This window comes from Pseudomonas sp. 05N431 (genome assembly GCF_056397005.1).
The window spans coordinates 55,396-237,852 of sequence record NZ_JBFTMN010000008.1 but is presented as its reverse complement, the minus strand read 5'-3'; the positions used below and the strand labels follow the sequence as shown (position 1 = coordinate 237,852).

Here is a 182,457-nt window from a genome sequence, read left to right as displayed (position 1 = left end):
CCGAGTGGAGGTGTTCATCAGGGGGTGGGCGCGCAGCGCCGTACGGCGCAGCCGGACACATCGAGAGGAGGTCGTCGCGAAGCAGACCGTAGGCGATGCCCCCTGATGGACACCGGAGCGAGGGAACGCCGAGCCTAGGCGAGGTGCCGTACGCTTGGGGCGAGCGTTTTTTTGCTTACTTTTTTTAGGCGCTTGTAAAAAAAGTGAGTCGCCGTCAGGCGAAACCCTAAGTGGCCGTTACCGCAGGAATGGATATGTACACCTGTAAGAGGTTGGCCGGCTGTCAGGCCGTCATCGCGGGCAGGCTCGCTCCCACAATGGATTGGGGTACATCTGCGGGAGATAGGCCGGCTGTCAGGCCGCCTTCGCAGGCAAGCCAGCTCCCACAGGTGAACTGTGTACATCTGCGGGAGATAGGCCGGCTGTCAGGCCGCCTTCGCGAGCAGGTTCACTCCCACAATAGTTGGACGAATACACCTTGTGAAACACCCGCTAACAACCGCCCCCCATTGAAACCACCCACCACCTGCCCCATCTATCCCTCATACCCCATTGCGCAGGTGCCCCATGAGCGACCAGCAAGAATTCCCGGAAAACCCGAGCGACTACGCCGACCCCGAAAACGCCGAACACCACACCTCAACAGGCAAAGGCCTGGCCCTGCCCGGCCAGAACCTGCCGGACAAGGTCTACATCATCCCGATCCACAATCGCCCGTTCTTCCCCGCGCAAGTACTGCCGGTGATCGTCAACGAAGAACCCTGGGCCGAAACCCTCGACCTGGTCGCCAAGTCCGAACATCACTCGCTGGCGCTGTTCTTCATGGACACCCCGCAGGAAGACCCTCGGCACTTCGACACCTCCGCCCTGCCGCTCTACGGCACCCTGGTGAAAGTCCATCACGCCAGCCGCGAAAACGGCAAACTGCAATTCGTCGCCCAGGGCCTGACCCGCGTACGCCTCAAGACCTGGCTCAAACACCATCGCCCACCGTACCTGGTGGAAGTCGAATACCCGCACCAGCCAAGCGAGCCGACCGATGAGGTCAAGGCCTACGGCATGGCGCTGATCAACGCGATCAAGGAACTGCTGCCGCTCAACCCGCTGTACAGCGAAGAGCTGAAAAACTACCTCAACCGCTTCAGCCCCAACGATCCGTCGCCACTGACCGACTTCGCCGCCGCCCTGACCTCGGCCACCGGCAGCGAGCTGCAAGAAGTGCTCGACTGCGTGCCAATGCTCAAGCGCATGGAAAAAGTCCTGCCGATGCTGCGCAAGGAAGTCGAAGTCGCGCGTTTGCAGAAAGAAATCTCCGCCGAAGTGAACCGCAAGATCGGCGAGCACCAGCGCGAGTTTTTCCTCAAGGAACAACTCAAGGTCATCCAGCAGGAACTGGGACTGACCAAGGACGACCGCAGTGCCGACGTCGAGCAGTTCGAGCAGCGGCTGGTGGGCAAGGTCCTGCCGCCACAGGCACAGAAACGCATCGAAGAGGAAATGAACAAGCTGTCGATCCTCGAAACCGGCTCGCCGGAATACGCCGTGACCCGCAACTACCTGGAATGGGCGACAGCGGTGCCGTGGGGCGTTTATGGCGAGGACAAACTCGACCTCAAACACGCACGTAAAGTCCTCGACCAGCACCACGCCGGGCTCGACGACATCAAGGACAGGATCCTCGAATTCCTTGCGGTCGGCGCCTACAAAGGTGAGATCGCCGGCTCCATCGTGCTGTTGGTCGGCCCACCGGGCGTGGGCAAGACCAGTGTCGGCAAATCCATCGCCGAGTCGTTGGGGCGGCCGTTCTATCGCTTCAGCGTCGGCGGCATGCGCGACGAAGCCGAGATCAAGGGCCACCGTCGCACTTACATCGGTGCGCTGCCGGGCAAGCTGGTCCAGGCGTTGAAAGACGTTGAAGTGATGAACCCGGTGATCATGCTCGACGAGATCGACAAGATGGGCCAAAGCTTCCAGGGCGATCCGGCCTCGGCGCTGTTGGAAACCCTGGACCCGGAACAGAACGTCGAATTCCTCGACCATTACCTGGACCTGCGCCTGGACCTGTCGAAAGTGCTGTTCGTCTGCACCGCCAACACCCTGGACTCGATTCCCGGCCCATTGCTCGACCGGATGGAAGTGATTCGCCTGTCGGGTTACATCACCGAGGAAAAGGTCGCCATTGCCAAGCGTCACCTGTGGCCTAAACAGCTTGAGAAAGCCGGGGTGTCGAAAACCAGCCTGTCCATCAGCGACAGCGCGCTGAAAGCCTTGATCGACGGTTACGCCCGCGAAGCCGGGGTGCGTCAGCTGGAAAAGCAACTGGGCAAACTGGTGCGCAAAGCCGTCGTGAAGCTGCTCGACGAACCGAAAGCTGTGATCAAGCTCGGCCCCAAAGACCTCGAAGCCTCACTCGGTATGCCGGTGTTCCGCAACGAACAAGTGCTGTCCGGTACCGGCGTCATCACCGGCCTGGCCTGGACCAGCATGGGCGGCGCGACCTTGCCGATCGAAGCCACGCGCATCCACACCCTCAACCGCGGCTTCAAGCTCACCGGGCAACTGGGTGATGTGATGAAGGAATCGGCCGAGATCGCCTACAGCTACGTCAGCTCGCACCTCAAGCAGTTCGGTGGCGACGCGAAGTTCTTCGACGAAGCCTTCATCCACCTCCATGTACCGGAAGGTGCAACGCCGAAAGATGGCCCAAGCGCTGGCGTAACCATGGCCAGCGCCCTGCTCTCGCTGGCACGCAATCAGCCGCCGAAAAAAGGCGTGGCCATGACCGGTGAACTGACCCTGACCGGACATGTACTGCCGATTGGTGGTGTGCGCGAGAAGGTGATCGCGGCGCGGCGCCAGAAGATCTTCGAACTGATCTTGCCCGAGCCCAACCGTGGCAGTTTCGAGGAATTGCCGGATTACCTGAAGGAAGGGATTACCGTGCACTTCGCCAAGCGTTTTGCGGATGTGGCGAAGGTGTTGTTCTGACAGTGATGTAGCGCCATTACCATCGCCATCGCGAGCAAGCTCGCTCCCACAGGGATAGTGATAAACCTGTGGGAGCGAGCTTGCTCGCGATGGCGTCAGCACTCACGACGCCAACTCTCCGGCCGTCCCAGTCGGGAGCGTCACACTTAGTCTCATCTTCGGTTATGCTCGCCGTTCGTCGTGAATACCGGAGCCGCTGACCTTATGTCCCCCACTCGCCTGTTGGTCCCCCTGAGCCTCGCCCTGCTGGCCGCCTGCGCCACTCAACCGAAACAGAACGTGACGGTGGAAAAACAAAGCGAATGCCCGGTGCAACTGAATAACGGGCAACACCTGATCCTGACGCTGCCGAGCAACCCGACCACCGGTTATCGCTGGGCGATCCAGGATTCGGCCGGTGGTGTGCTGCGGGCAATCAGCCCTGAGGTTTACAGCAACCCGGAGAACAGCGGGCTGGTGGGCAGTGGCGGGCAATCGACCTGGCGCTTTCAAGCGTTCGCCGCGGGTAACGGGCGTTTGCGTCTGACTTATCAACAGCCGTGGGAGCCGGAAGTCGAGCCTGCGCAAACCTTCGACTGCGCGATTTCGGTGAACTGATCATGGGCTGGCTGATTCTGGCGCTGATGGGCGCGGTAACGTTTCTCTACGGAGTGAGCGTACACGCCGCGTTGCTGTGCCTGTTGGTCAAACCGCTGCCCGTGTTAGCGCTACTCGGCTGGTTGCACGACGCTCCGCCCAGCGACTATCGGCGCTGGATCAGCCTAGGCCTGATGTTTTCCGTGCTCGGCGATGTGCTGCTGGCGTGGCCGGGGGATTTATTCGTATTTGGTCTGGGCGCGTTTCTGGTGGCGCACCTGGTGTACTTGAAAGCCTATTTGAGTGATTGCCGACGCTTGGCGCTGGTGCCGCTGATCTTCGCGCTCGGCGTCGGTGCCGTGTTGCTGGGGATCCTGATCAGCCATGGCCTGGGGCCGTTGCTGGTTCCGGTGATCGTTTACGGCGTGGCCATCAGCGCCATGCTCTGGAGGGCATTGGCCCGTTTGGGCAGCGACGTGCCCAAACGCTCGGCGCTGTTGGCGGCCGGTGGGGCGCTGGCGTTTGTGTTCTCCGACAGCGTGATTGGCATCAGCCGTTTTGTAGTGCCGTTCCAGGCGGCGCCCTACGTGATCATCCTCAGCTATTGGCTGGGGCAATGGGGGATTACCGCGTCGGCGTTCACCCAGAAACCGCACTGAATTCATCGCGAGCAAGCTCGCTCCCACATTTGATTTGTGCTGCACACAGGGTAAGTGCCCGACTCAGAACCATTGTGGGAGCGAGCTTGCTCGCGATAGCGGTTTCACTGACGACGCAAACTTCAGCGCATGCGGGCGGTTTATCAGACAACCCGCGCATCCACGCGCCAAGTTGGCTAAAATGCCGGCCTTTTCCACATCCGCCGCTGGAACCGCCGTGAGCAAAGAATCCGATCGCCTTTTCGCCCAGCCTTTGGCCCAGGTGCCTGACTTCGCCTTTAACGAGGACGTGGTGCGGGTGTTCCCGGACATGATCAAGCGCTCGGTGCCGGGTTACCCGACCATTGTCGAAAACCTCGGCGTGCTCGCGGCGCAGTTCGCCCAACCGGGTAGCGTGCTCTACGACCTGGGTTCTTCCCTCGGCGCGGTGACCCAGGCCCTGCGCCGTCACGTGCGCACCGACGGTTGCCGGGTGATCGCGGTGGATAACTCGGCGGCGATGGTCGAGCGTTGCCGCGAATACCTCAACGGCCAGGACTCGATGTTCCAGGAGCTGCTGCCGGTTGAAGTGATCGAAGGCGACATTCTCGCGCTGGAGTTCAAACCGGCCTCGGTGGTGGCGCTGAACTTCACCCTGCAATTCATTGCCCCGGACCAACGCCTGGCACTGCTCGGGCGCATCCGGCAGTCGCTGTTGCCCGGTGGTGCACTGATTCTGTCGGAGAAGCTGCGTTTCGAAGACGCCGAAGAACACACGCTGCTCACCGACCTGCACATCGCCTTCAAACGCGCCAACGGCTACAGCGAACTGGAAATCGCCCAGAAGCGCAGCGCCATCGAAAACGTCATGAAGCCCGACAGCCTCGAAGAACACCGCGAACGCCTGCTGGCTGCCGGGTTCTCGAAAGTCGTGCCGTGGTTCCAGTGTCTTAACTTTGCCTCGTTGATTGCCTTGCCATGATTGATCTGTCTCCCCTCGCCCGCCGTCTGGCCGGCACACCGCTGGCCGACTGGGCCAACACCCTGCAAGCGCAACTCGACGTAAAAATGGAAAAAGGTCACGGCGACCTCGAGCGCTGGCAGAGTGCGCTGGACGCTTTGCCGAAGCTCCAGCCGAGTGAAGTCGACCTGCTGAACGGCCTGACCCTGAACACCGACTGCGACGATGAAACCCGCGCGCAAATGCGTACCGCATTGATGGGCTTGTCGCCTTGGCGCAAAGGTCCGTTCGACCTGTTCGGCGTGCACGTCGACACCGAATGGCGCTCGGACTGGAAGTGGTCGCGGGTCGCCCCGCACCTGGACCTCAAGGGTAAACGCATCCTCGATGTCGGCTGCGGCAACGGCTACTACATGTGGCGCATGCTCGGTGCGGGTGCCGACAGCGTGATCGGCGTCGATCCGAACTGGCTGTTTTTCTGCCAGTTCCAGGCGGTGCAGCGTTACCTGTCGGAGCCCAATGCCTGGCACCTGCCATTTCCTTTTGAAGACCTGCCACCGAATCTGGAAGGCTTCGACACCGTGTTTTCCATGGGCGTGTTCTACCATCGCCGCTCGCCAATCGAGCATTTGCTGGCGCTGAAGGATTGCCTGGTCAAGGGCGGTGAACTGGTGCTGGAAACGCTGGTGATCGAAGGCGATGAGCAGCAGGTGCTGGTACCGGAAGACCGTTATGCGCAGATGCGCAACGTCTGGTTCCTGCCGTCGGTGCCGGCGCTGATGCTCTGGCTGCGCCGGGCCGGGTTCAGCGATGTGCGCTGCGTGGATGTCAGCGTGACCACCGTTGAAGAACAACGCGGGACCGAGTGGATGAAGTATCAGTCGTTGAGCGACTTCCTCGATCCCGAGGACCACAGCAAGACCATTGAAGGTCTGCCGGCGCCGATGCGCGCGGTGATCGTCGCCCGCAAGTAAAACACCATTCTCCTGATCACTGGAGATCCCCTGTGGGAGCGAGCTTGCTCGCGATAGCGGACTGTCATACAACATTGATGTTGGATGTTATGGCCTCATCGCGAGCAAGCTCGCTCCCACATGGGTCATGTGTTTAGTCTGCTGGTTTGGCGCGTCGGGCCTTGAAGAACTCGCTCAGCACCGTGCCGCACTCTTCGGCCAAGACCCCGCCTTCGACCAGCACCCGGTGATTGAGAAAGCCCTGGGTGAAAAACTGCCCCTGGCTTTGCACGATCCCGGCCTTGGGCTCCAGCGCCCCGTAGACCACCCGCGAAATCCGCGAATGCACGATCAAACCGGCGCACATGCTGCACGGTTCCAGCGTGACGTACAACGTGCTGCCCGGCAGACGATAGTTACTTACGGCCTGCGCCGCAGCGCGGATCGCGACCATTTCGGCGTGGGCGCTGGGGTCGCTGCCGCTGATCGGGCAATTGAAGCCGCGACCGATGATTTCACCGTCCTGCACCAGCACCGCACCCACCGGCACTTCGCCGAGGGCGGCACCTTGTGCGGCCAGCGCCAGGGCTTCGCGCATGAAGTCCTGATCGCGGCTACGGTCGATGATCTTCGCCGGGCGTATCTGACGCATCAGGCCACCTCGATCGCGGCCATCAGGCCGGTTTCCATATGGTCGATCACATGGCAGTGGAACATCCACACCCCCGGGTTATCCGCCACCAGCGCCACCTGGGCGCGTTCGTTCTTGCCCAGCAGGTAAGTGTCGGTGAAATACGGAATGATCTTTTTGCGGTTCGAGGCAATGACCTTGAAGCTCATGCCGTGCAAGTGAACCGGATGCTGGTACTGGGTCATGTTCTTCAATTCGAAAATGTAGCTTTTGCCTTTCGCAAGCTTGGCAATCGGGCGGTCGGCACAGGTTTTGTCGGTGATGTCCCAGGCCTTGCCATTGATCTGCCAGAGGCTCGGCGGCTTGCCATTATCGACGTTCACCGACACCGATCCAACCCACTCGAAATTGAAGTTGAGCTTCTCGGCATTGGCCAGGTCCGGCTCGGAAATCGGGTTGGCCGGCAGCGCCGGTGGCCACTGGGTTGGCGCGTCATTGTTGGCCACCGAACGCAAAGTGCCAATGCGCACCGGCCCGTTACGCAGCGACAATTCTTCACCCGCCGCTGGGGCCTTGATCGCCAGGCAAATGCGCATGCCCGGCCCCAGCCAGTATTCCTTGCCCAGCGGACGCGGCTCGATCGGGTTGCCGTCGAGCGCGTAGATCTGCGCTTCGACGCCGGGAATGTTGAGGCGGTAAGTCAGGGTGTTGTCGAGATTGAGCAGGCGCACCCGGGTGATCTGCCCGGCCGGTAAGTCGATCACCGGCAGTGGCACACCATTGATGGTCGCCAGACGCCCGGCCGTACCACCCCGCGCCGCTTCACGAGGAACGCTGAACGGCACGAACGCGCCCTCTTCATCGACGTGCCAGCTTTTCAGGCTGAGGGTCTTCTCGTACTTGAAACCGGTGGGCTCGCGCTCTTCGATGATCAGCGGCCCGACCAGCCCGCGCCCCAGCTCTTGGCTGCTGTTCACGTGCGGGTGATACCAGTAGCTGCCAGCGTCCGGCACGCGGAATTTGTAGTCAAAATACTCGCCCGGCAGCACCGGTAATTGCGAGACGTAAGGCACGCCGTCCATCTCCAGCGGCAAACGGATGCCGTGCCAGTGAATGGTGGTGGGCACCGGCAGGTGGTTGATGAAACGCACCCGCAGCCATTCGCCCTGGCGCACCCGTAGTTCCGTCCCCGGCGCCGACGGACCAAAGGCCCAGGCCTCGGTTTTGTGCCCCGGCACCAGCTCAACATCCAGCGGCGCGGCGATCAGCTCGTAGTCGTGACCCGCACTGGCGTCGGCCATTTTCCCCAGCCAGTAACGCGATGCACCACCGGCCCCGACGCCCACCACTGCCAAACCGGCCAGACCACCCAGTATTTGTCGACGGGTAAAGGACATGAACTCAACAACCTCACGTATCAGCAGCAGGCCTATGCCTGCAAAAGGCGAATACGATACACCTGCGGATGAGAAACAGTAAGGGCAACGCGGGTTTCCTATCGCAGGAGCAAAGCTCGCGATGAATAACTACGCCCGTCCCCGTACTCGTCCCCGTAGCAGCTGCCGAGCAGCGCGAGGCTGCGTTCGGCGGCGCAGCCGTCGTAGTCCGGCTGACGTGGTTTACCTGAAAGAACGCGGTGAGAGGTTTTGCGACGGCTGCGCCGCCGAACGCAGCCTCGCGCTGCTCGGCAGCTGCTACGGGAGATCGGGGGCGCAGATGTGCAGATTGCGCCTACAGTCCTGTGATCAAATGCACCACCCCACCCGCCAACGCCATCACCCCCGGTACACCCGCTGCACGCAAGGCTGTCGCGTCCAACAGCGCGGCATCTTTCAACTCCACCCGCACCCGCGTCAGGGCAACCCGCTGCTGCGACTTGAGATTGCTCGCCCCGCCTAGCGCGGCGACGACATTCGCAGCCAGGCCCGAGACAGGATGAGCAGCCACCTTCGGCTCATCCACCACCAGGTCTGGGGTCAATGCCTTCCAGAACACCCGTTGCATTTTCTCGAACATGTTCAGTTCTCCAACACCTGTGAAGTTTCGACCATCGCCTGCTGCTGCAAGCTCAAGGCCGCGCGGACCTGCTCGGCGCTTTCCAGCCCCAGCACCTGATGCGCGATGGCCTGACAGTCGCTGAGCTCAACCTCGCGAATCGCTGCCTTGATCGCTGGAATCAGCGGCACGCTGACCGACAGCTCATCCACGCCAAGCCCCAGCAACAGCGGCACTGCCAGAGTCTCCGACGCCAGCGCGCCACACACGCCGACCCACTTGCCATGGGCATGGGCGGCCTTCACGGTGCTGGCGATCAGGCGCAGCACCGATGGGTGAAAACTGTCAGCCTGACTGGCCAGCCGCGGGTGATCGCGGTCCATGGCCAAGGTGTACTGAGTCAGGTCGTTGGTGCCGATGGAGAAGAAATCCACTTCCGGCGCAAACAGATCCGCCATCAGCGCGGCTGCCGGGACCTCGATCATGATGCCCAGTTTCGGCAGCTCCTTGAGCCCCAGCGCCAGCGCCTCTTCTTCAAGCATCAGCCGCGCCAGGCGCAGCTCCGACAGCTGGCTGACCATCGGCAACATGATGTGCAGACGCGCCAGTCCGGCGCTGCTCAGAATCGCCCGAAATTGCTCGCGCAACAGTTGTGGACGCTCCAGGCACAAGCGAATCCCGCGCATGCCCAAAAATGGATTGGCCTCGCTGTCCATCGGCACATAGGCCAAGGGTTTGTCGCCGCCGACATCCAGCGTGCGCACCACCAGATTGCGTTGCGGGCCCAGTGCGCGGGCGATGGCGCTGTACGTTATCGTTTGCTCATCATGGCTCGGCGCACTGTGGCGCTCGAGGTACAAAAACTCCGAACGCAACAGGCCAACACCCTCAGCCCCGAGGCTCATGGCCTGCTCGGTTTCGGCCAGCGAAGCAACGTTGGCCGTGACTTCGAAGTGATGACCGTCACGGGTGACGGCCGCCCGTGCAGCGTTTTCCAGCTCGTGTTGATGACGCTGGCGTTGCTGCTGGCGCTTGGCGTGCAACTGCTCGATGACCGACACCGCCGGGTCCAGGTGCAATTCGCCCTTGTCCGCATCGAGCAGCACTCGGGTGCCACTGGCCAGCGACAGCACCTGCATCGGTAAACCACACACCGCTGGCAAACCCAGAGCCCGGGCGAGTATCGCCACATGGCTGGTGGCACCTCCGCCGACGGTGGCGAAGCCCAACACTTTGCCGGTATCCAGCGCAGCGGTCTGCGACGGCGTCAGTTGTTCGGCAATCAAGATCGCCTGATCCGGCAACTCCCAGACACCGTCCGGTACCCCGAGAATCAGCTTGAGCACACGCTGACCGACGTCCATCAGGTCCAACGCGCGCTCGGCGAGCAACGTGCTGCCCAGCGATTTGAACAGCGTAGCGGTGGCTTCAGTGGCGCTGTTCCAGGCAAACGCCGCGCTCTTGCCCTCAGCGATCAGGACCTGGGCCTGCTCCAGCAGGCTCGGGTCTTCCAGCAACTCCTGATGCGCCTTGAAGATGTCCGCCTGCGCCTCAGCGGTCGCGTTGTCACGCAAACGTTGCAGCGCCTGTGTCGCGTGCGTCAGCGCACGTTCCAGCGACTCGCGCTCCAGGTGTTGATCCGCAGCAAACTCAGGCATTTCCAGGGTGCGCTCAGCGACTTGCACCACGTACCCGAAGGCCGAACCCGCCGAAGCACAGACTCCGCGCAGCAGCTTCGTCGACACCTCTTGCGCCTGAACCACTGGCGCTACCACCGCCACCGGAGTCACAGCTTCACCGCAGCCATCCGCCAGCAATTGGGCCAGCGTGCTGATTGCCAATTCGGCATCTTCGCCCACCGCACTGACCTGCAACGCATCGCCGTGCACCGTCTGCAACGCCATGATCGCTACCAGCGACTTGGCGTTGGCGCTGTCCTGCTGCTTGTGCAGGCAAATGCTCGCCGTAAACCCTTTCGCCGCCTGGGCAAAGATCGCCGCCGGCCGTGCGTGCAGGCCATTGGGGTTAGGCAGGTGGATCGGTTTGGAGAACAGCGCTTCGCCCTCCTCCTGCGCAACAACGGTACGCGGATCGCCCAGGCTCAGGCGCAACACCGGCTGCGCACAGGCCACCAGACCGCTGTCCGGTGTCAGCAGACTGAAGGGCTCGCCGCTGACCACCAGCATCAAGGTCAACAGGCTGCGAGCATGCAGGGCGACATAGTCGGCATCGAACTCGATCAACGACTGCCCGGCCTCGACACGCTGGCCCTGCTCGACCAAGGCGCTGAACCCCTGGCCCGCGAGGTTCACGGTGTCCAGGCCAATGTGCAGCAACACCTGCACACCGCTGTCATCGGTGATGCTGATCGCATGGCCGCTGTGTTGAAGGTTGCTGACGACGCCGGCCAACGGTGCGCAAAGGACCTGCGAGGTCGGATCGATGCACAGGCCGTCGCCGATCACCCGGCTGGCGAACACCGGATCCGGCACGTGATCAAGCGGCATCAGCACCCCGGACAGCGGCGCCAGCAATTGCAAGGGTTGGGTTAGGGTCATGACTTCACCTGCGGTTTTGTTCTGTGTAGATACATTGAGCAGCACTGCACCCTGTAGCAGCTGGCGTAGCCTGCGTTCGGCTGCGGAGCAGTCGTGAATCCTGCACCCTCGGTCTGCCTGAATCACCGTGGTGCCTGATTTTACGACTGCTTCGCAGCCGAACGCCGGCTACGCCAGCTGCTACGAAAGCACGTTGAGCCTGCAGCTGATTACCGTACTTATTTCCACCAGTACTCGACCTGCAATCCGACGTTCGCACCATGCAGTGCCGTTCCGAACGCGCCGGTATCGGACAACGCCGAACCTTGTGCCAGTTCATTGGCCGCGCGCTTGGCCGCCTCGTTCCAGCTGGCATAGGTGTAGTACAAACGCACCTCGGGGCGCTCCCAGAACCCCGGACCTTTGGGCGACCAGGTCGGGGCAAAGGTGAACTTGCTCAGCTTGCGCGTACCGCCGGGCGCCTCGACCTGATCGTGCCCCAGCTCAGTCACCAGTTTGAATTGATCGGTGATTGCATACGCCGGACGAACGCCCAGGGAAATCCAGTTCTGGCCGTTACCGTCCGGGCGGATGTCCTTTTGATAGACCGCTTCGACCTGACCACCAAAACGCGGCGTCAGTTGCCAGTCGAAGAACTCCACCAGGCGGTAGCTCTTGTTGCGGTCATCCAGCCCCACGTCGCCGGTGTAGCCCAACCCGGTGCCGGGCCCTTCGCCGTATTGCAGCGCCAGTTTGTTCTTGCCGCCGAAAAAGTCTTTTTGCACATGTTGAGCGGTGATCGCCCACCCTGCGTGCGCGTCGCGACGGTCGGGCTTGTCGATGTAGCTCAGGCCAAACTCCAGCTCACCGCCAGGGTTGGTATCAAAGCCTGAGACGTTGAAGTCGTGTCGAGTAACGTAGTCCTTCTGGTACAGGTTGTCCTTGCGCGAAAACGCGTAGCTGTATTTCAGATCGCCAATTTTTACGTCCTCGACACCGCCGCCCGTAGCACTCTGGTTCCAGTAGTAGAAGTCGGAGATATGGATGTCGTTCCGCTTGTAGTAACGCCGACCAGCCCAGAGCGAACCGCCATTGAGGCTCGGCAAATTCGACCACTGCGCATACATCTGCGGCATCCGTACCGAGCCGTTGTCGCCCTGGAAGGTCAGGTTGCGGTCGTACTGGTTGTACAGCGAAGCCATGCCATCGACGCTGAGCACCGAGCCGTCATCGAGGGTCAGCAGGTTCTGACGCAATTCCAGCTCCGCGTACTGTTCGCACTCGTTACCCAAACGGTACTTCGACTCTGCGCCGGGCAGTTTGAAGCACGATTGCGAGCCGCCGTTGACCGTGCTCCCGACGCCGCTGCGCAGGTAACCGGCGAACTCCAGAGCGTGGGCCGAGAACGGCAATACCAGGCACACGCACGACGCTGCAAGGCTGCGATTTATTGTTGTTTTCAAGAGCCACCCCATTATTTTTATTGTGCTCATCCGGCAAAACCTGCGCGCAAAAAGCCCCCGCGCAGTGCTCTGCGAGTTGTTTGAAGAACGTGTTTTTTAGTGGTCGGTCAGGTGCAGAACGAACGACTCGTAAGGCCGCAGGAACAGCTGCTGCTTGCGCACCTCAGAGTCCGGGTAGTTGCTGATCACCAAGCGTTGCAACATGCAGTCGGTGATCACCCGCTCCGGCAGCTCGACTTCACACGCCGTGCCATAGAAGTTGTTCACCACCAACAGCCGCTCGCCGCAGCCTTCACGCAGGTACACCCAAACCTGTTTGTGCGCGGGCAAGAGCTGGCGATACACGCCGTCCTGGATCAGCGGTTCGCTGCGGCGCAAGGCAATCAGCTGGCGATAGTGGTGCAGCACCGAAGTCGTGTCGTCGAGCTGGTTTTCGACGTTGATCTGCGTGGCGTTGGCCGGCACGCCGATCCACGGCTCGGTGCTGCTGAAACCGGCATTGGGTAACGCGCTCCACTGCATGGGAGTGCGACTGTTGTCGCGGGACTTTTGCATGATCGCGGCCATGCTCGAGGCCTCGGACTCGCCCGCCTCGCGCTTGAGGCGGTAGATGTTCAGGGTTTCGACATCCCGGTACTGCTCGATGCGCTCGAAGCCCGGGTTAGTCATGCCCAACTCTTCACCCTGATAGATGAACGGCGTGCCCTGTAAAAAGTGCAGTGCGGTGCCGAGCATCTTCGCCGAGACCACCCGATGTTCACCGTCATCGCCAAACCGCGACACCACGCGCGGCTGGTCGTGGTTACACCAGAACAGCGCATTCCAGCCGCCGCCGGCCTGCATCCCGGTCTGCCAATCGGAAAGGATGCGCTTGAGTTCGAGGAAATCGAAATCAGCGCGAACCCATTTCTGCATATGTGGGTAATCGACTTTCAGGTGATGAAAGTTGAAGGTCATCGACAGCTCTTTGGAGTCCGGTCGCGAATAGCGGATGCAGTGCTCAAGGCTGGTGGATGACATCTCGCCGACGTTGATCAGGTCATGGCCTTCGAAGACTTCGCGGTGCATTTCCTGCAAGTACTCGTGCACGTTCGGGCCGTCGGTGTAGAAGCGTCGACCGTCGGTGTTGTCTTCGGGGAAGTCCGCCGGTTTTGAGATCAGGTTGATCACGTCCAGACGGAATCCGCCCACGCCTTTGTCACGCCAGAAGCGCATCAGCTTGAAGACTTCAGCACGGACCTGCGGGTTGTCCCAATTCAGGTCGGCCTGGGTGTGGTCGAACAGGTGCAGAAAGTACTGACCGGTTTGCGCCTCGTATTCCCAGGCCGAACCGCCGAACTTCGACTCCCAGTTGTTCGGCTGATCGCGCCAGATGTAGAAGTCACGGTACGGGTTATCGAGGCTGCTGCGCGCTTGCTGAAACCAGGTGTGCTCGATGGAGGTGTGGTTGACCACGATGTCGAGCATCAGCTTGATCCCGCGCTTGCCGGCCTCGGTAATCAGCAACTCGCAGTCGGCCATGGTTCCGTAGCTCGGGTCGATGGCGTAGTAGTCACTGATGTCGTAGCCGTTGTCGCGTTGCGGCGAGCGCAGGAACGGGGTGATCCACAGGCAGTCGACACCCAGCCATTGCAGGTAATCGAGCTTGGCCATCACCCCGAGCAGATCGCCCGTGGGGTTGCCGGCGTGGCTGTGAAAACTTTTCGGGTAGATCTGGTAGATCACCGAACGCTGCCAGTCTTGCATGGCGCAAATCCTTTAATTGGTTTTGTACTGACCCTGAGGGCCTCATCGCGAGCAAGCTCGCTCCCACAGGGTTTCGCATTCCAATGTGGGAGCGAGCTTGCTCGCGATTGCGATCTGTCAGGCAACGCGATACCCGGGCCGAACGATTTTCATGCTCATGCCACAGGTCAAAACAAACGGCACGACCATGGCGATGACCATCCCGACAATGAACATCGGAATGAACTGCGGGATGATCGAGATGAAACCGGGCAAGCCACCGACACCGATTGCCGAGGCCTGAACCTTGTTCAGCGAAAGGAACATGCAGCCCAGCGCCGAGCCGATCAGTGCGGCGTAGAACGGAAACTTGTAGCGCAGGTTGACGCCGAACATCGCCGGTTCAGTGATGCCGAAATAGGCGGAAATCGCCGAGGTCGAAGCCATGCTTTTGTCCCGTGCGCTACGGGTCATATAGAACACCCCGAGCGCCGCGCTGCCTTGTGCAAGGTTGGACATGACGATCATCGGCCAGATGAACGTGCCGCCCTGGGTCGAGATCAGTTGCAGATCCACCGCGAGGAACATGTGGTGCATGCCGGTGATCACCAGCGGTGCATACAGCAGACCGAATATCGCCCCGCCGAGCATCGGCGCCAGGTCGAACAAGGTCACCACGCCTTCGGTAATCAGAATCCCCAGGTGACGGGTCACCGGACCGATCACGGCCAGCGCCAACACCCCGGTCACGACGATGGTGGTAATCGGCACCACCAACAGTTGAATGGCATTCGGCACCCGTGCCCGCAGCCATTTTTCAATGACGCTCATGACGTAGGCGGCCATCAGGATCGGCAGGATCTGGCCCTGATAGCCGACCTTCTCGATCTTGAACCAGCCGAAAATATCGAAGTACGGCAGGCTCTGGCCGTCCAGCCCGGCCACTGCTTTGCCGTAGTTCCAGGCGTTGAGCAGGTCCGGGTGAACCAGCATCAGGCCGAGCACGATGCCGAGGATTTCACTGCCGCCAAACCGCTTGGCCGCCGACCAGCCAACCAGCGCCGGGAGGAACACGAACGAGGTGTTGGCCATCAGATTGATCAGGCTCCAGACACCGTCCAGTGTCGGGTAGGCCTCAAGCAGGGTCTTGCCGGCAATGAACATGCCTTTGGCGCCAATCAGGTTGTTCACGCCCATCAGCAGGCCGGCAATGATCAGCGCCGGCAGAATCGGCATGAACACATCGGAGAACACCCGCACCAGACGCTGCATGGCGTTGGTCTTGTCGGCGCCCTTTTGTTTCACGTCGGCGATGGTCGACGCGGCGAGACCGGTCTGCTCGCGCAGTGCGGCGTAGACCTTCTCGACTTCACCAGGACCGATGACCACCTGAAACAGGCCGCCGGTGAAAAACGAGCCTTTGACCAGGTCGATCTGGTTCAGCGTCGCGCTGTCGACCCGCTGCGGGTCTTTGAGGGCCAGGCGCAGACGCGTGACGCAATGCGCGGCCTGTTCGAGGTTGTCAGCGCCACCGAGGCTATGAAGCAGCTCGCTGGCGATAGTCGCATAATCGTGGCTCATGCTTTTTCATCCACTGTGTTTTTTTGTTGTTGGCAGCATGCCGAAGCGAAAAGTACTCGTCTGTACGAGTTATTGCAATAACTCGTACAGACGAGTTTCAATTTGTTTACTCACAAGCCGACCAGTGGCCCTATTTCCGGCAGCTACGATCACCCCGCCATCAGCGCAATAGACAAACCCTCACGCGTTCCCTAAGGTTCCTGCCTTGAGCACAACGCAGCCACTACCATGAGCAAATACAACCAGATCTACAGCGATCTGCTTGCCAGCATCACTACCGAACGTCTGGAACGCGGCGCGCGGTTGCCTTCCGAAACCGAATTGATGGACAGCTACCAGGCCAGCCGCGGCACCGTGCGCAAGGCTATCGAACTGCTTCAGGAACGCGGCTTCGCCCAGAAAGTCCACGGTAAAGGCACCTTCGTACTGTCGACCAACCCGATCGAATTCCAGCTCGGCGGCATCGTCAGTTTTCAGGAAACCTACCCAAGGCTGGGCAACGACGTCAGCACCGAGGTCGTGGAGTTTGAACAGATTCCCCTGCAAGGCGCCTTGCTCGAACACTTGCAAGCCGAAGAAGGCAGCCTGATCACGCGGATCAAGCGCATACGGCGAATCGATGGAAAAAGGGTCATCCTGGACATCAACCACTTTGTCGCCGAGCTCATTCCGGGGCTGAACCGCGAGATCGCCGAGCACTCGATCTACGCCTTCATCGAGCAGACTCTGCAACTGCAAATCGCCTACGCCCAACGCACCATCGAAGCGATGCCGCGGAGCAAGGATGACCAGCAGCACCTGGACCTCGACGGCCAGAGCCATGTGATCGTGGTCAGCAACCAGACCTTTTTGCAGGATGGCCGGCAGTTCGAGTACACCGAGTCGCGGCATACCCTGGACAAGTTCTACTTCTCGGACGTGGCGCGGCGCTGACAAAGCGCAACACTTTCGAGGTCTGCACATAACTATGTAGCGCCTCTCTGCTGAGCGAATGGGAAATCCTGACTACCCATTTCTCAAGGAGAGAGAGCACATGAACCCAACTGAAACCCGCCCCCTGCCCAACGCCGCAGACAAGGCCGCCCTGAAGGTAATCGCCAGCCACGTCGTCAAGGCCTGCCCGAGCCTGCAGGATACAGCCCACGAGATCGCCACTGATCTGCTCATAAAATACGGTGTCGTCGGCCTCGATCCCGACCAGGTCTATTTCCATCGATTCAAGGCCGCTCAAAGCAGCTCGAAGTCCTTCACTGGCTGGATGCACCTTTATGAAAAACCCTATGAATCCTTGACCCTGACGCAGTTGGTTATTCACCGGTTTCGCGCCACCGATCAGGACAATGCCGATCTGCTGGATCTGTACGGGGGGTTCTACACGGATGGACCCAATAGCGATAATTTCAACGAAACCAACGAGGTGCGCCTGCATGGCAACGAAGTTCTGAAGGACTTCTGGAGTATCAATTTCAGCGACGTTTATCGTAAAAAGATCCAAACATTCTGGGATGATTTTGCCGATGAATTCCGCACACTGGCCAAATGCAGTTTTCTCGACAAAGCCGTTGAAGCGCGCGACAACTGGCACTTGTCCGACGATGATTTTCAAACGGTGGTCAAGGCTGTCATCGGCCCACTGACCTGGCCGGTCAGCCTGAAGATGCTGCAAAGCACCACACCGACCAGTGAAGGTGCACGGGTTTGCGCGCTGGATATCGCCGGGCACGTGGCGACCAACATCCTGCGCATCATTGACCCCAAGGGCAGGCAGATTCTGTATGTGCCGGGCGAGGAAGACGCATTTCAAGTACTCGATACCGAGATGGCCATGTGTTGGTGGGCGATGTACAGAATGAACGACAAGGAGCTGCGGGACGCACTCTTGAGTCATTTCACGTTGGCCGACCGCCAGGCAATCACCGACAACCTGACTGATCTCAACAAAAGCCTGGAGGCCAGCTGGCGTCTCGCGAACTATCACATGATCAACCAGAAAGACCTGAAGGTGACAGGCGATGCCTTCAGCTGGTTACGTGACTCTACCCGGTCGGCGATGTTCGCCGAGGCTGACCTGACGTTGACCTCCAATGGCGATCTGCGCAAGAAACTGTGGATCGGTTACCTGAGTGCCGGCTTGCGAGTGTTCGGTCCGATGGCAGCCGTTGGCTGGCCTGTCGCACTGCCCGTGATCGGTGCCAGCCTGGCCAACACGGGATTGAACATCGACCAGGCCGTCAATGGCAAAACCGCGTCCGAGCGAAAGCAAGGGGTGATCGGAGCCATCCTCAGCGGTATCGATACCCTGCTCAACCTTCCGCTCCTCAAGGGCGTCGGGTCGATGGCAGAGGTCGGCGCTGAAGTGGAGGCTGCCGAGGCCAGTGAAATGGCCGAAGTATCGCAAGGAACACAGCCGTTGGAACCCCCTGTGTCACCGGAGGAACAGGTCACTCCACCAGAGGAAACGCCGGCAGCATTGCCCCCCATTGGGGAAGTGATGCCGCCTGAAACAGTCGCCCGCCCTGAAATACCCCAGGAATATCAGTGCAATGAATTGCTCGAAGGAGAAACGCCGGTCACCGAACCGGGAAAATTCCAGGGTATTTACAGACTCGAATCCGATCCGCCTTACGCCATCTTGTTGGACGACACCGCTTATTACGTACGTTACTTCCCCGACAGCCGTGGGGGCGGCTTCTGGGCGATTGTCGACCCCGTACGACCCAACCAGTTCATCAATTCATTGCCTGTGCGCCTGAATGCGGAAGGGGCTTGGGAGCGACTGCCAAGACTGAGGCTGAAGGGCGGCGGCCAATGCCTGGGCAAAGAGTGTGTAGTCGAGGTGGAACTTCAGGAGCTTGGTCAGGACCCGGCAGGAGCGGAAGGTGGAGCTCCTGCCAATGGGCAGTCGCAACCCTCGACATCAACGGGTTCACGACTGGTTACAACGTCTTATGATGTAGCACCGAGCGCCAGGGCGTCGCTCAGAAAATGGGCAATGGGCCTTCCAGAAACCCATGTTCGCGTTCAGCTTGGCCCGGGGGGCGCACCATTTATCGCTGATCGGTATGCACCGAACTTCCTGGACCAAGCCCGTGCACTCCAGACGTCTGCCAGACGTTTCTACCAAAATCTTCCTTGGGCCAATCTGCCGCCGCGCCCGGAGATACCGCCAGTGGACAGTTCGACCACGATTGATGCGCTGATTGAGCATGTTTTCAATGTGGCGCCTGGGCTGGTAATCGGTGAAACACTGGACCGGATCACCAGCATGCGCCTGATGATCGAGAACATGCCGTCCTTCGCTTCACAAGGGGTCAAAACCATTTACGTACGTCGCTTGCTCAGCGATTTTGCCCAGACGGATCTGAATCAGTACTTCGATTCTGGTGTCATGTCCGAGGACCTGCAGACGTACCTGACCCGGCTTGGGACTGACCCCACGGAACGGTTCAATGAGCTGCAGCTGGTAAAAACCGCCAGACAAAATGGCATTCGTATCCAGGCGACCGAATGTGCAGCCAACTACAAAAAACCGTCAGCCTTGTTGCCGACAGATGAGCAGATGATGACCAGCTATCTGACGAGCGACATCATGTTCTCGGACAAAGTACTCAATCCGCCCGGCAAATGGGTGGTGTTGACCGGCGTTGAAAATACCAGCACGTTCCGAGGGCTGGCGGGACTCAGCGAACTGGAAGGCGGCATCGGTTTACGTATAGAAGAAGTCAATCCAGGAGAAGCCCACGGCATCGAAGCCGACCCTGGCATTGAAATTGATCGGGGCCCCTTTGTCGCAAATGCTGTCGCACCAGGGACGGTTCACATGCAAGGGACGTTCGATATTTTTCACGCCGACCTGCGCCTGCAACTGGAAGCCCCTCCCGTCAGCAGGACGGCGCAGCAGACAGATAAACTGCTTTATCGTAAAGGGATGTACGTGTTCGAAAAGACCGGGGAAGCCTACAACCTGGTTCACCGAAGTCAGTCAGATGAGATCATCCGGACCGCCGTAGAGTCGACAGCTGACGGCCACTATCAAATCATTCGCCCTTCATGGCCTAGCGTCAGCGGCATTCCTTTCCCCAGCATCGAACAGCTGTCCCGGGGTCTTAACAGCATGGGGTTGAGTCTGCAGAGCCGGATTCCAGCTTAAGACGGATAGCGAAGCGCAGCCATTCCCATCCTGAAAAGACGGGACTCGATATTTCGAGTCCCGCCATCTTTTTTCGATCACTCAGAGGCAGCAGCTTTCCTACCCGCCGGGCACAACAAAAAGGCCGTGTGAAACACTGTTTCACACGGCCTTTTGTGCTGCCTGCGCTCAAGCCATCAAGGCCTGTGCGGGATCATTCCCACTCAATGGTCGCCGGCGGCTTGCTCGACACGTCATAAGTGACGCGGGAGATGCCTTCGATTTCATTGATGATCCGGCCGCTGACGGTTTCCAGCAGTTCGTAAGGCAGGTGTGCCCAACGCGCGGTCATGAAGTCGATGGTTTCTACCGCACGCAGGGCGACAACCCAGGCGTAACGACGACCGTCACCCACCACGCCAACCGATTTCACTGGCTGGAACACCACGAATGCCTGGCTGACCTTGTGGTACCAGTCGGCTTTACGCAGTTCTTCGATGAAGATGTGGTCGGCGCGACGCAGCAGGTCGGCGTATTCCTTCTTCACTTCACCAAGGATCCGCACGCCCAGGCCCGGGCCCGGGAACGGGTGACGGTAGACCATGTCGTACGGCAGGCCGAGTTCCAGGCCCAGACGACGGACTTCGTCCTTGAACAGCTCGCGCAGGGGTTCAACCAGCTTGAGGTTCATTTCTTCCGGCAGGCCACCCACGTTGTGGTGCGACTTGATCACGTGCGCCTTGCCGCTTTTCGCGCCAGCCGACTCGATCACGTCCGGGTAGATGGTGCCTTGGGCCAGGTACTTGATGTTGTCGAGCTTGCAGGATTCGGCATCGAACACGTCGATGAAGGTACGGCCGATGATCTTGCGCTTCTTCTCAGGGTCGCTTTCGCCTGCCAGGTTACCGAGGAACTGCTCTTCGGCATTGGCGCGAATAACCTTGACGCCCATGTTCTCGGCGAACATGGCCATCACTTGCTCGCCTTCGTGCAGGCGCAGCAGGCCGTTGTCGACGAAGACGCAGGTCAGTTGGTCGCCGATGGCTTTGTGCAGCAGCGCAGCAACCACCGAGGAGTCAACGCCGCCGGACAGGCCGAGCAGTACGTTGTCGGTGCCGACCTGGGCGCGGATGTTGGCGATGGCGTCTTCAGCAATCTTCGAAGGCGTCCACAGGGCTTCGCAGCCGCAGATGTCGAGGATGAAGCGCGAGAGGATGCGGCCACCCTGCTTGGTGTGGGTCACTTCCGGGTGGAACTGCACGCCGTAGTAGCCGCGAGTATCGTCGAACATGCCGGCAATCGGGCAGCTCGGGGTACTGGCCAGGATGTGGAAATCCTGTGGCATTTTGGTGACCTTGTCACCGTGGCTCATCCATACGTCGAGACCGAACAGGCCATCAGCGTCGATGTGGTCTTCGATGCCGTCCAGCAGACGGCTCTTGCCTACGACGTCGACACGAGCGTAACCGAACTCACGCAGCTCGGAACCTTCAACCTTGCCGCCCATCTGCTCGGCCATGGTCTGCATGCCGTAGCAGATACCGAAGACCGGTACGCCGAGGTCAAACACGGCTTGTGGTGCGCGTGGGCTGTCGGCGACGTGTACGGACTCGGGGCCGCCGGCGAGGATGATCCCTTTCGGCGCGAATTCGCGAATCGCTTCGTCGTCCATGTCGAACGGGTGCAGTTCGCAGTAAACACCGATTTCACGCACGCGACGGGCGATCAGCTGGGTGTACTGGGAACCGAAGTCGAGGATCAGGATGCGGTGAGCGTGAATGTCGAGGGCCATGATTCAGTCTCGTCTAAGTAATTCAAAAACAGTCGTGATTCAGAAACAACTCGGGGCTGAATAGAACAGCCCCGGTTGCTTAACGATTTGCTTGAAGGCTCAACCTACGCGGTAGTTTGGCGCTTCTTTGGTGATCTGTACGTCGTGGACGTGCGACTCGGCCATGCCAGCGCCGGTGATGCGCACGAACTCAGGCTTGGTGCGCATTTCTTCGATGTCGGCACTGCCGGTGTAGCCCATCGAGGAACGCAGGCCGCCCATCAGTTGATGGATGATGGCGCTCAGGGTGCCCTTGTACGGAACACGCCCTTCGATGCCTTCCGGAACCAGCTTCTCGGCACCTGCCGAGGAGTCCTGGAAGTAACGGTCGGAAGAGCCTTGAGCCTGGGACATGGCGCCCAGCGAACCCATGCCACGGTAAGCCTTGTACGAACGGCCCTGGAACAGTTCGATCTCGCCCGGCGCTTCTTCAGTACCGGCGAACATCGAGCCCATCATCACGCAGGAAGCACCGGCAACGATGGCCTTGGACAGGTCACCGGAGAAACGGATACCGCCGTCGGCGATCAACGGAACGCCAGTGCCTTCAAGGGCTGCGGCGACGTTGGCGATGGCGCTGATTTGCGGCACGCCGACACCGGCAACGATACGGGTGGTGCAGATCGAGCCAGGGCCGATACCGACCTTGACCGCGTCCGCGCCCGCTTCGGCCAGAGCCTTGGCAGCAGCGCCGGTAGCGATGTTGCCGCCGATCACCTGGACTTCAGGGAAATTCTGTTTGACCCAGCGAACGCGGTCGATCACGCCTTTGGAGTGACCGTGGGCAGTGTCGACCACCACCACGTCAACACCGGCAGCAACCAGTGCTGCAACGCGATCGCCAGTGTCTTTACCGGTCCCGACCGCAGCGCCAACGCGCAGACGACCCTGGTCGTCCTTGCTGGCCAGTGGGTAGGCCTTGGCTTTTTCGATGTCTTTGACGGTCATCATGCCTTTGAGGGCAAACTTGTCGTCGACGATCAGGACTTTTTCCAGGCGGTGCTTGTGCAGCAGCTCGCGGACTTCGTTCTTGTTGGCGCCTTCACGGACGGTCACCAGACGCTCTTTAGGCGTCATGACTTCACGAACAGTGGCTTCCAGACGGGTTTCGAAGCGCACGTCACGGGAAGTGACGATGCCGACCAGGTCGCCATCGTGCAGCACCGGAACGCCGGAAATGTTGTGCATGCGGGTCAGTTCGAACAGATCACGAACCGTGGCGTCAGCCTCGATGGTGATCGGGTCCTTGACCACGCCGGCTTCGAACTTCTTGACCTTGCGCACTTCGGCAGCTTGCTGCTCGATGGTCATGTTCTTGTGGATGATGCCAATGCCGCCTTCCTGAGCCATGGCAATTGCCAGACGGGCTTCAGTGACGGTGTCCATGGCAGCGGAAACCAGTGGAATATTCAGCTCGATGCCACGGGTAAGGCGGGTTTTGAGACTGACTTCGTTAGGAAGCACCTCGGAATAACCGGGCACTAAAAGAATGTCGTCGAAGGTCAGAGCTTCTTGGCTGATACGCAGCATCGCGGGGGCTCCCGAGCGGGAAAATGGAAGCGCGCCATTATACTCAGACACCCCCGCCGGCTCAATGTAAAAGTCAGCCTATTATCGGATGGGCTTATTTTGGTCTGACGCGGTCTCTGTAGCAGTTGCCGCAGGCGACGTTCGGCCGCGAAGCGGGCGCTACTCGATCATCCCGTTTTCCCTGTTGAATCGCGTTATGCGGATTTACGGCTGCTTCGCAACCGGACGTCGCCTGCGGCAACTGCTACAGGGACTGCGGCAACCTTATAGCTCTACCTTGACCCAACTCACCGGCAGGTCGAGCCATTCGGCGAATTCGTCGATGAAGCTCTGTTTGAACCCGGCCTCGGCCCAGTTATTGAAGATAAAGCCCAGGTTCGAAAAGCCGCATTCCTGCAGGAACAGAAAGCCGTTGATGTCGTCTTCATGCCCGCATTCCGGGCAAATGAAGTTGTCAGTGCGCCCCGGCATCCAGTCTTCCAGGCTTTCGAACAGCGCTTCGCCAATTTCCTTGCGGCATTCGGCACAACCGGCTTCTTCGAGAAAGCCCTTGGCCGGTGTATAGATGCAGCGCTTGGTGATGATCTCCAATCCATTGATCGGCTCGCCAAACGGCAGCGCTTCGGGATGCAACACCACCGCCCGTGCGCCCGGCGCAATCGCGTGGGCCATGCGATTGCCGGTACGACCGCAGGTGGTCAGTTGTTCTTCAATGATGTTCTTGCGCACCAGCCACCGCACAATCGCCCGCGCCCGGGGTTCGTGCACCGGCAGTGTGGAGATTTTCGGGACGATAATGCTTTGCGAGTTCATGGGTGCAGCCTACTGCGTCAAATGGATGTTCTGCGGCGTATCGGATGACGCCTTCGCGAGCAAGCTCGCTCCCACAAGTGATCTCTGGTGGTCACACTATTATGTGCCCATAGGAGATCCAGTGTGGGAGCGAGCTTGCTCGCGAAGGCGATAGAGCGGTCGGCAGCTTAATCCCTGACAGGCTCAGGTCAAGTGTTCAGATACCTGACGATTAAGGCAATGCCACTGGCCAGCACCAACCAGGTCACCAACCGCACAAAAGCCTCGCGAGACAACCTCATCGTCAACCGCCGACCGGTCCACAGCCCCAGCGCCATTGCCGGCAACAAACACACCGCCAGTACCAACAAGGGTAGTTCGGCATAGACCCCGGCGATCGTGAACAGGCTTAAACGCACCACCGTGCTGCAACTGATCAACGCACTTTGGGTGGCGCGGGCCTCATCCTTGGGCAAGCGGCTGTTCAGATAGATGGCATATAAAAAGCCGCCACTGCCAAACAGCGCTCCAAACATTCCGCCCACCGTGCCCATCGGGATCGCCCACGCCGCAGCCAACTGTGTCGGCCGGGCTTTCACCCACAAGCTGTAAATCGCATACGCGCTGATAAACAGCCCCATCAATAGCAGCAACAGATTCGATTTGAGGTTCAGCAGGAAGATCACTCCCAACGTACACCCCACCGCCATGCACGGCAGCAATCGCAACAACTCGGGCCTGGCGACATCGCGCCGCGACGGCAGCAGATTGCCAAACGCGGCGATAAAATCCAGCAGCACCAGCAGCGGCACGATCTTCGACAGCGGCATGAACAGAATCAGGATCGGCCCGGCCACCAGCGCAGTACCGAAACCGGCGATACCAAAAACGATGTACGCCAGGCTGATACCCAGCCCGATCACCAGCCAGTCCGTGGCGCCGAACGACCATTGATTTAACAGTTCCAGCACATCCATCGGCATACCGTCCATTTTACCTGTGATGGTCTTAGTCCCCTGCAAGCAATACCCCCACAGGAATGGCGCAAATACCTGTGGGAGCGAGCTTGCTCGCGATAGCAATTTGACAGACGACATTGATGGTGAATATTAAACCGCTATCGTCGGATCGCCGCCCGGAGCAAGCTCGCTCCCACAAGGAAATCTTCTGACTCATGGAGATTGACCGTCGAATGCCTTTAAACTGCGCCCCATGATTAAAGATCCCTTTGCAAGACTCGGCCTGGACCGAGAAGTCCTGACGGTCAGCCAGCTCAACGGCCGCGCGCGGGTGTTGCTCGAAGACGTGTTCAGCAACATCTGGGTCGAAGGCGAAATCTCCAACCTCGCCCGCCCGGCATCCGGCCACATCTATTTCACCCTCAAGGACAGTGGCGCCCAAGTGCGTTGCGCGCTGTTCCGGCAGAACGCTGCGCGGGTTCGTCAGGCGCTGAAGGATGGCCTGGCGGTCAAGGTCCGGGGCAAGGTTTCGCTGTTTGAAGGACGTGGCGACTACCAGCTGATTCTCGACACCGTGGAACCTGCCGGTGACGGTGCATTGCGCCTGGCGTTCGATGCGCTGAAGGAAAAACTCAGCGCCGAAGGCCTGTTCAGTGCCGAACGCAAAGTGCCGCTGCCGGCACACCCGCAACGCATCGGCATCATCAGTTCGCCGACCGGCGCGGTGATTCGCGACATCATCAGCGTATTCCGTCGCCGTGCACCGCAAGTGGTGCTGACCCTGATCCCCACTGCCGTGCAAGGCCGCGAAGCCACCGCGCAGATAGTCCGCGCACTGAAACTGGCCGACGCCCGCGGTTTCGACGCGCTGATCCTCGCCCGAGGCGGCGGTTCGCTGGAAGACCTTTGGTGTTTCAACGAAGAAGCCGTGGCCCGCGCGATAGATGCCTGCGTCACCCCGATTGTCAGCGCCGTCGGCCATGAAACCGATGTGTCGATCAGCGACTTCGTGGCCGACGTCCGCGCACCGACACCGTCAGCCGCCGCTGAACTGCTGGCACCGGATTCCAGCGACCTGGTGCGTCGGGTCGAAAGCCTGCATCGACGCCTGGTGATGCGCATCCGCGACCGCTTGATGCGTGATCGCCTGCGCCTGGAAGGCATATCGCGTCGCTTGCGTCATCCCGGCGAACGTCTGCGTCAGCAAGCGCAACGCCTGGACGATCTGGACATGCGTATGCGCCGGGCTTTCGAACGCAGCCTCAATACCCGTCGCGAACGACTGATTCGCCTGGAGACCCGCCTCGCCGGGCAACATCCGGGACGGCAACTAGCGCTGCTGCGCCAGCGTCTCGACAGCCTCGCCGAGCGCCTGCCGCGTTCGATGCGCGAAGGCCTGAAGGCCCGTCGCCTGCAACTGCAAACCCAGATGCAAACCCTGCACGTGGTCAGCCCTTTGGCGACATTGGGCCGTGGTTACAGCATTTTGCTCGATGAGCGCGGCAACGCGATCCGCAGTGCCGCGCAGACCCAGAACGGCCAACGCCTGAAAGCCATACTCGGCGAAGGCCAATTGCAGGTCCGGGTCGAAGACAACCACCTGACGCCAGTCACCCTTTCTTTACTGGATTGATCCATGCCGCGCTTTCTTGCTCCGTTGCTGTTGCTTTGCCTGACCTTCAATGCCCATGCCGACAGCTACATCACCCGCTTGCTGAACAAGCCGGTGCCCGGCGGTGTGGCGGTGGTCGACCTGGGCACTTCAGCTCAGGCGCCCAAGGCCAGTTACCAAGGCAAACCGGTGCTGGTGGTCAAGGAGCAGAACAACTGGCTGGCGATTGTCGGTGTGCCGCTGACCGTCAAACCGGGTAACCAGCAGCTCAGTAGCGGTGGCCGTAACCTGAGCTTCGTGGTCGGCAACAAGAAGTACCCGGAACAACACATCACTCTGAAGAACCAGCGTCAGGTCAATCCGAACCCGGATGACCTGAAACGCATCGACGCCGAACTGGACGAACAGATTCGTGCTTATCGCAGCTTCAGCCCGGTAACGCCAAGCAACCTGCTGCTGGACAAACCGGTCAATGGTCCGCTGTCGAGCAAGTTCGGTGTGCGCCGATTCTTCAACGGCGAAGAGCGCAATCCCCACGCAGGCCTGGACTTCGCGGTGCCGGCCGGTACGCCGATCAAGACCCCGGCGGCCGGCAAGGTGATCCTGATCGGCAACTACTTCTTTAACGGCAACACGGTATTCGTCGACCACGGCCAGGGCTTCATCAGCATGTTCTGCCACATGTCGAAAATCGACGTGAAAGTCGGCCAGCAACTGGCGCGTGGTGGCGTGGTCGGCAAAGTCGGCTCCACCGGTCGTGCGACCGGGCCGCACATGCACTGGAACGTCAGCCTGAACGATGCGCGGGTTGATCCGGCGATTTTCATCGGCGCATTCCAGCCTTGAATATTCGCTGAGGCTGATGACCTCATCGCGAGCAAGCTCGCTCCCACAGTTAATCGCTTGTGCATCACAGATTGTGTGCACACCGAAGATCCAGTGTGGGAGCGAGCTTGCTCGCGATGGCAATTCCAGCATCGTCCACAATTTTCAGATTGCCGACCTTCAAACATCGACGCAATCAAAGACGCAACATCTCAAATCCAGCGCCATAAAATCGCGCAAAAACCTGCCAAAGAAGAACTTATCTCAAAGTTTTTCGACTGCTTGCCATCTTTCACCCTCGCGGTTAGGGTTGAAGACATGAAAACTTCTCACACCCTCATTCAGCTCCGCCAGCACCGCAGCCTGTGCCTCGTCAGCGCACGACTGCCGGGCTGAATCGCGGTGCCTCGTCCCACGTTTTATCCAACGTTTTTTTGATCCACCGGCTGGCCGCCTTTTTTCGGCCCACACAATAAGGATTTTCCGATGAGCATGCTCAAAGACCCGTCTTCGAAATACCGCGCTTTCCCGACAATCGACATTCCGGATCGCACCTGGCCGTCGAAGACCATCACTGCCGCGCCGATCTGGTGCAGCTCCGACTTGCGCGACGGTAACCAGTCGCTGATCGAGCCAATGGACGCAGTGAAAAAGCTGCGCTTCTGGAAAACCCTGGTTTCCGTCGGCGTGAAAGAAATCGAAGCCTCGTTCCCGGCCGCTTCGCAAACCGACTTCGACTTCGTGCGCACCCTGATCGAAGGCGGCCACATCCCGGACGACACCACCATCCAGGTGCTGACCCAGGGCCGTGAAGACCTGATCGAGCGGACTTTCGAATCCCTTCGTGGCGCGAAAAAAGCCATCGTTCACCTCTACAACGCGACCTCCCCTTCCTTCCGCCGGATTGTCTTCAATCAGGACAAGGACGGGATCAAGGCCATCGCCGTGAACGCCGCCAAGCTGTTCGTCAAATATGCCGCCAAGCAGCCGGAAACCCAGTGGACCTTCGAATACTCGCCAGAGACCTTCAGCGCCACTGAGCTGGAGTTCGCCAAGGAAGTCTGCGACGCGGTGATCGAGGTCTGGAACCCGACGCCTGCGCACAAGGTCATCCTCAACCTGCCGGCTACCGTCGAATGCGCTACACCGAACATCTACGCTGACCAGATCGAGTGGTTCGGCCGTCACATCAACCGTCGTGACAGCGTGATCATCAGCCTGCACACCCACAACGACCGTGGCACTGGCGTTGCGGCCACCGAGTTGGGCCTGATGGCTGGCGCCGACCGTGTCGAAGGCTGCCTGTTCGGCAACGGCGAGCGTACCGGTAACGTCGACCTGGTCACCGTGGCCTTGAACCTCTACACCCAAGGCGTTGACCCTGAGCTGGATTTCTCCGACATCGACGGCGTGCGCAAAGTCGTTGAAGAGTGCAACCAGATTCCGGTGCACCCACGTCACCCGTACGTCGGCGACCTGGTTCACACCGCGTTCTCCGGCTCGCACCAGGACGCGATCCGCAAGGGCTTCGCCCAGCAGAAACCGGACGAGCTGTGGGAAGTGCCGTACTTGCCGATCGACCCGGCCGACATCGGTCGCAGCTACGAGGCGGTGATTCGCGTCAACAGCCAGTCCGGCAAAGGCGGTATCGCTTACCTGCTGGAACAGGAATACGGCATCAACTTGCCACGCCGCATGCAGATCGAGTTCAGCCAGGTGGTACAACGCGAAACCGATCGCCTGGGCCTCGAGATGACTGCCCAGCAGATCCACGCGCTGCTTCACAGTGAGTACTTGCAGGCCAACACGCCGTACGCGCTGGTTAGCCATCGCTTGCAGGAAGAGAACGGTCACAGCGCCGTCGAAGTCGAAGTCTCCAGCAAAGGCCAGGGCGAAACCAACCTGCACTGGCGCGGCAAGGGCAACGGCGCCCTGGAAGCACTGGTGGCCGGTCTGCCGATCCCGGTGGAGATCATGGACTACAACGAACACGCGATTGGCGCAGGCACCAATGCCAAGGCTGCGGCCTACATTGAACTGCGCGTGAACGGCGAGCGTGCGGTGCATGGCGTCGGCATCGATGAAAACATCACCACCGCCAGCTTCAAGGCCCTGTTCAGCGCACTGAACCGCTCCCTGAGCCAGCCGGAAGCGAAAGCGGCGTAAGCCACCTGATCGCTGAAACGCAAAAGGCCTCGAGGTGAAAACCTCGGGGCCTTTTTTGTGCCTGCAAGCTTTGTGTTGTCTGTTATGGCCTCTTCGCGAGCAAGCTCGCTCCCACATTGGATTTGTACAGGTCCAACAGTCAGCACATAACCCTGTGGGAGCGAGCTTGCTCGCGATGAGGGTCTGTCAGGCAACGAAAATCTCAGGTCAGCTCGAAGGTATCGGCATCCAGATTCGCCGGGAACCGCGTGCGATACGCCGCCAGCTCCGCAGCGCTCAGCACGACCTGAAACACCCCATCGGCCTCTCCGGCACCCAGCAACGTCTCACCCTGGAAATCCAGCACCTGGCTATCGCCGGTATAAGCAAAGCCCTTACCGTCGGTGCCAATCCGGTTCACTGCTGCGACATAGCAAAGGTTCTCGATGGCCCGCGCCGGCAGCAAACGGTTCCAGTGCTGACGCCGTGCACCCGGCCAGTTGGCGGTGTACAGCAGCAGGTCGGTGTCTTGTGCGTCGCGGCTCCACACCGGGAAACGCAAGTCATAGCAAATCAGCGGACGCACCCGCCAGCCCTTGAGCTCGAACTGCACCTGCTGCTCGCCGGCGGTGTAATGCTTGTGCTCGCCGGCCATGCGAAACAGGTGACGCTTGTCGTAATGCAACACCTCACCGTCCGGCTGCGCCCACAACAGTCGATTGCGATGGCTGCCATCGGCGGCCTGGACAATCACGCTGCCGGTAATCACCGCGTCAAGTTTGGCGGCCTGCGCTCGCAACCATTTACTGGTCGGGCCGTTTTCCACTTCAGCGAGGGTTTGCGACTCCATCGAGAAACCGGTGGTGAACATCTCCGGCAGGATGATCAGGTCGGCGCCCCGCGCCTGCTCCAGCAACTGTTCGAAATGCTCGAGATTGGCTTTGCGGTCATGCCAGGCCAATGTGGTCTGGATCAACGCAACGTTCAGATTGGGCAAGGCGTTCAGATCGCGCATAGTTTCTCCGCTGCCTGACGCAGCGTCTCCTCACGCTTGGCAAAACACAGGCGCACCAGACGCTGTTCCGGCAGCGGGTTCTGGTAGAACACCGAAATCGGGATCGCCGCCACGCCATGCTCGCGCGTCATCCACTTGGCCATCTCGATATCGTTCAGGTCCGGGCGGATCTGCGAATAGTCGACCAACTGGAAATAGGTCCCGGTGGCCTTGGTAAAGCTGAACCGCGAAGGCGCCAGCAAATCACAGAACAGATCACGCTTGGCCTGATAGAAACCCGGCAACTCTTCGACATGTTCCGGATGCTCGGCCATGAAGTCGGCCAGTGCGTACTGCAACGGGGTCACGCCGCAGAAACTGACGTATTGATGCACCTTGCGCAGTTCTTCCGTCAGCGCCGGTGGCGCGACCACGTAGCCGGTTTTCCAGCCAGTGACGTGGTAGGTCTTGCCGAACGAGCTGACCACGAAAGCCCGCCGATACAGCTCTTCATGGGCCAATACGCTGACATGCGGCACGCCGTCGAACACCAGGTGTTCATACACCTCGTCGCTGATCACATAGATATCGCGGTCGCGGATCAATGCTGCCAACTGGTCCAGCTCGGCGCGCGAGATCAGCGCACCACTGGGGTTATGCGGCGAGTTGAGGATGATCATTCGCGTACGCGGGCTCAGCGCTTCGCCGAGCTTCTGGAAGTCGATGGCGAAATCCTTCCCTGCTAACGGCACATGCACGCAACGACCGCCAGCCAGCTCCACCGAGGGTTCATAACTGTCGTAGGCCGGATCGAAGACGATCACTTCGTCACCGCTTTGGATAACCGTTTGAATGGCGCAGAAGATCGCCTGGGTCGCGCCGGGGGTGATGGTCACCTCGGTGTCGGCATTGACGCTCACTCCATAGCTGCGAGCGATCTTCGCCGCCACTTGCTGGCGCAGCGCCGGCAGGCCGGTCATCGGTGAGTACTGGTTATGGCCATTGGCGATGTGTCGGCCGACCGCATCGCACAAGGCTTGCGGAGCATCGAAATCGGGGAACCCCTGGGACAGGTTGATCGCGCCGGTCTGTGCCGCGAGCTGAGACATTTGGGTGAAGATAGTGATGCCGACATTCGGCAGCTTGCTGGTGATCATCGGTGATTCCCTACTGAACACCCGGCTCTAACGGCGGCGCGGGAGAGCCCGAGGATAGCTCAAACGCCAGGCACGAAAAAGGGCGCCATAGGCGCCCTTCTTCTAATCCCAAGACTTCTCACCTGTGGCGAGCGGGCTTGCCCGCGTTCGGCTGCGAAGCAGTCGCAAAATAAGCCGACGGGTTCTACCTGAACCACCTCGGCTGTAGATTTCGGGGCCGCTTCGCGACCCAACGCGGGCAAGCCCGCTCGCCACAGAAGCCCATCCCAACGGGATGAGCCGGTGCGACAATCAGCGCTTGTCGCGGCGTTTCTTGTCAGCTTTCTTGTGGTGCGACATCAAGCGGCGCTTCTTGTTGACCTGACGGTCGGTGAGCGTGTTCTTGTTGCCTTCATACGGGTTCTCGCCGCCTTTGAACTCGATGCGGATCGGCGTACCGACCAGCTTCAAGACGCGACGGTAAGTGTTTTCCAGGTAACGGACGTAAGAGTTCGGAACCTTCTCGACCTGGTTACCGTGGATCACGATCAGCGGCGGGTTGGCACCACCCAAGTGGGCATAACGCAGTTTGATCCGGCGGTTGTTGACCATCGGTGGCGCGTGCTCGCCAACCGCGTCTTCGAGGATCTGGGTCAGGCGGTTGGTCGGCCAGCGAGTGATCGCCGACTTGAACGAGTTCTGCACCGACTGGTACAGGTTGCCCACGCCAGTGCCGTGCAGCGCCGAGATGAAGTGGATATCGGCGAAGTCGACGAAGAACAACCGACGCTCCAGCTCGATCTTCACGAAATCACGCTCGGACGGCGTCATGCCGTCCCACTTGTTCAGGGCGATAACGATGGCACGACCGGCTTCCAGGGCAAAACCCAGCAGGTTCAGGTCGTGGTCAACCACGCCTTCACGGGCGTCCATCACGAAGATCACGACGTTGGCGTCTTTGATCGCTTGCAGGGTTTTGACCACCGAGAACTTTTCAACTTCCTCGTGGATCTTGCCGCGCTTGCGCACACCCGCGGTGTCGATCAGCGTGTACTTCTCTTCGTTACGCTCGAACGGGATGTAGATACTGTCGCGGGTGGTGCCGGGTTGGTCATAGACGATTACCCGGTCTTCACCGAGCATACGGTTGACCAGGGTCGACTTGCCGACGTTCGGGCGACCGATGATGGCGATCTTGATGCCATCCTTTTCACTCGGACCCGGAATCCGGATCGCTTCTTCGCCTTCGGCGACGTTAGCGTTCAGATCCTCTTCTTCGGTGTCACGCGGGAATTCGCTCAGGGCGGCTTCCAGCAGTGTGTTGACACCGCGACCTTGCGCACCAGCCACACCAATGGCGTGGCCCATACCCAGCGGGGCGAATTCGGCGCGGGCCATTTCAGGATCGATGTTGTCGATCTTGTTGGCCACCAGCAGGGAGCGTTTGTTGCGCTTGCGCAAGTGCTCGGCAATCATCTGGTCGGCGGCGGTGAAGCCAACCTTGGCATCTACCAGGAACAGAACGACATCGGCTTCTTCGATAGCCAGCAGCGACTGCTCGGCCATCTTTTCATCCATGCCGTGCTCATCACCGGAAATACCACCGGTGTCGACCAGGATGTAGGAGCGCCCTTGCCACTTTGCCTCACCGTATTGGCGATCACGGGTCAGACCGGAAAGGTCGCCGACAATAGCGTCGCGGCTTTTGGTCAGGCGGTTGAACATGGTGGATTTGCCGACGTTCGGTCGGCCCACCAGGGCGATTACGGGAACCATGCGGCTCTCCACTTCGTTATTTCAGAAAATACAAAAGCCGCTGCGAGGCAGCGGCTGGTGCTCGGGGCAGCACTTGATGTACTGCGAGCCTTGTAAAACAAGGCTGCCTGGGAACATCGCTATCCCCAAGCATAGTCAAACCATTACTTGATGGTCAGGGCTTCCAGTTTGCCGCTGTTGCCATAAACGTAAATCATGTCACCCATCACCAGCGGACGGGCACGCAGGCCGTCGCTGTCGATGCGCTCACGGCCGACGAAACGACCGTCCACCTGACTCAACAGGTGCAGGTAACCTTCCAGGTCACCGACTGCAACGTAGCTGGAGAACACTTCCGGTGCCGACAGTTGACGGCGGGCCAGCGAGTCGTTGCTCCACAAAGAGGTGGTCGAACGCTCGTCGACGCCTTCAACAGTGCCCGAAGACAGGCTGATGTAGACGCTGCCAAAACCTTGGGCGACACCGGCGTAGCTGGAAGCATCACGCTGCCAGAGCTGACGACCGCTTTGCAGGTCCAGGGCTGCTACGCGCCCCTGATAGCTGGCGACATAAATCTTGTCGCCGGACAGCAGCAGGCCGCCGTCGATATCGACCACGCGCTCCAGCTCCGAGCGACCCTGTGGAATCGCAATGCGCTGTTCCCAGACCGGCACGCCGTTGGAGATATCCAGCGCCACGACCTTACCGGTCGACAGGCCAGCAATCGCCAGGCGGTTGGTGACGATCGGCGCACTGGTGCCGCGCAGAGTCAGGACCGCAGGTGTGCTGTCATACAACCAGCGCTGGTTGCCGGTGGAAGCATCCAGACCGATCAGACGATCGTCCTGGGTTTGCACCACTACCACATCACCGTTGTTGGCTGGCGGTGCGAGCACTTCACTGGTCACGCGAGCGCGCCATTTCTCTTCACCGGAGCTTGCGTCCAGGGCAACCACTTCGCCCTTGAGCGTGCCGATCATGACCAGACCGTAACCCACGCCAACGGCGCCGGACACAGGCAGCTCGAGATCTTTCTTCCATTTGACGTCGCCGTTCATGCGATCGAGCGCCATCACCACGCCTTTGACGTCGGCAGCATAGATGGTGTTGCCATCGATGGCCGGTACCAGCATGTTGTAGGTTTCGCCCTGGCCGTTACCGACCGAACGGCTCCACTGCTTTTGCAGGACCACTTCTTCCTTGAATTTGACCAGCTCGGCCGGCGGCAATTCTTTTTTGCTGTTGCTGCTGCAACCCGCGGCCAGAATGGCCAGAGCCAGCAATGCTGCATGTTTCCAACGGATCACGTCACGCATCCCCTTTGGCCAGGTCGTCCAGCTTGATTTGTAAGCCACCGACCGCCGCTTCATCCGACAGCGCAGCCTTGGCTTTTTGGTAAGCAGCATGGGCTTCATCGGTACGACCCAACTGGACCAGCAGGTCACCCTTGAGTTCTTCGCGAGTGGCCAGGAATGCCTGATCGGCATCACCTTCGAGCAATTTCAGTGCTTCGTCAGCCTTGTTCTGTGCGGCCAGAACCTGAGCCAGACGCTGACGCGCCACTTCACCCAGCGCCGGGTTGGCAGGTTTGTCAGCCACAGCCTTGAGCTGGCTTGCTGCGTCATCCAGCTTGCCGCTGTCGACCGCGACTTTCGCCACGAACAGGCTGCCGTATTGGGCGTAAGCCGTGCCGCCGAACTCGCTGTTGAGCTTGTTGGCGAGGTCCGCGACACGGGCCGCGTCAGGCTTGCCGTCCGGGGTCAGCGTGGTTTCCAGCAGTTGCTGGTAAAGCATCGAGGCGCCTTGCGACTGATTGCTCTGATACTTGTGAAACGCCTGCCAGCCGAACACGATGACCAGCGCCAACAGGCCGCCAGTCACGAGAGGTTTGCCGTTACGCTGCCACCAGTCTTTGAATTCCGCCAGATGTTCGTCTTCGGTACTCGACACCCCAATACTCCTTATTCGCTAAATCGGCTGTTTGACAGCTTCAACCCTGCACGACGCAGGTGGCCAGGTGAGCGGCAAGCGCATCCCAGGCAATGCTTTGTTGTTCGCCCTGGCCACGCAGGGGTTTGAAACCTACCACTTGCTGGGCCATTTCGTCGTCACCGAGGATCAATGCGTATAGCGCACCGCTCTTGTCGGCCTTCTTGAACTGACTTTTGAAGCTGCCCGCACCGGCATTGATCTGCAGGCGCAGGTTTGGCAGCTGATCACGAACCCGCTCGCTCAGTGTCAGAGCGGCCAGTTCGGCAGCCTCACCGAAGGCGCACAGGTAGACGTCAACCTGCCGGGAGATTTCTTCCGGGATCTGCTCCAGAGTTTCGAGCAGCAGCACCAGGCGCTCGATGCCCATGGCGAAACCAACGCCCGGCGTCGGCTTGCCGCCCATCTGCTCGACCAGGCCGTCGTAACGGCCACCCGCGCAGACAGTGCCTTGGGCGCCGAGCTTGTCGGTGACCCATTCGAATACGGTTTTGCTGTAGTAATCCAGCCCGCGCACCAGCTTCGGGTTGATCACGTAAGGGATGCCGGCAGCATCCAGACGCGCCTTGAGGCCCTCGAAGTGAGCGCGAGACTCTTCGTCGAGGTAGTCAGCCATCTTCGGCGCATCGATCAGTGCCGCCTGGGTATCGGCGTTCTTGGTATCGAGCACCCGCAGCGGGTTGGTTTTCAGACGGCGCTGGCTGTCTTCGTCCAGCTGGTCCAGACGTGCCGTCAGGTACTCCACCAGCGCATCGCGATAGCGAGCGCGAGATGCGCTGGTGCCCAGGCTGTTGAGCTCGAGCTTGACTGCATCACGGATGCCCAGCTCGCCCCACAGGCGCCAGGTCAGCACGATCAGCTCGGCGTCGATGTCCGGACCATCCAGGTTGAAGACTTCGCAGCCGATCTGGTGGAACTGGCGATAGCGGCCTTTCTGCGGACGCTCGTGGCGGAACATCGGGCCGATGTACCAGAGTTTCTGCACCTGGCCACCGCCGGTGATGCCGTGCTCAAGCACTGCACGCACGCAGGCCGCCGTGCCTTCAGGGCGCAGGGTCAGCGAGTCGCCGTTACGGTCGTCGAAGGTGTACATCTCTTTTTCGACGATGTCGGTCACTTCACCGATGGAGCGTTTGAACAGCTCGGTGAACTCGACGATCGGCATGCGAATCTGCTTGTAACCGTAGTTATCCAGCAGACGCGAAACGGTGCCCTCGAAATGACGCCACAGCGGGGTCTGTTCGGGCAGGATGTCGTTCATGCCACGTATGGCTTGCAGAGACTTGCTCACTATAAATCCTTAAATTCGTTCGATCAGCCGCGAGCGATTACTGCTGCGTCAGCTTCGACCTTTTCGGCCGCTTTCTGGCGGATCAGCCTTTCCAGCTCATCCACCAGATTGTCATTCGTCAATTTCTGCGACGGCTTGCCATCGATGTAAATCAGATTCGGCGTACCGCCAGTCAGGCCGATATGGGCCTCTTTGGCTTCGCCGGGACCATTGACCACACAACCGATGACCGCAACATCCAGCGGCACCAGCAGATCTTCGAGGCGCCCTTCCAGTTCGTTCATGGTTTTCACCACATCGAAGTTCTGCCGCGAGCAGCTCGGGCAGGCGATGAAGTTGATGCCACGGGAACGCAGGTGCAGGGACTTGAGAATGTCGTAGCCGACTTTCACTTCCTCGACCGGGTCAGCCGCCAACGAGATGCGAATAGTATCGCCAATCCCTTCGGCGAGCAGCATACCGAGGCCCACGGCGGATTTCACTGTGCCTGAACGCAAACCGCCGGCTTCGGTGATGCCCAGGTGCAGTGGCTGAACGATTTCCTTGGCCAGCAGGCGATAGGCTTCGACGGCCATGAACACGTCGGAGGCCTTCACGCTGACCTTGAAGTCCTGGAAGTTCAGGCGCTCAAGGTGCTCGACGTGACGCAGCGCCGACTCGACCAGCGCAGCAGGCGTTGGCTCGCCGTATTTCTTTTGCAGGTCTTTTTCCAGCGAACCGGCGTTGACGCCGATACGGATCGGAATCCCGCGGTCACGGGCGGCATCGACCACCGCGCGCACACGGTCTTCACGACCGATGTTGCCCGGGTTGATCCGCAGGCAATCGACGCCCAGTTCGGCTACGCGCAAGGCGATCTTGTAGTCGAAGTGAATGTCGGCAACCAATGGCACCTTGACCAGTTGCTTGATGCGACCGAAAGCTTCGGCCGCGTCCATGTCCGGAACGGAGACCCGCACGATGTCGACACCGGCCGCTTCCAGACGATTGATCTGGGCCACGGTGGCGGCCACATCATTGGTGTCGCTGTTGGTCATGCTCTGTACAGCGATAGGCGCATCACCGCCCACCGGTACCGAACCAACCCAGATCTTGCGGGATTCGCGACGTTTGATTGGAGATTCGCCGTGCATGACTTATTGACCCAACTTCAGGCGAGCAGTCTCGCCACTGGTGAACGGAGCTACATCGACCACTTGTCCGTTGTAGCTGACCTGCGCGCCACGGGCATAGCCCAGGCGTACTGCAAACGGTGGTTTGCCGCTGACATCGACGGTTTCGCCTTTACGCTTGAGACCGCTCAACAGCACTTTGCCGTTGCCATCGGTGACTTGCGTCCAGCAATTGGCAGAGAACTGAATCTGCACCTGGCCCGCACCGGCAACCGGAGCAGCAGGTGCCGCGGCTGGTGCTGGCGCGGCAGCCACAACTGGCGCTGGCACAACAGGTGCGACCGGTGCCGCTGGTGTCGCAACAACCGGGGCGGGTGCGGTGCGGGCTGGAGCGACAACCGGAGCGGGTGCAGTGTGAACTGGAGCGACAACCGGAGCCGCCGGCGCAACCACCGGGGCTACCGGAGCCGCCGGAGCTGGCGCCTCGACATTTGCCTGAACCTCGGCAGGCGCCTGGCCTTCAGGCAATGCCAGAGGCGTTCCGGCTTCGACCTGACCTTCTACCACAGCCTGATCTTCCGGCTCGTCGAGCGGATGGATCTGCGTGGTGCCATCGGCGCCTTCGACTTCGACGTGTTCAGGGCTCAGACCAATCAGGTCCTTGGTGCGCAGCGAGGTTTGATCCTGCCACCAGACAAAACCGCCCCCCACCACGGCCATCAGCAGCAACAGGCTGACGATGCGCAAAATAGTGTGGGAGACCCGCGATGGCTCTTCGATACGGCCAAGGCTGTGCACGTTGCTGCCTTGGGAATCGGTGCCGGTGTGCTGGTCGAACTGCTGAACCAGAACGGCCTGGTCCATGCCGAGCAATTTGGCGTATGCGCGGATATAGCCGCGAGCAAAGGTATGCCCCGGCAGCTTGTCGAAAGCGCCGTCTTCCAGATTCTTCAAGGAATTAGCGGTGAGATTGAGCTTGAGCGCTACTTCCGCCAGCGACCAACCATTGCCTTCGCGGGCCTGACGCAGGGTCTCTCCGGGGTTTACGCGAGTCGCTGCTACAACTTCTGGATGCGCCGCTTTCATCATTGCTCCGACAGGTATTGCTGATATTCCGGCGTACCGGGATAGAGTCGTTTTAGTTGCAGGCCAAAACTGGCGGCCTTGTCGCGATCTTCGAACACTTTGGCCAGCCGAACGCCGAGCAATAGACTACGTGCATTTTGCTCGGCGAGCAGGCTAAAACGATCGTAATAGTCACGCGCGGGCACATAATGCCTGTCTTCGTACGACAACTCAGCCATTTCCAGCAACGCACGTGGCTGTTGGCGGTTCAGGCGCAGGGCTTTTTCCAGTTGCTGCCGGGCCAAGTCACGCTGGCCGAGCATTGAAGCCGTCATGCCAAGGTTCTCGAAAACCCGTGAACGCTCAGGATAAAGGCTATCGGCAGCCGCTTGTTCAAAGCGCTCGTACGCTTCTTTGTAACGTTTCTCTTCAAAGAGAAAGCTGCCGTAGTTGTTCAGGATACGAGCATCGCCCGGACGAGCGGACAGTGCCTTGCGAAAATGCTGATCAGCGAGCTCGGGTTCCATCTCGGCCTGGAACACCAGGCCCAATGCTGCGTTGGCATCAGGGTCGGCGCTATCCAGTTCGAGGGCCTTCTTCAACGGGACTTTCGCCCGCTCGGTCATGCCCTGCTGCAGATACCCCACGCCCAGCTGCACATACGCAGCACGCGCCTCATCGCGCCCCTTGCTGGTTTTCATCGGATTGAAATCACCCGACAGAACACAACCAGCCGACAGGCTGGCGAACAGCAGAAGCAGCGCTAGGCGCAGTGACATAGAGATCCTCTCTTAAGTACGATTCGCAGCGTCTTGCGGCATATCGTTGTCGGCGCTCAACTCACGCACGGCGATATAACGTTCGCTACGACGGGTGCGATCCAGCACCTGTCCTACCAATTGGCCACACGCAGCGTCGATATCTTCGCCACGGGTGGTGCGCACGGTGACATTGAAGCCAGCGTGATGAAGTTGATCCTGGAAACGACGGATGGCGTTGTTGCTCGGCCGCTCGTAACCGGAATGGGGGAACGGGTTGAACGGGATCAGGTTGATCTTGCAAGGCGTGTCCTTGAGCAACTCGATCATTTCAACCGCATGCTCGACCTTGTCATTGATGTCCTTGAGCAAGGTGTACTCGATGGTCAGCACACGCTTTTCGCCCAGGGACGACATGTAGCGGCGGCAGGACTCGAGGAGCATTTTCAGCGGGTACTTCTTGTTGATCGGTACCAACTGGTTACGCAGCGCATCGTTCGGTGCGTGCAGGGACAACGCCAGGGAAACGTCGATGTGCTTGGACAGCTCATCGATCATCGGCACTACGCCTGAGGTCGACAGGGTCACACGGCGCTTGGAAATGCCGTAGCCCAGGTCGTCCATCATCAGGTGCATGGCGGCAACGACGTTGTCGAAGTTCAGCAGCGGCTCCCCCATGCCCATCATCACCACGTTGGTGATGGCACGGTCGGCGGTTGCCGGGATGCTGCCGAACGATTTATTGGCAATCCACACCTGGCCGATGACTTCGGCTGCGGTGAGGTTGCTGTTGAAACCTTGCTTGCCGGTGGAGCAGAAACTGCAATCCAGGGCACAGCCTGCCTGGGACGAAACGCACAGAGTGCCGCGCTTGCCCTGGGGAATGTAGACGGTCTCGACGCAGCTGCCGGACGCCACGCGCACCACCCACTTGCGGGTGCCATCGCTGGAGATGTCCTCGCTGACCACTTCGGGGCCGCGAACTTCGGCAATAGCCTTGAGCTTGTCGCGCAAGGCCTTGCTGACGTTCGTCATGGCGTCGAAATCATCAACGCCAAGGTGGTGAATCCACTTCATTACCTGACCGGCACGGAAACGCTTCTCCCCGATTGAGTCGAAGAATTTTTCCATTTCCTGTTGAGTCAGACCCAGCAGGTTGGTTTTTACAGTCGATGTAGTCATGGATTCACCTTCACTCTTAAGCCAATGCTTAGCGAGTGGTTACTTCAGTAGCTGCGAAGAAGTACGAGATTTCGCGAGCAGCAGCGGCTTCGGAGTCCGAACCGTGTACAGCGTTGGCGTCGATGGAGTCAGCGAAGTCAGCACGGATGGTGCCGGCAGCAGCTTCTTTAGGGTTGGTAGCGCCCATCAGCTCACGGTTCAGAGCGATAGCGTTTTCGCCTTCCAGAACCTGAACGACAACCGGACCGGAGATCATGAAAGCAACCAGGTCGTTGAAGAAACCACGAGCGCTGTGCTCAGCGTAGAAGCCTTCAGCTTCAGCTTTGGACAGTTGCTTCAGTTTCGAAGCTACAACGCGCAGGCCGGCTTTTTCGAAACGAGTGGTGATCTCGCCGATAACGTTTTTTGCAACGGCGTCAGGCTTGATGATGGAGAAAGTACGTTGAACAGCCATGGTGTAACTCCAGAAACGGTAATTTGCGAAAAATTAAACCCGCGAATTATACGCGGGTTCTTTGGTATTGCCTAACGGCGTACAGTGCGTTCAGTCTGCTTCTTCGATCCAGGCCGCTTGAATCGCTTCAAGCACCTTCTCGCCGCCGCGGGCCGGATCATCATTGAAGTCCGGCAGAGCCATGACCCAGTTATGCAGATCGACGAAGTTCACGTAACGCGGATCCACATCCGGCTTGCTGTCAGCCAGCTGGATCGCGATTTCCAGCACATCAACCCATTTAAGACTCATGCCAGTTCCTTGAATCAGTGCGGCGCTTCGGCAGCGTGGTTGAGCGAGTATTTAGGAATTTCAACGGTCAGGTCTTCAGTCCCGACGATTGCCTGGCAGGTCAGGCGCGACTGCGCTTCCAGACCCCAGGCCCGATCAAGATAGTCCTCTTCCAGCTCATCAGCCTCATTCAGCGAGTCAAAGCCTTCGCGAATGATGCAGTGACAGGTGGTGCAGGCACAGACGCCGCCGCAGGCGCTCTCGATCTCGATATGGTTGTCATGGGCCACTTCGAGAATGGACTTGCCGGTCTCAGCCTCAACGACCATACCGTCCGGGCAATGCTCGGCGTGTGGCAGAAAAATGATCTGCGGCATCAGTTATTCCTCGATTTCATTCAGGTTGCGCCCCGCCAGAGCGGCTTTCACCGTCGAGTCCAGGCGGCGGGCAGCAAAGGCATCGGTCACTTGCGACAGACGCTTGGTCTGCTGCTCGATGGCGTAACCATCGGTGCCTTTCATCAATTCGGTCAGTTCCTGCATCTGCAACTCGATGACCATGCGTTCTTCGGCGTCGAGCAGGCGCTCGCCGTCGACATCGAGGGCGCCCTGCACCGCTTCGATCAAACGCTGGGCATCGACTTGCTGCTCACGCAGTACGCGGGCGACCTTGTCGTCGTTGGCGTGCTGGAACGATTCCTTGAGCATGCGGGCGATTTCGCCGTCGGTCAGGCCGTACGACGGCTTGACCTGAATGCTCGCCTCGACGCCCGAACCCAATTCGCGGGCAGCCACGCTGAGCAAGCCATCGGCGTCGACCTGGAAGGTCACGCGAATCTTCGCCGCACCCGCGACCATGGCCGGAATGCCGCGCAATTCGAAGCGCGCCAGGGAACGACAATCGCTGATCAGCTCGCGCTCGCCCTGCAGCACATGAATCATCATGGCCGACTGGCCGTCTTTATAAGTCGTGAAGTCCTGAGCGCGAGCGACCGGGATGGTGGTGTTACGCGGAATCACCTTCTCCATCAGACCGCCCATGGTTTCGAGCCCCAGGGACAACGGAATCACGTCGAGCAGCAGCAGCTCGCCGCCATCGCGCTTGTTGCCCGCCAAGGTATCGGCCTGGATCGCAGCACCAATGGCCACCACTTGATCCGGATCGATCTCGGTCAGCGGCTGACGACCAAAGGCTTCAGCCACGGCATCACGAACACGCGGTACACGGGTCGAACCGCCGACCATCACCACCGCTTTCACGTCTTCCAGTTCGACACCGGAATCACGCACGGCGCGGCGGCAAGCTTTCAGGCTGCGAGCAACCATCGGCTCGATCAGCGCATCAAAGGCTTCGCGGGTGAGCTCGGCTTTCCAGCCGTCATAAACGACTTCAACCGTCGCGGCATTCGTCAGGGCTTCCTTGGCCGCGCAGGCGGTTTGCAGCAGATGACGCTGCGCACCCGGATCGAGGTCGGCGGACAAGCCAGCGCTCTCGATGATCCAGCCAGCAATCGCGTGATCGAAGTCATCGCCGCCCAAGGCGCTGTCGCCACCGGTCGCCAACACTTCGAACACACCGCCGGTCAGACGCAGAATCGAAATATCAAAAGTGCCGCCGCCCAGGTCATAAATGGCGACCAGGCCTTCAGCATGCTGATCCAGACCGTAAGCCACCGCCGCAGCGGTTGGCTCGTTGAGCAAACGCAGCACGTTCAGACCGGCCAGCTTGGCCGCATCCTTGGTTGCCTGGCGCTGTGCGTCATCGAAGTAAGCCGGAACGGTGATCACCGCGCCAACCAGTTCGCCGCCCAGCGTCAACTCGGCGCGCTGACGCAGCACCTTGAGGATATCGGCGGAAACTTCGACCGGGCTTTTCGGCCCCTGCACGGTGTCGATGAACGGCATGTGCGACTCGCCATCGACAAAGCGGTACGGCAGCTGTTCGCCCAATTGCTTGACGTCGGACAGACCACGACCCATCAAGCGCTTGACCGACAACACCGTGTTCAGCGGATCGGTAGCGGCTGCCAGCTTGGCGGACTCGCCGACCTCGACACGGTCAGCGTGATAGCGCACCGCAGACGGCAGAATGACCTGCCCGTCAGCGTCGGCCAGTGGCTCGGAAAGACCACTGCGCAACGCAGCGACCAGCGAATTGGTAGTGCCCAAGTCGATCCCCACAGCCAGACGACGCTGGTGCGGTTGAGGACTTTGGCCGGGTTCGGCGATCTGCAGTAGGGCCATCGTTATCAGGACTTATCTGTATATCAGGCGTGCGACCGAGGCGGCACTGGGTTAATCGTCGAGGCGCTCTTCTAACTGGCGCACTTCGTAGGTGAGCTTGTCGAGGAACTGCATGCGCCGCATCAGGCGTTCGGCCTGTTCGCGTTGCGCTGCATCATTCCAGCAAGCTGCGAAGCTATCGTTCAATACATCCTGAGCGACTTTGAGGCGGCGCTTGAACACTGCAACACCGGCCAGATCGGCACTGTCTTGCAGGTCTTCGAGCTCTTCGCGCAATTGCATCTGCTGCAGAAGAAATTCCGGATCATGCACCGTGACCTCCAGCGGCAGCTCGCGACCACCCATGGCGAGCAGGTAACGCGCGCGCTTGGGGGGACTTTTGAGCGTCTGGTAGGCCTCGTTGAGGCTTGCGGATTGCTCTAGCGCCAGCCGTTGCTCACGCTCGGAAGCGTCAGCAAAGCGGTCTGGATGAACGCTGCGCGCCAACTCACGGTAGCGCGTAGCCAGCTGGTCGAGATCCAGATTGAAGCTCGGTTGCAGCTCAAATAAAGCGAAATGACAAGGAGTACCCACGAGCAGCCTCAGATGTTGAAGCTTTCGCCGCAGCCACATTCACCGCGCACGTTGGGATTGTTGAACTTGAAGCCTTCGTTCAACCCTTCCTTGACGAAATCAAGCTCGGTGCCGTCCAGGTATGCCAGGCTTTTCGGATCGATGATCACTTTCTCGCCGTGACTGACGAAGACCTGATCGTCTGCCCCTACCTCATCGACAAACTCCAGCACGTAGGCAAGGCCGGAACAGCCCGTGGTGCGAACACCCAGACGAATCCCATCACCCTTGCCGCGCCCGTCGAGGGAGCGTCGCACGTGTTGAGCAGCCGCTTCTGTCATGCTGATAGCCATCGGTGACTCCTTACTTGTCGCCAATACTTGAAAGTCAGATCAAGCCTTTCTTCTGCTTGTAATCGCGAACAGCAGCCTTGATGGCGTCTTCAGCGAGTACCGAGCAGTGGATTTTCACTGGCGGCAAGGCCAGTTCTTCAGCCAGCTGGGTGTTCTTGATGGTCTCTGCTTCGTCCAGGGTCTTGCCCTTCATCCACTCGGTAGCGAGGGAGCTGGAAGCAATCGCAGAGCCGCAGCCGTAGGTCTTGAACTTGGCGTCTTCGATGATGCCTTGCTCGTTGACCTTGATTTGCAGGCGCATCACGTCGCCGCACGCCGGAGCGCCGACCATGCCGGTGCCGACATCAGGATCTTCCGCGTCCATCTTGCCGACGTTGCGCGGGTTCTCGTAGTGGTCGATGACCTTTTCGCTGTAAGCCATGATTCAATCCTCACTCATCAGATAGTCGCTCTTCGGGCCCTGCAAGCCAGATTTTCAACAGGGTTGCAGAGCCCGTATGCGGCGACTTAATTCGTTAGTGTGCCGCCCACTCGATTTTCGAAATGTCGACGCCGTCTTTGTACATGTCCCACAGCGGCGACAGAGCGCGCAGCTTGGTGACGGCCTCGCAGACTTTCTGCGCGGCATAATCGATTTCTTCTTCGGTGGTGAAACGGCCGAAGGTGAAGCGAATCGAGCTGTGTGCCAATTCGTCGTTGCGGCCCAGGGCGCGCAGTACGTACGAAGGCTCAAGCGACGCCGAGGTGCAGGCCGAACCGGACGATACCGCCAGGTCCTTGAGCGCCATGATCAGCGACTCGCCTTCAACGTAGTTGAAGCTCAGGTTCAGGTTGTGCGGAACGCGAGCAGTCAGGCTGCCGTTGACGTACAGCTCTTCGAGGCCTTCGACCTGCTTGAAGAAACGGTCGCTCAGGGCTTTGATCCGAACGTTTTCGGTAGCCATGTCTTCCTTGGCTACACGGAACGCTTCGCCCATGCCAACGATCTGGTGAGTGGCCAGGGTGCCGGAACGCATGCCGCGCTCGTGTCCGCCGCCGTGCATGGTCGCTTCAAGGCGAACACGCGGCTTGCGGCTTACGTACAGCGCGCCGATGCCTTTAGGACCATAAGTCTTGTGAGCCGAGAAGGACATCAGGTCGACTTTCAGCTTTTGCAGGTCGATCTCGACCTTGCCGGTGGACTGCGCAGCGTCGACGTGGAACAGGATGCCCTTGGAGCGGGTCAGTTCGCCGATGGCTGCGATGTCGTTGATGGTGCCGATTTCGTTGTTCACGTGCATGACAGACACCAGGATGGTGTCATCGCGCAGCGCGGCTTCGATCATCTCAGGCGTCACCAGACCGTCTTCACGAGGATCGAGGTAGGTGACATCGAAACCTTCGCGCTCCAGTTGGCGCATGGTGTCGAGGACCGCCTTGTGTTCGATCTTGGTGGTGATCAGGTGCTTGCCCTTGGTGCTGTAGAAATGCGCGACACCCTTGATTGCCAGGTTGTCGGACTCGGTGGCACCGGAGGTCCAGACGATTTCACGCGGGTCGGCGTTGACCAGGTCGGCGACCTGGCGGCGAGCGTTTTCGACCGACTCTTCGGCTTTCCAGCCGAACACGTGGGAGCGGGACGCCGGGTTACCGAAGTTTCCGTCGACCAGCAGGCATTCACTCATCTTTTGCGCGACACGCGGATCAACCGGGGTGGTCGCAGAGTAATCAAGGTAAATCGGCAATTTCATGGACTCTCTCCTAAATCAGGCTGGCTGGCGTGCCGCTAGCTCTTTGGCTGTCATTCGACGGCGGACGCTTCAATCTTGTCCAGACGCGGTGTCTTGCTATTGCAACGACGCTGGTCCTGACGCTGGGCTACTTCTTGCACTTCACGGCGAGTGACAAGGTCAGCCAAGCTGATACCGCTCAGAAATTCGTGGATTTGCAGGCTCAGATCACACCACAAGTGGTGGGTCAGGCAGGTGTCGCCGCCATGGCAATCACCCAGGCCCTGGCATTTGGTTGCGTCGACCGATTCGTTTACCGCATCGATCACCTGAGCGACCTGGATGCCCTGCATGTCACGCGATAGCTGGTAGCCACCGCCTGGTCCACGGACACTGGACACCAGATTGCTGCGGCGCAATTTGGCGAAGAGCTGTTCGAGGTAGGACAGGGAAATGCCTTGGCGCTCAGAGATATCGGCCAGGGACACCGGGCCATGTTGCGCGTGCAACGCCAAATCCAGCATGGCGGTGACAGCGTATCGGCCTTTTGTAGTCAGTCGCATGGACAATTACCACGGAGTTACGGGATGGGGGCGAGTATGCAATTCCCGAGTATTCAAGTCAACTATAAGACCTAGTACTTTAGTCAGGTTTACCCGTAAAAGAGCGCGCGCACTATAACAAAGGCTGGCGGTGATCGACCAGCAAATGCGCGTTATCGTTCATCGCGAGCAAGCTCGCTCCCACAGGGGATCTCTGGTGTTGCATAGATCCAGTGTGGGAGCGAGCTTGCTCGCGATAGGGCCACCCCGATTCAGCTGGCCTGGCTTTCATCCTTGCCTTTTACACAGGCGAAGTCTTCTTCGCGCAGCTCGGGCAAGTCCTTGGCACAGTAAGGGCTGCCCAGGTCCTTGAGCGCGCCGCACATGCCTTCCAGTCGACCATCGACCGCTTGCAAGTGATCGAGCAACTGACCGATGGCACGCGCCACCGGGTCCGGCATGTCTTCGCTGACGCCGTAGGCATCAAAACCAATCTTCTCGGCCATGGCCTTGCGCTTGGCTTCCAGCTCATCATCGGACTTGACGATGATCCGCCCCGGAATCCCGACCACTGTCGCCCCTGCCGGCACAGCCTTGGTCACCACCGCATTGGAGCCCACCTTGGCACCCGCCCCCACGGTGAACGGCCCCAACACCTTGGCGCCCGCCCCTACCACTACGCCATCTTCCAGCGTCGGGTGGCGTTTGCCTTTGTTCCAGCTGGTACCGCCGAGGGTCACGCCCTGATACAGCGTCACGTCATTGCCGATTTCGGCGGTTTCGCCGATGACAATGCCCATGCCATGGTCAATAAAGAAGCGACGACCCACCTTGGCACCCGGATGGATCTCAATCCCGGTCAACCAGCGGCCAAAGTTCGATACCAGTCGCGCCAGCCATTTCCAGCCCATGCCCCATAACGCCGACGACAGGCGATGAATCCAGATAGCGTGCATGCCCGGGTAGCAGGTCAACACCTCAAACGCATTACGTGCCGCCGGGTCACGGTGGAAAACGCTCTGGATATCTTCACGCAAACGCTCGAACATCATTAATCCTTCCGTTTAAGAAGCTCACCACGGGCCGCTTTTTGGGTTTCCGTGAGGATGCCACGCAAAATATTCATTTCCGCCCGGCTGACCGAGCTTCGTCCGTACAACCGACGCAGGCGCGCCATCAAGTGCCGCGGTTTTTCCGGATCGAGGAATTCGATGGCCACCAACGTTTGCTCCAGGTGCTCATAGAATCGCTCCAGCTCATCCATGGTCGCCAGTTCACCGCTCTTGGTCGACGCCACTTCTTCCTTCTCGATCTTGCTTGGCTGACCTTGGGCCGCCAGCCAGGACATGCGCACTTCATAGCTCAACACCTGCACCGCAGCCCCAAGGTTCAGCGAACTGAACTCAGGGTCTGAGGGGATGTGCACGTGATAATGACATCGCTGCAGCTCTTCATTGGTCAGGCCGGAATCTTCACGACCAAAGACCAAGGCGATCTCGGCGCCTTGCGCTGCTTCCTCAACCACTTTCGTCCCGCATTCACGGGGATCGAGCAGCGGCCAAGGGATACGACGGTCACGGGCGCTGGTGCCGAGCACCAGATTACAGCCGACCAGCGCATCTTCCAGCGTGGCGACGACTTGGGCGTTTTCCAGGATGTCACCGGCACCGGAAGCTCGTGCATCGGCTTCGTGGTGCGGGAACAACCGCGGCTCGACCAGCACCAGTCGCGACAGCCCCATGTTCTTCATGGCACGCGCAGCCCCGCCGATATTCCCCGGATGGCTGGTATTGACCAGGACGACACGAATGTTCTGCAGCAAGGGAGGCGCTCTCTGACAGGGAAATTAGGGAGCAAATCTTACAGTTCCTCCTACCGTTAAGCTATGAAAGCGAACGTCGACCTTCACCTGTAGAAACTTTCTGATAGAATGCTCGGCTTTCTTTAACAACCTTAGGTGACACATCCATGCAGCCCATGCTGAATATCGCGCTGCGCGCCGCCCGCAGCGCCAGTGAATTGATTTTCCGCTCCATCGAGCGCCTGGATACCATCAAGGTCGACGAAAAAGACGCCAAGGACTATGTGTCCGAAGTGGATCGCGCTGCCGAACAGAAAATCATCGACGCACTGCGCAAGGCTTACCCGAATCATTCGATCATGGGTGAAGAGACTGGCATGCACGCCGGCTCCGGGATCGAAGGCGAAGAATACCTGTGGATCATCGACCCACTGGACGGCACCACCAACTTCCTGCGCGGCATTCCTCACTTCGCTGTCAGCATCGCCTGCAAATACCGCGGTCGCCTGGAGCACGCTGTTGTTCTGGACCCGGTTCGCCAGGAAGAATTCACCGCCAGCCGTGGTCGCGGCGCTCAACTGAACGGTCGTCGCCTGCGCGTCAGCGGTCGCACCAGCCTGGACGGCGCCCTGCTGGGTACCGGCTTCCCGTTCCGTGACGACCAGATGGACAACCTCGACAACTACCTGGGCATGTTCCGCACCCTGGTTGGCCAGACCGCCGGCATCCGCCGCGCTGGCGCTGCGAGCCTGGACCTGGCCTACGTAGCTGCCGGCCGTTTCGACGCATTCTGGGAGTCGGGCCTGTCCGAATGGGACATGGCAGCAGGCGCCCTGCTGATCCAGGAAGCTGGCGGCCTGGTGAGCGACTTCACCGGCGGTCACGACTTCCTTGAAAAAGGCCACGTCGTTGCCGGCAACACCAAATGCTTCAAAGCAGTTCTGACGGCCATCCAGCCACACCTGCCAGCCTCGCTGAAACGCTAAGCACCAGGCACAAAAAAGCACCCTTCAGGGTGCTTTTTTTATGCCTGAAATTTGACTCCGAAAACACCACACCCCCATTGTGGGAGCGAGCTTGCTCGCGATTGCGGTGTGTCAGTCAGCATCAATGCTGAATGTTAGAAGGGCATCGCGAGCAAGCTCGCTCCCACAGGGGATGGGTAGTGGGGCATAAATCCTGGGTATAAAAAAAGCACCCGTTCGGGTGCTTTTTTTGAGTCTGGCATTCAGCTTATTTCTGAGCGGGCTGGTTCTGACCCAGGATCAGATGACCGTCCTTGTCGACCGGAATCTGGTTGCCCGGATCACGATCCATCCGCACTTTGCCCTCCTTGCCGCCCAGCGAATACCGAACGTCATAGCCTACGAGCTTGTCGCTGACGTCATTGACCGTCTCGCAACGCCTTTGCATCGTGGTGCTGGTATCGCGCTCCTGCATGCCTTCCTGCACCCTGTTACCGGCGTAACCGCCGCCAACTGCACCGGCGACCGTGGCGAGCTTCTTGCCATTACCGCCACCGACCATGTTGCCCAACAAACCACCGCCGACCGCACCGATCACCGTACCGAGGATCTGATGCTGGTCTTTCACCGGCGCCTGCCGGGTCACAGGCACATCCCTGCACACTTCACGCGGCGTCTTGATCTGTGTTTTGACCGGCTCCACTGCCAGTACTTGCGCATACTCAGGTCCGCCGCTTTTTACCAGGCTGTAGGTGGCAACAGCGCCTCCGGCAGTCACACCGACAGCACCCAATACCGCACCAACCAGTAACGACTTGTTCACTTGAACCTCCTGACCATCACATGCGGGACGTGCCCGCGCTTCTCTCAACCTTGGAGCATAAAAAAAGGCGCGAGTTCAATACTCGCGCCTTCTTGTTATAACGAGAGGAAATAACGCCTCAAGGACGGTCGTCCACTTCCTTCTCGGTATTGGCCGGAGGAATCAGGTCCTCGCTGCTCAGGTTCAGCCAGATCAGCACCACGTTGGCGATGTAGATCGACGAGTAAGTACCCGCCAGAACACCGATAAACAGCGCGATGGAGAAGCCGAACAGGTTGTCACCACCGAAGAACAGCAGCGCTGCAATCGCCAGCAACGTGGAGATCGATGTCGCCATGGTCCGCAGCAGGGTTTGCGTGGTCGAGATGTTGATGTTCTCGATCAGGCTGGCCTTGCGCAGTACACGGAAGTTCTCACGAACCCGGTCGAATACCACGATGGTGTCGTTGAGCGAGTAACCGATGATCGCCAGTACCGCCGCCAGCACCGTCAGGTCGAAGGTGATCTGGAAGAACGACAGGATACCCACGGTCACGATCACGTCGTGGATCAGCGAAACGATTGCACCGACCGCGAACTTCCACTGAAAGCGGAAAGCCAGGTAGATCAGAATGCCGCCCAGCGCCATCAGCATGCCGAGGCCGCCCTGGTCGCGCAGCTCTTCACCGACCTGCGGGCCCACGAACTCGACGCGTTTGACCACAGCCGGGTTGTCGCCGCCGACTTTCTGCAGCGCTTCAGCGACCTGGTGACCCAGTTGCGGGTCTTCGCCAGGCATGCGCACCAGCAAATCGGTGGTGGCGCCGAAGCTCTGAACGATCGCTTCGTGATAACCGGCATCAGTCAGCTGGGAACGAACTTTCAAGACGTCGGCCGGACGCTCGTAGGTCAGCTCGATGAGCGTACCGCCGGTGAAGTCCAGACCGTAGTTCATGCCCTTGTGGAAGCAGCTGAACAACGCCAGAGCGGTAAGGAACAATGTGACGCCGAACGCAACGTTGCGAACGCCCATGAAGTTGATAGTACGTAACATGGCAGCCCCTTAAATCCACAACTTCTTGAAGTCACGACCGCCGAAGATCAGGTTGACCATCGCGCGGGTCACCATGATGGCCGTGAACATCGAGGTAAAGATCCCGAGGGACATGGTCACTGCAAAGCCCTTCACCGGGCCGGTGCCCATGGCAAAGAGGATGCCGCCGACCAACAGGGTGGTCAGGTTGGCGTCGAGAATCGCGGTGAATGCCCGGCCGAAGCCTTCGTTGATTGCCCGCTGCACGGTCATGCCGGCCGCGATCTCTTCACGTATCCGCGAGAAGATCAGTACGTTGGCGTCGACCGCCATACCCATGGTCAATACGATACCGGCGATACCCGGCAGGGTCAGCGTTGCCCCCAGCAGCGACATCAAGGCCAGCAGTAGCACCATGTTCACCGCCAGAGCAACCGTGGCGATCAGGCCGAAGAAGCGGTAGATGGCCATGATGAACAGCGAAACGAACAGCATGCCCCACAGCGACGCATCGATACCCTTGGTGATGTTGTCAGCACCCAGGCTTGGACCGATGGTGCGTTCCTCAGCAAAGTACATCGGCGCCGCAAGACCACCAGCGCGCAGCAGCAAGGCCAGCTCCGAGGATTCGCCCTGGCCATTCAGGCCAGTGATGCGGAACTGAGCACCCAGCGGCGACTGAATGGTCGCCAGGCTGATGATCTTTTTCTCTTCCTTGAAGCTCTGGACCGGCACATCTTTCTCGACGCCGTTGACCATCTGCTTGACGTAAGTCGTCACCGGGCGTTGCTCGATGAAGATCACCGCCATGCTGCGACCGACGTTGGAACGCGTCGCACGGTTCATCAGCTCACCGCCGTGACCGTCCAGACGAATGTTCACTTCCGGCGTACCGTGCTCACCGAAACCGGCCTTGGCGTCAGTTACCTGGTCGCCGGTGATGATCAGGCCACGCTCGATTTGCGCAGGAGGACGCTTGCCCTCACGGAACTCGAAGGTTTCGGAAGTGGCTTTCGAAGCACCAGGCTCTGCCGCCAGACGGAACTCCAGGTTAGCCGTCTTGCCGAGGATACGTTTGGCTTCGGCAGTGTCTTGCACGCCTGGCAGCTCAACCACGATGCGGTTGGCACCCTGACGCTGAACGATCGGTTCGGCAACACCCAGCTCGTTGACGCGGTTACGTACCGTGGTCAAGTTCTGCTTGATGGAGTATTCGCGGATTTCCGCCAGCTTGGCCGGGGTCATCGCCAGACGCAGCACCGATTGACCATTGAGGTCGGCCGGAACAATGTCGAAATCGTTGAAGTTCTTGCGGATCAGCGCACGAGCGTCTTCGCGGGAAGCGTCATCACTGAAACCCAGCTGAATGGCGCCATTGATCTGCGGCAGGCTGCGATAGCGCAGCTTCTCTTTACGCAGCAGGCTCTTGACGTCGCCTTCGTAGACTTTCAGGCGGGCGTCGAGGGCTTTTTCCATGTCCACTTCGAGCAGGAAGTGCACACCACCGGACAAGTCCAGACCCAGCTTCATCGGATGCGCGGCGAGGCTGCGCAGCCATTGCGGGGTGGTTTGTGCCAGGTTCAGCGCGACAACGTAGTCATCACCCAGCGCCTTGCGCACGACGTCTTTGGCTGGCAGTTGGTCTTCCGCCTTGGTCAGGCGCAACAAACCGCCCTTGCCATTGGCCGACAAAGTGGCCGCCTTGACGTTGATCCCGGCATCGTTGAGCGCTTTACTCACGCGATCCAGATCAGCCTGATTGACCTGCAGCGCAGTGCTTGCACCGCTGACCTGAATGGCCGGATCGTCAGGATAAAGATTGGGAGCGGAATAAATCAGACCGATCGCCAGCACCGCCAGGATCAGAATGTATTTCCACAGAGGGTATTTGTTCAGCATCACGCCGCCCGCTTATGACGCGGGGCGCCTTGCGCGCCCCGTCGATTGAGTAGAAGTTGAAACTTAGATCGCTTTTAGCGTGCCTTTTGGCAGCGTGGCGGCGATGGCGCCTTTTTGGAATTTCATTTCGACAGTGTCGGAAACTTCCAGAACAACGAAATCATCTGCCACTTTAGTGATCTTGCCGGCAATACCACCGGTGGTCACAACTTCGTCGCCTTTCTGCAGGCTGCTCAGCAGGTTCTTCTGCTCTTTGGCGCGCTTGGCCTGTGGACGCCAGATCATCAGGTAGAAGATGACCAGGAAGCCGACCAGGAAAATCCACTCAAAGCCGCCGCCCATTGGGCCTGCCGCAGGGGCACCAGCATCAGCCATGGCATTAGAGATAAAAAAGCTCATTTAGCACTCCAGTTGCAAATGTTGAATCTTGGGGTCAGAAAACTCAGTCCAAAGGCGGTACGGGTAACCCGCGTTTGGCGTAGAAGGCATCGACAAAGGCGGCCAATGTACCCTGTTGAATAGCCTCGCGCAAACCAGCCATAAGTACCTGGTAATGGCGCAAATTGTGGATTGTATTCAACATGCTACCCAGCATTTCTCCACACTTGTCCAGATGGTGCAGATAAGCACGGGAGAAGTTCTGGCAGGTATAGCAATCGCAGGTCGGATCGAGCGGCGAATCATCATGGCGATGAAACGCGTTACGGATCTTCAGCACGCCCGTATCAATGAACAAGTGCCCATTGCGGGCATTACGGGTTGGCATCACGCAATCGAACATGTCCACACCGCGGCGCACACCCTCAACCAAGTCTTCCGGTTTGCCAACGCCCATAAGGTAACGAGGTTTGTCAGCCGGCATCTGGCCTGGCAGGTAATCCAGCACCTTGATCATCTCGTGCTTGGGCTCGCCCACCGACAGACCGCCGATCGCCAGGCCATCAAAACCGATCTTGTCGAGGCCTTCCAGGGAGCGCATGCGCAGGTCCTGGTGCATGCCGCCCTGAACGATGCCGAACAGCGCCGCCGTGTTGTCGCCATGAGCGTTTTTCGAACGCTGGGCCCAGCGCAACGACAGCTCCATGGACACCCGCGCCACATCTTCGTCGGCCGGGTACGGCGTGCATTCGTCAAAAATCATCACGATGTCGGAGCCCAGGTCGCGCTGAACCTGCATCGACTCTTCCGGGCCCATGAACACTTTCGCGCCATCAACCGGAGAAGCGAAGGTCACGCCCTCCTCCTTGATCTTGCGCATGGCGCCCAGGCTGAACACCTGGAAACCGCCGGAGTCGGTCAGAATCGGGCCTTTCCACTGCATGAAATCGTGCAGGTCGCCGTGCTTCTTGATCACTTCCGTGCCAGGACGCAACCACAGGTGAAAGGTGTTACCCAGAATGATCTCGGCGCCGGTCGCCTCGATATCCCGCGGCAACATGCCCTTGACCGTGCCGTACGTGCCGACCGGCATGAAGGCTGGGGTTTCGACAGTGCCACGCGGGAAAGTCAGGCGACCACGGCGAGCCTTGCCGTCAGTGGCCAGCAATTCGAAAGACATACGACTGGTGCGACTCATGCTTGATCCTCTGGGCCGCGTGGCGCGGGATTACGGGTGATGAACATCGCATCACCGTAGCTGAAAAAGCGGTATCCATGCTCGACGGCGGCCTTGTAGGCGGCCATGGTCTCGGGATAACCGGCGAACGCCGAAACCAGCATCAACAGCGTGGATTCGGGCAAATGAAAGTTGGTGACCAGGGCATCGACCACATGGAACGGCCGGCCTGGGTAGATAAAGATATCGGTGTCGCCGCTGAACGGCTTGAGCACGCCATCGCGCGCCGCGCTTTCCAGCGAACGCACGCTGGTAGTCCCCACCGCCACCACGCGCCCACCCCGCGCACGGCACGCAGCGACCGCATCCACCACGTCCTGGCCGACTTCCAGCCATTCACTGTGCATGTGGTGATCTTCGAGCTTTTCGACACGCACCGGCTGAAACGTGCCCGCGCCAACGTGCAAGGTCACGAACGCCGTCTCGATACCCTTGGCGGCAATCGCCTCAAGCAATGGCTGATCGAAATGCAGCCCCGCCGTCGGTGCCGCCACCGCGCCCAAACGCTCGGCGTAGACCGTCTGATAACGCTCGCGGTCCGAGCCTTCGTCCGGGCGGTCTATATAAGGAGGCAACGGCATGTGCCCGACGCGGTCGAGCAGCGGCAGCACTTCTTCGGCGAACCCCAGTTCGAACAACGCATCATGACGCGCGAGCATTTGCGCTTCGCCACCACCGTCGATGAGGATCGTCGAACCCGGCTTCGGCGACTTGCTGGAACGCACATGGGCCAGCACGCGATGACTGTCGAGCACCCGCTCGACCAGAATTTCCAGCTTGCCGCCGGAAGCTTTCTGGCCAAACAGCCGCGCCGGAATCACCCGGGTATTGTTGAACACCATCAAATCGCCCGGGCGCAAATGCTCAAGCAAATCAGTGAATTGACGGTGCGCCAGAGCGCCGCTGACCCCATCCAGGGTCAACAGGCGACTACCGCGCCGCTCAGCCAAAGGGTGGCGAGCGATCAGCGAATCAGGGAGTTCGAAAGTAAAGTCAGCAACGCGCATGATGGGGTTCGTCTAGCAGGGCCGGGAAGTCTAGCGGAAATAGTGAAAATTCTCCATGTACCTGATTGACCGACGGTTATCTCATCTCTATACTTCGCCGCCATTGAGCCCTGATGGCGGAATTGGTAGACGCGGCGGATTCAAAATCCGTTTTCGAAAGGAGTGGGAGTTCGAGTCTCCCTCGGGGCACCAAATTAAGAAAGGTCTTGCTTAGCAAGGCCTTTTTTTTCGCCTGTAGAAAAGTGCTGCCGCCCCACTGATCGTTCCCACGCTCCGCGTGGTAACGCATCCCGTGACGCTCCGCGTCACAACTAGGCGGTACCACCCCGCTCTTTCGTCCACCCAAAAAACCTGCGAAAAAATGATTCTGCCCTCATTTTTTCCTCAAGGATTCCCCACATGGAATTACCACTGGAAACAGTCGCCCTCTTCTCCCTCAAGCTCGCTTACGAAACAGAAGATCAAAGCCCGATCCTGCGTGACGACCTGATGATGGGCGACTACCAGCGCGACGTATTCGGCTTGCTGGTACGCAGAGGTGATGTCGAGACCATTAAGGTCAAAGTGGCCGAATGCGTAGGACTGGCACTTGAGGCGATAGGTGGAGCCGGTACGCCGCTGGGTCGGGAGCTGGATAGATTGTCGGGAGACTTCAGCGCTGCGCAGACGCTGGAGCAGCTTGATAGTCCGCTGATTGCGCTTAAGGATTACTTGAAAGACATTCAGTGAGTGATCGGGTTGAGGGCAAGTTGGGGCGCCTGCGCGACGCAAGTGGATGATGGCGATTCGCCAATCGCGTGGTATATTTGAGAATATTGTGCATCTGCAGCCAAGTTTTATTGCTAATTCCCCAAGGAAATTCAATACGATTTTAGTCTGTTTTGCATCGCGACAAGGGTGTACACGCGCTTAGGGAGAAGCGCCAGGGCTAGACCGAACGCTTCTCCGTCTTCGTGCGTTTACATGGTCTGACACTGGTTTTGCCTAGGGAAGCATGAAGGTGCACCTTTTCTTATGAAAAACGTTTATTTGATCAGCAACGTCAATAACGGCGGAAAAACATACCTCGAATACTTGCTGCCAGCGCTCAATGCTCTTCGCGACAAATATCACTGCATAGTACTCCAGACAAATACTGTCGGTATCAGCAAGCACGAAGCAGAACAAATCCTCAACAGTCCGGTTGAGGAAGTGGAACTGACTTTTATCGCAACGCTAAGATCGCAAACAGTCATCTCGAATGACGCCTCGATTGGGCGACTGCTGGACGAATCAAATTTTGGTATTTTTATTGCGCATGGCAATGTCGGCATGCCAATCGAAGACAAATACTATTGCTCCGACTGGACATCGCATTGGGATGCGATTGTTTCTTCTTCCAGATCGCTTTTTGACCTAATCAAAGCAGGCCTACAGCTTTACAGGCATGACAGGCACGCGCTGCGTAAAGTATTTGAAGGGAGATCATTGCGCTCGGACCTTCGAAAAACAAGTGCAATCTCTACACTGCCCGTTAAAATCCCCGAGCCTTTCAGCTTTCCCCCTGACTCTCTGCGAACACCCGATGAGTATGTCGTAGGCCTTCTGCCGACCCAAAAAGGAATATGCCCGAGCGGCGCTTCTCTATATGAAAATATGGAGACCGTTATTAACTCAGTCAAGTCCACTATTCCTCATGCGACATTTATCTTACGCCCGTACATGACTGACTTTGAAGCGCCGTATGTAAAAGAGTTGTGCGGACTGCTTTCTCAGTACCAATGGATCTCAATCGATGAGTCCAAAGAAAGCAGTAAAGAATTCTACCGACGCTGTGACACCATCATTACCGACGCCTCAAGCGGTGGTGTCTCCTATATGCTGAATACCTGCAGACTGCCCATCTATTATGTTCCGGCAGCCAGCGAGAGCAACCCCATCGTCAAGGCCTGGCTGAAACAAATGAATGGCTTGCTGCCGATAGCCAATAGTGGCGATAGCCTTAAAGAAATAGCCATTGAAATCGAATCGCTTACGCCTGAAGAGCATTTCATCAGGTATAAGAAATTCCATGAAGAAGAATACAGCGACCTGCATCATCCGAATGAAGTTTTTCAAGACCTGGTTCAGAAAAAGCATGATTCTAGTTTTCGCTACTGTTCGATCGACTCTTTTGGAGAAATCGACAAGAGTGAAATCAGGGATCAGCAACGCGTCTCGCAACCTTCATGAATCTCAGCTGATTAAAAATTTCTAAACTAAAAACAAGTTAGGTCGATATGACAGATGACCGCGCCGGGCAGGTAGTATGGATTACAGGTCTTTCAGGGGCTGGCAAATCGACCTTGGCCCGTGAATTAGTTGCCGAACTACGAAGCCATGGCCACTCGGTTGTAATGTTAGATGGCGATGAGTTGCGCGACGTATTTGGCGCTGCAACTGCCAACTCACAAAACCATGGGCGTGAGGGGCGATTGGCGTTGGCAATGCAATACGCTCACCTGTGCAAAGTGATTGCCGCGCAGGGGCAGACGGTGGTGATTGCAACCATTTCGCTGTTCCGCGAAGTTCATGCCTGGAACCGTACCCACCTGCCTGGTTATTTCGAGGTTTACTTGAAGGTGCCGGTGGAGGAACTACGCCGCCGGGACCCCAAGGATATATATCGCCGGTTCTACGCGGGCGAGTTGCAGAATGTCGCGGGGCTCGATTTATCGATTGATGAACCGACAGCGGCAGACTGGGTGGTTGAGTTCGAACCTGACCGCCCCCTGCAAACAGTGACAGATGACTTACTACATCGATTTTATAAAAGGAAGTTAGTATGAAAACCGAATGGGATTACACCGCGCTGGCCGACGCTTATTTAAAACGTCCTGACTACGCCGATGCCGCGATCGATGCAATGCTCTCGATTGCAGGTGCCGAGAAAGGCGACAAGTTCTGCGATGTCGGAGCAGGCGTTGCACACCTGACCATGATGCTGGCTGCGCGTGGTCTGGATGTTGTTGCGGTGGAACCTAATGATGCGATGCGCGCGAATGGCATCAAGCGTACCGCAGACCTGGCCAATGTAAGCTGGCACGAAGGAACGGGCGAAGTCACCGGACAAACGTCACAAGCTTTCGACATGGTCACCTTTGGCAGTTCCTTCAATGTCTGCGACCGCCAGCAGGCACTCAAGGAAACCGCGCGCATTCTCAAGCCTCGCGGCTGGTTCGCCTGCATGTGGAATCATCGTCATCTTGATGATCCGATCCAGGCCCGCATCGAAGCCATCATTAAAGAGCGGGTACAGGGTTATGGCTACGGTACTCGTCGTGAAGATCAAACTGCCGTGATCGATGCCAGTGCGCTTTTCGGCCCCGTTGTTCATCTTGATGCGCGTGTCATTCACGAGCAAAGCATTGAAGAGTGCCTGGAAGCCTGGCGTTCTCACGCAACGCTGGAGCGCCAGGCCGGTGCGAATTTCCATGAGGTGATCAGCGCAATCGATGACTATCTGAAAAGCCTTCAGACTGCCTCGATCCAGATTCCGTACTCGACCAATATTTGGGTTGCTCAGTTGAGATAATGCTGATGGCGCTGCATTTCTCTACCAAGGCTGGCACATTGGCCAGCCTGCAAGAGCGGCTCACGTCGGCTCGCATTGCTCCACTGTTGTCGTTCACCGTGAGGGACTGGCAAATCGGTGGGCAAGCCTGTTTTCGTGATATCCAGGGACAGCTGGGGGCCGGTCCCTGGATCGTGCGCTCCAGTTGCCTGCGCGAAGATGGCGCGCAAACTTCCGGTGCGGGAGCCTTTCTCTCGATCCCTGACGTTAATGAATCAGGATTGGTATCGGCCGTTGAACAGGTGATCGCAAGTTATGGCGATGTACACTTGGCAGACGAGGTACTGATTCAACCGATGTTGGGTAACGTGGTTCGTTCCGGCGTTGCCTTTTCCCACGACCCGAACACCTGCGCGCCGTATCGGGTTGTGAACTGGTCGGAAGGCAGTGACACGGCATCAGTCACCGGCGGCATGGGCGGTCGGCTTTGGCAGCAGGCGGCACTTAGCAATGTGCCGCCGCCAGTAAAATTCGCCCCCATGATTGCCTTGCTCGAAGAGTTGCTGGAGCTGTTCGATGGAGCACCGGTCGACTGCGAGTTCGCTATCACACGCGAAGCAGAAGGCGAGGTATTGTGGCTGTTACAAGCCCGGCCATTGATTCTGCCGACACGCCCGGAATCCGAAACAACGCAGGCCGCCCAGCTGGAAAGTATTCAGCGCAAGGTGGCGCGGGGCATGCAGCCGCACCCATTCCTGATTGGCCAGCGTACGGTCTATGGCGTGATGCCGGACTGGAATCCGGCCGAGATTATCGGTATCCGTCCCAAACCACTGGCGCTCTCGCTATATCGGGATTTGGTGACTGACTCCATCTGGGCCTACCAGCGCCACAATTACGGCTACCGCAACTTGCGTAGCTTCCCGTTGATGCCGCATTTCTTCGGGTTGCCGTACATCGATGTGCGCTTGTCGTTCAACTCCTTCATTCCAGCAGACCTTGACGAGGGACTGGCCGGGCGGCTGGTCGATCACTATATCGATCGGCTGCTGGCCGAACCGACACTGCACGACAAGGTGGAGTTCGAGATTGTTTTCTCGTGCTACACATTGGATTTGTCGCAGCGACTGGAGCGTTTGGCCAGTGCCGGTTTCCAGGAGCACGAGCTAGAGGCCATCAGCACCAGTTTGCGCAAGCTGACCAACCGCATCGTTCATCCCAAGGACGGTTTATGGCGCGCCGATGCCAATAAGCTCGACATACTCAATGCGCGACGCGAAGAGTTGCTGGCATCCAACGCCGACCCTTTGGAGCGGATTTACTGGCTGTTGGAGGATGCAAAACGCTACGGCACCCTGCCATTCGCCGGCTTGGCCCGCGCCGGTTTCGTCGCGGTGCAGATGCTTAGATCGCTGGTGACGGTGGGAGTGTTCTCGCAGGCTGACTACGATTGCTTCATGGGGGGCGTCTCAACCGTCAGCGGCCAGTTGGCACGTGACCGGGCGACACTGGACAAGGCGACGTTCCTCGCCCGCTACGGACACTTGCGCCCGGGCACCTACGACATCCTTTCGCCTCGTTACGATGAAGCACCGGAACTCTACTTCGACTGGACCCAGCGTCCATCCACCCCAGAGCCAGTACAACCTTTTTCGCTGACCCTTCCACAGATGCGCGAAATCGTGAAGCAGCAGGAGGCACACGGCCTGGAGCCTGATCCCGTTGGCTTGTTGGACTTCCTGCAAGCCGGTATCGAACTACGCGAGCTGGCCAAGTTCCACTTCACCCGCAATCTCTCGGATGCCCTGGCATTGATTGCTGAAGTCGGCGCCCAGCATGGCATTGGACGCGAAGACATGGCCTATTGCGACATCAGCGCCTTGAAGGAGCTGCACGTTGCGGCAGCAGACCCGAAAGATGTGCTCTTGCGCAGCATTGAACAGGGCAAGGCCCGCTACGAACAGACGCTCAAGATATCGCTGCCGCCGGTGATTACCCGACCTGAGGATGTCTGGTCCTTCGAGTGGCCGGAAACAGCGCCCAACTTCATCACCCAGAAGCAGGTGACAGCCCCCGTGGTGCTCAGCGATGACCGGGAAAAGCTCGCCGGGGCGATTGTCTGCATTCCCAATGCGGACCCAGGTTTTGATTGGTTGTTTGCCTACCCGATTGCCGGGTTGATAACGGCGTGGGGCGGCGCCAACTCGCACATGGCGATTCGTGCCGGTGAGCTTGGCCTGCCAGCGGTGATCGGTGCCGGTGAAGTGCTCTACCGCCGCTGGTCGGCGGCTCAGCGCTTACATCTGGACTGTCCCGGGCGCTGGGTGGAGATGATGGCATGAAGGTCGTTGCCGTCAGCCAGCGTGTGGACGCGTTTCCTGAGCGCGGCGAAAACCGTGATGCACTGGACCAGCGTCTGGTCACCTTGCTTCTGGTTGCCGGATTTATACCGGTGCCGGTACCCAACGGGTTGTACCTGCAAACACTCGATGGAGGGGTGATTCATGATGCCTTGGATGACTGGCTAAACGCGGTATCACCACAGGCCATCGTTCTTTCGGGCGGAAATGACATCGGTCAGTGTTCGGCACGCGACCTGACCGAAGGCCGACTGCTGGACCACGCACGCTCCCACAACCTGCCAGTACTCGGAATTTGCCGGGGAATGCAGATGATCGCGCACTCGGCAGGTGGCGAACTAAAACCGGTTACAGGTCATGTGCGAACCCGGCATAAGTTGTCAGGGCAGATTGTTGCCGAGGTGAACAGTTATCACAGTTTTGCCCTTGCCGACTGCCCGGAAGAGTTTGAGGTTTTGGCGCGAAGTGAAGATGGGGAAATCGAAGCCATCAGGCACCTCCGCCTGCCCTGGGAAGGCTGGATGTGGCACCCGGAACGAGAGGCGTTTTTTGCATCGCACGACGTTCATCGATTGAAGAAGTTGTTCGGTGAATAAAACCTGTATCTGGCCTGAAAGGTCGCACTTGGCGCCCCGCTCGCCGAGACGAACTCCATTCGAAAATTCATGAGGTAGAACTGTTGTGAAAGCCATTATTCTGGCTGCCGGACGTGGCAGCCGCATGAAAAGCCTCACGGATGAACGTCCGAAGTGCATGGTCGAGTTGCGGGGCAAGACACTACTGGAGTGGCAACTTGCAGCGCTGCGTGCAGCCGGCGTTTGCGAGATAGCCATCGTGACGGGCTACAAACGCGAGTTGTTGGCAGACCAAGGGCTGATCGAATTCCATAACTCACGTTGGGCGCAAACCAATATGGTGTCGTCATTGGCGTGCGCTGAAACCTGGTTGCAGGCAGAGCCGTGCATCGTGAGTTATTCCGATATCTTCTACAGCCCTGCAGCGGTCCAGTCGTTGATGACCTGCAACGCTTCCCTGGCAGTCACCTATGACCCGAATTGGCTGGAGCTTTGGACACAGCGTTTTGGCAATCCATTACTGGATGCCGAAACGTTCCGCCTGACCCCTGCTGACACCTTGGCCGAAATCGGCAACAAACCAGAATCAGCAGACGATATTCAGGGCCAATACATGGGGCTTTTGCGCTTCACGCCCGAGGGCTGGGCAGAAGTCGTTCGGCTTCGCTCAGCATTAACCCCGGAGCAGTGCGACAAAGTGCATATGACGAACACCCTTCAGCAAGTCATTGATGCGGGTCGGGTCCAGATACAGGCCATTCCTTACACAGGGGAATGGGGGGAGGTCGACTCTTCTGAAGATCTGTTTTTGTATCAATAACTGCCCTCGCCTGCTAATTACCCTGCAACCCCCTACTCTCTCCAACGCCCAAAAGAAGTACAGGAACAGACCACGATTATCGGTGTGAGAAAACGTGGTCTGTACCCGTTTTTCTTGGTTGAGGGCAAGTTTGATGTCGCTTTACAGCGACGGATACTGGGGGAGGGCTTTGGCTGATATGAAAATAAACATGCCCACTTCCCACTGATCGTTCCCACGCTCCGCGTGGTAACGCATCCCGTGACGCTCCGCGTCACAATTAGCGGCAACACCCCACTCTCAAAAATCACTGGCCCATCCGGGCACTGCCTCGATTAGCTGACAGAAAAATAAATCGTCCCCCTTTTTACACAAAGGTCTTTTTCAGCGTCTTACCAAGCGCTTGCGAAAGCCCATGGGCTAAGACAGACTCCCCGCCTTTCCAAACTCGACAAGGATGCAAGCATTGAAGTTTGAGAGTGGCCAGTTTTCCGGCAACCATGGCGTTGTCTTCAACGTATCGCGCTTCACCCTGTCAGCCAGTGAACGGGGTAGCCTCAGAACACTGCATTTCGGTGAAGCGAAAGCCGCCCACTATGAAGTGAGCAATCTGGTGGTGGAGCTCTACGACAAAATGCTCGCCAAGGATTTGCCCTGCCAAATGATGGGCGGGATCTCCAAACCCCTGACCCGGCAACAGGGGGGGTTACTCAATGCCCAACGAACGAGTATCGCCATCCTCAACAGTGGTGTTTTCGCCGCAGCGAATCAAGGCGGATAGACCATGAGCGAATATGGCTTGTATGCCGGTGCTTACGCGGTGTTCCTGCTGTTGTTCTTCTATCTGAAATCCTACCGCCTCAGAAAATGGCTGGGCATCACCCTGCTCGCTCTGGGGTTTATGAGTATTTTTATGCTGCCACCTTTCATTGCCGGCTTCGATCTGGGCATCGCTTCGATCTATGCCGTCGGTAGCGGGACGGCGCTGTTTTTTAGTCGGGCCCGGTATGTGGAATGAGCCAGGTGCGCATTAATAATCGGCCACTCTCGAGATCGAAGTACGGATTTCATGCCGGGAGGCGTCAACAAAAAAGGGGACACCTATTACGTGTGATGGCGGAATTGGTAGACGCGGCGAACTCAAAATCCGTTTTAGAAAGGAGTGGGAGTTCGAGCCTCCCTCGGGGCACCAAAATTAAGAATGGTCTCGCTTAGCAAGGCCTTTTTTTTCGCCTGTAGAAAAGTGGTGCCGCCCCACTGATCGTTCCCACGCTCTGCGTGGTAACGCATCCCGTGACGCTCCGCGTCACAACTAGCGGCACCACCCCGCTCTTTCGTCCACCCAAAAAACCTGCGAAAAAATGATTCTGCCCTCATTTTTTCCCTGAATAATTCCCCCATGGAACTGCCACTGGAAACCGTCGCCCTCTTCTCCCTCAAACTCGCCTACGAATCGGAAGACCAAAGCCCGATCCTGCGCGACGACCTGATGATGGGCGACTACCAGCGGGACGTATTCGGCTTGCTGGTACGCAGAGGTGATGTCGCGACCATCAAGGTCAAAGTAGCCGAATGCGTGGGGCTGGCGCTTGAGGCGATAGGTGGGGCGGGTACGCCGCTGGGGCGAGAGCTGGATAGATTGTCGGGAGATTTCAGCGCAGCGCAGACGCTGGAGCAGCTGGATAGTCCGCTACAGATTGCGCTTAAGGATTATTTGAAAGATATTCAGTGAGTGATTGGGTTGGGAGCAAGTTCGATGCCCCTTTTCACCGACTGATACTGGGCAGGGGTTTGGCTGATATGAGAATGGACCTGTCCCCCACTGGTGGAAAGCCGAGCACGGCTCCGAAGTGGTTGAAAGCTGGCTGAAAAAGTAAGATCGCTTGATCTGAAAAAGGGCCCATACGGGCCCTTTTTGTTGATAGCTACAAGTCGAAAAAATCCAAACTTCTCACTGCGAGCTCACAGCCTGCTGACGATTTCCTTCCAGATATACCCGTAGTTGTATTCCAGCCAGCGGACAAGCAGCTTGTCGAACTGCCTACGAAACCAATTGTTTCTCCTGGCCGCGTATCTTTCTTCAATCATGGCGTTGAGGGAGTCGGGATCGAAGCCTGTCCATACTGTTGGAAGGGCTGCCGCAATATTGGTGTAGCACACTGGCGCGACTTCGGAGTAAAGGATCTCGTAGAGGGTTTGAGGATCAACACCTCTCACCTGCCTTGCTATGTAGTCGTAATCAACCGGAAAATCATTGAACGGATCCGAGAGTGCGACTCTAATTTTTGTCAGTTCAGGCTGACTTAAAAAATGTTCCAATGCGAGAACTCCTCTAATTCCTCATCGAGCGAGTCCGCTGCGGTTTGGCCGGCGAAACCACCGGCAACAGTTCCAACAATTACAACTGCAAATGCACAGATCGGAGCGCCTGGCCCACAGAAGGCGCTGACTCCAAGCCCAGCCAAAATACCACCCGCTGCACCGCCACCCACTATGAGGCCCTGACGTGCCGTTTCTTTTACTTTATTTTCTGCATTCAAAATTTGATAAGTAGCCAGAGCAGCGGTCACCAAAATGCCAAGTTTGCCCATGAGCTGCATTTTTTTAGTGCCCTGCGTAAATTTGACATCATCGCGCCCTGCCGCCTCCAAAATTGTGTAATGAACCTTGTTCTGTTCCGCTGGAGAAAGGAGGTCGTAATTTTTTTTGAAAAGATCGTTGGAGTAACGATCAAAAAGCTTCTGCAGATCTCTGCCACCTGCCTTCTTTTTTTGGACGACAGCCAAGCCCTGCGCAGAGGTGACCTTGCGGTGCTCCATCAAGATCTTGTTTCGCATCTCGTTGCTGAACTGCACACCCTCTCGCGCCATAATTTTCCCGGCCTTCACATCCTCCAGCGTCTGCTGTGACATACGCTTTATGTTTTTCGTATAGCTCGCCCTTACTTTTTCGTCAGAGATCGCGTCTAGAGAGAATCTCAGTGCAGTGCCCTCCATCAGCTCTAACGCCTTGTCGAGTGGAGAGTCTTGTAAGGCATGCTCACGCTGAACAACATAGCTGCCGGTGACGAGATACGGCTCTGTCATAGGATGTTCCTTATCCTAGAATTCTGTTCAAAAAGCTCTCTGTGAGAGACGAGGAAACCGTAGGCACCTCATCTTCGAATTTGAGCATCACGCATGTCTTACCGGATGGATTCGAAAACTTAACCGCGTTGTCTTTATCGAATACACCAGGCAGTGATGAGCCATCCTCGAAATGCGCGGTGCACGATAAGCCCTCGTAGCTTTCTTCAGCAGGGATTTTAAAGCCGATCCAGCGCGCGTAACCCGCTAACGGCGTGGGAGGAACGAACTCACAGGGTGTATGGCTATCGCCGATTATCACCGTCCCCGACCCACCAACTACGATGCCGCCATGTGCGCCACCGGTGTCGATGGTCGCGGCATTCTTGCCGTTGATAAACACCGTCGAAGATAACCCTGATGAAAGCGCACTGCCACAGGTGCAGACGTCGCCCTGACGCGCTGCGGGAAGGCCGTCAAAGAAAACATCAGAGGAGCCTGCCGCAATAGGATTGGTACCGTGCCCCGGCAACGGACAGCTGTATGGATCACTCTTACGCGCTGCTGGCTTAGCCACTATGACCTCCTGTCAAAAATCCTTGTGAGCGTCGTAACCTAGCAGAACAGCTCGCCCATTAGGAATCGTCGTGACGATGGTCGTATGCAAATTCAGCGATCAGATCATAAAGGGGACAGATATATTTTCGCGAAAAATAAATCTGTCCCCTTTACGGGTCAAAAATAAATCTGTCCCCTTTACGGGTCGGGTCATGTTGACCAAACGTCGCTTACAATCAGACATAACTAGTTATGTTGCTCGTTCGAAACGCTCTTCTAGGATTTGTCGCACCTTATGTAATTCCAAAGTGGTTTGTTCGTCACCCTCTAGACATGCTGGTAGCATCGTAGTCGTAGGTGCTTGCGTAATAGCTACCGTTCGTACTGCGTCCAACACAAAGCTCGAGAACCCTCGAATCAGCCTGGCTTGACTGAGCAACATTTCATCGGCTCGGAGCCAACCAATCAGCTCATGGATACTACCTGCAGAGTACAAAACTTTGAAATCCGAGTCTTCTGAAGCCTTTATGCTACTTAACCTCTTGCTCCAATAAATCATGCGCAATCGACTTCTGCGAGCTTTAACGCACAATACAGGGAACGCAACAATGATATCTAGCATAAGCATGGTCGAAAACACACCCAATATAATGCGATACCAAAAAGTTGGATATTCAAGGTGAAATGGTCGCAAACCAAAATAACCCCGCAGCACACTATCTACTGCATAGCCCAACGGCCACCCAACAGCAATGAAAGCTAGAACAATAAAAGTCAATACAATCGCTTTCACTAAGATTCTTCGACGAAAAAAGTAACGAGACATCCAGCTCAGAGCATCAGAAAGCTTCACTTCTTGCCCGTACGAGCGAACTAAAAATGGGCATAGGATAAAAAATAACTAGAAGTGACAACCGCCATCAGTGCAAACAATATCCAATGCATATGGATGGGCTCACGGATCAATTGCATCGCACCAACTACCAGCGCGGGTATAAGCAGCAACAGTGGGAAGACCAAGCTCGCTGCTGTTGGTACCGCCTGGCGGCTTCCATTTAGCAGTTCGCGCACGCTAAAGCTGGAATTCTTAAACATCCGTATTGCTCGTTCTAAAAACTCCATTGGAAATAGATAACGGCCAACAGTGATTATTTTATGCACCCAACCGATGTGCCGTCGAAGTCTATTCCCGCGAATAACGACGAAGTTGGCCCCCATACTAATTGGAAGTCGCGCCGCTAATGCTTCTAAACTGAGTTGATCTGCACGATCCTTTGCTAAAATAACTCGATCCGACAACATCTGCAGAACGGATATCCGAGCTGATTCCGGTAGTCCAGAAGTAAAGGCAGCTTGCCTAAATGCATATGCACGCTCAACTTGAGTACCATTAGCGAAAGATTCAACAAGATAGTCAACCAAAACGTTATGAGGCAATATGCCTCCTAATCGAAGTACTTCACAACGATCCCAAGTGTCCCCTCTCAGCCAGCGCGGTTCAAGGAAACGATGAACCGCATCGGCCAGGATGGGCGGTATATCCTGCAGTCTGCGGGCAAGCCCTTCTTGGAGCAAGCTAAGGAGCGGCACCGCAGTCTCGTCAGTCCAGTTAAAAAATGTTACATGCGATGGAAGGGGGGGCTGCGCGCACCAATCCGGTGCTTGCTGAGCAGCACGGTCCTCCAGCATCACGCGCGCGACCTCTAGTAAATTGTTTATTTCTTCCGGTTCGCGTGTCTGCAGCAGAGTGACAGTGTACTCACGCCAGCGAGGTTCGGTCAGCAGTTCCGAAGGCGATAAGGCTTCGGGGTGATGCGCTAGATAGCGAACAAAAAGGGCTTCCTGATATCGTCGATGCGCGAAAGCGAACCGGCGATCCCCGTGTGCAGCGTTAGGGACATCTGCACGGCCAATCTTGCAATCGACAAGGGCTGATAATAGACGCTCGATAGATCCGCCGGGGATTTGTTCTGCAGGCAGCTGTGCCACGATTTGATCAAGAGTCGGTGCAAGACTCAAACTCTCATCTTCCGCAAACAGTTGCGCCAGACGCTCGGCTCCAACTATCAACTCTTCTACATCTAACTTGTATTTTCGCCGCAGATACTCAGGCTCTCGCCGCGCCAACCGCTCGATATGGCGCAAAAGAATATGGTGATCATTATTCGGAGCTCTTTGTTCATCTCGCACATAACGGCAAAGCAGAGTTAAGAACAACGGTGTGGCACCAATGCTACTATCCGAATTGGCAAGGTGCTGACGAACCAAACTCATTTGCTGCGCACTGAGGAAAGAATTTTGGATCAACTCATCTTGTTTTCCTCCACTCAACGGCAGTATGCGTAACTTCTTCCAAGGTAGCGCTTCCGGCCCCTTAAATTCTCGCGACGCCAGAATACCTTTACACTCCCCCATACCTTCCAGGAATTGACGGATAGCCCGAGAATACTGTCGAATCGAATTACTCCCAGCTTCTGCGTGAAGAACGGCAGGAATTTCATCAAAGGAGTCGAATAGAAATAGCCATATACCCCTATTGCAATAGTCGCCCCAGTTTTCTTTCACAAAAGCCGTAGTATCAGCGTCACCTCGACGAATATTTTCAAGGACGAACTCACGCACGTCATCGGCTGTAACCACACTTTTACACTTCGCCTCCATTTCGCGAAGATTTATATAGAGAGGCACGATCGCGTTCTTATCGTTTGATTTTCTTCCTTGTTCCGCTAATTGCTTGGCCAAATGTCGGAGCGCAACGCTTTTACCTGATCCTGGCTCGCCTACAAGTTGCATTGCGCGTTCGGCGCTAGAGGTTATCGCCCGGATAAGTGAACGTTCTTTACGCAATCCAAATGATTTTCGTCCGCGTACTCGATCCCAAGCACTGGCATAATAACCACCTTCCGTTTCAACTTCCGCTTCGAGATCGGTAAAATACTGATCATTCCAGTTCTCAGCTTTAGCCAGATAAGCCAAGTCTGCATCTAGCACTCCGCTAAACTGCTTGCGTCGTCGCACGCGATATTTATTTTCTTTGTTTAGCCACAGCGGAAGCCCGCTTGACTTATATGTATCAACCAGTTTAACAAGTTTCTCTATAACACTGCCTAGCGTCTTGAATACCAAAATTGCAATGATGCCAACGACAACCAAGACAATTAAAATTAACAATATCCAATGCCACGCGTCCTGGGGTACACCGGTGTTCCACAGAGTTTCAAATAATTTTTCCGAGAGCTCTAATCCCTTTTCTGAAAGACCTAGCGAGTCTTTTGTAGCTGTCATGGCTATCTCCGCTTCCATTACGATCTCGGCCGCTCATAATGGCGAGGTGGCGATATGCTACCTGAAAACTCCGTACTTGCCTGCGGCGGCTTGACCTTCGGATCAGTTCTTTTTCAATAATGGGGATCTGAATACCTCGGAGCTAGAGCGGCGTGAATAGAAAGGAAAAATGGGACACCCATTGCGTCCCCTGTGCGCGCCTTCAGGTGCGCCTATGAAATCAGGATCGATCCAATAGCCTTGGCTATGCTGAAGCTTCAACCTATGCGTCGGCCTGAGCACAAATTGATGCCTGACCCAGCGACGAATGTAGGAGCCTTCAGGCGTTACGACGCAGCAGCAATATAAAAGCTGACATCCATGGAATGCCTGGCCCATCAATTGGAGAAAAATAATGTCGGATCTTTTTGCTGAGTTTGGTGCTTTGATCGAAAACGCCGAAGTGCAAGAGCCCCCCACATATGGACTCTTTCGCGTGAGACGCGAGAAAACGTACGGAAACTACTCTGGCCAATACGAACGCCCGCAAACAGCAGCGCTCTTAGCAAATCTGAGATTACCTGCTAATGCCGTCGAACTCATGACCGAGAACGGGCACCGAACGGGGATGAGTGAGCGCGAAGGCCTTGCAGCAATTGCGGCAATGCAGCTCCATGCAGTCCCAAGCCCAGTCACCAGAGGGGATGGTGGAGCCGTGGACTTCTACGATGGACTGGGTATGCCATTCGACGTCAAAACCCCAAGAACCGGATTCAATATGACGACAGCGGCAGATGCCGTAATTCATGAAATGGAGGGTTCGCAGGCGGGAAACGGAGATGATATCTACAGTTCGCGGGTAGTCTTGGACACCACGTTTCTCACTAATGGGGAGCGTGGAGCTCTTTGGGGTCAGCTCTCGATGTATGCAAGCAATCGGCGCCTGATCGAGATCACCTTACCTTATGGCACTAAGGCCAAGGTTGTCCGGTTTGCATGAATGCAACATGCGGTGGCTGCATAAAAAACGCTTGGAAGAATTCGACTTGCCAGTGTCGAATACTCAGCATTTCAAAATGCGATGACGGGTTTATGAGGAGATAACCAACCTTCATTTTCCCCACCAACTAAAATGGGCGACCTAAACAAGGTCGCCCATTTCTCATACCAACAGCACCTGCGCCTGCAATCGTCGCCCCACCACATCCAGCAAATCACAACCATCGCGCAGTGAAGTCACCAGCACTCGCGCCAACTCACTGTGAACCCCCTCGCCCACGGCGATGTTCTCCAGCAGTTGAGTCGCAGTGCGGATGCGGTAGGCCGCGGTTTCGTGCAGTACGTCGAGTGGTGCTTGGGTATCGATCAGCAGTGACGGGATGGTGCAGTCAATGCCGGTAACAGGCATGTATCGATCCATGACAAACCTCCATTGGGTAAACGAGCGCGGCCACTCAGTGGTGGACGGTGGGCTGACTCTCACCTGCGCCATCGGACTGGTCGAGGTGGTCCAGTGCTCGGTTTACCAGCAACTCGGCCAGCACGGCCAACTGTTGAATCGCCAGTGCCACATTGCGTCGCGAGCCTTCGAGTTCGAACGCCAGGTCGGTGGTCATGGCGTTGATAGAGGCAAGGGTTTCGCTGGCGTGGACCAGCAAGGTTGGCGTGTCTACGTCGGGGACGATGGTGAATACATGGCTGACGGGATCAGGGTGACTAGGGTTACGCAAACGGGCACTGACGGTGCGTTGGGCGGTTTCGCTGAGCGGGACGGGATCTACGGGATCAGAGGCAGACGAGGTTGGGACTTCCGGCGGATTGGGAGTGACCTTTTTCATGGTGGAGCTCCTGTGTTGGTTATAGAAGCTGCCAACCCCCTGCTGTCAAACAGGATTGGGTGGCAACTGTACGCGGGTTGACAGACCAGGAGCACAAGCACACCCGGTGCACCCGAAGATGCCCCGCGCACAGCCGCCAGAAAGAAACTGCACGCGGGAAAGCATGCCGTTTTATCAAGAGGAGTGAAAGCCTGTGTTTGTGCAGCCTGTCAAAGCCGGTCGCTGATGCGCAGCGACACCTGAAAGCTATCCCTGAAGAAGAGCGGCCGCCAGTTCATGAAAGACGCTACGGTTTGCGGGAAATGTCCTAGGACGGGGGGAAACACGGGACAGATAAGGTTTCATCACATTCATGATCGTGGTCTGTCCCCGTTTCTTTCCTGATACCGGTTGGTGAGGTGTGATGTTTGGGGAGCGGACTGCTTGTGATGATGGCTGGGCATTCAGTATTGGTGTTGGCTGATCTGGCGCTATCGCGAGCAAGCTCGCTCCCACAGGGGTTGTGTGTGTTCAGTGACATTTGTCCTGAGCTCCAGCACTCACAGCCCCCGCAGTTTCAAATCATCTGGACAACAAGGCGGTTACGCGTTCGGTGTATTCATCGTTCTGATTGACTTTGAAGAAGCCCTTTGTTGTTGAAGTCGATCATCTGTCCATCTTCCGCCTGAAGAAAAATCCCTGCAGGTTACTTCAGCGCCTTTACGACTCGAACGTCGATGGGAAATCCTTCCGGTCCGTCCAATTGCTTCCACCCCACGTACTGAAAAACCCCTTTCTCATCAATGTAATCGCCTCGCTCCACCATTTCGCCGTCCAGCACTGCGACGTGCTTATAGACGCCGCAGCTGCCATCCGAACGACGGACGGTGTAGATCACATAGGGTTTGGCGTAATACGCGGCGCGGAAATGGCGGCCGCAACCAAAATCGACTTTGATCATCAAGGTCTTCAGATTCTCTTCGCCATCCAGCTCGGCGTGCTGGTCGAGGGCCCCGATTTCGCCGACGTCGCTGAAGCCCAGAGAGCGAGCACGCTTGTATTCCGGGGAGTTCAGGTGTTCGGTCTGGGCTTGCTGCAAATGCTGATCCATTTCCTCGCCGTATTCAGCACTGCCCTTGGCCGCTATGTCTTGCGCTTGGGGGATGACGCTTTCGCAGCGGGCGTAATCGGGGGAGCCGAGGCTTGGCTGGGCGAGGTTCTTGCGATGTACAGTAAAGGTTCGCAGATAACTCTGGATAGTGGGCAAGACATCCTTTGCCGTCCGGCGCCCGTTCTGCACATCGGTCACTGCCCGCTGTAATTTTTGGCAATCGGAGAGGTAGGTCTTCCAGGCGTATTCCGGGGTTTCTTCCCAGTCGGCGAGCGCCGGGGTCATCACGACGGCGAAAGTGATCGCGCAGAACAGACGCGAGGCTGGAGCGAGCGTGAGCATGTGTAGTCCGTTACAAAGATGAAAAAAGTGGCGCGACGCTACTATTTTGCCATTTCGCTGTCCACTAGCAGACAAGGGGGCAGACCCCGTTGGTGGGGTGTGATGTTTGTGGGGGTGGACTGCTTGGGATGATGGTTGGGGATTCAGCATTGGTGGTGGCTGGTCTGGCGCCTTCGCGGGCAAGCCCGCTCCCACAGGGGTTGGGGTTGTCTGACAGGGATTGTTAGTCCCGAGGGTTTCGGGGTTTTCAGTATTCGGGTCGGAGTGAATGCTGAGAAACTCGTTTCGAAATTTCCACTGTTGAAGCCCTCTTGGTGAACTCAGCCATCACCTTCCCCGCTTGCAATCCTTTCTGCATAACCCCTAAAGCAAAAAAGCATAAACCCGCTCCAGAGACGGCGCCTTCAGCCACACTCTTCTACACTCAACGATTCGTCGTAGAAAGAACCGAACACGTCGCTTTCGTGCAGATGATTCAAAGGCAGCGTGGCAAGCTGCCGTATATGCCCTGAAGAGGTGCGGCAAAGACCGTACCGGGCCCAACAAGATGCCCGCTCAGGGTGCCTGGCCAACGGCCTGAAAATGCCACGATACCGTGACGTGGCGTGAACGCCGCAGCCGACACTTTTCGGACAACCGACAACCACCTGGTTTGTCCGTGACCGTGAGGAATGCTGTATGCCTGATGAGATGTTGCACCTGTCTATGGTCAACAACCTGCTGGAGCGCCACAAGGGTTCGCCCGGCGCGCTGTTGCCGATCCTCCATGATATTCAGGAGGGCATCGGTTACATCCCCGATGCCGCCGTCCCCGAGATTGCCCATGCGCTCAATCTGAGTCAGGCCGAGGTTCGCGGGGTGATCAGTTTCTACCATGACTTCCGTACCGCGCCCCCGGCGCGGCATATCCTGCGTCTGTGCCGGGCCGAGTCCTGCCAGAGCCGCGGCGCCGAGCAGCTCGCTGCGCAATTGCGTGAGCGCCTGCAACTGGACGACCACGGCAGCAGTGCCGACGGCAGCATCAGTCTGCGTCCGGTGTATTGCCTCGGCGCCTGCGCCTGTTCGCCCGCTCTGGAGCTGGATGGTCAGGTGCATGCGCGGCTCAATGCCGAGCGCCTGGATGCCCTGCTTGATGCTTGCCAGGAGGACGCATGATGCCGGCTTTCTATCTGTCCTGTGATTCGCTGGCCCGTGCCGTGGGTGCCGAAGAGGTTGCGGTAGCCCTTATCACCCATGCCCGGGGACGCTTTGTGCCTCTGGAGTTGCAACGCACCAGCTCGCGCGGCCTGTACTGGCTGGAACCGCTGCTGGAAGTCGACAGCCCGCAAGGCCGTATCGGCTTCGGCCCGTTGACCGCGGCCGATGTGCCCTCAGTGCTCGATGCCTTGCAAGGCGAGCCGTCTGCTCATCCGCTGGCCTTGGGCCTGGTGGAAGAGTTGCCCTATCTGAAGACACAACAACGCCTGCTGTTTGCCCGCGCCGGCATCACCCAGCCGCTGTACCTCGACGATTACCGGGATCATGGCGGTTTCGAGGGTTTGAAAAGAGCCATCACCATCGGTGGCGAACAGACCGCAACTGAGGTGTTCGATTCGGGCCTGCGTGGCCGTGGCGGCGCGGCCTTCCCCGCCGGGATCAAATGGCGCACGGTGCGCGGTACTCAGGCGGCGCAGAAGTACATTGTGTGCAACGCCGACGAAGGCGACTCCGGCACCTTCGCCGACCGCATGTTGATGGAAGGCGACCCCTTCCTGCTGATCGAAGGCATGGCCATTGCCGGCATCACCGTCGGCGCCAACTACGGCTACATTTATGTGCGCTCGGAATATCCACGGGCCGTGGCCACACTGCGCGCGGCATTAGATATCGCCCGGTCCGCCGGTTACCTCGGCGCCAATGTCGGCGGCAGCGGCCTGGCCTTCGACATGGAAGTGCGGGTCGGTGCCGGTGCTTACATCTGCGGTGAAGAAACCGCGCTGCTGGACTCGCTCGAAGGCAAGCGCGGGATCGTCCGCGCCAAGCCACCGATCCCGGCCTTGCAGGGCCTGTTCGGCCTGCCGACCCTGGTGCACAACGTGCTGACGCTGGCCTCGGTGCCGATGATTCTGGCCAAGGGCGCGCAGTTCTATCGCGATTACGGCATGGGCCGTTCGCTGGGCACCATGCCTTTCCAGCTGGCGGGCAATGTTCGTCACGGCGGTTTGGTAGAGCGGGCATTTGGCCTGACCCTGCGGGAATTGGTGGAAGAGTACGGCGGCGGTACCGCCAGTGGCCGACCGCTGAAAGCCGCACAAGTGGGCGGCCCTCTCGGCGCCTGGGTGCCACCGGAGCAATTCGACACGCCGCTGGATTACGAAGCGTTCGCCGCCATCGGCGCCATGCTCGGTCACGGTGGTGTGGTGGTGGCTGACGACAGCCTCGACATGGCCCACATGGCGCGCTTCGCCATGCAGTTCTGCGCCGAGGAATCCTGTGGCAAATGCACTCCCTGCCGCATCGGCTCGACCCGCGGCGTGGAGGTGATCGACCGCTTGCTGGCCGCGCCTGACCAGAGCAGTCGTAATGAACAGGTGATCATCCTCAAGGACCTGTGCGACACCCTGCAGTACGGTTCGCTGTGCGCGCTGGGCGGCATGACTTCCTATCCAGTGGTCAGCGCCCTCAAGTACTTCCCCGCTGACTTCGGTCTGCAAGCCTCGGAGGCCGACCAATGATCACTCTCTTCGACCCGAACACCGATATCGATCTGGGTACCCCGGCTCGCCACAGCGACGTGCAGGTCACCCTGAACATCGACGGCCAAAGCATCAGCGTGCCCGAAGGCACGTCGGTGATGCGCGCCGCCGCAATGCTGGGCACCACCATTCCCAAACTGTGTGCCACCGACAGCCTGGAAGCCTTCGGCTCGTGCCGCATGTGCCTGGTCGAGATCGACGGCATGCGCGGCTACCCGGCGTCCTGCACCACGCCGGTCAGCGAAGGCATGAGCGTGCACACCCAGACGCCGAAGCTCGCGACCCTGCGCCGCAACGTCATGGAGCTGTACATCTCCGATCACCCGCTGGACTGCCTGACCTGCTCGGCCAACGGCAACTGCGAGCTGCAAACCGTCGCCGGCCAGGTCGGCCTGCGGGAAGTGCGTTACGGCTATGAAGGCGAGAACCATCTGGACGACCAGAAGGACACCTCCAACCCCTACTTCGACTATGACCCGAGCAAGTGCATCGTCTGCAACCGCTGCGTGCGCGCCTGCGAAGAAACCCAGGGCACCTTTGCCCTGACCATTACCGGGCGCGGTTTCGAATCCCGGGTCGCAGCCGCCGGTGGCGAGAACTTCCTCGACTCGGAATGCGTGTCCTGCGGCGCGTGTGTACAAGCCTGCCCGACCGCGACGCTGATGGAAAAAAGCGTGGTCGAGCTGGGTCAGCCCGAACACAGCGTGATCACCACCTGCGCCTACTGCGGCGTGGGCTGCTCGTTCCGCGCCGAGATGAAAGGCGACCAGGTCGTGCGCATGGTTCCCGACAAGAATGGCCAGGCCAACCACGGCCACTCCTGCGTCAAAGGGCGCTTTGCCTGGGGCTACGCGACCCACCCGGATCGCATCACCAAGCCGATGATCCGCAAGCACATCAACGACCCTTGGCAGGAAGTCAGCTGGGACGAAGCGGTGACCTACGCCGCCAGCGAATTCCGCCGCCTGCAGCAAAAATACGGCCGCGACTCCATTGGTGGCATCACCTCCAGCCGCTGCACCAACGAAGAAACCTACCTGGTGCAAAAACTGGTGCGCGCCGCGTTCGGCAACAACAACGTCGATACCTGTGCGCGGGTCTGCCACTCGCCGACCGGCTATGGCCTGAAACAAACCCTGGGCGAGTCCGCCGGCACTCAGAGCTTCGACTCGGTGATGCAGGCCGACGTGATCCTGGTGATGGGCGCCAACCCGAGCGACGCCCACCCGGTGTTCGCCTCCCAGCTCAAGCGCCGCCTGCGTGAAGGCGCGCGGTTGATCGTTATCGACCCACGCCGCATTGACCTGGTGGACACGGTGCATGCCCGCGCCGAACTGCACCTGGCGCTGCGTCCGGGCACCAACGTCGCCATGCTCAACGCCCTGGCCCACGTCATCGTCACCGAAGGCCTGCTCAACCAGGACTTTATCGACGCCCGTTGCGAAGGCAACGATTTCGCCCAATGGAAGGCGTTCGTCAGCCGCCCGGAAAACTCGCCGGAAGTCCTTGGCGACATCTGCGGCGTTGCCGCTGCCGATATCCGCGCCGCCGCCCGGCTGTATGCCACCGGTGGCAATGCAGCGATCTACTACGGCCTCGGCGTTACCGAACACAGCCAGGGCAGCACCGCGGTCATGGGCATCGCCAACCTGGCCATGGTCACTGGCAACATCGGTCGCGAAGGCGTGGGCGTGAACCCGCTGCGTGGGCAGAACAACGTTCAGGGCTCCTGCGACATGGGCTCCTTCCCGCACGAGCTGCCCGGCTACCGGCACATCTCCAATGAGGTGATTCGAGCGCAATTCGAACAGGCCTGGAACGTTACGCTGCAACCCGATCCGGGCCTGCGCATTCCCAACATGTTCGAGTCGGCCCTGGCCGGCAGCTTCAAGGGCCTGTATTGCCAGGGCGAAGACATCGCCCAGAGCGACCCGAATACCCAGCACGTCACCGCGGCCCTGTCGGCCATGGAATGCATCGTGGTGCAGGACATTTTCCTCAACGAAACCGCCAAGTTCGCCCACGTGTTCCTGCCGGGCGCCTCGTTCCTGGAGAAAGACGGCACCTTCACCAACGCCGAGCGGCGCATCTCCCGAGTGCGCAAAGTCATGGAACCGCTGGGCGGCAAGGCCGACTGGGAAGGTACGGTGGCCCTGGCCAACGCGCTTGGTTACCCGATGAACTACCAGCATCCGTCGCAAATCATGGATGAAATCGCCAGCCTGACGCCGACCTTCACCAACGTCAGCTACGCCTCGCTGGATCGCCACGGCAGCCTGCAATGGCCATGCAACGCCGCGGCACCGGACGGCACGCCGACCATGCACATCGAGGAGTTCGTGCGCGGCAAAGGACGCTTCATGCTCACCGGCTACGTGCCCACCGAGGAAAAGGTCAACAGCCGCTATCCGCTGCTGCTGACCACCGGGCGGATCCTCAGCCAGTACAACGTCGGCGCCCAGACCCGGCGTACCGAAAACGTCGCCTGGCACGACGAAGACCGCCTGGAAATCCACCCGACCGACGCCGAGAGCCGTGGTATCAACGAAGGTGACTGGGTTGGCATCGGCAGCCGCGCCGGACAAACCGTCCTGCGTGCGCGGATCACCGAACGGGTAGCCCCGGGCGTGGTGTACACCACTTTCCACTTCCCGGAATCCGGGGCCAACGTCATCACCACCGACAACTCCGACTGGGCCACCAACTGTCCGGAGTACAAGGTCACCGCCGTGGAAGTCAGCCGCGTCTACCACCCTTCCGAGTGGCAAAAACGCTACCAGGAATTCAGTGACGATCAACAACGCTTGCTCGACGAACGCCGCCAGGCACGCACCACCGGAGCAAAAGCCGAGGTACGCCGATGAGCACCGCTAACCTGATCAAAATGGCCAACCAGATCGCCCAGTACTTCGCCACCGAACCGGACCAGCAACAAGCCGCGCTCGACGTGCGTAATCATATGAAAATGTACTGGACGCCCGGCATGCGCAAGGAGTTGCTGGCCTGGCAAACCGAGCATCATGGCGCAGACTTGCACCCGCTGGTGCAATCGGCAGTCAGTGGAGCGGGCTGGGAGGCTTAGGTTCACCTGATCCATTGAAATTGCCCCTTGGCCTGTGAAGACAGGCCAAGGGGCAAACTCATGCTCTGCTTGATAATGCCCCCCGTTCTTCCCCCCTCCAAAACCACCGCCCCCTGTTATTTGCAGCATTTCCTGCTGCAGATCAAATAACGCATATCAACACTGACCTGATATTTCCAATTCATCCAAGGGCTGCACATTTCCCGGGATGAGGGTTTGGCGTCCGACTATACTAAAAAGGTTTAGTACAGAGTGATGAATGCTGTGGATGGAGGCATTAGACGTGATGGAAGTTTATATATATGGCCACCCTTGGAAGTTGGTGATTAATAATAATTTTCCATGATGCCTTGGTGTAGCGTAGAGGACTATATATGAACACCCTATTGAATGAGCTGCACACTTACCATCATGAGGTGGCTAAAAAAATTACCCAGATCAAAGCATTACTGGGGAAAATGAAGCATGAGCCCGCGGGTGCCGATGATCGCAAGTTGTTGTTTCAGGAACTGGAAGCCTTGCATGGTGACGCAGAGCGGCATCACCATGAAAATGAGGAGATTATCCGGCGGGCCTTGCTGGAGACCGAGGCACCGATCCACCAACGGGTCAAGGATATCGAGCGCGATCATCTGGCATTTGGGCGTATTGCTGCACAACTCAAGGCGTTGGAAGATTCAACTCAGGAACTAAAAGTGATCGCTGATACCATCGATGACTTTATCAAGAAATACTATGACCATATGGAAAGCGAGGAGAACATCTTCTTCCCTATGGCCGACAAGTGGCTGTCAGATACTCAATGGCAGGAAGTAAAGAGCCAGTGGCATTAAGCGGAACGCTCAACATCGCTAATCAAGACTGGGCTGTTATTTAATATTCGAGTTCACAAAGTAATGGCGTGACTGAAATGGGCGACCTGAACAAGGTCGCCCATTTTTATTTGTTTTTTTGACAACTGAACACCACCCCACTTGCAGCCCTCCAACCTGACGGCTTCTCGGCTCAACAACCTTGATCAACGCTGACTTCCCCCCATACGTGAAGCGCCGTTCAGGCTATGGAAAAAATCTGCATTTTTTCCTTGTTCCCCGCAAAATTTTCTCAGGTATGGCCTTTTGAAATCACCTGACACTCTCTAGAATCCACCCCGCACTCCGAATGGAGGCGCTTTGCCATCAATTAAGGAAGTCGTCATGCAATTTGGAAAAATTCTGGGGTTGGCCCTGGTGCTTGGGCTGAGCGGTTGCGCCAGTTTTACCAAGGACGAAGTGGCTCCGGTGACTATGCCGTCCATGTCCGCTTATTCGAACAAGCCGAATGTCTATGTGGACTTCGACTTCTATCAGGGCGAGCCAAAAAGCGCTTCAGCCGTTGAAGTTCCACAGGCGCGCGACATGCTCAAGCCTGAACTGCAAAAAGTGCTGAACGATTCCGGACTCTTTGGCCGCGTCACGCTGGACAAATTCCAGCAGCAGCCTGGCGACTACAACCTGCGCCTCAAGGTGTACAACCACCCGCCGGGGGGTGGTCAGATGGTCATGGCTTTTATCAGTGGGTTCACCTTTACCGTGATCCCTACGATGGCGACGGATCAATACACCATGAGTCTCGAGGCGCTTGACCAACAAGGCCTGACCGTCAGCAATACCAGTAACCATGACGCGATCAATACCTGGATGGGCATCTGGTTTGTGCCTTTGATGGGTAACACCCCGAAAGCGGCGGTGAGCGATACCTTCAGTCGCCAGGTCAACGCGTTGCTCAAACAATTGGTAGAGAGCAAGAGCCTGAAATATTCGGCACTCGATTCCCACGTGCCACGGGCCTGATAAAAAACAAGAGCCGCAATTGCGGCTCTTTTTTTACCCTCACTTCAGGGCCTGGATGAACTGCGGGTCGCTGTACAGGCTCTTCAACAAATCACGAACCATCGGGTTGTAGGCATTGGCGGCATTCGGAATCGCAATGGGTCCGAAAAAACTGCTGTCCCACTGGTGCTTCACGTCTTTGGTCGCGTCATAAACCACTTCATTGCCCTTGAACAACGTAAAGCGGGCTGCAAGCTCGCCAGTTCCGGTGCCCATTCCTGCCGTCAGCTCATTCTTGACCAGCAATACATCGAGGCGCCGCTGTGCTTGCGGATCCAGCAGGCCCGCTCGACGCAGTTCTTCGTTGATGGCCTCCTGAATATGCAGAGGGATGCTGCCACTTGGCGAACTGATCCGATTGGCCCGAACCGTCAACGAGCCCTGACCAGAGTCCGCCTTCACCTGAGCATTGCTGATCGATTGCAGCGGTGGGGTCTGTTTGAGCTGTTGGACGTTCTCGTAACTCGGCTCATAACGCGTCATGGTCACACCACAACCTTGCAGCAGCACGAGCAGTGGGACAAGCAGGAGGGATTTTTTCACGGCGTTTCCTTGCGTGAGTACAGGGGAGCGGGATTATCGTTAGATGGCAGCTGGCCATCAACCACGAATCATCTCTAACTTCCCTACACCGGCAACACCACCCGCGCCTCCAACCCTCCAACCGTGCGGTTGCACACGGTCAGCGTGCCGCCGTGTTCCAGAACGATCGCCCGCGCCGCCGACAACCCCAGTCCCACGCCTCCCGTGCTCTTATTCCGCGACCCTTCCAACCGAAAGAACGGCGCAAATACCTGCTCATAACAATCAACAGGAATCCCCGGCCCGCGATCAAGTACGCGAACGATCACCTGTTCATCCTCCTGGCGCAGTTCAATCGCCGGCTCACTGGCGTACTTGATCGCGTTGTCCAGCAAGTTGGTGATCACCCGTTTCAGCCCTAGCGGGCGGCCGAAGTAGACCAGTCGGGGTGGGCCGCTGAAGGCGATGTCGATGGACTGGTCGCGGTAGTCGTCGATCAGGGTTTGCAGCAGTTCGGCCAGGTCGAACTGGGTTGCCTGTTCCAGGCGAGCGTCGTCGCGGAAGAACTCCAGGGCGGAGTTGATCATGGCCTGCATTTCGTCGACGTCGCGAAACAGCCGTTGCTGCTGCTCCGGGTCTTCGATGAATTCGCCGCGCAGGCGCATTCGGGTCAGCGGGGTGCGCAGGTCGTGGGAGATGGCAGCGAGCATCTGCGTGCGGTCCTTGATGAAGTGCTGCAACTGGGCCTGCATCGCATTGAACGCGAGGATCGCCTGGCGGATTTCATGCGGGCCGACCGGGTCGATGGGCGGTGCACGAAAGTCGACGCCGAAGCGTCGGGCGCCTAGGGCGAAGTGCTGCAAGGGTTTGGCCAGTCGGCGGGTGGCAATCAGCGCGACGATGCCGGTCGACAGCAGCACCAGCAGAATCACGATCAGGGTTCGCGGCCCTTCCGCCAGCCCCCAGCTGCGTGACGACACGCTGAACATCAGCCAGGACTCATCCGCCAGTTGCACCAGCAAAGCGTAATGCCCGTTCTTCTGTGGCCAGTCGCCGGGTTGATAGGCTTCGACCCGGCGGGTCGGCGTATTGAACAGTCGCTGGGCCTCCGGTGAGGCGGTGCGGTAAGCCGCTTCGGGAGTGTCCGGCAAGTCGAGGCCTTGACGGGTGGCATGCCAGCTCACACTGAAGGTGCTTTCGCTGGCGGCCTCGGCCAGGCGTTCGCGCTGTGACACTTGCGAGGCTTCGATCATCCGGGTAATGGACGCGGTTTTTTCCAGCAGGCCGGTTTCGGCCAGCGGTGGATAAGCCCAGACGCCGGCCAACTGGATAAACAACGCGTTGAACGCCAGCGATGTGAGCATTGCGATGAGGGTGGTCAGGGCAATCCAGCGGGCCACGGTATCCCGCGGGCGCAGACGCAAAGCGGCCATGAGTTTTTTCACTGGCGGGTCACGCTGGGGGTGAACAGATACCCGCCGTTGCGCACGGTACGAATCATCTCCGGACGCTTGGTGTCGTACTCCAGTTTGCGCCGCAAGCGGCTGACCTGAACGTCGATACTGCGATCGAACGCCTCATGCGTGCGGCCTCGCGCCAGGTCCAGCAGCTGTTCCCGAGTGAGAATGCGCTGTGGATGCTCAACAAACACCAGCAGCAAATCGAACTCACCGGCCGACAGTGGAATCATCACCTGATCCGGTGAGCGCAGTTCCCGACGAGTGAGGTCCAGTTGCCAGTCAGCGAACTTGATCAGCGGGCGCGGGGCTTCCCCGATCAACGGACGGCTTTCACCGGCCCGGCGCAGCACCGCGCGCACGCGGGCCAGCAGCTCCCGGGCGTCGAACGGTTTGCTCAGGTAATCATCGGCGCCCATCTCCAGGCCGACCACCCGATCACTCAACTCACCCATGGCGGTCAGCATGATCACCGGCGTCGGGAATTGCTGGCGCAGGCGTTGGCACAGCGTCAGCCCGTTCTCGCCCGGCAGCATCAGGTCGAGAATGATCAGGTCCGGTGCCTGGCGCTCAATCGCCGCCCACATCGAGGCGCCATCGGTGGCCACTTCCACCGCATAACCTTGTTGCACGAAAAACTTCTTCAGCAGCGCGAGGACCTCAAGGTCGTCGTCCACGATCAAAAGACTGCTCACCAGCGGCATCACTTAAGGTCTGAAAGAACCCCCATCTAAAACCATTCGGCGCGCTCCGTCATATATTTCAATCGGGTAACAAAGCGACAGCGCGGTAAAAAAGCAGACATCTTTGCGCAAGGCCGGAATGTCAGCATCTGCCATCTTTTCCCGAAGACTGTTTGCTCATGCCTTTGCTCACGCGTTCCACTGCTGCCAGGAAGCCCTGACCGATGATCTCTGAAAACCAGTCCCTGATCCTGCAACAACGCGTGGTGAAACACGCAAACGCCAACCTGCACTGCCGCGAAGTCAGCCTGCGATTGTCGAGCGACCAGCGCGAGATGATCCTCACTCGCTACACCGAACACTACAGCCCCGACGGTCTGCAATGGGTCGAACGCAGCCACCGCGTGCCGGTGACCGAGCTGCTGCGCTGGGTGATTGAACAGGGTGAGGCGCAAACGCTAGTGCAAGGTGGGGACGCTTCGATTGATCGTTCTCATTGATCGTTCCCACGCTCCCGCGTGGGAATGCAGCCCGTGACGCTCTGCGTCACCACCGCAGGGACGCGGAGCGTCCCGGGAGGCATTCCCACGCAGAGTGGGAACGATCAAGATTGAGGCGCTATCCTGAGTGCACATTGATCGGGCTGGATGCTCACTAAAGGAGAAGTATGTTTTCAAGGAACAGAATGGTCCCCGAACTGATGGTCGGCGACATCAGGAACAGTCTGGATTTCTGGACTACATTGGTTGGGTTCAGGGTCGCCTACGACCGCCCCGAAGAGGGCTTTGCCTACCTCGATTTCGACGGGGTGCAGGTCATGCTGGAGCAGTACGACCCGCTCGAAGAGCAATGGATAACCGGTCCACTAGAGGCGCCCTTTGGGCGCGGCATCAACTTTCAGATGACGGTCGATAGCGTCGAGCCGATTCTCCAACGCTTGGCCGCTGCCGAGTGGCCGTTGTTTCGCCCGTTTGCCGAGAAGTGGTATCGATCCGGTGCAGTGGAAGTCGGCCAGCATGAGCTGTTGGTGCAGGACCCGGACGGTTATCTGCTACGGTTGGTTGAGTATCTGGGGGAGCGTCCGCTTTCGAATGTCGCAGCCACATAATCGCTTCATTCATGAGTGCACAGGCAACGAACCCAGCCGATAACGGTCCACCATTGCCCTGCCTCCACAACACACCAAAGGCCGCCGACCGCCCATGTTCGAGCACATAGACCTCAACCACCTCCTGGCGACCTACGGCTATTGGGCAGTTTTTATTGGTTGTGTCATGGAAGGCGAAACCATCCTGATATTGGGCGGCATGGCGGCGCATCAGCATTTGCTGAAGCTTTGGCCGGTAATCGCCTGGGCCAGCGCCGGCGGGATGCTGGGGGATCAACTGCTGTTCTGGACCGGTCGTTATTTCGGCACGCGACTCTTGCCTCGTCTCAAACGCCAGCAAGCGCAAATCAAGCGAGTCACCGGACTGATTGAGCGTTACCCGTCGACGGCAGTTTTTTCGGTGCGATTTCTGTACGGCATGCGCTTGGTGGGCCCCATGGTGATCGGTGCCAGCGGCCTGTCGCCGCTGCGTTTTTCACTGTTGAATATGCTCGGTGCAATGGTCTGGGCCACGCTGTTTATCACCGGTGGTTATTGGGCCGGCGAAGCGCTTCAGCGATTGTTCGGCAACCTCAAGCCTTACCGGCTGCCGATTGCCTTGGGTGTTGTGGTGGTCGTTGCGGTTGTGGCGTTGATTCTGCACTTGAGGAACAAGCGTAAGTTGCGGGGGTAAATCGGGCTGTTTTTACTCGGATCGAACCTACATTTTTCAAGGAAACGTCTTGAAGACAACGGAGCATGCCGAGCGCCTAATCGAGGCTGCTTTTTGGACCTCCTCCGTTCGTAAAGACCACTCGTAGGTATCACCTTGCCAACATGTACTCATTTCTGTACGGTTTTCGCATCAAGCGAGGACAACACCATGCAAACGATCAACTACACCAATGCCCGGGCACATCTTTCCGAGACCATGGATCGAGTCAATGAAGACCGCGCGCCCCTGCTGGTAACCCGGCAGAAAGGTGAGCCGGTGGTGATGATCTCCCTTGCCGAATACAACGCTCTCGAAGAAACCGCCTACTTGCTCCGTACTCCGGCCAATGCCGAGCGTCTGATCAAGTCGATCAACAGTCTGCGCGCGGGGAAAACCAAGCCAAGGCAGCTCATTGAAGAATGAACATTCTGTTCACCTCCGAAGGCTGGGACGACTACCTCTGGTTTCAGCAGAACGATAAGGCCGGGCTCAAGCGGATCAACCTGCTAATCAAGGCAACCTTGCGGGATCCGTTCGCAGGCCCCGGAAAGCCTGAGCCACTCAAACATAACCTTAGTGGTTTTTGGTCCCGCAGGATCACTGCCGAGCACCGTCTGGTCTACACGGTAGAAGGGGGCGAACTACAGATCGTGATGTGCAGATACCACTACTGAACACCGAACCGAGCAGCCGAGCGGCATAAGTATCGACACATCTTTTGGTCCTAACCCTTGTAGCAGCTGCCGAGCCTGCGAGGCTGCGTTCGAGGACGAAGTCCTCGCAAATCCTGGATCGACGTTTTACCTGGTAAAACGTGCTAGCCGATTCAACGACCGCTGTGCGGCCGAACGCAGCCTCGCAGGCTCGGCAGCTGCTACGGGAGGGGCGAGATCGATCAGCTATCCGCGCCCCTCACCACCCGCCCTACCCCCCGCACGATCATCTCCACCTCCCGCTCATCAATAGTCAGCGGTGGCAGCAAGCGGATGGTCTTGCCCCGTGTCACGTTGATCAGCAGCCCGTGATCCCGAGCAGCGATCAGGGTCAGGTCGCGAATGGGCTGGGCCAGTTCGATGCCGATCATCAAGCCTTGGCCACGGATCGCCAGCACTTGCGGGTTGCCATCGAGTTCGGCGTGCAAGCGGGCGAGCAGGCGTTCGCCCTGACGCTTGGCGTTTTCCAGCAAGCCTTGTTCTTCGATGATTTCCAGCACGGTGCAGCCCACCCGGCACGCCAGCGGGTTTCCGCCAAAGGTGCTGCCGTGGCTGCCCGGCGTGAAGAGTTCGGCGGCTTTGCCGCGAGCCAGGCAGGCGCCGATGGGGACACCGTTGCCCAGGCCTTTGGCCAGGGTCATGACGTCCGGCACGATGCCTTCGTGCTGGAAAGCGAACCATTGTCCGGTGCGGCCGATACCGGTCTGGATCTCGTCGAGCATCAGCAGCCAGTTGCGCCGATTACACAGTTGGCGCAGGGCTTTCAGGTAGCCGGGAGGTGCGAGTTGCACGCCGCTCTCGCCCTGAATCGGCTCCATCAGAACCGCCACGATGCGCTGGCCGTAGGTCCGATGGGCCTTATCCAGCGCGGCGAGATCACCGAACGGCACTTTGATGAAATCCCCCGGTAACCCCTGAAACCCCAAACGCACCGCAGGACCATCGCTGGCCGACAAGGTGCCAAGCGTGCGGCCATGAAAGGCGTTTTCCATGACCACCACCAACGGCTGCTCGACACCTTTGTGCCAACCGTACAACCGGGCCAGTTTCAGCGCGGTTTCATTGGCCTCGGCGCCGGAGTTGTTGAAGAACACCCGATCGAGCCCCGACAACTGCGTCAGCTTGTGCGCCAGCCGTTGCTGCCAGTCGATGCTGTACAGGTTGGAGGTATGCAGCAACAGGCCGGCCTGTTCACTGATGGCGCTGACCACCTTCGGGTGCGAGTGGCCGACATTGGTCACGGCCACGCCCGCCACAGCATCCAGGTATTCACGACCGGCCTGATCCCACAGGCGTGTGCCCAGCCCTTTGGTAAAACTCAAGGCCAGGGGTTGATACGTGGTCATCAGGCAGGCGGCGGTCATGACATCAAGCTCCATCATTGGTCAGTGTTTTTGCAGTATCGTTAGCCACCTGAGCTGGATAAACGCCGTAACACTTCAATCATTTTAAAGCTGGGCTTGATAATGGATTTACTGCTGGCGATGTCGGTTTACGTGAAAGTGGTCGAGGCTGGCAGCATGACCGCCGCCGCCCTGGAGTGCGAAATGTCGACCACTATGGTCGGCAATCATCTGCGGGCGCTGGAGCAGCGACTGGGCGTCAGCTTGCTTCACCGCACGACGCGGCGTCAGCGCTTGACCGAATTTGGCTCGACCTACTATCAACGCTGTCTTGAGGTGCTGGGGCTGGTGGCCGACTCCGAGCGGTTGGCCGAACAAACCCAGGGTGAACCCAGCGGTACGCTGCGGATTACCGCCCCGCTGACCTTTGGCACGGAACGCCTGGCGCCAGCCTTGAGCGAATTCGTACTGCGCTGCCCGCAGGTCAAGCTGGATGTGGTGTTGACCAATCAACGCCTTGATCTGCTGGATAACGGCTTTGATGCGGCGATTCGCCTGGGTAACACCGAACCGCCCAACCTGATCGCCCGGCCACTGGAGGACTACACGCTGACCATGTGTGCATCGCCGGCGTATCTGGCACGCCGTGGCACACCGCAAAAACCGGAGGAGCTGGCCGATCACGACTGCCTGGCCTTTGCCTACCCGGCGGGCGATGAATGGCGTTCGGTGGAAAAACAGTGGCGCCTGAGCGGCCCCGACAGGGAGATCGTCGTGGCGGTGAGCGGCCCGATGCTGATCAATAGTTCATCGGGCCTGCACCAGGCGGCGCGCACCGGAATGGGTGTGGTGATGCTGCCGGATGCACTGGTCGATCAAGATCTTCGCGATGGGAAACTGGTGGCCCTGATGCAGGACTATCAACTGCCCCGTCGCCCGATGAATCTGATTTACGCGCAGGACCGCTACCGTTTGCCGAAACTGCGCAGTTTTGTCGAGTTTGCGTTGCAGACATGGGGTAAACAGAGCTGATCGCACACGCCATTATTACTGCGAAATAGGCTTCTACACCTTGATTTCCGGCGCTACAGTGTCAACGTGCCATGAGTTAGACTCTACGACTGGCCGGCCACTTGAAGATCAGGGCAGCAGGGAGAGCGGTGATGGTTGAGTTGTCCAGTATCGAGCCGTTGAAGGTCAGCCTGACTGATTTGAATGAAGACATGCTGCACGCGATTCTGGAGCTGGTCAGCGACGGGATCTGGGACTGGAACGCCAACACCGGTTTTGTCTACCGCAATCGCGGTTGGTACGACATGCTCGGCTACGCGCCTCATACACTTGAGAACAACGTGCTGGCCTGGGAGAACGCGATTCATCCCGACGATTACCAGCGGGTCATGATGCGTTTCGATGACCACCTGCATCAGCGCTCGCCCCATTACCAGGCCGAGTACCGTTGCCGCAAACAGGATGGCAGCTACATCTGGATCGAGGATCGCGGTCATGTGATCGCACGTAACGCCAATGGCTCAGTGGCACGGATGATCGGGGCAAACCGCAGCATTGAAGACAAGAAGCGTCTGCTCGAGCAACTCGAACGGCGCAATCATTCCCTCGAAGCGATGGTCGAGGAACGGACCCGCGAGTTGTCTCTGCTCAATCAGCAGTTGCAGGCTCAGTTGGACGAGAACCGCAAACTGGCAGAAAGCGACACCCTGACCGGGATCGCCAACCGCTATCTCCTGGAAAAAGCCCTGCCACTGGAATGCGAGCGTTCCCAGCGCTTTCGCCAGCCGCTGTCGCTGATCGCCATGGACATAGATGACTTCAAAAATATCAACGACCATTACGGCCATGCCTTGGGCGATGCGGCGCTGGTGCAGGTGGTCGAAAGCGTCAAACGCTGTGTGCGCGAAGGTGACTTGCTGGCCCGTTGGGGCGGCGACGAGTTCATCGTGATCCTGCCCAACAGCACGGCAGTTGCCGCCCGCGCCCTCGCCGAAAACATCCGCCTTGAGCTGTCGACCCTGCCACCGGTAGGCGACTTCCAGGTCACCATGAGCTTCGGCGTGGCGCAACGCTTTGAAGACGAGCAACAAACCGGGCTGCTGGCTCGGGCGGATCAGGCGTTGTATCGCTCGAAGATCATCGGCAAGAATATGATTTCCGGATGATGAACCTGGGCTTTGAGGCCTCAACCATTTCCATGGAGCGCTCCAGGATCAAATAGAGCGGTATGTTCTCCTGCGGCTTGAACACTACGGACAGTCATTTCGAGAAAAGGACGATCACAAAAGACCATGGAAACATTACTGATCTATCGGCGAGCGACAGTCGCTGACCTTCCGGGTATTTGTGAGCTGGGGCAACAGCTCAATAGCCTGCACCACCATGAACGACCGGATATTTACGCGCCTGAAACACACCTGTTCATGCGTGACCAAGCCCATTGGCTTCCTTATCTGGAGGGTGAAAACCAGGCAACCCTCCTCGCCGAGCAAACTGGCGTCGTCATCGGTTTTATCACGCTCCAGGTAACGCTGCTCAACAGCCCACTGTTGCAGCCGCAACGAGTTTCCCGTGTTGGCTCGGTTTGCGTCGACGATGCATTTCGCGGGCAAGGTGTTGGTCGCAAACTGATGGGGATGGCTCAAGACTGGGCTATCGAACAGGGCGCCAGTGACTTGCGTTTGACCGTATGGGCGTTCAACAAACCCGCATTAAGCCTTTACGAAGAACTGGGCTATGAGGTTCGCGCTTTCGAAATGGGCAAACGTCTGGAAAACGGGGAGGCCTGACAGCCTAATGCCAGTCAGTTAAGCGCAATCCATGTGGGAGCGAGCTTGCTCGCGATAGCGGTGGGTCAATCAACATTGATGTTGAATGTTATGCCGTCATCGCGAGCAAGCTCGCTCCCACAGGTTTGTGCCTTAACTGACTGGCGATAGGCCTGACCGTCCCCCTTTTTTTTGCCTAAAGCCCCGCCTTCACCAACACCGGTTTCTCCTGATACCGCTCCGGATACAGCTGTTTGAGCTGTGCCACTTTCGGCAGATCGTTGATCACGATGTAGGGATACGTTGGATGCTCCGTCAGGAAGTTCTGATGGTAGGCCTCTGCCGGGTAGAAGCCGTTGTAGGTTTCGAGTTTGGTCACGATCGGTTTGTTGAAGGCATGCGCTGCATCCAGCTGTGCGATGTAGGCCTGGGCGACTTTCTGTTGCTCGGCACTCTCCACAAAGATCGCCGAGCGATATTGGGTTCCGGTGTCCGGGCCCTGGCGATTGAGCTCGGTGGGGTTGTGAGCCACCGAGAAGTAGATTTGCAGCAAGGTGCCGTAGCTCACCTGAGCCGGATCGAAAGTGACCTGAACGGATTCCGCATGGCCCGTATCCCCCTCGCTGACACGCTCGTATTGCGCGGTGTTCGCAGCGCCTCCGGCGTAACCGGAGACCGCGTTCTTGACGCCTTTGACATGCTGGAACACGCCTTGAACACCCCAGAAGCAGCCACCGGCGAACACCGCCGTTTCGCTGTTGGCCTTGGGTGTTTCATCGAGGGCTGGCGGCGCGATGGCGACTGCGTCTTCGGCAGCGCCGAATGAAAAGGCCAGGCATTGGCCTGCGACTGCAGCGACGGCCAGCCCGAGCAGGGTCTGGCGCCAAGGGAAAAGGATTTTCATGAGAATGACTCCTGAGCAACTGAATACTCATCAACCAAAGGTAAACGCATACGCCGACACGCCCGGGTCAAGGAACTCGATGCTGAAGGTCCGATCTGCCACGTCGCCGGGTTGACGCACCAATTGGTAGAGGCGTTGTTCGGTCACGCTGCCGCTGCCATCCGGTGCGACGTCGGTGCCGTGGGCATCACCGGGGACTTTGCCGTCGATCATGACTTTGAAACGCACCGGCTTGCCGTCAGCGCCGGGGCCCAGCACCAGGTGCAGGTCGCGGGCATGGAAGCGGTAGACAATGCGGCTGGCCGGGGCGACCGATGTGGCGCGCTCCGAACCGACGTTCCAGTGACCGTCCAGCGTCCAGTCATTCAGCGCCAGCGTCGCCGGTGCGCTGTACGCGGCAACCTTGTCGGGCGCGAGGCTCGCCTCAGGTACGAAATGTTCCAAACGCTGGTAACCGACATAGGTTTCCGGCGAGCGCACTTCGTTCATGTCCGGTGCCTGTTGTACACCTTGGGCGCTGGCGTCGATCAGGCCATCGGCGACTTTAGCCGCGCCGGCTTCACGCAACAGCTGCTGGATCACCCGCTCTGATTCGGCGTAGTTGCCCTCACCAAAATGGTGGTAACGAATGCGTCCCTGAGCGTCGGCAAAATAATGCGCCGGCCAGTATTCGTTGTTGAAAGCACGCCAGATCCTGTAGTCGTTATCAATGGCCACCGGGTAGGTGATACCCAGATCCTTCATGGCCTTGGTCACATTGCCCACATCCCGTTCGAAGGCGAACTCCGGCGCATGCACACCGATCACCACCAGGCCCTGATTGCGGTACTTCTCGGCCCAGGCTTTGACATACGGCAAAGTGCGCAGGCAGTTGATGCAGGAGTAGGTCCAAAAATCCACCAACACCACTTTGCCTTTCAACGCTTGAGCGCTGAGCGGTTCTGAATTCAGCCACTGCACGGCGCCGTCCAGCGACGGCAGGTTGCCTTCGACGGGTAGCGGCGCGGGAGCGTTGGCGGCCACTTTCATCGCACCACCAGCGGCCATCATGGCTGAGCCTGATTGATCGTCGGCGGACGGCGGAATCTGCGCCATCATCGCTCCATTGTTGGCCGGTGATTTACCCGCCAGTCGACCGACCAGCGCCTGTTCAAGTCCACCCGTGGACGCGGTCGATACCCGCGCCAGAAGCCCGGTGTCGAGGCCCAAGGCGATCGCGGCCACACCCGCCAGCATCGCCGCACCAAGACCACGGCGCAGCCATTCACTGGCGCCGATCGAACGCTTCATCGCCGCGAAGACTTTACCGCCCAGCAGCAAGGCGACCGCGAGGGAAGTGGCGGCGCCCAACGCGTAGGCCAGCAACAGCAAGGTGGTGCCGATGCTTGCCCCTTGCAGCGCCGCGCCGGTCAGCACCAGCCCGAGAATCGGCCCGGCGCACGGTGCCCAAAGCAGGCCCGTGGCGACGCCGATCAGCAACGAAGCTCCGGGACGCGGCCGGGCATCGGCGCCCGCCGCTTCCGACAGTCGACTGCCGGCGGCCACCAGTGGACGCGTCAGCCGTTCGGCCAGTTGTGGCAGCAGCAGCGTCAGCCCGAACAGTGCTACGAACAGCAACGCGAGCCAGCGACCGTACTGATTGAGTTGCACCACCCAACCGCCGCCCACCGCCGCCAACGAGGCGACGAGCGCGAAGGTCAGCGCCATCCCCGCCAACAGCGGCAAGCCACTCTTGATAAACGGCTGCCCGGTGCGAGCGAAGACAAACGGCAGTACCGGCAGAATGCACGGGCTGAGAATCGTCAGCACACCACCGAGATAAGCGAGGACCAGAAGCCACATAACAAGGACCTATATGAAGTGAAGGAAAAAGCCTGCCCATGGTGTCAGGCCGCTTGCGGCTTGAAGGTCATCGCCAGACCATTCATGCAGTAGCGCAGACCGGTCGGTTTTGGCCCGTCGTTGAACACATGGCCCAGATGGCCGCCGCAGCGCCGACAGTGAACTTCCTCGCGCAACACGCCGAACGAGCGGTCTTCGCGGGTCGCGACGGCATGCTCCAGGGGCGCCCAGAAACTCGGCCAACCGGTATGGCTGTCGAATTTGGTTTTCGATGAAAACAGCGCCAGATCGCACCCGGCGCAGGCGAAAGTACCGTCGCGGTGTTCGTTGTTCAGTGCACTGGAATAGGCCCGTTCGGTGCCCTCTTCGCGCAGGATTTCGTACTGCTCGGCGCTGAGCAGCTGGTGCCATTGCGCATCAGTGTGGGTGACCTCGAAGGTCTCGGCAGCGCTCGCCTCGCTGATCAGCAGCGAGCGCCCGGTCATTTTTGGCAATACACCGGCAACCAGCGCCGCAAGGCCCAGCCCGCCGCCCGTTAGAAGAATCTGTCGCCGTGAAAACATGGCCCTCTCCCTAAATCCGCCGTGGATGTCATGGAACACAGCCTAGGCTTGAGGTGATCGCCAAATCCTCACGTGGAGTTAAACAATTCGTGATAACTCGCCGAGGGAAAACCCCGCACAATACGTGCACTGCGCAACAGGATTAAGTCCCAATGGATCAACCCAAACGAGTCCTGGTGGTCGAGGACGACAAACACATCGCCGACCTGATCTGCCTGCACCTGCGCGACGAACATTTCGAGGTCGTGCACAGCGCCGATGGCAACGAAGGCTTGCGTCTGCTCGAGCAAGGCAGTTGGGACGCGCTGATCCTCGACCTGATGCTGCCGGGCGTCGACGGCCTGGAAATCTGCCGCCGCGCCCGCGCCATGGCCCGTTACACCCCGATCATCATCACCAGCGCCCGGTCGAGCGAAATGCACCGCATTCTTGGCCTGGAGCTGGGCGCCGACGATTACCTGGCCAAACCGTTTTCGATGCTTGAGCTGGTGGCGCGGGTCAAGGCCCTGCTGCGACGGGTCGACGCCATGGCCCGCAACCTGAAAATGGACGCAGGCAGCCTGACCAGCGACGGGCTGTTCATCGACCCGATCACCCGCGACGTGTCGCTCGACGGCAAGCGCCTGGACCTCACCCCACGCGAGTTCGACCTGCTGTACTTTTTCGCCCGGCAGCCGGGCAAGGTCTTCTCGCGCATGGACCTGCTGAACGCCGTCTGGGGCTACAGCCACGAAGGCTACGAGCACACCGTCAACACTCACATCAACCGTCTGCGGTCCAAGATTGAAACCGACCCGGCGCAACCGGTGCGGATTCTCACGGTGTGGGGCCGCGGCTATAAATTCGCCCCGGTGCAGGAGCAGCCATGAGACTGACACTCACCCAGCGCCTGTCGGCGGTGTTCGCCCTGCTGCTGTTGGTATGCAGCGGCACGTCGGTGTGGATGCAGGTGCGTTCCAACCACATGCATGAGCTGGAAGTGGTGCAAGGCTTGTCCCGGGATCTGGCGCAGCACATCGCCCACGACACCCAGTTGATGGACGCCAATGGCTTGAAACCCGATGCACTACGCGAGCTGTTCAGCCAGTTGATGCTGGTGAACCCGAGCGTCGAGGTGTACCTGCTCGACAGCAGCGGCCGGGTGGTCGGCAATGCGGCGCCCGAAGGCCACCTGCGTCGCGAGCAGGTCGACCTGGCGCCCGTGCGACGCCTGCTCAACGGTGAAGCCCTGCCGATTCTCGGCGATGACCCGCGCAGCATCGACGGGCGCAAGGTGTTCAGCGCCGCACCGCTCAAGGTCAACGCTCAGCAGGTGGGCTATCTCTACGTGGTGTTGCTCAGTGAAGAACATGACCGCTACGCCGAACGCGGCGCCACCGGCGCGGCACTGAACACCGCGCTGTGGTCGATCGGGATGGTCGCGTTGCTGTGCCTGATCGCCGGTCTCACGGCGTTTACCCTGATCACCCGACCGTTGCGCCGCCTGACCGACACGGTCGCGCATTTCGACATCGACGGTGTACCGGCCGCCCCACCCTCGCCGGCGCCATTCAGTACAGCGGAGAACCTCGCCACTCAGGACGAAATCGCCATGCTCGATGCCGCCTTCCGGCAGATGCAAAAGCGTCTTGGCGAACAATGGCGCTCCCTCACCCGCCAGGATCAGGAGCGCCGCGAGCTGGTCGCCAATATCTCCCACGACCTGCGCACACCGCTGGCGTCGCTGCATGGCTACCTCGAAACCCTGTCGTTGAAAGACGCCAGCCTCACACCTGCCGAACGCCGCCGCTACCTGGGCATCGCCCTCGACCAGAGCCGCAAGGTCGGTGGCCTGGCGCAGTCGTTGCTGGAACTGGTGCGCCTGGAACACGGCTTCGTCCAACCGGTGCTGGAGCGTTTTTCCCTGACCGATCTGGTGCAGGACATCTTTCAGAAATTCGAACTGACCGCCGAAGCCCGGCATGTGCAGCTCAAGGCGAGCTTCGCACCGAACGTCTCGGCGGTCTGCGCCGACCTTGGGTTGATCGAGCGCGTGCTGACCAACCTGTTCGACAACGCCTTGCGCCACACACCCGATGGCGGGGAAATCGGCATCAGCCTTGCCCCGCAAGGCAAGTTCGTCGAGATCACCGTCAGCGACAGCGGCCCGGGCATCGCCGCGGAACTGCGCGAAGGCTTGTTCCTTCGGCCCTTCAACATTGGTGGCGCACGCCGCGACGGCGGTTTGGGATTGCGCATCGTGCACCGGATTCTGCAACTGCATGGCCGCGAGATTCACTTGCTGGACGTGCCGGGACAAGGTGCGACCTTCCGTTTTTCTCTGCCGGTGGATGAGGAAACGGCGAGTGCGTTGGCGGTACGTTCAATGAATCTGAATTCGCCCCAGCGATAATCCGCTAATCTCCCTGACATTGACTCAAGCAAGGACGCTGACCATGTTTTACCAAACCACCTCGCCTCAACCCCGCGCAGGTATCCGCTGATGCTCGATATCCTGCAAGGTACGCCGCTGTGGGTCTACGGGGTTTTCCTGTTGATCTGTTATTACGGGCTCAGGGCCAGGACGCCCAGCCGGGAAAGCAAACGCTCGCTGCTCATTACACCGGGCGTGCTAACGCTCTGGTCGTTCTTTTCACTGAACTACCACGGACAGCCCGAGTTGGTGCTGGGCAGCTGGCTCGCCGGTATCGCGCTGGGCAGTCTGGTGGCGATTGCGTTGTTCTCGCGTCGTGGGCTGACGCTGGACAGCGACGGCAAAGACCTGATCGTTCCCGGCACCTGGAAAATTCTCTACATCTCTCTGCTGTTCTTTGCGGTGAAGTACTTCATCGGCTATCAATCCGCCGTTCACCCTGAGCGCTCGGCCAGTGTGCAGATGCTGATATTCACCGGCATCGCCTCAGGGTTTACGCTCGGGCTCTTTTGCGGTCGGGCAATCACGCTGTACCGCGAGTTGATGGCGCTGCTGGCACTCAACAACACTTCCACCGCGTAAAGAAAAGCCCGCACTTCATATCGAAGGCGGGCTTTTTCCCTACGTCGCAACAGCTACCCGGCCACTGCGACCATGTACACAAAACCACCCATAGCAAACGCTAGCGCAAACTTCGCGTGGCTTTCAAAACTGACCTTCCAGGGCGACTCATTCACCGAGGCCGCAGCCGTCACCGCGCTGATGGAAACCGGCGAGATCAACTGCGAGATCACGAACATCGCGATCCACGCCTGATATTCGACCGTGACGGGCAGTTGGGTGATGGGATGAAAGATCGGGAACGCACCGGCAAACAAAATCATCGGGTGAATACCGATGATGGTCAGTAATGGCATCAGCCCAAGAATCAACAGCAACTGAACCGGAGCCGAGCTCAACAGCAGTTTGAAGTCGCCATTCAACGGGCTGAACAACTGCGCGGTTTCCGGCGCACCGAGTGCCACTTGCAATGCGCCGCAGGCGATGAACAACAGGATTTCGGCACTTGAACGCTGAAAACCATCACCGATGGTCGCGGCCAGTTCTGCGACGCCATATTTGGCCAATAGCGACACCGCGCCGGTAATGGAAACCGCCAACGCGACGGTCGTCACCGTGGCGTAGCCGAGCAGCAATTTGCCGACCACAATCACGCTGATGAAGATCGCCAGCGGCAGCATCAGCCCGTGTGACGCGCCGTCCTTTTCCGCAGGCGCCAGTTCAATCGCCGGCTCTTTCTCACTGCGGGTAAACACCAGGCACAACAGCGCCAGCGGCAACCCGGTGAGCAACGCTTGCGACCAGCTCAGCCCGGGGAACATCGCGCTGACCGCTGCCGCCCCCGCAGTGGTCGGTGCAATGAACATCGTCGCCCCCACCGCACGCATGGCCAAACGCAAGTGGTACAGATGATTCAGGCGGGTGCTGCGGGTCAGCGAGCCTACGATGGGCACGGTCGCCAGGCTCAGGAAAAACCCCATCGCGCTGTAGAGTAGAAAGATCGGTCGCGCACTGCGCCGAACGAATGGATGGCTGAGCGCCCGTTCGATCCGCCCTTTGATGTCCTGCCGATCCAGGTAAGCGCGCAATTGCCCAATCCCCAGCAACAGCAAAATCACCCCGTCAAACGAACCCGCACCGCGCACCGGATTGAAAGGAATGGGGGTCAAGACTGCGAGCGTGGCAACGATCACCAACAACCCCAGCCCAAGACGTGCAGATGTTTTGCCAAGCCAAGTGCTGAAGGTCAACGCCAGCCCGGCGACGATCAGGCCGAATGTCAACGCATCCGCCACCTCGCCGTGAGGAACAACCAGCGCCTTGACGATCAGCCAGATCACCAGCGCTATAGAGATCACCGCCAGTGCGGTGCCCCGTGCCCAGCATTTTGACGCCACACCGGAGTGGAGCGCGCGCGCATCCCTGGACATTAAAAGTTCCCGAGCTGTGCCGTATCACTATGAGCGATAGCAATCGGCAGGCGTTCCCTGGCCAGTGCATGGGTGATCACCAGCGCATCGCACACGGTTTCAGAAAACGACGCCATGGCCGGTGTCCAGGTGTTCTGCTGCGCCGCGGCAAAATAAGTGTCGACGATCGCATAGCGCTCCGGCAGGTCGAGACTGTAGATGTTGAAGCGGGATTTCTGGGCGTCGACCGTGGACTTTGGCAGTACGGCATAACCCATGCCTGCAGCAACGCAGCCGAGCATGGCGTCCAGCGTGCCGAAATCAATGATGCGCACTGCCGAGACGCCGCACGAGGCCAGCAGCAGTTCAATGCTGTGGCGATAGCTGCAGCCTTGGCGAAAGGCCAGGAAGGTTGCCGTCAGCAGGGACTCCTTGGACGGCATTTTCTCCAGCGGCCGGGAAGAAATCAGCACCAGTTCCTCGGTGAAGGCTTTGTACATGTGGAATCGCCGGTGGTCGACTTTGCCTGCCACAAACACGCAATCGAAGCGCCCTTCCACCAATCCCCTGACCAGATCTGCAGTCGGCCCGGTGGTGAGTTTGATATCGACTTCAGGGTTTTTGCCGTGGAAGCTTGCCAGGATCCCCGGTAAGCGAAACGCTGTGGTGGTCTCCATCGCGCCGATGCGCAGCTCGCCACTTAGGGACTGGCTGCCTCGGAAAAAGGCCACGGCCTCGTCGTGATTTCGCTGAATTCTGTCAGCATATTCGCTAAGCGCGTGACCGGCGGAAGTGAGGCGTGCCCGGCCAGTGCGGTCGATCAGTTGAGCGCCCAGCTCGGTTTCGAGTTTTTTGATATGTGCGGTGACGTTGGATTGCACGGTGTGCAAGCGTTCAGCGGCGGCGACGAAGCTGCCCGTTTCAGCCACGGCCAAAAAAATACGCAATGATTTGAGCTGCATGGACCTGCCATCCCTGGACGCGAACATCTCGAAAAGTGATGCGCAGTATCTCGGATAATCGTTGGCAAAGCTATTTTTGCGCTGCGTATCCTGCCCCCGGTTTTAAACGCATAAGAGGTGGCGCTGAGCAAAACACCTCCTGATTCAGGGAAAGGTCTTGCAAGACGTCGAGGTAACGCCTCGCCAAGAATAAGGGAGTTGGGCAGATGCAACAGGCTACGCTAGCGATCGCGATTATCGGCATGGGACCACGGGGTCTGAACGTGCTCGAACGAATCACCGCCTACGCTTGCGATCAAAAAAACCACAAGAACGTAGCAGTGCATCTCATCGACCCCGGCGTACCGGGCGAAGGTATTCACCACTCCTCGCAACCGGATTACCTGCTACTCAATACCGTCGCATCGCAGATCACTCTGTTCATGGACCCGACCGTGGTCGATGCCGGGCCGTTGATCGAGGGGCCAAGCCTGTACGAGTGGGCTGTCGGCAACTGGAAACACCCGTTACCGCTGGGGCCCAACACGTACCTGCCGCGCAGTGCTTTTGGCGAGTACCTGAACTGGGTCTACAAATTCCTGATCGCCCGGCTGGAACAGCACTGCGAAGTGCATCTGCATACCTGCACGGCCAACGATATTGAACAGACCGCGAGCCAATCGTTTGTCATCCAGACCTCGAACGGCAAAACGATCAACGCCGGCTACCTTTTTCTGACCACGGGCCACTCGGAAAACCATCCGGACGCTGAGGACATCGAGCGTCGCGCTTTCGTTGCGACCCACAACTTCAATAACAAAAACCTGCGCTATGTGGCCACCGGGCCGCTGCCGATCCACAAGCAACTCGACGAGATATCCCCCGACGCTTCAGTGGCGATCGAAGGCATGGGCCTGACCGCTATCGACGCGATCACCGCGCTGACCGCGGGCCGTGGTGGCCGCTTCGAGCGTGACGAGAGCGGCGTGCTGAGCTATCAGCCGTCCGGCGCGGAACCGTCGCTGGCACTGTTCTCGCGCAGCGGCATTCCGTTCGCCGCCCGCGCCGTGAACCAGAAAGGTGTCTCGGGCCAATACCAGGCACGGTTCCTGACCCGTGAGCAGATCAATCAATGGAAGCTGAGCCACAAACCCGGCGAGCTCGATTTCCACGGCCACATTTTCCCGCTGATTCTGCGCGACATGGCCCATGCCTATTACCTGTCCCATGCCACCCGGTTGCATGGCAGCTCCTTCGCCGAGTTGCTCGACTCCACGCTGGTCCCTCTCGACACGTCGGAGGCCGAAAACGTGCTGCGCCAATGCTGCCCACAGATTCCGCGGTTTTCCTGGGACAAACTCGCCAACCCCATCAGCCGCAACGACCTGGCCAGCAAGGAACACTTCCATCAGTGGCTGACCGACTATCTGGAGCAAGACCTCGCCGAGGCGCGTGAAGGCAATTGCGAAAGCCCGATCAAGGCCGCCTGCGATGTGCTGCGCGACATTCGCGACAACCTGCGCCGAGTGGTCGATTTCGGCGCGCTGTCGGCGGCGTCGCACAAACGCTTCATGAACGAGTTCGTCCCGGTGATGAACCGCCTGGCCGTTGGCCCGCCATTGCAACGCACCGAAGAAATGCTCGCGTTGATGCGTGCGGGTTACCTGATGGTCAGCTTCGGCCCTGAAACCCGTGCGCATATGGACGGTGAGTCGTATTCGTTCACCATCAAAAGCGCGAGCCTGCCCGACCGCGAGTTCCGCGCCGATGTGCTGCTTCGTGCCAGGGTGCCGAAGTCATCGCCCAACCAGGACAAATCACCGCTGCTCTATCGCCTGCTGGAAAAGGGCCTGGTTCGCCCGTTTACCAATCAGGGTATGGAGATTGGCGGCATCGACGTCGATGAAGATCTGCACATCATCCCGCTGAGCGGCAAACCGCTGAGCAATGCCTGGGCCTTGGGGACCCTTTGCGAAGGCGCCAAGTTCTATACCTACATCGTTGCGCGCCCCTTCGTGAACTCCACCGCGCTGGTGGACGCGGGACGCAGCGTGGGCGAGTTGTTCCGGCAGATCAACACGCCGCAAATGACCAGGAGAGCGGCTGCCAGCGTCGCTGATTCTTCTAGATCGCTCGCTCACCTTTAACCTCTGGAACGCCAAGGCGATGGTTGAAGTGCTGGTCGCCGAGATGAACTGAATACCCAATGCCCTGAAGTACCGGCAGCTTGCCCGCCGGACTGCCTTTTGCCCCGCCTTCGAATCGAACGCGGGGCTTTTTTTGCGCAACGATTGGCCGATGTAGCGGTCACATCGGTCGCTGTGTTGCCCTGATCGTCCGTTGGTCCGTGACAACATCGCAGCGGTCCAATAGATTAAGCGACCCGAAAACGCCGATGCTGTTCTCGTCTTAAATTCTGTTTAAAGAAGTAGTGAAATTTCAATGCCAGATTCCAATACCGCTGAATCCGTAATCACCTTGTCGTCCAAAGCGGAATACGAAAACTCCATCAATCTTTCACAACACGTGCCGCAGGCCAAAACCATCAGCGAGATGGTCCTGGATGCCTTCCACACCTCGAAAGAAAGCGACCAGATTCGCGAGTTGCGCGCGGCCATCCGCCAGGCTCACGATCGCTTCGACGACGACAAAGCCTACGAACTGATGGGCGAGCTCAAACAACTCAAGGACGCCGAGGCCGCCGATATCGCCGCCCTCGAAGACCTGAGCAGCAAGTTCCCGATCAGCCGGATTCTGTCGAGCTTCAAGGATGACCCAAGCTTTCAGGAGCTGGTCTACGGCCTGGCGCTAAAAGTGCTGAACCAGACCCATCAGGCCATCAGCAACCCAAGCGGCGGCAAAAACAAGGCAGCTCGCGCCAAGAAAGAAATCGAAGTGTTCAGCATCAGCAAGGACGGCGTCAGCGTCAGCCTGCCGCTGCGCAACCCGCGCTCCAAGCCGAACGTCGACCGTGAAGCCTTTGAATTCCTCGGTTTCACCTTTGTGGGTGAAGGCGACGAGGCGGAGCTTGCCAGCGAGACCTTCATCGACAATGCCGGCACCGAACAACCGGCCACCCGCAAAGCCATCGTCACCGCCCTGCAACAGCAGACGGCGTTCGACGGCTACAGCATCGCGGCACAGTAACCACCCGCGATTCCTGCACAACGGCTCGTAGCAGCTGTCGAGCCCGCGAGGCTGCGTCCGAGGACGCAGTCCTCGCAAATCCTCCGTACGCGGTTCTCCTGAAAGAACACATTGCCTGATTTTACGGCCGCTTTGCGGCCGGACGCAGCCTCGCAGGCTCGACAGCTGCTACGGGAGCCAGGCTCGACAGTTGCTGCCGGTACGGGAGCCATTACCAGCAATGGGGCCACTCGCTCCGCCTGACAAATCCTGAATCCGGTCTACATTAAAAAGCCACTACCCAAAGCACAGGGATTCGCTTATCCTTTTGGCTGTATATAAATACAGTAGTCGCAAAAGACAACTATCGTGAAGGCATGTGAGGTGGTGAATGGCCGTCGAAGTGGTATACCGCAGCAGCCGAGATCTGGAGCGCTTGTTCATGGATAAAGCCGAAGCTGACCGTCATGACAAAATGCTCGAACTGGCCGAGTTGCTGGCTGAAGTGTTGCAAAAAGCGGTTCCGTCGCTGACCGAGCAACAGGTGGAAGAAGCCGGGATCTACATGGCGAAAAATCGCGATGTATTCGCCAAGGCGTTCAAGAGCCAGCCGGACGCCCTGTCCGAATTGCTCAACGTGCCTGCTGAAACCGTTGAACCCGTTAAGCCCGTTGACGCAACTGAATCAGCGGAGCCTGCCAAACCCGCAAAGCCCGCCAAGGCTGCCAAGTAAGCAACGCCCGAATTGAATAGGCCCTGAGTCACTGACTCAGGGCCTTTTTCATGCCCGCGTTTCAACTGTCCGGTTGTTCCAGTGCCTCGACCAACACCTTGAAGAACCGCGCCGCTTCCCCTCCCGTCACTACCCGATGATCGAAGGTCAGCGACAGCGGCAATATCGGGTGCACCACAACCTTGCCCGCCATCGCCACCGGTTCGTCGCGAATGGCACCGGCCGCGAGGATCGCTACTTGCGGCGGTACGACAACCGGGTTGGCATAGCGCCCGAACATGGTGCCGAAGTTCGACAAGGTCAGGGTCGCGCCCATCATTTCCCTGGCCGGGATCGAACGCGCCTGCACGTCGGTGCGCAAGCGGGTGATGCCTTCTTTCAAATCATCCGACGAGCGATTACCCACATCGCGCAACACCGGCACGAACAAACCATCAGGGGTGTCGACGGCAATGCCCAGATTCAGGGTGTCGTGGTGCTTGATCGACAAGGACTTGCCATCAAAGCCACAGTTGAGCATCGGCTCCACGGCACAGGCTGCCGCCATGGCTTTGGCCAAACGGATCAACGGATCACGGGCACGGCCCCAGCGATGCAGGTCGGCATCGGCGTAGATGGTCACCGGCACCACCTCGGCGTGGGACCTGGCCATGTTCAGCGCCATGCTGCGGCGCACCCCGCGCAGCTTCTCCCCGCCAAATCTGTCGCGCTCGGTTTGCGAGGCACTTTCCACGTCGCTGCGGGTGATCAGCCCATCGGGGCCGGAGCCGATCAGCCCAGTCAACTCAACGCCCAGTTGCCGGGCCAGTTGCCGCACCGCCGGGGTAGCGCGAGCGCTCATGTGTTCACGGGTCGAGGGCGCGGCGCCAACGAAAAACTGATCGTCCTGATGGCTGCCGCCGCCTTCAAGCCGCCCCACCACCGTGCCGGCATCCGCCTCGCCTTCATACCCCAGCAAGGGTTCACCGACGTGCAAAATGTCACCTTCGCCGCCGAAGGTCTTCGCCACCACACCGTCGTAAGGTGCGGGAATATCCACCAGGGCCTTGGCGGTTTCCACTGATACCAACAGTTGATCGGCCTTCACCGTATCGCCGACCTTGACGTGCCATTCGACGATTTCCGCTTCTTGCAGCCCCTCGCCCAAGTCAGGCAATTTGAAATATTTCATCGCAGCCTCCCGGGCCTCAGGCGCCTTTTTAGAAGTGGTGCAGCACGCTGTCGCAGGCGTGAAGGATGTCTTCGACGTTGGGCATGTACAGTAACTCTTGCCGATACAGTGGTGGCGGAATGTCCGGCGCGGTGACCCGCAGGATCGGCGCCTGCAAATCCAGCAATGCACGTTCATAGAGGCTGGCGGCGATTTCCGCGCCGACGCCACAGGTTCGTGGCGCTTCATGGACGATCACGCAACGGCCGGTCTTGCGCACCGAGGCCTCCAGCGTGTCGAGGTCCAGCGGCTTGATGCTCGCGACATCGATCACCTCGGCCCAAATCCCTTGTTCCGCCAACGCATCGGCTGCCTGCAAGGTTTCCATGACGCTGGCACCCCAGCTGATCAGGGTGATATCGCTGCCTTCACGCAAGGTGAAACAGGTATCGAGCGGCAGGCGTTTGCCGTCGTCGATCAACGGTTGCGGGTTCATTCGGTAGAGCCGCGTCGGTTCGAGAAAGACCACCGGGTCCGGGTCGTCGATGGCCGCCAGCAGCAGGCCATAAGCCCGCGCCGGTGACGAAGGAATCAGCACGCGTAATCCCGGGATATGCGCAAACAGCGCCTCGGTGCTTTCACTGTGATGTTCCGGCGCGCGAATCCCCGCCCCCATCGGCGAACGCAGCACCATCGGGCACGTAATTCGCCCGCGCGTGCGATTGCGCATGCGGCTGGCGTGGGACACCAGGTGCTCCATGGTCGCGTAGATGAAACCCATGAACTGGATTTCCAGCACCGGTTTCAAGCCTTGGGCCGCCATGCCGATCACCAGTCCGCCGAGCATGGTTTCGGCCAGCGGCGTATCGATCACCCGTTTGAAGCCAAAGCTGTCGCGCAACCCTAGCGTGGCGCGAAACACACCACCGTTCACGCCGACGTCCTCACCCAGCACAATCACGTTTTCGTCCTCGCGCATGGCCCGGTGCAACGCCAGGTTGACCGCCTCCAGCAGCGTGACTTTACCGTTACTCATGGGCGGGCCCTCCTGCACGGCGCGCCGCGCGTTCGAGCAACCACTCGCGCTGCTCGGCCAGCGCCGTCGGCCACTGGGCATAAACGTGATCGATCACCGATTCAGCTGACTGATGGCCGGCCGCATCGAAGTTATCCACAGCGCCCTGCACCAGCGTCTGACACTCGGCAATCAGTGCCTGTTCGCGCCCCTCGTCCCACACGCCCTGCCCGGCCAGAAACCGTTGCAAGCGCTTGACCGGTTCTTCAAGCCAGGCCTGTTTGACCTCTTCGGCCGGACGGTAACGCGTGGCATCGTCTGCGGTGGTGTGATCGCCGAGGCGGTAACTCACGCACTCCAGCAACACCGGACCTTTACCGTGACGCGCGCGTTCGAGGGCGATTTGCACCCGGTCGTAGACCGCGAGTATGTCGTTACCATCGACTTGCTCGCCGTGGAAACCGGCACCGATCGCCTTCTGCGCCAGGGTCGGCGCCGCGCATTGAATCCGCCGTGGCACTGAGATCGCCCACTGGTTGTTGTTGATCACGAACACCACCGGCAATTGCCAGGCCCCCGCGACGTTCAAGGCTTCAAGAAAGTCGCCCTTGCTGGTGGCGCCATCACCGCAGGTGGTCACGGCCACCCGGTGTTCGCCGCGAATCTTGAACGCACTGGCGACTCCGCACGCGTGCAGCGCCTGGGTGGCGATCGGCACGCAGATCGGGAAATCCTCGACCGCCGCGGGCTCGGCAAAATCGCTACCGCGCTCATCGCCGCCCCAGTACAGCAAAATCTCTTCCATGCGCACCCCGCGCATCAATTGCACGCCAGTGTCGCGGTAATACGGGATCAGCACGTCCTCGGGATGCATCAGGCTGCCGACGGCCACGCCGATCGCTTCCTGGCCAAGCGTGGGTGCGTAAGTGCCGATGCGCCCGGTGCGTTGCAGGGCGACGGCTTTTTGATCGAAGAGACGGGTCAGGACCATTTGCCGGTAGAGGCGGGTCAGCAGATTGAAGTCGTCGGCCCAGGCGGGAAGTTCGCTCAATGCCTGGCCGTCGGGGGATAAATAGCGGGTGTAGGGAACGTCGACCTTGTTATGGGACATGGCACAGCTCCTTGCACGCCGGGTCAGCGTGCCGTTGTCGAGCCTAATGCTTGTGGCGCCAGGCTCAGGGAGCAAGTCGACCGGGTAAGGCCCTCACTCCGTCATCGGTATAGCACTTTCTCTGCCAGCTCATCCGCCACCCGGGCCGGTGAGCGTTTTTCAGCCTGGGCGTGGGCGAAGACTTCAGTCAGCCGCGAGCTGATTTTCGAGAGGTGCGCGGTGATGTTCGACAACGCCTCGCCACGGTGTTTGAGCGATACATAAATCAACCCGCCGGAATTGATCACGTAGTCCGGCGCATACAGAATGCCGCGGTTCTCCAACTGGTCGGCCACCAGCAGGTTGGTCAACTGATTGTTGGCCGAACCCGCCACTGCGGCGCAGCGCAATTGCGCAACGCTGTGGCTGTTGAGCACACCGCCCAGCCCGCAAGGCGCGAGGATGTCGCACGGGGTGCTGAGCAGCGATTCGTTGGCAATCGGGCGGGCGCCCAACTGCTCGATGGCCAGTTGCACCTTGCCGGCGTCGATGTCGCTGACCAGCAACTCGGCCCCGGCGGCATGCAGTTGCTCGGCGAGGGCAAAACCGACATTGCCCAACCCCTGGACCGCCACCCGCAGGCCTTCAAGGTTGTCACTGCCCAACCGGGCCATGGCCGTGGCGCGAATACCGGCGAACACCCCCATGGCGGCATGCGGCGCCGGATCACCGGCGGCGGTGGTGCTGGTGACATGCTGGGTTGTCTGGGCAATGCAATCCATGTCGGCGACCGAAGTACCGCTGTCGATGGCCGTGATGTAGCGACCGTCGAGCTGTTCGACAACGCGGCCGAAGGCCTCGAACAAGGCTGCGCGGCTTTCTACGTGAGGCGGGCGAACGATCACCGCCACCCCGCCACCCTGCGCCAGCCCGGCCAGCGCAGCCTTGTAGCTCATGCCTTGCGCCAGGCGCGCAGCATCCACCACGGCGCTTTCATCGTCGGGATAGGCTAGGTAACGGCAGCCACCGAGGGCAGGGCCCAAACGGCTGCAATGAATGGCAATCACCGCCTTCAACCCGGTCACCGGGTCTACGCTCAGGTGCAGCGATTCAAGGCGAGTGCTTTGCATGAGAGCGAACATCGTAGGGCTCCCGAATCACTTCTTGTAGTCGCCAGTATAGGCTTGCGGCTGAAAATTGCTGAAGCGCACCGGAATAAGCAGAAGGGGTTTTAAAGCCTTTAAGACATAACCTGCAACGGCATGTGTAGAGCACTGGACGAATGCCTGAGACGGGGCTAAAACGAGGCATTCGACGGAGATTTTGATGAACCCGCGCCACGCTTTTTTCGCCTGTCTGCAACGCTCGCCACCGGCGCTCTTCGAAGCGGCGCTGTGGATCGCTGCCGAGCACGATCCGCAGGTGAAGCCCGAGGTGCTGCTGGAGCAATTCAAGGATCTGCAACAACGGGTCAGTGCCGGTCTGCCGATGTTGCCGGTCAGCGAGTTGGCCCAACCGTTGTTGCGGCGACTCAATGACATGGGTTATCAACAGGACGAATCCATCCCGCTGCGCCCGCAAGCGGCGCTGCTCAACAAGGTGCTGGAACGCCGGCGCGGGCAACCGCTGGCACTCGGTTTGATCGCGCTGGAGTTGGCCCGGCGGCTGGAGATCCCAATGGTCGGGGTGAATTTTCCCGGGCACTTTCTGTTGCGGGTGCAGGGCGCCGATCATGTGCTCGACCCGTGTGGCGGTCGGCGCTTGTACCCCAACGACTGCCGCGAGTTGCTGCAGCGCCAGTACGGCCCGAACATGCAGCTCAGCGCCGAGCATCTGGTGACGAGCGATCCGGTCCAGATGCTCCAGCGACTGTCGCGCAACTTGCGTCAGTTACATTTAGCCAACGATGACAACATCGGCGCGCTGATCGATGCCGAGCGGGTGCTGGAGCTCGGCAATGCCTGCGTCAGCGACTACCTGGCCCGCGCCAGCCTCTATCAACGGCTGGATTGCCCCAACGCCGAACGTTTCGACCTGGAGCATGCCCTGTTGCTCACCGACGACCCGATCCAGCGCATACGCCTGACTGAACGATTGGGGCATTTACCGCCTAATTCCATCGTGCATTGACCCTTGTGGGAGCGAGCTTGCTCGCGATGGGAGCACCTCGGTGTTACTGACAGGCCGCGTTATCGTTCATCGCGAGCAAGCTCGCTCCCACAGGGTAATGCGTTACTTTGGGGTATCGGGCTGATTCGCCGGGTGGGCCTTGATGAAGGCTGGATGCTGCGCGGCCAGCGCCGCGACCCGGCGAATCCGCGGATACGCCTCAAGAGAAATGTTGAACCGCTCGGCTGCGTACAACTGCGGAATCAGGTAGACATCCGCCAACCCCGGCCCGCTGCCGAAACAGTAACCCTCATCGCCAATCAAGTGCTCGACTGCCGACAGCCCCTGAGTGATCCAGTGACCGATCCACTGCACCACCTGCGGCTCATCATGACCGAGTTGGCGCAGCTGATTGAGCACGCTGACGTTGTGCAGCGGATGAACGTCGCAACCGATCAACGCCGCCACCCCACGCTCATGCGCGCGCCTGGCCAGGTCTTTGGACAGCAGCGGCACCTGTGGATAACGCTCTTCCAGGTACTCGATGATCGCCGGGGACTGGATCAGCAACTCGCCTTCATCGGTGCGCAAGGCTGGCACCCGGCCTTGCGGGTTGATGTGCAAATAAGCCGGTTGCTGGTGTTCGCCACCCTGCGGCGCGATCAAATTGATCGGCAGCGCCTGGTAATCCAGCCCTTTGAGTGCCAGAGCAATGCGCACCCGAAAGGACGATGTCGAACGGTAGTAGGTAAAGAGTTCCATGGCCTGACCTCTTAGCGTGCTGGCAGGATTTTGCCGCGGCATTCGCCGAAACCAATGGAGGCGAAACCGTCACGGCTGCAGCGTGCACGCAGGATGATTTCGTCGCCGTCTTCAAGGAATTTGCGCACCTCGCCCGAAGCCAGTTCGATCGGCTTTTTACCGCCTTCGGTGATTTCCAGCAGGCTGCCGAACTGACCGTTTTCCGGCCCCGACAAGGTGCCCGAACCGAACAGGTCACCGGCCTGCAACTGGCAACCGTTGACGCTGTGGTGCGCGACCATTTGCGCCACGGTCCAGTACATGTATTGAGTGTTGCTCAGCGTCAGGCGATGGGCTGGCAGGTTTTGTTCGCGCATAGCTTCGGTGAGCAGCAGCACTTCCAGTTCGATATCGAAGGCGCCAGCGGCCTGATCACGCTTGTCAGACAGATACGGCAGTGGCTGCGGATCGCCTTCGGGACGCGCCGGTTGGGCACGGCGGAACGGTTCCAGCGCTTCAGCGGTGACAACCCATGGCGAGATGCTGGTGATAAAGCTTTTCGACAGGAACGGCCCCAGTGGCTGGTATTCCCAGGCCTGGATGTCGCGCGCCGACCAGTCGTTGAGCAGGCAGAAACCGGCGATGTGCTCGGCGGCATCGCCGATGGCAATCGAGTCGCCCATTTCATTGCCCTGACCGATCCAGATGCCGAGCTCCAGCTCATAGTCCAGGCGCGCGCACGGGCCGAAGGTTGGTTCGGTCTGACCGGCGGGCAAGGTTTGGCCCTTCGGACGACGCACGTCGGTGCCGGACGGGCGAATGGTCGATGCACGGCCGTGGTAGCCGATCGGCACGTACTTGTAGTTCGGCAGCAACGGGTTGTCTGGGCGGAACAGTTTGCCAACGTTCTGCGCGTGCTCGATACCGACGTAGAAGTCGGTGTAGTCATTGATCTTCGCAGGCAGGTGCATCTGGCAATCGGTAGCCAATGGCAGCAGTTTTGCGCCTTGGGCCTCGATCTTGCCGCGCAGGGTGCTGCCTTCAGTGAACAGTTCCAGCAGACGTTCACGCAGGGCCACGCGGGCGCCACGTCCGAGGTCGAAGAACGCGTTCAGTTGACCGCCACGGGTGGCTTCGACAGCCGCACGCGCCGCACCGTCAAACAGACCGGCTTCGAGCGCCGCTTCCAGGTCGAAAATATGCTCGCCGATCGCCACACCGCTGCGCGGTGCCGAACCCTGAGTGCTGAACACACCCAGCGGCAGGTTTTGCAGCGGGAAGTCAGTGTGACCGTTGGCGGAGGCAACCCAGCTACGAGTGGGGGTGGTCTGAGTCATGGGTTATCTCCGGTTCGGGTTAAAAGTGGCGGGCAGCGAGGCCCAGCAAGCATCGTAGTTGTTTTGCAACTGCTGGCAATCAAGGGCAAAACGGCTTGGGCGCAATACCTGGCTGGTCTCGAACATGAAGGCCATGGTGTTGTCGATTTTGCTCGGTGCAAGCTCGGCATTGATCGCCTTGGTGCAGGTTTCACCGTCCGGCCCGTGAGCGCTCATGCAGCTGTGCAACGACGCGCCACCCGGCAGGAAACCTTCGGCCTTGGCGTCGTAGGTGCCCTGGATCAGGCCCATGAATTCATTCATCAGGTTGCGGTGGAACCACGGTGGACGGAAGGTATTTTCGGCCACCATCCAGCGCGGCGGGAAGATCACGAAATCGAGGTTGGCCAGACCGTGGACACTGGTCGGTGACGTCAGCACGGTGAAGATCGACGGGTCCGGGTGATCGAAGCTGACCGTGCCGATGGTGTTGAAGCGGCGCAGGTCATATTTGTACGGCACATTATTACCGTGCCAGGCGACCACGTTCAGCGGCGAATGGTCGAGCTCGCAGCCCCACAACTCACCGAGGAACTTCTGCACCAGGGTGGTCGGTTGCTTGAGGTCCTCGTAGTGCGCAACCGGGGTCAGGAAGTCCCGTGGATTGGCCAGACCGTTACTGCCAATCGGCCCGAGGTCCGGCAGGCGCAGCGGTGCGCCGTGGTTTTCGGCCAGGTAGCCACGGGCTTGCGGGTCGAGCAATTCGATGCGGAATTTCAAACCGCGCGGCAGCACGGCGATTTCCAGCGGTTCCAGTTCCAGCACCCCGAGTTCGGTGGCGATGCGCAACCGACCTGACTCCGGCACCAGCAACCACTCGCCATCGGCGTTGAAGAACACCCGCTCCATGGAGCGATTGGCGCGGTAGTGAAAAATGCTGATCCCGGCCGGTTTTTCCGAACCCGAGTTGGCCGCCATGCGCACCAGGCCGTCGATGAAATCGGTCGGTTCGGCAGGGATGTCCAACGGGTTCCAGCGCAGGCGATTGGGCGTCACGTCGCCCAGCGGACCACCGGCAATCTGTCGATCAAGTTTGACGAACGCTGGGTGATTGGCCGACGGCTGAATACGGTACATCCAGGTGCGTCGCGCTTCACTGCGTGCCATGGTGAACGCAGTACCGGAGAACAGTTCGGTGTAGAGACCGTACGGGGCTTTTTGCGGGGAGTTCTGGCCGACGGGCAGTGCGCCGGGCAACGCTTCGCTGCTGAATTCGTTGCCGAAACCTGACTGGTAAACCAGCGCCGGCGCCGTTGAATCAAGGTTCATGGAGCCTCCTGAACAGGGAGTAGGCCGTGGCTTATGGCTCCTTTTCAGAAGTCTCGGCACGCCCAGGTTATTTTTATCGTAATTCGATTACGCATAACGTAATTTGATTGGTATTGACCGTCAAGCTATAAAGACGCCCATTCGTCCCGGGATCACACCGCCTCCATGGAAAAGCCGCGCAGCAGCACCGCCGACAACGGTAAACAGAAAGTCCGCTCGGCCGAAGTCGGCACCGACATCCTCAAGGCCTTGGCCGAGTTGTCGCCATCGACATCGTTGTCGCGCTTGGCCGAACACGTGCAGATGCCGGCGAGCAAGGTTCACCGCTATTTGCAGGCATTGATCGCCAGCGGCTTTGCCGAACAAAACACCGCCACCAACCATTACGGCCTCGGTCGCGAAGCCTTGCGCGTTGGCCTGGCCGCTTTAAACAGTATGGACGTGCTGAAAGTCGCCGCCCTACCGCTGGCCGAGTTGCGCGATGAGCTGAACGAAACCTGCTTCCTCGCGGTGTGGGGCAACCAGGGCGCAACCGTGGTGCATATCGAGCCCGCTGTGCGCGCGGTAACGGTGGTGACGCAACTGGGTTCGGTACTGCCGCTGCTCAGTTCATCCACCGGCCTGGTGTTCAGCGCTTATTTGCCGAACCGCGAAACCGTCGAGCTGCGCGAACTGGAAGTGCAGGCAACGGCTGCCCACCCACTGGCCAATGACCAGATCTATGCGACTTTGTGTGAACAGATCCGCGAACGCGGCTTGCATCATGTGCATGGATTGTTGATGCCGGGCGTCGATGCGCTCTCGGCACCGGTGTTCAATGCGGTCGGCCAGGTGGCGGCCGTGCTGACCATTGTCGGCCCGACGTCGTTGTTCCACGCCGACGAAAACGGCCCGGCGGCGCAGCGATTGCTGGCGGCGACCCGGGCCGTAAGTTGGCGGATGGGGTATGAGCCACCCGCCTGAATCGGTTGATCGTTCGAACCGAATACCGTACTTACATGAGAATCGTGCGCTCGCTGGACTCAGGCTCCTCGAGCGCCGCCTTCATCAGTTCGGTCATCACCGCAAGATCCGCCTTTTTCCCTGTGCACGTGGAAACAACGCTTAAACAGGTATTCGCATCACCTAGCTGCCTGGCAATCGCCTTCTGCAGGGGCGAGAACCCCAACTTGCCGAGGCGCATCGTCGCCAGCTCCAGCATGCAATCCAGGTAACTTGCGAACAGCATTTTATAATCACCTTCGTGATAAGCCTTGGCCCCATCGAACACCCCTTTTGCAATCACGACGGCGCTCAACCCAAATCCAATCGGCGGAAACACACAGCCTACGACGGTGACGGCCGCTACTGCAGCGTCGTAGGCCAATTTGCCAACTATCTCGACAAGGCTCTTGGTCTGGGCATCTACACCGTGAATAATCTGACCGATCATATCGGTGTAACTATGGGTAAAGTTACGCACACGGCTATCAAATTGCAGTTTCGGCGGTTCGACGTCGGCACTGCTGCGCTGCACCGCTTCGATATAAGTTTTGACCACCCGCTGGTCGGTAAACTTGGCGCGCTGGCAATAATAGCGGCCTAACCCTTTCACTTTCACCGAACTCGCGAACTCCGCCAGCGGTCGAAACCATCGTTCATCCGGGGCATGAGGGGTATATAGCAAGTCCTCGGCCACACCGTCGTTCATCCTGCGAAAGACATAAACGCCCTCAATCCTGCGACCTTCCAGATGAAACCTGTACACACCGTTGCGTTGGGGAGACTCAGGCTCTTCATATTCCCAGCGATCAGAAGGTTCCGGTTCGCGCAATCGGTCAATGGCCTCGTCGATCCCCCAACTTTGCTCTGTACTCAGTCTGCCGCTGAAAAGCTCTGATAACGCGGCACGCTGCATTTCATGCAGTTGTAAGTTGACATGCACATCGCGTTTCAACGCATAACCGGGGGCGTCTTTATCCAGATAGTCCGTGGACAGCATATCGATATACTTTTCACCCGGACGCAAGGTTTTCGACCAGCTCACGATGTATTTCATCAATACGTCGGACATCAACTGATCGGAGATGGCTGGATGGCCGTCCAACAAACGAAGTTTTGGATAGAGACTCGGGTTATGTATCGGCCCGCTCCCCTCCGTGAGGTGATGTTCCTTGATGATCAGTTGAGACAAGGTCATTTCCTGCGACTCGTCCAGCACCACCTTCATCAAATCGGGATTAACGACGACGGCTTCACCGTGTTCCGCCAGTAACACTTCAACCCTCTGCTTAATGAGGTTGAACGCAAACTTCTCGTAGCTGATCAGCGCCGTCTCGCGGTTGGCAAGTTGTGTCAGCCCTTTGAGTTCGGTGTTCAACCGAGCGAAGTACCGCCGTTGGTAGGACGAGGCCAAGCGATAACCGGCGGGAATGACCGCCTCCAGCTCACCCCGCAGCCAGCTGACATTGAGCGATACAGCCTGGCGTAAGGCACCGTGACCAAGCGCAGGCCAAGGCTCGCGCTGGATACCGCGCCACTGGCTCGGCAGCTCCAGCACAAGCCTCATATACGCATTCGTGCGCGCTCGCTCAGTCGCGTGAGTCTGTTGGCTCAGGTAACTGCGTCCTGCTGGCAACGTCGTCCAATCGAACAGATGGGCATTCAATTGCCTGATGCTCGCAAACTCATACCAGACCCTGCCCCCGGGAGCCTCCGGCGCATAGAGAACGCAAGGGCCATCCTCACCTTCCGGCCCGCAATAGACGATCATCCCCTTGAAGGCGTTTCTCCAGCCCTCAAACGAAAGAGCTCCCAGCGAATACCTCTCGGCGTGCTGGCTGGCACGATCGACAATAGTGAGGCTGTCGTCACTCAGGTGCCCCTGCAACTTGGCACTGAATGAGCTCAGGTCCGTACGACTGTCAATTACGGCCTGCAGGGCGTGCAACACCGCGTCACTACGGTATGTTTCTTCAAACTTCTCGGCATATAACGAACGTATATCCGTGTTGCGCATTGCCTCCAGGATATCGTCCTTGTCCAAGCCCGAAGGCAACGTTTCGCCTTCAAGGGTGATTTCCAATGGAACAGTGGCCGGATCATACAAACCGTTGATCATAAACTCGGGAAGCGTCAAGCGATTGGCTTGAACAACCTTCTGCTCTTCGACATAAAACGTATGACGAGCGCTGACAAAAATCTGCTCCGGGTCGATGACTTCACCGGTGATAATCCTGACAACTTCCCGAGCATGGAATTGTGCGAACGCCTTGAGGGATTTGGTGTCGCCCAGCAACTCATCCAGTACCTGTTCTTTCTTTGCCAGAGACTGTTCCGTATCGAAATAGTACTGACGGTCTTCTTCGCTTGCGCGTTGTAGCCAATCTGGCAGGAGGTGATATTGCTCAACCATCATTTTCTTGGAGGGGCGCAGAAGTGCGCCCTGCACTTCATTATCCAACGCAACCTTTAACACATTAACGCTCATGCACTTTTCCTTTTGGCATTTGATAAAACGGCCCACCGCCGCTTACTTATTCAAGCTGCCAACTTAAAGCACAATCACTCCTTTAAAAACTCAATAGTTTTTTCTAATGTTGTATCACAAGAAGAAACATCAACATGTTATTGACCGCTGCAATACCCCCCACTATCCGAACACCCCCAGTACCGTTGCCTGAGCAACCGCCTGAGTTCTGCGCGCCACCCCTAACTTCCCGTTTATCCGGCGCGCATGGGTTTTTACCGTGTGTAACGATATAAACAACAGGTCGGCAATTTGTTGGTTCGAGTGACCTTGAGCCACTAACTTGAGCACTTCTATTTCACGTTGACTCAACTGGCTTTGTACAAGCGTCGCCGCCGCTGGCTGACGATCCGGCTCGCCAGCGCCGACCGCGTCCAGTAAGCCTGGCTGCCGCAACTGCACATCGCGCAAGGCTTGTTGAAGGTTGCAGCGTTCGACCAGTGCCAATCCGTCTTGCAAGGACTGCCTGGCAGAGGACAGGTTGCCCGTCAGCCAGGCAACCTCGGCCATCGCCAGATGCAATTGCGCTTGCAGCCCCGACATCCCGTGCTGTCGGGCCCACTGCAACTGGGTCTCGAGTCGAGCCAAAGGCGCTTGCGCCTGTTCCAGATAAACCTCGGTCAGCACCAGCTGGTATTCCAGACTCGGGATCAGTTCCAGCGTAGCTGGCGGGGCCTGACGTGCATCTGGCCCGTGATAGTGACGTAGCACCCGGGTCAGGGCTTCGTGAGCCAGCTCCGGGCGCCCCTGCTGCAACCAGAATTGGCAGCTGACCTGCAGCAGTACACTGCGATAAACGGTATCGGGAATATGCTGGCGCTGCATCATTCGCTCGGCCTCACGCAAACGGACGAAGGCCTGAGCGTAATCGCCCTGATTGGCGGCGATGTGGGCCAGCCCCAGATAACCGTACAACATGCGTTTGTCCTGGCTGTGCAAACACGCCTCAAGCCCTGACTCGAAGAACCCGGCAGCGTGCGCATCATGCCCCTGGCAGAGCGCCAATCGTCCGCGACGCAAGGCAATCCGCCCCAACAACGGCGTAGCGTGCTTCGCTTGCTGGCACAGCAACTCATGGACACGGCACAACAGGCTTTCAGCGCGATGAGGAGCGCCACGCTGCTCCAGCAATTGCGCGTGATCAAGCTCCAGCAAACCCTCGAACAACAGCCCCCCCTGGGCTCGCGCGAGACACAGCGCCTGACGATTGAGCGCCTGAGCCACGTCAAGTTCGCCGTTGAGCAAGGCTTGCTGGGTCAAACCGGACAGACACAGCAAACGCGCCGGCCAGGCGACCGCGGGCAACTCGGTCAATGCATCGAGAAAATGCCCACGTGCGGGCTCCATACGCCCTTGCAAGTGCAGCAACCAACCTTGTTGCGCCTGCCAGCGCGCCACCAATTGACGCTGCAATGTGGCCGACGGTTGCGGCGCAAATCGGGCCATTTGCTCGATGCAGACACCCGCTTCTTCGAAGCGTCCGGCGAACAGCAATGCCGCGGTGATCAACCCGACCAACTGCGGGCTTCCAAACATCAAGTCGGCCCCCTGCTGTTCATGCAAACGCAGCAGCAACGGCACATTCTGATGCTGGAACAAGTGCTCGAAGCTGAAGTGCTGCAACAGGCTGACCGCGACTTCGAACTCTTCGGCCAGCAGCGCCTGCTCGAACGCCAGTTGCCAGTCTTGTTCGGCAATGAACCACTGACAGGCCCGACGATGCCACGAGCGGCCCGCCTTCCATTCATCATCGCGTACCAGCTTCGCCAGCGGCGGGAACACCTGCAGCCAGTCGGTCGAGTCTTCCCAGAGCTCGATGAAGCAGCCGAGTTCCTGCAAGGTTCGCAACCACTGGCCGCCCTCACCCGCGCCGAACAGATGCTCGCAAAGTCCGACATTGAATCGCGGTAGATGAGCCAGCACTCGCCAGGCTTCGGCAAGTTCCGGTGACAAGCTGCTGAACAGCTCGTGATCCAGGTAATCGAGCAATGTCGCCGATCGTCCTTGCTTGAGTTCACTGGCGCTGCTCCCGTTGCTATCCAGCAAGGCCACCCGCACGCAGGCGCACCAGCCACCGCTGCGCTGAAAAATCCGCTCGCTCGCATTCGCACACAGCGAATGGGGAAGCTTTTCGATCAACTGCCGGATTTCTTCATGGCTGAATACGAGCTCGGCGCTGGCGCACTCGTACAGATCGTCATCGAGCAACAACCGCGGCCAGTTGCACTGCGGACGTCGACGCCCGCCCAGCCACCACGTCAGGGACGGGCTGCCGAGGGCCAGCAAGCGATCGAGCAAGGCGTCCAGCTCGGGGGCCGGAATACGGCAATAATCGTCGAGAAATAACCAGATGGGCACCTGCAGACTCGCCAGATGCGCCAACAGACTCGCCTCATCGTGTACCGCAAGTCCTAACGCCTGCGCCAACGTCCGACAAAATTCGCCGGGACTTTGCCGCGCGCCGCTCAAAGGCAGCCAGTAAACCGTGCACGTTGGTGGCGCCTGCAACAGGCACTCGGCGAACAGCGCACTTTTGCCACTGCCAGCCGGTGCGCAAAGCAATTTCACTCGCGCGGGCGATGCCAGTAACGGCTGCGCCAGGCGCTCGCGGGGCAGGTGCAGGGAAGACAAACGGGGCAGGAATCCTGGACGGTCCAGACACTGAGTCATGGCGGTCATTGCGGCGTGCCTTTTTATAGTTGTGGCGCAACCCTAACCCTCTCCCGACGCCTTGTTGAGAAACATTCAGGGCGCTGATTGGCGCCCATAAAAAAGGTGACCCGTGGGTCACCCTGTATTCAGCCAATGCGCCAAAACCCTTACCGAACGCCCTCTGCACGCAGGGCTGCCGGAGTGTAGTCGGCGGCCTTGGCGTCGAAGCCGAACTCGAAGCTGCGCTTCTCTTCGTTCTTCATCCCCAGGGCAATGTAGCGACCGGCGATGATGTCGTAGAGCGCTTCCAGGGTGTAAGCCGGTGTCTGGTGATCATAGTAGTACTGGGCATGACCTTCGGCCACGCGCCAGAGTTGGCCGCGACCGTCGTAGTGGTCCACCAGCGCGACTTGCCAGCTGTCTTCGTCGAGGAACATGTGGCGTTTGGCGTAGATGTGCCGCTCGCTCGGCTTGACCGTGCCGACAATTTCCCAGACCCGGTGCAGCTCATAACGGGTCAGGTCCTGGTTGATGTGCCCGGCCTTGATCACATCGTCGTACTTCAGGCTCGGTGAATCGAGCTTGTAGCTGTTATACGGAATGTACATTTCCTTCTTGCCGATCAGCTTCCAGTCATAGCGATCCGGCGCACCGGAAAACATGTCGAAGTTGTCCGAGGTCCGCAGACCGTCGGCGGCAGTACCCGGCCCGTCGTAGGCCACTTGCGGAGCACGGCGTACGCGACGTTGGCCGGCGTTGTAGACCCATGCCAGGCGCGGCTCTTTCACCTGGTCGAGGGTTTCGTGGACCAACAGGACGTTACCGGCCAGGCGCGCCGGCGCGGTCACCGATTGCTTGAAGAAGGTCAGCACGTTGGCGGCTTTATCCGGATCAATGTCCTTGATCAGGTGCGGTACGGCGATCTCTTCCTCGAAGCGAATCGGTGTGTAGGCACCGTTGGTCTGCGGGGTCACCTGAGTGATGATGCGTTTCAGGTTACCGCCGTGATACCGGGTGATGTGGTTCCACAGCACCTCGACGCCGTTCTTCGGAATCGGGAAGGCGTAGTAACGGTTACCGGTGAAGTTGGCCAAGCCGTTACCGTCGTTGATGCTGGTGACGTTCAGCGCACTGCGCTTGGCCGACTCGTAGATGTCCGGCGGCACGGCCACTGTGCGGTGGGTCGGATAGACCGGGATCTTGTAGGTGTCCGGGTAGCGCTTGAACATTGCCACCTGACCGTCCGAAAGCTTGTCCTTGTATTTGTCGAGCGTGGCGGCGGTGATGGTGAACAGTGGTTTTTCACTGGCAAACGGGTCCGCCAAAAAGCCTTTGCTGTCCACGGCCCCGGCGTTTTTCGGAATGCCGCCGGTCCAGGCCGGAATCGAACCGTCGGCGTTCCCGGCCTTCTCCGCTCCCAGCGGTGTCAGGCTGGTGCCCAGTTTTGCAGCTTCTTCGGGCGAGACCGCCGCCATCACGTTGGCGGCCAGCAAGCTCAGAGCCAGGGCACCGCATTGCAGAATCATCTTGCGCATAAAATCATCCTTCTCAGACAAATCAGAAGTTCACGCCGACGCTCAGAGCGAGGAAGTCGCGGTCAGTCAGGGTGTTGTAATGGCCACCGAAGAAGTCGGTGTAGCTGAGGCTCGCGGTGTAGGTGTTGCGGTAGTCGGCATCGACTCCAAGGCTCACGGCCTTGGCACCCTGGTTGAACAAACCGTTGGGCCCGTAACCGCTGACGTCATGCGACCAGGAGAGGTTGGGCTTGAGGTTGATCCCACCGATCACGTTGGCGTAATCGAGGATCGCCCGGGCGCGGTAGCCCCAGGACATCGAGGTGACAAAGCCGCCGGTATCGCCGCCGAAGCCGTACTGGCCGTAGACCGAATCACGGCCATAACGCAGCTCGCTGCGCGGCTCCAGACCACCGACCCGCACCACCGCTGCCTCGCCGACAACGGTCAAGCGTTCCGCGCCGAGTACCTGATCGAAGAAGTGCGTCAGGGTGCTTTGCACCTGGGTCACTTCCTTGCGCCGGTAGCCGCTGTTATCCGCGCCCGGCGTGGTCTTGATCGGCGACGCGGCGCCACCGGCAATCGGGTTGAGCAGCGCCAGCGTCAGGTCATTGGTGTTGACCTGGATCGGCGCGTTCGGCCGATAGCTGATTTCCCCGGTCCAGGCCGTGCCTGTGGGCAAGGTGGTCGCGAAGCTCGCGCCGTACAGGCGAATGTCTTCCGGGTATTGGAGGTAGTACTGGCCGCGTCCGAGCATCACGCTTTGCGCCAGAGCGGAGCCGGTGCCCGGAGCAATCGCGTTGGCGGTGCCGACGATCCCCGGGAGCGCCGACAGTGTCGAGCGGCCCGCGGTGATGGTGCCGACGGTTGGTGTGCGACTGTGGTAGTTGATGAAGTACAGACCGTACTCGGTATCGTCGCCCAGCCAGCGCAGCGCCGTGCCCCACTGCCCGGAATTACGCGCATCGCGGTCGCCGGCACGCTGGACGATCACCCCTTCGCGACTGACTTCGAAGCCTTGGCCAAACGCCGCGGCAATCGGCTGTAACGGCGCAATCGCCGGACTGCCGACGGTGTACCCCTTGGTGCAGCCATTGGCCGCCACGTCGACGCCGAAGAAGGTGCCGCAGTTGTCCAGAACAGTCTGTTCCCACTGCAACTGGTAGAAACCTTCTACCGTCAACTGGTCGGTCAGGCCTTGGGAAACAAACAGCATATTGACCGGAATCAGGCCTTCCTTGATTTCTGCACCGGGGCGGCGGAACGCCGAGACGTCGATCGGGTTGATGCTGTTGATCGAGTTGCCGATGAAGGTACTTTCCCCCCAACTGACCACCTGCTTACCGGCTCGCACGGTGCCCGGCAGATCGGCGATGGAGTAGTTGTGATAGATGAAGGCATCGAGAATCTCGCCACCGGAGGATTTGGCGCCTTCCTTGCGGTCGTCGTTGCTGACGTTCTTGAACTCCAGGTCGCGGTTTTGCAGGGCGAAGTCGTACCAGTATTTACCCCTGACGAAGACGCCGGTATCGCCGTATTTCAGTTCGAGGTCATGAATGCCCTTGAAGATCTCCGAATACGCTTGCCCTTTCTTGAAGTTCAAACGCCCGTCATCACCGGTCGACGACTGGCCGGTGCCACCGTTGACGATGCCCACCAGCGACTTGTCGGCATCGCGCATGCCCCAGCTCGCACCGATCGACAGCGAAGAATCGAACGTGCCCTCGATTTCCCCGATATTGAAATCGACAGCCTGTGCCTGGGCACAGCAACCCAATGCCACCGCGACGGCGAGCGCCTGCGGCGTGAAGATGGCGCGCATTGTTGTTTTTGTCATGCGTCTTCCCCGGTGAGTGACAGAAGGCCTCACCCTACTGCCGCCCTACTGGCGCGATAAGCGCACCAAGGAGGTATTCGCGCTGTACCTCCAAAGGATGAATACCCGCATGGGCCGGGCCTTTGCGCCGGGCATGGATGGGCTGGATGAAGGGTTATCAGCCACGCGCATGACGCCAATCAGACGCTACGGAGGGGGGTTGATTGATCGTTCCCACGCTCTGCGTGGGAATGGCGCCAGGGACGCTCCGCGTTCTGCTTCACAAGCTGACGCTGAGCGTCAGGGGATGTATTCCCACGCAGAGCGTGGGAACGATCAGTGTCGCAGGGACTGTTGCCGAGGTTGTAACAGTCAATGTCACGAATCGCTATTTTTCCTTTGGGGATAAGGACTTATCCTTACCTGGCTTTCACGGCAAACCACCTGAAAGCGCCCACGCAGTGAAGTGTGAACAGCCCACTTGCACGGTGACCGACTTCAGATGATTTGAAGTACACCCTTCAGTTCATCGCCCTGTGTTCACTGACGTTGATTTGTAGCTCCTTGATCCAACGTCTTACCTTGGCCGCTGCGTTTGCAGCGGCCTTTTTTATGGGTGGCATTCCGATAAACGACGACTTTTCGTTTTCCTACAATAAATTTCCGTAAGTCCTATAAGAAACATCTTTTTACTCCAACGATAATCCTGCCTTTATTTCCGCGCCGTCGAAATCTCACTCAACATTGCGTGTAACGACTCACGCACCTCTCAGACCCACAACCTCTATTTCTGATGTAACTTTAAATCATACAAAGCGAGATCCCCACCTACAAATAATTGCCGAAACAAGACTGTTTATTTAAAACATCGCGCACATTCAAAAGGAAATGAATATGCAAAAACCTCCCTTGGTACTTCCAACACTCTACATTGGTGCTCAGCCAATACCCGATGATATAGATCTCATAGGTATAGGTGGAGGTTTCAGCAACGGCTCCTCAACCTTTCTTTACAGCGATCACTACGGCGTCCATTCGATAGTCGATACAAGTTTTACCACATTGCGGGCCACCATCCAGGCTTCGGAGCAGGAGTATGCAAGCCGAATAAGCCAACTACCGCAGACCATTGAGCATGAACTGGCCGCAACAAGACTGGAAGGTTCAACCACCCCGCTTCCACCCGCCGACGCGATCATTCGCGAGTTGGGCGTGCGTCACACGCTGTTGCTTCGAAAGACCGCTGAGTTTCATAGCAAAACGGCGATCGCCAATAGTTTTTATGGCGTCGACCCCATTGGCCGGTCTGTGCATGAGTTCCACCCAAGAGCCTCGAGCATGGGAAAGTCGGTCGATGTTGCGATGCCGGCCTGGATCGCGTCGTACCGGGCGGCCTACGACGCACGCCTGTTGTCCCAAACCATCCAGTTGCTGAACCAGCAATCCGTGAATGTGCAGAACTTTCTCCGCGCTGTGCAGGCAAATGATCAGGCCCGAATGGCGGCGGAACAGCAAGCCCAAAGGGTCGCGGCTGAATTGGCACGCATCAACGCGCAAGCAGAGGCCCAGGCTCGAGAACAGGCGCGGATTGCAGCATTGGCACAAGCGCAACGATTGGCCAACGAGCAGGCTCAGGTTGCAGCAGAAGCAGCCGCGCGGCACGTCGCTGCCGAACAGGCGCATCTCGCGGTACTAGCCGAACAGGTGCGCATAGCACAAGAAGTTAAAGCACGAGAAGAGAATGCGGCAAAGGCACGAGCAGAACGAGAGGCACAGTCCGCGAGGCTTGGATCGCTAATAGCGTCGCTTGAAAACGCCCAGACCAATCGCCCGTTTCCCGTATCAGGCCACGCTGCCGCGGTTGGACCGGTTTTTACTGTTGCAGCGGGAAACCTTGCCACAAGCATAGAGACCAATCTTGCCTTGAAAGCTGCTCTGCGAACGGCTGTGTCAGCCGTGATCACAGCAGCAACCGCCTCGGCAGGCGCGATTATTGGCGGGTTTGCGGCGCTGCTGTTTCCCTCACCATTGGCTAACAGCGATCTCCACGCCTTGAGCGTTCCGCTTTCAGATCTCACGCCCGACGATCTCCATGACTTGCACGCCATCGCGGTGGCGAATGGGGAAATTGAACTGCCGGTGGCTATTGGCTCCAGAACTGTGGGCAACACAACGGAGTTCTTTGTTGCCGCCACGAACGGAACGACGGTGCCTTCCAAAGTACCGGTGCGGCTCGCCACCCGCGATCCAGATATCAACGTTTACAGGTCCTACAATCCGGATACGCCGTCCACCGGTATGACCTGGACGCCGATTGTGGATCCGGACAATGCGTCAACTTCGCTTCCAATCAGCGTGCCGAACATTTTCGTTTATAACGGTACTAGCGTGACTGCCGTCGAAGGAAGGGTCGATGTATTTCCGGAGTTGGATCTCTATAGCTTCGGCGGCTTCATCACTGTTTTTCCGGCTGAGTCTGGCCTCCCTGCGATTTATACGATGTTCAGGGACAGGCGGGATGATTCTGGAGTGGCTATTGGTTACGGAGAACCGGTTTCAGGTATTTGGTTGGAACAAGCCTCACAGGGTGATGGCGCGGTAATTCCTGATCAAATTGCAGCTAAGCTCCAAGGGCAGCACTTTTCGAGTTTCAGGGCGTTTAGAGAGGCGCACTGGAGGGCTGTCATTGACAATCCTGAATTGGCTAAACAATTTACAGCAAACAACATTCAAGAAATGAAAAACGGACGAGCTCCTTTTTCGCGTAAAAACGACAGATTAGGCGGCCAAGTAAAATTTGAACTACACCATGTGAACCGCATTTCCAAAGGCGGCGAGATCTACGACATCGACAACATCCGAATTGTCACTCCGAAACGACACTCCGAGATACACAAAGGAGGCAAATAACATGAGCACATCTGATATTTCCAACTACACCGAAGCAGAATTTCTTGAATTCTTAACTAAAATCTGCAAAGCAGAGTATCCGACTGAAAAAGATCAAATAGACGCAGTACTCTTGTTTGAAAAGCTGACAGAGCATCCTGACGGATCCGACTTGATTTACTATGCAGACTCAGACGAGGATGCCACACCCGAAGCCATAATCAATAAGATAAAAATTTGGAGAACAGCAAACGGTAAATCTGGTTTCAAACTCGACTAACCAAAAACAACAGGGTCAAGAAATTGCTCTTGACCCTCTTGCAATCGTTACAGCGAATACTTCTGCAAATTCGCCATCATTTCCTTCAGCGCCTCAATGTTGTCCTTCGGATGCGCTGAGCCTTCGAAGTCGCAAATCTGCTCCCAGTGAGCAGCAACATCTTCCGGCGAGAACCCGACCCGAGGATCAAATCCGGCGCCGAGGCTGCGTTCCCAGCGCACTTTGCCCATCCAGCCACCGCCAACTTCGAACAGACCAGAGGTTTCCTGACAGTTCTCGCTGGCCAGGAACACCACCAGCGGGCTGACCAGTTCCGGCTTCAACTGTTCGAACACTTGCGGCGGGATCAGGCCTTCGGTCATGCGCGTGCCGCCGGTCGGAGCGATGGCGTTGACCAGAATGTTGTTCTTGCGGCCTTCGATAGCCAGGGTGCGAGTCAGGCCATAAAGACCGAGTTTGGCCATGCCGTAGTTGGACTGACCGAAGTTACCGTAGATGCCCGACGTCGAGGCGGTGAAGATCACTCGACCGTAGTTTTGCTCACGCATGTGCGGCCACGCGGCGCGGGTGACTTTGTAAGCACCTTCGACATGCACGCGGTAAACCAGGTCCCAATCGGCGTCTTCCATTTTGTGGAAGGTTTTGTCGCGCAGAATCCCGGCGTTGTTGACCACCACGTCGATGCGGCCAAAGGCGTCGAGGGCGTGCTGCACGAGTTTGTCGCCGTCGGTCACCGAATCGTGGTTGGCCACGGCAGTGCCGCCGGCCTCGCGAATCTCTGCCACCACGCGGTCGGCTGCCGAGGCATTGGCGCCTTCGCCTTGAGCCGAACCACCGAGATCATTGACCAGTACCTTGGCGCCCTGCCTGGCGAACAACAACGCATGAGCCCGTCCGAGGCCGCCGCCTGCACCGGTGACGATCACCACTTTATCTTCAAAGCGCACAGACTCTTTCATTACCAAACTCCAGCAGGCCAGGAACAGATAGCCCGAGTGTCAGGCACGGCGCGGGCCGTCACAATCAACAGGGCTGAGGCTGAATGGTGTGCAATAAGGCTGGGGGATGATGAGCGCCAGATGCGCTGACGCCCTGCACGACAGTGTTCAAGGCGTAAAACGAAACGGGCCTGCATCTGCAGGCCCGTTTTCAGTGGGGTGGTAAGGGTGTTTCAGGCATCAGCTATTGAAAGCGGCCTGTTCGTTCTCGAGAAATTCTTCTTCAAGTAGCGCATCGGCATGGGCACCTGAGTTGATCGGCGTGACGCTGGCGCGTTTACCGCGCAATTTGCCGAACAGGTGTTCCAGGGCGTGTTCAAGCTTGGCGGCCGCCCCGTCGATGGCCAGTTCCAGTGTGGCGGCTTTATGAGTAACGGAAACCGGTTGATGGCCTTTAGGCCGCGCTTCAAGTTGGCAGCGCATGTCGTGTGGACCGGGTTTATCGCCGTTCTCGTCCCGCAGGTGGACTTCGACCCGTGTCAGGTCTTCTTCGTATCGTTCGAGCGTGCTCTCAATGGTAGTACGTACCCACTCCTCCAGTCGGATGCTGCTTTGAATATGGTTATCGCTATTGACTTGGATTTGCATAGTTCATCCCTTATTTCAGCTAGCTCGCGAGAGGTCCGGTGCAGTGTTTGAAACCTGGTTGACCGTGACCTCTTGGTTACAGAGTTGGGCAGACGGAGAAACAATTCAACCCCTAAAAAAAGATAAATATTCATACGCAAAAAAAGCCGGACAACCGGCAAAAGCGCTGTTACTGTCGGGAGTCGACTCGACCTGCAACGCTGCAACAAATCCTCACAATTGCCCCTCGCCCAAGGGGTGCAACCCGCGAAAAATCTCCGCCTCCTCCACCAGCCAGTCATGCACCGCGCGCACACCCGGATGGCTCAGCGCCCCCGGTGAATACAGCAACACATAGCGTTTGTAATTGGGCACCGCCACGCCGAACGGCACGATCAGCGTGCCACGCTCCAGCTCATCGTTGAGCAAGGTCCGCCGGGCGATGGCCACGCCCATCCCGGCAATCGCCGCCTCGATGGTCAGGTGGTTGCGGTTGAAGGTATGCCCGCGCCGCACATCGGCGCCGTCGAAACCGATGGCGTTCAGGTAAAACTCCCACTCCGCGTATTCATAACTGCCGCGCCAGGCGGTGATGTCGTGCAACAACGGAAAATGCACCAAATCCGCCGGCCCGTGCAGCGGCGGTCGGCCGCGCAGCAGGCTCGGCGCGCAGACCGGGAAAATCTGCTCATCGAGCAAGGCTGTGGATAACAACCCCGGGTAACTGCCATCGTTCAAGTCGATGGCCAGGTCGAAGTCACCTTCGTGCAACGCCACGCTGCTGTCCTCGGCCACCAGCCGCAACTGGATATCCGGAAAGCGCTGCTGCAAACGCGGCAGACGCGGGGTCAGCCATTTGCCGAGAAACGAAGGGATCGAGCGCAACCGCAGGATGCCGCTGATCATTCCCGCATCCAGCCGGCGTAGTTCCGCGTCGATGCTGCCGTAGGCTTCGTTAACCGTGATCGCCAGACGCTGGCCTTCGGCACTCAATTCGACACCCCGGGCGCGGCGGTGGAACAGGCGAAAGCCCAGGCGCTCTTCCAGCTGGCGGATCTGCTGGCTGACGGCACCGGGCGTGATGTGCAGTTCTTCGGCGCAGCGGGTGAACGACAAGTGGCGTGCCGCACAGGAAAACACATGCAGCCAGACGTAGGTCTGGGCATGAAATTGACGACTCATCGTTTAGTCCTACTAAAGCCTGTCTTAGGAAGTTTCGTTGGTCAGCGCTGACCGAGGTAGGCAGTATCGCCGACATTGCGCTTGTCCTACAAAAAATGGCGGCGATTCCTACTCCATTGCTTGTAAGGCTTTAGCATGGCTATCAGTGTTTTCGATCTCTTCAAAGTCGGCATCGGTCCGTCCAGTTCCCACACCGTCGGCCCGATGCGCGCTGCGGCGACCTTCGCCCAGGCGCTGTTTGACCAGGGTTTGCTGGAGCAAACCCGACGGGTGGAAGTCCGTCTCTACGGCTCGCTGTCCGCCACCGGCGTCGGCCACGCCACCGATCGCGCCTGCGTCATGGGGCTGATGGGCGAATGGCCCGACAGCATCGACCCGACCTGCATCGGTCCGCGAATCCAGCAGTTGCGTGAAAGCGGCGAACTGCTGCTGGCCGGTCGCCAGAGCATTGCCTTCGATTGGCAACGCGATTTGCTGCTGCTCGACGAAAGCCTGCCCTACCACCCCAACGCCATGTCGCTGACAGCCTTTGGCGAAAACGGCCAGTTGTGGGAACAAACCTACTACTCGGTTGGCGGCGGTTTCATCGTCGAAGCGGCCGAAGCCGAGTCAGGCGTGCCGGCCGCCAGCGACGTGGTGTTGCCGTACGAATTTTCCAGTGCCGTGGAATTGCTGTCGCTGTGCAACCAGCACGGCCTGCGGGTTTCCGAGCTGATGATGGCCAACGAACGGGCTTGGCGCAGCGATGCGGAAATTCGCAGCGGCCTGCTGCACATCTGGTCGGTGATGCGTGAATGCGTCGAGCAAGGCCTGCGCCACGAAGGCATCCTGCCGGGCGGTCTGGATGTGCCGCGCCGCGCCGCGAAATTGCACCGCAGCCTGTTGGAAATCGGCAAACCGAATGTCATCAGCTCGACCCTCTCGGCGATGGAATGGGTGAACCTGTTCGCCCTCGCCGTGAACGAAGAAAACGCCGCCGGCGGCCGCATGGTCACCGCACCGACCAACGGCGCGGCGGGGATCATCCCGGCGGTGCTGCATTACTACATGAAGTTCAACCCCGACGCCTCGGACGACGATGTCGTGGCGTTTTTCCTCGCCGCCGCGTCGGTGGGCATCCTCTGCAAAAAGAACGCTTCGATCTCCGGCGCCGAAGTCGGCTGCCAGGGTGAAGTCGGTTCTGCCTGCGCCATGGCCGCTGCCGGCCTCGCCGACGTCTTGGGCGCGACACCCGAGCAACTGGAAAACGCCGCCGAAATCGGCCTGGAACACAACCTCGGCCTGACCTGCGACCCGGTCGGCGGGCTGGTTCAGGTGCCGTGCATCGAGCGCAACGCGATTGCCGCCGTGAAGGCAATCAACGCCACCCAAATGGCCCTGCGCGGCGACGGCAAACACTTCATTTCCCTGGACCGGGTGATCCGCACCATGCGCGATACCGGCGCCGATATGCACGACAAATACAAAGAAACTTCACGGGGCGGCCTGGCTGTGAGCTGGGTGGAGTGCTGACGAGCATTCCCTGACCGCCTGCATTACGTGAGCCCGAGCAAGAATAATAACGAGGCGATACTGATGACCGATGTACGTACACCTGCTGCCGATAATCCTGCTGTAGACCTCAAACGCGACAGCGCTATAACCAGCAAAGGCTGGAGCAAACACGACACCACCTGGATGCTCGGCCTTTACGGCACGGCGATTGGTGCAGGCACGCTGTTCCTGCCGATCAACGCTGGCGTCGGCGGTTTCTGGCCGTTGCTGGTGCTGGCGCTGCTGGCTTTCCCGATGACCTTCTTCGCCCACCGCGGCCTGACCCGTTTCGTGCTGTCCGGACGTTCCGGGGACATCACCGAAGTGGTGGAAGAACACTTCGGCATCGGTGCCGGCAAGCTGATCACCCTGCTGTATTTCTTTGCGATCTTCCCAATTTTGCTGGTGTACAGCGTGGCGCTGACCAACACCCTCAGCAGCTTCATGGAGCATCAATTGCACATCGCGCCGCCACCGCGCTCGGTGTTGTCGCTGGCGCTGATTCTGGGCCTGATGGCGATTGTCCGTTGCGGCCAGGGCGTGATCGTCAAATGCATGAGCGTGCTGGTTTACCCGTTTGTCGCCGCGTTGCTGTTGCTCGGTGTGAGCCTGATCCCGAACTGGAACGGCGCGTTCTTCGCTTCGGCCAGTGAAGGCATGCCGCTGCCGCTGTTCTTCAAAACGCTGTGGCTGGCGATCCCGGTGATGGTGTTCTCGTTCAACCATTCGCCGATCATCTCCGCCTTCGCCGTCGATCAGAAACAGCGTTATGGCGCCCAGGCCGAGCCGAAAAGCAGCGGCATCCTCGCCGTCGCCCACAGCATGATGGTGCTGACCGTGATGTTCTTCTGCTTCAGCTGCGTGCTGGCCCTGTCGCCGGCCGACCTGGCCGCCGCAAAGGCCCAGAACATCTCGATCCTGTCGTACCTGGCCAACCACTTCCAGACCCCGGTCATCGCCTATGCCGCGCCGTTGATCGCGCTGGTGGCAATCACCAAATCCTTCCTCGGCCACTACATCGGTGCCAGCGAAGGCTTCCAGGGCCTGATCGTGAAAAGCCTGCGCGGCCGTGGCCGGGTGATGCCGGCCAACTGGCTGAACCGCGTGACCGCGCTGTTCATGATCCTCAGCTGCTGGGCCGTGGCGACCTTCAACCCGAGCATCCTCGGCATGATCGAAACCCTCGGTGGACCAGTGATCGCCTGCCTGCTATTCCTGATGCCGATGTACGCGATCCGTCGCGTGCCGTCGCTGCGCCAGTATTCGGGGCAAGCCTCGAACGTGTTCGTGGTGCTGATCGGCCTGATCGCACTGTCAGCGATCATCTACTCCGTCATGCCCTGAAACGGACCATGAATGAAAAAGGCGAGCCATTGGGCTTAATGCCTGTCAGTTAAGGCACAAACCTGTGGGGGCGAGCTTGCTCGCGATGACGGCATAACATTCAACATCTAATGTTGACTGATCCACCGCTATCGCGAGCAAGCTCGCTCCCACATGGATTGCGCTTAACTGACTGGCATTGGCCATTGAGCTCGCCTTTTTATTGCCGGTTTATTGACCCGGAGCAGGACCGGCATGGCCCTTGCTTCGTCAGAATGGAGGCACACGGATGTTGTTGAAACCTCAGCGAGCGGCCTGCCGGTGGTCTGGAAAAGCGAACCAATCCTGATCCCGTCCGGTCAATGACTGCACGATCCCATCAAGCGGTGACGCATTATGGATAACCCTTTTCAACTGATCACCGACGCTTTCGCGCCGGATTATCAGGTCAACCTGAGCATCCAAGGGCTCGACGGCAGCATCATGCTGACCCTCTCCAACGCCGGCCGAATCGTTGCCAAACGGATGATCAGCGCCGAACAACGCAATGACCCGCAACGCCTGAAACGGCTGGTGCAAAGCATTCAGTTCGGCATCGCCATCGAACAGGGCCACAGCGCCGTGGCGATCCTCGAAGCGATGACCAACGGCGACAACTTCAAGTTGCCGCCGCCCTCACCCAAGGCTCAACCCCCTCGGCCGGCAAGGTTTTAAAGCTCGCCCTTCTCGACTTCCGGATGCTCACCGGAGCCCGCCCCGGTCTTGCGCTTCGGGTGTTCGATCTTCACCGACGGGAATTGCGAAGAGGCATAGCGCACTACCAGAATCGAAAACGCCAGCAGCAGAATCCCGCCGCACAGGTAGATGATCCCGAGGTCCGGCGGGTTGTGGTGCGACACGTTGGAGATCAGCAGGCGCGTCAATGCGGTGATCGCCACGTAAATCAGAAAGCGCACCGGCATGTGGTTGGTCTTGAAGTAAATCCCGACCATCGCGCCCAGCTCGAGGTAGATGAACAGCAGCAGGATGTCATCGATCTTGATGTCACCCTCCTTGATCATCAACAAAAACTCCGCCACCGCCGCCCAGGCAGTGACTGCACCGATGGCGAACAGCGCCAGGTAATGGAACGTCTCAACGAACAGGTTGCCCAGCGATCCGGCCAACTCATGGACGTTCTGGCGAAGCTTTTCAGCCCAATTGATATTCACGGTAGTTCTTCCTTAGGTCGGCTCGACCGATGATGCGGGTTCGACGTGACGGTTGTTCTGCATGCAGAAAAAAGGCCAGCGGCATGGAGTGAGATGGTGGCGGGGGGAAATGAGGCACGTCGGGGGGCTTTCACCATCACAATGGTCAACTCCTCGGCCTGGGCCAGGGGCTTGAGGAATATCGCAAACCGCTACGGCTATCAGTGGTTCGATAACCAGATCATGCTGACGGTGATCGTGTTGCTGGTGATTCTGGTGGAGGTGATTCAAAGAACCGCAACTTGTGCGAGGTCAGCCACAGTGTGATTGATGTCGCCCAGACCACGGGGCTTATAGTCAAAAACAGTGCTGTCGCGTCAGAGATGACCGTCACTCTCCTCAATACCTACCAAAACAGGACAGCCAAAAAGAAGGCGGTTTCATTTTTACCGTAGCGGGTGCAAGTGTGTCTTTGACGGTACCTGCGGAACGCGGTATCGATTTTGCCAATGGTTTAGCGTATCTCGACTGGAATTCTTGACTATAGATCTGTTGGGCCGTCAGGCCTGTCGCATCCATTTTGAAGATGACATTTATACCTTCTTCACTGCCCCAACGCTCTTTAGCGGCCTCCCACATGCCTTGTTCTTTCAGGTACCCGATCAAGCCCTCGAAATCGCGTTTGAACGCGTTTACCAGCCCCGAGTACTCCTCAGGCGAGGTGATGTTTAATCTAAGAACTGAATCAAATGACGGGCTTTCAACTATCGGGACGTAGCTCACCGACTGCTGCCCTGGAGCTATTTCACGAATCATCGAATCTACGTCGATAGAGGATTCGGGTTTGTAGTGTCCAGAATGATTGTTGATGATGAACGTTGATGAATCATGCTCATCTACCTTCAACAGTCCGGCAAACTCTGGCAGCCCCATCTCGGGCTGCATGCCCATGTGCTGAAAGTACATATTTGCAAACAGGCGAAGCTTGCTGTCCTGATCCCGAAAAAAAGTAATCGCATGCCCGATCGAGGACGGGTACCACTCAGAGTGTTCACCTTCGAACACTTTCAATCCTCGACCAAAAACAGGTCCGACACTCACGAAGGTACTCTTCTTGTTGTCCCAGACCAGTTCCTCAAACCACCCCGTGCCAATGTCTTTGGCGATAGGATTGACGATATCGGCAATAAAAATATCCACAGGAATTTTTATAGTGCCTTGCCCGTCGTAGTAATTAAGCGGGTTGTTTCCCACCATTTGATAAAGACTCGGGCCGTCTACGTTCCCCGCAGGATCCGGACTCACCCACCGCTGCAACCACGGCGCGTAATACCGACACCCATAATAATAAAGCCCCGTCGCATCGCGCTCCTTGCCCGAATAACGAATCGTCCTGTATGTGCCCTCGGTAGCATGTTTCCCCGCCCAGCACGCCGTCCCGCCAAACGGGTAATAACGTTCCTGACTCAGCACCCCGGCGGCTTCGTCCAGCTCCAGACTGCTTGAGCCCAGGTGATCACGAAAGCCATAACGCATCAGTTTGTTGTTAAGCCCTTTGGGTCGTTCTTCGGGCCAATGCAACACCCGCACACTGCCACGCCCGACCTCAACGCTTATCACGTGACGCTCCTTGTCGTCGACGGCGTTGCAATGCACTTCCAGTCCCGGCAGATAACGGACTTCGCTCAGCAATGTGCGATTGCGCGCCTGTGTAAGCCTCACTTTGCGCAGTCGGTGGCCGGGGCGGTCATAGACATAGTGCTCGACGTCAGGCGGCCCATCGTCACGTTCCACCAGCGTCACTTCACGCAATTGATTACGTGCGTCCCAGCTCATTGCCTGACCGCGCTGAAGTTGCCGTTGATTACCGCAGGCATCGAAGCAGTCAAGGATGTCTTGCTCACCGGGCAACGAGCCATCCTCATGCTGGGCCAGGCTGCGGTTGCTGCTGGCCGAGGTGAACATCACAAAGGTGTTGGTGCCACTGTGATGCCGGCGCTGAAGATTCCCGGCCCGGTCGTAGTCGAACGTCTGGGTGTAACGGCGCAGTTGGTTGGGGTCCAGCGGCGACGGCTGCATCACCGGCAACGCGGGACCGTAGCTCGGTGCATGGACTTCCTGGCCACGGGCTTCAACCAACTGATAGAGGCTGTCATAGCGGAAGTCGCTGATCGGTTCGACCTGTTGATTCTTGAAGTAACGAACGGACTGGGCCCGGTCTTCGATACGGCGAATGTTGCCGACAGGGTCATAGCCATAGTGGAGATCCTGAAAAGCTTTACCGTCAGGATTACAAACCCGCAATCGGGTCAGCCGTCCATTATCGGTAGCGTATTCAGCATAGGTTTTTACACCGTTGCCGGCGGTTTCGCTGTCGATCTGGCCGAAGGCGTTGTAGCGGATGTTGCTGACCAACAACCTGGGAGGCTCTAACAAGTCCGCCAGTTGCAGTCGAACATCCTCCAGTTGACCCGCCCGCGTATGGCTATACGTCCGGTGATTGCCCATAGCATCGGTCTGGCTTCGTATCTCCCCTGACGCGGTGTAGGCCTGAGCGCTTAAGTAACTGCTCGTTTCCAGCAACGCGTCACGCGCATCGCTGTCGAGCGGCCAGTCGGGCCGATCCAGGCTGAGCAAAAACTGCCTTTGCTCCAAAAGCGCCTGGCCGTTCAACGCGTACTCGACAAACAGCTGAGTGCCTGCCGGGTCGTCATGGCGAATCAGCTGGCCGCATCGATTGTGAATGGCACTCTGCTCGTTGGCGTCCGCGTAAGTGAAGCGTTCGACCACGCAAGGCCGCTCCTCGACGGTCCACTCCCGAATCTCAAGCGGTCGCCGCTGTCCGTCGTACTCGGTGTGACGCTGACTGCCACGACTGTCCCACAGCGAGCCCATCGAACCGGTTTCATCCAGCAGGCTCAACTGCCAACCCGCGTCGACGCTGTCGGTCAGCAGGCTCTGGCCCGCCAAGCCATAGACGGTCGCCAGGTTCGGCTTCGGCGCAACACCCCACAGTCGTGGGTCCCAGCCCTCGATCAACCGCCCCGCCGCATCGAAGCGCTGCCGGGTAATTCGCGCATCCATGGCTTGCTCGGCGGACTGCCGGCAGTACCCCACGCTACGAATCGCCAAGCCACGCGGGTCCATGACCGACAGCGTCGGTGTGGCGGTGTCGTGAGAAGCCTGGACGCTCATCGCGATCCCTTTCTCATCTGAGTCTCCCTGAAGCCTGAGCGTTTTTTCGTCTGGCCGATACTGTTAGAAGTAACAGGTACGACGGTGAATCAACCGCTATGTGGATTGCGTATCCCCACGACCTTATAGCGGGATCCCTCCAAGTGCTCAAACATAAGTCTGTGGGCTCCTCGCCCTCGACTTCCCGGAAAACCATGCAAGTCTGCGGACCATAAACCGTCCCTGTGCCGGTGCCAATTAACCGCTCCAGCACGGCGTTCACGCACATGATCGATCGCTAAGGAAATGCTCCTGCTGCGAGGATCAGCCAAGTCACCAAGGATCGCGTCCACTTCTTGAGTATCTACATTCCAGTTTTCGGTCGGTGCAGCCCGCAGTTCTTGCGGTTGGATCGAGCCCGTACTTGGCAGTGAAGATCTGCCACCTCCCCGCCTGCTCGTGACTCGTATAGAGGCTCCCACCTCAAATTGACCAGCGTTGTTGCTTCCCGTGGTGGTGGGCGATTGCTCGCGCGGCGTGTCTCGAAGCAGCAGTGAGCTATGGCCCAGTTGTTTTAGCCCACGAACCGGATTCTTGTCGGAGTGAAGGATTTCATGCGCCTGCCTACCTGTTCCCGCTGGCCCTACATACCCATAAATACGCCCTGCTGCAGCGTGGAAAAGATTGATGGCCAAACCGTCACTTCCGTGAGCATTACGTCGTTCATACGCGAACGTCACAAGCCGGCTCGTTTCGTTGTGCGTCAAACCTTGACGTGTCGCAAGATTAATAGCCAGATTCGTCACATCTTCGCCAAACTGCCTTTCCACCTCTTGTTTTTTTGCGGCAATAGACTCCGGTCGTGACTGTTGATAGTCATGCCATCGGCTGGTTGCATACAAAGCGCCCCCTAATAGTGCCCCAATGGCAGCACCCGTCCCGGCGTCACCCGCTAGCCAACCCAATCCAGCCCCGATCATGGCCAGCAGAGTCATTATTATGACCCCCCCCAACATTCGGGTGTCGGGTGCTCGCTCTCCCTCCAGCCCAAATCGATCGATGAGGTTTATCGGGTTATTGCCGACCATCTCATAACAATTGAGCCCATCCCTATCGCCAGCTGGATCCGCACTCACCCACCGCTGCAACCAAGGTGCGTAATACCGATACCCATAATAATAAAGCCCCGTCGCATCCCGCTCTTTGCCCGAATAGCGAATCGTCTTGTACTTCGCCACCACCGCACTTTTACCCGCCCAACACGCCGTGCCACCGAACGGGTAATAGTGTTCCTGCGTCAGCACACCGGCCTTATCATTCAGCTCCAACGTGCTGGACCCCAGGTGATCGCTCAGGCTGTAGCGCAGTTGATTGTTGTCGACCCCCTCGGGGACGGATTTTGGCCAATGCAACAGGCGCACGCTGCTGCGCCCCGCTTCTACGCTGATGACGTGGTGCTCTTCGCCATCGGCATCCCGATGGATTTCCAGACCCGGCAGATAACGCACTTCAGTGCGCAAGGTCCGGGTGCCGGTGTGCGCGAGACGCACCTTGCGCAGGCGATGGCCGGGATGGTCGCAGACGTAACATTCATCATCGTCGGGGCCGTCGTCACGCTTGACCAGGGTCACCCGGCTCAGCTGATTGCGCGTGTCCCAGCGCATCGCTTGGCCGCGTTGCAGCTCCAGTTGGTTACCGTTGGCATCGAAGCCTCGGGCGACTTCCTCCTCGCCCGGCAACCCGCCGTCGTCCCGTTGGCCCAGGCTGCGATTACTGTGGCCGGAGGTGAACATCGAGAAGCTCGAGGCACCGCTGTGGTGGCGGGTGATCAGGTTGCCCGCCCGGTCATAGTCGAACGTCTGGGTGTAACGGCGCAGTTGGTTGGGGTCCAGCGGTGTCGGCAACAACCCCGGCAGCGTCGGGCCATGGCTTGGGCTGCTGACCTCCCAGCCCCTGGCTTCGACCAGTTGATAGAGGCTGTCGTAGCGGTAGCGGTTGATCGGTTCGATGCGCTGTTGATTGAAATGGCTGACAGTCTGCGCCTGGTCTTCCAGCTCGAGGATATTGCCCACCGGATCGTAGGCATAGTGCAGGTCCTGCAGGGGTTTCTGAGTCCCGACTTGTGCCACCAGCCTGATCAGCCGGCCGTCATCGGCTGCATACTCGGCATGGGTCACTACACCATTGCCGGCGGTTTCGCTGTCGGTCTGGCCGAAGGCGTTGTAACGGAGGTTGCTGACCAGTAAGTGCGGTTCGTTGGCCGCAGCCTGTTTCAGCCAAACCGCCTTGAGCTCGCCCGCGACGGTGTGGGCGAAGGTTCTGACGTTACGTTTGGCATCAGTCTGAATCTGAACCTCACCCGTCGGGTTGTAGGTTTGCGTCGTGACGAAAGACGTTTCTTCCAGCAATACATCCCGCTCATCAACGGCCAGCGACCAATCGGGTGTTTCCAGATCCGCGAGCACACGCCGGGTTTCGCTCAGCGCCGAGCCATTAAGACCATACTCGGTGAACCGTTGAGTGCCGGCCGGGTCGTCGTGGCGGATGATTTGCCCGCACTGGTTATGCTCAGCGGCGCCTGCATCCGAACCGCCATAGCACAGGCGTTCGACGACATGGGGCAGCCCGTCCTCGGTCTGCTCGGTGACCGCAATCGGGCGCTGCTGCCCGTCGTATTCGGTGTGGCGCTGACTGCCGCGGCTGTCCCAACTCGACAGCGATTGGCCCGTTTCGCCCAACAAGTTCAACCGCCAGCCGCCGTCGACGCTGTCGGTCAGCAGGCTCTGGCCCGTCAAGTCATGGACGCTCGTCAAATTCGGCTTCGGCGCAACACCCCACAGTCGTGGGTCCCAGCTCTCGATCAGCCGCCCCGCCGCATCGAAGCGCTGCCGGGTAATTCGCGCATCCATGGCTTGCTCGGCGGACTGCCGGCAGTACCCCACGCCACGGATCGCCAAGCCACGCGGGTCCATGACCGACAGCGTCGGTGTGGCGGTGTCGTGAGAAGCCTGGACGCTCATCGCGATCCCTTGCTCGTCTGAGTCTCCCTGAAGACTGAGCGTTTTTTCGTCTGGCCGATACTGTAAGAAGTAACAGGTACGACGGCGATTCAACTGGGTCTCACCACTGGAGGCTAATAACCCACACATTTTGGTGAATGTAGGACCGTTCTGAATTTTCTTTTTGAACATCGGATGGATTTTCAGGCGGGCGTCAGCAGGAACGAGCCCTGCGGCGATTAGCGGCCTCCCAGGCGCTAAAAAACCATACAGAGCCAGCACATCGCTACGATTGTGCCCGCCAATCTCTGCACGCTAACGTCAAACCGTCGCTGCCCATCAGCGACCGGGCCTGATAACCCGGGTAATATGCGCGCGCACCAGCGCCAAAAACCTCGATTGCCGGCGTTTTTTTATGCCTGTACTTTCGTGCAATGGCGGCTGTGCGTGGGAGACCTTCGGGTCTGCCGGGTCGCGTGCATACCGGTTTATCAGCCTGCGCACAGCTGCCACCCATTCGCCTGATAACGAACGTGGCCGCTCTACTTTGTTTCTGGAGTATTGCTAATGCACGCTATTGATCCGTCCAAAGTTCGCGCTTTTACCACCTCCACCCCCTCGGAGGTGATCCATGACTAACCTCCAAGACCTGACAACCGCCGGCCTCACGCCCTTTTCCATCCATTCCGACCAAGCCCTGTTCCGCGTCAACAGCGGCGTCTCGATCCACGAAGCCTTGTCCCACGTGTCCGACTTGCTCCACCTCTCTAAACTGCTGTCCGAAGATGCGGCGATGGAGCGCGGTAAAGACCGTTATGCCTGGGCGTCGCATTATTTGCAGGAGATGAGTAAGGCGGTGATTGATGACGTGGTGAAGGTGCTGGGTGCGCCGGGTAACAACCGCAATTGAATGGAAAAAGCCCCGCGCTTCTCTTGAAGGCGGGGCTTTTCAATGCAGCAGATGAAGCTAAAGCAAAACATCTAGCTACTTATTTTTAGTTATAGCCATTTCTAGCTATAACTAAAAAAGACTTCCTAGCCACTCAACAGACCGAGCGTTAGCTCGCCTTACCACTCAAACATATCGGGGAGTTTCGCCACCAGTCTTATTAACAAGGCGGCCTGAGCATTGGGCTTCAACGTTTTCTTTCGCGCCCTTCTCGGGAGCCGGTTTGTCCTGCACGGAATGACTGCGCAGTGCGATCTCACCTTCGCGCTGAGCCACCATCTCGCCAACGCCCCGCATTAACTCTACAAACAGGTCGCGCTTTTTCATGGAACTACCTCGTGCTTTCAACTCTGCCTCAATGGCTTTTTTGAGCGCATTAACTTGGTCGGCGACCATCGCAAAACTATAGGCATGTTGCTTGTAGCTCGGCAATTGGTGGCAGGTCGCCAAGATCAAAAGATCGCAGCCTGCGGCAGCTCCTACAGGTATCCCCACCGACAACGCAATGACGCACCCGCCCCCACCACTCAACAGGCCGAGCGTTAGCTCGCCTGCCGCTGTTGACCTTGATCCACCCGCCCCTTCGGGAGGCCGAGTGGAGGTGTTCATCAGGGGGTTGGCGCGCAGCGCCGTACGGCGCAGCCGGACACATCGAGAGGAGGTCGTCGCGCAGCAGACCGTAGGCGATGCCCCCTGATGGACACCGGAGCGAGGGGACGCCGAGCCTAGGCGAGGTGCCGGACGCTTGGGGCGAAGCCTTTTGGTTCCTTTTTGGCGTTTGAAAAAGGGACTCGCCGTAAGGGCGAAACCCTAAGCGGCCGTTACCGCAGGAATGGATATGTACACCTGCGAGAGATGGGTCGGCTATCAGGCCGCCATCGCGAGCAAGCTCGCTCCCACAGGTGAAATGTGTACATCTGCGAGAGATTGGTTGGCTGTCAGGCCGCCTTCGCGAGCAAGCCCGCTCCCACAGGTGAACTGTGTACATCTGAAGGAGATTGGTCGGCTGTCAGGCCGCCATCGCGAGCAAGCTCGGCTCCCACAGTTTTGATTGGTGTACATCTGCAAGAGGTAGGTCGGCTGTCAGGCCGTCTTCGCAGGCAAGCCAGCTCCCACAGTTTTGATTGGTGTACATCTGCAAGAGGTAGGTCGGCTGTCAGGCCGCCTTCGCGAGCAAGCCCGCTCCCACAGTTTTGATTTGGTGTACATCTGCGAAAGATAGGCCGGCTGTCAGGCCGCCAGGATCAAAAGATCGCAGCCTTCGGCAGCTCCTACGGGGGGGTGTCAGGCCAGCGAATTCATGGCAATAAAAAGCCCCGCACTTCTTTCGAAGGCGGGGCTTTTGTACAACCGCAAAACCTTAAGGCGCGTAAGTCAGCAACAACTCGGTCGGCACCTTGAAGTCCAGCGACATCATCACGCTCAACGCCGTGATGGTGAAAATCGAAAACACAAACAGCTTACGTGCCCAAACCGTGTCATCCACCGCCTTGTAGCCCGTCCAGGCCATGTACAACCAGTACATGCCCATGGCCGCCGCAACCGCGAGATAACTCATGCCGGCGTAACCGCTGAACGTCAGCATCAAGGTCGCCACCAGGAACGCCAGGATGTACAGCAGGATGTGCTTCTTCGCCACCTGAATCCCACGCTTCACCGGCAACACCGGAATCGATGCCGCCAGGTAATCATTGAAGCGAAAGATCGCGATCGCGTAGGAATGCGGCATCTGCCACAAACTGAACATCACCAGCAGCGTCAGCGCCGCCATGTCGAAGCTATTGCTCACCGCGACATAGCCAATCACCGGCGGCATCGCCCCCGACAGACTGCCCACCAGCGTGCCGTGAACCGACTTGCGCTTGAGGTACAGGCTGTAGAAACCGACATAGATGACAAAGCCGATCACCGCGAACAACGCCGCCAACGGGTTGGCCACGCGATACAGCAAGGCCACGCCGGCGACACCCAGGACGGTCGCGTAAACCAGTGCCAGTTTCAGGGAGATCAGGCCCTGCACCAGCACACGGTTCTTGGTGCGTTCCATCTTCAGGTCGATGTCACGGTCGATGCAGTTGTTGAACACGCAACCCGACGCGACCACCAGGGACGTGCCGATCATCGCAGCCAGGAAAATGGCCAGATCGACATGCCCTTTCGAGGCCAGGAAAAACCCGCCTGCCACAGAAAGCACGTTACCGAAAATGATCCCCGGTTTGGTGATTTGGATAAAGTGCTTTAAGGACATCCGGACTTTCCTCAGTGCGCCATCATGACGGAATGGATGCTGTACATGATCCACAGCGACAGACCGACCAACAGGACGATAACCAGCGCGGCGAAAACAAACGCAATCACGTTGTTACGCTGGGCGGCGGAGCGGTCCAGGTGGAGGAAGTAGACCAGGTGCACCAGCACCTGGATCACTGCGAAGGCCAGTACGATCGCCAGGGTCATGGCTTTCGGCAGGGATGGGTACATCACCAGGCCGAAAGGAATGATGGTCAGGATCACCGACAGGATGAAGCCGATAGCGTAGGACTTGACGCTGCCGTGGCTGGCGTCGTGACTATCGTGTGAGTGAGCTGCGTTAGCCATTTACAGAGTCCCCATCAGGTAAACAACGGTGAATACGCAGATCCACACTACGTCCAGGAAGTGCCAGAACAGGCTCAGGCAGCTCAGACGGGTCTTGTTGGTCGCCGTCAGGCCATTCTTCTGGACCTGATACATCATGATCGCCATCCAGATCAGACCGCTGGTCACGTGCAGACCGTGGGTGCCGACCAGGGTGAAGAACCCGGACAGGAAGCCGCTACGGTTCGGACCGAAGCCTTCGGAGATCAGCGTATGGAACTCGTTGATCTCCATGCCGATGAAGCCCAGGCCGAACAGGAAGGTGATGGCCAACCAGCCCAGCACCTGAGTCTTCTTGCCTTTGAACAACGCCAGCATGGCGAAGCCGTAGGTGATCGAGCTGAGCAACAGGCAGGCGGTTTCGCCCAGCACGTAGGGCAGCTCGAAGATGTCGTGGCCCGACGGGCCACCGGCTACGTTGTTTACCAGTACCGCGTACACCGCGAAGATCGACGCAAACAGAATGCAGTCGGTCATCAGGTAGAGCCAGAAACCGAATACGGTCATCTCGCCCGAGTCGTGGTGATGGTCATCGTGCCCATGGTCATGACCATGGGCGTGTCCAACATTGGTCACTAAGTTCGACATGGTTTAAGCCTGTTCCAACGAGGTTTCAACACGGGTGGCGGTGGCCGGAATCGCTTTGGCCGCAACCAGACGCTTGTGCTGCTCGGCTTCAATGCGCTCGATCACATCGACCGGCACCATGTAGCCTTGATCATCACGGGCAGCGTGGATCACGAAATAGATCACGGTGCCAGCCAGGCCAAAGATGGCCATCCACCAGATGTGCCAGATCATCGCGAAACCGAACACGGTCAACAGAGCACCCATGACCAGGCCGGTCGCGGTGTTGTTTGGCATGTGGATCGGCTCGTACTTGGCCGGAGCCTGGTACGCAGTACCGTTTTCCTTGGCTTCGGTGAACGGGTCGATACCGTCGGCTTTCGGCAGTACAGCGAAGTTGTAGAACGGTGGTGGCGACGAGGTCGACCATTCCAGCGTGTGGGCATTCCACGGGTCGCCGGCTTCGCACATGTTCTGTGGCAGCTTGCGATCACGGATACTCACGTAGAGCTGGATCAACTGGCAGGCAATACCGAAGGCGATCAGTACCGCACCCACCATTGCAACGTGCAGGTATGGCGTCCACTCAGGGTTGGTGGTGGCGTTCAGACGACGGGTCATGCCCATGAAGCCCAGTACATAGAGCGGCATGAACGCGACGAAGAAGCCCGAGATCCAGAACCAGAACGCTGCCTTGCCCCAACCTTCGTGCAGCTTGAAGCCGAACGCTTTAGGGAAGTAGAAGCCGAAGCCAGCGATGTAGCCAAACACGGCGCCGCCGATGATCACGTTGTGGAAGTGCGCGATCACGAACAGGCTGTTGTGCAGTACGAAGTCAGCACCCGGAATGGCCAGCAGTACGCCGGTCATGCCGCCGATGGCGAAGGTCACCATGAAGCCCAGGGTCCACAGCACCTGGCTGGTGAAACGCAGACGGCCCTGGTAGATGGTGAACAGCCAGTTGAACAGCTTCACCCCGGTCGGGATCGAAATCAGCATCGTCGCCAGGCCGAAGAAGGCGTTGACGTTGGCACCCGAACCCATGGTGAAGAAGTGGTGCAGCCAAACCATGAAGCCAAGGATCGAGATCGCGCCGCTGGCGTAGATCATCGAGTGGTGGCCGAACAGTTTCTTGCCGGAGAAGGTCGAGATGACTTCGGAGAAGATCCCGAACGCCGGCAGAATCAGGATGTAAACCTCGGGGTGACCCCAGGCCCAGAACAGGTTGACGTACATCATTGGATTGCCACCAAGTTCATTGGTGAAAATGTGGAAATCCATGTAACGGTCAAGCGTCAGCAATGCCAGGGTAGCGGTCAGGATCGGGAAGGAAGCGACGATCAGTACGTTGGCCCAGGTGCAGGTCCAGGTGAAGATCGGCATGTCCATCATTTTCATGCCCGGGGTACGCATTTTCAGCACGGTGGCCAGGAAGTTGACCCCCGTTAGCGTCGTCCCCAGACCTGATAGCTGTAGCGCCCAGATGTAGTAGTCCACACCCACGCCCGGGCTGTAGCCCAGTTCCGACAGCGGTGGATACGCAACCCAACCGGTACGGGCGAATTCGCCGACACCCAGGGACACGTTCACCAGTACCACGCCGGATACCAGCAGCCAGAAGCTCAGGGAGTTCAGGAACGGGTAGGCAACGTCACGCGCGCCGATCTGCAGCGGCACTGCAAGGTTCATCAGGCCGGTGAAGAATGGCATCGCCATGAAGATGATCATGATCACACCGTGAGCGGTGAAGATCTGGTCATAGTGTTCAGGTGGCAGGTAGCCAGGCGAACCCTCAGTGGCCAGGGCCAGCTGGGAACGCATCATCACGGCGTCGGCAAAACCACGCAGCAGCATGATCATGGCAACGATGATGTACATCACGCCGATTTTCTTGTGGTCGACCGACGTCAGCCACTCGGTCCACAAATAGGTCCACTTCTTGAAGTAGGTGATTGCAGCAAATACCGCCAGACCGCCGAGCGCGATCATGGCGATGGTCACCATCACGATCGGCTCGTGGAACGGGATCGCTTCCCAACTTAATTTACCAAACATCGTTTACTCCTCTGCCCCGGCAGCTGAATGCGAACTCATGTCCATCCCTTCCATACCGGCGCCGGCCACTTCGTGTTCTTTCTTCTCGTGGTGCATCGGCTTGCCCGGTTTCATGCCTTCATACTTGTCGATGATGGTCTGGAACAGGTTCGGCGCGTACGAGGAGTAGAGTTCAACCGGGTTGTTCTGGCTTGGTTTGGAAAGGGCTTCGTATTCAGCTTTTTCAAGCTGTTTAGGTGCTTTCTTGACATCACTGACCCAGGCATCGAAATCTGCCTGAGAGGTGGAGATTGCTTTGAATTTCATGCCAGTGAAGCCAGCACCGCTGTAGTTGGCGGAGATACCGTCAAACTCGGCGTTCTGATTGGCGATCAGGTGCAACTTGGTCTCCATGCCCGCCATCGCGTAGATCTGACCGCCCAGGCCCGGAATGAAGAACGAGTTCATCACGGTGTCGGAGGTGATCTTGAAATTAACTGGCGTGTTGGCCGGGAACACCATCTTGTTGACGGTGGCGATGCCTTGTTCCGGGTAGATGAACAGCCACTTCCAGTCCATCGCGACCACTTGAATGGTGATCGGCTTGACGTCGGATTCCAGCGGACGGTAAGGGTCCAGCGCGTGGGTCGACTTGTAGGTGACGTAACCCAGGGCAATGATGATCAGGACTGGAACAGCCCACACCGCGATTTCGATCTTGGTGGAGTGCGACCATTTCGGGGTGTAGACGGCGTCCTTGTTGGAAGCGCGGTATTTCCAGGCGAACAGGAAGGTCATGACGATGACCGGAACCACGACCAACAGCATCAGCAGCGTTGCGGTGATGATCAGGTTGCGCTCGTCCAGGCCGACCTGGCCCTTGGGATCGAGCAGGGTCATGTTGCAGCCTCCCAGCAACAGCGTGCCGAGCAGCGGCAATAAGCCTAGTAGTCTGGGGTACCTGTTTTTACTCATCTCACGACCTCTAAAGCAGCTTGCGCAATGCAGTTGGGTTTTGATCGCCAACACTTCACCCTGCCAAGGGTTGGCATTTTTCTTGGATTGAATAAGGGCTTGCCCGTCGCGCGCTAAACGCTGGTCGACACATCCTGGGCTAGCGGTGAGTTCTTATTCGAATTCGTGGTCAAAGGCCTTGTTACAGACCAATTCCATTTGGTGCGGATAGTTGAAAGGCGCCGACACCTGGCGTCGAATGAAGCCCGTTACAGCCCCACGACCACCCCTTGTGCCAAGGAGAGTGCCGCCCCGGAATTTCAGTGCGGGCGATTGTAGATATGTAACGTTGTATAAACCATGTCTCAACTCGAAATAATTTTTATCGGATACCGCAACAATCATTAACGAAATCTGCAAAGATTATCCACGATATCGAGACAGATTCTCAACAACAACCCTCAAAAAACCAGCGCTACTGTCCACAGTTCAGACAGCTTCAGCCCCTCTCGAAGCATCGCTGACCTCGCGCAAGCCCCCTTGTCACAAGGCCTTTGGCCATTCGTCCGAGCCTGTTAAAACTGCCTGCTGCAACGCATTTGCCGGCTTCCGGAAAGGCCCGTCAGCAAGGTAAATTCCCTGTCAATTTCAGCGACGACAATCGACTTTGAAATGAGTTGCGACACCTCGGCTGTGACAACATGTCGCACACGTGTCACACCCTTCTTTGCCGCACGTCACGATCCTTTGACAGACCCGCTGAAACGCAAAGCGCCCCGGCCTCTTTTCGAGGTCCGGGGCGCTTTATTCAAGGCCTGTGGCTGTGGCGAGAAGCCTCAGTTCAGGTGTTTGCGGTTACGCGAAATGAGCAGCGGCACCAGCACGACGGTCAACACGAAGGCCACCAGCGCCCACTGTGCCAGCGACAGGCCGAGGATCGGCGGGTACGGCGTCTCGCAGAAGCCGTCGACCTGGAAACCCAGTGGGAAGATCTTCGCCAGCGGCAAGCCGTCGACAATCGGTTGCAGCACATCGATGCCGCAACTGACCGCCGGGTAAAACTGCGTATAGACGTGATGCCCGGCCGCTGCAGCGCCAGCGAGGGCGAAGATCACCACCAGCCCTTCAAACACGGTGATGCTGCGACGGGTGCGCATGGCGGCACCGATAAAGGCACTGATCGCAATCAGCAACAGCGCATAGCGTTGCAGGATGCACAGCGGGCACGGCGCCTCGCCCAGCACCACTTGCATGTACAGCGCGCCACCGATCAGCGCCAGGCAGATGATGCCCAGCAACACCAGGAAGCGCCGCTCACGGCCCAACCGCATCATTTCCTCGTTCATCGCGTTTCCCTTCTGACTATCTATTGCCCGCAAGTCTACACGCTGGCTCTGACCTTTGAGAGCCGGCGCTTGCCGGTGGATGGGGGGAATAGACGTTAAGCGGGTTAAGAAGGGATTAACTTTCGAGCGTTTTTACAAGTCAGGACCGCGGTGCGGCCATCGCGAGCAAGCTCGCTCCCACACTGGGCCGATGCGAACACACATCTTGCGTACGTCGCAGTTCCAATGTGGGAGCGAGCTTGCTCGCGATGAAGGCGACTCGGTCCCCCGAGTCGCCTTAGTACGCTTATTCCAGCGCAGCCGCCGGGCCGAAGAACTCGTAGCGGCTCTGCTTCTCTGGCACACCCAAGGCCTTGAGGTGGCGCTTGATCGCGGCCATGAAGCCTTTCGGGCCGAGGAAGTAAGCGTCCAGGTCGCGCTCTTGCGGCAACCAGTCCGCCAACTGCTCCTGACTCAACAGCCCGACCTTGTCCGCCGCCGGGCTGACACCGTCATCTTCGGCGTAGCAGTAGAAACGCTTGAGTTGCGGGTGACGCTCGGCCAGGCCGTCGATCCAGTCGCGGAAGGCATGCACGCCACCGTTACGCGCACAGTGAATAAAGTGCACCGGACGCTCGGTGGCCAGCGCCGCTTCCAGCATCGGCAGGGTTGGCGTGATGCCGACACCGCCGCTGATCAGCACCAGCGGCTTGTCGCTGGCGGTCAGGGTGAACTCGCCCGCTGGCGGAAACAGCAGGATGCTCGCGCCGACGTGGAGCTGGTCATGCAGGTAATTCGAGGCACGACCGCCCTCTTCGCGCTTGACGCTGATCCGGTACTGACCGTTGTCGCCCAGGGACGACAGCGAGTAGTTGCGGCGGATTTCTTCGCCGTCGAGGATCAGTTTCATGCCGATATACTGACCCGGTTCTGCCGCGAGGATCGGTCCCTTGTCTGCTGGTTCAAAGTAGAACGAGGTGATTTCCGCGCTCTCTTCCGCACGCTTGGCCAGTTTGAATTCCCGCGCCCCGCGCCAGCCGCCGACCGCTGCGGCTTTCTGGTCGTAGATCGCGGTTTCGGCACCGATCAGGATGTCGGCCAGTTGGTTGTAGGCAGCGCCCCAGGCGCTCATCACTTCTGGCGTGGCGATCTCGTCACCGAGCACTTCGGAAATCGCCCGCAGCAGGCAGGTGCCGACAATCGGGTAATGCTCCGGCAGGATTTGCAGGGCAACGTGCTTGTTGATGATCTTCGCCACCAGATCGCCCAACTGGTCGAGCTGATCGATGTGCCGCGCATACATCAACACCCCGCGAGCCAACGCCCGTGGCTGGTCGCCGCTGGCCTGGTGCGCCTGGTTGAACAGCGGACGAACCTCTGGGTACTCGGAGAGCATCATGCGGTAGAAGTGAGTGATCAGGGCTTCGCCGCCGCTTTCCAGCAGCGGTACGGTGGATTTGACGATGGCACGGTCTTGAGCGCTAAGCATTAAGGGGATACTCCTGAACGACTGGGTTTATAGTTTTCTACCCATGACATATCAGTTTCTGTGCCAACAATTAAATCCATACAAATCAATTACTTAACAAACATGTAGTCATAACGACACAAGCGGATTTATAGTCACCTCGACTACATGGAGTCAATATGACTGCAAAACCCTTGCTCACCGCGTTGCTGCCACTGGTCTCCGACCTTTCCCGCGAATTGCCCGAAGGCGAGCGTTACCGCCGCCTGCTCGAAGCCATGCGCGCCCTGCTCCCCTGCGATGCCGCCGCCCTGCTGCGGCTCGACGGCGAATGGCTGGTGCCGCTGGCGGTGGATGGCCTGAGCACCGACACCCTCGGCCGGCGCTTCAAGGTCAGCGAACACCCGCGCTTTGAAGCGCTGCTCAGCCGCTCGGAACCGACGCGTTTTCCCAGCGACAGCACCCTGCCCGACCCTTATGACGGTTTGGTCGACGGCCACGGCGATCACCTGGAAGTCCACGACTGCATGGGCTGCCCGCTGTTTATCGACGAGCGTCCGTGGGGCTTGCTGACCCTCGACGCGCTGGACCCGGAGCGCTTCGAACCGATCGAACTCGACGCCTTGCAAGCCTTTGCCAGCCTCGCCGCCGCCACGGTCAACGCCGCCGAGCGTATCGAGCGACTGGCCAATCGTGCGGAAGACGAACACCAGCGCGCCGAGGTCTATCGTCAGGCCAGCGGTCAGCAGAGCCGCGAAATGATCGGCCAGAGCAAGGCGCACAAGCGTTTGGTGGAAGAGATCAATCTGGTCGGCGGCAGCGACCTGACGGTACTGATCACCGGTGAAACCGGGGTCGGCAAAGAGCTGGTGGCCCAGGCGATACACGCCGCTTCACCGCGCGCCGACAAACCGATCATCAGCCTCAACTGCGCCGCGCTGCCTGACACCTTGGTGGAAAGCGAGTTGTTCGGCCATGTACGCGGCGCCTTCACCGGGGCGCTGAACGACCGGCGTGGAAAATTCGAACTGGCCAATGGCGGCACGCTGTTTCTCGATGAAGTGGGCGAGTTGTCGCTGGCGGTGCAGGCCAAATTGCTCCGTGTGCTGCAAAGCGGCCAGTTGCAACGCCTGGGTTCGGACAAGGAACATCAGGTCGACGTGCGTCTGATTGCCGCGACCAACCGTGACCTCGCCGAAGAAGTGCGCAGCGGCCGCTACCGCGCCGACTTCTACCATCGCCTTAGCGTCTACCCGCTGCTGGTGCCGGCGCTGCGCGATCGCGGTCGCGATGTGTTGTTGCTCAGCGGTTACTTTCTTGAACAGAACCGCTCGCGGATGGGCCTCAACAGCCTGCGCCTGACCAGCGATGCGCAAGCGGCATTGCTGGCCTACAGCTGGCCGGGCAACGTCCGCGAACTGGAGCACTTGATTGGTCGCAGTGCATTGAAAGCGCTGGGCAACTCGCGGGAACGGCCAAAGATTCTCAGCTTGAGCGCGGCGGACCTGGACTTGCCCCACACGCCCCTCGAAACGCCCCCGGCGCCAGCCAGCACTGAACCGGCGCCCACCGTTGAAGTGTTCGGCGACCTGCGCCAGGCCACCGAAAACTATCAACGCCAGTTGATCACCGCTTGTCTTGAGCGCCACCAAAACAACTGGGCCAGCGCCGCCCGTGAGCTAGGCTTGGACCGGGCGAACCTTGGGCGGATGGCCAAGCGGTTGGGCATGAAGTAACCCCGAATCACCCCCGTCATTGTGGCGAGGGGGCTTGCCCCCGTTCGGCCGCGAAGCGGTCGTGACATCAGCCATGAAGTTTTATCAGGAATAAAGCGCGGACCGCTTCGCGCTCCAACGGGGGCAAGCCCCCTCGCCACAGGGTTCGATGATGGGTTAATAGACAGGGAAATCCCTAAAGCCTGCCCCGCTTACGTCGATAACCCGATATCAATAGTTGCTGGCGATCCCACAATCGCCCGTCACCTTTTCCACAGAAGGTTTTTATGTCCTCCAACAAAGCCCGCGCAGATTCACTTTCGCTTCTGCTCTTTACCTTGCGCAGCGGCAAGCTGATGGCGATCAACCTGCTGAAAGTCAGTGAAATCATCCCCTGCCCGCCCCTGACCAAGCTGCCGGAGTCGCACCCGCACGTCAAAGGCATCGCCACCCTGCGCGGCACCTCGCTGTCGGTCATCGACCTGAGCCGGGCGATCGGTGAGCGGCCGTTGGAAGACCCGGACGGTGGCTGCCTGATCGTGACCGACGTCAGCCGTTCCAAACAGGGCCTGCACGTTCAGGCGGTGAGCAAGATCGTCCATTGCCTGACCACCGACATCCGCCCACCACCTTACGGATCTGGCGGCGTGCGCGCGTACATCACCGGTGTGACCTCGGTCGACGGCACGCTGGTGCAGGTGCTCGACATCGAGAAAGTCATCCACGGCATCGCCCCGGCGCAGATCGAAATGGCCCCGACCGAGCTGAGCATGGAAGACGCCGAAGTGCTGGGCAACGCCCGCATTCTGGTGGTCGATGACAGCCAGGTGGCGCTGCAACAATCGGTACACACGCTGCGCAACCTCGGCCTGCAATGCCACACCGCACGCAGCGCCAAGGAAGCCATCGACTGCCTGCTGGACCTGCAAGGCACCGCGCAGCAGATCAATCTGATTGTCTCGGACATCGAAATGTCCGAGATGGACGGTTACGCGTTCACCCGAACCCTGCGTGAGACCCCGGACTTTTCCCACCTCTATATCCTGCTGCACACCTCGCTGGACAGTGCGATGAACAGCGAAAAAGCCCGTCTGGCCGGGGCGAACGCGGTGCTGACCAAGTTCTCTTCGCCAGAGCTGACCAAATGCCTGATCACGGCCGCAAAAGCCGTCGCGCAGCAAGGTCATTGAGCCTTGGCTGAAGAGTATTGCCTGCTGCTGCGGCGCGACCTCGCCGGGGTGTTGCCCGCCATTGCCTGGCCTCCTGGCATTGTGCTGAGCGAGTACCGCCCCGAACTGGCCGAAGCGGTTCACGGTTTGATGGAACAGGGTTATCAGCACGGCGGCGGTCGAGTACCGTCACTTGAGGTGTGGCGCGAGCGCTTTGAAAGCGATGCCGAATATGACCCGGCGCTGTGTTTCATCGCCTCGGATGCCCACGGCATTATCGGCGTGGCCCAGTGCTGGACCAGCGCCTATATCAAGAACCTGGTGGTGCATCCACGGGCTCAGGGCCAGGGCTTGGGACGGGCGTTGCTGTTGCATGCCTTCAGGGTGTTTCAACAGCGGCGCGAAGGGTTTGTCGATCTGAAGGTACTGGAAGACAACCAGCGCGCCCGGCGGCTGTATGAAAGCGCTGGAATGCGTGTCGTCCGCCGGGAACTGGTTCCAGATTAAGACCGCTATCGCGAGCAAGCTCGCTCCCACATTTAATCTCATTGAACACAAATTCTGTGTACGACGAAAACCACTGTGGGAGCGAGCTTGCTCGCGATGAGGCCCGCACTAGCAACATCAAACCATCATGCATAACCAGCCCTTGACCAACACACGCCCAAAGCCAATGACTGGCGCACAACTTGCTTTGGCACCCTCCCTCGCGGTGGTTTTCCGCCATCGCTGACGCCTCTGGAATGTGACCGGTCGCCTAATGAATACGACGTTTTCCTGCGTAGGTTGTGGTAAATGCTGCAGCGACCACCATGTGCCCCTGACCCTCGACGAGGCCCGGATGTGGGCGGCTGACGGCGGGGCCGTGATCGTGCTGGTGGAGGGTTTTCTCGGCAATGGCCTGGGCCTTCCAGCCTTGCAACGCGAGCACGCCGAACGCCGTTCCGTGGTGGTGCCCAGCGGCGCGACCCAGGCCCATGTAGCGATCACCTTCGCCGCGTACAACGCCGGTCCCTGCCGGAATCTTGACGAAGACAACCTCTGCCGCATCTACGAGCGCCGGCCGCTGGTGTGCCGGATCTACCCGATGGAAATCAATCCACACATTCCCCTGACGCCAGCGGCCAAAGACTGCCCGCCCGAATCGTGGGAACAAGGCCCCGACTTGATCGTCGGCGGTCAGTTGGTTGATCAGGCGTTGGTGGACCTGATCCAGCGCTCGCGTCAGGCAGACCGCGACGATGTCCAGGCCAAGGAAGCGATTTGCGAACGCTTGGGAATTCGTACCACGGCGCTCAAGGGTGACGGGTTTACCGCCTACCTGCCGGACATGGCGGCGTTTGCCTCGGCAATTGATCAGGTTCAGGCAGCGCCGTTGCCAGGTTCGGCCGGTGAATGGCTGTTCCATGTGTCGGGCAACGACATTGCTGAGCAAGTGCAGGCCGCCGGTGCACACGTGGTCACGGCAGAGCCGCTGAACTATGCGTTTATCTCGTTGCGTGCGGCCTGAGATTTATAACTGAGAGGGACGACTCAGCGCTTGCCCATCGAGCGACGGGTGCCAGGAGGCGCTGCGCCCGGGACCTTGGTGTGGCCATTCTTGGCGCCGTTCTTGTACCACGGCTGACTGGCGTTTTTGGCGGAGGCCAACTCGCCCGGCTTGAACGGGAACTTGAAGGCCGGGATCGCCGCTTTGGTTTCGCTGTCGGCGCTGGAGTCGACGCTGTCTGGCAGGTCAGCCTGTTCGTCAGCAGCAGGCGCTTGTATCGGGGAAGTCATGAATGCTCCGGGTGTTACAGTGAGTCGGGCCCGATGGGTGGGCCGCGAAAGGCCGGCAGTATACCTGCGCGCCCATGATCTTTAACCTCCCGACGTATGAATGGTCGCCTTTGCTGACAGCCCTGTCAGTTAGCCGTCACCTTGCTGACCGCAACGAAGGACTATAACTAGGCCATTATTTCCCGTCTTTTTGCCCCGGCGTTCAATGCTCATGCCCATTTCAGGAAAAAAACTGCTGATCGCCGCGCTGCTGGTGACGGTCACTGCCGTGGCCATTGGCGTTGCGATCAAACCGGCGACGAGCAAACTCTCGGCCCCCACCGCGATTCCGGTGCGGGTGGTCAGCGTCGTCGAACGCGACGTGCCGCGCTATGTCAGCGGGATTGGCTCGGTGCTGTCATTGCACAGCGTGGTTATTCGTCCGCAGATCGACGGCATCCTCACCCGGCTGCTGGTCAAGGAGGGTCAGTTGGTGAAGGCCGGTGACCTGCTGGCGACCATCGATGATCGCTCGATCCGCGCCAGCCTCGATCAGGCCCGTGCGCAATTGGGCGAAAACCAGGCGCAGTTGCAGGTCGCCGAGGTCAATCTCAAACGCTACAAATTGCTCAGCGTCGATGACGGCGTCTCCAAGCAGACCTACGACCAGCAACAAGCCCTGGTCAATCAGTTGAAAGCCACGGCACAGGGCAATCAGGCGGCCATCGATGCGGCGCAGGTGCAGCTCTCCTACACACAGATTCGCTCGCCGGTGACGGGCCGCGTCGGTATTCGCACCGTGGATGAAGGTAACTTCCTGCGCATGAGCGATACCCAAGGATTGTTCTCGGTCACCCAGATCGACCCGATTGCCGTCGAGTTTTCCCTGCCGCAGCAAATGCTGCCGACGCTGCAACGGCTGATCAGTGCAACCCCGCCGGCTGACGTGAATGCCTACCTCGGCGCCGACACCAATGGCCAGACCGGCGACTTGCTCGGCGAAGGCCACCTGACGCTCATCGATAACCAGATCAATGCCAACACCGGGACCATTCGCGCCAAGGCCGAATTCAGCAACGCCGGGCAAAAGCTCTGGCCGGGGCAACTGGTGACGCTCAAGATCCAGACCGCCCTCGACAAGCATGCGCTGGTGGTGCCGCCGTCCGTGGTCCAGCGCGGGCTGGATCAGCATTTCGTTTACCGGGTCAACGGCGACAAGGTCGAATCCGTTCCGGTGCAAATGGTCTATCAGGACAGCGGGCTGAACATCATCACAGGGGTACAGGCCGGTGATGTGCTGGTCAGCGATGGTCAGTCGCGGCTCAAGCCAGGGGCCAGCGTGCAGATTCTCGGCGAGCCGCCAGCGCTCACGCAAAGCACTGCGGCGGAGCCACAGCCATGAAGGTCCATGGCGGCATTTCGGCCTGGTGCATCGACCATCCGGTCGCCACGGCACTGCTGACCTTCGCCCTGGTGCTGCTGGGCTTGATCGCCTTCCCGCGCCTGCCCATCGCCCCTTTGCCGGAAGCCGAGTTCCCGACCATTCAAGTCGCCGCGCAGTTGCCCGGCGCCAGCCCCGACACCATGGCCTCGTCGGTGGCGACACCGTTGGAGGTGCAATTCAGCGCCATCCCCGGCATGACCCAGATGACCTCCAGCAGTGCCTTGGGTTCGACCAACCTGACCCTGCAATTCACCCTCAACAAAAGCATCGACACTGCCGCCCAGGAAGTTCAGGCCGCAATCAACACCGCCGCCGGCAAACTGCCCAAGGACATGCCGACGCTGCCGACCTGGCGCAAGGTCAACCCATCCGACAGCCCGGTGCTGATCCTCAGCGTCAGCTCGACGCAAATGCCCGGCACCGAACTCAGCGACTACGCCGAAACCCTGCTGGCGCGGCAATTGAGCCAGATCGACGGCGTCGGCCAGATCTACATCACCGGCCAGCAACGCCCGGCCATTCGGGTCCAGGCCTCGGCCGACAAACTCGCCGCCATCGGCCTGACCCTGGCCGATGTGCGCCTGGCCATTCAGAAAACCAGTCTCAACCTGGCCAAGGGTGCGCTGTATGGCGAGTCGAGCATTTCCACGCTGTCGACCAACGATCAGCTGTTCCATCCCGACGAGTACGGTCAACTGATCGTCTCCTACAAGAACGGCGCACCGGTCCAGCTCCGGGACATCGCCACCGTGGTCAGTGGCTCGGAAGACGCCTACGTCCAGGCCTGGTCCGGCGATCGGCCGGGGGTCAACCTGGTGATCCTGCGGCAACCGGGTGCGAACATCGTCGACACCGTGGACCGGATTCAAGCCGCGTTGCCGGGCCTGCAAGCGATGCTTCCGGCGTCGATTCAGGTCAACGTGCTGATCGACCGGACCCAGACCATCCGCGCCTCGCTGCACGAAGTGGAAGTCACCCTGCTGATCGCGGTCCTGCTGGTGGTCGCGGTGATGGCGCTGTTCCTGCGCCAGTGGTCGGCGACGCTGATCGTTTCCAGCGTGCTCGGGGTCTCGCTGATCGCCAGTATCGCGCTGATGTACATCATGGGCTTCAGCCTGAACAACCTGACCCTGGTGGCGATCGTCATTTCCGTAGGGTTTGTGGTCGACGATGCGATTGTGGTGGTGGAGAACATTCACCGCCACCTGGAGGCCGGCGACGGCATGCGCGAAGCGGCGATCAAGGGCGCTGGCGAGATCGGCTTTACCGTGGTCTCGATCAGCTTCTCGCTGGTCGCGGCGTTCATTCCGCTGTTGTTCATGGGTGGGGTGGTCGGCCGGTTGTTCAAGGAGTTCGCCCTGACCGCCACCTCGACCATCATGATTTCGGTGGTGGTGTCGTTGACCCTGGCACCGACCATGGCCGCCCTGTTCATGCGCGCTCCGGTACACGACGCCCACGCCAAACCCGGTTTCGGTGAACGCCTGCTCGCACTGTATGAACGCGCACTGCGCCGGGCCCTGGCGCATCAGAAACTGATGCTGGGGATCTTCAGTCTGACGCTGTGCATGGCGGTTGCCGGCTACGTGTTTATCCCCAAAGGTTTCTTCCCGATACAGGACACCGGTTTTATCCTCGGCACCACCGAAGCCGCCGCCGACGTGTCGTTTCCGGAGATGGTGAAAAAGCACCAGGCCCTGGCAGACATCGTCGCCGCCGACCCTGCGGTGCAAACCTTCTCCCATTCGGTGGGCGTGTCCGGCAGCAACCAGACCATCGCCAACGGGCGCTTCTGGATCTCCTTGAAAAAACGCGGCGATCGCGATGTGTCCGCCAGCGCGTTCATCGACCGGATTCGTCCGCAACTGATGAAGGTCCCGGGCATTGTGCTGTACCTGCGCGCCGGGCAAGACATCAACCTCAGCTCCGGCCCCAGCCGCGCACAGTATCAATACGTGCTCAAGAGCAACGACGGTCCGACACTGAACCTCTGGACCCAACGCCTGACCGAAAAACTGCGCGGCATGGCGGCGTTTCGCGACATTTCCAACGACCTGCAACTGGGCGGCAGCATCACCCACATCCACATCGACCGTGCCGCTGCAGCGCGTTTCGGGCTGACTGCCAGCGATGTCGACGAAGCGCTTTATGACGCCTTCGGCCAACGGCAGGTGAATGAATTCCAGACCGAAATCAACCAGTACAACGTCATTCTCGAACTCGACACCCGCCAGCGCGGCAAGGCCGAAAGCCTCGCCTATTTCTACCTGCGCTCGCCGCTGAGTGGCGAGATGGTGCCGTTGTCGGCGCTGGCCCGTTTCGATGCGCCGACCATCGGCCCATTGTCCATCGCCCACGACGGCATGTTCCCGGCCGCCAACCTGTCGTTCAACCTCGCGCCTGGCGTGGCGTTGGGCGATGCGGTGATTTTGCTCAACCAGGCGAAGAACGACATTGGCATGCCGGCCTCGGTCAACGGCAATTTCCAGGGCGCGGCCCAGGCGTTCCAGAGTTCGCTGGCCAGCCAGCCGTGGCTGATTCTGGCGGCGCTGGTGGCGGTGTACATCATTCTTGGCGTGCTCTATGAGAGTTTCGTGCACCCACTGACGATCATCTCGACCTTGCCTTCGGCCGGTCTCGGCGCCTTGATACTGCTGTGGATCCTCGGCCAGGACTTCTCGATCATGGCGTTGATCGGCCTGGTGCTGCTGATCGGTATCGTCAAGAAGAACGGCATCCTGATGATCGACTTCGCCCTCGACGCCCAGCGCAATCGCGGACTGTCCCCGCAAGAAGCAATTTTCGAGGCATGCCTCACGCGGTTCCGGCCGATCATGATGACCACCCTCGCCGCCCTGCTCGGCGCGCTGCCGCTGATGCTCGGTTACGGCACCGGCGCCGAACTGCGCCAACCGCTGGGGATCGCGGTGGTCGGCGGTTTGCTGGTCAGCCAGGCGCTGACGCTGTTTACCACGCCAGTCATATACTTATGGCTTGAGCGGGTGTTCCATCGCTCCACACCAGCGCCTGCGCTGGCGACTACACACTGAGGCGGGTCATGCGCGTTCTGATTATCGAAGACGAAGAGAAAACCGCGGATTATCTGTACCGCGGTCTGACCGAACAGGGTTACACCGTGGACCGCGCCCCGGACGGGGTCGAAGGTTTGCACCTGGCGCTCGAAAACGATTACGCGGTGATCATCCTCGACGTGATGCTGCCGGGTCTCGACGGCTACGGCGTGCTGCGCGCCTTGCGTGCCCGCAAACAGACCCCGGTGATCATGCTGACCGCCCGCGAGCGTGTCGAAGACCGGATCAAGGGCCTGCGCGACGGTGCCGACGATTACCTCGGCAAACCCTTTTCGTTTCTCGAACTGGTCGCCCGCCTGCAAGCACTGACCCGCCGCAGTGGCGGCCATGAACCGGTGCAAGTGACCATTGCCGACCTGTGGATTGATTTGATCAGCCGCAAGGCCACCCGTGCCGGTACGCGACTGGACCTGACCGCCAAGGAGTTCTCGCTGCTCAGTGTGCTGGCTCGGCGTCAGGGTGAAATTCTGTCGAAAACCGCGATTGCCGAGATGGTCTGGGACATCAATTTCGACAGCGACGCCAACGTCGTCGAAGTCGCGATCAAGCGCCTGCGCGCCAAGATCGACGGGCCATTCGAAGAGAAACTGCTGCACACCATTCGCGGCATGGGCTATGTGCTGGAGAGCCGCAGTGCGCAGTAACAGTATCGCCCTGCGCCTGAGCGGCATGTTCACGCTGGTGGCCGCGCTGGTATTTCTGTTGATCGGCTGGGCGCTGTATCAACAGGTTGAAAAGGGCCTGGCGCTGCTGCCGGCAGCCGAACTGGATGCGCGTTACAGCGTGCTCGAATCCACGGTCGGGCGCTTTGGTACGCCAGAGCACTGGGTGAAGATCAACAACAAACTCAACCTGCTGAGTGAAGAGGACAAGCGCATCAGTTTCTGGATCATCAGCGGCGATGCCAACTATGAGTACGGCAACATCACCCCGCAGATCCGTGCCTTGGCGCAAGGGCCAACCGGCAAGCGCGACGTACAACTGCCGGGTCAGCCCTATCCGATGAAAGTGCTGGTCAGCCAGTTTCCGGCCAAGGACCAGCGCCCACCGTTGCGCTTCATGATCGGCATCGACACCCAAACCTTCTATGAGACCCAGCATCACTTGCTGATCGCCCTGATCAGCCTGGCGATCATCGGCGTACTGCTGGCCTCGGCGCTGGGTTACTGGGTGGCGCGGATCGGCCTCAAGCCGTTGATCAAGTTGTCTCAGGAAGCTCAACGACTGGCACCGCCGTTGCTGTCCTCACGGCTGCAATTGTCGCCACTGCCACCGGAACTCAATCAGTTCGTCAGCTCGTTCAACGAGACGCTGGAGCGGGTCGAACAAGCCTATACACGACTTGAATCGTTCAACGCCGATGTCGCCCACGAACTGCGCTCGCCACTGACCAACCTGATCGGTCAAACCCAGGTTGCCCTGACCCGTGGGCGCTCGGCGGAACACTACTTCGAAGTGCTGCAATCGAACCTCGAAGAACTCGAACGGCTGCGCTCGATCATCAACGACATGCTGTTTCTGGCCAGCGCCGACCAGGGCAGCAAGGCCACCAAACTGACCACCACCTCGCTTGCGGACGAAGTCGCCACCACCCTCGACTACCTGGATTTCATCCTCGAAGATGCGCAGGTCAAGGTTCAGGTCAGCGGCGATGCCCGGGTACAGATCGAAATCGCCCACCTGCGCCGGGCGCTGATCAACCTGCTGAACAACGCCGTGCAACACACGGCTCCCGGCCAGGTCATTCGGGTGCAGATTGATGTTCAGGAGCATCGGGTCAGTATCGGCGTCACCAACCCCGGCGAGCCCATCGCCAGTGAACATCTGCCGCGCTTGTTCGAGCGCTTCTACCGGGTCGACGCCTCGCGCAGCAACAGCGGCGCCAACCATGGCCTGGGGCTGGCCATCGTCAAGGCGATCGCGCTGATGCACGGCGGCAATGTGTTTGTGCGCAGTGATAACGGCGTGAATACGTTCGGGATCTATTTGCCGATTTGATCCCCCCACCGTGCATAACTCACGTTGATCGTTCCCACGCTCCGCGTGGGAATGCCGCCAGGGACGCTCCGCGTTCCGCTTCACGAGCTGACGCAGAGCGTCAGAGGATGCATTCCCACGCGGAGCGTGGGAACGAGAAATACTCAACTCTTACCTCCCACGCAACAGTCCTTTATCCAATCCGCTCTTTTTCCCACCCCCCAAGACCTTTACCTTGGCCACACCAAACAGCACTTGCCAAGCAAGAAGGTTTTCCAGATGTCCAACAGTATGGGTATTGCCAGCGCTTTCATTTTGTCGTCCTTGTTCCTGTCGCCGTTCGCCATGGCTGAAGAGTCGCCGGCATTTGTCGCGCATAATGCTGCGCGTGCCGAAGCCTTCGACAAAGCCCAGGCTGAACTGACCGCAAAAGCACAGAAGTCTGAGCAAACCCGGCAAACATCAGCCAGCCAGGCTCAACCACAGGTTGAAAAAGATAGCTGATCAGTAACACCTCTCAGTTTCCCTCGACACTTCTCAGGGCTCTTTCCCTTGAGAAGTTGTCTTCAAGCCGCTGCTATCAGCGGCTTTTTTTCGTTGTGTATTTGTCAGGCATTCCTTCGTTATTACCCAATAAGAAACACCCGGATTATTAACTATAACAACGCTTGTTATTGACCCAAGGAGCTGTATCCCGCGTGAGCATCACCCTCAAACTCAGTCCGCTATTCATTGCAATGGCCGCAACGATGGCCGCAAACGCCCAGGCCGCCGACGATTCCAGCCGTGAAGGTTTCGTTGAAGGTGCAAGCCTTAAACTCAATGCCCGCAACTACTACCTGAACCGCAATCGTCAGCAGCAGACTAACGACAACATCGAATGGGGCCAGGGTTTCCTCGGTATCTTCGAATCGGGTTACACCCAGGGCCCGGTCGGTTTTGGCGTGGATGCCAACGCCATGCTCGGGCTCAAACTCGACGGTGGTGGCGGCACCAGTGGCTCGAGCATCCTGCCGATCAGCGATGACAACGGCAAAGCACCGGGCTCGTTTTCAAGCGCTGGCGGCACCCTGAAAATGCGCGCCCTGGACACTGAACTGAAAGCCGGTGACCTGTTTCTCAACAACCCGGTAATCGCCGGTGGCATGAGCCGCATGCTGCCGCAGACCTTTCGCGGCGTCAGCCTGACCAACCACAGCTTCGACGGCTGGCTGATCGAAGGCGGCCAGGCGAGCTTCACCAAGCCTTACAACCAGAGCGGACACCAGCGCATCGGGACGTCCTACGGCAAACTGGCGGACGGCGACAAAAGCCAGCACCTGAACTGGGCCGGTGTGGCCTGGAGCGGTCTGCCGGGCCTGACCAGCAGCCTCTATGCGTCCGAGCTCAAGGACATCTGGAACCAGTACTACTACGACCTGGACTACACCTACGCGGTCAACGAACTGGTCAGCCTCAATCCGGGCCTGCACTACTATCACACCCAGGACACTGGCGACGCACTGCTCGGCAAAATCGACAACAACACCTACAGCCTGCACTTCACCGTGGGCGTCGGTAGCCACAGCGTCACCGCCGCTTACCAGCGCGTGAACGGCAACACGCCGTTCGACTACATCGCCCAGGGCGACAGTATCTTCCTCGACAACTCGCAGCAGTATTCGGATTTCAACGGCCCGAACGAGCGTTCGTGGAAGCTCAAGTACGCCTATGATTTCGCTGGCGTCGGCGTACCGGGCCTGACCTCGGCCGTGTCGTATTCGCGCGGCACGCTGGACCTGAGCAAGGTCGACCCGAACAGCCGCGGTTATGCCAGCTTCTATAACGAAGCTGGTAAAAATGCCAAACACTGGGAGCGTGATATCGATCTCAAGTACGTGGTCCAGGGCGGTACGGCCAAGGATCTGGCGCTGCGCCTGCAATGGGCCACCAACCGTGGCGGCAACGGCTACGGTGCGCTGGATACCGATACCGATGAATACCGGGTGATCGTCGACTACCCACTGAACGTTTTCTAAGTAAAATTCACAAAAAGGCCAGCATCCACGCTGGCCTTTTTTTTGTTCGGGATCTATACATGCACTGAGATCAACGAACTGATATCTGCAATGCCGCCCGGTGTGTCCGGGAACTACGCTGATGATGTCCCTGTGCAGAAATCAGAACCATGAGTGCAAAACGCACACACCACTCCATAACGAGCTCTGCCCGCCGACCGGAATTGCTGCTGGTTCTCGGCAGTTCGCTGACCGTCGTCGCGATCATCGCCATCGTCACCTTCCTGCTGATCCGCGAACACGCCAATGCCATGCAGGCGGCCACACGAGGTGCGACCAACATCGTGCAACTGATCGACGCCGATGTACTGCGCAACGTCGAGCTCTATGACCTGTCACTGCAAGGCTTGATCGCTGCCGCCCAACGCGACGACCTGCAGAAGGTTTCGCCGCAGGTCCGTCACCTGGTGCTGTTCGACCGTGCAAGCACCGCACGTTACAAGGGCGATGTCCTGCTGCTCGACAAGCACGGCGAGGTGATCGCCAACTCGTCGTCGCTTCAGCCAAAAACGGGCAATTTTTCCGACCGCGACTACTTCCAGGCCCACGTCAGCAACAGCGATAGCGGGATGTTTATCAGTCGCCCGTTCAAACCCCGTTGCGACTGCCCCGAGAACGATCAGTGGCGCATCAGCTTCAGCCGGCGCATCTCTTCGCCCACCGGGGAGTTTCTTGGCGTTGCCGTCGCGTCCATGCAACTGGCGTACTTTGACGAGCTGTTCAGCAGCCTGGACATCGGCTCCAACAGCACCCTCAATGTGCTCGACAAGGACGGCATACTGCTGGCGCAAAAGCCGATGCTGACCGATGACAGCATCGGCAAGAGTTTCGGCAATCGACCCAATGTCATACGCATCATGCGTGAAGGCAGTGGCAGTTTCAGCAGCATCTCGAGCATGGACCATCAGGAACGCCTGTACACCTTCTCGCGCGTCGGCAATCTGCCGTTGACGGTCAGCGTCGCGCTCTCCATGGACGAAATCTTCGCCAGCTGGAAACGCACCGCGTACGTGATCAGTGGCGCAACCGGTGTGCTGTGTATCGGCTTGATGTGGTTGACCTTGCTGCTGTGCCGCGAATTTCGCCTGCGCCATCACGCCGAGCAGGAGCTGGCGCAACAGGCCGCTGTCGACGCCCTCACCGGTGTGGCTAACCGGCGGACGCTCGACCAGGCACTGAATCGCGAATGGTCCCGCGCCCAGCGCTCGGGCAAGCCATTGTCGGTGCTGATGATCGACGCCGATCACTTCAAGTCGTTCAACGACCGTCACGGCCATCAGGGCGGCGACGATGCGTTGCGTGTGCTCGCCCGAGTCATCAGCGAAAACATCCGTCGCCCGTCCGATCTCGCCGCGCGCTATGGCGGTGAGGAGTTTTCCGTGGTGCTGGCCGAGACTGACAGCGCAGGAGCCCTGCGGATTGCCGAAAATATCCGTGCGGCAATCGAGCAATTGCCACCGTTCGAAGACGACGTGGGGCCCATCACCGTCAGCATCGGCCTCTGTACCTCGACAGGACAACCGGGCGAGAGCCTGGAAAACCTGATGTATGCAGCCGACAAAGCGCTATATCAGGCCAAGCACCGCGGGCGTAACCGGGTGGAGGCAGCGAACTGAGGATTTGTGCTGCGGCGACTGGCCTCTTCGCGGGCAAGCGAACGTCGCCCGGCCCATCCCACATTTGATCTTCAGTGCCCAGAGCATCTGCGTTCGACGACGATCCCCTGTGGGAGCGGGCTTGCCCGCGAAGAGGCCATCACCGAAAACATAAAAATCAAGGCATAAAAAAAGGCCACCCGAAGGCAGCCTTTAAAAACTAGAGAGGTTTTTGCTTACACGGCCGCAACTGGGCGCATGTAAGAGATCGGTGCAGTGCTGGCGTCTTCAAACGTCACGACTTCCCAAGCATCTTTCTGCTCAATCAATTTGCGCAGAAGCTGGTTGTTCAGTGCGTGGCCCGACTTGAAGCCTTTGAACTCACCAATCAGGCTATTGCCCAGCAGGTAGAGGTCACCAATTGCATCGAGGATCTTGTGCTTCACGAATTCGTCTTCGTAGCGAAGGCCGTCTTCGTTCAGTACACCATCCGCGTCGACCACGATGGCGTTTTCAACGCTACCGCCGAGTGCGAGGTTGTGCTTGCGCAGGTACTCGATATCACTCATGAAACCAAAGGTCCGGGCGCGGCTGACTTCTTTTACGAACGAAGTGCTGGAAAAATCCACGCTGGCACTTTGAGTGCGGTCACGAAACACCGGGTGATCGAAATCGATCTCGAAGCTCACTTTGAAGCCTTCGAAAGGGACGAAAGTGGCGCGCTTGTCGCCGTCTTCCACTGTCACTTCACGCAGGATCCGGATGAACTTCTTGGCGGCGTCCTGTTCTTCCAGGCCAGCCGATTGAATCAGGAATACGAAGGGTCCAGCGCTACCATCCATGATCGGGACTTCGGACGCGGAGAGCTCGACGTAGGCGTTATCGATGCCCAGGCCAGCCATGGCCGAGAGCAAATGCTCCACCGTGTCCACTTTGACGTCACCGTTGACCAGTGTCGTCGACATAGTGGTTTCACCAACGTTTTCCGCGCGAGCAGGAATCTGCACCACAGGGTCCAGGTCGGCACGACAAAACACGATGCCGGTGTCTACAGGTGCTGGCTTGAGGGTCAGGTATACCTTCTCCCCGGAGTGCAGGCCTACACCTGTGGCACGGATAATATTTTTCAGGGTGCGTTGTTTAATCATGGCTTGGGCCGCTTCAGCGCAAATTGCGAACTGGTATCAACAAAGGCTGGCGATAATAGCAGACCCGGCCTTTGCTGAACACCAATCACCTTCATAGCCCTGATACATTCCATCAATCGGCCTGACGACGCAGGAATGCCGGGATGTCCAGGTAATCCAAATCGTCTTGCGGATTGAGTTTAGCCGCCGCCGCTGCGCCGGCCTGAGCCTGGTTGCGCATCACGGTTGGACGGTCCAGGTCGCGGTAGTTGACCGACGGCATTTCCTGACGCGCGGCAGCAGGTGCGGCAGCAGCCATGGAGGTTTGAACGGTATTGTCGATGACCTTCACAGGTTTCTCGATTTTTGCGCCCAGACCAGTGGCAACCACAGTCACGTGCAATTCGTCGCGCATGTCCGGATCGATAACGGTACCGACCTTGACCATGGCGTGCTCGGAAGCGAAGGCTTCGATGATGCTACCCACGTCGGAGTACTCACCCAGGGACAGGTCAGGACCGGCAGTGATGTTCACCAGGATACCGCGTGCACCTTGCAGGTTGACGTCTTCGAGCAGCGGGTTACGGATCGCCGCTTCAGTCGCTTCACGTGCACGGTTCGGACCGCTGGCGCAGCCAGTGCCCATCATTGCCATGCCCATTTCGCTCATGACGGTACGGACGTCGGCGAAGTCGACGTTGATCATGCCAGGACGCTTGATGATGTCGGAGATACCGCGAACGGCACCGGCCAGTACATCGTCAGCCTTGGCGAAAGCCGACAAGAGGCTTGCGTCTTTACCCAGGATGGTCAGCAGCTTCTCGTTGGGGATGGTGATCAACGAGTCGACGCTTTCGCTCAGCGCGCGGATGCCTTCATCGGCGATCTGCATACGCTTGCGGCCTTCGAACGGGAACGGACGAGTCACCACCGCAACGGTGAGGATCCCCATTTCCTTGGCCACTTCAGCAATGATCGGCGCCGCACCGGTACCGGTACCGCCGCCCATGCCGGTGGTGATGAACACCATGTTCGTGCCTTGCAGCACTTCGGCGATGCGCTCGCGGTCTTCCAGAGCGGCCTGACGACCGACCTCAGGGTTCGCGCCAGCACCCAGACCTTTGGTCACGCCGGTGCCCAATTGCAGGATGGTCCGCGCGCCGATGTTTTTCAGCGCCTGGGCATCAGTGTTGGCGCAGATGAACTCAACGCCTTCAATGTTGCTCTTGACCATGTGATTCACAGCGTTGCCGCCGCCACCGCCAACACCGATAACTTTAATAACCGGGCTTGCGGGGATGTTGTCTACGAGTTCGAACATTTTCCCTCTCCTTACATTCTCTAGTTTTTTTCGCCTACTGCGCCTACTGCGTACAACGGTGCTGCGGTGTCACGGTGCTGCGGTAAATCTTCAGAAATTGCCCTGGACCCAGCTTTTGATGCGATCAATCAACGGGCTCTTGGCCTCGTCGTTGTTGTTGTTGTAGCTATCGCGACTGCTGCTGATCCCGGAGAAGGAAATGCCATCGGACTGCTTTTGCAGGCCATACATCAGCAAACCAACACCGGTGGAATAAATCGGGTTGCGCACTACGTCGTCCAGGCCTCTGACGCCATGCGGTACGCCCAAGCGAACCGGCATGTGGAAAATCTCTTCGGCCAACTCGACCGCGCCTTCCATCTTCGAAGTACCGCCGGTCAGCACGATGCCGGCCGGGATCAGGTCTTCGTAGCCGCTGCGACGCAGCTCTGCCTGGATCAGCGTGAACAGCTCGTCGTAACGCGGCTCGACCACTTCGGCCAGGGCCTGACGGGACAGCTCGCGCGGCGGACGATCACCGACGCTTGGGACCTTGATGGTTTCACCGGCGCCAGCCAGTTTGGCCAGGGCGCAGGCGTAGCGGATCTTGATTTCTTCGGCGTACTGGGTCGGAGTGCGCAACGCCATGGCGATGTCGTTGGTCACCTGATCACCGGCAATCGGGATCACCGCGGTGTGACGAATCGCGCCTTCGGTGAAGATCGCGATGTCGGTGGTACCGCCACCGATGTCCACCAGGCACACACCCAGCTCTTTCTCGTCATCGGTCAGCACCGAGTACGCCGAAGCCAGTTGCTCGAGAATGATGTCGTCGATTTCCAGACCGCAACGACGCACGCACTTTTCAATGTTCTGTGCAGCGTTCACTGCGCAGGTGACCACGTGTACCTTGGCTTCCAGACGTACGCCGGACATGCCCAAAGGCTCGCGAACACCTTCCTGGTTATCGATCACGTAATCCTGCGGCAGCGTGTGCAGAACGCGCTGGTCCGCCGGAATCGCCACGGCCTGGGCGGCATCGAGCACGCGCTCGAGGTCGGCCGAGCTGACTTCGCGATCACGAATCGCCACGATGCCGTGGGAGTTCAGGCTGCGAATGTGATTGCCGGCCACACCGACGAACGCCGAGTGAATCCGGCAACCGGCCATCAGTTGCGCTTCTTCGATCGCACGCTGAATGGACTGCACGGTGGATTCGATATTCACCACCACGCCCTTCTTCAGGCCGCGGGAGGGGTGTGTACCGATCCCGACGATTTCCAGTTGGCCATCGGCCGCGACCTCGCCTACCAGCGCCACCACCTTGGAGGTACCGATATCCAGACCGACGATCATTTTGCCGCTTTGCACGTTTGCCATGGTCCTGCCTCTTCTCAATTCTTCGCGACGGCGCGTTGGGCCGTCGTGGGCGCTACAGGTTCCCGCCAGCCAACGGCCAGGCCGTTGGCATAACGCAGGTCGATGCGCGCAATGTTCGTAATCTGTTCTTTAAGCGTCTTGTCGTAGATGGCAATGAAGCGGCGCATCTTTTCCACCAGGTGATCGCGTCCCAGCAACAGCTCGATCCCAGGGCCCGCGCTACCCGCGCCAGTGGTCAGAAACCAGCTGCCGCGTTCACGCAATTCCAGCCGGGCAATCGAGAAGCCCAATGGCCGTAACATCTGGCTCAACACCTGATACTGCTGCATCACTTGCTGCTGGGCCCGTTGTGGGCCGAACAGCTGTGGCAAATGTTCGTAGTTGGCCAATTCACGCGGCGTAAACGCCTGCCCCTGGTTGTTCAGCAACGCCTCGTCACCCCAACGGGCCACCGGCAGTTGCTCTTCCAGGCGAATCACCACTTGGTCAGGCCAGACGCGACGCACTTCGGCGTGGGCAATCCATGGCATCTGTTCCAGCTCGGTACGCATGCTCGCCAGGTCGATGGTGAAGAAGCTCGCCGCCACGTACGGGGCGATCCGCTGCTGCACCGCTTGCTGGCTGATGTAACTCAAATCGCCCTGCACGTTGATCTTGGTGATCGGCCGGTCGGCGTACGGCAGCAAGCGCTGTGCACCTTCGTAAGTACCGAACCCCAACGCGACCAACAGCACGGGCCAGAACAAGGCTTTGAGAAAACCAAAATTGGCTTTCGGCAGGCGCACCGACATCGGCTCTTTGGCCACCATTCGGCTGGCACCCCGCGGCACCGGCTTGCGGCCGGGTGCGGATGGCTGATGACGTAGCTGGGCGCCTTGCATGGTCTTAACCTCGCGGCTCTACGTGACTGGCAACACTGGCCGCCAGGATCGCCAGCACCAACTGCTGGAAATCCAGACCGGCGGCGCGTGCGGCCATTGGGACCAGACTGTGATCGGTCATGCCCGGTGCGGTATTGACTTCCAGGAACCAGAACTGCCCATCGGCGTCCTGCATCACGTCAGCCCGTCCCCAACCGGCGATACCCAGCGCCTCACAGGCTTTCGCCGTGAGGTCCATGAGTTCTTGTTCCTTGGCGCTATCGAGGCCACACGGGATCCGGTACTGGGTATCGGAGGCCAGGTACTTGGCGTCGTAGTCATAGAAAGTGTGTGGCGTGCCCAGAGCGATCGGTGGCAACACCTGATCACGCAGGGTCGCGATGGTGAACTCCGGACCTTGAATCCATTGCTCGACCAACACTTGCGAATCGTAGGTACTGGCCGCTTTCCAGGCTTCGATCAACTCAGCTGCCGAAGTCACTTTGGCCATACCGATACTTGAACCTTCATGCGCCGGTTTGACGATCAAAGGGAAGCCCAGTTCCGTCGCCGCCAAAATACAGTCGGCTTCGCTGCCCAGTACCGCGTGACGTGGCGTCGGAATGCCGAGGCTGTGCCAGACCTGTTTGGTCCGCAGCTTGTCCATGGCCAGTGCCGAGGCCAGGATGCCGCTGCCGGTGTACGGAATCCCTGCGCATTCGAGCAGGCCCTGCATGCTGCCGTCTTCACCGCCACGACCGTGGAGAATGATGAAGGCGCGGTCGATTTTTTCGTTCAGCAGGCGTTGCAGGAAATCGTCGCCGACGTCGATGCCGAACGCATCCACGCCAGCGGACTGCAGCGCTTCAAGCACTGCGTTACCGGATTTCAGCGAAACCTCACGTTCGGCGCTTTTGCCACCGAACAGCACGGCCACACGGCCGAAGTCTTTCGGGGCGATTGTCGAGAACAGGTTGGCGTAGGCAGCAGTCATTTCAACTTCCCCTCGCTAGGCGCGACAACGGCACCCGCGAACAAAGGACTCTTCAACAGTTTCGGTGCAAGACCGCCGATATCACCGGCGCCCTGGCACAGCAGGATGTCGCCGGCACGCAGCAGCGGCTTGACCAGTGGCGCAAGGTCGACACCGCGCTCGATGTAGATCGGGTCGAGCTGACCGCGCTGGCGGATGCTGTTGCACAGCTTGCGGCTGTCAGCCCCCGGAATCGGCTCTTCTCCGGCCGGATAGACTTCCATCAGCAGCAGCACGTTGGCGTCGGCCAGTACATTGACGAAATCGTCGTACAGGTCGCGGGTGCGGCTGTAGCGGTGCGGCTGGTAAACCATCACCAGGCGGCGCTCTGGCCAACCACCGCGCACGGCTTTGATCACCGCTGCGACTTCGGTCGGGTGGTGACCGTAGTCGTCCACCAGCATCACATTGCCGCCTTCGACCGGCAGTTCGCCGTAGACCTGGAAGCGTCGGCCAACACCCTGGAAGCCCGACAGCCCCTGAACGATGGCTTCATCGCTGACGCACTCGTCGGTCGCGATGCAGATGGTCGCCAGCGAGTTCAATACGTTGTGGTTGCCCGGCATGTTCACCGAGACATCCAGCGGTTCGCGGTCAGGACGCAGCACGGTGAAGAAGGTCTGCATGCCTTGCTGGCGAACATTGATGGCGCGCACGTCGGCGTCTTCGCTGAAGCCGTAGGTCATGGTCGGACGCTTGACCAGCGGCAGGATTTCACGCACCACCGGGTCGTCCAGGCACATCACCGCCAGACCGTAGAACGGCAGGTTGTGGAGGAACTCGACGAAGGTTTTCTTCAGTTTGTTGAAGTCACCGTCGTAGGTCGCCATGTGGTCGGCGTCGATGTTGGTGACCACGGCTACCAGCGGCTGCAGGTGCAGGAAACTGGCGTCGCTTTCGTCGGCTTCGGCAATCAGGTAACGGCTGGTACCCAGCTGGGCATTGGTGCCCGCGGCATTCAGACGACCACCGATCACGAAGGTCGGGTCCAGGCCACCGGCGGCGAACACCGAAGCGATCAGGCTGGTGGTGGTGGTTTTGCCGTGAGTACCGGCGACGGCGATGCCGTGGCGGTAGCGCATCAGCTCGGCGAGCATTTCGGCACGCGGCACCACGGGGATACGACGTTCAAGGGCCGTCGCAACTTCCGGGTTGGAAGTGTTCACGGCGCTCGATACCACCAGGACATCGGCGCTCGCGCTGTTCTCGGCGCGGTGGCCGATGAAGATCTGGGCGCCGAACGATTCGAGACGCTCGGTCACCGGCGATGCTTTCAGGTCGGAACCGGACACTTGATAGCCCAGGTTCAGCAACACTTCGGCAATTCCGCACATGCCCACACCGCCGATTCCGACGAAGTGGATGCGACGGATGCGGCGCATTTCCGGCTGCGGCATGGCTTTCTGATTTTCAACCATGAACCACCTCCAGGCAGATATCGACTACGTTGCGGGTTGCATCAGGTTTGGCCAGGCGACGCGCGGCGCCAGCCATGTCATTGAGTCGTTGCGGTTGCATCAAGACCTCTGTCAGGCGTGCAGCGAGATCCGCTGCGCCAGTCGTTCTTTGCGGCATCAGGAAGGCAGCGCCTTCACGGGCCAAATATTCGGCATTGCGGGTCTGGTGATCGTCGATTGCATGGGGCAAAGGCACCAGCATCGAGGGCAGACCGGCAGCAGCCAGCTCACTGACAGTCAGCGCGCCAGCGCGACAGACCACCAGGTCGGCCCAGCCATAGGCTTGGGCCATGTCTTTGATGAAAGGCTGCACTTGCGCCTCGACACCGGCCGTGCGATAGCGCTCGGCAGTCACTTCATCGTGGTTTTTACCGGCCTGATGAAACACTTCCGGGCGCAGTTCGGCAGGAACCAGCGACAGGGCTTCAGGCAGCAATTTGTTCAACGGTTCTGCGCCCAGGCTTCCGCCCAGGATCAGCAAACGCGCTTTGCGTCCGGCCAGGGCTGAACGCGGTGTATCGAGGAACAACTCGGTGCGCACCGGGTTACCGGTAGTGCGCCGGCTGCCACTGGCAGCAAAGGTGTCCGGGAAAGCTTCGCAGACTCGCGCGGCCAACGGCACCAGCAACCGATTGGCGGTACCGGCGACGGCGTTCTGCTCATGAACGATGACGGGGACACCGGCCAATCTGGCCGCTACGCCACCAGGGCCGGTGACATATCCGCCAAAGCCCAGTACGCAGACCGGCTTCAGCCGGCGAATGACCGCACGGGCCTGCCAGATCGCCTTGAGCAATACAAAAGGTGCCTTGAGCAGCGACAGCTTGCCCTTGCCGCGCAGGCCGCTGACGTTGATCAAGTGCAACGGCAGGCCGGCATTCGGGACCAGTTCGTTTTCGATCCCGCGTGGCGTCCCGAGCCAGTGCACGGTGTAACCGCGCGCCTGAAACTCGCGAGCACAGGCCAGCGCCGGGAACACGTGGCCACCGGTGCCGCCCGCCATGATCAGCACGTTAGCGCCCATGGGTCGGCTCCTCGGCGAAGTCACTCTCGCTGAACTCCATCTCTTCGCTGCCCAAGTGGGTTCGACTTTCCCATTCGATACGCAACAACAAGCCAAGACAGGCGCAGCAGATCACCAACGAACTGCCGCCGTAACTGAGGAACGGCAGGGTCAGACCCTTGGTCGGCAGCAAGCCGACGTTCACCCCGATGTTGATCAGGAACTGACCAATCCACAGGAACGACAAGCCGTAGGCGACATAGGCGGCAAAGAATTGCTTGGCCTTCTCTGCCCACAAACCGATGTACATGCCGCGTATGCACACGAAGACGAACAGCGCGACGGTGGCCAAAGAGCCAACCACGCCCAGCTCTTCGGCCAGGACCGAGAACACGAAGTCGGTGTGCGCTTCCGGCAGGTAGAACTGTTTCTGCACGCTGTTGCCCAGGCCAACACCCAGCCACTCACCGCGACCGAAGGCGATCAGCGCCTGGGTCAACTGGTAACCGGAACCGAACTGATCCGCCCAAGGATCGGTGAAGGTGGTCAGACGGGCCATTCGATAAGGCTGCATCTTGATCAGTAGCACCACCGCCACCACCGCCAGTATCACCATCAGGGTGAAGCGGAACAGCCCGACGCCGCCCAAAAACAGCATCGCCGCCGCGGCCCCCATCATCACGACGGTGGCACCGAAGTCCGGCTCCATCAGCAACAGGCCGGCCATTGGCAGCAACACGATGAACGGCTTGAAGAAGCCCATCCAGCTTTCGCGTACTTCTTTTTGCCGACGCACCAGATAACCGGCGAGGTAGATCACCACAAAGACCTTGGCGATCTCGGAAGGCTGGACGTTGAAGAAGCTGAAACCGATCCAGCGCATCGAACCGTTCACCTCACGGCCGATCCCCGGGACGATCACCATCACCAGCAAACCGAACGCACCGATCAGCATCAGCCAGCCCAGGCGTTGCCAGGTCGCGATCGGAATCATCATGGTGACGATGCAGGCACCGAAGCCGAGCACGATGTAGACAAGGTGGCGAATCATGTAATACAGGGCGCTGCCCGACTGTACCGCCGCCACTTCGGTCGAGGCAGAGGCGATCATGACCAGCCCCAGGCCGATCAATGCCAGGCAACCGGCGAGCATCGGGAAGTCGAGGTCGATCCCACGCCCGGTGATGATCGGCGACGGGTACGGCTTGATGATATTTCTCAAGCTCATGCCAAGTCCTCCACGGCTTGGGCGAACAGATGCCCACGCTCTTCGTAGTTCTTGAACATGTCGAAACTGGCGCACGCCGGCGACAGCAGCACGGCATCGCCTGGCTGGGCGATGGCGCGGCATTGCTCGACCGCTTCGATCAGCGAGTTGACGCGAATCAGTGGCACGGCATCGCCAATGGCCTGGCCAATCAGCTCGGCATCACGCCCCATCAACACCACGGCGCGGCAGTTGGCCGCGACCGGATCACGCAGATCCTTGAACTCGGCACCTTTGCCGTCGCCACCGGCGATCAGCACCAGCTTGCCCTGGATGTCTGCACCCAGGCCTTCGATAGCGGCCAAAGCGGCGCCAACGTTGGTAGCTTTGGAATCGTTGTAGTAGCTCACGCCATTCAGGTCGCGGACCCACTGGCAGCGATGCTCAAGCCCGGCGAAGGTGCGCAGGCTCGAGAGCATGGCGTCGAACGGCAGGCCAACGGCGTGCCCCAGGGCCAAGGCCGCGAGGGCGTTGGACTGGTTATGCGCGCCACGAATTTTCAGCTCGCGCACCGGCATCAGGCTCTGGAATTCAAAGGCCAGATACTTCTCGCCATTTTCCTCGCGCAGACCAAAAGCCTTGAAATCCGGCTTGTTCAGGCCGAAGGTCCAGCACGGCAGGCCCTCGCCCATCAACGGACGGCTCAGCGCATCCTGACGATTGACCACCACTTGCTTCGCGCCACGGAAGATCCGGTGCTTGGCCAGGTGATAGGCCGGCAGGCCGCTGTAACGGTCCATGTGGTCTTCGCTGATGTTCAGCACGGTGGCCACTTCGGCGCCCAGCTGATCGGTGGTCTCCAGCTGGAAGCTCGAGAGTTCCATCACGTACAGCTCGACGTCGTCGCTCAGCAGATCGAGTGCCGGAGTACCGAGGTTACCGCCCACCGCCACGCGCTTGCCCGCCGCTACCGCCATTTCGCCGACCAGCGTAGTCACGGTGCTTTTTGCGTTGGAGCCGGTAATGGCAACGATCGGCGCCTTCGCATTACGGGCGAACAGCTCGATATCACCCGACAGCTTCACGCCACGAGCAGCCGCTGCTTGCAGGGCCGGAGTCGCCAAGGCCAGGCCCGGGCTCACGTAGAGCTCGTCGGCACGGCAGAGGAACTCGACATCCAGCTCGCCACAACGCACTTCCACCTGCGGGTAGTCACGGCGCAGCGTGGCCAGCTCCGGTGGATTTTCCCGCGTATCGGCGACAGCGAACGACACGCCCCGGTTCGCCAGGAAGCGAACCAGGGACATGCCGCTCTTGCCGAGGCCGACAACGATGCGGAAGTGGTCAGAAGCGATCAGAGACACTCGTTCTACCTCAGCTTCAGGGTGGCAAGGCCGACCAGTACGAGAATCACGGTGATGATCCAGAAACGGACGATCACGCGTGGCTCGGGCCAGCCCTTGAGTTCAAAGTGGTGGTGAATCGGTGCCATGCGGAACACGCGGCGACCGGTCAGCTTGAAAGAGGCAACCTGAATGACCACCGACAGGGTTTCCATCACGAACACACCGCCCATGATGAACAGGACGATTTCCTGACGAACGATCACTGCGATGGTGCCCAAAGCCGCGCCCAGCGCCAGTGCGCCGACGTCGCCCATGAAGACTTGAGCCGGGTAGGTGTTGAACCAGAGGAAACCCAGGCCGGCACCGATCAACGCGCCGCAGAATACGATCAGCTCACCTGCGCCCGGTACATAAGGAATCAGCAGGTATTCGGCGAATTTCACGTTACCCGACAGGTAGCAGAAGATCCCCAGCGCGCCGCCGACCATCACGGTTGGCATGATCGCCAGGCCGTCGAGGCCGTCGGTCAGGTTGACCGCGTTGCTGGAGCCGACGATCACGAAGTAGGTCAGGACCACGAAGCCAATGCCGAGTGCGATGCTGGCGTCTTTGAACATCGGCACGATCAAGGTCGTTTCAACCGCGCTTGGTGCAGTCATATAAAGGAAGATCGCCGCGCCCAGGCCGAACACCGACTGCCAGAAGTATTTCCAGCGGCTCGGCAAGCCACGGGAGTTCTTCTCGATGACTTTGCGGTAATCGTCGACCCAGCCCACGGCCCCGAACAGCAGGGTGACCAGCAACACGACCCAGACATAGCGGTTGTGCAGGTCTGCCCAGAGCAAGGTGCTGATGCCGATGGCGGTCAGAATCAGTGCGCCGCCCATTGTCGGAGTGCCCGACTTGGACAAGTGCGATTGCGGGCCGTCATTACGGACAGACTGGCCGATCTGGCGGTTCTGCAACGTGCGGATCATCCAGGGACCCAGGCACAGCGACAACGACAACGCGGTCAGCACACCGAGAATCCCGCGCAGGGTCAGGTACTGAAAGACCGCGAAGCCTTTGTAGAACTGTTGCAGATACTCCGCTAACAACAGCAGCATTAATGTTTCTCCCCGCTCGAACCGCACAAAGCCGCAACGACGTTTTCCATCGCAGCGCTTCGCGAGCCCTTGATCAAAATAGTGGTGTTTGTATCGTGTTCGGTGCCCAGCGCCGCGATCAGATCAGCCTGATTGGTAAAGTGACGAGCCTGCTCACCGAAGGCTGCGACGGCATGCGCCATCATCGGGCCAACAGCGTAAAGCGCGGAAACCTTGCCGCTGGCGTACGCGCCAACGTCGCGGTGCCCCTGCTCCGCCCACTCGCCCAACTCGCCAATATCCCCGAGCACCAGAATGGTGCGGCCGGAAAAGCCGGCGAGTATATCAACGGCGGCGCACATTGAGGTGGGGTTCGCGTTGTAAGAGTCATCAATAACACGCATGCCATTGGTCGCCAGTTGCGCCACGGCACGACCCTTGACCGGTTGCACCGCATTCAGCCCCGTCGCGATACCGAACAGCGACACACCCAGTGCATGGGCGGCAGCCGCGGCGGCCAGGGCATTGGCAACGTTGTGGTTGCCAAGCAGGTTCAGCTGAACCTGTTCGACGCCTTGCGGACTGTGCAGCGTGAAGGACGGGCAACCGCGAGCGTCACGAGCCAGATCGCTGGCATGGAAATCGGCACGGCTGTCGTTCAGGGCAAAGCTCAGCACCTGGCGACCGGCGGCGCGCTTCTTCCAGATATCAAAAGCCTTGTCGTCGAGGTTCAGAACGGCGACGCCATCGGCGTCCAGCCCTTCGAGAATCTCGCCCTTGGCTTCAACGATTTTTTCCGGCCCGCCGAACTCGCCGACGTGGGCGGTTCCGGCGTTGTTGATCACTGCCACATGTGGCTTGGTCATGCCGACGGTGTAGGCAATCTCGCCGATCCGCGAAGCACCCAGTTCGATGACCGCTGCGGTGTGTTCCGCGGCCAGTTCGAGCAAGGTCAGCGGAACGCCGAGGTCGTTATTCAGGTTGCCACGGGTCGCCAGTACCGGCCCCCGCGTGCGCAGGATGCTCGCGAGCATCTCCTTGACCGTGGTTTTGCCGCTGGAACCAGTGATTGCCGCAACCGGGTTCGAATACGCCGCACGATTCAGCGCGCCGAGTTCGCCAAGGGCCTGACGAGTATCCTTAACCAGCAACTGCGGCAACGTGGAGTTCGTCACTTCACGCTCGACCAGGGCCGCGACCGCGCCTTTGGCAGCGACGTCGTTCAGGTAGTCGTGACCATCGAAACGCGGCCCGGTCAGGGCAACAAACAACTGGCCCGGCTTGATCGCCCGGCTGTCGATGCTGACGCCATCGAAGCTGCTGTCGGCAGTCAGCAGACGGCCGGCCAATGGGCTCGCGACTTCGCTCAATTTCAAGGCTTTAAGCATGGGCCACCTCCCACGCGGTCAAGGCACGGCCGGCCTCCACCAGATCGGAGAAATCATGGCGTTCGCCGTTGATTTCCTGATAGTCCTCGTGACCTTTACCGGCCAGCACAATCACGTCGTCCGCGCTGGCGCCGGCGATCAACTGGGCAATCGCCTGGCCACGGCCGGCGACGAAACGGACGTTATCCACCGCCGTGAAACCGGCGCGGATGTCGTCGAAAATCTGTGCAGGGTCTTCGGTGCGCGGGTTGTCATCGGTGACCAGCACGCCGTCGGCAAGACGCTCGACCACTTCGGCCATCAGCGGACGCTTGCCGCGATCGCGGTCACCGCCGCAACCGAACAGGCAGAGCAATTTGCCCTTGGCGTGTGGACGCAGAGCCATCAAGACTTTTTCCAGCGCATCCGGGGTATGGGCGTAGTCGACCACCACCAACGGCTGAGTACCGCCGCCCAGACGCTGCATGCGACCGGCCGGGCCTTCGAGTTGCGGCAGTACGTGAAGGATTTCATCCAGTGCGTAATCCAGACCGAGCAAGGCACCGACAGCGGCCAGTACGTTGCTCAGGTTGAAGCGGCCGAGCAAAGCGCTGCGCAAATGGTGTTCGCCCTGCGGCGTCACCAGTGTGGCGCGCACGCCTTCATCGTCGAACTGCGCTTCACGGCAATAGAGGTAGGCACTGGTGTCTTCGAGACTGTAAGTGATCAGGCGCGACTCAGCCTCTTCAGCCGCGAGTTGCCGACCGAACGCGTCGTCGAGGTTGATCACCCGGCACTTCAGGTCGTTCCAGGCAAACAGCTTGGCCTTGGCCTCGCCGTAAGCTTGCATGGTCCCGTGATAATCCAGGTGATCGCGCGACAGATTGGTCATCACTGCCACATCGAACGCCAGTGCCGTCACGCGCCCTTGATCCAGACCGTGGGAGGACACTTCCATGGCCACGGCTTTGGCACCAGCCTTTTTCAGGTCGGCCAGGGTTGCCTGTACTGCAATCGGGTTCGGCGTGGTGTGCAGGCCACTTTCCAGTGCGCCGTAGAAACCGGTGCCCAGGGTGCCAACAATGCCGCAGTGCTGCCCCAACAGGTCCAGCGCTTGTGCGACCAGTTGGGTCACGCTGGTCTTGCCGTTGGTGCCGGTCACGCCAATCAGGTTCAGGTTACGGCTCGGGTCGCCGTAAAAACGCCCGGCAATATCCGACAACTGCGCAGCCAGACCCTTGACCGGAATCAGCGGTACTTCGGTAATCGGCAGGACGGTCGCGCCTTCGACTTCGTAGGCGACTGCGGCGGCGCCACGTTGCAAGGCGTCGGCAATGTGCGTACGACCGTCGAATTTAGCGCCTGGAACTGCCAGAAACAGGTCACCAGCGCGGACATTACGGCTGTCCAGGGTCAGTTCGCGAATCAACAGATCACGGCCGGCGTGGGCGAAAATCTTGTTCAGGCTAAGCGACATCAGCCACGCCCTCCATTGGCTTTAACAGGGGTAACCGGCGCCGCGTTGGCTTGCTGGGTGGGCGGCAGGTTGTCCGGCGTGATGTTCATCAGACGCAGGGTCCCGGACATCACTTTGCTGAACACCGGCGCCGAAACCAGACCACCGAAGTAGCCGGCCTTGCTCGGTTCATCGATAACCACGACGATCGCGTAGCGCGGGTCGCTCATGGGACCAAAACCTGCGAACAGCGAGCGGTAGGAGTTCTCGGCGTAGCCTTTGGTGCCCACCGATGTCTTACGTGCAGTACCGGACTTGCCAGCGACGTGATAGGCCGGCACTTGCGCACGGAATACACCGCGCGGCGCTTCGATCACCTGCTGCAACATGCCCTGCATGGTTTTCGCCACGGCTTCCGGAATCACTTGGGTGGTTTGCGCGGCCTTGTCGGTCTTGATCAGGGTCAGCGGTGCGATACGGCCGTTGTTGGCCAGCGCCGAGAAGGCGTGGACCAGTTGAATCGCGGTCACCGAGATACCGTAGCCGTACGACAGCGTGGCCGTCTCGGCCTTGCGCCATTCGCGGTAGTTCGGCAGGTTGCCGACGCGCTCGCCCGGGAAGCCCAGGCCGGTGTCCTGACCGAGGCCGACTTTCTGCGCCAGGCGGAAAATCGTTTCGCCGCCGATATCGAACGCGACCTTACTCATGCCGACGTTACTGGAGTTGATCAGAATGCCGGTCAGGTCGAGCACCGGGCCTTCGGTCTTCGATACGTCCTTGATGGTGTACTTACCAATCTGCAAGCTGCCCGGGTACACCTCGACGGTGTCGCTCGGTTTCCAGCGCCCGGTTTCGATCGCGGCACTCATGGAGATCGCTTTCATGGTCGAACCCGGTTCGAACACGTCGATCATGGCGCGGTTGCGCATCATCGCCGGTTGCAGGTTGCGACGGTTGTTCGGGTTGTAGGTCGGCTGGTTGACCATGGCGAGGATCTCGCCGGTCTTGACGTCCATGATCACCAGGCTGCCAGCCTTGGCGCCGTTCTCGATGATCGCGTTGCGCAGCTCGCGGTTCGCCAGGTATTGCAGACGCAGGTCAATCGACAACGCCAAGGGCTTGCCGGCCTTGGCGTTTTTGGTCACTTGAACGTCTTTGATCAGTCTGCCGCGCCGGTCCTTGATGACCTGACGCTTGCCAGCGACACCGGCCAGCCATTCGTCGTACGCCAACTCCACGCCTTCACGCCCGTGGTCATCGATGTCGGTAAAGCCGACCATGTGCGCGGTGACTTCGCCGGCCGGGTAGAAACGCCGGAACTCTTCGATGCCGTAAACGCCCGGTACTTTCAGATCGAGCGCGACCTGGCCCTGCTCGGGGGTCAGCCCGCGCACCAGATAGATGAATTCTTTATTCGCCTGAGCTTCGAGTCGCTCGGCCAGTACTTTAGGGTCCTGCCCCAGCACAATCGCCAGTGCCGGCCACTTTTCCTTGGCCAGCTGCATTTCCTTGGGGTTGGCCCACAGGGTGGTGACCGGGGTACTCACGGCCAACGGCTCGCCGTTACGGTCGGTGATCAAACCACGGTGAGCCGGAATCGGGATGTGTCGAACACTGCGCGCATCGCCCTGACCAATCAGGAAGTCACGGTCGATCACCTGCAGGTCGACAATGCGCCACGCGATGGCGGCCACCATGACGCCCAGCAAGCCGAGCACCACACGAAACCGCCAAGGAAAGAGTGCCCCTTCGAGTTTCATCATGGCGCCACCATCCGTACGTCAGCGGCGCCGGGAATGCGCATCTTCAGTTGTTCGGTGGCCAATACTTCGATACGGCTGTGGGCGGTCCAGGTGCTCTGCTCGAGAATCAACCGGCCCCACTCTGCCTGCGCCTTGTCGCGCACACTCAACTCGTTGTACAGCGAGTTCAGTAACTGGCGGTTCCAGTGAGCGCTATAGGAAACTCCGATCGCGGAGACCAATACGGCGACAAAAAGCAGCAGCATGAAAAAGCTTCCGCCTGGAAGTGGCTTGGCGAAGAGCTTGCTCACCGAAGTTTCTCCGCGACACGCATGACGGCGCTACGGGAACGAGGGTTGGCTTTGAGTTCGGCTTCGCCAGCGAACTGCGGTTTGCCATGGATCTTGATTTTCGGCACAAAGGCTTCGAAACGTACCGGCAGGTTGCGCGGCAGGTTATCGGTTTCGCCCTTGACCAGTTTGCGCATGAACTGTTTGACGATGCGGTCTTCCAGCGAGTGGAAGCTGATCACCACCAGGCGACCGCCCACTTCGAGGGCTTCAAGCGCGGCTTCGAGACCGGTCTCAAGATCGCCCAACTCGTTGTTGACGTGAATTCGCAGGCCCTGGAACGCACGGGTAGCCGGGTTCTTGCCCTTTTCCCAGGCAGGGTTGGCGACTTTCAGGACTTCAGCCAGATCGCCAGTGCGCTCGAAGGGCTTGATATCACGACGCTCGACCACGGCACGGGCCATACGGCCGGAGAAACGCTCTTCGCCGTATTCCTTGAACACGCGGGCAATTTCTTCGACGGGTGCGGTGTTGACGAACTCTGCCGCACTGATCCCGCGAGACGGGTCCATGCGCATGTCCAGCGGGCCGTCATTGAGAAAACTGAAGCCACGCTCCGGGTCGTCGAGCTGTGGCGATGAGACGCCCAGGTCGAGCAGAACGCCGCTGACCTTGCCGGCCAGACCGCGTTCGGCAACTTCCGAACCGAGCTCGGCAAAGCTGCGCTGCACAACGACAAAGCGGCCGTCTTCGGCCGCTAGCGTTTGCCCGGTGGCAATCGCCTGAGGATCTTTGTCGAATCCCAGCAACCGACCATCGGGACCGAGCTGACTGAGAATCAGGCGGCTATGCCCGCCGCGCCCGAACGTGCCATCCAGATAGCAGCCATCAGGGCGTACGGCGAGAGCCTCAACGGCTTCGTCAAGCAGTACGGTGATGTGGTTAAAGCCGCTATCAATAGTCACAGGATCAAATCACGCAGTTCATCAGGCATGGCGCCCGGTTGTTGAATAGCAGCCAGGTCAGCAGCAGAAACCGCATCCCAGGCATCCTCGTCCCACAATTGGAACTTGTTCAGTTGGCCTACCAGCATCGCGCGCTTATCCAATTTGGCGTACTCGCGCAGACGCGGTGGAACCAGAAAACGACCACTGCCATCGAGCTCGAGGTCGACGGCATTACCAATCAGCAAACGTTGCAAGCGGCGGTTCTCTTCGCGAAGCGAAGGCAGTGCGCGCAGTTTGGTTTCAATCAGCTCCCACTCATCGAGCGGGTAAACACATAAACAAGGATCAACGGCATCAATTGTGACAATTAATTGCCCGGAACTTCGCGAAACGAGCTCGTCACGATACCGGCTCGGCATGGCGAGACGGCCTTTTGCATCGAGACTGATAGCGTTAGCTCCGCGAAACACGTCAGCGTTTCTCCAAATTTTAGCGTTTTACGCTTAAAAAACCCACTTCATGCCACTTTCCGCCACTTGCGCACACTATAGGAATGCGCCCACCACACCGTCAAGGCGCGGATTGAAGGAAAACCCTTACAGATCGGAGATTTAGCGCTGTAAAAGAAGGGGTTACGAGTATTTGGCGGATGATTTGGCTCAATAACTTGAAGCAGCACTGAAGGCTACGTTCAGAAGTTAAAGTGATTTGTTAAGAGTAAGATTTTTTCGGTATTACAAAAGCGCTTCTGCTATTGATTCAAGCAGGGAGGGAATTGGCCACTACCCGGGTGATGCGACTAACGGTTCAAGCGCTGGCTAATCGGTATTACGAAGCCCTTCTGCCACTGATTCAGGCAGGAAGGTAATCACTACTGTACGGAGCCTCTGCCAAGGGCTCAGCAGAGGGCGAATCAGTATTACCACGTCCTTCCGCCAAAAATTCAAGCCGAAGGAACAAAAAGGTGGAGAGTCGATCTATAAGCCGGGTTCTGTCTTGAACAGTCATTCGTCTACGATGGCCATCACTGGACATCTTTAGCAACCTACCCGGTCCCAGCGCGGGCCACGCCTTGGGACCCTATTTGGTCTTGCTCCAAGTGGGGTTTACCTAGCCACGAACTGTTGCCAGTCGTGCGGTGCGCTCTTACCGCACCTTTTCACCCTTACCGGCACCGAAGTGCTTAGGCGGTTATTTTCTGTGGCACTTTCCGTAGGCTCACGCCTCCCAGGCATTACCTGGCACTTCGCCCTATGGAGCCCGGACTTTCCTCCCCCCCCTAATTTTCATAGAGGGCAGCGACTGTCCAATCGACTCTCCGCCGCAAAGGTTAACGGCAGAGCGCCCGAAGAACAAGCGATAAAAGCCTTTGGCCGCCCTGCAACCCGCGTTTTTACTCGCTTTTCTGTTTATCCAGGGCGACCTGATAGAGAACGTTCTTGCGCTCACCGGTAATTTGCGCCGCCAACGCCGCGGCACGCTTGAGCGGCATTTCTTCGAGCAGCAGATTGAGAACACGCATCGCCTCGCTACTCACCGCCTCCTCACTCTCCGGTGCCGACCAGCCGGCCACCAACACCACACACTCGCCGCGCTGCTGATTGCTATCGTTTTCGACGAATGCCCGCAATTCGGCCAACGGCAGCCCCTTGAGGGTTTCAAAGGTTTTGGTCAGCTCGCGAGCAAGCAGCGCCGGACGCTCGGCACCGAACACCAGCTCCATGTCCTGCAAGCATTCGAGAATCCGGTGCGGCGCTTCGTAAAAGATCAGCGTACGCGGCTCTTCCTTTATGGACTCCAGGCGCGCACGTCGCCCCACCGCCTTGGCCGGCAAAAAGCCTTCGAAGATGAACCGGTCAGATGGCAACCCCGCCGCAGACAACGCAGCGATCAACGCGCAAGCACCGGGAACCGGTACTACATTGATACCTGCCGCCCGCGCCTGCCGCACCAGGTGATAACCCGGATCAGAGATCAGCGGCGTTCCCGCATCGGAAATCAGCGCGACATTGTCGCCGGCCAGCAAGCGCGTGATGAAGCGACTGCCCTCATCGCGCTCATTGTGCTCATGACACGCCGCCAGCGGCGTGGCGATCCCGAAATGCTGCAGCAACCGCAAGGAGTGACGAGTGTCTTCAGCCGCGATCAGCGACACGTCACGCAAGATTTTCAGCGCCCGCGCACTGATGTCATCCAGGTTGCCGATGGGCGTCGCCACCACATATAGCGAGCCAGCAACGGAATTCAAAGCACCTGGAGCAGTCAAAGCGCACACCTCATGATCGGTAAAACCGGCATTGTAGCGCGTAGAAGTGCCTTGAATGCGCGCAGCGATCATCTTGCTCCACGCCCTTTTGTTGATCGCCGTAACATTTACACGACCTAAATTGAAGGTTTCACGCCAGTAACATCGCGCCCCGGCCAGCGCTTGGGTACAATT

General features: G+C 59.0%; 157 protein-coding genes, 2 tRNA genes, 1 other RNA gene and 4 pseudogenes. 64 read left to right on the top strand and 100 right to left on the bottom strand.

The window, feature by feature from the left end; translation table 11 throughout:
- Positions 1-567 precede the first annotated feature (567 nt).
- From lon to cmoB, 5 genes are all read left to right on the top strand, one after another.
- Complete coding sequence (lon, locus tag AC1DIG_RS16435; protein ID WP_477768133.1) at positions 568-2,988, top strand: endopeptidase La; 2,421 nt, start codon at positions 568-570, stop codon at positions 2,986-2,988.
- A gap of 204 nt (positions 2,989-3,192) precedes the next feature.
- Positions 3,193-3,585 carry a protease inhibitor I42 family protein gene (locus AC1DIG_RS16430; protein WP_477768132.1) on the top strand — a complete coding sequence of 131 codons (393 nt, stop codon included), beginning with the start codon at positions 3,193-3,195 and terminating at the stop codon, positions 3,583-3,585.
- Positions 3,586-3,587: 2 nt separating this feature from the next.
- Complete coding sequence (locus AC1DIG_RS16425) at positions 3,588-4,223, top strand: lysoplasmalogenase (protein WP_477768131.1); 636 nt, start codon at positions 3,588-3,590, stop codon at positions 4,221-4,223.
- Positions 4,224-4,404: 181 nt separating this feature from the next.
- Entirely contained in the window at positions 4,405-5,184 is a 780-nt protein-coding gene (cmoA, locus tag AC1DIG_RS16420; protein WP_477768130.1) for a carboxy-S-adenosyl-L-methionine synthase CmoA, read from the top strand.
- Positions 5,181-6,137 carry a tRNA 5-methoxyuridine(34)/uridine 5-oxyacetic acid(34) synthase CmoB gene (gene cmoB, locus AC1DIG_RS16415; protein ID WP_477768129.1) on the top strand — a complete coding sequence of 319 codons (957 nt, stop codon included), beginning with the start codon at positions 5,181-5,183 and terminating at the stop codon, positions 6,135-6,137. The genes cmoA and cmoB overlap by 4 nt, the downstream gene beginning before the upstream one ends.
- 133 nt (positions 6,138-6,270) lie before the next feature.
- Here cmoB and tadA read toward each other — a convergent pair whose 3' ends face one another.
- From tadA to treP, 7 genes are all read right to left on the bottom strand, one after another.
- Positions 6,271-6,768, bottom strand: a complete 498-nt coding sequence (gene tadA, locus AC1DIG_RS16410) for a tRNA adenosine(34) deaminase TadA (RefSeq protein ID WP_477768128.1) — start codon at positions 6,766-6,768, stop codon at positions 6,271-6,273.
- Complete coding sequence (locus AC1DIG_RS16405) at positions 6,768-8,144, bottom strand: multicopper oxidase family protein (protein WP_477768127.1); 1,377 nt, start codon at positions 8,142-8,144, stop codon at positions 6,768-6,770. The genes tadA and AC1DIG_RS16405 overlap by 1 nt, the downstream gene beginning before the upstream one ends.
- Positions 8,145-8,478: 334 nt before the next feature.
- Positions 8,479-8,763, bottom strand: coding sequence for a PTS sugar transporter subunit IIB (locus tag AC1DIG_RS16400; protein ID WP_477768126.1), 285 nt, complete (start codon positions 8,761-8,763; stop codon positions 8,479-8,481).
- A 2-nt stretch (positions 8,764-8,765) separates the two neighbouring features.
- Entirely contained in the window at positions 8,766-11,300 is a 2,535-nt protein-coding gene (ptsP, locus tag AC1DIG_RS16395; RefSeq protein ID WP_477768125.1) for a phosphoenolpyruvate--protein phosphotransferase, read from the bottom strand.
- Between the two features lie 218 nt (positions 11,301-11,518).
- Entirely contained in the window at positions 11,519-12,742 is a 1,224-nt protein-coding gene (locus AC1DIG_RS16390) for a carbohydrate porin (protein ID WP_477768124.1), read from the bottom strand.
- A gap of 96 nt (positions 12,743-12,838) precedes the next feature.
- The gene (gene treC, locus AC1DIG_RS16385; RefSeq protein ID WP_477768123.1) at positions 12,839-14,488 is read right to left on the bottom strand and encodes an alpha,alpha-phosphotrehalase; all 1,650 of its coding nucleotides are present in this window, start codon (positions 14,486-14,488) and stop codon (positions 12,839-12,841) included.
- 117 nt (positions 14,489-14,605) lie between these two features.
- Positions 14,606-16,048, bottom strand: a complete 1,443-nt coding sequence (gene treP, locus AC1DIG_RS16380) for a PTS system trehalose-specific EIIBC component (protein WP_477768122.1) — start codon at positions 16,046-16,048, stop codon at positions 14,606-14,608.
- A 228-nt stretch (positions 16,049-16,276) separates the two neighbouring features.
- Between treP and treR the strand changes: the two genes are divergently transcribed.
- Positions 16,277-16,981: a trehalose operon repressor gene (gene treR / locus AC1DIG_RS16375; protein ID WP_477768121.1), complete on the top strand. Its 705-nt coding sequence runs from the start codon at positions 16,277-16,279 to the stop codon at positions 16,979-16,981.
- 100 nt (positions 16,982-17,081) lie between these two features.
- Positions 17,082-20,198: a membrane-targeted effector domain-containing toxin gene (locus AC1DIG_RS16370; protein WP_477768120.1), complete on the top strand. Its 3,117-nt coding sequence runs from the start codon at positions 17,082-17,084 to the stop codon at positions 20,196-20,198.
- A gap of 193 nt (positions 20,199-20,391) precedes the next feature.
- Here the strand turns inward: AC1DIG_RS16370 and guaA are convergent, their stop codons facing one another.
- The 4 genes from guaA to AC1DIG_RS16350 form a co-directional block, all read right to left on the bottom strand.
- Entirely contained in the window at positions 20,392-21,969 is a 1,578-nt protein-coding gene (gene guaA, locus AC1DIG_RS16365) for a glutamine-hydrolyzing GMP synthase (protein WP_145015141.1), read from the bottom strand.
- 99 nt (positions 21,970-22,068) lie between these two features.
- Positions 22,069-23,538 (bottom strand): IMP dehydrogenase, encoded by a 1,470-nt coding sequence (guaB, locus tag AC1DIG_RS16360; RefSeq protein ID WP_477768119.1) that lies wholly within the window; start codon positions 23,536-23,538, stop codon positions 22,069-22,071.
- A gap of 264 nt (positions 23,539-23,802) precedes the next feature.
- A complete protein-coding gene (locus AC1DIG_RS16355) occupies positions 23,803-24,351 on the bottom strand; it encodes a hypothetical protein (protein ID WP_019693449.1) in 549 nt (182 codons plus the stop codon).
- 188 nt (positions 24,352-24,539) lie between these two features.
- On the bottom strand, positions 24,540-25,307 hold the full coding sequence (locus AC1DIG_RS16350; protein ID WP_477768138.1) for a sulfite exporter TauE/SafE family protein: 768 nt from the start codon (positions 25,305-25,307) through the stop codon (positions 24,540-24,542).
- 235 nt (positions 25,308-25,542) lie between these two features.
- Here AC1DIG_RS16350 and xseA point away from each other — a divergent pair, with 235 nt between their 5' ends.
- The 3 genes from xseA (at position 25,543) to leuA (ending at position 29,892) form a co-directional block, all read left to right on the top strand.
- A complete protein-coding gene (gene xseA / locus AC1DIG_RS16345) occupies positions 25,543-26,922 on the top strand; it encodes an exodeoxyribonuclease VII large subunit (RefSeq protein ID WP_477768118.1) in 1,380 nt (459 codons plus the stop codon).
- 3 nt (positions 26,923-26,925) lie between these two features.
- Positions 26,926-27,747, top strand: a complete 822-nt coding sequence (locus tag AC1DIG_RS16340) for a peptidoglycan DD-metalloendopeptidase family protein (protein WP_477768117.1) — start codon at positions 26,926-26,928, stop codon at positions 27,745-27,747.
- 465 nt (positions 27,748-28,212) lie between these two features.
- Positions 28,213-29,892, top strand: a complete 1,680-nt coding sequence (gene leuA, locus AC1DIG_RS16335) for a 2-isopropylmalate synthase (protein WP_477768116.1) — start codon at positions 28,213-28,215, stop codon at positions 29,890-29,892.
- 202 nt (positions 29,893-30,094) lie between these two features.
- On the opposite strand, the gene AC1DIG_RS16330 is transcribed toward leuA, so the two are convergent.
- The 21 genes from AC1DIG_RS16330 to trmJ all read right to left on the bottom strand — a co-directional run bounded on the left by AC1DIG_RS16330 (position 30,095) and on the right by trmJ (position 49,098).
- Complete coding sequence (locus tag AC1DIG_RS16330; protein WP_477768115.1) at positions 30,095-30,886, bottom strand: amidohydrolase; 792 nt, start codon at positions 30,884-30,886, stop codon at positions 30,095-30,097.
- On the bottom strand, positions 30,874-32,022 hold the full coding sequence (locus AC1DIG_RS16325; RefSeq protein ID WP_477768114.1) for a pyridoxal phosphate-dependent aminotransferase: 1,149 nt from the start codon (positions 32,020-32,022) through the stop codon (positions 30,874-30,876). The genes AC1DIG_RS16330 and AC1DIG_RS16325 overlap by 13 nt, the downstream gene beginning before the upstream one ends.
- A 291-nt stretch (positions 32,023-32,313) precedes the next feature.
- Complete coding sequence (der, locus tag AC1DIG_RS16320; RefSeq protein ID WP_427544411.1) at positions 32,314-33,777, bottom strand: ribosome biogenesis GTPase Der; 1,464 nt, start codon at positions 33,775-33,777, stop codon at positions 32,314-32,316.
- A 143-nt stretch (positions 33,778-33,920) separates the two neighbouring features.
- The gene (bamB, locus tag AC1DIG_RS16315; protein WP_216741129.1) at positions 33,921-35,072 is read right to left on the bottom strand and encodes an outer membrane protein assembly factor BamB; all 1,152 of its coding nucleotides are present in this window, start codon (positions 35,070-35,072) and stop codon (positions 33,921-33,923) included.
- Positions 35,065-35,706, bottom strand: coding sequence for a tetratricopeptide repeat protein (locus AC1DIG_RS16310; RefSeq protein ID WP_123582286.1), 642 nt, complete (start codon positions 35,704-35,706; stop codon positions 35,065-35,067). The genes bamB and AC1DIG_RS16310 overlap by 8 nt, the downstream gene beginning before the upstream one ends.
- A gap of 40 nt (positions 35,707-35,746) precedes the next feature.
- Positions 35,747-37,036: a histidine--tRNA ligase gene (gene hisS / locus AC1DIG_RS16305; RefSeq protein WP_477768113.1), complete on the bottom strand. Its 1,290-nt coding sequence runs from the start codon at positions 37,034-37,036 to the stop codon at positions 35,747-35,749.
- 23 nt (positions 37,037-37,059) lie between these two features.
- The gene (gene ispG / locus AC1DIG_RS16300; protein WP_054595806.1) at positions 37,060-38,169 is read right to left on the bottom strand and encodes a flavodoxin-dependent (E)-4-hydroxy-3-methylbut-2-enyl-diphosphate synthase; all 1,110 of its coding nucleotides are present in this window, start codon (positions 38,167-38,169) and stop codon (positions 37,060-37,062) included.
- A 3-nt stretch (positions 38,170-38,172) separates the two neighbouring features.
- Positions 38,173-39,234 carry a RodZ domain-containing protein gene (locus tag AC1DIG_RS16295; protein WP_477768112.1) on the bottom strand — a complete coding sequence of 354 codons (1,062 nt, stop codon included), beginning with the start codon at positions 39,232-39,234 and terminating at the stop codon, positions 38,173-38,175.
- Complete coding sequence (pilW, locus tag AC1DIG_RS16290) at positions 39,234-39,992, bottom strand: type IV pilus biogenesis/stability protein PilW (RefSeq protein ID WP_477768111.1); 759 nt, start codon at positions 39,990-39,992, stop codon at positions 39,234-39,236. Before pilW ends, AC1DIG_RS16295 begins: the two co-directional genes overlap by 1 nt.
- A 12-nt stretch (positions 39,993-40,004) precedes the next feature.
- A complete protein-coding gene (gene rlmN / locus AC1DIG_RS16285; protein WP_145015130.1) occupies positions 40,005-41,153 on the bottom strand; it encodes a dual-specificity RNA methyltransferase RlmN in 1,149 nt (382 codons plus the stop codon).
- Between the two features lie 28 nt (positions 41,154-41,181).
- Positions 41,182-41,607, bottom strand: a complete 426-nt coding sequence (gene ndk, locus AC1DIG_RS16280) for a nucleoside-diphosphate kinase (RefSeq protein WP_007903599.1) — start codon at positions 41,605-41,607, stop codon at positions 41,182-41,184.
- 90 nt (positions 41,608-41,697) lie between these two features.
- On the bottom strand, positions 41,698-41,898 hold the full coding sequence (gene iscX / locus AC1DIG_RS16275) for a Fe-S cluster assembly protein IscX (protein WP_477768110.1): 201 nt from the start codon (positions 41,896-41,898) through the stop codon (positions 41,698-41,700).
- A gap of 14 nt (positions 41,899-41,912) precedes the next feature.
- The gene (fdx, locus tag AC1DIG_RS16270) at positions 41,913-42,254 is read right to left on the bottom strand and encodes an ISC system 2Fe-2S type ferredoxin (RefSeq protein ID WP_103319244.1); all 342 of its coding nucleotides are present in this window, start codon (positions 42,252-42,254) and stop codon (positions 41,913-41,915) included.
- Positions 42,255-42,257: 3 nt separating this feature from the next.
- Complete coding sequence (gene hscA, locus AC1DIG_RS16265) at positions 42,258-44,120, bottom strand: Fe-S protein assembly chaperone HscA (RefSeq protein ID WP_216741133.1); 1,863 nt, start codon at positions 44,118-44,120, stop codon at positions 42,258-42,260.
- A gap of 51 nt (positions 44,121-44,171) precedes the next feature.
- Positions 44,172-44,693, bottom strand: coding sequence for a co-chaperone HscB (gene hscB / locus AC1DIG_RS16260; RefSeq protein WP_477768109.1), 522 nt, complete (start codon positions 44,691-44,693; stop codon positions 44,172-44,174).
- Between the two features lie 8 nt (positions 44,694-44,701).
- Positions 44,702-45,025, bottom strand: a complete 324-nt coding sequence (iscA, locus tag AC1DIG_RS16255; RefSeq protein WP_019693468.1) for an iron-sulfur cluster assembly protein IscA — start codon at positions 45,023-45,025, stop codon at positions 44,702-44,704.
- Between the two features lie 34 nt (positions 45,026-45,059).
- The gene (iscU, locus tag AC1DIG_RS16250) at positions 45,060-45,446 is read right to left on the bottom strand and encodes a Fe-S cluster assembly scaffold IscU (RefSeq protein WP_003443374.1); all 387 of its coding nucleotides are present in this window, start codon (positions 45,444-45,446) and stop codon (positions 45,060-45,062) included.
- Positions 45,447-45,540: 94 nt separating this feature from the next.
- Positions 45,541-46,755 carry an IscS subfamily cysteine desulfurase gene (locus tag AC1DIG_RS16245; RefSeq protein WP_477768108.1) on the bottom strand — a complete coding sequence of 405 codons (1,215 nt, stop codon included), beginning with the start codon at positions 46,753-46,755 and terminating at the stop codon, positions 45,541-45,543.
- 50 nt (positions 46,756-46,805) lie between these two features.
- Positions 46,806-47,297, bottom strand: a complete 492-nt coding sequence (gene iscR / locus AC1DIG_RS16240) for a Fe-S cluster assembly transcriptional regulator IscR (protein ID WP_019693470.1) — start codon at positions 47,295-47,297, stop codon at positions 46,806-46,808.
- 251 nt (positions 47,298-47,548) lie between these two features.
- On the bottom strand, positions 47,549-48,325 hold the full coding sequence (cysE, locus tag AC1DIG_RS16235) for a serine O-acetyltransferase (protein ID WP_477768107.1): 777 nt from the start codon (positions 48,323-48,325) through the stop codon (positions 47,549-47,551).
- Positions 48,326-48,327: 2 nt separating this feature from the next.
- Positions 48,328-49,098 (bottom strand): tRNA (cytosine(32)/uridine(32)-2'-O)-methyltransferase TrmJ, encoded by a 771-nt coding sequence (trmJ, locus tag AC1DIG_RS16230; protein WP_054595795.1) that lies wholly within the window; start codon positions 49,096-49,098, stop codon positions 48,328-48,330.
- Between the two features lie 146 nt (positions 49,099-49,244).
- Between trmJ and suhB the strand changes: the two genes are divergently transcribed.
- Complete coding sequence (gene suhB / locus AC1DIG_RS16225) at positions 49,245-50,063, top strand: type III secretion system regulator SuhB (RefSeq protein ID WP_477768106.1); 819 nt, start codon at positions 49,245-49,247, stop codon at positions 50,061-50,063.
- Between the two features lie 247 nt (positions 50,064-50,310).
- Here the strand turns inward: suhB and AC1DIG_RS16220 are convergent, their stop codons facing one another.
- The 6 genes from AC1DIG_RS16220 to queA form a co-directional block, all read right to left on the bottom strand.
- A complete protein-coding gene (locus AC1DIG_RS16220) occupies positions 50,311-50,865 on the bottom strand; it encodes a glycine zipper 2TM domain-containing protein (RefSeq protein WP_145015124.1) in 555 nt (184 codons plus the stop codon).
- Positions 50,866-50,983: 118 nt separating this feature from the next.
- On the bottom strand, positions 50,984-51,898 hold the full coding sequence (secF, locus tag AC1DIG_RS16215) for a protein translocase subunit SecF (RefSeq protein WP_477768105.1): 915 nt from the start codon (positions 51,896-51,898) through the stop codon (positions 50,984-50,986).
- A 9-nt stretch (positions 51,899-51,907) separates the two neighbouring features.
- A complete protein-coding gene (gene secD / locus AC1DIG_RS16210) occupies positions 51,908-53,776 on the bottom strand; it encodes a protein translocase subunit SecD (protein ID WP_477768104.1) in 1,869 nt (622 codons plus the stop codon).
- A 63-nt stretch (positions 53,777-53,839) separates the two neighbouring features.
- On the bottom strand, positions 53,840-54,175 hold the full coding sequence (yajC, locus tag AC1DIG_RS16205) for a preprotein translocase subunit YajC (RefSeq protein WP_019693477.1): 336 nt from the start codon (positions 54,173-54,175) through the stop codon (positions 53,840-53,842).
- 43 nt (positions 54,176-54,218) lie between these two features.
- Positions 54,219-55,334 (bottom strand): tRNA guanosine(34) transglycosylase Tgt, encoded by a 1,116-nt coding sequence (gene tgt, locus AC1DIG_RS16200; protein ID WP_162130405.1) that lies wholly within the window; start codon positions 55,332-55,334, stop codon positions 54,219-54,221.
- A gap of 14 nt (positions 55,335-55,348) precedes the next feature.
- On the bottom strand, positions 55,349-56,398 hold the full coding sequence (queA, locus tag AC1DIG_RS16195) for a tRNA preQ1(34) S-adenosylmethionine ribosyltransferase-isomerase QueA (RefSeq protein WP_477768103.1): 1,050 nt from the start codon (positions 56,396-56,398) through the stop codon (positions 55,349-55,351).
- Between the two features lie 107 nt (positions 56,399-56,505).
- Here queA and AC1DIG_RS16190 point away from each other — a divergent pair.
- The 12 genes and pseudogenes from AC1DIG_RS16190 (at position 56,506) to AC1DIG_RS16135 (ending at position 65,396) form a co-directional block, all read left to right on the top strand.
- Positions 56,506-56,590 (top strand) — tRNA-Leu (locus AC1DIG_RS16190).
- Positions 56,591-56,797: 207 nt separating this feature from the next.
- Entirely contained in the window at positions 56,798-57,127 is a 330-nt protein-coding gene (locus AC1DIG_RS16185; protein WP_347929007.1) for a hypothetical protein, read from the top strand.
- Positions 57,128-57,412: 285 nt separating this feature from the next.
- Positions 57,413-58,609, top strand: a complete 1,197-nt coding sequence (locus AC1DIG_RS16180) for a hypothetical protein (protein WP_477768102.1) — start codon at positions 57,413-57,415, stop codon at positions 58,607-58,609.
- Positions 58,610-58,656: 47 nt separating this feature from the next.
- Positions 58,657-59,205 (top strand): adenylyl-sulfate kinase, encoded by a 549-nt coding sequence (locus tag AC1DIG_RS16175; RefSeq protein WP_477768101.1) that lies wholly within the window; start codon positions 58,657-58,659, stop codon positions 59,203-59,205.
- A complete protein-coding gene (locus AC1DIG_RS16170) occupies positions 59,202-59,951 on the top strand; it encodes a class I SAM-dependent methyltransferase (protein ID WP_477768100.1) in 750 nt (249 codons plus the stop codon). The genes AC1DIG_RS16175 and AC1DIG_RS16170 overlap by 4 nt, the downstream gene beginning before the upstream one ends.
- Before the next feature lie 5 nt (positions 59,952-59,956).
- On the top strand, positions 59,957-62,272 hold the full coding sequence (locus AC1DIG_RS16165; RefSeq protein WP_477768099.1) for a PEP-utilizing enzyme: 2,316 nt from the start codon (positions 59,957-59,959) through the stop codon (positions 62,270-62,272).
- Complete coding sequence (locus tag AC1DIG_RS16160) at positions 62,269-62,886, top strand: gamma-glutamyl-gamma-aminobutyrate hydrolase family protein (protein ID WP_477768098.1); 618 nt, start codon at positions 62,269-62,271, stop codon at positions 62,884-62,886. Before AC1DIG_RS16165 ends, AC1DIG_RS16160 begins: the two co-directional genes overlap by 4 nt.
- A gap of 85 nt (positions 62,887-62,971) precedes the next feature.
- Entirely contained in the window at positions 62,972-63,685 is a 714-nt protein-coding gene (locus tag AC1DIG_RS16155; RefSeq protein WP_477768097.1) for a phosphocholine cytidylyltransferase family protein, read from the top strand.
- A 445-nt stretch (positions 63,686-64,130) separates the two neighbouring features.
- A pseudogene (locus AC1DIG_RS16150) lies at positions 64,131-64,430 on the top strand (hypothetical protein); the annotation flags it as partial.
- An 18-nt stretch (positions 64,431-64,448) separates the two neighbouring features.
- A complete protein-coding gene (locus AC1DIG_RS16145; RefSeq protein WP_477768096.1) occupies positions 64,449-64,682 on the top strand; it encodes a hypothetical protein in 234 nt (77 codons plus the stop codon).
- Between the two features lie 95 nt (positions 64,683-64,777).
- Positions 64,778-64,856: transfer RNA gene (locus AC1DIG_RS16140), tRNA-Leu, on the top strand.
- Between the two features lie 207 nt (positions 64,857-65,063).
- Positions 65,064-65,396 carry a hypothetical protein gene (locus AC1DIG_RS16135; RefSeq protein ID WP_477768095.1) on the top strand — a complete coding sequence of 111 codons (333 nt, stop codon included), beginning with the start codon at positions 65,064-65,066 and terminating at the stop codon, positions 65,394-65,396.
- Positions 65,397-65,626: 230 nt separating this feature from the next.
- Here AC1DIG_RS16135 and AC1DIG_RS16130 read toward each other — a convergent pair whose 3' ends face one another.
- From AC1DIG_RS16130 to AC1DIG_RS16110, 5 genes are all read right to left on the bottom strand, one after another.
- Positions 65,627-65,983 carry a DUF7079 family protein gene (locus tag AC1DIG_RS16130; RefSeq protein WP_427543130.1) on the bottom strand — a complete coding sequence of 119 codons (357 nt, stop codon included), beginning with the start codon at positions 65,981-65,983 and terminating at the stop codon, positions 65,627-65,629.
- Positions 65,968-66,750: a hypothetical protein gene (locus AC1DIG_RS16125; protein WP_477768094.1), complete on the bottom strand. Its 783-nt coding sequence runs from the start codon at positions 66,748-66,750 to the stop codon at positions 65,968-65,970. The genes AC1DIG_RS16130 and AC1DIG_RS16125 overlap by 16 nt, the downstream gene beginning before the upstream one ends.
- Before the next feature lie 10 nt (positions 66,751-66,760).
- Positions 66,761-67,306 (bottom strand): PAAR domain-containing protein, encoded by a 546-nt coding sequence (locus tag AC1DIG_RS16120; RefSeq protein WP_477768093.1) that lies wholly within the window; start codon positions 67,304-67,306, stop codon positions 66,761-66,763.
- 231 nt (positions 67,307-67,537) lie between these two features.
- Entirely contained in the window at positions 67,538-68,140 is a 603-nt protein-coding gene (locus AC1DIG_RS16115) for a hypothetical protein (protein WP_477768092.1), read from the bottom strand.
- Positions 68,141-68,160: 20 nt separating this feature from the next.
- Positions 68,161-70,572: an NACHT domain-containing protein gene (locus AC1DIG_RS16110; protein WP_477768091.1), complete on the bottom strand. Its 2,412-nt coding sequence runs from the start codon at positions 70,570-70,572 to the stop codon at positions 68,161-68,163.
- A gap of 394 nt (positions 70,573-70,966) precedes the next feature.
- Here AC1DIG_RS16110 and AC1DIG_RS16105 point away from each other — a divergent pair, with 394 nt between their 5' ends.
- Complete coding sequence (locus tag AC1DIG_RS16105) at positions 70,967-71,551, top strand: hypothetical protein (RefSeq protein ID WP_477768090.1); 585 nt, start codon at positions 70,967-70,969, stop codon at positions 71,549-71,551.
- A gap of 162 nt (positions 71,552-71,713) precedes the next feature.
- On the opposite strand, the gene AC1DIG_RS16100 is transcribed toward AC1DIG_RS16105, so the two are convergent.
- The 4 genes and pseudogenes from AC1DIG_RS16100 to AC1DIG_RS16085 form a co-directional block, all read right to left on the bottom strand.
- Positions 71,714-71,971 (bottom strand): hypothetical protein, encoded by a 258-nt coding sequence (locus AC1DIG_RS16100; protein WP_477768089.1) that lies wholly within the window; start codon positions 71,969-71,971, stop codon positions 71,714-71,716.
- Between the two features lie 34 nt (positions 71,972-72,005).
- Positions 72,006-72,389: a DUF6124 family protein gene (locus tag AC1DIG_RS16095; RefSeq protein WP_477768088.1), complete on the bottom strand. Its 384-nt coding sequence runs from the start codon at positions 72,387-72,389 to the stop codon at positions 72,006-72,008.
- A gap of 570 nt (positions 72,390-72,959) precedes the next feature.
- Positions 72,960-73,038, bottom strand: a pseudogene (locus AC1DIG_RS16090) (PH domain-containing protein); the annotation flags it as partial.
- Positions 73,039-73,074: 36 nt separating this feature from the next.
- On the bottom strand, positions 73,075-73,821 hold the full coding sequence (locus AC1DIG_RS16085) for a hypothetical protein (RefSeq protein ID WP_477768087.1): 747 nt from the start codon (positions 73,819-73,821) through the stop codon (positions 73,075-73,077).
- Positions 73,822-74,499: 678 nt separating this feature from the next.
- Here AC1DIG_RS16085 and AC1DIG_RS16080 point away from each other — a divergent pair.
- The 6 genes from AC1DIG_RS16080 to AC1DIG_RS16055 all read left to right on the top strand — a co-directional run bounded on the left by AC1DIG_RS16080 (position 74,500) and on the right by AC1DIG_RS16055 (position 81,470).
- Positions 74,500-74,976: a formate dehydrogenase subunit gamma gene (locus AC1DIG_RS16080; protein WP_427532702.1), complete on the top strand. Its 477-nt coding sequence runs from the start codon at positions 74,500-74,502 to the stop codon at positions 74,974-74,976.
- On the top strand, positions 74,973-76,535 hold the full coding sequence (locus AC1DIG_RS16075) for a formate dehydrogenase beta subunit (RefSeq protein ID WP_477768086.1): 1,563 nt from the start codon (positions 74,973-74,975) through the stop codon (positions 76,533-76,535). Before AC1DIG_RS16080 ends, AC1DIG_RS16075 begins: the two co-directional genes overlap by 4 nt.
- Complete coding sequence (gene fdhF / locus AC1DIG_RS16070) at positions 76,532-79,420, top strand: formate dehydrogenase subunit alpha (protein WP_477768085.1); 2,889 nt, start codon at positions 76,532-76,534, stop codon at positions 79,418-79,420. Before AC1DIG_RS16075 ends, fdhF begins: the two co-directional genes overlap by 4 nt.
- Positions 79,417-79,638 carry a formate dehydrogenase subunit delta gene (locus tag AC1DIG_RS16065; RefSeq protein WP_427532696.1) on the top strand — a complete coding sequence of 74 codons (222 nt, stop codon included), beginning with the start codon at positions 79,417-79,419 and terminating at the stop codon, positions 79,636-79,638. Before fdhF ends, AC1DIG_RS16065 begins: the two co-directional genes overlap by 4 nt.
- A gap of 374 nt (positions 79,639-80,012) precedes the next feature.
- Positions 80,013-80,471, top strand: coding sequence for a hemerythrin domain-containing protein (locus tag AC1DIG_RS16060; RefSeq protein ID WP_477768084.1), 459 nt, complete (start codon positions 80,013-80,015; stop codon positions 80,469-80,471).
- A gap of 363 nt (positions 80,472-80,834) precedes the next feature.
- Entirely contained in the window at positions 80,835-81,470 is a 636-nt protein-coding gene (locus AC1DIG_RS16055) for a hypothetical protein (protein ID WP_477768083.1), read from the top strand.
- 39 nt (positions 81,471-81,509) lie between these two features.
- Here the strand turns inward: AC1DIG_RS16055 and AC1DIG_RS16050 are convergent, their stop codons facing one another.
- From AC1DIG_RS16050 to AC1DIG_RS16040, 3 genes are all read right to left on the bottom strand, one after another.
- On the bottom strand, positions 81,510-82,052 hold the full coding sequence (locus AC1DIG_RS16050) for a hypothetical protein (RefSeq protein ID WP_477768082.1): 543 nt from the start codon (positions 82,050-82,052) through the stop codon (positions 81,510-81,512).
- An 83-nt stretch (positions 82,053-82,135) separates the two neighbouring features.
- On the bottom strand, positions 82,136-83,464 hold the full coding sequence (locus AC1DIG_RS16045; protein ID WP_477768081.1) for a sensor histidine kinase: 1,329 nt from the start codon (positions 83,462-83,464) through the stop codon (positions 82,136-82,138).
- Between the two features lie 8 nt (positions 83,465-83,472).
- Positions 83,473-84,183 carry a response regulator gene (locus AC1DIG_RS16040; protein WP_477768080.1) on the bottom strand — a complete coding sequence of 237 codons (711 nt, stop codon included), beginning with the start codon at positions 84,181-84,183 and terminating at the stop codon, positions 83,473-83,475.
- Positions 84,184-84,395: 212 nt separating this feature from the next.
- Here AC1DIG_RS16040 and AC1DIG_RS16035 point away from each other — a divergent pair, with 212 nt between their 5' ends.
- The 5 genes from AC1DIG_RS16035 (at position 84,396) to AC1DIG_RS16015 (ending at position 86,647) form a co-directional block, all read left to right on the top strand.
- Positions 84,396-84,671 carry a hypothetical protein gene (locus tag AC1DIG_RS16035; protein ID WP_477768079.1) on the top strand — a complete coding sequence of 92 codons (276 nt, stop codon included), beginning with the start codon at positions 84,396-84,398 and terminating at the stop codon, positions 84,669-84,671.
- Between the two features lie 167 nt (positions 84,672-84,838).
- Positions 84,839-85,279 (top strand): bleomycin resistance protein, encoded by a 441-nt coding sequence (locus AC1DIG_RS16030; RefSeq protein ID WP_477768078.1) that lies wholly within the window; start codon positions 84,839-84,841, stop codon positions 85,277-85,279.
- Between the two features lie 94 nt (positions 85,280-85,373).
- Positions 85,374-85,952: a DedA family protein gene (locus tag AC1DIG_RS16025; protein WP_477768077.1), complete on the top strand. Its 579-nt coding sequence runs from the start codon at positions 85,374-85,376 to the stop codon at positions 85,950-85,952.
- Positions 85,953-86,141: 189 nt separating this feature from the next.
- Entirely contained in the window at positions 86,142-86,396 is a 255-nt protein-coding gene (locus tag AC1DIG_RS16020) for a type II toxin-antitoxin system prevent-host-death family antitoxin (protein ID WP_262116002.1), read from the top strand.
- Positions 86,393-86,647 carry a Txe/YoeB family addiction module toxin gene (locus tag AC1DIG_RS16015; protein ID WP_477768076.1) on the top strand — a complete coding sequence of 85 codons (255 nt, stop codon included), beginning with the start codon at positions 86,393-86,395 and terminating at the stop codon, positions 86,645-86,647. Before AC1DIG_RS16020 ends, AC1DIG_RS16015 begins: the two co-directional genes overlap by 4 nt.
- A gap of 221 nt (positions 86,648-86,868) precedes the next feature.
- On the opposite strand, the gene AC1DIG_RS16010 is transcribed toward AC1DIG_RS16015, so the two are convergent.
- Positions 86,869-88,050 (bottom strand): acetylornithine/succinylornithine family transaminase, encoded by a 1,182-nt coding sequence (locus AC1DIG_RS16010; RefSeq protein WP_477768075.1) that lies wholly within the window; start codon positions 88,048-88,050, stop codon positions 86,869-86,871.
- Between the two features lie 102 nt (positions 88,051-88,152).
- Between AC1DIG_RS16010 and AC1DIG_RS16005 the strand changes: the two genes are divergently transcribed.
- From AC1DIG_RS16005 to AC1DIG_RS15995, 3 genes are all read left to right on the top strand, one after another.
- Positions 88,153-89,061: a LysR family transcriptional regulator gene (locus AC1DIG_RS16005; RefSeq protein WP_477768074.1), complete on the top strand. Its 909-nt coding sequence runs from the start codon at positions 88,153-88,155 to the stop codon at positions 89,059-89,061.
- Between the two features lie 131 nt (positions 89,062-89,192).
- The gene (locus AC1DIG_RS16000) at positions 89,193-90,206 is read left to right on the top strand and encodes a GGDEF domain-containing protein (RefSeq protein WP_477768073.1); all 1,014 of its coding nucleotides are present in this window, start codon (positions 89,193-89,195) and stop codon (positions 90,204-90,206) included.
- Positions 90,207-90,332: 126 nt separating this feature from the next.
- Positions 90,333-90,830, top strand: a complete 498-nt coding sequence (locus tag AC1DIG_RS15995) for an N-acetyltransferase family protein (RefSeq protein WP_477768072.1) — start codon at positions 90,333-90,335, stop codon at positions 90,828-90,830.
- Positions 90,831-91,005: 175 nt separating this feature from the next.
- Here AC1DIG_RS15995 and msrA read toward each other — a convergent pair whose 3' ends face one another.
- From msrA to msrB, 3 genes are read right to left on the bottom strand one after another with little or no spacing between them, the layout of a single operon-like run.
- Positions 91,006-91,713: a peptide-methionine (S)-S-oxide reductase MsrA gene (msrA, locus tag AC1DIG_RS15990; RefSeq protein WP_477768071.1), complete on the bottom strand. Its 708-nt coding sequence runs from the start codon at positions 91,711-91,713 to the stop codon at positions 91,006-91,008.
- A gap of 30 nt (positions 91,714-91,743) precedes the next feature.
- Positions 91,744-93,555 carry a cytochrome c biogenesis protein DipZ gene (locus AC1DIG_RS15985; protein ID WP_477768070.1) on the bottom strand — a complete coding sequence of 604 codons (1,812 nt, stop codon included), beginning with the start codon at positions 93,553-93,555 and terminating at the stop codon, positions 91,744-91,746.
- A gap of 44 nt (positions 93,556-93,599) precedes the next feature.
- A complete protein-coding gene (gene msrB / locus AC1DIG_RS15980) occupies positions 93,600-94,118 on the bottom strand; it encodes a peptide-methionine (R)-S-oxide reductase MsrB (RefSeq protein WP_477768069.1) in 519 nt (172 codons plus the stop codon).
- Between the two features lie 152 nt (positions 94,119-94,270).
- Here msrB and AC1DIG_RS15975 point away from each other — a divergent pair, with 152 nt between their 5' ends.
- The 3 genes from AC1DIG_RS15975 (at position 94,271) to AC1DIG_RS15965 (ending at position 97,113) form a co-directional block, all read left to right on the top strand.
- A complete protein-coding gene (locus AC1DIG_RS15975; protein WP_477768068.1) occupies positions 94,271-94,987 on the top strand; it encodes a response regulator transcription factor in 717 nt (238 codons plus the stop codon).
- Positions 94,984-96,510: a sensor histidine kinase gene (locus AC1DIG_RS15970; protein WP_477768067.1), complete on the top strand. Its 1,527-nt coding sequence runs from the start codon at positions 94,984-94,986 to the stop codon at positions 96,508-96,510. Before AC1DIG_RS15975 ends, AC1DIG_RS15970 begins: the two co-directional genes overlap by 4 nt.
- A gap of 90 nt (positions 96,511-96,600) precedes the next feature.
- Positions 96,601-97,113 (top strand): hypothetical protein, encoded by a 513-nt coding sequence (locus AC1DIG_RS15965; protein ID WP_477768066.1) that lies wholly within the window; start codon positions 96,601-96,603, stop codon positions 97,111-97,113.
- 53 nt (positions 97,114-97,166) lie between these two features.
- On the opposite strand, the gene AC1DIG_RS15960 is transcribed toward AC1DIG_RS15965, so the two are convergent.
- Positions 97,167-98,522, bottom strand: coding sequence for a hypothetical protein (locus AC1DIG_RS15960; protein WP_477768065.1), 1,356 nt, complete (start codon positions 98,520-98,522; stop codon positions 97,167-97,169).
- Positions 98,522-99,463 carry a LysR substrate-binding domain-containing protein gene (locus AC1DIG_RS15955; RefSeq protein ID WP_477768064.1) on the bottom strand — a complete coding sequence of 314 codons (942 nt, stop codon included), beginning with the start codon at positions 99,461-99,463 and terminating at the stop codon, positions 98,522-98,524. The genes AC1DIG_RS15960 and AC1DIG_RS15955 overlap by 1 nt, the downstream gene beginning before the upstream one ends.
- A 206-nt stretch (positions 99,464-99,669) precedes the next feature.
- Between AC1DIG_RS15955 and AC1DIG_RS15950 the strand changes: the two genes are divergently transcribed.
- The 3 genes and pseudogenes from AC1DIG_RS15950 to AC1DIG_RS15940 all read left to right on the top strand — a co-directional run.
- On the top strand, positions 99,670-101,589 hold the full coding sequence (locus AC1DIG_RS15950) for an FAD/NAD(P)-binding protein (protein WP_477768063.1): 1,920 nt from the start codon (positions 99,670-99,672) through the stop codon (positions 101,587-101,589).
- A gap of 295 nt (positions 101,590-101,884) precedes the next feature.
- On the top strand, positions 101,885-102,589 hold the full coding sequence (locus tag AC1DIG_RS15945; protein WP_477768062.1) for a hypothetical protein: 705 nt from the start codon (positions 101,885-101,887) through the stop codon (positions 102,587-102,589).
- Positions 102,590-102,959: 370 nt separating this feature from the next.
- Positions 102,960-103,199, top strand: a pseudogene (locus AC1DIG_RS15940) (YebG family protein); the annotation flags it as partial.
- Positions 103,200-103,362: 163 nt separating this feature from the next.
- Here AC1DIG_RS15940 and AC1DIG_RS15935 read toward each other — a convergent pair.
- The 4 genes from AC1DIG_RS15935 to AC1DIG_RS15920 form a co-directional block, all read right to left on the bottom strand.
- A complete protein-coding gene (locus AC1DIG_RS15935) occupies positions 103,363-104,472 on the bottom strand; it encodes a dihydrolipoamide acetyltransferase family protein (protein WP_477768061.1) in 1,110 nt (369 codons plus the stop codon).
- Positions 104,473-104,500: 28 nt separating this feature from the next.
- Positions 104,501-105,487, bottom strand: a complete 987-nt coding sequence (locus AC1DIG_RS15930) for an alpha-ketoacid dehydrogenase subunit beta (RefSeq protein WP_477768060.1) — start codon at positions 105,485-105,487, stop codon at positions 104,501-104,503.
- Positions 105,480-106,577 (bottom strand): pyruvate dehydrogenase (acetyl-transferring) E1 component subunit alpha, encoded by a 1,098-nt coding sequence (pdhA, locus tag AC1DIG_RS15925; RefSeq protein ID WP_477768059.1) that lies wholly within the window; start codon positions 106,575-106,577, stop codon positions 105,480-105,482. The genes AC1DIG_RS15930 and pdhA overlap by 8 nt, the downstream gene beginning before the upstream one ends.
- Positions 106,578-106,678: 101 nt before the next feature.
- The gene (locus AC1DIG_RS15920; RefSeq protein ID WP_054595755.1) at positions 106,679-107,698 is read right to left on the bottom strand and encodes a Leu/Phe/Val dehydrogenase; all 1,020 of its coding nucleotides are present in this window, start codon (positions 107,696-107,698) and stop codon (positions 106,679-106,681) included.
- A 184-nt stretch (positions 107,699-107,882) separates the two neighbouring features.
- Here AC1DIG_RS15920 and AC1DIG_RS15915 point away from each other — a divergent pair, with 184 nt between their 5' ends.
- Positions 107,883-108,686 (top strand): SirB1 family protein, encoded by an 804-nt coding sequence (locus AC1DIG_RS15915; protein WP_477768058.1) that lies wholly within the window; start codon positions 107,883-107,885, stop codon positions 108,684-108,686.
- A 102-nt stretch (positions 108,687-108,788) separates the two neighbouring features.
- On the opposite strand, the gene maiA is transcribed toward AC1DIG_RS15915, so the two are convergent.
- From maiA to hmgA, 3 genes are read right to left on the bottom strand one after another with little or no spacing between them, the layout of a single operon-like run.
- Positions 108,789-109,427 carry a maleylacetoacetate isomerase gene (gene maiA / locus AC1DIG_RS15910; protein ID WP_477768057.1) on the bottom strand — a complete coding sequence of 213 codons (639 nt, stop codon included), beginning with the start codon at positions 109,425-109,427 and terminating at the stop codon, positions 108,789-108,791.
- Positions 109,428-109,438: 11 nt separating this feature from the next.
- Positions 109,439-110,743, bottom strand: a complete 1,305-nt coding sequence (gene fahA, locus AC1DIG_RS15905) for a fumarylacetoacetase (RefSeq protein ID WP_477768056.1) — start codon at positions 110,741-110,743, stop codon at positions 109,439-109,441.
- A gap of 3 nt (positions 110,744-110,746) precedes the next feature.
- On the bottom strand, positions 110,747-112,051 hold the full coding sequence (hmgA, locus tag AC1DIG_RS15900; RefSeq protein WP_477768055.1) for a homogentisate 1,2-dioxygenase: 1,305 nt from the start codon (positions 112,049-112,051) through the stop codon (positions 110,747-110,749).
- 165 nt (positions 112,052-112,216) lie between these two features.
- Here hmgA and AC1DIG_RS15895 point away from each other — a divergent pair, with 165 nt between their 5' ends.
- A complete protein-coding gene (locus AC1DIG_RS15895; protein WP_477768054.1) occupies positions 112,217-113,014 on the top strand; it encodes an IclR family transcriptional regulator in 798 nt (265 codons plus the stop codon).
- 31 nt (positions 113,015-113,045) lie between these two features.
- Here AC1DIG_RS15895 and AC1DIG_RS15890 read toward each other — a convergent pair whose 3' ends face one another.
- The 4 genes from AC1DIG_RS15890 to AC1DIG_RS15875 form a co-directional block, all read right to left on the bottom strand.
- Positions 113,046-115,520: a dermonecrotic toxin domain-containing protein gene (locus AC1DIG_RS15890; protein ID WP_477768053.1), complete on the bottom strand. Its 2,475-nt coding sequence runs from the start codon at positions 115,518-115,520 to the stop codon at positions 113,046-113,048.
- A 162-nt stretch (positions 115,521-115,682) separates the two neighbouring features.
- Positions 115,683-118,238 carry a LuxR C-terminal-related transcriptional regulator gene (locus tag AC1DIG_RS15885; RefSeq protein WP_477768052.1) on the bottom strand — a complete coding sequence of 852 codons (2,556 nt, stop codon included), beginning with the start codon at positions 118,236-118,238 and terminating at the stop codon, positions 115,683-115,685.
- Positions 118,239-118,378: 140 nt separating this feature from the next.
- Positions 118,379-119,746 (bottom strand): DUF1329 domain-containing protein, encoded by a 1,368-nt coding sequence (locus tag AC1DIG_RS15880; protein WP_477768051.1) that lies wholly within the window; start codon positions 119,744-119,746, stop codon positions 118,379-118,381.
- Between the two features lie 22 nt (positions 119,747-119,768).
- Complete coding sequence (locus AC1DIG_RS15875) at positions 119,769-121,562, bottom strand: DUF1302 domain-containing protein (protein WP_477768050.1); 1,794 nt, start codon at positions 121,560-121,562, stop codon at positions 119,769-119,771.
- Positions 121,563-122,435: 873 nt separating this feature from the next.
- Here AC1DIG_RS15875 and AC1DIG_RS15870 point away from each other — a divergent pair.
- Both AC1DIG_RS15870 and AC1DIG_RS15865 read left to right on the top strand, forming a co-directional pair.
- On the top strand, positions 122,436-124,451 hold the full coding sequence (locus AC1DIG_RS15870; protein ID WP_477768049.1) for an S-type pyocin domain-containing protein: 2,016 nt from the start codon (positions 122,436-122,438) through the stop codon (positions 124,449-124,451).
- Between the two features lies 1 nt (position 124,452).
- Positions 124,453-124,710, top strand: a complete 258-nt coding sequence (locus AC1DIG_RS15865; protein WP_477768048.1) for a bacteriocin immunity protein — start codon at positions 124,453-124,455, stop codon at positions 124,708-124,710.
- A 47-nt stretch (positions 124,711-124,757) separates the two neighbouring features.
- Here AC1DIG_RS15865 and AC1DIG_RS15860 read toward each other — a convergent pair whose 3' ends face one another.
- The 3 genes from AC1DIG_RS15860 to AC1DIG_RS15850 form a co-directional block, all read right to left on the bottom strand.
- Positions 124,758-125,669 carry an SDR family oxidoreductase gene (locus AC1DIG_RS15860; protein WP_477768047.1) on the bottom strand — a complete coding sequence of 304 codons (912 nt, stop codon included), beginning with the start codon at positions 125,667-125,669 and terminating at the stop codon, positions 124,758-124,760.
- Between the two features lie 219 nt (positions 125,670-125,888).
- Entirely contained in the window at positions 125,889-126,296 is a 408-nt protein-coding gene (locus AC1DIG_RS15855) for an HPF/RaiA family ribosome-associated protein (protein WP_019693523.1), read from the bottom strand.
- 213 nt (positions 126,297-126,509) lie between these two features.
- A complete protein-coding gene (locus AC1DIG_RS15850) occupies positions 126,510-127,457 on the bottom strand; it encodes a LysR substrate-binding domain-containing protein (protein WP_019693524.1) in 948 nt (315 codons plus the stop codon).
- A gap of 135 nt (positions 127,458-127,592) precedes the next feature.
- On the opposite strand from AC1DIG_RS15850, the gene AC1DIG_RS15845 reads away from it, so the two are divergent.
- The 3 genes from AC1DIG_RS15845 to AC1DIG_RS15835 all read left to right on the top strand — a co-directional run bounded on the left by AC1DIG_RS15845 (position 127,593) and on the right by AC1DIG_RS15835 (position 131,027).
- Positions 127,593-128,969 (top strand): L-serine ammonia-lyase, encoded by a 1,377-nt coding sequence (locus AC1DIG_RS15845; protein ID WP_477768046.1) that lies wholly within the window; start codon positions 127,593-127,595, stop codon positions 128,967-128,969.
- A gap of 63 nt (positions 128,970-129,032) precedes the next feature.
- The gene (locus AC1DIG_RS15840) at positions 129,033-130,334 is read left to right on the top strand and encodes an HAAAP family serine/threonine permease (RefSeq protein WP_477768045.1); all 1,302 of its coding nucleotides are present in this window, start codon (positions 129,033-129,035) and stop codon (positions 130,332-130,334) included.
- Between the two features lie 375 nt (positions 130,335-130,709).
- Positions 130,710-131,027, top strand: a complete 318-nt coding sequence (locus AC1DIG_RS15835) for a DUF3509 domain-containing protein (RefSeq protein WP_477768044.1) — start codon at positions 130,710-130,712, stop codon at positions 131,025-131,027.
- On the opposite strand, the gene AC1DIG_RS15830 is transcribed toward AC1DIG_RS15835, so the two are convergent.
- The gene (locus AC1DIG_RS15830) at positions 131,024-131,524 is read right to left on the bottom strand and encodes a phosphate-starvation-inducible protein PsiE (protein ID WP_477768043.1); all 501 of its coding nucleotides are present in this window, start codon (positions 131,522-131,524) and stop codon (positions 131,024-131,026) included. The two genes, AC1DIG_RS15835 and AC1DIG_RS15830, sit on opposite strands and share 4 nt — an antisense overlap.
- Positions 131,525-131,647: 123 nt before the next feature.
- Here AC1DIG_RS15830 and AC1DIG_RS15825 point away from each other — a divergent pair.
- Positions 131,648-131,830, top strand: a pseudogene (locus tag AC1DIG_RS15825) (hypothetical protein); the annotation flags it as partial.
- Between the two features lie 72 nt (positions 131,831-131,902).
- Here the strand turns inward: AC1DIG_RS15825 and AC1DIG_RS15820 are convergent.
- Together AC1DIG_RS15820 and AC1DIG_RS15815 are read right to left on the bottom strand one after the other, a co-directional pair.
- Entirely contained in the window at positions 131,903-134,698 is a 2,796-nt protein-coding gene (locus tag AC1DIG_RS15820; RefSeq protein ID WP_477768042.1) for an RHS repeat domain-containing protein, read from the bottom strand.
- An 89-nt stretch (positions 134,699-134,787) separates the two neighbouring features.
- Positions 134,788-137,868 (bottom strand): RHS repeat domain-containing protein, encoded by a 3,081-nt coding sequence (locus AC1DIG_RS15815; protein ID WP_477768041.1) that lies wholly within the window; start codon positions 137,866-137,868, stop codon positions 134,788-134,790.
- A gap of 439 nt (positions 137,869-138,307) precedes the next feature.
- Here AC1DIG_RS15815 and AC1DIG_RS15810 point away from each other — a divergent pair, with 439 nt between their 5' ends.
- A complete protein-coding gene (locus AC1DIG_RS15810) occupies positions 138,308-138,586 on the top strand; it encodes a DUF3077 domain-containing protein (RefSeq protein ID WP_477768040.1) in 279 nt (92 codons plus the stop codon).
- A gap of 165 nt (positions 138,587-138,751) precedes the next feature.
- Here AC1DIG_RS15810 and AC1DIG_RS15805 read toward each other — a convergent pair whose 3' ends face one another.
- The 8 genes from AC1DIG_RS15805 to hmpA form a co-directional block, all read right to left on the bottom strand.
- The gene (locus AC1DIG_RS15805) at positions 138,752-139,234 is read right to left on the bottom strand and encodes a hypothetical protein (RefSeq protein ID WP_477768039.1); all 483 of its coding nucleotides are present in this window, start codon (positions 139,232-139,234) and stop codon (positions 138,752-138,754) included.
- A gap of 751 nt (positions 139,235-139,985) precedes the next feature.
- Positions 139,986-140,873 (bottom strand): heme o synthase, encoded by an 888-nt coding sequence (cyoE, locus tag AC1DIG_RS15800; RefSeq protein ID WP_019693532.1) that lies wholly within the window; start codon positions 140,871-140,873, stop codon positions 139,986-139,988.
- 11 nt (positions 140,874-140,884) lie between these two features.
- On the bottom strand, positions 140,885-141,223 hold the full coding sequence (cyoD, locus tag AC1DIG_RS15795) for a cytochrome o ubiquinol oxidase subunit IV (protein WP_477768038.1): 339 nt from the start codon (positions 141,221-141,223) through the stop codon (positions 140,885-140,887).
- Positions 141,224-141,850, bottom strand: coding sequence for a cytochrome o ubiquinol oxidase subunit III (locus AC1DIG_RS15790; RefSeq protein ID WP_054595735.1), 627 nt, complete (start codon positions 141,848-141,850; stop codon positions 141,224-141,226).
- A 3-nt stretch (positions 141,851-141,853) separates the two neighbouring features.
- Positions 141,854-143,884, bottom strand: coding sequence for a cytochrome o ubiquinol oxidase subunit I (gene cyoB, locus AC1DIG_RS15785; RefSeq protein WP_477768037.1), 2,031 nt, complete (start codon positions 143,882-143,884; stop codon positions 141,854-141,856).
- 3 nt (positions 143,885-143,887) lie between these two features.
- Positions 143,888-144,838 (bottom strand): ubiquinol oxidase subunit II, encoded by a 951-nt coding sequence (cyoA, locus tag AC1DIG_RS15780; RefSeq protein WP_477768036.1) that lies wholly within the window; start codon positions 144,836-144,838, stop codon positions 143,888-143,890.
- Positions 144,839-145,653: 815 nt separating this feature from the next.
- The gene (locus AC1DIG_RS15775) at positions 145,654-146,163 is read right to left on the bottom strand and encodes a disulfide bond formation protein B (protein WP_473218018.1); all 510 of its coding nucleotides are present in this window, start codon (positions 146,161-146,163) and stop codon (positions 145,654-145,656) included.
- A 286-nt stretch (positions 146,164-146,449) separates the two neighbouring features.
- Positions 146,450-147,631, bottom strand: a complete 1,182-nt coding sequence (hmpA, locus tag AC1DIG_RS15770; protein ID WP_477768035.1) for an NO-inducible flavohemoprotein — start codon at positions 147,629-147,631, stop codon at positions 146,450-146,452.
- A 158-nt stretch (positions 147,632-147,789) separates the two neighbouring features.
- Between hmpA and norR the strand changes: the two genes are divergently transcribed.
- From norR to AC1DIG_RS15750, 4 genes are all read left to right on the top strand, one after another.
- On the top strand, positions 147,790-149,346 hold the full coding sequence (gene norR / locus AC1DIG_RS15765) for a nitric oxide reductase transcriptional regulator NorR (RefSeq protein ID WP_477768034.1): 1,557 nt from the start codon (positions 147,790-147,792) through the stop codon (positions 149,344-149,346).
- 266 nt (positions 149,347-149,612) lie between these two features.
- Complete coding sequence (locus AC1DIG_RS15760; protein ID WP_477768033.1) at positions 149,613-150,515, top strand: chemotaxis protein CheW; 903 nt, start codon at positions 149,613-149,615, stop codon at positions 150,513-150,515.
- A 3-nt stretch (positions 150,516-150,518) separates the two neighbouring features.
- Complete coding sequence (locus tag AC1DIG_RS15755; RefSeq protein WP_477768032.1) at positions 150,519-151,001, top strand: GNAT family N-acetyltransferase; 483 nt, start codon at positions 150,519-150,521, stop codon at positions 150,999-151,001.
- A gap of 253 nt (positions 151,002-151,254) precedes the next feature.
- The gene (locus tag AC1DIG_RS15750; RefSeq protein WP_477768031.1) at positions 151,255-152,004 is read left to right on the top strand and encodes a YkgJ family cysteine cluster protein; all 750 of its coding nucleotides are present in this window, start codon (positions 151,255-151,257) and stop codon (positions 152,002-152,004) included.
- Between the two features lie 23 nt (positions 152,005-152,027).
- On the opposite strand, the gene AC1DIG_RS15745 is transcribed toward AC1DIG_RS15750, so the two are convergent.
- Positions 152,028-152,273, bottom strand: coding sequence for a hypothetical protein (locus AC1DIG_RS15745; protein ID WP_103319149.1), 246 nt, complete (start codon positions 152,271-152,273; stop codon positions 152,028-152,030).
- 211 nt (positions 152,274-152,484) lie between these two features.
- Here AC1DIG_RS15745 and AC1DIG_RS15740 point away from each other — a divergent pair, with 211 nt between their 5' ends.
- The 7 genes from AC1DIG_RS15740 to AC1DIG_RS15710 all read left to right on the top strand — a co-directional run bounded on the left by AC1DIG_RS15740 (position 152,485) and on the right by AC1DIG_RS15710 (position 162,438).
- A complete protein-coding gene (locus tag AC1DIG_RS15740; protein ID WP_477768030.1) occupies positions 152,485-153,654 on the top strand; it encodes an efflux RND transporter periplasmic adaptor subunit in 1,170 nt (389 codons plus the stop codon).
- Positions 153,651-156,746 carry a multidrug efflux RND transporter permease subunit gene (locus AC1DIG_RS15735; protein ID WP_477768029.1) on the top strand — a complete coding sequence of 1,032 codons (3,096 nt, stop codon included), beginning with the start codon at positions 153,651-153,653 and terminating at the stop codon, positions 156,744-156,746. Before AC1DIG_RS15740 ends, AC1DIG_RS15735 begins: the two co-directional genes overlap by 4 nt.
- Before the next feature lie 8 nt (positions 156,747-156,754).
- Positions 156,755-157,432, top strand: coding sequence for a heavy metal response regulator transcription factor (locus AC1DIG_RS15730; RefSeq protein ID WP_477768028.1), 678 nt, complete (start codon positions 156,755-156,757; stop codon positions 157,430-157,432).
- On the top strand, positions 157,422-158,786 hold the full coding sequence (locus tag AC1DIG_RS15725) for a heavy metal sensor histidine kinase (protein WP_477768027.1): 1,365 nt from the start codon (positions 157,422-157,424) through the stop codon (positions 158,784-158,786). Before AC1DIG_RS15730 ends, AC1DIG_RS15725 begins: the two co-directional genes overlap by 11 nt.
- A gap of 258 nt (positions 158,787-159,044) precedes the next feature.
- Positions 159,045-159,269 (top strand): hypothetical protein, encoded by a 225-nt coding sequence (locus AC1DIG_RS15720; RefSeq protein WP_477768026.1) that lies wholly within the window; start codon positions 159,045-159,047, stop codon positions 159,267-159,269.
- A gap of 233 nt (positions 159,270-159,502) precedes the next feature.
- Entirely contained in the window at positions 159,503-160,783 is a 1,281-nt protein-coding gene (locus tag AC1DIG_RS15715) for an OprD family porin (RefSeq protein ID WP_477768137.1), read from the top strand.
- 149 nt (positions 160,784-160,932) lie between these two features.
- Entirely contained in the window at positions 160,933-162,438 is a 1,506-nt protein-coding gene (locus AC1DIG_RS15710; protein WP_477768025.1) for a sensor domain-containing diguanylate cyclase, read from the top strand.
- Positions 162,439-162,653: 215 nt separating this feature from the next.
- Here AC1DIG_RS15710 and lpxC read toward each other — a convergent pair whose 3' ends face one another.
- The 18 genes from lpxC to rsmI all read right to left on the bottom strand — a co-directional run bounded on the left by lpxC (position 162,654) and on the right by rsmI (position 182,283).
- On the bottom strand, positions 162,654-163,565 hold the full coding sequence (lpxC, locus tag AC1DIG_RS15705) for a UDP-3-O-acyl-N-acetylglucosamine deacetylase (protein WP_054595720.1): 912 nt from the start codon (positions 163,563-163,565) through the stop codon (positions 162,654-162,656).
- A 112-nt stretch (positions 163,566-163,677) separates the two neighbouring features.
- Positions 163,678-164,865 (bottom strand): cell division protein FtsZ, encoded by a 1,188-nt coding sequence (ftsZ, locus tag AC1DIG_RS15700; RefSeq protein WP_019693552.1) that lies wholly within the window; start codon positions 164,863-164,865, stop codon positions 163,678-163,680.
- A 90-nt stretch (positions 164,866-164,955) separates the two neighbouring features.
- On the bottom strand, positions 164,956-166,224 hold the full coding sequence (gene ftsA, locus AC1DIG_RS15695; protein WP_477768024.1) for a cell division protein FtsA: 1,269 nt from the start codon (positions 166,222-166,224) through the stop codon (positions 164,956-164,958).
- A 14-nt stretch (positions 166,225-166,238) separates the two neighbouring features.
- Positions 166,239-167,105 (bottom strand): cell division protein FtsQ/DivIB, encoded by an 867-nt coding sequence (locus AC1DIG_RS15690; RefSeq protein WP_054595718.1) that lies wholly within the window; start codon positions 167,103-167,105, stop codon positions 166,239-166,241.
- 4 nt (positions 167,106-167,109) lie between these two features.
- Entirely contained in the window at positions 167,110-168,078 is a 969-nt protein-coding gene (locus tag AC1DIG_RS15685; protein WP_477768023.1) for a D-alanine--D-alanine ligase, read from the bottom strand.
- Positions 168,075-169,535: a UDP-N-acetylmuramate--L-alanine ligase gene (gene murC / locus AC1DIG_RS15680; protein ID WP_477768022.1), complete on the bottom strand. Its 1,461-nt coding sequence runs from the start codon at positions 169,533-169,535 to the stop codon at positions 168,075-168,077. The genes AC1DIG_RS15685 and murC overlap by 4 nt, the downstream gene beginning before the upstream one ends.
- Positions 169,528-170,598, bottom strand: coding sequence for an undecaprenyldiphospho-muramoylpentapeptide beta-N-acetylglucosaminyltransferase (gene murG, locus AC1DIG_RS15675; protein WP_477768021.1), 1,071 nt, complete (start codon positions 170,596-170,598; stop codon positions 169,528-169,530). The genes murC and murG overlap by 8 nt, the downstream gene beginning before the upstream one ends.
- The gene (gene ftsW / locus AC1DIG_RS15670) at positions 170,588-171,805 is read right to left on the bottom strand and encodes a putative lipid II flippase FtsW (RefSeq protein ID WP_054595714.1); all 1,218 of its coding nucleotides are present in this window, start codon (positions 171,803-171,805) and stop codon (positions 170,588-170,590) included. Before ftsW ends, murG begins: the two co-directional genes overlap by 11 nt.
- Entirely contained in the window at positions 171,802-173,148 is a 1,347-nt protein-coding gene (gene murD / locus AC1DIG_RS15665; protein WP_477768020.1) for a UDP-N-acetylmuramoyl-L-alanine--D-glutamate ligase, read from the bottom strand. Before murD ends, ftsW begins: the two co-directional genes overlap by 4 nt.
- 5 nt (positions 173,149-173,153) lie before the next feature.
- Complete coding sequence (gene mraY / locus AC1DIG_RS15660) at positions 173,154-174,236, bottom strand: phospho-N-acetylmuramoyl-pentapeptide-transferase (RefSeq protein ID WP_427533291.1); 1,083 nt, start codon at positions 174,234-174,236, stop codon at positions 173,154-173,156.
- Complete coding sequence (locus AC1DIG_RS15655) at positions 174,236-175,603, bottom strand: UDP-N-acetylmuramoyl-tripeptide--D-alanyl-D-alanine ligase (RefSeq protein ID WP_477768019.1); 1,368 nt, start codon at positions 175,601-175,603, stop codon at positions 174,236-174,238. The genes mraY and AC1DIG_RS15655 overlap by 1 nt, the downstream gene beginning before the upstream one ends.
- Complete coding sequence (locus AC1DIG_RS15650; RefSeq protein WP_477768018.1) at positions 175,596-177,059, bottom strand: UDP-N-acetylmuramoyl-L-alanyl-D-glutamate--2,6-diaminopimelate ligase; 1,464 nt, start codon at positions 177,057-177,059, stop codon at positions 175,596-175,598. The genes AC1DIG_RS15655 and AC1DIG_RS15650 overlap by 8 nt, the downstream gene beginning before the upstream one ends.
- Positions 177,059-178,798 carry a peptidoglycan D,D-transpeptidase FtsI family protein gene (locus AC1DIG_RS15645; protein WP_477768136.1) on the bottom strand — a complete coding sequence of 580 codons (1,740 nt, stop codon included), beginning with the start codon at positions 178,796-178,798 and terminating at the stop codon, positions 177,059-177,061. Before AC1DIG_RS15645 ends, AC1DIG_RS15650 begins: the two co-directional genes overlap by 1 nt.
- Positions 178,798-179,091: a cell division protein FtsL gene (gene ftsL / locus AC1DIG_RS15640; RefSeq protein ID WP_019693564.1), complete on the bottom strand. Its 294-nt coding sequence runs from the start codon at positions 179,089-179,091 to the stop codon at positions 178,798-178,800. The genes AC1DIG_RS15645 and ftsL overlap by 1 nt, the downstream gene beginning before the upstream one ends.
- Positions 179,088-180,035: a 16S rRNA (cytosine(1402)-N(4))-methyltransferase RsmH gene (gene rsmH, locus AC1DIG_RS15635; RefSeq protein WP_427533294.1), complete on the bottom strand. Its 948-nt coding sequence runs from the start codon at positions 180,033-180,035 to the stop codon at positions 179,088-179,090. Before rsmH ends, ftsL begins: the two co-directional genes overlap by 4 nt.
- Positions 180,032-180,487, bottom strand: coding sequence for a division/cell wall cluster transcriptional repressor MraZ (gene mraZ, locus AC1DIG_RS15630; RefSeq protein ID WP_019693566.1), 456 nt, complete (start codon positions 180,485-180,487; stop codon positions 180,032-180,034). Before mraZ ends, rsmH begins: the two co-directional genes overlap by 4 nt.
- Before the next feature lie 494 nt (positions 180,488-180,981).
- An RNA gene (gene rnpB, locus AC1DIG_RS15625) (RNase P RNA component class A) lies at positions 180,982-181,335 on the bottom strand.
- A gap of 75 nt (positions 181,336-181,410) precedes the next feature.
- Positions 181,411-182,283 carry a 16S rRNA (cytidine(1402)-2'-O)-methyltransferase gene (gene rsmI / locus AC1DIG_RS15620; RefSeq protein ID WP_477768135.1) on the bottom strand — a complete coding sequence of 291 codons (873 nt, stop codon included), beginning with the start codon at positions 182,281-182,283 and terminating at the stop codon, positions 181,411-181,413.
- Positions 182,284-182,457 lie beyond the last annotated feature (174 nt).

Excerpts from the sequence above, each read along its gene's own strand:
- AC1DIG_RS15875 (WP_477768050.1), bottom strand. The coding sequence starts at position 121,562 with ATGACAAAAACAACAATGCGCGCCATCTTCACGCCGCAGGCGCTCGCC.
- AC1DIG_RS16025 (WP_477768077.1), top strand. The coding sequence starts at position 85,374 with ATGTTCGAGCACATAGACCTCAACCACCTCCTGGCGACCTACGGCTAT.
- cyoE (WP_019693532.1), bottom strand. The coding sequence starts at position 140,873 with ATGTCCTTAAAGCACTTTATCCAAATCACCAAACCGGGGATCATTTTC.
- ftsA (WP_477768024.1), bottom strand. The coding sequence starts at position 166,224 with ATGGCAAACGTGCAAAGCGGCAAAATGATCGTCGGTCTGGATATCGGT.
- queA (WP_477768103.1), bottom strand. The coding sequence starts at position 56,398 with ATGCGCGTTGCTGACTTTACTTTCGAACTCCCTGATTCGCTGATCGCT.
- AC1DIG_RS16105 (WP_477768090.1), top strand. The coding sequence starts at position 70,967 with ATGTCGGATCTTTTTGCTGAGTTTGGTGCTTTGATCGAAAACGCCGAA.
- maiA (WP_477768057.1), bottom strand. The coding sequence starts at position 109,427 with ATGGAACTCTTTACCTACTACCGTTCGACATCGTCCTTTCGGGTGCGC.
- iscR (WP_019693470.1), bottom strand. The coding sequence starts at position 47,297 with ATGCGACTGACTACAAAAGGCCGATACGCTGTCACCGCCATGCTGGAT.
- fdx (WP_103319244.1), bottom strand. The coding sequence starts at position 42,254 with ATGCCGCAGATCATTTTTCTGCCACACGCCGAGCATTGCCCGGACGGT.
- AC1DIG_RS15870 (WP_477768049.1), top strand. The coding sequence starts at position 122,436 with ATGCAAAAACCTCCCTTGGTACTTCCAACACTCTACATTGGTGCTCAG.
- ftsW (WP_054595714.1), bottom strand. The coding sequence starts at position 171,805 with ATGAGCTTGAGAAATATCATCAAGCCGTACCCGTCGCCGATCATCACC.
- hmgA (WP_477768055.1), bottom strand. The coding sequence starts at position 112,051 with ATGAACCTTGATTCAACGGCGCCGGCGCTGGTTTACCAGTCAGGTTTC.
- murC (WP_477768022.1), bottom strand. The coding sequence starts at position 169,535 with ATGGTTGAAAATCAGAAAGCCATGCCGCAGCCGGAAATGCGCCGCATC.
- AC1DIG_RS15945 (WP_477768062.1), top strand. The coding sequence starts at position 101,885 with ATGCCAGATTCCAATACCGCTGAATCCGTAATCACCTTGTCGTCCAAA.
- AC1DIG_RS15975 (WP_477768068.1), top strand. The coding sequence starts at position 94,271 with ATGGATCAACCCAAACGAGTCCTGGTGGTCGAGGACGACAAACACATC.
- AC1DIG_RS16430 (WP_477768132.1), top strand. The coding sequence starts at position 3,193 with ATGTCCCCCACTCGCCTGTTGGTCCCCCTGAGCCTCGCCCTGCTGGCC.
- AC1DIG_RS16100 (WP_477768089.1), bottom strand. The coding sequence starts at position 71,971 with ATGGATCGATACATGCCTGTTACCGGCATTGACTGCACCATCCCGTCA.
- AC1DIG_RS15855 (WP_019693523.1), bottom strand. The coding sequence starts at position 126,296 with ATGCAAATCCAAGTCAATAGCGATAACCATATTCAAAGCAGCATCCGA.
- leuA (WP_477768116.1), top strand. The coding sequence starts at position 28,213 with ATGAGCATGCTCAAAGACCCGTCTTCGAAATACCGCGCTTTCCCGACA.
- tgt (WP_162130405.1), bottom strand. The coding sequence starts at position 55,334 with ATGTCTTTCGAATTGCTGGCCACTGACGGCAAGGCTCGCCGTGGTCGC.
- AC1DIG_RS16245 (WP_477768108.1), bottom strand. The coding sequence starts at position 46,755 with ATGAAATTGCCGATTTACCTTGATTACTCTGCGACCACCCCGGTTGAT.
- secD (WP_477768104.1), bottom strand. The coding sequence starts at position 53,776 with ATGCTGAACAAATACCCTCTGTGGAAATACATTCTGATCCTGGCGGTG.
- cmoA (WP_477768130.1), top strand. The coding sequence starts at position 4,405 with ATGCCGGCCTTTTCCACATCCGCCGCTGGAACCGCCGTGAGCAAAGAA.
- AC1DIG_RS15840 (WP_477768045.1), top strand. The coding sequence starts at position 129,033 with ATGACCGATGTACGTACACCTGCTGCCGATAATCCTGCTGTAGACCTC.
- pdhA (WP_477768059.1), bottom strand. The coding sequence starts at position 106,577 with ATGTCCCATAACAAGGTCGACGTTCCCTACACCCGCTATTTATCCCCC.
- ispG (WP_054595806.1), bottom strand. The coding sequence starts at position 38,169 with ATGCACGGCGAATCTCCAATCAAACGTCGCGAATCCCGCAAGATCTGG.
- AC1DIG_RS16165 (WP_477768099.1), top strand. The coding sequence starts at position 59,957 with ATGGCGCTGCATTTCTCTACCAAGGCTGGCACATTGGCCAGCCTGCAA.
- AC1DIG_RS15730 (WP_477768028.1), top strand. The coding sequence starts at position 156,755 with ATGCGCGTTCTGATTATCGAAGACGAAGAGAAAACCGCGGATTATCTG.
- AC1DIG_RS15865 (WP_477768048.1), top strand. The coding sequence starts at position 124,453 with ATGAGCACATCTGATATTTCCAACTACACCGAAGCAGAATTTCTTGAA.
- AC1DIG_RS15995 (WP_477768072.1), top strand. The coding sequence starts at position 90,333 with ATGGAAACATTACTGATCTATCGGCGAGCGACAGTCGCTGACCTTCCG.
- AC1DIG_RS16170 (WP_477768100.1), top strand. The coding sequence starts at position 59,202 with ATGAAAACCGAATGGGATTACACCGCGCTGGCCGACGCTTATTTAAAA.
- treC (WP_477768123.1), bottom strand. The coding sequence starts at position 14,488 with ATGCAAGACTGGCAGCGTTCGGTGATCTACCAGATCTACCCGAAAAGT.
- AC1DIG_RS16355 (WP_019693449.1), bottom strand. The coding sequence starts at position 24,351 with ATGAACTCGCAAAGCATTATCGTCCCGAAAATCTCCACACTGCCGGTG.
- bamB (WP_216741129.1), bottom strand. The coding sequence starts at position 35,072 with ATGCGTGACGTGATCCGTTGGAAACATGCAGCATTGCTGGCTCTGGCC.
- AC1DIG_RS16075 (WP_477768086.1), top strand. The coding sequence starts at position 74,973 with ATGATGCCGGCTTTCTATCTGTCCTGTGATTCGCTGGCCCGTGCCGTG.
- AC1DIG_RS15710 (WP_477768025.1), top strand. The coding sequence starts at position 160,933 with ATGAGTGCAAAACGCACACACCACTCCATAACGAGCTCTGCCCGCCGA.
- AC1DIG_RS15815 (WP_477768041.1), bottom strand. The coding sequence starts at position 137,868 with ATGTTCAAAAAGAAAATTCAGAACGGTCCTACATTCACCAAAATGTGT.
- guaB (WP_477768119.1), bottom strand. The coding sequence starts at position 23,538 with ATGCTGCGTATCAGCCAAGAAGCTCTGACCTTCGACGACATTCTTTTA.
- msrA (WP_477768071.1), bottom strand. The coding sequence starts at position 91,713 with ATGAAAATCCTTTTCCCTTGGCGCCAGACCCTGCTCGGGCTGGCCGTC.
- AC1DIG_RS16370 (WP_477768120.1), top strand. The coding sequence starts at position 17,082 with ATGAACCCAACTGAAACCCGCCCCCTGCCCAACGCCGCAGACAAGGCC.
- AC1DIG_RS15860 (WP_477768047.1), bottom strand. The coding sequence starts at position 125,669 with ATGAAAGAGTCTGTGCGCTTTGAAGATAAAGTGGTGATCGTCACCGGT.
- AC1DIG_RS15970 (WP_477768067.1), top strand. The coding sequence starts at position 94,984 with ATGAGACTGACACTCACCCAGCGCCTGTCGGCGGTGTTCGCCCTGCTG.
- AC1DIG_RS15715 (WP_477768137.1), top strand. The coding sequence starts at position 159,503 with ATGGCCGCAACGATGGCCGCAAACGCCCAGGCCGCCGACGATTCCAGC.
- AC1DIG_RS16175 (WP_477768101.1), top strand. The coding sequence starts at position 58,657 with ATGACAGATGACCGCGCCGGGCAGGTAGTATGGATTACAGGTCTTTCA.
- AC1DIG_RS16095 (WP_477768088.1), bottom strand. The coding sequence starts at position 72,389 with ATGAAAAAGGTCACTCCCAATCCGCCGGAAGTCCCAACCTCGTCTGCC.
- AC1DIG_RS16085 (WP_477768087.1), bottom strand. The coding sequence starts at position 73,821 with ATGCTCACGCTCGCTCCAGCCTCGCGTCTGTTCTGCGCGATCACTTTC.
- mraY (WP_427533291.1), bottom strand. The coding sequence starts at position 174,236 with ATGCTGCTGTTGTTAGCGGAGTATCTGCAACAGTTCTACAAAGGCTTC.
- AC1DIG_RS15915 (WP_477768058.1), top strand. The coding sequence starts at position 107,883 with ATGAACCCGCGCCACGCTTTTTTCGCCTGTCTGCAACGCTCGCCACCG.
- cysE (WP_477768107.1), bottom strand. The coding sequence starts at position 48,325 with ATGTTCGAGCGTTTGCGTGAAGATATCCAGAGCGTTTTCCACCGTGAC.
- AC1DIG_RS15810 (WP_477768040.1), top strand. The coding sequence starts at position 138,308 with ATGACTAACCTCCAAGACCTGACAACCGCCGGCCTCACGCCCTTTTCC.
- AC1DIG_RS15775 (WP_473218018.1), bottom strand. The coding sequence starts at position 146,163 with ATGAACGAGGAAATGATGCGGTTGGGCCGTGAGCGGCGCTTCCTGGTG.
- AC1DIG_RS16180 (WP_477768102.1), top strand. The coding sequence starts at position 57,413 with ATGAAAAACGTTTATTTGATCAGCAACGTCAATAACGGCGGAAAAACA.
- AC1DIG_RS15690 (WP_054595718.1), bottom strand. The coding sequence starts at position 167,105 with ATGCAAGGCGCCCAGCTACGTCATCAGCCATCCGCACCCGGCCGCAAG.
- fdhF (WP_477768085.1), top strand. The coding sequence starts at position 76,532 with ATGATCACTCTCTTCGACCCGAACACCGATATCGATCTGGGTACCCCG.
- AC1DIG_RS16325 (WP_477768114.1), bottom strand. The coding sequence starts at position 32,022 with ATGATCACCAGCAAGCTGCCGAATGTCGGCATCACTATCTTCACCCAA.
- AC1DIG_RS16010 (WP_477768075.1), bottom strand. The coding sequence starts at position 88,050 with ATGACCGCCGCCTGCCTGATGACCACGTATCAACCCCTGGCCTTGAGT.
- AC1DIG_RS15650 (WP_477768018.1), bottom strand. The coding sequence starts at position 177,059 with ATGTCGCTTAGCCTGAACAAGATTTTCGCCCACGCCGGCCGTGATCTG.
- AC1DIG_RS16185 (WP_347929007.1), top strand. The coding sequence starts at position 56,798 with ATGGAATTACCACTGGAAACAGTCGCCCTCTTCTCCCTCAAGCTCGCT.
- ptsP (WP_477768125.1), bottom strand. The coding sequence starts at position 11,300 with ATGACCCTAACCCAACCCTTGCAATTGCTGGCGCCGCTGTCCGGGGTG.
- pilW (WP_477768111.1), bottom strand. The coding sequence starts at position 39,992 with ATGTCACTGCGCCTAGCGCTGCTTCTGCTGTTCGCCAGCCTGTCGGCT.
- iscA (WP_019693468.1), bottom strand. The coding sequence starts at position 45,025 with ATGGCTATCAGCATGACAGAAGCGGCTGCTCAACACGTGCGACGCTCC.
- tadA (WP_477768128.1), bottom strand. The coding sequence starts at position 6,768 with ATGCGTCAGATACGCCCGGCGAAGATCATCGACCGTAGCCGCGATCAG.
- AC1DIG_RS15890 (WP_477768053.1), bottom strand. The coding sequence starts at position 115,520 with ATGAGCGTTAATGTGTTAAAGGTTGCGTTGGATAATGAAGTGCAGGGC.
- cyoA (WP_477768036.1), bottom strand. The coding sequence starts at position 144,838 with ATGAGTAAAAACAGGTACCCCAGACTACTAGGCTTATTGCCGCTGCTC.
- AC1DIG_RS16125 (WP_477768094.1), bottom strand. The coding sequence starts at position 66,750 with ATGACAGAGCCGTATCTCGTCACCGGCAGCTATGTTGTTCAGCGTGAG.
- AC1DIG_RS15760 (WP_477768033.1), top strand. The coding sequence starts at position 149,613 with ATGTCCTCCAACAAAGCCCGCGCAGATTCACTTTCGCTTCTGCTCTTT.
- AC1DIG_RS15645 (WP_477768136.1), bottom strand. The coding sequence starts at position 178,798 with ATGAAACTCGAAGGGGCACTCTTTCCTTGGCGGTTTCGTGTGGTGCTC.
- AC1DIG_RS15790 (WP_054595735.1), bottom strand. The coding sequence starts at position 141,850 with ATGTCGAACTTAGTGACCAATGTTGGACACGCCCATGGTCATGACCAT.
- cmoB (WP_477768129.1), top strand. The coding sequence starts at position 5,181 with ATGATTGATCTGTCTCCCCTCGCCCGCCGTCTGGCCGGCACACCGCTG.
- guaA (WP_145015141.1), bottom strand. The coding sequence starts at position 21,969 with ATGGCCCTCGACATTCACGCTCACCGCATCCTGATCCTCGACTTCGGT.
- cyoD (WP_477768038.1), bottom strand. The coding sequence starts at position 141,223 with ATGGCTAACGCAGCTCACTCACACGATAGTCACGACGCCAGCCACGGC.
- xseA (WP_477768118.1), top strand. The coding sequence starts at position 25,543 with ATGATTAAAGATCCCTTTGCAAGACTCGGCCTGGACCGAGAAGTCCTG.
- AC1DIG_RS16330 (WP_477768115.1), bottom strand. The coding sequence starts at position 30,886 with ATGCGCGATCTGAACGCCTTGCCCAATCTGAACGTTGCGTTGATCCAG.
- AC1DIG_RS15960 (WP_477768065.1), bottom strand. The coding sequence starts at position 98,522 with ATGTCCAGGGATGCGCGCGCGCTCCACTCCGGTGTGGCGTCAAAATGC.
- yajC (WP_019693477.1), bottom strand. The coding sequence starts at position 54,175 with ATGAGCTTTTTTATCTCTAATGCCATGGCTGATGCTGGTGCCCCTGCG.
- AC1DIG_RS16080 (WP_427532702.1), top strand. The coding sequence starts at position 74,500 with ATGCCTGATGAGATGTTGCACCTGTCTATGGTCAACAACCTGCTGGAG.
- AC1DIG_RS16020 (WP_262116002.1), top strand. The coding sequence starts at position 86,142 with ATGCAAACGATCAACTACACCAATGCCCGGGCACATCTTTCCGAGACC.
- AC1DIG_RS15985 (WP_477768070.1), bottom strand. The coding sequence starts at position 93,555 with ATGTGGCTTCTGGTCCTCGCTTATCTCGGTGGTGTGCTGACGATTCTC.
- AC1DIG_RS16110 (WP_477768091.1), bottom strand. The coding sequence starts at position 70,572 with ATGACAGCTACAAAAGACTCGCTAGGTCTTTCAGAAAAGGGATTAGAG.
- cyoB (WP_477768037.1), bottom strand. The coding sequence starts at position 143,884 with ATGTTTGGTAAATTAAGTTGGGAAGCGATCCCGTTCCACGAGCCGATC.
- AC1DIG_RS15955 (WP_477768064.1), bottom strand. The coding sequence starts at position 99,463 with ATGCAGCTCAAATCATTGCGTATTTTTTTGGCCGTGGCTGAAACGGGC.
- AC1DIG_RS15805 (WP_477768039.1), bottom strand. The coding sequence starts at position 139,234 with ATGAACACCTCCACTCGGCCTCCCGAAGGGGCGGGTGGATCAAGGTCA.
- suhB (WP_477768106.1), top strand. The coding sequence starts at position 49,245 with ATGCAGCCCATGCTGAATATCGCGCTGCGCGCCGCCCGCAGCGCCAGT.
- lpxC (WP_054595720.1), bottom strand. The coding sequence starts at position 163,565 with ATGATTAAACAACGCACCCTGAAAAATATTATCCGTGCCACAGGTGTA.
- treR (WP_477768121.1), top strand. The coding sequence starts at position 16,277 with ATGAGCAAATACAACCAGATCTACAGCGATCTGCTTGCCAGCATCACT.
- secF (WP_477768105.1), bottom strand. The coding sequence starts at position 51,898 with ATGTTACGTACTATCAACTTCATGGGCGTTCGCAACGTTGCGTTCGGC.
- msrB (WP_477768069.1), bottom strand. The coding sequence starts at position 94,118 with ATGTTTTCACGGCGACAGATTCTTCTAACGGGCGGCGGGCTGGGCCTT.
- AC1DIG_RS15750 (WP_477768031.1), top strand. The coding sequence starts at position 151,255 with ATGAATACGACGTTTTCCTGCGTAGGTTGTGGTAAATGCTGCAGCGAC.
- fahA (WP_477768056.1), bottom strand. The coding sequence starts at position 110,743 with ATGACTCAGACCACCCCCACTCGTAGCTGGGTTGCCTCCGCCAACGGT.
- AC1DIG_RS16425 (WP_477768131.1), top strand. The coding sequence starts at position 3,588 with ATGGGCTGGCTGATTCTGGCGCTGATGGGCGCGGTAACGTTTCTCTAC.
- lon (WP_477768133.1), top strand. The coding sequence starts at position 568 with ATGAGCGACCAGCAAGAATTCCCGGAAAACCCGAGCGACTACGCCGAC.
- AC1DIG_RS15895 (WP_477768054.1), top strand. The coding sequence starts at position 112,217 with ATGGAAAAGCCGCGCAGCAGCACCGCCGACAACGGTAAACAGAAAGTC.
- AC1DIG_RS15820 (WP_477768042.1), bottom strand. The coding sequence starts at position 134,698 with ATGAGCGTCCAGGCTTCTCACGACACCGCCACACCGACGCTGTCGGTC.
- AC1DIG_RS16405 (WP_477768127.1), bottom strand. The coding sequence starts at position 8,144 with ATGTCCTTTACCCGTCGACAAATACTGGGTGGTCTGGCCGGTTTGGCA.
- AC1DIG_RS16005 (WP_477768074.1), top strand. The coding sequence starts at position 88,153 with ATGGATTTACTGCTGGCGATGTCGGTTTACGTGAAAGTGGTCGAGGCT.
- AC1DIG_RS16035 (WP_477768079.1), top strand. The coding sequence starts at position 84,396 with ATGATCTCTGAAAACCAGTCCCTGATCCTGCAACAACGCGTGGTGAAA.
- AC1DIG_RS16400 (WP_477768126.1), bottom strand. The coding sequence starts at position 8,763 with ATGTTCGAGAAAATGCAACGGGTGTTCTGGAAGGCATTGACCCCAGAC.
- AC1DIG_RS16350 (WP_477768138.1), bottom strand. The coding sequence starts at position 25,307 with ATGGATGTGCTGGAACTGTTAAATCAATGGTCGTTCGGCGCCACGGAC.
- AC1DIG_RS15685 (WP_477768023.1), bottom strand. The coding sequence starts at position 168,078 with ATGACTGCTGCCTACGCCAACCTGTTCTCGACAATCGCCCCGAAAGAC.
- AC1DIG_RS16030 (WP_477768078.1), top strand. The coding sequence starts at position 84,839 with ATGTTTTCAAGGAACAGAATGGTCCCCGAACTGATGGTCGGCGACATC.
- AC1DIG_RS16055 (WP_477768083.1), top strand. The coding sequence starts at position 80,835 with ATGCAATTTGGAAAAATTCTGGGGTTGGCCCTGGTGCTTGGGCTGAGC.
- rlmN (WP_145015130.1), bottom strand. The coding sequence starts at position 41,153 with ATGACTACATCGACTGTAAAAACCAACCTGCTGGGTCTGACTCAACAG.
- AC1DIG_RS15735 (WP_477768029.1), top strand. The coding sequence starts at position 153,651 with ATGAAGGTCCATGGCGGCATTTCGGCCTGGTGCATCGACCATCCGGTC.
- der (WP_427544411.1), bottom strand. The coding sequence starts at position 33,777 with ATGGTTCCCGTAATCGCCCTGGTGGGCCGACCGAACGTCGGCAAATCC.
- AC1DIG_RS15930 (WP_477768060.1), bottom strand. The coding sequence starts at position 105,487 with ATGAGTAACGGTAAAGTCACGCTGCTGGAGGCGGTCAACCTGGCGTTG.
- AC1DIG_RS15655 (WP_477768019.1), bottom strand. The coding sequence starts at position 175,603 with ATGCTTAAAGCCTTGAAATTGAGCGAAGTCGCGAGCCCATTGGCCGGC.
- AC1DIG_RS15745 (WP_103319149.1), bottom strand. The coding sequence starts at position 152,273 with ATGACTTCCCCGATACAAGCGCCTGCTGCTGACGAACAGGCTGACCTG.
- AC1DIG_RS16065 (WP_427532696.1), top strand. The coding sequence starts at position 79,417 with ATGAGCACCGCTAACCTGATCAAAATGGCCAACCAGATCGCCCAGTAC.
- AC1DIG_RS15850 (WP_019693524.1), bottom strand. The coding sequence starts at position 127,457 with ATGAGTCGTCAATTTCATGCCCAGACCTACGTCTGGCTGCATGTGTTT.
- AC1DIG_RS15835 (WP_477768044.1), top strand. The coding sequence starts at position 130,710 with ATGGATAACCCTTTTCAACTGATCACCGACGCTTTCGCGCCGGATTAT.
- AC1DIG_RS16295 (WP_477768112.1), bottom strand. The coding sequence starts at position 39,234 with ATGAAAGCGGCGCATCCAGAAGTTGTAGCAGCGACTCGCGTAAACCCC.
- AC1DIG_RS15845 (WP_477768046.1), top strand. The coding sequence starts at position 127,593 with ATGGCTATCAGTGTTTTCGATCTCTTCAAAGTCGGCATCGGTCCGTCC.
- murG (WP_477768021.1), bottom strand. The coding sequence starts at position 170,598 with ATGGGCGCTAACGTGCTGATCATGGCGGGCGGCACCGGTGGCCACGTG.
- norR (WP_477768034.1), top strand. The coding sequence starts at position 147,790 with ATGACTGCAAAACCCTTGCTCACCGCGTTGCTGCCACTGGTCTCCGAC.
- AC1DIG_RS16340 (WP_477768117.1), top strand. The coding sequence starts at position 26,926 with ATGCCGCGCTTTCTTGCTCCGTTGCTGTTGCTTTGCCTGACCTTCAAT.
- AC1DIG_RS15950 (WP_477768063.1), top strand. The coding sequence starts at position 99,670 with ATGCAACAGGCTACGCTAGCGATCGCGATTATCGGCATGGGACCACGG.
- hmpA (WP_477768035.1), bottom strand. The coding sequence starts at position 147,631 with ATGCTTAGCGCTCAAGACCGTGCCATCGTCAAATCCACCGTACCGCTG.
- ndk (WP_007903599.1), bottom strand. The coding sequence starts at position 41,607 with ATGGCTGTTCAACGTACTTTCTCCATCATCAAGCCTGACGCCGTTGCA.
- iscX (WP_477768110.1), bottom strand. The coding sequence starts at position 41,898 with ATGAGTCTTAAATGGGTTGATGTGCTGGAAATCGCGATCCAGCTGGCT.
- AC1DIG_RS16060 (WP_477768084.1), top strand. The coding sequence starts at position 80,013 with ATGAACACCCTATTGAATGAGCTGCACACTTACCATCATGAGGTGGCT.
- treP (WP_477768122.1), bottom strand. The coding sequence starts at position 16,048 with ATGAGCCACGATTATGCGACTATCGCCAGCGAGCTGCTTCATAGCCTC.
- AC1DIG_RS15885 (WP_477768052.1), bottom strand. The coding sequence starts at position 118,238 with ATGACCGCCATGACTCAGTGTCTGGACCGTCCAGGATTCCTGCCCCGT.
- iscU (WP_003443374.1), bottom strand. The coding sequence starts at position 45,446 with ATGGCTTACAGCGAAAAGGTCATCGACCACTACGAGAACCCGCGCAAC.
- AC1DIG_RS16045 (WP_477768081.1), bottom strand. The coding sequence starts at position 83,464 with ATGGCCGCTTTGCGTCTGCGCCCGCGGGATACCGTGGCCCGCTGGATT.
- ftsZ (WP_019693552.1), bottom strand. The coding sequence starts at position 164,865 with ATGTTCGAACTCGTAGACAACATCCCCGCAAGCCCGGTTATTAAAGTT.
- AC1DIG_RS15880 (WP_477768051.1), bottom strand. The coding sequence starts at position 119,746 with ATGCGCAAGATGATTCTGCAATGCGGTGCCCTGGCTCTGAGCTTGCTG.
- AC1DIG_RS15720 (WP_477768026.1), top strand. The coding sequence starts at position 159,045 with ATGTCCAACAGTATGGGTATTGCCAGCGCTTTCATTTTGTCGTCCTTG.
- AC1DIG_RS15740 (WP_477768030.1), top strand. The coding sequence starts at position 152,485 with ATGCCCATTTCAGGAAAAAAACTGCTGATCGCCGCGCTGCTGGTGACG.
- AC1DIG_RS15965 (WP_477768066.1), top strand. The coding sequence starts at position 96,601 with ATGCTCGATATCCTGCAAGGTACGCCGCTGTGGGTCTACGGGGTTTTC.
- AC1DIG_RS16145 (WP_477768096.1), top strand. The coding sequence starts at position 64,449 with ATGAGCGAATATGGCTTGTATGCCGGTGCTTACGCGGTGTTCCTGCTG.
- AC1DIG_RS15920 (WP_054595755.1), bottom strand. The coding sequence starts at position 107,698 with ATGTTCGCTCTCATGCAAAGCACTCGCCTTGAATCGCTGCACCTGAGC.
- AC1DIG_RS16135 (WP_477768095.1), top strand. The coding sequence starts at position 65,064 with ATGGAACTGCCACTGGAAACCGTCGCCCTCTTCTCCCTCAAACTCGCC.
- AC1DIG_RS16000 (WP_477768073.1), top strand. The coding sequence starts at position 89,193 with ATGGTTGAGTTGTCCAGTATCGAGCCGTTGAAGGTCAGCCTGACTGAT.
- AC1DIG_RS15935 (WP_477768061.1), bottom strand. The coding sequence starts at position 104,472 with ATGAAATATTTCAAATTGCCTGACTTGGGCGAGGGGCTGCAAGAAGCG.
- hscA (WP_216741133.1), bottom strand. The coding sequence starts at position 44,120 with ATGGCCCTACTGCAGATCGCCGAACCCGGCCAAAGTCCTCAACCGCAC.
- AC1DIG_RS16015 (WP_477768076.1), top strand. The coding sequence starts at position 86,393 with ATGAACATTCTGTTCACCTCCGAAGGCTGGGACGACTACCTCTGGTTT.
- AC1DIG_RS16160 (WP_477768098.1), top strand. The coding sequence starts at position 62,269 with ATGAAGGTCGTTGCCGTCAGCCAGCGTGTGGACGCGTTTCCTGAGCGC.